The organism is Geomonas edaphica (assembly GCF_004917075.1).
GTDB classification, from domain to species: domain Bacteria; phylum Desulfobacterota; class Desulfuromonadia; order Geobacterales; family Geobacteraceae; genus Geomonas; species Geomonas edaphica.
In genome coordinates this window covers 565,607-796,292 of the sequence record NZ_SSYB01000004.1, presented here as the reverse complement: position 1 = coordinate 796,292, position 230,686 = coordinate 565,607, and the positions used below count along the sequence as shown (strand labels likewise).

Here is a 230,686-nt window from a genome sequence, read left to right as displayed (position 1 = left end):
TACGGTCCAGGAACAAAAAGCCGTCCAGGTGATCCATCTCGTGCTGGATGGCGACCGCCTCGAAACCGGAGGCATCGAACTCGCGCACGTTGCCGTCGGGCTCGGTGAAGCGCAAGGTGAGCTCGGTGGCGCGCTCGACGTCGCCGGTGTAGTCCGGGACGCTCATGCACCCTTCCCGCATCACGGCGGCGCCGCTTTTCGAGACGATCTCCGGGTTGATCATCAGCAACAGGCCGTGGTTGTTCTCCTTGCCGTGCCGGTTCTTGGAGACGTCGATCACACAGACCCGCATCGACACGCCGATCTGCGGCGCGGCGACGCCGACCGAACCGGGTCCGGCGTGCATGGTGTCCACTAGGTCTTCGATGAGCTTTTTGACCTCATCGTCTATGGCCTGCACCGGGGCGCAGACCTGCTTCAGAATGGGATCGGGGTAGGTAACTATCTCTTTGACTGCCATATAAAGATCAGAGGGAGACCGGTGTTATGAGACGGACCGAGATCTCTACGCTCAACTCCTTTTTCAGTTTTTCCAGGAGGGCGGAAGCATCCTCCACCGTGAGCCCCTGCGGGAGCGCGGCCTCGAGCACGAGCACATAGACCGGGTCCGTGGGCTTGCCGATCAACTTCGTGTTGAGGTCGGTGATGCTCACGCCGCGGTCGGCAAGTTCGCGGGTGACGCGGTAGACGATGCCCGTCTTGTCCGAGCCGTAGACCGAGATGAGGCAGAGCTCCCCTTCCGGCCCCTGGTAGCAGACCTCGTCATCCTTCAGCGCGCGGACGAAGGCGGAAAGGCCGGTCCCCGCGGTCTTAAGGGCAAACTCCTCCTCGAGCTTCTTCTTGGAGAAGGGCTTCTCGTGGGCGACGATCAGGATCATGGCAAACTCGCCCCCCAGCATGGTACAGCTGGAGTCCTCGACATTGCAGCCGAGCTTGTACAACACCTCGGAGGTGTCCGCCACGATGCCGGTGCGGTCCTTACCGATAATGGTGATGGCGAAATGAGCCAGGTTGGGCTTGCGACAAAGGTTCATTGGGCCTCCTTGTTAGGGGGACAGGCACCTGCGGAGCCGGTCCCCTGCTAAATCTTGTTGATGAAAACTTCGCGGGGCTTGCTGGTGCCGTCGGAGGGGCCGATCACCCCTTCCTGCTCCATCTTCTCGATGATGCGGGCGGCGCGGTTGTAGCCGATCCTCAGGCGGCGCTGGATCATGGAGATCGAGGCCTGCTTCGCCTCGGCCACCAGGGCCAGGGCGTCGTCGTAGCGCTCGTCGATATCCTCGTCCTCGTCGCCCCCTCCCTTCTCGTCGCTAGCCTTCATCTCCAGGATCGACTTCTCGTAGACCGGTTTCCCCTGCTTCTTCAGGAACTCGACCACGCGCTGCACCTCGGCGTCGGAGACGAAGGCGCCGTGGGAGCGGATCATCTTCGAGGTCCCCGGCGGGAGGAAGAGCATGTCGCCCGCGCCCAGAAGCGACTCGGCGCCGTTGCAGTCCAGGATGGTGCGAGAGTCGATCTTAGAGGAGACCTGGAAGGAGATCCTGGCCGGGAAGTTTGCCTTGATGAGGCCGGTGATGACATCGACCGACGGGCGCTGGGTGGCGAGGATCAGGTGGATGCCGGCGGCACGTGCCATCTGGGCCAGACGGGCGATGGACTCCTCGATCTCGCGGCCGGCCACCATCATCAGGTCGGCAAGCTCGTCGACGATGACCACGATGTAGGGGAGGTGGCCGTGCTCCAGCTGCTCTTCCTTGGCCAGGAACGCCTGGATGGCCGCCTCGCGCGCCTCCATGTCCTCCGGGTCATCCAGGTGATCGGCCTCGTCGATCTCCTCGACCACGACGGTCTCGCGCGCGCGGTTCTCGGCCTCTTCCTTCTCCTGCCGCTCCAGCTCGCGGTTGTAGGAATCGATATTCCTGACCCCCTTGTCCGACATGAGGCGGTAGCGCCGCCCCATCTCCTCGACGGCCCACTTGAGCGCGAGAGCCGCCTTCTTGGGGTTGGTGACCACCGGGAGCAGGAGGTGCGGGATACCCTCATAGACCGAGAGTTCCAGCATCTTCGGATCGACCATGATGATCCTGACGTCGTTGGGAGTCGAGGTGTACAGAAGCGACAGGATCATCGTGTTGATGGCGACCGATTTACCGGAACCGGTGGCGCCGGCGACTAGGAGGTGAGGCATCTTGGCCAAGTCGGTAACGAGCGGCGTGCCGGCGATGTCCTTGCCGAGCGCCATCGGGAGCTTCATCTTCCCCTTGTGGAACTGCTCCGAGTTGAAGATCTCGCGCAGCGACACCATATCGCGCTCCCGGTTGGGAAGCTCGATACCGACGACCCCCTTGCCCGGGATCGGGGCCACGATGCGTATAGAGTGCGCCTGCAGCGCCATGGTCAGGTCGTCCTGCAGGCCGGCGATGCGGCTCACCTTGATGCCGGGGCCGGGAGAGAACTCGTACATGGTGATGACCGGGCCGGGGCAGATCTCCACCACCTCCCCTTCCACGCCGAAGTCCTTCAGCTTCTTCTCCATGAGCCGCGCGTTCATGGTGAGGGTTTCCTTGTCCTGGCGCTTCGCCCCCTCGGGCGGAGGATCAAGCAGGGAAAGCGGCGGAGTCTTGAAGTCCCCTTCGGCCTTGATGAAATCGAAGGCCTCCTGCACCGGCTCGCTCTTCTTCTCGTCCCTCTTCTTTTCCTTCTTGGCCACCGGCGCGGGAACCGGCGGCGGCACAACGGCAGGCTTGATGACCGGTGCCGCGTGCTGCCTGGGCTTTTCTTCCTTTTCCTTCTCCGAGGCTAGCTCGCGCGCGAGTGCCCGGCGCTGCTTGCTCTTTTCCCAGCTATCCTTCAGCGCCGTCATCCACCAGTTGGCGAAGAGGACGAAGGAGAAGCGGGAAAGTAACATGGCGCTAGCCGCCAGCATCGGGAGGAGGATGAGGAGCGCGCCGACCGTGCCGAAGGCACGCTTCAAAAGGGCGGAACTCTGGAAGCCGATGAAGCCGCCGGTCGGAACACGCTGCCCCAGGAACTCGGTGAACTGCAGGTTGAAGGCGAAAAGCCCCGCGACCGAGACCACCAGCAGGACGAAGCCGACGGCCTTGTAGCGCCGCCAGCGGACCGGGTCCGAGGTGAAGGAGCGGTAGGCGAGGTAGATCAGGTTGCAGGGGAAGATGTAGGAGGCAAGCCCGAAGAGCTGCAGGAAGAAGTCCGCCAGCTCGGCACCGAAGCGTCCCCCGAGGTTCCGGGTCTGGGTGAGCGTGGAGACGCTGTTGAAGGAGAGGTCCTCGCCGTGGTAGGAGGCGAGCGCCACGAACAGGAAGATCCCGGCGGCGCCGAAGGCCATCCCCTTCACTTCCTTGGTAACCTTTTCCTTCTTTTCGATCTTCTCTTCAGTCGTCATGCGTTACCCGTGTTTTGGACTCCTTCCCCCGGCGGGGGAGGGTTGGGGATGGGGTGATTACATCTCCAGAACAAGCGGCAGGATCACCGGCCGCCTCTCTATGGTCTTGTTGAAGAAACGGCGCAGCACGCGGCGCACCTCGAGTTTCACCTCGCTCCAGTCGGTGAGCGCCTCGCTGCTCACCAGGGCGAGCGTGTCCAGCACCACCTTCTTCGCCTCGTCCAGGTACTGCTGGCTCTCATCCTCAAAGATGAAGCCACGCGACACGATGTCCGGGCCGTAGATGATCTCGCCGCTCACCTGGTTGATGCCGACGATGACCACCACCATGCCGTCCTCGGAGAGATGCTTCCTGTCCTTCAAGACCACGTTGCCGACGTCGCCGACCCCCTTGCCGTCCACGAAAACACGGCCCGTGTTCACGTGGTCCACGACCGCCGCCTCGTCACCCGAGAAGAGCACCACGTCGCCGTTCACGGCGAGGATGCAGCGCTCCTCCGGGGTGCCGACCTTTTGGGCCAGCTGGGCGTGCTTCACGAGATGTCGGTACTCGCCGTGCACCGGCACGAAGAAGCGGGGCTTCACCAGGTTGTGCAGAAGCTTCAGCTCCTCCTGGCTTGCGTGCCCCGAGACGTGCACCTCGGAGACCTTCTCGTGGATCACCTCGGCGCCGCGCCGGTACAGGTGGTTCATCAAGTCCGAGATGGTCTTCTCGTTCCCCGGGATGAAGCGCGAGGAGAGGATGACCGTGTCGCCCCGCTCCAGCTTGATCTGCTTGTGATCGTCCATCGCGATGCGGATGAGCGAGCTCCTAGGCTCCCCCTGGCTCCCGGTGGTGATCATGCAGACCTGCTCCTTAGGGAGCCTCGGGAGCTCCTTCAGATCCATCAGGACGTCGTCGGGGACTCTCAGGTAGCCGAGCTCGCGTGCGATCTGCACGTTGGCGATCATGGAACGGCCGTTCAAAAGCACCTTCCGGCCGCTCTTTCGTGCCGCGTCCACCACCTGCTGCACGCGGTGGATATTGCTCGAGAAGGCCGCGACGATCACGCGCCCCGCGCAGCTCGGGAAGATCTCGTCGAAGGCCTCACCCACCACCCGCTCGGAGAGCGTGTACCCCTCGCGCTCGATGTTGGTGGAGTCGGCGAAGAGGGCCAAGACCCCGGCCTGCCCGTAACGGGCGAAGGTGGGGAGATCGGTCAGCTCGCCATCCACCGGGGTCTGGTCGAGCTTGAAGTCGCCGGTGTGGATCACCACCCCCTCGGGGCAGGTAAGGGCCAGGGCACAGCCGTCCACCGTGGAGTGGGCGACACGGATGAACTCGACGATGAAATCTCCAAGTTCGATCACGTCCCTGGGCTTCACCACGCGAAGGTCGACCTTCTCGTCCAGCTCGAACTCCTTGAGCTTTTCCTTCACGAAGCCGAGGGTGAGGGCGGTGCCGTAGATGGGGGGATTGATGTCCCTCAGCACGTAGGGGAGCGCGCCGATGTGGTCCTCGTGGCCGTGCGTGAGCAGGATGGCCCGGATGCGGTCGGCCCGTTCCATGAGGTAGCCGATGTCCGGGATCACCACGTCGATACCCAGCATGTACGGTTCCGGGAACATGAGGCCGCAGTCGACGATGACGATGTCCTCGCCGTACTCGAAGGCCGCCATGTTCAGGCCGATCTCGCCGAGTCCTCCGAGCGCCACGAACTTCAGGCCGGTACTCTCGATACTGGTTGCTTCCAAAGTACTCCCTTGCCGGGGACGCCTGTCCCCGCTAACCCCGCCTGCAGCCCGCTATCAGGTCAAGACCGGACCGCACCTTTGCGGGGTATTGTTAATCCGACATATTTCTCATTCCCACCCATCGCAAAGGTTCTGCACGGAATTCCGGGGAACGTGCAGTACAGCGGTCCACGAAGCGCAGCAGGTGACCTCGCGCTCCCCCCTTTACGAAGGGGGGGGCGGGGGGGATTTAGCCAAGGTAGCCTCAGCATCCAGGTGACAACGGAGTCACCCTCTAAGTCCCTTTTGCGAAAGCGGCAACTCGGGCTGAGTTAATTCCCCGAAGGCCCCGGCCACCCCTTCTGCTGCAGCACGAGGTCCGCGATGCGGGCATCGCAGCGCGCGATCCAGTCCTGTCCCGGAGCGTAGGAGCCGGCCACGGCGTAAAAAGAGCTCCTCAGGGCGCGGTAGGCGATGAGCGCCCGCGCCGTGTCGTGACGTCCCTCGGCCATCTGGCCGAGATCCCACAGTTTCTGCGCGGCACGCGGCACCACCGAGCTTCCCGGGGTGTACATGTGGATGGCCGCCTCGTACCCGGCCACCGCGGCGGTGAAGTCCCCGGCGAGCAGAGCCTTTTCCCCTTTGTCAAACTGCACGTACTGCCGGTACAGGGTGTTCCCCCAGAGGAGGGCAAGGGAGATGGCGACGACTACCGCTACGTTTATTGCTATGGTCTTGACCTTATCCATGTCGTTCCTGTTACGTCCCTATCGCGTCATGCACGAAAGAAGTTCGGGGCCACGGTGAGGAGCGTCCCCAGAAGGAGGAGCGCCACGCCCAAAAGCACGGCCGCCGCCGCGAGGACGTTCAAGGGGGAGCGCAGCCGGTGTGCGGCCGGCAGTCCCCAGAAGATGAGCGCGACGCCGAAGAGGGCCGGTAAGAGGTAAACGATCGACATCTAGTCAACCTCCAGCTTTGCCGCGATCGCCGCGCGCACCCGTTCCAGGAGCTCGGCCTCGGCGACGCCGGCGACCTCGATCGGTGCACCGAAGCTGACCCTGATGGTGCCGGGGCGCAGCTCGATCCGGTTGCGCGGGTTGATGGCCCTGCTGCCATTGATGGTGAAGGGGACGATAGGAACCCCGGCGCGCACCGCCAGCATGAAGGCGCCGCGTTTGAAGGGAAGGAGCGCACCGTCCTTCGTGCGGGTCCCCTCCGGGAAGATCACAACACTTGCACCCGAGGCGATGCGCTGCGCCGCCTGTTTCATGCTCTTCAGTGCCTTCCTGCCGTCGCTGCGGTCAAGCGGGATGTACCCGGCCCGGCGCATCGCGGCGCCGAAGACCGGCACCCGGAAGAGTTCCTCCTTGGCGACCCAGGAGAACAGGCGCGGGATGGCGCGGGTCAGGGCGAGGATGTCGAAGTTGCCCTGGTGGTTCCCCATGTAGATGACCGGCCCCTCGGTCGGGACCATTTCCAGCCCCTCCACTTCGACCTTGATCCCGGCCATCGGGAGCGAGACCAGGCTCCAGACCCTCGCGCAGGCGTGACCCACCCGGCCGGAAGCATCGAACAGGCCGCCGATCACGGCAGCGAGGCTGCATAACAACGTGTACGGAACGAAGAAAAGAAGGTAGATACGGGCTCTCAGCATGACCGGTTACGTTACTTTTTTTTACGATGAGAGTCAAACAATATCGCTTGCCATGAGGGCGTGATTTCTATACACTTCCCCAATTCAAAACGCAAAAGGAGAACACCCCCATGGCAAGTCTGAACAAGGTGATGCTCATAGGCAACCTGGGCAAGGACCCCGAGGTCCGTTACACCGCCGGCGGCACCGCCGTAGCCTCCTTCTCCCTGGCCACCACCGACCGGATCAAGGGCAAGGACGGCAACTGGGAAGACAAGACCGAATGGCACAACATCACCCTCTGGGCGCGTCTCGCTGAGATCGCCGGCGAGTACCTCGCCAAGGGGAAGACGGTATATATCGAGGGGCGCCTGCAGACCCGCAAGTGGACCGACAAGGACGGCAAGGACCGCTACACCACCGAGATCGTGGGTGAGAAGATGCAGATGCTTTCCGCGAAGGGCGAGGGTGGCGCACCGCGCCAGGGCGGCGGCCGTCCGCAGCAGCAGGACTACAACCAGGGTGGCGGTTACGAAGAGCCGACCTTCAACCCGGACGACGAGATCCCGTTCTAGTCGGTACCCAGGGCACTAGAGGTAAAGGAAAAGGCGCACCCACATGAGGTTGCGCCTTTTTTTTTGCCGCTTTAACGGCGGTGCATCGATTGCAGCGTCATCGTACTCGCCCACGTCACCGTCACCGCTTGCCTCAAACCACCAAGCGGAACCTCGCGCCACCCTCGGTATTCTCGACGGTGAGCGTTCCCTTCATGTTTCTCTCGATGATCATCTTCGCCATGTAAAGACCGATCCCCGCCCCCTGCGGCCCTTTCGTGGTGAAGTAGGGATCGAATACCTTGTCGAGGATCTCCTCCGGCACCCCGCCGGCGTTGTCGGAGACGGTCACCACCGAACGCCCGTTTTCTTCGCCCACGTGGATCCGGATCGTCGGTTGGGGCGGCTTCGCCGCGATGAAGGCGTCCCGCGCGTTGATGAGAAGGTTCAAGAGCACCTGGGCGTACTCGTTCGGGTACCCGTCGATCTGCGGCTGCGCCGAGGAGGTAACCTCGATCCTGATCTGCACCTCGTGCAGACTGATATCCACCAGGGAAACGGTCTTCTCCACCGCCCCCAGCACGGAGAAACTGGACTTTTCCGTCGCGGGGGTGAAAAAGCTCCTGAACTTGTCGATGGTCTGCGACATATGCACGATGGCATCCATCATCTTCTCCACCTTCGTGTCCAGGTATTCCTCGGTCAGCTCACCAAGCCGCAGGGTGATAGGGAGGTCCTGGGCCAGAAGGGCGAGCACGTTCAGCGGCTGGCGCCATTGGTGCGCGATGTTGCTGATCAACTCTCCCATGGCCGCCAGCCGCCCCTGCTGGATCAGCATGCGATCCATCTGCCGCAGCCGCTCCACGGCCTGCAACCGCTCCGCACTTTCCCGCTCCAGCTTCTCGTAGGCGGTACAGAGTTCGCCGTTTCTCTCCTTCATCTGCCGCTCGGCCAGGCGCCGGGTCACGATCTCCGACCTCAGCTGGATTTCCGTCATCACGGCGGCGGCCAGATCCTCCACCACGGAAATCTGCTCGCCGGTCCACTCTCTGGGCTTCCCGTCGATGACACAGAAAGAGCCGAGGATGTAGCCGTCCGCGCTGGCGAGGGGGATGCCGAGGTAGGCAATCACGTTCAAGTCCCGGATGGCGAGGTTGTCCTTGAAAAGCGGATGCTCCCGCGCGTCCTTAATTACGAGTGGGGTCTTGGCGATGCGGTTGTACTGGCAGAAGGAATGGGAAAGCGGGGTTTCACGCCGTGACTGCCACGGCTCAGGAAGTCCCAGACAGCTTTTGAAGAACTGCCGGTCCGAGTCGATCAGGGAGACGAGTGCCGTCGGGGCGCTGGTGAAGCGTGCCGCGAGTCGGGTCAGCCTGTCAAACGCCTCCTCCGCGGGTGTGTCGAGCAGGGCGACGGCGCGCAAGGCCGCGAGCCTCGTGGGGTCCGCTACATGTTCCAGAACTTCCCTCGCTTCTTTACCGTTCATCGTTCCCTCTTCCATAAAGGCCGTACACGGCCGCCTTGGTCACCCTCGGACACAAGGGGATAAAGTATCAGATTTTCCGACACTTTCAAGCCGCCCCCGCCGGCGCCACCGCTTGGACACCACTACACGATTCGTGAGTTTTTCCTTTTCATTTAGGCGTTTACACGACTGGCACAAATAAAATAAGATATCAATGCCTCGCTGACAGAAACGTCAACCGATGCGGCTTGAAGGAATGGGGTTCATCGCCCCTTGTGAAACACGTGCTGAAGGAACAGGTATGGCCAAGATCATTTCGTTCGAGAAGATGCAGCTGGCGATCAGGAAAAGAAGAGAAGCGGAAGCACACCTGCAGAGCACCGAAGATGACATCACCGCGATCCTCAACGACTACTCACTCACCCCGGCTAACCGCCGCTGGAAACTGGAAAACATGCTGATGGACGTAGACGAGCAGCTGGAACAGTACCGCAGGGAGCTCGAAGCCGCGGAAAGGAAGCTGAACGCGCTGGTGGCGAGCGCCGAGGGGGAGATCGCCCGCGCTTACGGCGAGTTCGAGGCGAAGGTGCGCGGCATGACGGTCGCGGTACACAAGCTGACCGGCGGCGGCACCGCCTGCATGGCAGCGGGAGGCGCAACGCACGGCGAACCCTGAGCGTCTTCCCTCTTTTTTCAGGTTATGGTTTTCAGCCCCACCTGTTTGTGCTAGTTATGTAGACGTTCAACGTCACAGCACCGCACAGGGAGGTTGACCATGAAGATCCGCAAGAAGATTCTCGATTTCGAGTACGAGGAAGTCCTCGAGGAGAAGTACCGCGAGCTGATCCGCGTGGCATGCGCCGTAGCGGTCGGCTGCCCGGACTGACTGAAGAAGCATTTCGCGGTCGCGAAAAACGCAGGTGCCACCGAGGCGGAGCTGAACGAGGCCATGGCCTACGGCATCATCGCCCCTTCCGGAAGGGCGAAGAACTTTGTGCGCAGCCAGGAAGAAGCCCTGAAGGAACTGTAACCTCCACCCATCCCCGCCGGGACCGTACTGGTCCCGGCTTTTTGTCTTTTTAAGGAACACCTGCGGTCTTGAAACGTCTTCTTTCTTCCAAAAACAGCAAGCGCATCTCGATCCGTCGTGATGTCGCCGCCCTCTCCATGCCGGTGCTTTTGTCCTCGCTTTTCCAGCGCCTGGTCTCCATCGTGGACATCTTCATGGTGGGGGGGCTCGGTGCCGCGGCGATTGCCGCCACCGGTCTCGGACAGCTCCTCATCTTCGTCACCATGACGGTCTTCTGGGGGCTTTCCACGGGAACGAACGTGGTGACAGCACACCTCTGGGGCGCGGGAAGGCGCGTCGAGGCGAAGAGAGCCGCCTTCGCGTCGCTTCTCTTCTGCGCCCTTCTCGCCGTTGCGGCGAGTTTCCTCGGCATGTCCTTCGGCAAAGAGATCGCCGTCTTCATGGGGGCGCAGCCCGAGGTACTCTCCTACGCCTCCGAGTACATCCGCCTCGTCTTTTTATACTTCGGCTTCACCGCCGGGCTGAACATCCTCTCCGCCATCATGCAGGGAACCGGCAACACGCGCACCCCGATGGAGGGGATCCTACTGGTGAACGTCCTGCACGTGGCGATCGCCTACCCCCTCATCTACGGCCACTTCGGCTTCCCCCGCTTCGGCGTCGTCGGCGCGGCCTACGCCATCAACCTCTCCGAGGCGGCGGGCTTTTGCTACCTCCTCGTCCAGGCGTTCCGCGGTGGTTACCTGAAGGTCGGGAAACCGGACCTGGTGCTGCTGAAGAAGGTGCTCGGCATCGGCTACCCAGTCGCCCTAGAGCGCATCGCCCAGCAGTCCGGCCAGCTCTTCTATTCCAAGTTCATCATAGGCTTTGGTACCGCCGCGTACGCCGCGCACCAGATCGGCCTCTCCATCGAGTCGCTCTCCTTCATGCCCGGCGCCGGGATGGGCATCGCTGCGGCGACCCTCATGGGTCAGGCGCTCGGGGCGAGGAAGCTGAGGCGGGCCCACATGAGCCACACCGAGGCGCTCAGGCTCGCCGTCCTGGTCATGGCCTTCATGGCGCTGCTCTTTTTCTTCCTGCCGCACCAGTTGATCGCCCTCTTCACCTCCGACCCGGACGTCATCGAGAAAGGGAGCGTCTTCCTTAGACTGGTCGCCTTCGCTCAGGTACCGCTCGCGCTATCCTTTGTCTACGCCGGGAGCCTGCGCGGCACCGGCGACACCCACTTCGTCTTCCTGGTCACCCTCGCCTCCATGTGGGGAATCCGGGTGCTCCTCTCCTACATCGCCGCCGTCCCGCTCAAGCTCTCGCTTTATGCGGTCTGGAGCGTCTTCGTCGTCGACTGGTTCGTCCGCGCCGGTGCCTTCTGGTGGCGCTACCAGCGACGCGACCTGCACCAGGTGATCATCTAGCCGATGCGGCTTTCATTCACACCAACCACAGAGCCATACGAGATCCGGGAGCGCCTGGGGCGGCTTCTTACGCCCGGCTCCCTCCTCGACGACCCGCTCGAACGGCGTATCGCGCGCCTGGGAGATCGCTTCGTAGGTTACGCGGCAAGCTATCCCCTACCCCTTTGGGCACCCGGCCTCGAGATCACCCCCGAGATGCGCGGCATGACCGAGGCACTCTTTCCGCTCGCCGAACCGCGCGCCCTGTTCGAAAAGGTGCTGCTGCGCGGCTGCCGGTTCGCCCCATTGCTCTCCGGCACCTATCTGGAGAGCTCAGCGAGCTGGCTCGACCTGCTGCAGAGGCTCTCGCCGCAGCTTCCCTGCGCCGATCCCACGCCGTCCCTGTGCCGGCTCGCCTGCGACGACGCCGCACGCACCGCGTTTCTTTTCGCGCTCATGCTTCCGCAGCATTTCGGTGGCGGCTTCGACCGCTATCCGCGTCAGCTCTCGTGGATTTCGATGTGGATGAAAGGGTCGCGCCGTGCAGACGGCATACGCGTGCTGGACGCCGCCTGCGGCAGCGGTGAAGGGACCTACCAGGTGGCGCAACTCCTAGTAGAGGCCGGGATGGGTAAGGGAAGCGCCGTGCACGGCTCCACGCTGGAGCCGATCGAGCTCTTCGCCGGCGCCCACATGCACTTCCCGCACGCCCCCGAACGCGAACAGGAGTACCGTAACCGGGCGGGATCGCTCCTCGGGCCGGGTGCCAACGCCCCGGCGATGGAATTCTACCTGGACCGCGTCGACGCCCCGCCGCAGCGCGAGCCTTACGAGCTGGTCCTTTGCAACGGGCTTCTGGGCGGTCCCCTGCTGCACGAGCCCGACGAGCTCGCCTCCGCCTTCGCCGGGCTATCCGCGCGGCTAGCTCCCGGCGGGTTGCTGCTCGCCGCCGACCGTTTCCACGCCGGTTGGCGTCAACGCGTTCCCGAGGAGGATCTTATCGCCCTGATGCGGATCCACGGCCTCACCCCGGTCGAGGTCCCCGAAGGGATCGCGGGTAAAAAGGGATAGGATCTCATCAGAACAAGTTGCCGCAGCGTCCCCGCCCCAGGAGGGGGAGGGACAGGGAGGGGGAGATGCAAATAAGAAAGGGGATGGAGCCATATGGCCCCATCCCCTTTCTTATTGCCCCACCATGCTGACCGGACTTTTACGCCTTCAGCAGCACCCCGCCCCAGGAAAGCCCGCCGCCAAAGCCCATCATGAGCACCAGCTCGCCCGGCTTGATCTTTCCGTTTCTGCGATTCTCGTCCAAGGCAAGCCCCACCGAGCCCGCCGCCGTGTTGCCGTAGCGGTCCAGGTTGAGCAGGAACTTCTCCTTGGGGATCCCGGTCTTCTTGGAGATGAAGTCGATGATACGCACGTTCGCCTGGTGCGGGATGATGTGGTCGATCTCCTCGGGACGCACACCGCCGCGCTCGGCGAGATCGGTGATGATGCGCGGAATGACGTCCACCGCGAAGGTGAAGACGCTTTTACCGGCCATCTTGAAGGTGTTTTCCTTTGCCGCGATGCTCTCGGCGCTGACCGGCTTTCTCGAACCGGAAGACGGGACCTGGATCAGCTCCCATCCGCTGCCGTCGCTCTGCATCATGCTGTGCAGGATGCCCTTGCCGGAAACCCCGGCACCGAGGATCACCGCTCCGGCGCCGTCGCCGAATAGAGGCGCGGTCCCGCGGTCGTCAAAGTCGAGGATCTTCGAATAGGTGTCGGCCCCGATCAGGAGCACCTTCTTGTACTTCCCGGACCGGATCAGGTTGTCCGCCAGCTCCATGCCGTAGATGTAGCTGCTGCAGACGGCGTTCATATCGAAGGCGAAGGCCCTCGTGGCGCCGATGTTCTTCTGCACCATGCACGCCGTGGCGGGGAGAATCATGTCGGGGGTGGAGGTGGCGACGATGATGCAGTCGATATCGAGAGGGTCTACGTCCCCGTTTTCGAGGGCGAGGAGGGCGGCGCTGGTGGCGAGGTCAGAGGTTGCCTCTTCCGCTGCCGAGAAACGCCGTTCACGGATGCCGGTGCGGGAATGGATCCAATGATCCGCGTCATCCACGAGGTAGTTGAAATAGGCATTAGGGACAACACGAGCCGGAACGTAGCCGCCGGTCCCCAGGATTTCCGAACGTATCATGTAGAGAGCGCCTCCTGGCTTCCCGCGTGGACACAGCAGGAAGCACTCTCTGTATATCTCATAATAAAATACTGTTTGTCAATTGTTCCCTTTATAAAAAACGGCATCCACCACGCCGTAGGCCCAAACGATCATGAATCCACCCAAAAGGTATTTTGCGTAAGGGGCATCCACTTGGATCGCCGACACCACCTGCTCCGGCGTAAGGCCCCCTTCGCGCCCGGCCACCATGAGCTTGCCTGCGCTTCTCAGTGCTACAAACAGCGCGCCGAGGATGAAGATGTTATCCAGCAGGATCATCACCCCACCCTTTAGGCGGCTTCCACGGTAGAGTTGTCCCAGCCCGGGAAGCACCAGGGCGGAAAGTGCCACGGATTTGATCCGGTTCGTCATCGGTTCGTTCTCCTTGTCGGCCACCTGAATGGTGAACCGGTTTTAAGTAATCTGTTGTTTTGTGTTGTACAACCGACGGTTTTTTGTTAGTTTTCGTCGCTATGGACCGAGCCGAACGCACCAAAAGACGCGACGCCATCATGCCGCTACTAAAGGACCCCGATCCGGAGGTACGACAGGCCGCTTCGCGCGCCCTGGAAGCGCTGGAAGCGGCGGAGAGCCTCGAGGAGGTCTTCGACCGCTTGAAGCGAGGTGACCGGGCCACCAAAGTAGCCGCGATCTACGCCTTGGGGCGTATCCCCGACGACCGCGTGCTGCAGATACTGAACTACTGCGCCGCAAGGCCCGAGGAGGACATCCGGTGCGCCGCGGTCAGCGTTCTCGGCGAACTGGCGCGCCCCGAGGCACTCACCACGCTGGTCGAGAAACTTGATGACCCTTCCACCCCGGTGCGCGCCCTTGCCATCGCCGCGCTCTCCCGCTACCGTGATCGCTCGCTCGTATCGAAGCTCGTGCCGTTTCTGGAGGCGAACGACGGCTTTCTCGACGCCGAGGCTGCCCTCACCTTGGGGCGGATCGGTGACGCCTCGCTGGCCGAAGCCATCACCGGGCTGCTTAGCTCCCCCCACGACAAAACCCGCGCCGCAGCGGCCACCGCACTGGCGCAGCTTCCCTAGCCACCCGCACCGTCTCCCCTCCCACGTTAATTCACCTTTGTTCGGGACGCTTGGGACCGAAAACGAGCGACCGATTCTATCTTAGCCAAGGAAAGCTTGTCAAACGCATACCGTGCCGTGCTGGTAAACGCGCCGTTGTTGACACTCTTTGGCAAAAAGCTTAGTATTACGTAGTTTTTCGGCCCGCCGCTGCGCGTCTGGAGTTATATGGCAAAAGTAAAGGTAAAGACCGGGTTCGTCTGCTCCGACTGCGGTGCGACCTACCCGAAATGGCAGGGGCACTGCTCCGCCTGCGACGCCTGGAGCACCATCAAGGAAGTACGCCTGGGGCCGGAACCACGCTCCGGGCGGCGCGACGGTTTCGCCGGGACCACCTCGCCGGTCACCCTCCTTAAAGATGTGCAATTCACCGATGAGCATCGCTTTTCAAGCGGCAGCGAAGAGTTCGACCGGGTGCTCGGGGGAGGCTTCGTACCCGGCTCGGTGATCCTGATCGGCGGAGACCCCGGCGCGGGGAAAAGCACCATCCTGCTGCAGACCATGTGTCACGCGGCTGCGAGCAGAGAGGTCCTCTACGTCTCCGGCGAAGAGTCCCTGCAACAGATCGCCGGGCGGGCCAGGAGGCTGCAGCTTCCCCTCGACCGGGTCAAGATGCTTGCCGAAAGCTCCGTGGAACGGGTACTGGAAGCCGCCGAGAGCGAACGCCCCGCAGTGGTGGTGATCGACTCGATCCAGGTGATGCAGTCCGCCGTTGTCGACGCGGCGCCGGGCGGCGTCTCCCAGGTAAGGGAATCGGCCGCCGCCTTCACCTGCTTCGCCAAGACTTCCGGAGTGGTCCTCATCATGGTAGGGCACGTCACCAAAGACCAGTCCCTCGCCGGTCCGATGACGCTCTCCCACATGGTGGACACCCAGGTGATGCTCTCCTCGACCGAGGACGCGCGCTACCGGCTCATGCGCACCACTAAAAACCGCTTCGGCCCGGTGAACGAGCTCGGCGTCTTCGCCATGACCGAGAAAGGGCTGCGGGAGGTGAAGAACCCCTCCGCGATCTTCCTCTCGCGCACCGAGAATGCCGCCCCCGGGAGCCTCATCAGCGTCCTTTGGGAAGGAACGAGGCCGCTTCTGGTGGAGATCCAGTCGCTCGTGGTCTCCGCTCAATATGGCTCCCCCCGGCGCCTCGGCATCGGACTCGACCAGAACCGCATCGCCATGGTCCTCGCCGTCATCAACAAGCACGGCGGCCTCGTGCTCGCAGACCAGGATGTCTTCGTCAACGTCGTCGGCGGCATCCGGGTGCTGGAAACCAGCGCCGACCTGGCGGTAGCCCTCGCCATCGTCTCGAGCTTCAGGAACTCGGTCCTGCCGCAGGACCTCCTGGTTTTCGGAGAAGTCGGGCTTTCCGGCGAGATAAGGCCGGTTTCCAACGGTGAATCCAGGCTCAAGGAAGGGGTGAAGCACGGCTTTACCCGAGCCATCGTTCCGAAGGGTAACGCCCCCAAGAAGGAGATACCGGGCATGAAGGTGGTGGGAGTGACCTCGCTCTCCGAAGCCCTCGACGCCATCTAAGCGGATAGTAGAGCCCCGGCGGCTGAGATTTCGTCTTCCGGATCTTTGGTTAAGAGGAAAATTTCACTTTACTAATTTAGAAAAATCCTCTTTAATGTCGTATTGATTAGAAAGGGTAGGTGTTCATGAATTCGGAAAAGCTCGAGTACTTCAGAGGAATCCTGCAGGAAGAGAAACGAACGCTCCTGGAAGAAGCTGGCCGGACCGTTATGGAGATGAACTCCGACACGACCAACTTCCCCGACCCGACCGACCGCGCCACCCAGGAGTCGGACCGCACCTTCGAACTGCGCATCCGTGACCGCGAGCGCAAGCTCATCAACAAGATCCAAGAGGCGCTCAACCGGATCGACAACGGCACCTTCGGGATCTGCGAGGTCTGTGAGGAGGACATCAGCGAAGCGCGCCTGAAGGCCCGCCCGGTGACCACCCTCTGCATCGACTGCAAGATGGAGCAGGAAAAGAAAGAAAGATTCCGCTAGATCTACAATTCACCGCTCGTCTCTCGGAGTTCGCATGGCTGCCCGGAAGGTAGACAACCTGCTGGTGCAAGCGTTGCTCATTGCCCAGTCTTCAGGTCGTTCCCACCAGGCCCGACTCGGCAGCTTGCTCCGCTTGGCGGCCCGCTCCCTCGGCCTCGCCTCCGCCTCACTTTTCGTCCCCGATCCCTCGGAACCTATACTTACCCAGCGTTACATCGCCGGCGCCACCGGCATCGCGCAGCGTTGTGCCATTCCTTTCGATATCGGCTGCGCCGGCCGCGCCGCGTCACAGCGGATCGACGTCTTTTGCACCCACAGCGATCTCCATCCAGAGGAACGCGGCGGCGCCGAAGCGATAGGCTATCATTCCCTTCCCGTCCTCGACGACGACCGACTGGTCGGCGTACTCGTGCTCGGCAGCGCCGACGCCTCCCTTTCTCCTGCAAGCTTAGCCCTTTGCAGAAAGTTGCTCCCCGTTTTCAGCCTGACGCTTGCCGCCCTCGCCGCCGCCGAACAGGCACAGGCCTCAGGGCGCATCATGTCGCTCCTCTCCGGTCTGGGGCACCTGCTCGGATCCCCCACCGCCGCCGGCACCCTGCTTCCCAAGATCGCCAGGCTCTGCACCGGCTCTGGTTTGGCAGGGTTCGCCGTGATCCGCCTGACCCCGAACGGCAGGAGCAGGGGCAGGGTTTTCAAGAGCTGCCAAAGCAGCTTCCGACAGGATCTCGAGGCACTCCTCGATGTGGAGCAAAAGCTTTCCGCCTGCGCCCTCGCTGCCGGTGCCACCCGCACCGAGCAGGTTGTTCTCGCCGGATCAGGTTACCGTGCGCTGAGCGCCCCATTGGGCAGCAACGGCAGCACCATGGGTGCGCTCACCCTCTTCGGCGGTCCCGAACTCCTCTCACCTGAGCATATCGATGCGGCGGGGGCGCTCGCCCGACTTCTCTCCGGCACCCTTGCCGAAGCCATCTGCAAGGAAAGGGTCGCGAGTCTCGACAGCGAAAACGAGAAGAAGCTGAAGGAACTTTCGCTGCTGTACCGGCTCAGCAACACCATGCTTTCCACCATCAAGCTGAACAAGCTGATTCACCTAACACTCACCGCGCTCACCTCCGGCCCGACCCCGTTCTTCGACCGCGCCATGCTCTTTCTAACCAACGAGCGTTCCGGTTCGCTGGTCGGCATGCTCGGCGTCACCACCGAGACGTCCCCTCCCCTCTCGATCCCGCAGGGAGGAAGCGAAGATATCCTTTCCAGCCGCTGGGACATCACCGAAGGTGAGATGGAGGCACAGCGCGACTCCGACTTTTGCCGGAAGGTGCAAGGGAAGCGACTCCAGTTGGACGGCACCCTCAACATCGCCTCCCAGGCCGTCCTGGAAAAGCGCCTGATCTACATTCCAGACGAAGCCGTGATCGGCGCCGATCCCGCCACCGCACCGCGCACCGCCCTCGCCGCCTCGCCTCTCATAGCCCACGGCCAGACCGTCGGGGTGGTACTCGTCGACAACGCGCTCACCCAGTCACCGATCGCCCAGGAGCACCTTCGCTTTCTACAACTTTTCACCAACCAGGCAGGAATGGCGATCGAAAACTCGATGCTCTACAACAAGATCGAGGATGCCAACCGCCAATTGAGCGAGGCGCAGGAGAGCCTGCTCCAGAAGGAGCGTTTGGCCGCCATAGGCGAGATGGCCGCAGGTATCGCCCACGAGCTCAAGGGGCCGCTCGTCTCCATCGGCGGCTTCGCCGGGCGCCTCGCACGTAAACTTCCGAAGGAAAGCACGGAATGGGCCCACGCCGACCTGATTGTGCGCGAGGTGGTTCGCCTGGAAGGTATCCTCTCCGAAATCCTGCTCTTTTCCAAGAAGACGACCATCTGCTATACACGCTGCAACATGGTCGATGTCGTCAAGGAAACGCTGGCGGTCGTGACGCCGCCGCTCGAAGAGAAGCAAATCCGCATCAGCACCAAGTTTCCGCGCCAGAAGCAGGTGCTTCTAGGTGACAGCCAGCAACTGAAGCAGGTGTTTATCAATATCATCCTGAACTCCCTGGACGCCATGGGGACCGGTGGAGAATTGATGATTCAGGTTCTTCCCTGCGATCTCGACGGCAAGGACGCCGTCACGGTGAAGATAGCCGACACCGGTGGCGGCATCCCGCTCGAGCAACTGAACAGTATCTTCACCCCCTTTTTCACCACCAAGGGGAGCGGTACTGGACTCGGGCTACCCATCGCCAACCGGATCATCACGAACCACGGCGGCAAGATTCAGATCACGAACCAGCCCGGCCAGGGAGTCGAGTTCCGCATCATCCTGCCCAAACACTGGTGAGTTGGTTATAGACAAAATCACCGCCCGCCAGATGCGAGCGGTCGTTCCTGCGCGATAATGGGGGTGTAGCTCAGCTGGGAGAGCGATGCGTTCGCAACGCATAGGTCGTCGGTTCGATCCCGATCATCTCCACCAATAAGAACAGGCACTTGCGATATTTTCGCGAGTGCCTGTTTTGTTCATGCTGTAGTAAGATTCCACAACAGCAAATTTATCGGACGCTTTTCCGGTTCCGCTTACTTTTCTGGGGCCTATGCTTTCGCTAGCTTTTAAGTCGTAAAAGTTACTAAGTCCCCAGCGTCCTCTCGACCCTATCGCACCACAAGATACGCCAATTACACATGTCATATTAAAATTGATATTAAATTCAAGAAGCCATATAATACGAGGCATTTAATATCATTGACTAGCAAGGAGGTGTATCGCATGGGGAGATTCATCGGTAGTTTAGCAAAAGCTGCTGTAGGAGCGGTGATGTTCGGGACCATGTTCGGTTGCGCAGCGTCGCTGCAGCCGAAAACTCTGGATACTGGCAAGGTTCTGAGCAAGGAGATTAGAGTCAAGGCGCACGACCTTTCGGGTAAGCCGATCAGTGAAAGCGCGGTACGGGATGCTCTCGCGGCGGCCCTTATTGCTGGCGGGAGACTCCCAACGTCATACGGCGAACAGTTCAAAGGCAGCTTTTCGAACACTAGCACCTTCCTTACCCACGGCGTACGGTCCAAAGCGACCGCCTCCGGCATCAAGGTGGAATACCTTAAGGGGACCAAGGTCACAAACACCACCGCAGCCCCCTCTTTTTACGAAAGCCGCATTGCGGCGACCTTCCCTCTGACAATCACCAAATCCGACGATGGGGAACTATACAGGGCAATCCTCGGTTTTCCGGCACAGGTCGCAATGACTCCTCCCCCGTTCATGCCGTTTGAAAATCCGGCGTACTTTATGAGTGAGGAGAAGGTTGTGCCTAACCTGATGAGCAAGTACGACGCACTGAAGGAGGTAGCTATCGCGGCGACTGCTGCCGTTACCGGCGAAGTGACGGTGGAGGCCCCCCCCGAGGCCGTGCGTGGCAACCTGGAACGTATCCTAGGCAAATTCGATAAATACGCCGATACGGGAAATGCATACAACCTCGACGTGCAGGGGCACGTACAAAAACTGCGTGTCGCACTGTACCCGTACAGAACAGGGTGCAAGATGCAATATTCCGTGGACATCCCTTACACAGTGTCCGAGACGACATCGCTCACAGAGTCAGACATCCAAGCAGTCAAGCGGAAGGTTGAGTCCGTCGCTAAGGATTGACCCTCAACTCCCTCCATGCCAGACACTTTGCCTACAGTTGCGGCTATGAAACCTGGAATTGATGCTTAATCAGGAAGTTAATCGTTGGCTAACCAGCTTTTGCCTTGTTCGAGTATTTGATTTTCATTGAGCTCAGGAGGAAATGTGAACTTCAATAATACAGTTTTTATCTTTATGTTTTTACTGATGTTGTTTGGTTGTTCCGCGTCTGAAGACCTTGAAAACAAGTATTATGGCTCGTGGATTGATTATCAGCACAATTTAAAACTAAATTTACTTGCTGATCATTCTGGTAATTTTATTTCAAACAACGGGTTTCAACCCGTATTGTCTGGACATTCCTGGAGAAGAATAAAATTAAATACGAACTAGTAGATTTAGCTAATGCCCCAACGATGCAAGGAAATTACCAAGATGGTAAATTGCAGGTTGGTGGTTGTACCTACGAGAGATAGAAGCAAATGTCAGCGGGATGTTCTTGAGAAGGTAATTTTCTGCTTTGTTACTGCAAATCTGAAAATCTCAAGGACGTCCCTTCCCCCCCCCACTCTTCTAAAGCGCAATTCTCGCCACCCGTCCTTGCATTTCAAACAAATTGGTCGTTTCTGGTCCGTCCGCGTTGGATTAAGGTACCGTGCATTGGGAGTCTCAACCGACGATGGCGTACTCTGGTTTTGAATTGGCACCCACAAGGATTACGACCGTCTGCTCTCCTGAGGACAACACCAGCTACCTACGAGCCGTTTGACTTTCTCGCCGCCCTCCAGCTCAAAATTTTGTCGGTTGAAGTTTACCCCACGTACGGGTAGTCTTTGACAGGCTTAAAAAATTTTAAGGAGGTGCCGCGATGCCATATGACGACACGAACGATCCGGACTTGATCACCCTATCTGAAGCAGTACTGCAGGCGTTCACCCCAGAGATGTACAACCACATGATTTCACTTTTGCCCACCCCCGAAATCTACGCTGCAACGCATGGCCAGTTCGCCAACGGGTATCCTGCTTATTTGAAAGGTGACCCCGACGGAATCAAGGCCTTCGAAGAGGCCCGCAACGCCATCAAGCAGTTCCTCACGATGCTTTCGGGTTTGTCCAAAACTGCTGCCATCAAAGATCCGACTGTTCCCGAGAGGCTTCCGTTGTCCCAAACTCATACCAAAGCCACCGGTAGCAACTCCTCCTTGACTGCGGCCCGCGACTTCAAAGCCTATTACGACCGCAAAGGCAACATCTACGCGACATTCCCCAAAATTCCAGGCTCCAAAGGATATCAGATTTGGCTTTGCGAAGGAGACCCCAACGTTGAAGGCAACTGGAGGCTATTAACTTCGTCAACTAACAGCAGAAAAGTTCTCCTTCCGACTCTCAACCGCACCAACAACAACTGGCTGAAGGTCAGGGGCATGCGTGGCACCGAGGCCGGGCCTTGGTCCAACCTTGTGGCCATAGCACCCGCTTGAGACCACCTATGGAGCCCCCATAAAACCGGGGGCTCCACATCATCAGCAACCTGCCTTTATCACGCCTACCACACAAACCCGCCATTGCCATCCAGTAACTTCCATAATTCATCCCACTACCATCACTATATAACCGGAGTCCCGCCAACTTGACAGCGGGATTCATCTTACTTGCCGGCAAAACTGGAACCATCGATGGCGGAAAGTGACGCCTAAGATGGTCAAACTTGCAGCTTCAACTACAGGAACTACGAGGTTTGAGCGCCAAACCTGTAACTTCCATGGTTGAAACTAAGAGGTTTGGTTGCCGAACCTGCAACTTCGAGGGGCGAAACTACAAGGTTTGACCACCGAACTTGTAACTTTGAGGGTCCAAACTATCAAGTTCGAGGGCGAAACCTACAACTTCGGCGCCCAAACCTGCAACTTTGCCGGTTTGGGCTGTCGGATGCAGCTCCGCTTCTGCACCGTGCACGGTTTCTTCGCGGGTACTATGGCACCAAAATGTTCGTACTATCCAAGAAAGCCTCCATGTTCTATGCTGCCGGGACCGCTGCCGCGACTGCGGCACCGCGGGTGACTACCAAAATACTCAAGGACAGGAGGCCTTCGTGAAAGTTATCGCAATCAATGGCAGCCCGAGGAAGAACTTCAATACCGCACAGGTGCTGCAAAAGGCGCTGGACGGGGCGGCTGCAAAAGGGGCGGAGACGGAACTGATTCATCTGTACGACCTCGACTTCAAGGGGTGCACGAGCTGCTTTGCCTGCAAGCTGAAAGACGGGAAGAGCTACGGGAAGTGCGCCATGAGGGACGGGCTTACGCCTGTTTTGGAGAGGATCGCACAGGCGGATGCCTTGGTGCTCGGCTCACCGATCTACTTCGGAAGGGTCACAGGGGAGATGAGCTCTTTCATGGAAAGGCTCCTTTTCCAGTACTTCGTTTACTCACAGCCGCCGGAATCCCTGTTCGGCAGGAAGATCCGCACCGGGTTCATCTACACGATGAACGTCCCGGAGGAACTCATGCAGCAGTGGAACTACCAGCTCCACATGTCGGGAAATGAAAACTACCTGCGGGCCATCTTCGGCGAGTGCGAGACGCTTTGCTGTAACGAGACGCTGCAACTGGACGACTACAGCAAATACGTCTTCAGCTACTACGACCCCGAGCAGCGGCGGGAAAGACACAGCGTGCTCTTCCCCGAGAACTGCCGCAAGGCCTTCGAGATGGGAGAGCGGCTTGTAACAAAAGCATAAGGGATGCCCCCCTCCCCCTTCCCGCAAGTCTCTACTAAAAAGAAAGGCGTCGGCATTGCCGACGCCTTTCTTTTTCGATGTAGCATGACCTGCGACCAACGCGCGCTAGGGTATCCTCGACGCGAAGGAGACGCCATCGACAAGAAGCGTTTTGTTGTCGTCTGAGACAGCAATACTGCCCGTTCCCGAGTTGACACCCCAGTCACCGTTGGTATCGACTGTAGCGTTTGTCGTTATGACATGGGTCGCAGGGTTCCAGCTGTAGGTACCACTCTCCATGCCGGGCCAACCGCCGCCATCTGGCGTCCCGTCGTGGGCGAGCATGAAGGTCGTGTCGTTGATGAGGGTGATGGCGATGGAGCCACCCGGGCCGGGGCGATACCATCCACCGACGAGCGCATTGGTGCCGGAGGGAAGAACGCGGGTCGCGAAGTTCTGCCCGTTTACCTTCAGGGTGTTGTTGTCGGTGGACAACGCCAGGGTGAGCGTCCCGGCGTTTGAGAAGCCCCACTGCCCGTTGGTATCCGCCGTAACCGTGGCGGCGAAGGCACCGGTGGTCTCATTCCAGGTGTAGGTGCCGGACTCCATCCCTGGCGTCCCAGATGGATCGGCTTGCACATCGCCGTCATGAGCCATCATGAACCTCTGACCGTCGACGAAGTTGATGACGATGGGCCCCTTCGCCTGCCCTCCATTGGGATAGGCGACGTACCAGCTCCCCACGAGCTTCGAGGTGGCGGTGCCGAATTCGGTGACGGCGGTGGCCGTGGCGGTGGCAGGCGAAGCGTTCCCGAAGGCGTCATACGCGACCACGGTGTAGCTGTACTTGGAACCCGCAGCGAGCCCGGTGTCGGTGAAAGTCGTGCCGGTCACCGTACCGACCTGGGAAGCGCCACGGAAGATTTTGTACGCGGTCACGCCCACGTCGTCGGTCGCGGCGGTCCAGGTGAGTTTTATCTGGGTGGTCGAGGAGGCGATCGCGCTCAGGTTAGTGGGGGCAGTCGGCGGAACGGCATCGGGTGTGACGTTGAGAAAGGCGTTGATCACGCTTTGCAGCTCGCTTAGAGAAACCTTGCCGTCGAGGTTCAGGTCTCCCGGAAGAGCTGGCGCTGCGCTCGCCGGAAAAGGCATCAACATGGCCGCCGCAACGGCGGTGAACAAACTCCTCCTCAGGTTCTCCTTCAACATGATCCCCTCCCCAGGAACATCATTGCATATGTCTTATTGACCGTCACAAAGAAAACAACCTGCTGATACACTGTTTCAATTCTCATGTCAACACGAATCAAGCCGGTTTTTCAAAGACATAGAGGTGGCAGAACGGTCGAACGTATGCCATCCGCCTCCCTTCATAGGTACTTATCCACCATGACCTTACGCTTTTTCCCTCCGTGTTTACTTAAAGTTTAGCTCCTTAGCTCCCGATGAATGGATCTGCTAGATGTGCAACTGGAAAAAGGGAGGAACCATGCCGATTGTAACCTGGGACGGAAGCTTGGCGGTCGGGCACGAGATGATCGATGAACACCATGAACACCTCGTTGAACTGCTCAATAAAGCGTATGACGAGTTCTGTGAAAAGAAAGCCGCTCAACACATCGCAGCTGTACTTGACGAACTGGCGGACTATGCGACGTATCACTTTGCCCAGGAGGAGCTCCTCATGGAGGAGACGGACTACCCCCGCAAGGAAGAACACCTGCTTGATCACGCCTATTTCGTTAGAAGGATCGGTGAGATTCAGAGGGATTTTGCCGTCGGCGGGGTGCCCATCTCTCTGGAGATCATCTCATTCCTAAGGGGATGGCTCGTAAGACACATATCGCACAGCGATGCAGATCTCGGGGCACACGCGGCTAAGGTCAACAAAAAACCCGTCGTAATCGACCTCCAATAAATATGGCAGCGGCAAGGCATTGGACACCGCGCGTCCATGCCTTGCCAGAACCATGTCCCACCCCCCTCCCTCACAGCCCCTCTAGAACCGTTTAAGTTCTGCCATATAAAACCGATATCTACGCATAGCGGGCGCCGTTTGTCCAACAAAGCCATCTGAAATGGATATTCACATTTATGACTGTCGATTATATAGTGCGCGTCTAAGTACAGCTCACTCAAGGCAGTCAGAGGATCATTGAATGAAAAGGACTAAACGATGCGCCGGACTCTGATCAACCGGTTGCCGATACGTAAAAAGATGATGCTGATCCTGATGATTACCAGCGGGTTCACGCTCATTCTCGCCTCGCTCACCTTCGTAGCGGGGACCTTCATATGGTCGCGCATAGCGATGCGGCAAGAGCTCACTGCGCTCGCCTCGATCGTCGGGCACAACAGCTCGGCGGCGCTGGCCTTCAGTGACCGGACCGACGCACGGCGCACCCTGCAGTTTCTCGAGGACAGGAAGTACATCCTGGAGGCCCACATCCTCTCAGAGGACTTCCAGCCCTTCGCATCGTACCGCGCGGCCGGAGTGCAATCATCCACGAGGTCAGGAAGGGATCTGGTCAAGGAAGCAGCGCAAGATGGCTTCTGGGATATGAACGGGGACATGGTGGTGGCCCGCAGGATCTCCCTTGAGGGGCAGCCGCTGGGAACCGTGGTGATAAGGGCAGACTACCGGGAACTGAACGCGCAGTTGACCTGGTTCTTTGGCTCCGTCCTCCTCGTGATGCTCGGAAGCCTCGCCTGCTCGTACTTCGTGTCGCTGCGGCTGCAGAGCGTCATCTCGGCCCCCATAGGTGGGCTCGCCCGCACCATGGCGTCGGTCTCCCGGGACCAGAACTACGCGGTCCGCGTGGAGAAGGGGAGCGACGACGAGATCGGGGCGCTCATGGACGGCTTCAACGAGATGCTAGGGCAGATCCAGGGAAGGGACGAGGAGCTTGCCAGCTACCGCAATGAGCTCGAGCAGAAGGTCGCCCAGCGCACCAAGGAACTCGACCTCACCGTAGCAGAGCTCCAGCACGCCATGGAGGCGGCCCAAGCGGCCAGCCGAGCGAAATCGCAGTTTCTCGCCAACATGAGCCACGAGATCCGTACCCCCATGAACGGGATGCTAGGGATGACCGAGCTCCTCATGGCGACCAAACTGGACGAGCAGCAGAAACGTTTCGTCTCCTCGGTACGCCGCTCCGGGGAGGCACTCCTCGCCATCATCAACGACATCCTGGACTTCTCGAAGATCGAGGCCGGAAAGCTCGAGCTCGAGGAGACCACCTTCAGCCTGCAAGATACCATGTCCGACGTGGTCGAGCTCCTTGCGGAGGGGGCGCACCGGAAGGGGTTGGAGATCGCGGCCCTGGTCGAGAAGGACGTCCCAAGCTTGCTTTTGGGAGACCAGGTAAGGGTGCACCAGGTCCTCATGAACCTCGTCGGGAACGCGGTGAAGTTCACCGACCGGGGGGAGGTTGTCATCTCCGGCACGCTCCTGGAGGAGAACGGCGACGAGGTGACCGTGCTCGTGAAGGTCACCGACACCGGCATCGGCATCCCCGATGAGGTGAAGGAGCGCATCTTCAGCGGCTTCTCCCAGGCGGACAACTCGACGACACGCAAGTACGGCGGCACCGGTCTCGGGCTCACCATCGCCCGGCAGTTGGTGGAGCTCATGAGGGGAGAAATCGGCGTCGAGAGCGTCCCCGGACGTGGCTCCACCTTCTGGTTCACGCTAAAGCTGCGCACGGAGCTCACAGTACGAAACGGCGCGACCAGGCCGAACCCGCTGGCCGGCTACCATGCGCTCATCGTAGACGACAACTCGATCAACCTGAGCATCATGCACCACGAGCTGGCCGGATGGGGGATGACCGCGGACATGGCGGACAACGCCGGGACTGCCCTCGACCTCATGCGCAGCGCGGTCGACGCCGGCTCTCCCTATCAACTCGCGATCCTGGACATGCAGATGCCCGGCATGAACGGGATCCAGTTAGCGCGCGCCATCAAGTCGGAACCCGCCCTGGAGGCGACGCCGCTTCTCATGGTCACCTCGGTCGGGCAGTACGGTGACGAGGAGGAGGCTATCAGGGCCGGAATCGGATGTTACATCAGCAAGCCGGTGCGCCAGTCGCGCCTTTTCAATGCGATCGTAGATCTTCTGGGAGTGGGGATGAGCAGCGCGGCACAGCCGATGCTGACGGTGCAGCCGAGTCCGGCGCAGTTTGGTGCGAGGATACTCCTGGTCGAGGACAACCCTGTGAACCAGGACGTCGCCACCGCGATGCTTGAAAGCTGCGGCTGCCTGGTGAGCGTGGCCAACAACGGCTCCGAGGCGCTCCACGTCGTCGCCCGCCAGGGGTTCGACCTCATCTTCATGGACTGCCAGATGCCGATCATGGACGGCTATGCCGCGACCAGGGTGATCAGGGATAAGGAGCGGGAGGCGGGCCCGGACGGGAAGCGGCGTACCATCATCGCGCTGACCGCGCACGCCATGCGCGGCGACCGCGAGCAGTGCTTCGCCGCCGGCATGGACGACTACCTGACCAAACCGTTCACACAGGCGCAACTGGCGGCGATGCTGCTGCGCTGGCTCCCGGAGGCTCAGGTGGTGGCGCCCGGAGTTGCGGAAGCGCCGCGGCCCTCTGGCGACTGGTTCGACCGTTCCACGCTCGAAGAGATCCGAGCCTTGCAGCAGCCTGGGAAGCCAAGCCTGCTGTGGAAGGTGGTCGGCTCCTTTGAGAAATCGAGCCCGCTGCTCGTCGAGGCCATGCGCGAGGGGCTGCACTGCGACGACCCACAGGGGGTGCACCGTGCGGCGCACACGCTTAAATCGAGCAGCGCCTCGCTGGGGTTTATCGCCCTCTCCGATTCCTGTCGCCGCATGGAGGCACTGACGATGGAAGGGGGAGACGCCGACACCGACGCCGAGGCGCTGCTCCAGCAGATAGAAACACAGCACCGGCAGGCGCTGGAATTTCTCGCAGCACTCAGGGAGGAAGAGGCCCCTCAGCCCTCCCCCGAACCAAGGAGCTAACATGGAAAAACAGAGAATCCTTGTCATAGACGACGATGAAACGATCACCACGCTGCTGCAGGGGATCCTGGAATGGGCAGGCTTCGAGGTGTGCATCGCCGGCAACGCGGCCGAGGCAAACCGGCACATATGGGAGGGGGCCAAGCCGTCGCTCATCGTCCTCGACCTCATGATGCCCTTTCTCTCCGGCGACAAGGTGGCGGGGATCTACAAGGGGAACGAGGCGACCCGCGACATCCCGATCCTCTACATCTCCGGCAAGCCCGAAAGCGAGCTGCAGACGATCGTGAGTGAAACTGGCGCCGCCGGGTACCTGCAAAAGCCTTTCGGCGCCTCCAAGGTCGTCGAAGCGGTGCGCGCAGTCCTCGGGTAAACGGCCAGGATCGGCGGGCATGGAACGCAGGTCTATGCAATGGTACCTGCTCAGGCACGGCCTGCTGGTGGAGGGGCTTGCCATACCCGGCGCACGGCCGGCCCGATCCCCAGACGCGTCTCTCTCTTGCAATCCGGTCAAAATGTCTTACCCTTACCCTTGAATTCTATTTGCTCAGGAGGAACTATGCCTAAGGTTACATTCAAGGGAAACCCGGTGACATTGGTTGGGCCGGAACTTAAGGTGGGAGACGCTGCTCCCAATTTCGCGGTAGTAGACAACGCTCTCAGCCAGGCAACGCTTGCAACTTATGAGGGTAAGGTGAAGATCATCAGCGCAGTGCCGTCACTGGATACGCCTGTCTGCGACACAGAGACGAGGCGCTTCAACCAGGAAGCCGCATCGCTTCCAGGGGACGTGGTGGTTCTCACCATCAGCGCCGATCTCCCGTTCGCGCAGAAGAGATGGTGCGGTGCCGCCGGTATCGACAAGGTGGTCACGCTCTCCGACTACCGTGACCGCTCCTTCGGCCTTGCTTATGGCGTCCTTATCGAGGAGCTTAAGCTTCTCTCCCGCTCCATCTTCGTCATCGACAAAAAGAACGTCATCCGCTACATCCAGCACGTCCCCGAAGTGACCCAGGAGCCGGATTACGCGGCGGTGATCGCCGCGGCGCGCGAGCTCGCCTGAGTAGAGGTAACTTGATGAAAAAGGCGCCTGCGGGATTTCCGCGGGCGCCTTTTTTTGTGAGTTTTTGGCAGGGCAGAAGCAAAGGCAAATCCCCCTGTCCACCCTTCGCGGAGGCGCGCTACGGGGGGCGTTCTCCCTTTCGCAAAAGGGAGAACGCCAGGTCAGCTACGACAAGCGGGATGGGCGACGGCAAGGGACAGGACTAAAAGGAGGGGTATCAGGAATGGGCGACGCCGCACCGGCACAAGGAGAGGCATAATGGCAGAAATCATCGTTTCCCCCTTCTTGAGGCGACCGCTGAAACCCCTGCCATCACACAACTACATTCCCGCACAATCAACATGAAAATGTCGAATCGGTGTGAGGTCCCGTTTTTTCTGGACGAAGAGGCCGTCTGATAGTAAAAATGGTCGCATGGAAGAGAGGATCATGCCCAAAACACAGTTGGCAAGCTACCTGCTCGCGGCACTCGCCGTAGTAACCGTGCTCCATTTCCACCTGATCCCCGCGGTCTTCGCCGGCCTCGCCGTGTACGCGCTCACGGCAAAGCTCGCGCTGCGCCTCCCGGCGAGTTGGGGCGCCCTGACCCAGAAGGTGGCCCTCGCCGGGATCATCCTCTTCGTCATCGCGCTCGTGTCCGGGATCTGCCTCGGGCTCTGGTCGTTTCTGCGCGGGCATCACGGCATGGCGAACCTTTTGGACATGACGGCGGAGACGCTCGACAACCTGAAGAGAAACCTCCCGGAAGAGTTGACCGCGGCGCTGCCGGACACGGTGGACGAGCTGCGTGAACAGATCGTCACCATGCTGCGCGAGCACGGCAAGAACATCTCCTCGGTGGGGATGTCGGGGGTGAAGACCTTCGCGCACCTGATCCTCGGCATGGTGGTGGGAAGCCTCGCCGTGCTGCACCGTTTCAACCTCGAGGACGGCTTTCCCCTGCTCGCCTATCACCTGCACGCCCGTCTTTTGAACCTGGCCGACGCCTTCGACAAGGTGGTCTTCGCCCAGGTGAAGATCTCGGCGCTGAACACCGTCCTCACCGCGCTCTACCTTGCGGTGGTCCTTCCGCTCCTGGGGGTCCACCTCCCCATGGTGACCCTGCTGATCCTGCTCACCTTCGTGGCCGGGCTTTTGCCGGTGGTGGGAAACCTCATCTCCAACTTCACCATCGTGCTGATCAGCCTCGGCGTGTCGCCTATGGTGGGCGTGGCCTCCCTCGTCTTCCTGGTGCTGATCCATAAGCTAGAGTACTTCACCAACGCCCGTATCGTCGGGGGCGAGGTGAAGGCGAACGTCTGGGAGCTTTTAACCGCCATGCTGGTCATGGAGGCGATCTTCGGCATCGCCGGCCTGGTCGCCGCCCCGGTGGTCTACGCCTGGCTCAAATCAGAGCTTCGCGCCTACCGGCTTGTCTGATTCATGAATCCTGCGCAACGCGTATTTTCATAGTAGAATGTGCGCATGGCCGCCACCATGCCGACATCCACTCCCGTTTCTGTGCGCCCCCTTACTCGCCGGGGGCTCCCCTACCCCCTTGGCAACATCCCGCCCCTGCCCTCGCGCGCCTTGACGCTTTCGTTCGCGCTGCTCCTCCTGGTGTTTCTTACCTGCCGCTTCGCCTGGGCCGCTCCCGAAGCCACGCTCTACTACTTCTGGGGGGTCGGCTGCCCGCACTGCGAGCAGGCGAAGCCTTTTCTCGAGGAGTTGAAGCGCAAGTACCCAGACCTCAAGGTCGAGGCGACCGAGGTGCTGCAGCATCGGGAGAACATCCCGCGCCTCATGCTCATGGCGAAGGAAAGGGGCCGGGAAGCGACCGGGGTGCCGGTCTTTATCCTCGGACCGCACTACCTGAGCGGCTTTTCGGAACAGACCCGCGCGCAGCTTGAAAACGCGGTCCGCGAGGCTCTCCCCCCCGCTGGGGGAGCATCGTCCAAAGCACCACCGGCCGCCGCACCGCAGCCGCCGGTTGCCGTCCCGGGACTTGGTGAGCTCGACCCGCAGCGCTACTCACTTCCCGTCTTCACCCTGGTGATCGCAGCGCTCGACAGCTTCAACCCCTGCGCCTTCTTCGTCCTCTTCTTCCTCCTGAGTCTCCTGATCCACGCCCGGTCGCGGCGTCGCATGCTCCTCATCGGGGGGGTCTTCGTCGTCGCGTCCGGAGTCCTCTACTTCCTTTTCCTCGCTGCCTGGCTGAACCTCTTCCTGATCGTCGGCTCGCTTCCGGCCATCACCGCAGTCGCAGGGCTCCTCGCGCTCTTCATCGCCCTCGTCAACATCAAGGATTTCTTCCTTTTCCACAAGGGGATCTCCCTTTCCATCCCTGAGGACAAGAAGCCCAGGCTATTTGCCCGTATGAGGCGGCTTTTGAAAGCCGAATCACTCCCTTCCCTGCTCGTCGGGAGCACCGTGCTCGCCGTGGCGGCGAACAGCTACGAACTTCTGTGCACGGCGGGGTTCCCTATGGTCTTCACCCGCGCGCTCACGCTGCACGAAATGGGCAAGATCGCGTATTACGGTTACCTCGCCCTGTACTGCGCCGTCTATATCGTGCCTCTGGCGGTGATCGTCGTGATCTTCACAGTGACGCTCGGTGGGAGGAAGCTGAGCGAATGGCAAGGGAGGGTGCTGAAGCTGGTATCGGGGGTGATGATGCTTGGGCTTGGGGTGGTGCTCCTCATACGGCCGGCGCTTCTGAACGACCCGGCGACTTCGCTGCTCCTTCTGCTGGCGACCCTGGCGCTCGCCGGGGGGGGCGCCTGGATGTTTCGCGAGGCGGGGGGAGAGGACCGGGAGGAGCGGGATTAGCCTGTCGCGAAGCTTTCGGAGAGTACGGATTTTATCGTCGAGTTGAGACTCGCCATGTCGAAAGGCTTCTGCAGGAAGTTGACCCGCGCACGGTCCACCCCTTTTTCGAGCAGGGCCTCCGCCGCGTAACCGGACATGTAGATGATTTTAAGCCCTGGACGCAGCGCGAGGATCCTCTCTACCGCCTCCCTGCCGTTCGCCCCGGGGAGCATCACGTCGGAGAGCACCAGGTCGATCGAAGTCTCGCGGTTGCGGCAGAGCTCGATCGCCTGAGCCGCGTCCTCCGCCATCAGCACGCGATACCCCATATGTTCGAGCATCTTCTCCGTCATCCTACCCACGATCTCGTCGTCCTCTATCACCAGTACGGTGCCCGAGCCGTGTGCAGCCGTGAGCGCCCGGTGCTCCGCCGCGCGATCCACGAAGCTCGGCAAGTAGATCCTGAAGGTGGTGCCGGCCTCGGGCGCGCTGGAGACGGTCACGAAGCCGCCGTTTTGGGTGACCATACCGTAGACGGTGGCAAGCCCCAACCCGCTGCCGCTCCCCACCTCGCGCGTGGTAAAAAATGGTTCGAAGATGTGTCGGCAGGTTTCGGCGTCCATGCCGTGGCCGGTGTCGACGATGGCAAGCTCGGCGTAGTCTCCCGGGAGCGCATCGAGATAGGCGCTGCAGTCATCCTCGCTGAGGGTTACGTTACGGGTGATGATGGTGAGATCCCCTCCGTCCGGCATGGCCGCGATGGCGTTGCGTACGATGTTCGATACCACCTGCTCCATCTGGGTCGGATCGATCTTTACCTTCCACAGGCTCTCGTCCAGGGAAAGGGAGACCCGGATCCCGGCACCCCACATGGCGGACCATCTGGCCGCCAGCGCGGACACCTCATCGTTTATGTCCAGGGTCTTGGGCGAGATCAGCTGCTGTCGTGAAAAGGAGAGGAGTTGTGCGGTGACGTCGCGGGAGTGCTCCGCCGCCTTGCAGATCTCGCGCAGGCACTCCGTGATGCGCCGGTTGCCGTGGAATTCCATGAGGAGCAGCTCGGCGTACCCGATGATCACCGAGAGCATGTTGTTATAGTCGTGAGCAACTCCCCCTGCCAGCCGTCCCACCGACTCCATCTTGACGGACTCCCTGAGCTTGTCCTCGAGAAGCTTCTGTTTCGTGATGTCGTTGATGACCAGGCCGCAGTACCCCGGCTTGGCCCTGAAGAGCCAGAGCTGGCAGCACCTAGCGTCTATCGTGTAGCGCTCCAGTGCGATCGGGTTCCCCTCCAGCACCAGCTTCCCGAGGCTCTCCAACTGCGCCGTATCCAACCCGGGGAGCACGTCCAACAGGGTGCTCCCCACCAGATCCTGGGCCTTCTTACCGGTGAAGGACTCGAAAGCGGGGTTCACCTCAACGAAACGGAAATCCGCGGCTCTCCCTCCGGGTCCCACGAGCATCTGCAGGAGCGCGAAACCGTTGCCCATGTTCTCAAAGAGCAGACGGTACTTCTCCTCGCGCTCCTTCAGGTCACGGTGTACCGACCGGGCTGAGGCGATGGCCATGGCGCACACGTCGGCCGCCGTGACGGCTAGATCCAGGTAGCTGCGCGTGTGCTCCGGTGTCGCGAAGCCACCGAACCAGAGCCAGCCGATCACGTCATCGTGGGTTAGGCGCACCATGAAGCAGCGGGCGGCCTCCTCGATGTGGAAGCGAGCATCGATACGCTGTGCCAGTGCGCGCAGGGTCTCCTCCCCGGTCGCGCGCACCCCGTGCCGCCTGAGGGCTTTCTCCTTGGCCGCGGGGATGAAAGCGAGCTCCTCGGCCCCGAAGAGCAGCGAGAAGAAGGCCAGCATGTCGTCGACGACCCGCTCCTCGCCATTCGATTTGGCAACCCGGGAAAGCATGTCGAGAAGGAGCGCGTAGTCCGAGGCGGGGGCGGTCCCCCCAGCCTTAGCCTCCAGCCGCTGAAGTTCTCCCCGCGCCTTCTCCAGCTGCAGGGCGAGAAGCTCAGGGGGCACCGGCAGGACCGTTACCGGGCGCTCGACGAAGGCACCGAACTCCCGGGCCGCCACCTCCGCATCCGGGTTGCATCCAGTATCGAGGAGGGTTATTCCGGCGCAGCTTTCGGCAAAAAAATCGACGGCCGTGGTGCGGTCAAAGCCCCACTCCCCGAGGAAGCCCCGCCAGTTCGCGGCCCAACCGGAGGTAACCACGAAACTCCCGGCAGCGGTGATTCGATCGAAGGTGCACTCGCCGCTAACAAGTGCGGCACAGTGCGGCTTCTGCAGAACAAAAACCCCGTGGAGGTCGTCTGGAACGGAGCCAAGGGAGGCAAGGCACTCGCCGCCTACGAGGATAGCGGGTTGGCCGTCGCAGATGTGCCGGACGTCTTCCCAGTTGAGGGGGGGACGGCCGCAGCAGCCGTGGAAGGTCCGGCAGTCGAACCCGGCGATGCGCCCCTGCACGATGGTACCTTTCACCTCGGGCCCTAGGGTTTCGCAGCAGCAGATCAACATCGGCTCCATGCTCACCCCCTTACGCCTTGGAGCGGGTAGCGCCCGTACTCCCGCGCCGCCTGTGCTACCTGCTCCAGGGTCCGTTCCGGCACCTGCCAGGGAATCTCTCCGTGCTGGTCCGACAGGATAAAGCCCCCACCTTGCGCCGCGGCGTCGATGGCGCCCTTCACTTCGGCTATCGCAGCCGCTTCGTCCCAGGAGCGCATGGCGATGCCGTTCAGATTGCCGAAAACGGTCAGCCTGCCGCAGCAGCGTTTCTTGACCGCGGCGAGGTCCTCCTCCCCGCCAACGCCTACCATCGCGGTACCGCTACCCGCGAGGTCCTCTACCACGCCGAGACATGGCCCGGAGGCGAGGTGGGTTGCGGTGGGGCCCTTAATGGCATTGAGAGCCCTGCGCGCTGCAGGCCAGCCGAAGCTACGATAAAGGGAGGGGTCAATCATCTTCGGTGAGGCGAGGGGATCGAAATAACAGATGGCGTGGGCTCCGGCGGCGAGCTGTGCATTACCCCATTCGGCGCAAAAGGCGGCGTTTACCTCCATGAGACGCTGCATGAGATCGGGGCGGTCGAACATGAGGTCCAGGTACGCATCGAAACCAAGTTGCATGACCGGAAGGGAGAACGGTGACATGACGACCCCGATGATCGGTACGGAATCCCCCACCGCATGCCTCAGTCCGCGCTGTGCCTCGAGGACCCGGACGAGCCCAGGAGCAGCGCTCAGCCGCGGCGGGGCGAGCGATGCGATGGCGTCCGCCTTCAGCGGAGGGGCACCCGCGTTGGGTGGTCCGTCGTCCCTGAAAATGGTGCTCCCACCCCAGGCTTCCACCTCGAGCGAGGCATGGAAGAAGGCATAGATGCAGTCGTGTCCGTAACGCCTGAGCATGGCGAGCTGCCCGCGCACCACGTTTTCCGAGCTGGAGAAGTACTCCTCGATGGAGAGCCCAAGCTCCCTGGCACCATGCAGGGTGAGGAGCAAAAAGAGCGGGACCCGGTCCGGTTCCCGGTGCGACAAAGCGGTAAGGACGCGTTCCATGCTGGTCACGGCTCACCTCCAGATGCCTGGATGAGTGCCGGGAGCACCTGGGAAGCGGTGGCGCAGCAGAAATCGGCGCCTACCTCGTCGCAAAGCGACGGGTCGAGCCGGAAAGGGGCCCCTCCGACGATGATACGGCATGGGACTCCTGCCTGGTCCAGCTTGTCGCGCACCTCGCGCACCTTGAGGGCCGAGGGGAGCATAAGCGCCGAGATGAGGAGCACCCGGACCGAGTCCTCCTGCACCCGCTGCACTAGTTCCGCGGCGGTCACCGTACCGTAGTCAAGGTAATCAACGCCGCCCCCCCTGAGCACGAACCCTACGAGACGCTTGCCGAGGAGGTGGTAGTCCTCCAAAACAGCGAGAGCAACGCGTTCCTCACTTACACGGTTTGAGGGTGCACCGCGGAAGGATTGTTCCATGAAATCCTCGCACAGCCGACCGCTCATGTACACGTGGGACAGCGAGAGTTCCCCGCGATCCCATTTTTCGCCGATACCGGCGAGGGCCGGGGTGATGAACTGTTCGCAGAAAAAAAGGGGGGTAAGACCAGAGGCTGAATAGATCCGCTGCAGGGCGAGCCGGTCCATGTTGACCAAAGCGAGCTCAAGGAGATCAGCGGATGGACGGGCGGGTACGTCAGATAGGTGGCCGGCGGGGTACGACACAATCATCTATCACTCCGGATAGCAAGTTGCGCAGTAAGGACTCAGTCAACATCTGTTAGAACGTAGGAAGAACGGAAATCCGTGTAGGATTTTGTAACAAGGTACACCCGCCTCTACCAATAGTCCATCTAAAAAATATCCAATGTTGCAACAGAAGCCAGCATCCAGCGGGGTTCTGCCAGTTTTTTTCATTTCCTGTGAGTGGAATCACTATTCAGAGACAGTGATTCGCGGCCCGCATATCACCTTCACTCGCGTCGAAGCGGTTTTGTTCCTGGGACGATACGGCGAATTCCCCCCTGCGTTGCGGGAAAACCTATGCAAAACATTAAAGATCACCCGGCAATATCCGATAGGGAAAAGGACAGGCGCCGGTTTGGTCAACCCGGGCGGGCGCACTCACCGAAGCGGCGTCGGGTAACGGCGCGAAGGGAGCTTATCACATGAAACTCTTCGGCAACTCCAGCAGGACGCAGGTCGACGAGCAGGCTGCGGAAATCGCTAAGCTTACACAGATGCTCGACAACGTCGACAACATCGTCATGCTCTGCGACACCACCAACGACAACAACATTATCTACATGAACCGGCAGGCCCACGCCCTCATGCAGCAGCATCGCGCCGCGCTGAACGCGGGGTTGCGCGGGGCCGATGTCGCCAACGCGGAGGGGAAGAGTATCCACCAGTACCATAAGGACCCTGGGCGCATCCGCAACATCTTCGCCAACGCCCGTGCCAAGATGCCGCACAAGGCGGAGATCCCCATCGGGGACGTGACGCTGCGGACCACGGCCTATCCCATCTGGGACAGCAAGGATCCTTCAAAGGTCCTCTGTTACATGGCGTGCTGGAACGACATCACCGCCGAAAAAGCAGTGGAGCAACACCAGCGCGATTCCATAGAGCGCAAGGAGTACCTGGAAAACCGGGTAACCCAGATCGCCACCGCCATGGAGGAGATGAGCATGACGGTGAACGAAGTGGCGCGCAGCACGGTCGATGCCGCCGATTCTGCCACCAAAGTGTTGACTAACGCGCGGGAGGGGCAGGACGTGGTGAACCGCGCCGTCACTGAGATGCGCAAGGTGGCGGAGATCGTCCGGAGTTCAGCGGGGATCGTGGGGAATCTGGGGGACAAGTCGGCGCGCATCGGCGAGTTCGTCGCGGTGATCAACGACATCGCGGACCAGACAAACCTCCTTGCGCTGAACGCCGCCATAGAGGCGGCACGCGCCGGCGAACAGGGGCGCGGCTTCGCGGTGGTGGCCGACGAGGTGCGTAGCCTGGCCGACCGCACCGTCGCCTCGACTAAGCAGATCCGGCTCATGGTGGACGAGATACAGAAGGAGACCGCCTTGGCGGTCGAGTCAATCGAGAAGGGTAAGAACGAGGCGGAGGTGAGCGAGGCGCTCTCGCACCAGGTGGACGCCTCACTGTCGAACATCGTGCTTTCCATCGAGGAGATCGAACACGTCATCGCGCAGATCGCGACGGCGTCCGAGGAGCAGGCGGCAACCTCCACCACCATCGCCAGCAACCTCGAGGAGATCGTGCACGGCTAGAACCCACTCCCGCCTCTAACCTCCTTGAGACGGGCTTGGGGAAACCCCGCCGGCCCCGGTATCCGGCGGGGTTTCTTTGTCTTTTTTTCTCCCTTTGCTAAAAACAGCGATCTTCAACCCCACGAAGCGCTGCATGAGCCCCAGCGTCCCCCCCTTTGCGAAGGGGGGTCAGGGGGGATTTGCCTTGGTCGGACGATACAAGCACCTGCTGACGCTGCGATCACGTACGCTGCAACAGCAAGTGACAGATGACGAACAACTTGTCCATGAGGAAAGCGACTCCGTTCAACCGGCTAAAACCAGTGGATGAAAAGCAAATCCCCCCCGTCCCCCCCTTCGCAAAGGGGGGAGCGTGATGCCATGCTCACCCCTTCGAAACTAAGCACACATGCTTCCCCGGAATTCCCGGATGAACCTTCGCAAAAGGGGGAGCGCGTGGGCACCTGCTACGCTTCGTGGCACCTTCACTACAGTTATCGATACCCCCCGCTTTTTACCGCGGGGTGTCGCGCAAAAGGGTGAGAATCCGCTCCAGGTCTGGTGGTTCTAAAGGCACCGGACGCATCGGGGTGAAAGGACGCTCCCGCCTCGGGTTTTCGATCCATTTTTTCAGCGACCGCTCCTCCCAGGCAGCTCCGCCTAGGGCCGTCTTCGGGTAGTAACGGGTGAAAAGCCCAGAGAGGTTCGGCGCCACGGTGCCTCGCCCCAGTCCCCCACGGGTCGTGGTGAGTGCTCGGTGGCAAGGACCGCAACGCTTGCCGAAAACGTCCTCCTCTTCACGCTCCCGCTTGAAATGCACCACCTGGGGCGGCTCTCCCCTCTTTTCTCCATTTACCCTCGTCTGGCGCGCTCCCGCGAGTATCGCACTCACCAAGGCCGCTCTTTGCGTCTCATCGAACTGAAACTGCGGCATCATGAGCGCCGGCACCCTCACCGCCTCGGAGATCTCCTGCGCCGTGGTCCCTTCCGGGAGCCGGTCCAGGTTGCTGGCCAGGCGGTTCCCGTCTCCCGCCGAGGTATGACAGCGCCGGCAGGCGAAGGTGTCCATGAGCCGCCGCCCCTTTTCCAACTGAGCGGAGCCCGGCACGGCGAACCATGCGAACCGTCCTTCGATCAGGCCGTGGTGCGCGATGCGCGCGCGGTCCGAGCGTGGGTCGCCACGGTGACAGTCGACGCATTTACCCAGCTTTTGGTAGTGGGGACTATGGCACTTGAGGCAGGAGATCCTCGCACCTTGGGCACCGCCGCACAGGCACAGAAGAAGTGCGAGCGTGATCAGAAGGGGGCGACGAACTGCCAATTGGCACCTCGAAAGTACATGGCGACTGCGGTAAGCGCGAGGACGGCGGCAAAGACGGCAAGAGCTAAGAGATCGAGGGCGCGCCGCTTTTTGGCAAACCACGTTGCTCCCTCAGGTGGTGTGCCGGGCGCGAGCCAGGGAAGGGCGACGAACGAGGCGGCAAGGAGCACCACAAGGTAGATCAGGTATTTCGAGTAGCTGACCAGTTCCTGAATCCAGAGAAGAAACCAGGCGGACTTCACCGGATTAGGGACCCGGGCGAGGTTCGCCTGCTCCTGGAGGGGAGCCGGCACCAGAAAGGCAAGCGCCAGGAGAAGCAGGACGGCGAGCGCGAAGGCGACCTTGACCGGCCTGAAAAAATGTGGGGATGACTTTACGTAGCCTCGTTTCATAGGTAGGGGAGCACCCCCTTGTTTTTTCTGATCCGGTAGAAGTGCAGGGCACTCAAAAGGAGCAGCGCCCCCGGGATCATGAGGATGTGCAGCACGTAAAAGCGCAAAAGCGACATGGCCTCACCTACCCCGTCGGGGACCAACACCGAGCGAAGCGCACCTCCAAGTGGCATGATGTGCAAAAGCTCCATTCCGGTCTGGGTGGCCCAGAGGGCGAGCTGGTCCATCGGGAGGAGATACCCCGTGTACCCCTCGAACACCGCCAGGAAAAAGAGCGCGCAGCCGATCACCCAGTTCATCTGGCGCGGCTTTTCGTAGGCGCCGGTGAGGACGACGCGCAGCGTGTGCATCATGATGAGCACCAAAAAGGTGTGGCTCGCAAGGCGGTGCAGACTCCTCAGGTAGCGCCCCCCCCAGACGGAGGACTCCAGGAGGAGAATGGATGGGTACGCCGCAGGCGGCGTCGGCTGGTAATAGAACAGAAGAAGCCCTCCCGAGCCGACCAGCAGGATTAGGCAGGTGAAGGCGAGCCCTCCCAGGCAAAAGGTGTAGGAAAGGGTCAGGTTCCTCTCAAGCACCGCACGCGGGAATAGATGTTTTAGAAATTCCTTGATCACTTCCCCCCCTACACCTGGACGTGGTAGCTCTCTCCCACTTGCGTCACCTCGTAGCGCTTGAGCGCCCGGTCGGCGGGCCCCTTCAGCACCCTTCCCTCCCGGTCGAAGGCCGAGCCGTGGCAGGGACAGACGAGTCCGGTGGGAGTCACGTTGACCGTGCACCCGAGATGGGTGCAGACGAGATCCAGGGCGTACACCCTCTCGCCGTCGCGCATCACCGCGATACGTGCCTCGCGGTACACGAGCGCTCCGTCCTGCGGCAGCTCTTCCCGCGCCACGGTGAGGATGGTCTGCTTGCGCTTTGCCCGCGGGGTGAGAAACCTCGCGAGGCCCCATCCCCCAACGGCGAGGGCGATCAGGGCGCCGAGGAAGTTTCGACGTGATTGACGAGGCTCTGCCATTTCTCCAGGTATCCCCTTTGGTACGCGGTCGTCTTCCTGCTCATCTCCAGGTAGCGCGCCTGCGGGTAAAAGGCGCCGTTTGCCACCTCTTGTCCAGTCGCATCCCAGAAGGAGGATAGCGTCATCCCCTCGGCGGCCGGGCGGTAGATCCGCTCCTCCTCGCGCTCGAGCACGAAGCGGCGCGGGTTGTCGTGGCACCCCTCACACATCACGCTCCCTTTGCGCACCGTGTGCGGGAAGAACGCTTTCCACTGCGCCGCAAGGAGGCGGTTTTCATCCCAGACGGCCCGGTCGTGCCGGATATCGGTGAAGTACGCGATGAACTGCGGCCGGATCGGGCTCACCCTCCCCTGCCGGTTCAGCCCAAGCGGCGGCGCGTCCTGCCTTCTCAAGTAGGCGCTCTTCACGTACTCCTCGGCGGCCTGATCCCGGCGCACCCGGTACCACTCCTTCGAGGGGCTGTCGCCGTCGAAGCGCAGGTAAAAGGTGCCGTACTCCTGGGGCGCCCAAGCGGAGTGGCAGGCGTAACACTCCATCTTCTCCAGGTGCGCCGCGATGCGGTGTTCCGGGATACTCCGCTTCGGCTCGTGACACTCCCGGCATCCCTTGGCGCTCTTCTTCCCCGCGGCGAGGCTCGCCATGGTGTGACAGACGGCGCAGGCAAGGCCCGCCTCGGCGTGCACGTCCGGGGTCATCTTCAGGTATGCCTCGCCGTAGGCCACCTCGCCGCGCTGGTAGCGCATGCTGTCCTCGCGCGGGGCCATGCCGTAGTAGTCGGTCCCGACGAAGTACCCCTTGTGGCAGGTAAAGCAGTCGCGGTCCTTCGGCTTCGCGATCTCGTGCCCCCTGGCGCCGTGGCAGTCGGTGCACCCTTTCAGGTGGCAGGCGTTGCAGTTCTTGGCGAAGAAATCCGGGTCGGCTATTCCCCAGCTCCGGGCGACGAAGTCGCGCTCACCCTTGCGGTTCCCCATCGCCTGATCGAAGAGCGCCGCGTATCCCTTGTGGCAGCCGACGCAGCCTGCGGCACCGCTCTCGCGGGAGGCCGGGTCGGCGAGGGTCTTCGCCTCGTCAAGGTGGCAGGAGAGGCAGGGAAGACCGCGGTGCGCCCCCTTCACCGTCTTCTTGTGGCAGACGGTGCAGTTCTCGGCAGCGAGCGCGGGGAGCGCGCTAAGGAGCAGAGATAAGGCGACGATGCAGCGCATCATGAAGCGCACCATGGTCCAGCTCCTTTCGATAGATGGGATCGGCCGCCTTGTCGTGGCAGACGAGACAGAGGTTCACCGCCAGGGCACGCCGCACCTCGGCGCCGTTCAGGGGGCGGGAGCGCTCCCGGGTGATCGCCGAGTAGGCGCGCACCTTGCCGTCCTGCAGCGTGAGAAAGCCATCCAGCGGCTTGTCCGCCGACTGCTCGCAGATCATGGTCCCCTCGATGCTGCGGCCCGAGACGACGTGCTGGCCGAAACCGAGGAAGGCGGGGTTGCCGTGACACTCACCGCAACGGATCGCTTTCTTGCCGGTGTTGTGGGAGTAGAAGGGGGCGAAGCGGAGCTGCTGCTTTCCCTTGAAGCGCGCTACGTACTCGTTCTTGGAGATGCTGCCGTCCGGCTCCACCACCGATACGAAGGTCTGGCACCCCGGCGTCACCGTCGAGATTTTGCCGCGCTGGTTCAGGGCGAGCGGGAAGGGATAAAGCATCCGGTAGTCCTCCTTTTCGCTGAAGCGCCCTTGGGTCTCGATCCCCTTCACGAAATCCATGCCTGTCTTCGACTTGTCGTAGGTCGTGTGGCACCCGTAGCACTGGACCACGGTGCGGGAATGGCACGAGTAGCACTCAAGCCGTCCGTGCCCGACGACGGTATGCTCAGGCGTACCGGTGATGACCCGGCTCTTGAACAGCTTGCCGCTGCGCTTCCCGAGCACCCATACCGCGCCGTCGCGGTAAAAGACGTTCGAGTAGCTCCTCCCCTTCGCGGTGACCATCATCTTCATCCCGGGGCGCATCTGCATCCGGTACCCGGCCGACTCGCGTAGCGCCTCGTCGTGCTCGGAGACGATCTCGCGGTAGCGCGGCGGTTTCGCACCGCCGTGGCAGTCCTCGCAGGCGATCTCTGTCTGCAGGTACATGTTGCGGTAGGAGTAGCCGTCCCCCATCAGGTCGCGCGAGGTGTGGCAGTCGATGCAGTCCATCCCCGCCTTGAAATGCATGTCCTCTGCGATGTGGGTCAGGTTCCTGTTGCCGCTCGCCATTACCGGGCCGGGGCGCCCCCCCCTGGTCGGCACGAGGGAATTGTTGCCGTCGTTCAGCCCCTGGTAGGAATAGGCGATGCGGCCGCTGCGGTTGTGGCAGCGCGAGCAGACCTCGTTGCCGGGAAGGCGCTCCATGGCGTGACTCGCCGCGTAAGGTCCCCTACCCTGCACCGTGGTGTCCTTCCCTTCGTACTGCGCCCGCTCGTTGTACGGGAAGTGGCAGGCGGCGCATCCCGAGGCGTGGCTCGCGCCGTAGACCTCGCCGCTCTCCCGGGCCACGTGGCACTGGGAGCAGAACTTCCGGTAGAGCTCGCCGGAGACGTGGTCCAGCTCGGCCACCGGCTTCAGGCGCTGCGCCTTTCCTTCCGGGTCGTAGATCTCGCCGCCGCGGCTGCTGAAGAGTTCCCCGTCCGGCCCTTCCCAGGTGAGGTTTATGTTCCGGATCATCCCGGTGGTCGTGTACATGAGGTTCGACTTGACCCGGTCGAGCTGGTAGAGGTGACAGGAGCCGCAGGTCTTTTCCCAGTGCTCCGGCGCGGAGGGATTGCCGCGTCCGTGCATGCCGCGGTGCGCCGCCTCCTTGGTCCGGGCGAGCGGGTCGCCGCCGTGACACGGGACGCAATCGGGGTGCGTGGCGGAGACATGCTCGATCTTCGCATGGCAGGAGAGGCAGTTGTTCGCCGGCGCCCCTTTTCCGGCGCAGCCGGCAAGGGCGAAAAGGAGCAGGACGAGCGCTATTTTGCCGGATCTCCCGCCGGAATATGTGTCGCTGCCGGTAACCTTCATCTCACCCGCTGTTTCTTCCCTTGAAGTCCCGCGCATTATAGTCAAATCGTGTGAGTTAGCCAAAACCTTTTCATGAGTCGGAGGACAAAAAAAGCCGGCATCGCGGGGATGCCGGCAATCACAACCAGGATCTTTTTAACCACCCTCCCCTATTTGCCGCTCTGGCTGATGCTCACCCTTTTGGTGAACTCTTTCCAGACGAAGGGATCGCTGTTCGGGGTGCCGAACGGGAGGTAGGTCAGTTTCACTTCCACATCGAGGTCGTAGGCGGACGGTTTCTCGACCGTCTTGCCGTTCACTTCAACCTCTTCGAGCGGATAGAAGATTTCGAAGCGCTCCTTCACGAGTTTCCCCGGCGGGAGGCCGGTATCCTCGATGAGACCGCTCTTCTCGTAGGGGCCGCGCCCCATCCTGTCGCCGCGCGCCAGCTGCTGCGGGACCGGCATGTAGATCTTTTCCTGATTGAACACTTCCTTGCCGTCTTTCGTCTTACCGATTACCGACAGAACCAGTCGGTTGGGGGTCGGTCAGCCGTCGGGTATGGAGTGGCCGGCCTTGTTCACCATCTCGACCTTCACCACGGCCCTCGGCCTGATCTTCGCGCCGTCACGCCAGTAGTAGCCGAACGCCTCGGCCTTGAACTCCACCGCCTTGTCGGTCATGGCGGCATCACGGTACCCCTGGATGTTGTGCCCGAGCTTGGAGTTCTTCATGTGGCAATCCTGGCAGTTTTCCTGCCCGACCTCCGCCTTGTAGGCCCAGAGGTAGCTGCCGTACGAGGTGCAGCACTGGGTCGGCTCGTCGAGCTCCAGGTTTGGCCCGAGACCGTGGCACTGGCCGCACTGGATCGCCTGGTCCATGATGGGCGAAACCGCCATCTTCGGAAACTTCTGCGAGTCGTGCGCCCCTTCCTTGGAGCCGTACACCACACCCGCCTTGGGATAGCCGTCCTGCCACTTGTGGGTGATGGCGTTACGGTTGTGACAGATAAGACAGTTGATGGAGACGCTTTTCAGCTTTTCCTCCAGTTTCTTGGCAGTCTCCTTGTCTTTCTTCTTGAGGGCGTCCTTCCAGCCGTAGAGGGTGTCGACCAGTTCCTGCGCCACCGAGTCCTCGGCGTCGGCAAGCTGCGGGAGGTGGCACTTGGCACACCCCATCAGGTGCTCGACCTTCACGTCCTTCCTGCTTTTCACCCCGGAATAAGGTTCCTCCATGAGGCCGTTTTCGATGGTGGTCATTATGGTCATCGCCGTGCGCGCCGTACCGAAGACGGAGCGCGAGTGAATTGATTTCTGAGCCTGGTCGTGCTGCTCCTGGTGGCACTCAACACAGGAACTCGAGTCGTACATCTTGGCCAACTCGGCCATGGTCTTAGCCTTGCCCGATTTGGCAGCTATGGTGTCCTGCCAGCCGACACCCGCCTTACCCGCGAACGCCGGCACCGCCAGCACTCCGAGGAGCAGGGCAGCCGCCAGGCTTCCTTGCACTGTCAGTCTGTTCATGATTTCCTCTGTGGTTTCCGGTTAACGATATTGGGGGGCGCCGCGCCTAAGCGGGACGCCCCTTCCACATCAGCATCCCTGCAGCTCATCGCCCTCGCACTCGGAGAGGGAGATGGGCGAGTCTACCTTGATCTTCTCCGCCTTGGCCTTCCCGAACTTCAGCGTCACCTCGTTACCCTGGACGGCAAGCACCTTCGGGCTTCCCCCAAGCGAGCTCACCATGGCCCCTTTCTTCACGAAGGCGGGGGGCGCGGCCTCGAGGGTCACCGTTACCTGCTCACCTTCCACCTTGGTTACTTTTCCTTTAGCGGGGCCGGCGGCAAAGGCCGTCGCGGCAAGTGCGATCGTCATCACGGCCGCAGCCGCGATCTTCATAGCTTTACGAAACATCTTCATCCTCCTTTGTAGTTCATGGTTTGCTGCTTTAGAGGCCTCCCCCCGGAGGGGGGAGGTCGGGAGGGGGGAAGTTCGCCCTCCCCCTCCCTGTCCCTCCCCCTCCAGGGGAGGGGACTCATCAGGCAATGGTTTGCCGGGCTAGAAGATGACCTGCAGCTGGGTCACGTAGGTCATGAAGTCCTCGGTCTTGTCGGCAGAGGTCCCGGTCCCCTTGTTGAAAGAAGTCGAGTTCGCCTCGAAGGTGAGCTTCAGGTTCTGGTCGCGTAGGTAGTAGTTCACACCGCCGCCGTACCAGTCGATTTTCTGGTTGTAGATACCGTTCAGATTGGCGAACTTCCACTTCTCATAACGCACGAAGAACTGCAGCGGGGTGTTGGGGAGCATGTAGCCACCCTTCAAGTAGTATCCGTTTTTCTGGCCGTTCAACCCGACTACGAGCGAATCCGGATTGTCCCCCAAATACGCGTCGTCCAGGTCGATCTTCTCGTAGGCGCCGGAAGCGGTGAAGGTGCCGACTGCTTCTACCGGGTACTCGAAGAAGCCGTCGAAGGTGTACGCCTTGTAGTCCTTCGCATCGGTCTTCAAGACCGTGTTGCCGTAGGCGACGTCCGGCTCGAACTGGTAGGCGGCGCCGATGGTGGCGACCTTTTTCTTGCCGAGGTAGGTCCCCTTGTAGCCGTAGTCGTTCTCGGGGTCGAGCAGGGTCACGTGCGCACGTGCCGAGTAGCGGAACTTGGAGCCGGGCGTAACGTCCCCGGAGAGCGCCTTGCGCCCTTCCATCGCGTCAAGGCGGTACTGGAACATGTCGTTGAAGAGGTTACCCCATACCGCCACCCCGGTGTCGCGTGTCGTGGTGAAAGGGGCGCGGATGAAGAGCGAGCGGTCCAGGGTGAGCGGCATCTCACAGGCTTCCAGGTTCTCGCGGGAGAGGTTGTACTTGAACTTGCCGACGTTGACCCGGAAAGCGTTGTCCAGCTTGAAGCGCACCACCGCGTCCAGGAGCTGGAAGTTGGAGCCCTGGTTCTCCGCTGCGACGTCCAGCGGGGTCAGGTTCTGGTCGTCGGTGTACTCGGTCTGCACGTAGATGGACATCATGTCGCCGTACTTGCCCATGAGGGCGAGGCGGTTGCGGCGGAAGTTGAAGTTCGCCGTGGTGTCCTCGTTGTTGTCTCCAGAGCCGGTGTCACGGAAGGTCATCTGGAACTGTCCTTTGTAGTCCAGTTGCAGCGCCCCTTCGTCGTTAGGGCCAAAGGTCATTCTCGGGCCGGCGAAAGCGGTGCCGGCCATGAGCACCAGCCCTAGGGTTGCGCCGGATACCACCGATATATTAGGCATTTTCAGCATAGATTACTCCTTTTGTATTGGGTTTCCCGTACAGTGTGCGAAGCGTACTTTCGACGGTTAGCAGCCTCCGCCGCCGCCAGCACTTCCGCCGCTCGTCGCACGGGTCACCGTGCTGCGGTAGGCCAGGTCTGCAGCCTCGATCTGGTTGCCGTCCGCGAAACTGGGCTCGACGGTATAGACGCGGGAAGCGTAGTTGACGATCTGCCGCTGGACAGTGACGTTGTTCACGACGGTGGTCCGGCCTACGTTCCAGGTCAGGTTGTCCATGAGCGAGGTCGTGTCCCAGATAGAGCCGACTGCCAGTTTGCCGCCAGCGTTGACCGTGGCCCCGGTGGTGTCTACGGCCGTGTGGTCTGACGAAGCACAGAGGTTCCACTGGCCGTAGGAGCCGTCGTACCACTTAACGGTCACGTTGGGATCGTTATAATAGGCGATGCCGTCCAGGGCGAAGAACCCGACCGAGGCGTAGTTGCCGGCGCGGCAGAAGGAGATGAAGGTCTTTGTGGCGTCGCGGCCCGCTGCGTCCAGTTTGGCCACTCCGTTCGTACCGAGGGCATTGGCGAGATCAGCCTTGATAGTTTCGGCATCCTTGAAGTAGAGCGTGTTTGCCGGCGAGACCATTGCCGGGGCTCCATAGGAGAACGACCCCTTGATCGCGCCGTCGAAGGGGGTGAACGCGTTTCCGCTCACCAGCAGGTCCGTAGTCGAAGAGATGGTGGCAGTGGGGTTCGATGACCCACGCACCGTGTCGATCAAGGTGACGTTGTCTGCGTTGCCGGCGACGATCCCCTGCACGTAAGCGATCATCTCCGGCAGAGAGACTCGCATGTCGGTGTTGACCTTGGTGGTCCCATTCTGAGCCACGCCGAAGCTCGACCTGGTGATGGTCGGGACGGACTTGGTCAGGGCATAGCCAGCGGTAACCCACTCCGCATTACCACCCTGCAGAACCTTGAGACGGTTTTTGGGGAAGCCCCAGTAGCGCAGTGTCGTGTAAGCGCGGGCCACGTTGACGGTATTGGTGGCGTTGTTGGTGATGACGATGGTGGTGTTCTCGTCGATCCCCGCGCCCTGGATCAGGGCATCAATGGTCGCACCGGTGCAGACCATGCTGCCGGTCACGTTAAACGGCCCTTCGGCCCGGGTGTTGTCCATAAAAGCTGCGGACCCCGCGGAGATCAACTGGGCGCCGGGAATGTGCCCGACGGTATAGTACTTGTTGGAGGTGTCCGTTTCGTTATTGGATACATCGAGAATCACGACGCGGTCGTAGCCGCCCTGTTTGTTGACCAAGCCCGCTTTAATCCACCCGTCCAGGTCGGCTGCGGTGATCAGCGCGGTAGGAGTCTTGGTCGTAACTACTTTCTCGGCGGGGGTGTCATAGCTGGTGTGACCACACCCCCACATGGAAAGAGCCGCAACGGCAACAACGCCGAGCAGCGTGAACAGCAGCACTCTGCTCTTCTTCATCATCTTTTCCGACATACAACCTCCTTTGGCTGGTTAGTTTGCGACACAACAAGGCTTAGTTACTACTAATCCTCCTTTCGGTATAGTTAGCTCAGACATATATTTCTACGGTTGAAATTAAAATATTTTCTTGGATTGTCAAGAATGTGACTTCTCGATCTGGAGGGCCACTGAGATTGGAACACAAGGAGGTTCAAACTCTGAGAGAGATGTTGCAGCAGCTGTGTGAAGAGTCGTATACTCATGATACTTATAGGGTTTTCCTTCATACAATAATTTGACGCGCTGGGTTGCTGCAATGAGTTTCCTTTCGGACACTGGGGTGAACTACTCAAGTGAAAGATACTCATAGCGTCATGCGTAACACGCATAGTAATTAACATGCGCCAATATTTCTGAGTTGAATCTGCTGCCACTCTTGCACTCCGGGAACAGCTCAAAGTCGCAAGCTATGATTTTTAAATCATATATTTCCGCTAATCCATTTCGTTGTTGCAATGTATAATTGTTTTTTGCAATATGCACAAACGACATATTCTCACACAGCCTATGCGTTTTTCGCATAGCACACGGTACGCGAGTCTTACATGGATTTCGTCACTCTAAAAACCCTCATCGCGTCAGTTGAGTGCGGCAGCTTTTCCAAAGCGGCCGAGGTTCTCTGTGTGACGCAGTCAGCGGTATCAAGAAGGATCAAGCTCCTCGAGGACCACTATGAGCAGTTGCTCCTGGACCGGTCCGGAATGTCCCTGCGCCCTACCGCGGCGGGGCAGTTGCTCCTTGACAGGGCCCGTCAGGTCCTGAAGATCGAACAGGACTTCCTGCACGACCTCGAGGTCCTTGCCAGCAAGCGGAAGATCTCCTTCTGCTGTACGCCCCCCTTCGGCATGTCGTACCTTCCCGACGTTTTCACCCGCTTCATGTCCCGCAACTCCGGCACCAGCGACCTGAGCTTCGTGTTCGATATGCCGGAGGGTGCGCTCAAAGGGTTGAGGGGAAACGTCTACGACCTGGTGCTGATCGAGTTCTGCGAGGACCCTAACCTTGAGGAGTTCGACACCTACGTCCTTCCCGACGACGAGATGGTTTTCGTGAGCGCCCCCGGGTTCGGCATAGAAGACAAGGTGGTGGGAATTGAGAGGGTTTTGAGCGAACGCCTTTACTGCAAGAAGAGTGGCTGCTGCGCACGACGCTTTCTCGAAAAAAGCATGACCGATCTCGGCAGGGACGCCGCTGAATTCCGCAACACAATATATTACGACGACATCCCCTTCATCATTAGAGCTGTCATGTCAGGTGAGGGAATCACCTTGATCTCGCGAAGCCTGGTCGCCGAGTACCTCGCCAACGGCTCACTCATCAGCCACCATGTCGAAGGATTCGCAACAGCGCGCCCACGACGCCTGGTCCTGCAGAAAAACAAGACGCTCGACCCGGCCATGTTCGACCTGATTGCAGGGATCTTCCTCAGGTTCTCCATCACCCCTCCCGCGTCCCTCGTCATCCGTTAGAATCCACACGCCATAGGGGCTCCGCCGTTCCCCCTTCCGCGAGCCCCCATATTTCCTTTCTTCGTTTCTGCCCCACTTTCCTCCCGCGTCAAAAGCACCTCCCGCTCCTTCCCTTCAAACGAAACGATGGTAGCATATTAAACTTCGTTAATACGACCTACCCTCGGCTCACATTGGTACGGGCGGTGCCGACGGGCGCGGGTTTCCATCTCTTTACAAGGGGGACTGTTCACATGAGCGGATCCAGGAAAACGATGGACGGCAACACGGCTGCGGCGCACGTAGCCTACGCGCTGAGCGAGACGGCGGCGATTTACCCCATCACCCCTTCGTCTACGATGGGGGAAGTGGCGGACGAATGGGCTGCGCAGGGGAGAAAGAACATCTTCGGGCAGGTGCTGAACATAAAGGAGCTGCAGTCGGAGGCGGGTGCCGCCGGCGCCGTGCACGGCTCGCTTGTGGCGGGGGCGCTCACCACAACCTTCACGGCGTCCCAGGGACTTTTGCTCATGCTCCCCAACATGTACAAGATCGCGGGTGAACAGCTTCCGGGGGTGTTTCACGTCTCGGCGCGCGCCATCGCCACCCACGCCCTCTCCATCTTCGGCGACCACCAGGATGTCATGGCGGCCCGACCGACCGGCTTCGCCATGCTCTGCTCCTCCTCGGTCCAGGAGGTGATGGACCTGGCGCTCGTGGCGCACCTGGCCGCCCTGGAGGGAAGCATTCCCTTCCTGCACTTCTTCGACGGCTTCCGGACCTCGCACGAGGTGCAGAAGATCGAGGTGATCCCCTACGAGGAGATGGCGCGCCTGGTGAACTACGAAAAGCTCGCCCTCTTCCGCAAGAAGGCGATGAACCCTGAGCATCCGGACCTGCGCGGCACGGCGCAGAACCCGGACATCTACTTCCAGGGGCGCGAGCGGGCGAACCTCTTCTACCAGGCTCTCCCCGAGATCATCAGCACCACCATGGAACGGGTCGGACAGCTCACCGGGCGCCATTACCGGCTCTTCGACTACGTGGGGCACGCCGAGGCGGATCGGGTGATCATCACCATGGGCTCTTCCTGCGAGTGCGCCGAGGAGGTGGTGCGCCACCTGAACGGCTCGGGGGAAAGGGTGGGGCTTGTTAAAGTGCGCCTGTACCGCCCCTTCGACGCCGGCGCGCTCCTTTCCGTCATCCCGGAAAGCGCTCGAAAGATCACCGTGCTCGACCGCACCAAGGAGCCCGGGGCCCAGGGGGACCCGCTCTACCAGGATGTCTGCACCGCGTTCATGGAGCGCGGCGGCAGCGTTCCCGAACTCTACGCCGGGCGCTACGGCCTGGGCTCGAAGGAGTTCCGCCCGGTGCATGTGAAGAGCGTCTTCGACAACATGAATGGCCCCCCCGGCAAGCGCCATTTCACCGTCGGCATCGAGGATGATGTGACCGGCAGCTCGCTTCCGGCGCTGGGGACCCTCTTAACGACGCCGGAGGGGACCATCCAGTGCCGCTTCTGGGGGATGGGGGCGGACGGCACCGTCGGGGCGAACAAGGCGGCGATAAAGATCATCGGCGACAACACGGATCTCTACGTCCAGGCCTACTTCTCCTACGATTCGAAGAAATCCGGGGGGATCACCGTCTCGCACCTGCGCTTCGGCGAAAGCCCGATCCAGTCCACCTATCTCGTCGACGCGGCCGACTTCATCTCCTGTCAAAAGGCGCCGTACGTGCAGATCTACGACCTTCTGGAGGGGATCAAGGAGGGCGGGACCTTCCTCTTGAACTCCCCGTGGAACACGGTCGAGGCGATGGAAGAGCACCTGCCGGCGACGATGCGCCGGGACATCGCGGCGAAGAAGATCCGTTTCTACAACGTCGACGCGATCAGCATCGCGCAGTCGGCAGGGCTAGGCGGGCGCATCAACATGATCATGCAGACCGCCTTCTTCAAGCTCTCCGGGGTGCTCCCCTTCGAGCGGGCCGTGGAACTTCTGAAGGACTCGATCCGCAAGGAGTACGGCAGGAAGGGTGAGCAGGTGGTGGAGATGAACCTGGCCGCGGTGGACCTGGCGGTGCAAAGCCTCGTTGAGATCGGGTATCCCGACTCATGGCGCGACGCCGATGACGAGCGCGGCACCGACTTCCGGCTGCACCAAGAGATGCCCGGCTACATGCGCGACATGGTATTCCCGATCCTTCGCCAGAAGGGGGACGAGCTGCCGGTCTCCTCCTTTGCGCCGGACGGTGTCTTCCCATTCTCCACCGCGCGCTACGAAAAGCGGGGCGTCGCCATCAACGTGCCCGAGTGGATCAAGGAGAACTGCATCCAGTGCAACCAGTGCTCCTACATCTGCCCGCACGCAACCATCCGCCCCTTCCTCGCCACCGACGAGGAGATGGCGGGGGCGCCGGAAAGCTACGAGACGATCCCGGCCCAGGCCCGCGAGGTGAAGGGGCACCGCTTCCGCATCCAGGTCTACACCATGGACTGCATGGGGTGCGGCAACTGCGCCGACATCTGCCCCGCCAAGGTCCCGGCCCTCGTCATGAAACCGATCGACACCCAGTCCGCGGTGCAGGAGGAGAACCGCAAGTTCGCCGAGACCCTCGCGCCGAAGGGGCACCTGATGAAGCGCAACACGGTGCTTGGAAGCCAATTCCAAAAGCCGCTTCTCGAATTCTCCGGGGCCTGCTCCGGCTGCGGTGAAACGCCGTACGCGAGGATCATCACCCAGCTTTTCGGCGAGCGGATGATGATCGCCAACGCAACCGGCTGTAGTTCGATCTGGGGCGCCTCGGCGCCGGTCTCCCCTTACTGCGCCAACGCCGACGGGCACGGGCCGGCCTGGAACAACTCGCTTTTCGAGGATGCCGCCGAGTTCGGTTTCGGCTACCACATGGCGGTCACGCAGAGAAGGGAGCTTTTGGCGGACCAGGTGCGCCACGCCGTGCAGAGCCTGCCGGAAGGGGAGTTGCGAAGCGAGCTCGAGGCATGGCTTTCGGGGATGATGGATCCCGAGCTCTCGCGGCGCCACGGCGACCGGCTGAGGGAGCTTTTGCCGAAAGCGGGCAACAACGAGCTTTTGCAGCAGATCGCCGGTTGCGTAGATCTCTTCACCAAGAAGTCTATCTGGATCTACGGCGGTGACGGCTGGGCCTACGACATAGGTTTTGGTGGCCTAGACCACGTAATCGCCGCGGGGGAGGACGTGAACCTCCTCGTCATGGACACGGAGCTCTACTCGAACACCGGGGGGCAGTGCTCCAAGGCGACCCAACTGGGCGCCATCGCGCGCTTCGCCGCCGCAGGAAAGCGGACCTCGAAGAAGGACCTCGGGCGCATGGCGATGACCTACGGCTACGTTTATGTAGCCTCGGTCGCCATCGGGGCCGACAAGAACCAGACCATGAGGGCGATCGCCGAGGCGGAGGCGTACCCTGGGCCGTCGCTCATCATCGCCTACTCCACCTGCATCAACCAGGGGATCAGGAAGGGGATGGGGAAATCCATAGAGGAGAGCCAGTTGGCTGTCAAGTCCGGCTATTGGCCGCTTTACCGCTACAACCCGCTATTGAAGCGGGAAGGAAAGAACCCGTTCATCCTCGAGTCGAAGAAGCCCGACGGTTCGCTCGCCGAGTTCCTCTCAGGAGAGGTGCGCTTCCAGGCCCTTGAGAAGCAGAACCCTGAGGTGGCGAAGATGCTGCGCGAGCAAATGGAACAGGAGGCGCTGGAGCGTTTCCGCACGCTGCGCGACCTGGCCGACTGGCAGCCGACCAACGGGGATGTCCCTAAGGACGGGGGGAGAAACCACGACCATGTCCCGGCCGCCGCGGGTGCCGCCGAGGAACCGGCGCCGGTCTGCGTGAGCGCGACCAGCGACCCGCGCTACAGCCGCCCCAGCGAGCCCGAGGAGGAGTGCGACGACGGCCGCGCGGGGATCGATAAGAAGATAGAGGAGTGAGGAACAAGGAAACGGGTTATCCAGAAGGACAGGCCGGACCATCCCGTCATACCTTTGCCTGGAATTCCTGGGAACGCGAAGCGCAGCTGCCTACAAAGCACTGCATGAGCCCTAACGTTCCCCCCTTTGCGAAGGGGGGGCAGGGGGGATTTGCCTTGGTCGGAGCATACAAGCACCTGCTGACACTACAATCGTGCACGCTGCACAAAAATCGACGGATGCCGGACAATCCTTCTTCTCATCCAGGAGTAAAGCCAGACCAGGAATCCCGTCCTGCTAACGAGTGCTGAGGGACAAAAGCAAATCCCCCCCGTCCCCCCTTCGCAAAGGGGGGGGCGCGAGGGGACCTGCGACGCTTCGTGCCCACGGTTTTCCGCCAGCCCAGAAATTCTCTGACGGACCTTCGCCAAAGGGAGGAGGACTTTAGGCTACTGCAACATCCCGGTTGGCTGACGCGGATTGGCGGGAATCGGCCCTCTCTCGCACCAACGTGCTCGCCGCGAAGAGTCCCGCTGCGGCCAAGCCGATCCAGCCGGCGGCGTAGAAGACGGAAGTAAGCCCGAAACGACTCTGCAGCCATCCCCCGAAGAGCGGCCCCACCAGGAAACCTAAGTTCAACGCCGAATTGAAGACCCCGACGGCAAGACCAGTCCCGTGACGCTCCCCCTGCTCAAGGAGAAGGGCGGTGCTTGCAGGCTGCGAAAGTACGCTGCATAGCCCGATCCCGCCACCCAGCACGAGTACCTGCTGGAATCCCTGTGCCACGGGTATCAGGAAGTAGAGAAGCGACACCGAGATCCCACCCAGGAGCACCAGGGATTTCCGCGAGTGGCAGTCTGAGAGCCTGCCGACCGGTCGCAGAAGCGTCGTGATGACGAGCGTGCTTGAGGCGAGCACCAGGCCGGTCTGGGTGCCGGTAAGCCCCAACCGCGCGTTCAGGAGGATGGGAAGAAATCCCGCCAACAGCGAAATCCCGCACCCCCGGCCAAAGATGAAGAACAGGAGCCCCCCCATGGTACCGTGGCGCGCCACCTTGAGGGCCGCTGGGAGCGTGAGGCAGACCTTTTCTTGTTTGCATGAAGTTCTATCGCTCGAGTGGGCAGGAATGCTCCGAAGCGCGATGGCGAGGGAGAGGAGGCATAAAGAGGCAAGGCTTGCGAAGATGCCGTAAAAGCCCCAGAAGTCGTGCAGTACCCCACCCAGGACCGGCCCGACGCCGATGGCGAGATAGAAAGAGATATCGAAGGTCCCAGCCGCCCGCCCTTCCCCGTTTGCACCGCTCGCCGCGCCGACCAGTGAGAGCATAACCGGCCGAAACATCGCGCAGGCCACCCCCTGGACCAGGCGCAGCGCCATTAAGAGGATGAGGTCGGAACTGAAGAGGTAACCAAGGGAAACGAGGAGGTAGAGGGTAAGGCTGAAGGTCACCGCGCCCCTAGCGCCGAAGCGATCGACGCAGGCGCCCATCACCGGGCTGAAAAGGATCTTCGAAAGGGAGAAAAGGAGCAGCGGCAGACCGAGAAGGATGCCGCGCCCGCCGAGGCTGAAGAGGTAGGTGGAGAAGAAGGCGTCGGCGATCCCGAAGCCTAGGCTCGTTGCGAAGTTGATCAGAAACAGCGACTTGAAAAGTTTTCCGTTCTTCATGCCGGGTTCCTTGCGGGCTCGCCCCTTCGGCTGTTTCTGCCTCTGCCTGAGGCGTAGGCCACCCTTCAGAGCTGAGCGCCCCGCGTCTTTAGTGACGCGGGGCGCTCGTTTTGTTCAAAATGCCGCCTTACTTCGCGTCCTTTGCGAAACGCGCCGCGTTGGCACCGGCGATCCGGCCGAAGACGACCGTGTCGGTGATGGCGTTGCCGCCCAGACGGTTCCAGCCATGCACCCCGCCGGTGACTTCACCGGCCGCGTAGAAGCCGGTCATCGCTTTGCCGTCCTTACCGATGACCTGTGCCTCGGTATTGATCTTCACGCCACCCATGGTGTGATGGCGCCCCGGTTTCACCCAGATGGAGTAGTATTTCGGCCCGTTCACCGGCCTCGGGATGTCCTGGCGCTGGAACTCGGGGTCTTTCTTGGCCGCGAAGGCCTTGTTGTAGCTTTCCACGGTGGCTGTCAGCGCATCGGCGGGGACGCCCATCTTGGCGGCAAGCTCGGCCACGCTGTCGGCCTGCTGCACCAGACCGAGCACGATGTAGCCGTCGATCTGGACGTTGCTCTTGCGGATATCCTCGCCAAGCACCAGGAAGGCGGACTTTTCAGGCTGGGCCAGGATGGCGGCGGAGGCCTTGTCGCGGGTGGTCAGCTCGTTCACGAAGCGTTTGCCGGCATGGTTCACCAGGATGGCACCGCTGCCGCGCACCGTCTCGGAGATGAGGACTTTGGTCTCTCCCCCCATGGTCGGATGGATCTGGATCTGCTCCATGTCGATCACGTTAGCGCCGATCTTCTGCGCCAGTGCGACACCCTCGCCGGTAGCGCCCGGCTGGTTCGAGGAGGCGGTCTCCTTGAACTGCGGCTTGTAGAAGCCGACCAGCTCATTGTTTGCCGCGAAGCCACCGGCGGTATCGATCACCGCCTTGGCCTTGATGGTGTAGAGCCCGCTGTGCTTTCCCCTGACCTGGACGCCGGTCACGCGTCCGTTGCCGTCGGAGAGGATCTGTACCACCTCGGAGTTCACCCGGACGTCGAGGTTACGCTTGGCGGCATTCTCACGGTACACCTTGATGAGATGCGGACCTACCGCCGCGCCGCCTACCGGGCGGTGGGTACGGTCCACTGCAACGCCGCCGGAGCGCACCAGGTCGGTCATGTCGGCGCCCAAGGAGACCAGGAAATCGACCGCGTCAGCGGATTTGTACGCCAGCACCTTCACGAGTTCAGGATCGTTCTTGTCCCTCCCACCCTTCATGGTCTCCTTCACCATATCGGCCGGGTCGTCGTGCATCCCGAGCCTCTCCTGGTAACGGGTCCGGGCCGCGTTGATCCCGCCGGCCGCCAGCATGCTGTTGCCGCCGGTGATGGGCATCTTCTCCAGGAGGATCACCTTCGCCCCCGCGTCATGGGCGGTGATGGAAGCTACGTAGCCCGAGCCCCCTGCACCGATCACCACGACATCGGCAGATTCGGTCCGCGCAGACTTCTGATCCTTTGCCCCCTTGGAGGTTTCCTGCACCCACTTCTTGTCGCTCGACTCTTTTTCCGTTCCCATGGCCGGGATCTTCATGGCGAAGCTGTGGCAGTAGTTGCAGTAAGCCTTGGATGCGACATGTCCCTTGTGGCAAGCGGTACAGTTGGTCTCGCCCAGGTGCGATTTGTGCGGGTTGATGTGCTCCTTGGTTTTCGTCGCCAGATCTGCGAAGCCGCCATGGCACCCTTTGCAGTTCTTGTTCAGCGCCGTCTCGTTGTCATCAACCGCGATGGACTTCCCGTGACAATCGGCACAGCTCACGTTGTTCTTCTTGTGCACCCCCGAAAGGAATGCGCTCTTGGAGGAGTCCGCTCCCCAGGCCAGGGAGGCCGCAACCAGCAGGACCGCCGACATCATCAGCGCGAGTATCGTTCTTTTGTTTCTCATTTTTCTCTCCTGTAACTCCGTCGTCCTTGTCATCGCCTACCCCTTAGAAGAGGAGCTGCACCTGGGCGCGCGCCACGAGGTCGTCGGTCTTATCCTTGTAGGTGTGGCGGTTGCCGACGTCGCCCTGGATCTTCAGGTTGTTGCCGTAGAGGAAATAGTTCACCGCACCCTGGATTTCAGAGATGGAATCGTTGGAAATCGCACGGTTCGGGTCCATCCAGGCGTAGCGCAGCGCAAGCTCAAGCCGCTTCGGGATCACGAAGTAACCGGCCTGCAGGTACCCGCCCCTGGCGATCAACTCCTTGTCCGAGATCTCGCCAACCGCTTTGCCCCAGAAGTACTCGCCCTGCATCGAGGCGCCCAGCCACTTGCACGCGAAGTCCGCTTCCCAGGAGTCGACGCTGATCTCTTCGGCCGCCGCAGTCCCGAAGTATTTCCCCTTCACCGCTTTGCCGAGCCAGCCGTTGGTGTCGGTCACGAAGTTCGAGTTGTTGTTGTCGATGGCCGAGGTCGCCGTGGTACCGGTGCCGGCAACGGTCTTCCTCAAGGTGTTCAGGTAGTAGCTGCTCCCAAGCGATACCAGGGGTTTCTCGGAATACTCGAGGTCACCCTCGCCGTACTTCATGTCGCCCAGGGGATTGACGGCCACCCTGAAGTTGTACGCGTTGTCGTTGGTCTTGTTCTTCGTGTTCTGGCCGGCGCCTCCGAACAGGCCCGCGTCGTACTTCACTACGCCGGACCAGAGGTCGCCGTGCAGGTTGATGCCGGTGTCGTACCCCTGCATGAAGGCGTTCCGCACGAAGGAGCCGTCCACGAACTGCTGGGCGGTGTTGGAAGTGATCCACTGCCTCGAGTACTGGATCTTCTCCTGTCCCAGCATGATCTGCAGCTCGTCGGCGACACGGTACTTCAGGTTCACCTCTTCCATCGCCTTGGTGTTCTCCTTCACCACGTTGGCCCAGTTGTAGGTTGCCTTGTAGGTGAGGTCCTTGGTGAACGCGTAACCGCTCAGGAGGGTCTTCACGCGCCGCAGGTTGAATTGGCTCACGTCCTGTTTGCTGGCCAGGTCATAGTCGTCGAACTCGTACTGCGCCTGAATCTGCCCGCCGATCTGCAACTGGAACTTCTGGTCCGGCGAGGTGAGGACGAACCCTTTGCCGAGCTTGTAGTCATAAGGCTTGGCTTTGGACGCTTCCTTGAACTCCGCCTCAGTGATGACACCTTTCTCCTTCAGAATGTCTTCAAGGCTCTTCGCCTGGACATCATGTCCCACAGCCATCACCGCCAGAAAACCTGCCAATACCACCGCCGTCTGCTGTTTCATGATCCTCTCCTTCAGAGTGTTAGGGCTCAGGGCCCCGTGATTGCTTTTGGCTTTAATAAGAGCAGGATCGATACCAAATGTTGGCAATAGAGATAAGTCAGCAGGTTTATTAGCTTATTCGGCGCAAGAAGATGAAACGAAGGAGTGAACCGCTATAGCCGCAGGCTATTGGAGTTTTAAGGCGGGCTTTAAAAGAGGTGGAGATACGGCAGGTTAGGCAGGTATTGCCGGAATCTATAGCTATAGACTCCGGCAATAGGGGTTCAGCCGCGGGCCGATTTGAGGCGCTTCCAGAGCGAGGGTTGGGATATGCCGAGCAGCCGCGCCGCCAGCGTTTGGTTGCCGCCGGCACGGTTCATCGCCTCATCTAAGAGGTAGTTTGCGGCATTGGCGAAGGTCGGGAGCGGTTCGAAGCCGGCAAAGGGGTTCTGGTCCGGCACCCGCTCGGAAACTCCCCCACCGGCGCTGACCGCCTTTACGAAGCTGTCCATGGAGAGCATGCGCTCCTTATGGGTGCTGACGGCATCGAACACCATCGCCTTCAGCTCCCTGACGTTACCAGGGAAGCTGTAGGTGGACAAAAGCTGTACGAGCCCCGGTGGCGGAGTCGGCTTTTTCTTCCCCATCATGCCGGCTGCCTCCTCGAGGAACAGGTCGAGCAGGTACGGGATGTCCCCCTTGCGGCTTCGCAGCGGCGGCACCTCGACGTGGTGGGTGCGCAGCCGGTAGAAGAGATCGCACCGGAAGCTCCCCTGTGCTACCTTGGCTTCCAGGTTCTGGTGCGTCGCCACCACGATGCGCGCCTTCAGACGCCTGGGCTGATCGCAGCCGAGCGGAAAATACTCCCCCTCCTGCAACAGCCGCAAGAGTTTCACCTGCGAAGCGATGCTCAGGTCCCCTATCTCGTCGAGGAAAAGGGTGCCGTTGGCGGCCGACTCGATCATGCCGCGGCGCACCCCTTCCGCGCCGGTGAAGGCGCCCCGCACGTGCCCGAAAAGGGTGTCGGAGAAGACGGTATCGTCGAGCCCCGCGACGTTGACGGCCACCAGCTCGCCCCGGCAGCCGCTCAGCCGGTGCGTGGCCTGGGCGAGAAGCTCCTTGCCGGAGCCGCTTTCACCGGTGATCAGCAGGGGAAGCGGGCTTACCGCCACCGCCTCTATATAGGCGAAGATCGCCTGCATGGCGCGGTCGGCGGTACAGATGGCGGAGAAGGCCTCGGGGTGCTGCAACTCGCAGGAAACGAAGCGCCGGGTCATCTCCTTGTTGTCGCGCTGCAGCTCCAGGTGCTTGATGGCGCGCTGCACGCCGCAGACGATGCGCTCCTCGTCGTCGGTCTTCACGTAGTAGTCATAGGCGCCAAGCTTCATGCAGTTGACGACCTTCCCCACCTGGTTCAGCCCGCTGACCACGATGACCGCCACCCCGGGATGGCGCTCCGCGATCTGGACCAGGAGGTCTTCGCCTGAGACGTGAGGCATGGTGAGATCCAGCAGTACCAGGCCTACTTCCCCCTGCGCCATGATATCCAGCACCTTGCGGCTGTCGCTGCAAAGCTCCACGTTGGTGATGCCGCAGCTGCTCTCGAGGGCCAGCGACAGCGAGCGCAGCCAGGCCGGTTCATCGTCCACCAGGAGGACCTTGAAAGACGGGTAGAGCTCACTGTCCATTTTTTCTCCCTGCCACGGCGGCCGGCAAAGCGAGGGTGACCGTGGTCCCCTCTCCTACCCCTGAATCGAAGGCGATTTCGCCGCCGTGGTCCTTGATGATGTTCGCAGATATGGAGAGTCCAAGTCCGGTCCCCCCGTTCTCGCGCTTGGTGGTGAAGAATGGGTCCGTGAGGTGCTTCAGGTGCTCCGGCGAGATCCCGGTCCCCTCGTCATGCACGGACAGCATCACCCTGCCGGTCGCGACATCATGCCAGGTCCGCAGGGCTATGGCTTTGCTCGGGTCGGGCAGGGCCTGCCCCGCATTCATGACGAGGTTCACCACCACCTGCTCTAGGCGCTGCTCGTTGCCGAATACCGGAGGGAGCGCGTCACCATACGTTGCGGTGAACGCGTTGGTGAATTTGCGGGTCGCCACGTCCACAAGGCGTACCGCTGTCCGCACTACATTGTTGAAATCCAGCATCTCCTTGTGGGCCTCGTCGTCTTTCCTCGCGAAATTCTTCAGGTCCTCCACCGTTTTCTTGATGCGCTGGGCGCCATCCTGTATCTCGTCCAGGATGAGCGGCACCTCCTGACGCACCCTCTGGTACCGAATCCCTCCAAGGGTGAACTCGCCTTCTTCCTCCTGATAACGGTCGAGTATCCGCTCCGCGTCCCGGAATATCTTTTTCAGGGTGGGCATGTTCATCAGGATGATGCCGGTGGGGTTGTTGATCTCATGGGCCACCCCGGAGACCAGGATGCCGAGCGCGGCCATCTTGTCGGCCTGCACCAGTTGCTGCTGGTTTCTCTGCAGCTCCGCCAGCGCGTTCGAGAGCGATTCGGTGCGCTGCGCCACCTGCCTGCGCAGCGAGTAGGACCAGAGCACGGTGCCCATCAGTACGAGGGAGAGCGGGATGACGACCAGTGCCGCGTATTTGGCCACGACAAGCCATGAGGTGCGTTGCGGTTCGAGGACGCCGATCCACCTGTTGTAGATCTGGTTGAACTCCCCGGTCTTCTTGAGGATGGAAAGCCCCTCGTTCATCTGGGCCACCAGTTCGGCGTTCCCCTTTTTGGCCGCGTAGCAGTAGTAGCGCTGCGGGGCGACGTTGGTGGCTACCGGCACCAGGTTCGCGAGCTTCTCTTCCCGGATGATGTACATCGCAGGGAGCAGGGCCACGACGGCGTAATCGCAGCGCCCGGCTGCCAGCTCCTGCAGGGTTTCCCGCGGGCTGTCGGTCAGCACGAGATCCGCATCGTAATGCTTTTCCTGCAAGTAGCCGTGCATGCCGCCGCCACGGTGCACCAGCACCTTTTTCCCCCTGAGCTGTTCCAGGCTCTTGACCGCCGGGGTCCCTTTCCGGGCGAAGATGGCCTGCACGATGATGGAGTGCGGCGTTGAAAACTCGTACTCGCGGGCCCTTGCCTCGGAATAGGAGAGCCCTTCCAGGATGTCGATGTCACCGCTGTCCAGCCCATTGAGGATCTTCCCGAAATCGTCAAGCTTGATCTCGACCTTCAACCCCATCACCCGGGCGATGGCCCTGGTGAGGTCGACGATATAGCCGGCCGGCTGACCGTTTTTGTCCAGGAACTGGTATGGAGGGTAGTTGCTGTTACCGCCCACGACGATGACGCTCAGGTCGCGGCCCGCTACCGGTTCGGCGTTTACCTCCGATACGGTCAGGCTCAGGGCAAGCAACAGCAAAAGGAATCTGGTAAGCATGATGAAGGCTCCTAAACACAACATGCCGGTGTATTGTCAGGAAGGAGCACAGGGAGTGAGGGAGTTCGCGGCACTTATAGCACCTGCGACAAGCCCGCGTCAAAGCAAAACATCCTTCCCTCCCTTCGTGCGCGCCCTCTCCGGCCGTTTCCCGGCCACATTCCCACACTGGCTGTGCGAGAAAATGGCATCTTTCCTTTAAAACCTGTTGACATATTGTTTTCTGAATGTTAGTTGTGCCGTGTGCATATACACAATATCACCCGGAGGTAAGGATGAAGATCTGTTTCCCAGTTGAATGTAACGAAGGTCTTTCCAGTGCAGTTTTCGGTCATTTCGGCTCCGCTCCCGGGTTTCTCGTGGTAGACAGCAACACCGACGAGTGCACCGCCATCAACAACGGCGACCGCGTGCACCAGCACGGCGCCTGCAATCCGGTTGCCGGGCTTGGCGGGCATGAGGTCGACGCGATCGTGGTAGGAGGAATCGGCGGCGGGGCGCTCTACAAGCTGAACGCGGCCGGCATGCGCGTGTTCCAGGCCCGCCCGGGAACGGTGGCTGAAAACATGGCACTTTTCAAGGCGAACGAGCTGCCGGAGTACCTTCCCGGCCACACCTGCGGCGGGCACGGCCACAGCCACGGCTGCTCCCACTGATCATGCCGCGTCCCCGCAAGCCGAGAACCTGTATCTGCCCGCACCGCGCAGGTTTCGCCGCGGTCTTCAAGCCGGCCGGCACACCGCTCAAGGATCTTGAAATGCTGCGGCTCGCCCACGACGAGCTGGACGCCCTCCACCTGTGCGACGGGCAGGGTAAGACCCAGGAAGAGGCCGGAGAGTGCATGGGGATATCGCGCGGCACGGTGCAGCGTCTGCTGGCCTCGGCGCGCGCCAAGGTGGCGGAAGCGCTGGTGCACCAGAAGGCGCTCGCCATCGCCGGCGCCCCCGCAGAGCTGGCCCCCCTCCCCTGCGGAGAACTTTCGTAGAGGGCCGCATGGAACTTTTGGAGAAACTGGCTGAGACAGCACGGCGGCAGCACGAGGAGGCCGACCTCCCCGCGTCGCTTCTGAAAGAGATCCTGGAGATCGCGAGCCATCCGGCTTCTGGGCGCGACGTGAAGCTGGTAGAGCTCCTGCTGGAGCAGATCGAGGCGTTTGACAGCTACGCCGGGGCGGGATGCTTCGGTGACTCCGTGAGCGCCGCCACCATCCAGGCTACGCTCGACCGGATGCGCGGCAAAGGTTGACCGGTCACTCCCCGTCACCGTACGGCGGGTGGGCCATTTATACTGCTACCCTGCAATTTGATGATATTTGATCGTTGAGGTGAGTCATGGCGTGTGAACTCGTCGAGTGCTGTCAGTTCTTCAAGGACAACATGAAGGACCTTCCAAAGGCGGCGGAGTACATCCAGAGCAAGCTCTGCTTTGGAGACTACCAAAGCTGCAACAGGTACAGGATCTACAAGGAAAGCGGCGGGGAAAACGTCCCCTTCGCGCTTTACCCCGACGACCAGGAAGCGGTCAGGAAGGTGAAGCAGTGCATGCTCAAGAAACAGAAGTGTCAGGAAGAAGCGCCCGACGAAACAGAAGAGTGATTAAGCAGCACCACTGATATGAGCAACTCACTGGAGGCACCATGCAGCTCAAAGGGAAGTTAGCACTGATCCTTGCCGCAGCCGCTACGTTCGCCACGCTGGCCGGCTCCGCCATGGCCGCGTCGCCAGTCTTCGACGTCGACCGCGAGTTCTACCCCTACTACCCCTCGCTCATCAAATGGAACAAGTCCACCCTCGATTTCACCCCGCCGACCGTCTGCCAAGGTTGCCATGAGAAACAGTACAAGGAGTGGAGCGCCTCGGTGCACCAGCTCGCCTTCCAGGACCCTGTCTACCAGGGGGAACTTAACAAGGCGGTGAAGGCGGTCGGTCACGAGATCTCGCGTCAGTGCGAGGGGTGCCATTCCCCCGCGGGCGTGGTCACCGGCGAGATAAAGGGTCCCGGCAACGCGGGACTGAGCGAGATGGCGCTGGCCGGTGTCTCCTGCGACATCTGCCACTCGGTGAGCGGCGTTACGCACTGGCAGACACCGTCCCACGAGCCTGAGAACGGCTCCTTCATCCTCACCCCCGGCGTGGAGACCAAGGACGGCCCAAGGTTCGTCAAGCGCGGCCCCTTCAAGCCGAGCGAGGAGTGCGGTGGTGGCTTCCACGACTGCGCCGAGAGCTCGCTGCACCTGCAGGCCGACCTCTGTGCATCCTGTCACCAGGTCTACCATTACGACGCGCACTTCCCGCTCGAGGCGACCTACCTTGAGTGGAAGCACGGCCCGTACGCCCAGAAAAACGTCCTCTGCCAGGACTGCCACATGGTCGACACCGCCTCCTTCAAGAAGGCGGCGGACCAGTTCATCAAGCCCGACCGCAAGGAGTACCGGCACTACTTCAACGGCGCCAACTACCTGTTGAGCTATCTCGCCGCCGGTGCCGCGAAGAAGGCGGGCAACCAGGAGCAGGCCGATCTTTTCATGAAGCAGTACCAGATGGCCGTCGACCGGCTGAAGTCTGCCGCCGACATCGAGATCACCCCGAGCTATCAGAAAGGGGAGCTGAAAGAGCTTCAGGTCCGGGTGAGGAACGTGCGCGCCGGGCACAACCTCCCCACCTCGCTCACGAACGTGCGCCAGATGTGGCTTGAGATCGTGGCGAAGGACGAGGCAGGCAAGACGGTCCTTACCAGCGGACAGGTCGGTGCAGACGGCTCACTCCCCGCTGATGCCCGGCTCTTCAACTCCGACGGCATGGGGGACAACTTCCATTTCGCCATCGATCCATGGGTGGTGACCTCGTTCTCGCGACACGACACCATCCCTCCCCGGGGGTACAAGGACGTGTACTACGGCGTCCCGGTCCTGAAGGGGATGAAGAAGTTGAACGTCGAGGTGAAACTGCGCTACCGGCAGGCGGACCAGAAGGTCGCCGAGGCGCTGCTGAAGGCGGTACCCAAAGACATCGACCTCGAAAAGATTTATGGCCTGAAGGCCGTCCCACCACTGCCGGTCGTCGACATGGCGCTTAAGAAGGCGTCGCTCTCCACCCGTCAGGCCGCACGCTAATCCCGCATCAACCTCTCCGTAAGTCTCTTGCCCCCGCACTCCGGGGGCTTTTTTTTGCGTGGATCTCTGCGGAAAGTACCCAAAGCAAATCCCCCTGTCCCGCCTTCGCAAAGGTTCATCCGGGAATTCCGGGGAAGACGCCTTTCAGATAACCCGTATCCTCTCTTGCTGAGAACGGTGGCCTTAGAGCTCCCCCCTTTGCGAAGGGGGGAGGGGGGGGATTTGCCTCTGTTCCCTGTATCGCCGGTTGAAAATTGTTGCAATCACCAAAGTTGGAGGCATCTGGCGTCTGATCCCGCAGTGTGTGCAATAAACTCCTCAGTTGGTGCTTGCGTGTAATGGCAAGGCTAAATCCCCCCTGCCCCCCCTTCGCAAAGGGGGGAACGTTTGGCCAGCTTACTGCTTCGAGGCAACACATACCTGCTTCCCCGGAATTTCCTGAAGAACCTTCGCAAAAGGGGGAACGTGAAGGCTCGCTTCTGATACATTCAAATTACCGATAACATCTGCAGTATGTATCGAAACTATCGGTTTGACTTATCACCCATCAACACATATACAAATGCGCATGCATTTTTTACTCAGCCGAGACCAGATCATCGGCATACAGGAGAAGCAAAACATGAAGAGAATCTTCGCCCTGGTCCTTGCAATGGTGACCATCCTCGCTGCGTCGGCGGCGCTGGCCACGCCCCTTTTCGGTGGCAACTACCAGTACGTGGCTCCCGAGGAGTTCAAGAAGTGGCTTGAAACGGGGAAGAAGGTGCAGATCGTCGATATCCAGGTACCGGCGGAGTTCCAGCAGCACCATTTCAAGGGTGCGCTGCAGACCAACGCTTTCCCGGTGAAGTCGGCCGAGGAGAAGTCGAAGCTGGACCGGGTACTTCCCCAGTTAAAGGCAACCCGCGAGGAGATCGTGATCATCTGCCCGCGCGGTGGTGGCGGCGCCAAGAACACCTACGATCATCTGAAGAGCAAGGGGATCGCCGAGGCGCGCATGCACATCCTGGAGGACGGCATGCAGGGATGGCCTTACCAGGCACTGGTGGTGCAGGGGAAATAAACAAAAGGATGGCGAATCACGAAGCCGCTTCTCTCTGTACGGGAGGAGCGGCTTTTTTATTTTCCACCTGGCTCTACTGGATGCTTTTACTCGCTCGGCTAAATCCCCTCTGTCCCCCCTTCGCAAAGGGGGGAACGCTAGGGCACCTGCAGCGCTTCGTATATAAATTGGAGCGACGTCCCGAAATTATGAAGAACCAGCGGAAAGTTGTGAATGCACCCACAATTCCTGTTTTTATTCGCACTCCTGCGGCTGTGCCCAGAACGCGCCGATATCCTTTAATATGGCTCCTGAAACGAGCTCCGTCGCCTGCGCTTCGAACCAGTCGGCAGGCATGGCGGCGCTGTACTCATTCTCCAGGAAGCGATCGTCCATCAGGACGATGACGCCGCGGTCGGTTTCCGAGCGAATCACCCTTCCCGCCGACTGGATCGCCTTCGCCATGGCCGGTATGGTGTAGGCGTACTCGAACCCCTTGCCGTAGTGGCGCTGGTAGTAGGCCCGCATCTCCTCACGCTCGAGATCGAAGTTCGGCAGCGGCGGACCGATAACGAAGGCGCCGATCACCATCTCCCCCGCGTAATCGACCCCTTCCGAAAGCGATCCCCCCTGCACCGCAAAGACCACGGTCGGTGCCCCCCCCTGGCGGAGGTGTTCGAGCATTTCCGCGGTGCGCGCTCCCTTCATGTTGCGCTCCTGCTGCAGCACCTCAAAACCCTCCGGCGCCCTGAAGAGTTCAGCCACCCGCTCCAGGAAGACGAAGCTCGGGAAGAAGGCCAGGTAGTTGCCACGGCGCAGCGCCACGATGCGGGCGAGCGCATCGGCTATCCTCGCGTAGTTCCGCTCGCGCTTGGAATACCTGGTCGACACCTGGGGGATGATGAGGAGTTTGCGCCGCTCTTGCGGGAAGGGGCTCTGGAACTCGGCGGTGTGCACCTCCTGCGGGTCGAGACCGGAAAGCCGGGCGTAGTACTCGAAGGGTTTCAGCGTTGCCGAAAAGCCGACTACCTGCTGATATTCCGCGTACCGCTCAGCGATGAGGTCGGAGGCGTCGCAGCAGGTGACCTTGATGCTCCCACCGCTCCCCAGCGGCTGGTACAAGGTGAAGAACTCCTGCCGCTGCGAGCGCACCGCCAACTCCAGCATCTCTGTGAAACCGGTCCAGTAGTAGCAAAGACGCAGCACCGGGTCTTCCTGCCGGATTTCGACGTCCGCCTCAAGGTAACGCGACAAAAGGGAGCGCAGCCGGCCGTCCAGCTCCAGAAACGCTGCCATCGGAGGCTCGATCCGCGCGGCGCTCTCCCCCTTCCCCGCACGGCAGGAAAGGACCGCCGCCACGCAGTCGTCCAAAAGGGAGGCGGCCTCGCGCCTGAATAGATGCGGCACGTTCGCAAGCTCCTCGCGCATCCCCTCCAGCACATGGCTCGAGAGGCTCGGCGAGTAGTAGTCCATGGCACGCGATGGGAGGTTGTGGGCCTCGTCGATCACGAGGTTCGGTTTGCCGCTTTGCTCCACGGCAAGCCCCGCCGCCCGCCCCAGCGCCGAGCGGGGCGCGAAGACGTAGTTGTAGTCGCAGATAACGACATCGGCGAGCTTCGCGCAGTCGATCTGCAGCTCGAAGGGGCAGACCTCGTACTTTTCGCCGAACTCGCGGAAGGTCCTCGCCTTCAGCGTCTTCTTCCTCTCCAGAAGCTCCACGACGCCATGGCGGGCGAGCTTGCCGTAGTAGTCCTTCGCGTAGTCGCAGTACTCCGGCGTGCAGATCGGCTCGTTCTGGAAGCAGATCCTCCCCTTGGCAGTGACGGTGAGGGAACGAAGCTTCGCCCCCGCCTCGCGAAACCTCGCCACGGCATCCTCGGCCACCTCGTGCTGGCTGTTCTTCGGGGTCACGTAGTACACCGTCTGGCCCCGCGTGAGCCCCTCTTTCAGCACCGGATGCAGCACCCCCACCGTCTTGCCTAGCCCGGTCGGCGCCTGGATCAGCATGCGCCGGCCAAGGGTCATCCCCTGCTCGATCTCCGCCATCAGCTCTACCTGCCCGCTGCGCGGCTTGGTGAAGGGGAAGGGGAAATCCGCCGCCGTAGCGCGCCTGCGCACGCTGCGCTTTTTGGCGCGGCTCGCCTCCGCCACCAGCTCTTCCAGCCTCGCCTCGAGCCAAATCTCGTAGCGTTCCACGTCGAGGCTGATCTCAAGGTCCGCTGAGTGGCCGTTTCGGGATGAAACCAGGTGGAAGGTGAGGCGCGGCGCCCGACCGTGCTCAAGCCAGTGGAAGTAACCGTAGGTGAGAAGCTGCAGGCAGTAAGGCTCCAGGAAGGGGTCACCCGCCAGGCGGCGCTTCAGCTCGCCAAGGGCGAAGCAGCTCTTGATCTCCTCGATGCAGGCGTAGTCGCTGCCCGAGATGCCGTCCATGCGCCCGTTGATCTGGAAGAGGAAGCCTCCCCGTTCGAGCAGGCGCCCCACAGGCACCTCCGCGCGGTAAGACGGATCCACTTCGGCATGCCTTTTCTGCACGCGCTGGTGGATCTCGCGGCCATCAGCGGTGGAACGGTCATAGCCTGAGCGGGGCTCGATGTGCCCGGAGCGCGGGACCGGGAGGGCGAAGTAGCCGACCGGAACGTTGATGATGTCATTTGCAGGTTTCATGTGGCCTTAGTCCGTTGATTCTCCGCCACTTTCTAATGACTGCTTCTTCTTTGTCAAGTTAAGAATCCCTATCGCGTTGCAATGCCTCGCATAACCGGTATCCTCTTGTCTGTGTTTTTTCATTACATGCATAAAGGAGAAGAGAACATGAGAAGAGTCGTAGCTGCCGCGGTACTGTCCCTTTTCTGTGCCGGTTTCGCCTATGCCGCCGATGAGGCCGTGGTCGTGCTCCCGGCGAAGAACGGCAACGTCACCTTCCCGCACAAACAACACAAAGACATGCCGGAGATGAAGTGCACCAACTGCCACGAAACCGACAAAGGCGGGAAGATCGCCGACCTCGGCAAGGACTGGGCGCACAAGACCTGCAAAGGGTGCCACACCGAGAAGGGTAAAGGCCCCGCCAAATGCAACGAGTGCCACAAGAAGTAGTGACCGCCGCACCTCACCTGCCGGCGGAGGCAGCCGCCTCCGCCTTTTTCGCCACACCCACCCAACGTTAGCCAATCCAATTAAAGCCCCACGCATAAGATTGACTTTTTTTAATTTCTAGCAATAATGAAGTCGGCACCTCGCCCCCGCTTATCTTTCGCGTGGCTCGAAGTCCCCGTATCCACGATGTGTTAGCTGTTCGATAGAGGGCGGAGAATCGTTCTCTCCTATTCAAAATTAAAGGACCGAGGCAAGGAGATTCACACATGAGGGACCCTTTCCACGACCTGCACCACCACGAGACGGGAAGCACCTCGCACATAAGGCTTATCTCTGAGGGAGGTGGAACGCAGGCCCGCAGCCCCGAGATGGTCTGCATCGATTCACTTCAGGCCACCCACCCATGTGCCACTGAGGCCCAGCACGCGGTGTATCGCCCCACCACCAGCACCGTCGCTCCCGGAAACGCCCTTTGTTCCATTCCAGCCGAGCACTCCACGGAACTGGACCGGAAATCATTGCCCGGACTCTTGCGCCAGCGGCTGCAACTCGTCGGTGTCGAACTCGGTCCCGCGGCTAGCCTCACCGTCTCCGAAGCCGGAAAGTTTTGGCATCTCCAGGACGGAACGAATTGCTATGCCGTCAGGAGGGTCGCGGCACGTATCGCCGTCTTTTGCGAATCATGTTGAACCTGTTATGCGAACTCACCTTGTTACCGGACCGGACCCGCGCGTGCTGCGTGTCCCGTACGGATGTCATTTCCTGAAAGGAGAGCGCAATGGCCGAAAAGAAAATGGAGGGGGAAGACAATGGCAGCATGCATGTGAAGCTCGTCTCTGAAGGGGGTGGAGAGGCGGAGGCGCAGCGGGCTCAGTGCTGGTCTCCCGACCAGATCGTGGCAAGCTGCATAACGCCGCAGCAGATGGAGAACTTCAGGGCCTACAACAACGTCTGCATGACCCTCCCAACCAACGACATGTACGTGTTCTCGCTCCCCCTTGAACACGCAGGGGAACTGGACCAGGGGGTGATCCCCCCCGCAGTACACCGGGAATTCGAGGCGCAGGGGGCAGCGCTCTCCATGGCGGCGCGCCTTACCGTCCAGCATTCCGGACGCGTCTGGTTCATCATCGATTTGGACCGGAAGTACTCCGTCCGCATGGTACCCACCGGGCTCCTCGTCTACAGCGAAAGGCTGTAGGCAGAGCATTTCAGGGATCCAGTCATGACCGACTATCACACCTTCGAGCAGGCCGGTGAACACTACCTCTTCTTCACCCGCTCCGCGAGGCTCTACCAGATCAGCCGGCTTGCCTTCGGGATGCTTGCGGAGTTCTTCCCGCCTACTTGTGCTCCTGAGGCCTTCCCGCCCGACCCGCCTCGCCCGCTTCCTGCAGAAGAGCGCTCCCTTTACGATGAGCTGCACGATCTCGTCAGCCGGGAGCTCAGGGCGCCAGTTCCTGTCCCGCAGGCGCAGCACGAAATCCTTCAGGGCAACAGCTACCAGACCTTCTCCATCTACCTCGCCCAGACCTGCAACATGGCCTGCTGCTACTGCTGGAACCGCGGTGGTACCTTCGGAAAACAGGGACATCTCATGGGGTGGGACACAGCACAGCGCGCCACCCGCCTGATCCTCTCCCTTGTCGAGCGCTCAAGCGCCGACAAGGTCTTCATAAACTTCTACGGCGGCGAGCCGCTGCTCGATTTCCCGGTGCTGCAGCAGGTCACCCAGGAACTATTGCAACACGAGGCACGGCTTGAAAAGAACTTCTACCTCACCCTGGACACGAACGGCACCATGCTCGACGGGCCTGCCGCCCAGTTCCTCGCGCGCTACTTCACGCAGGTCGGCGTAAGCCTCGACGGCAGCCAGAGAATCCACGACCTGCAGCGACCCGGGAAGTACGGGGAGGAGACCTGGCAGCGAATCGCCAACAACATCAAGGCCTTCCCGAACCAGAAGCTTTTGGGGATCCGCGCCACGCTCACCGCCTTTTCCGACAGCTACCTGGAGACCTTCCGTCACCTCACCACCCTCGGCATCAAGAGGATCCAGCTCGAGTACTGCCATGAACCGGGCTACCACCAAAACCCCATCTATGAGAAGCTGATCGTTCCCCCTGAGCGGCAGCTCGCCGAATTGCGCGAGTTCGTCGACTACTACGTCGATTACATCAGCGAGTACAACGACACCCGGGACATCCCCTTCGTCTCAAACGTTCTGGACAACATAACCCGGATCCGGCGCGGCAGCCGTTTCACCAGGCCCTGCGGCGCCGGCGCCAACACCCTCGCCATCAACAGCCACGGCACGGTATTCCCCTGTATCGCCTTCGTCGACCGCGACGAGTTCGCCATGGGGCAGGTCGATGACTCGCAGCGCTTGAACCTGCACCAAAGCCTCGAAGGGTTCGAGGTGGACGACCAGCATCAGTGCCAGGCCTGCTGGCTGCGCTATGACTGCGCCGGAGGCTGCTACGCCACCCATTACGACATGACCGGCCATCCGAGACGACCCCACCCCGAATACTGCCAAAACATGCAGGGACGCGCCGAGGTGTATTTCTACGCCCTCACGAGGATGCTGAACAAGTGCCCCTGGCACCTGGAAAAGGTCCACGCTCCGGTCTAAGAAAACCGACCAGTGGAGTAAGGTTTCCTGCTTTAGGAATTACGGGCGGTCACGTAATAGAAGATTGCGGCGTAGTGGCAGGCGCTGCCCGCCAGCACGAAGAGATGCCAGATGGCGTGGTTGTAAGGCAGGCGGTCCCAGAGGTAGAAGACGACACCGAGGGTGTAGGCAGCCCCGCCGGCGAAGAGGAGCACCAGACCGTTCAGGGCCAGTCCCGCGGCGAGAGGTTTTATGACTATGACCACCAGCCACCCGAGCCCCAAGTACAGCAGCGGGCCGATGTAAGGTAGGCGGTGCGTCGTGAAAAGCTTCATGAAGGCGCCGACCATCCCAAGCCCCCAAACCGTGACCAGCAGCCAGTACCCCCATGCCCCCTTCAGCGTCACCATGGCGAAGGGGGTGTAACTTCCGGCGATGACGAAATATACGCAGGCATGGTCGAGGATGCGGAAGAGGTAGCGCAGGCGCGGCCTGCGGACCGTGTGGTATATGGTCGAGATGCAGTAGAAGATGACCAGGGTGGCGGTGTAGATCGCTGCCGAGACGATACGCGGGGTGTCCCCCATCCGCACGGCGAGGTTCACCAGCGCAAACGCTCCCGCCGCGCTCAGCAGGATGCCCGGAGCATGGGTCCAGCGGTTCGCCAGCTCTTCCGCCTCGGTATAATGGAACAGTCGCTGTTGCAGATCGTCGTCATCCATCGTTATCGCTCCGCCTGGCTGGAAAACACCTGCTTAAGATACACCCCCACCACCTGCCCCGCAACGTGCCGCTTACCTCCCCTTTCGGCTTGACAAGCCGCCTCTTCGATACGATCATGTGGACCTCGTATACATCATTGTCATGCATGTCTCAGCGGAGGACACCCTTGGCAAGAAAAATCTTTGTAGCCGCATCGGGGCAGAACATAGGGAAGACCACCATCAGCGTTTCCTTGCTGCACCTGGCGCAGAAGAAGTACGGCCGGGTAGGTTTCATGAAACCATTGGGGCCCAAGCCGACGGTCCTGCGCGGGATCCCGGTCGACAAGGACGCCGCGTTGATCGCCCAGGTCTTCGGACTCACCAAGGACCTGCGTTACATGTCCCCGGTGGTGGTGTATCCGGACACGACGAAACAGGCGATCGACGGAAAGATCGACCTTCCCGAACTGGGCGAGCGCATACAGACCAGCTTCGCCGAGCTCGAAAAGCACTGCGACTTCATCGTCATCGAGGGGTCCGGGCACCCCGGCGTCGGCACCGTCTTGAACCTCTCAAACGCCCATATCGCCAAGATGCTCGACGCGCCGGTGTTGATGCTGAGCGGCGGCGGCATCGGAAACGTCATCGATACGCTCGCCATGAACACAGCGCTGTTCAAGCTCGAGAGGGCCGACGTGCGCGGCGTGCTGGTGAACAAGCTCTTTGCCGAAAAACGCGACGTCACGCTCGACTACCTCTCCCGTGCCTTCGCCGGACAGCCGTTTTCCATCCTCGGCGGCTTCGATTACAAGCCCGTGCTGGCCAACCCTTCCCTGGGACGCGTGGCGCGCCTGCTCGATCTTCCCTTGAACGGCAACCGCCGCGAGGTGAAGAGAATCATCCATCACGTGCAGATTGGCGCCGCTTCCACGCAAAGGGTCACCGAGATGCTGCGCGATTCCTCGCTACTGCTGGTGACGAGCAGCCGAGACGAACTGCTGGTTACCATCGCCAACCTGTACCAGATGCCCGAGTTTCACCCGCTCATCGCCGGGTTGGTCATCTCGGGGGTCGCCCCCGTCAGCAGCATCACCCAGCGCATCATCGATAGGAGCAGGATTCCCTACTTCCGCGCCGACCAGACCACGACCGATCTCTATAAGATGATCACCGAAGATGTTTCGAAGATCACCGCGAAGGACACGGAAAAGCTCGCCTTGATCCGTTCCCTGGCCGAGCAGCGCCTCGACTTCGACGCCGTCGACGAGCTTTTCGCACAGTAAATAAAAACAGGCGGCCTCCTCTCGGATGGCCGCCTGTGCGTTCCCTGCTTCGGAACGGCGCGTCTTCTGCTTCCCTACTTCTTGTGGCAGTCGGCACACTTGGTCGGGCCGGCGCCCTTGTCCCCGTGGCATCCTTTGCAGGTCTTGTGCGCCCAGTCCTTGCCAAACCCTTCGATCTTGCCGGGGCCCTTTTCGTGGCACACCTTACAGTCCTTCAGGGTCTCCTGGTGTTTCTTGTGGTTGAAGGTCACGTTGCCGTTCTTGGCCTGGAGGGTGATGACATCGGCGGCCAGTACCGCTCCTGCGCTGAAGACGACGAGGGCTGCTGCGACGATTACCTTTTTCATAGATCTGCTCCTTTTCTTCTTGGTTTTTTGCTGCGGAACTGTGGTAAAAATAGCACCTGTCCTGCGGTTCCGTAACCGACATCTATAGCGATGCGACCCGATGTCGGGTCCTTTTCGCCCATGTCGGGTCCCGATCGCCCCTTTTTTTCCCCCTCGGAGTGTACTGGAGATGGTGGACAGCACCGATAAAACGGAGAAGGGAGCTTCTGCCAGCGTCGCCATCGACGGCACCAGGGCGAGGAACGTCCGGGAGGCGAAGAAGCTCACCCAGCTCTACGTAGCAAACGTGGTTGGTGTCACCACCGACACCATTTCACGCTGGGAAAACAACCGCTACCCCTCCATAAAGAGGGACAACGCCCAGAAACTCGCCGACGCACTCGAAGTCACCCTCGAAGAGATCCTGCGCGCGGAGGACCCGGAAGAACCCGACACGCAACCGGTTACCGTACAAGTCCCTTCCCGCAAGAGGGTGCTATTGCCGCTTTCCGTCCTCGCGCTGCTGCTTCTCGGCACCCTGCTCTATTTTATACTACGTCAACCCGCTCCTGCTCCGCGCGCCATACGCTGGGTGCCACGCTTTGCCGCCCCGGGCGAGGTGATTCCGGTCCAGGTGAAGGTCGCCCGCCAGCCCGCCTCTCCTTTCGGTTTCATCCTCAGAGAACGGCTTCCCGCCGGGGCGCGTCTCGTCTCTGCCCTACCCGTCACCTCTTCGACCGAGTCCGAGGGGAAATGGCTCGTTCCGACCGGCGGCGCCCCTGCCACCGTCTCCTATTCCCTCAAGGTCCCCGCCAACTTCCCATCCGGCAAGGATGCCGCGCTCAAAGGGGAACTCGTCGTCCATGGCGGCGAGGGATCCAACCGCGCCGAAAGCGTCGGCGGCAGTACCTCGGTCCACATCGGCGCCTACCACTGGGCCGACAGCAACGGCGACGGACGCATCGACGACGACGAGATCATGCCGGCCTACTACATCTGCGAAGAGATGAAAGGGCTCGGCCTGGACTGGAAGACCATCGAGGCGATCTGGAGCGGCAAAGGGTACCGCTGGGATGCCAAGAGCGGATACACCGTCCTCAAGTAATTGCCGTGCCCCCTTCCTAATTTCACCTCCCGTCTCATAAACATCCCGCCGCCATCTTATTATTAGTTTTTTCTTTCCACCCGCATGCGCCGCATAAAAGGCATGGTAAACTGGAGTGCGTCGATTTCACAGAGGTTTAGAACCTACAGACTCGGCGATGCGACGCCTTATTAATCATCGTGATGGGAGGAATCATGAAAGCATTGATCCTTAGCGCAGACAACTTCGAAGATAGCGAACTGCTCGTCCCCCTGTACCGCTTGCGTGAGGTCGGCTACTCCGTCGTAGTCGCCTCAGAGAAAAGCGGCTCCATCCACGGCAAACACGGCTACGAGGTACCCGTGGACCGGGTCTTCACCGACCTGAACCCCGCCGACTATGCGGTACTCGTGCTACCGGGCGGAAAGGCCCCTGCCGCCATCAGAAACACCCCCGCAGTCCAGGAGATCGTCCGCGCCTTCATGTCGTCCAACAAGCCGGTCGCCGCAATATGCCACGGTCCCCAGATACTCATTTCCGCCGGGCTCCTCAAGGGGCGCAAGGCCACCTGCTACGAGTCGGTTGCCCCGGAACTGCGCGACGCCGGCGCGTCCTACGAGGACATCGAGGTACTGGTGGACGGCAACCTGATCACTTCCAGAAAGCCCGACGATCTCCCGGCTTTCTGCCGCGAGCTCACCAGGATGCTCAAAGCGCAGGGATAGAAGTTCTTTAAAGACGCAAAAAAAGGCGGCTCCCGATCGGGGGCCGCCTTTTTTGTCGACGCTTGATGCTGCTGTTACTTGAGGTTCTTCTTGATCCGCTCCACCGCTTCGATGACGTTGTCGCGGTTGCCGAAGGCGGAGAGACGGAAGTACCCTTCGCCGGAGGGACCAAAGCCGCTACCCGGAGTACCTACCACGTTGCACTCGGTGAGGAGCTTGTCGAAGAAGTCCCAGGAGGAGAGCCCGGCCGGGGTCTTGAGCCAGATGTAGGGGGCGTTCACGCCGCCGTACACGGTGAGACCGGCGTCGGCCAGACCTTCGCGGATGATGCGGGCGTTCTCCATGTAGTAGTCGATGATTTCCTTGTTCTGCTTCCACCCCTCCTCGGAGTAGACCGCGGCAGCGGCCTTCTGGACCGGGTAGGAGGCGCCGTTGAACTTGGTGGTGGTACGACGCAGCCAGAGCTTGTTGAAGGAGTACCTTTCACCGGTTGTCGTGGTCCCCATCACCTCTTCCGGCACGACCACGAGGCCGCAACGCACGCCGGTGAAGCCGGCGGTCTTGGAGAAGGAGCGGAACTCGATGGCGCACTTCTTCGCCCCTTCCACCTCGTAGATGGAGTGCGGGATGGACGGATCGGTGATGAAGGCCTCGTAAGCTGCGTCATAGAAGATGACGGCGTCGTTGGCGAGGGCGTAATCGACCCACTTCTTCAGCTCGGCCTTGCTTGCCACGGTACCGGTCGGGTTGTTCGGGAAGCAGAGGTATATGATGTCGACCTTCCCGGTCGGGAGGGACGGGATGAAGCCGTTTTCCTCGGTGCAGGGAAGGTAGACGATACCCTTGTAGTAGCCCTTCTCGTCCGCCTCGCCGGTGCGCCCGATCATGACGTTGGTGTCGTTGTAGACCGGGTAGACGGGGTCGCCGATGGCGACGACGTTGTCGAGGGCGAAGATGTCGAGGATGTTGGCGCAGTCGCACTTGGAGCCGTCGGAGACGAACATCTCCTCGGTCTTCAGGTCAACGCCGAGCGGCTTGTAGGACTTCTCGATGATGGCGTTGATGAGCCAGTCATACCCCTGCTCGGGGCCGTAGCCTGCGAAGTTCTCGACGGTCGCGAGATCATCCACCGCCTCGTGGAACGCCTTGATGACGGCCGGCGCCAGGGGACGGGTCACGTCGCCGATCCCGAGACGGATCACCTTCGCCTCCGGGTTGGCGGCGGCGAAGGCACGCACGCGGCGCCCGATCTCCGGGAAAAGGTAACCTGCTTTCAGTTTCAGGTAGTTATCGTTTATCTTAGCCACGTATTTCCTCCAGAATTAAACTCTACGGCGGCCGGTGGGTCGCCTGAATCTTTATCTAAGTCCAAGCACGTCCTGCATGTCCCAGACGCCGGGCTTCGCGGTCACGACCCACTTGGCGGCACGCACGGAGCCGCGGGAGAACATGTCGCGGGTGTGGGCGCGGTGGGTAAGCTCGATGCGCTCGCCCATGCCGATGAAGTACACGGTGTGCTCGCCGACGATATCGCCGCCGCGCACGGTCTGCATGCCGATCTCGTCATGGGTGCGCTCGCCGCAGATCCCCTCGCGGTGGTAGTTGGCGACCTTGTTGTAGTCGCGCCCAAGGGCGTCGGCCACGACTTCGCCCATCCTCACGGCAGTCCCGGACGGGGAGTCCTTCTTCAGGCGGTGATGCGCCTCGACGATCTCCACGTCGAAGTCCTCACCGAGGATCTTGGCGACATCGGAGAGCACCTTGAAGCAGACGTTCACGCCAACAGACATGTTCGGCGCGATGATCACCGGGATCTCGCGGGCGAGTTCCGCGGCGAGGGCACGCTCTTCCGGGGTGAAGCCGGTCGACCCGATGACGATGGATTTCTTGTAGAGGGCGCAGACTTCGAGGTTTTTCAGGGACACCTTCGGCGCGGTGAAGTCGATCAGTACGTCGCACCCCTGCACCACGGCGTTCAGGTCGTCGTTGATGGTAACGCCGATGGCGCCGAGCCCCGCGTTGTAACCGGCATCCTGCCCGACCATCGGGTGCCCGGGCCGCTCCAGAGCGCCGGAGAGCTCCACTCCTTCCGTTTCCTTGATGGCGGCGATGATGCGGCCACCCATGCGGCCGGCAGCCCCGCAAACAGCTATTTTAACCATTGGTTTCTCCATTTAATGTGAGTCCCCCTCCCCCCTTGCGGGGGAGGGTCGGGGTGGGGGGGAAGATCTCACCGACACTAGCCGATGGCCGCCTCACCCACCCCCTACCCCCTCCCGTCAAGGGAGGGGGAGGCGTGCGTAAGCTTTAGATAAGCTTGTATTCCTTCATGATGGAAATGAGCTTCGCCTTGTTGGCCTCCATGAGCGGGGCGAGCGGCAGGCGTACTTCGTCGCTGCACTTGCCCATCAGGGAAACCGCGGTCTTTACCGGCACCGGGTTGCTCTCGATGAACATAGCATTGGAGATCTTCAGCAGGTACAGGTGCAGCCTCCTCGCCTCTTCCATGTTCCCGGCGTTGAAGGCATCGACCAGCGCGGAGACTTCCTTCGGCATGATGTTGGCGGTCACCGAGATGACCCCCTTGGCGCCTGCGGCCATCATGGGGAGGGTGATGAAGTCGTCACCGGAGAGCACGTCGAGCTTGTCGCCGCAAAGTGCGAGCACCTCGGAGGCCTGCTGCAGCGAACCGGTTGCCTCCTTGATGGCGACGATGTTGGAGTGCTCGGCAAGGCGTGCAACGGTCTCCGGGAGGAGGTTCACACCGGTACGTCCCGGTACGTTGTAAAGGATCTGCGGCAGTGCCACGGCGTCGGCCACCGCCTTGTAGTGGCGGTAGAGACCTTCCTGGGAAGGCTTATTGTAGTAAGGGGTTACCAGCAACGCACCATCGGCGCCCAGTTCTTTGGCGTGCTTGGTGATCTCGATGGCTTCGTGGGTGGAATTGGAACCGGTGCCGGCGATGACCGGGACCCTCTTGTTCACCTGCTCCACGACTATCTGGATGACCCTGTCGTGCTCTTCATAGCTCAGGGTGGAGGACTCGCCGGTGGTGCCGCAGGGCACGATGGCGTCGGTTCCGTTGGCAATCTGGAACTCGACCAGTTCCCTCAGTTTTTCTTCGTCCACCGCGTGGTTGTTGAACGGTGTTACGATCGCTACGATACTTCCGTGAAACATGGGCTACCTCCTTATGGTAACTATCCGATTGATTTAGTAATTTAAAGGAAAGTGGGGACGCTCTCGCCCTTGACCAAGTCAGCCAGGGTCTCGCGCTCTCGCACCACTTCGAATCTCTTTCCGTCGACCATCACTTCGGCCACCCGCGGGCGGCTGTTGTAGTTGCTGCTCATGGTGAAGCCGTAAGCGCCGGCAGACATGAACGCGATCAGGTCACCGGGCTGGAAATTCGGGATCTCCCGGTCCTTGACCAGGAAGTCGCCGGATTCGCAGATCGGACCGACGATGTCACCTTCGATGATGCCGCTTTGGTTTCTCACCACCGGGCGGACGCCGTGGAAGGAACCGTACAGCGCAGGCCGGGCCAGGTCATTCATCCCCGCGTCGACGATGACGAAGTTCTTTTCCTCGCCCTGTTTAGTGTAGAGGCATCTGCCGACAAGAATGCCGGCGTTGCCTACTAGGTTCCTCCCTGGCTCGAAGAGCAGATGCAACCCGAGGTCTTTGGTCTCCTCGATAATCGAGGAGCCGTAGTCGGCGGGAAGCGGCGGCGCTTCATCGTTGTACTGGATGCCGAGGCCGCCACCCAGGTCAAGGTACTTCACGTCGATGCCCATGTCCCTGACGCCTTCTAAAAAGCGCTTCAGCTTCTTGATGGCGTCGACAAAAGGAGAAACCTTGGTGAGCTGGCTGCCGATGTGACAGTCGATGCCCAGGATCTCCAGGTTATTCATGCTCTTGGCGCGCTGGTACTGCCCGAGGGCGCGCTCGATGTTGATACCGAACTTGGCCTTTTTCAGTCCCGTGGTGATGTAGGGGTGGGTTTCCGGGTCGACGTCCGGATTGACGCGGATGGCGATGCCGGCCTTTTTGTTCAGGCGCCCCGCCACCTCGTTGATCCGGTCGAGTTCCTGCTCCGACTCCACGTTGAACATCAGGATGCCGGTTTTCAAAGCGTAGGCGATCTCGTCGTCCCTTTTCCCCACGCCGGAATAAACCACTTTTTTAGGATCGACGCCGACGGCCAGCGCCCGGTACAGTTCCCCGCCCGAGACGATGTCCACACCACCGCCGAGATTTACGAAGGTCTTGAGGACGGCAAGGTTGGAGTTTGCCTTCACCGAGTAGCAGATCGTGTGAGGCGCACCGGCAAAGGCGTCGTCCATCGCCTTGAAATGACGCTCCAGAGTTGCCCTGGAGTAGATGTAGACAGGGCTTCCTACTTCAGCAACGATATCTTTGATCGCGACCTCTTCAGCGAAGAGCTCGTCACCTTTGTACTGAAAGTGATGCATAAGTCATCCCCCTTCTGTTGAGGTGAAGTTGCCGTCGTAAACAAAAAAAGTTTTTATTTTTAACATATAAACCGTCAAAAAGTCAAAATAATGCTTTGCCGTATTCCCTTGTTGTCAGTGGGTCTTTTTGTCGGTTTCGTCGAGCGGACATTGGTTCGACGAGATCATACCTTCTTCAAAAGGACTCTCTAACCACGGCACCGCCATGCAAGTATAATCGCGAGACTCCCCCTCCCTTGACGGGAGGGGGCTGGGGGGTGGGTGAAGCTGCTAGTGCATCGCTGATGGCATTTACCCCCACCCCCTGCCCCCCTCCCGCAAGGGGAGGGGGAATCCAGGCGACGTTCGCCGGTTCCGATCAATTTGCACAAAATTTAGGCTTTAAATTTGGTACCAAAAACAGGCGATCTCGCCACACGACAAACACTGACCTTCTTTCACAAACACAACCCCTAAAAAACCCCTTTATGCTCGTGTACAAAGAAATCGGTGAAAATTAACTATTTCTTAACTATTATTACCAGCGATCTGGCGTCTCCAGAGCAAGGGAGATTAAAATCGAGCACCGACTCGACCCTGGCTCCAAGTTTCTGCAGTTCCTCTTCAGCGGTCGACACCTCTTCGGCTGCGTTCTTTCCCTTCATGGCGACGATGCGTCCTTCCGGCTTCAGGACCGGCAGCGCCATGGCAACGAAGGAAGGTATATCCGAAAAGGCGCGGGAGACAACCCAGTCGAAATATTCGGGGTAGTCGGCGGCGAGCGTTTCCGCCCGGACATGCAGCGCATCGAAAGATTGGAAGCCCAGCAGACGCACCGCCTGTTTCTGAAAGCTGATTTTTTTCACCACTGCATCAACGGAGACGATGGCCAGATCGGGCTGCACCACCTTCACCGGGATACCAGGAAATCCTCCGCCGGAGCCGATATCAAGCATACGTGCCGGTCCGCGCACCACCTTCAAAAGACTGAGCGAGTCTACAAGGTGCTTCACCGCAATCCCTTCGTCATCAGTTATCGCGGTCAGATTGATCTTACGATTCCACTTTTTCAGCTCCTCCGCGAATAGGTCCAGGCTCTTCAACTGCGCAGCAGTGAGCTCGATACCCAGTTCCGCGGCCCCTTTTTTGAGGAAATCCCTGGCGCGCTCGTTCATCGGCCGTACCTCGCCTTCAAAGCAATGGAAAGGATGGTGATGCCCGCAGGAGTAATGCCGGGGATGCGGGAAGCCTGGCCCAGGGTGTCCGGACGGAACTTCACCAGCTTCTCCCGCACCTCGGTGGAGAGGCCGGAAACGCTGCCGTAATCCATGTCGGCAGGGATCTTCGTCGTCTCCAGTTTGGCGGAGCGCTCCACCTGCTCAAGCTGGCGCTGAATGTACCCTTGATACTTGATCTGAATCTCGATCTGCTCGCGTACCTGTTCTGGCAGCTCCATGATCTCCGGGTAGATGCGGGAGAGGTCCTGACAGGTGAACTCGGGGCGGCGCAGCAACTGCTCATAGCTGATGGCGTTCTGCATGCCGACCAGCCCCCATTCCTCCAGCAATTCCTCACCAGCAGCCGACGGCGCCAGCCTTTCGCTGGATAGGCGCGCCAGTTCGGTATCGATCAGCTCTTTCTTTGCCAGGAAAGAGTTGTAGAGGAACTCCGGCACCAAACCGATCTCGTGCCCCTTCTCCCTCAGGCGCAAATCCGCGTTGTCCTCGCGCAGCAGCAGGCGGTATTCCGCACGGGAGGTGAACATACGGTACGGCTCTTTCGTGCCGAGGGTGACCAGATCGTCGATCATCACACCGATATAGGCTTCGCTGCGGCCCAGAACCAGCGGTTCCCTTCCCTGGACCCGAAGGGCAGCGTTGATGCCGGCCATGAGCCCCTGGGCAGCCGCCTCCTCGTAACCGGACGTCCCGTTGATCTGGCCGGCATGGTAAAGGTTGCGCACCAGCTTCGTCTCCAGCGAGGCGTGCAACTGGATCGGGTTGACGTAGTCGTACTCGATCGCGTAGGCCGGGCGCATGATCTCGACGCGCTCAAGCCCCTCGATACTCCTGTAGAAGGCCCATTGGATATCGATGGGGAGCGAGGTGGACATGCCGCTCGGATAGACCTCGACCGTCTCGCGCCCTTCCGGCTCGATGAAGGTCTGGTGACGGTCCTTGTCCGGGAAGCGCACGACCTTATCCTCGATGGATGGGCAGTAGCGCGGCCCGATCCCCTCGATGATACCGGCATAGAGCGGGGAGCGATCAAGACCGCTACGGATGATCTCGTGGGAGCGCTCATTGGTATAAGCGATGTGGCAGGGAACCTGGCTCTGTTCGATTCTCTCGGTCGAGAACGAGAACGGCACAGGGTTCTCGTCACCGTACTGCTTTTCGAGCCTATCGAAGTCTATGGTTCGGCCGTCGAGGCGCGCAGGGGTACCCGTTTTCAGACGGCCCACGTCGAAACCGTAATCTTTCAGTCCGTCGGACAGGCCGATGGAGGGAAGGTCCCCTGCTCTGCCGCCCGGGTAATGGATCAAGCCGATATGAATGAGGCCGCGCATGAAGGTACCGGTGGTGAGAACGACCGTATTACCCATGAAGCGGACGCCGCCCTTGGTATCCACCCCGATCACCGCGCCGTCCTCGATGACGAGCCCGGTCACTTCGACCTGCTTGAGATCGAGGTTATCCTGCTGCTCCATCACGTGCTTCATGCGCAGACGGTACATCTGCTTGTCCGCCTGGGCACGGGACGCACGGACGGCCGGCCCTTTCTTCGTGTTCAGCACGCGGAACTGGATGCCGGTCGCATCGATGTTACGCCCCATCTCACCACCCAGGGCGTCGATCTCCTTCACCAGGTGACCTTTCGCCAAGCCGCCGATGGCCGGGTTGCAGGACATAAGGGCGATGGCGTCCAGGTTGATGGTGAGCATAAGGGTGGACTGCCCCATCCTGGCAGCAGCAAGCGCAGCCTCGCACCCGGCGTGTCCCGCGCCGACCACAATCACGTCATATTTCTTGTCGTAAACTATCAAAACCTTACTCCATTCGCAGTTTGAGCCTTAGGAACACATTACGAACCCGCCAGGGTTCCATCAACGGGGATACTACTAATCCCAATGCATGTTCCACGTGAAACAATGCTAAAAATACATGTCTATTCAGCGTGTTGCACAACAACACCAAAAACAACAGCCTCATGTAACCGACGAAAGACTTATCCGGAACGATCAATGACTCATCGGATGCGTCCAACGACTCGTCATGTGCGTCCAACGACTCGTCATGTGCGTCCAACGACTCGTCAGGTGCGATCAACGACTCGTCAGATGCGATCAACGACTCGTCAGATGCGACCAACGACTCGTCAGGTGCGATCAACGACTCGTCAGGTGCGATCAACGACTCGTCAGGTGCGATCAACGACTCGTCAGGTGCGATCAACGACTCGTCAGATGCGATCAACGACTCGTCAGATGCGATCAACGACTCGTCAGATGCGAGCAACGACTCGTCAAATGCGATCAACGACTCGTCAGATGCGAGCAACGACTCGTCAGATGCGAGCAACGACTCGTCAGATGCGATCAACGACTCGTCAGATGCGATCAACGACTCGTCAGGTGTGGTCAACGACTCGTCCAACACGGCCGGTGATTCGTCACCACTGTTAACTAGTGGGAGAATCAGATTCCGCAGTCATGTCCCTTCCCTTGGGAACTGGGCCGCCACAGCAAATATGTAATGCGTTAGAACCGGCGTAAGCCACTATAGTTTCGGTGAAAAGACAACCTGTTTCACGTGAAACATCAGCGTGCCCCTACTTCCCGATACAGAAGCTCGAGAAGATCCTATCGAGGATATCGTCCGCGGTGGTCTCCCCGGTTACCTCACCAACCGCGTCGAGCGCATCACGCAAGTCTACAGGAAGAACCTCCAGGTTCATACCGGCTTCAAGATTGCTGACGAAGGAGCGCAGCGAGGCACGGGCCTTAAGCAGCGAATCCCAGTGCCGCGCCTTAGACACTGCGACATACTCGCGGCTGTCTATGGCGTGGCCATGCATGAAAGCATTGGTGATCGCGTCGCGCAAGGAAGGCACACCGGACCCGGTATGCGTGGAGATAGTGACCACGGGCGCGGAGAAATCTGACGGGAGCACAGCCACCGAGGGCAGATCAGACTTGTTCTCTACCACGATACAACTCTTCGCACCAATAGCACGAAGAATGGTTGCATCGTCTTCATCAAATGGTGCGGAGCCGTCGATGACAAAAAGAACCAGGTCGGCTCTGGGTATGCGGTCCAGAGACAGCCGTACGCCTTCCTGCTCGACCTGATCATCCGACTCGCGGATGCCGGCAGTATCGAGCAGTTTGACGGGAAGGCCGTTTATGTTGACCACCTCTTCTATCAGGTCCCTGGTAGTGCCCGGTACCGAAGTGACGATGGCCCGTTTTTCCTTCAAGAGTGTATTGAGGAGACTGGATTTCCCTACGTTCGGCTTGCCGGCTATGACGACCGAAACCCCGTCGCGCAGTACCCTCCCCTCGTCAAACCCCTCTATCAATGCGTCCAGTTCAGCCAGTGCAGGCGAGACCTTACCGAGCACATCGGTTTCGACGGCAATATCGACGTCGTCTTCCGGAAAGTCGATAAGCGCCTCGACGTAGGCCAAGGCATAGACGATCCCGTCCTTCACCGTAGCGATCCGTTTGGACAAGAGCCCTTCGCGCTGGTGTTGAGCAAGTGCCAGGGAGGCATCGGTCCGGCTGGATATGACGTCCATGACGGCTTCCGCCTGTACCAGGTCGATCCGCCCATTCAGAAAAGCGCGCTTGGTGAACTCGCCGGGTTCCGCTAGACGTGCCCCTTCACTGATAACGAGATTGAGGATCCTGGAGACGACGAGAGTGCCACCGTGGCACTGGATCTCGACCACGTCTTCCCTGGTGTAGGAATTGGGCGCCTTCATATAGACAACCATGGCCTCGTCGACTAGGTCGCCACTTTCCGGAGTTACCACAGCGCCATAAGAAAAACGGTGGCTTTTTAGGCCACCGTTCGACTTAGCTTTGAAGATGCTCTCGGCGATCGGCAGGGAGGCAGGGCCGCTGATCCTTACGATCCCGATCCCCCCCTCACCTACCGCTGTGCTGATTGCTGCAATTGTGTCACGTACATACATTGTCGTATCCGTTTCGTGCTAGTCCGTTACCGTCTTGTTGATGTACATCTGCTGCGCGATGGTAAGCACGTTGTTAACCAGCCAGTAAATAACGAGGCCGGACGGGAAATTCAGGAACATGAAGGTGAAGACCACGGGAAGCATCAGCATCATCTTCGCCTGAACCGGATCCATGTTGGTCGGTGTCATCTTCTGCTGGATGAACATGGTGGCGCCCATGATGAGCGGGGTCACGTAGTACGGGTCCTTAGCGGAAAGGTCGGTGATCCAGAGGTAGAACGGCGCGTGCCTGAGCTCGATGGAGTACATGAGCGAGCGGTACAGGCCGAAGAACACCGGGATCTGAACCACCATCGGAAGGCAGCCACCCAGTGGGTTGACCTTGTGGGTCTTGTACAGTTCCATCACGGCGCGGTTCATCGCGTCGCGATCGTTCTTGTGCTTCTCCTTCAGCTCATTCATCTTGGGCTGGATCTTCTGCATGTCCTTCATGGACTTGTAGCTCTTGTGCGTGAGCGGGAAGAACAGCGCCTTCAGGATGCAGGTGATGATGATGATGGCGATGCCGTAGTTGCCGGTGTACTTGTAAAGGAACTTGAGGAAGACCACGAGCGGCTTCGCAATGGCTGCGAACCAGCCGTAATCAATCACCTCTTCGAGCCGGCTCCCCTGCGCCTTCAGGATGTCGAGATCCTTCGGGCCGTAGTAAAGCGCGTAGCTGACGGAAGCGCTCTGCCCGGGGGCGACGCTGACGGCCGGAGACACGATATCCCTCAGCATGGAGTCGCTGCCGGGACGGGAGAGACGCACCTGCGCGATGCTCCCCTTCTCGGCGATGACGCTGTCCATGAAGTACTTGTCGGCGAAGGCGGACCAGAGAACACCCTTGTCGAATTGCACGGGGGCCTTGAGCAGGTTGTCGAGCTTCTCGCTCTTGACAGCATTGTCGGTGAGCGTGGACGGGCCGTAGACCTCGTAACGCCCCCCGCCGGCCTTCTGGTCAACGACACGTGCGTTCTGCAGCAGGTGCAGTGTACCGGATACCTGAGCGGCACCGGCATTCTGAACCTGCTCCACCAGGTCGATCCGGTAGGAATCACCGGAGAAGGTGTAGGTCTTCTTGAACACGACGCCTTGCGGGGTCGTCGTACTGAATTCGAGGGTCCCCTTGTTGGCGTTGGTCAACTGGAGATCATTGCCTGCTACGGCATACATCGAGTTCGGATTCAAACCGAGCTCGCGGGAGTCGCTCAGGAGGCTGAAGCGGTTGGCGGCTGTCTCGTCAACGAGAACGATCCCCTTACCCTTTGCCCCGGCAACGTCCTTGTACTTCTTAAGGACAAACTTCTTCAGACCGGCACCCTGGGTGGAGAAGACCGCGCTGTAGAGATCGGTGTCGACGGTGATGTCACGCGCGGTTGAAGCAGGCTGTGCGGGAACTGCTATGGGAGCAGTCGGTGCAGCAGCTTGCGGTGCCGCGGCAGTAGCTGCGGTGGCTGCCGTAGCGGAACTGACGGCCCCCTGCTTGGCTACGTTACCGGTGGGTGCAGGCTTCGCGGGAGGAAAGACAAAGGTATAAGCGTACAGAACCCCGATGGAGAGCAGTATCGCTACGATAAGACGTTTTTCCATTATATGCTCCTGGAGAGACTAGACTATTTGACCGGATCGTAACCGCCCGGGTGAAACGGGTGGCATTTCAGAATGCGCACTGCCGTCAGCCACAACCCTTTCAGAGGGCCGTATTTTTCCAATGCTTGTAAGGAGTAATGCGAACAGGTGGGGTAAAAACGGCAGGATGGGGCCTTGAGCGGAGATATGAATCTCTGATAGAGAACGACAAGGCCTTTGAGTATGCTAGTGACCATGTTTTTTACGCAGCCGCCCGAAGGCGGCTGCGAGCTCGGTTGAGATCTGGTGAAAGTCAAGCAAGTCCGCCCCTTTCTTGGCAACGATGTTGAAGTCGGCCAAGATGAAAAGAGACTTGTTCTGCCTGTAAAACTCCCGCAGCCTTCGCTTGATGAAGTTTCTGGCTACGGCGTTACCCACCTTCTTGCTAGCGGTAAATCCGACCCTCGTGACGCCACCGTCCTTCGCTTTCCATAACAGCAGAAAATGCGGCGTATGCATCTTCGATGCGCCGTCATTGAACTGCAGGAACTCGGGGCGTCTGCGCAGGCGTTCAGCTTTGGGAAAATCCGAGCAGGACAAAAAGTAGATTACTTGGTAGCAATGCCTACGGAAAGGCGCTTGCGCCCTTTAGCCCTTCTCCTCTTGATGACGAGACGGCCGTTCTTGGTGGACATGCGAACGAGGAAACCGTGGGTCCTCTTCCTGGAGGTATTGCTCGGCTGGAAGGTTCTTTTCATCTTTATCTACTCCTTAAGTCTTGAGGTAACAATGCTTTTAAAGGCAAGTGTCGAACTTAAACATAAACACCAGTTCTTGTCAAGGGCTTTTTCCTGAGCCATTAGCTGCGACAAGTTTTGCCTTGCCAACAAAGGGGACGGCATGTTAGTCTGACACGCTAAAAAAATTAACATAGGCTTAGACTGTTTAAAATCAGATAAGCCACTGAAATTACCTATCTTATTTCTTATCAACAGTTGTTGATAAAGCTGTTTAAAAACAGTGAAAAAAAAGGCCTCTCTCCATGGAAAACATTTGGCTGGAAGCCCAGGCAAACCTGAAACAAGTTCTAACTGAACAGACTTACACGACCTGGATCGAGCCGTTGAAGTTTCTCGGCGCCACAGCCGACACCGTAGTCATCGAAGTACCGAGCGTCTTCTTTCAGAAATGGGTTACCGAGAAGTACCTCTCCATGATCAAGGAAGTTCTCTCCGCGATCACCTCGAAGAATTACCACATAGAGTTCCACGTCGCCGACCCCCAGCCGGAGTCCGCCGAACCTAAGGTGGAAAAGGAACCGAAGGCAAAGGGGAAGGAAAAGGATAAAGAGAAGGAGCAGGACAAAGAAAGGGAAAAGGATAAAGAGCCGGTGAAGGACAAGAAGAACGATCTCGTCCCTAACCTCAACTCCAAGTACACCTTCGAGTCCTTCGTCTCGGGGCCGAGCAACCAGTTCGCCTATGCCGCTTCACAGGCGGTGGCGAACAAGCCGGCCACGAACTACAACCCTCTCTTCATCTACGGCGGCGTGGGTCTGGGTAAGACGCACCTCGTGAACGCGATCGGGAACCAGATCCTGGCAAAGAACCCTAAGGCCAAGATCTGCTACTACTCGTCCGAGAAGTTCATGAACGAGATGATCAACTCGCTGCGTTACAAGAAGATGGACGAGTTCCGCAACAAGTTCAGGAAAATGGACCTGCTGCTCATCGACGACATCCAGTTCATGGCGGGAAAAGAAGCGACCCAGGAAGAGTTCTTTCACACCTTCAACGCGCTCTACGAGTCGCACAAGCAGATCGTGGTGACCTCGGACAAGTTCCCGAAGGACATCCCCGGTCTGGAAGAGCGCCTGAGATCGCGCTTCGAGTGGGGTCTCATCGCAGACATCCAGCCGCCGGGCGTGGAAACCAAGGTCGCCATTCTCAAGAAGAAGTCGGACATGCACGCGGTAAACCTTCCGGACGACGTGGCGCTCTTCCTCGCCGAAGGGGCGACGAGCAACATCCGCGAGCTTGAGGGGATGCTGATCCGCCTGGAGGCCTTCGCGAGCCTCACCGGCCAGGAGATCACCCTAGGCATGGCCAAAGAGGTGATGAAGGACATCATCGTCGAGAAGACCCGCGACATATCCGTTGAGATGATCCAGAAGACGGTGGCGGAACACTTCCGCATCAAGCTCTCGGAGCTCAAATCGGACAAACGCATCAAGACGCTCGTGGTGCCGCGCCAGATAGCCATATATATATGCCGGGAGCTCACCAAGGCGTCCTACCCGGAGATCGGCGAGAAGTTTGGCGGCAAGGATCACTCGACGATAATCCACTCGGTGAAGAAGATCGAGAAGCAGTTAGCGGCCGATGCGGACCTGAAAGCGACTGTGGAAGACATCAAGAAAAAGCTGTTCACTTAGTGGGGAAAACTGTGCATAACTCGGCGGGATAAAGCCGTGTCAAAAAAAGCTGTGCAGAAACTGGAAAAACGACTGAAGTTTTCCCGCACGATTTCCAGAGGCGAAAACGCAGCACTTTCAAAGGTTAAGCATGGTTGTCCACAGTATCAACAGGACACTATCTACTACTACGATCATTACTTATAAACATAATAATAAAAACAGAACCGGAGAGAAGACATGGAATTCAGAATCAGCAAAGAGATTTTTATGAAAGCCCTCCAGAGAATCCAGGGTATCGTAGAAAAGCGCAACACCATGCCCATTCTCTCCAATGCCCTGCTTGAGGTTCACAACGACCAGCTCTTCATCACGGCCACTGACCTCGAGGTCGGCATGAAGAGCTCCTACCCGACCAAGGTCATCCGCGAAGGGAAGATCACCGTCTCGGCCAAGAAGCTTTACGAGATCGTCAAGGAGATGCCGGACGAAGAGATCCTCTTCACCACCAAGGACAACGACTGGGTAGAGATCACCTGCGGCAAGGCCCGCTTCAACATCGTCGGTCTCTCCTCCGAGGAATTCCCCTACTTCCCCAAGGTGAAGGAGGAGAGCTTCCTGATCTTCAAGAACGAGATCCTCGCGGACATGATCGAGAAAACCTCCTATGCCATCTGCTACGACGAGACGAAGTACAACCTGAACGGTGTCTTCATCAAGGCGTTCGAGGAGAACGGCGCCAACGTCCTCAAGATGGTCGCCACCGACGGCCACCGTCTTTCCGTTTCCCAGAAGGCGATCAACGGCAACATCACCGCCGAGCTCTCCAAGGGGGTCATCTTCCCGAAGAAGGGTATCTTCGAGTTGAAGAAGATGGTCGAAGAGGAAGACGGCGAGATCATGCTGGGCTTCATGGACAACAGCGCGGTGATCAAAAAGGGTAACACCGTAGTGGTGATGCGCCTCATCGACGGCGAGTTCCCGGACTACACCAAGGTCATCCCGATGAGCAACGACCGCATCGTGCAGATCAGCCGGGACAAGTTCCTCCATTCCCTGAAGAGGATGTCAATCCTCTCCAGCGAGAAGTTCAAAGGGGTGAAGATCGACGTGAGCCCCGAGCAGGTCATCATCTCCTCCAGCAACCCGGAGCTCGGCGAGGCGCGCGAGGAGATCGAGATCGATTACGAAGGCATCAACATCTCCGCACGTTTCAACGCCAAGTACCTGATCGATGTCCTCTCCGTCATGGAGCAGCGCGAGGTTGAGCTGAAGCTTAAGGACGAGCTTTCCCCGGTGATCATGAAGGCGGTGGAGAGCGAGGAGTTCCTGGCGGTCATCATGCCGATGCGGCTGTAAAAGGGGTGAGAACTAGCCAGCCTGTGTTTTTAAGGCCCTGATGAAACTGATAAAACTCAAACTTGCTTCCTTCCGTAACCTGCAAAACTTGGAACTTGCTCCGGGCAAGAAGTTCAACGTTTTTTACGGCAACAACGGCCAGGGCAAGACCAACCTGCTGGAATCGATCTACCTCCTTGCGACGATGAAGTCTTTCAAGCAGGCGAAAAACGTCGAGCTGATCGCGTTCGGCTCGGAGTTTGCCCTGGTGAAGGGATCGGTCGAGCGGGACCGCGTCACTCGCGAGATAGCGGTACTTCTGGAGAAGCAGGGCAAAAAGGCGAAGATCGACAGCAAGCTCGCGACGCGCCTGGATGATTTCTTCGGCAACCTGAACGTTGTCCTCTTCACGCCGGAGGAGATTTCCATGGTGCGCGGGGGACCCGATTTGCGGCGCAGGTACCTGGACCGGGCGGTATTCACCTGCGATCTCAGTTACCTGTCCGCCTATCACGATTACTCGAAGATCCTTAAGAACCGAAACGCCCTCCTGAAGATCGGCGAGAGTTCCGGGATCGAAGTCTGGACCGAGCAGCTGATCCAGGCGGCGCAGCTCGTGATCGAGAGAAGAAAGGCGTACCTCTGCGAGATAGGAAAGCTGTTGCAGGGGTTCTACAGCGAGATTTCCGGCAACGACGAGACGGTGCAGATCGAGTACCGGCTGCACGGGGTGAACGAGGAAGCCTTCCTTCGTGATCCTGCTGCGGCGCTGGCCGATGCGCTGAAGGCACACGCGGCGGAGGAAAGGCGGCGCATGACCACCGCCATCGGACCGCACCGCGACGACCTCTACTTCGGCTTGAACGGTCGCTCGGCACGTCACTTCGCCTCGCAGGGACAGCAGCGCTCCTTCGTACTGGCCCTGAAGATGGCGGAGATCGAGTACATAACGAGATGTTTCGAGGCGCCTCCGGTACTCCTTCTGGACGACATGACAAGCGAGCTCGACCGGGAACGCAACAGGAACCTGATGGATTTCCTGAAGAAAAGGGAAATGCAGGTCTTCATCACCACGACGTCGCTTGCCAACGTGGCGATCGATGAGATGGAAGAGAACAGGACCTTCCGGATCAAGGAAGGAAAAATTTTGCAGTAGCTGTTCACCGCCAGATCAAAAACTCCTCCCGGAGGGGGGAGGTCGGGTGGGGGCTAAACATCTAAAACAACACAATAGCATCCCCCTCCCTCACCCTCCCCCTCCGGGGGAGGGGATAGTTTAACTGAAATTTCTTGAAAGAGGTAACGATGAGCTCAGAAGAACAAAGCGATTACGGGGCGGATAAGATCCAGATTCTCGAAGGACTGGAAGCGGTAAGAAAGCGTCCGGCCATGTACATCGGTTCCACCGCTGCTCAGGGTCTGCACCACCTGGTTTACGAACTGGTGGACAACGCCATCGACGAGGCGCTGGCCGGCTACTGCGATGCCGTACAGGTCACCATCCACCTGGACGGGTCGGTTACCGTCGAGGACAACGGCCGCGGCATCCCGACCGACATGCACCCGACCGAGGGAAGGAGTGCGGCGGAGGTAGTCCTCACCGTGCTCCACGCGGGCGGCAAGTTCGACAACACCTCCTACAAGGTTTCCGGCGGCCTGCACGGCGTGGGTAGCTCCGTCGTCAACGCGCTTTCGACCAAGCTCGAGCTGGAGATCCGCAGAAACGGTCAGCTCTTCACCCAGAGCTACCGTAGGGGCGTGCCCCAGGCGCCGCTCGCCGTCACCGGCGAGACCAAGAGGCGCGGCACCAAGATCACCTTCCTCCCCGACGGCGAGATCTTCGAGACCACCGATTTCTCCTTCGATGTCCTCTCCAAGAGGCTCAGGGAGCTCGCCTTCCTGAACGCCGGCGTGCGCATCAAGATCCACGACGAGCGTACCGAGAAGGACCACGACTTCTTCTACGAGGGCGGCATCAGGAGCTTCGTCGAGTATCTGAACAAGAACAAGAACCTGGTCAACCCGGAGCCGATCTACATCAAGGGTGAGAGAAGTGGCGTCGATATCGAGATCGCCATGCAGTACAACGACTCGTACGACGAGAAGATCTTCTCCTTCGCCAACAACATCAACACCCACGAGGGTGGGACGCATCTGATCGGCTTCAAGGCGTCGCTCACTCGCACCATGAACAACTACGCGACCGCCAACAACCTGTTGAAGAACGTGAAGGTGGCGATCTCCGGGGACGACCTCAGGGAGGGACTCACCGCCGTCATCTCGGTCAAGATATCTCAGCCGCAGTTCGAGGGGCAGACGAAGACCAAGCTCGGCAACTCCGAGGTGAAGGGGTACGTCGAGACCATGATGAACGAAAAGCTCGCGATGTACCTGGAAGAGAACCCGGCGATGGCGAGAAAGATCCTGGAGAAATCGATCGACGCGGCGCGTGCCCGCGAGGCGGCCAGGAAGGCGCGTGAACTGACCCGCAGGAAGGGGGCGCTCGAAGTGGGGACGCTTCCGGGCAAACTCGCCGACTGCCAGGAGAAGGACCCGGCGCTTTGCGAACTGTTCCTCGTCGAGGGCGACTCCGCAGGGGGCTCCGCGAAGCAGGGGCGCGACCGCAAGTACCAGGCGATCCTTCCCCTCAAGGGGAAGATCCTCAACGTCGAGAAGGCGCGCTTCGACAAGATGCTCGCCTCCCAGGAGATCAGGACGCTGATCTCGGCCCTTGGCACCTCGATCGGCAAGGAAGACTTCGACATCGCGAAGCTTCGCTACCACCGCATCATCGTCATGACGGATGCGGACGTCGACGGCTCGCACATCCTGACGCTTCTGCTCACCTTCTTCTTCCGCCAGATGATGGAACTGATCGAGCGCGGCTACCTCTACATCGCCCAGCCGCCTCTGTACAAGATCAAGCGCGGCAGGAAGGAACAGTACCTGAAGAACGAGGCCGCGCTCCAGGCCTACCTCCTCGAGGAAGGGACCGAGGATATGACCCTGAAGCTCGGCTCGGGGACCGACGAGCGCGTCTACCGCGGCAAGCAGATCATCCCCATCCTGACCCAGCTCATCGACTTCAACGACCTGTTGGACAAGGTGGTCAAGAAGGGGATCAACGACCAGTTGCTGCGTGTGTTCCTCAAATCCGGCGTGAAGCAGGGGCTGGAGGAAATGTCGGACCTCGCGGCACTGCTGCCGAAGATGAAGGAGGCCTGCCCCGAGACCGACGCCCAGATCTACACGGACAGCATGCTGTTCGCCTTCGGGAACCTGCGCGTGAAGATCGACCAGCAGATTTTCGAGGTGCTCGAATCCTACGAGTACGGCATGCTGCTGGAGAACTACAAGAGGGTACGCTCCCTCATGGGAGCGGGCCCCGCCGTCATCATGGGACCGGAAGACAAGGTCATCTTCGAGAGCGAGAGCCAGGGCGAGATCCTTGCCTGGTTCATGGAGAGCGCGAAGAAAGGGCTCTACATCCAGCGCTACAAAGGCCTGGGCGAGATGAACCCGGAGCAGCTCTGGGAGACAACCATGCACCAGGAGAACAGGGTGCTCCTGCAGGTGAAGATCGAGGACGCGGTCGCCGCCGAGGAGATCTTCACCGTGCTCATGGGCGACCAGGTCGAGCCGCGCCGCGACTTCATCGAGCAGAACGCGCTCAACGTCTCCAACCTCGACGTTTAAAGAAAAAAAATTTCCCCTCCCGCCGGGAGGGATAGCGTTTTGCATATATTCTCTGCAAATCAATTGTGATGGCATATTTCGGGGCATTTCACCCAAATCTGCCGCCTTTTGACCGGAAAGGGTTTTCTAAATGCTGAATCAACTGAACAAGGTATCGGTAAACATCGAAGACGAGATGAAGCGCTCCTACATGGACTACGCCATGTCGGTCATCGTCGGCCGCGCGCTTCCGGACGTACGCGACGGACTCAAACCGGTGCACAGGCGCTGCCTCTTCGCCATGTACGACATGTCCAACGACTGGAACAAGCCGTACAAGAAATCGGCCCGCGTAGTCGGCGACGTAATCGGTAAGTACCACCCCCACGGCGATACCGCCGTCTACGACACCCTGGTCAGGATGGCCCAGGACTTCTCGCTCAGGTACCCGCTGGTCGACGGCCAGGGGAACTTCGGCTCCATCGACGGCGACTCCCCGGCGGCTATGCGTTACACCGAGATCAGGATGGAGCAGCTCGCCCACGAGCTTCTGAACGACCTGGACAAGGAAACGGTCGCTTTCGGGCCGAACTACGACGACTCCTTGAAGGAGCCGCTCGTCCTTCCTTCCAAGTTCCCGAACCTCCTGGTGAACGGCTCCGCCGGCATCGCGGTCGGCATGGCGACCAACATCCCGCCGCACAACCTCTCCGAGGTGATCGACGCGATCGTCGCCATCATCGATAACCCGCAGCTCACCTTCGAGGAGCTGGTGGAACTGGTACCCGGCCCGGACTTCCCGACCGGCGGTTTCATCTACGGCCGCGAAGGGATCATGAAGGCCTACTCCACCGGGCGCGGCATCATCCAGATGCGCGCCAAGGTACAGATCGAGACCCAGAAGAAGACCGAGCGCCAGTCCATAGTGGTCACCGAGATCCCGTACCAGGTGAACAAGGCGAGGCTGGTAGAGAAGATCGCCGAGCTGGTCAAGGAGAAGAAGATCGAGGGGATATCCGATCTCAGGGACGAGAGCGACCGCGAGGGTATGCGCGTCGTCATCGAGCTCAAGAAGGACGAGAACCCGACCATCATCCTGAACCACCTGTACAAGCAGACCCAGATGCAGTCCTCCTTCGGCATCATTATGCTGGCCATCGTGCACAACCGGCCGCGCGTCCTGACGCTCAGGGAGACCATCGACTTCTTCATCGAGCACAGAAAAGAAATCGTCACCCGCCGTACCATCTTCGACCTGAAGAAGGCCGAGGCGAGGGCCCATATCCTGGAAGGCCTGAAGATCGCCCTCGACAACCTGGACGAGGTGATCGCCCTCATCAAGGCGAGCGCGTCTCCGGCCGAGGCGAAGGTCGGCCTCATGGAGAAGTTCGGCCTCTCCGACCTGCAGGCCCAGGCGATCCTCGACATGAGGCTGCACCGCCTGACCGGTCTCGAGCGCGAGAAGATCCTCGAGGAACTGCGCGAGATCCTGAAGTACATCGCCCGCCTGAAGGAAATCCTCGCTTCCGAGGCCGAGATCCTGAAGATCATCGTGGGCGAACTGCTCGAGCTCAAGGACAAGTTCGGCGACAAGCGCAGAAGCGAGATCGTCATGCAGACCGCAGACATCTCGCTCGAGGACACCATCGTCGAGGAAGACATGGTGGTCACCATCTCCCACACCGGCTACATCAAGCGTAACGCCGTCACCCTGTACCGCGCGCAGCGCCGCGGCGGCAAAGGGAAGACCGGGATGAAGACCAAAGAGGAGGATTTCGTGGAGCAGCTGTTCATCGCCTCCACCAAGGACTACCTCATGTTCTTCACCGATGCCGGCAAGGTGTACTGGCTCAAGGTGTACGAGATCCCGGAGGCGGGTCGCGCCGCGCGCGGCAAGGCGATCGTGAACCTTCTGAACCTCGCCAACAACGAGAAGATCACCACCATCCTCCCGGTCAAGGAGTTCGTGGACGACAAGTTCATCATGATGGCGACCAGAAACGGCGTCGTGAAGAAGACGAACCTGATGGAGTACTCGCACCCGAGGGTGGGGGGCATCATCGCCGTCAACCTGGACGAGGGGGACAAGCTCATCTCGGTGGCGCTCACCGACGGCAAGCAGGACGTGCTCTTAGCCACCGCCACCGGCAAGGCGATCCGCTTCAAGGAAGACGACGTCCGCACCGTGGGTCGTGTCTCCCGCGGCGTGCGCGGCATGACGCTGGAGGATGACGACGTCGTGATCGGCATGGAGATCCTGAACGAGAACTTCACCGACTCCACGATCTTCACCGTCACCGAGAATGGCTACGGCAAGCGCACCGAGATCAGCGAGTACCGTACCCAGACCCGCGGCGGCAAGGGTGTCATCACCATCAAGACCACCGAGAGAAACGGCCAGGTGGTCGACATCAAGCAGGTGGTGGACGACAACGACCTTATGCTGATCACCGACCAGGGCAAGATCCTGCGCGTGTCGGTGGCGGGCTTCTCCATCATCGGCAGGAACACCCAGGGGGTGCGCCTCATGGTGAAGGAAGAGAACGAGCGCGTGGTCGCCGTGGCGCGCCTCGCCGAGAAAGAGGACCAGGACGAGAACGAGGACGAGAACGAGATCGACGATATCGTGGAACTGGAGTCGGAGGGTGGCGAGGGCGAGGAGTAAGCGCCCGGCAACAAGCTGTCCGACCAGTCGGACCAGTCTGACTAGTCGGACCGGTCCGACCGGTCCGACCGTCCGACAGAACCACAGGCAGTACAGCAGCAATCAGCAGCAGCCGGACATGCAATTTTTGCCCTCCTTTGGAGGGGTGCCATGCAGTGACAAAAGGTAGGCCCATGCAACAGAGCGAGAAGGTGGATAACTCCCTGAAGGAGCGCCGCGACATTCTGGATCTTCTGGGGCGGCTCAAAGGGGACGGCATCTCCATCGAGGAGATGGAACAGATCGGACGCAGGTTCCAGGAGGCCGGGAAAAGGGCGCTGCGCCCGCTCGTGCGCGAACTCTGGCGCGAAAATTCCGGCGAACTGATCGCTAAGTACGCCTATATCCTGGACTTCTTCGACTCGGAGCACTGGCTGGACCAGCTGATCCAGATCGCCCTGAAGCGCCAGGACCTCGCAGCGGACGGCAAGGCGGCCCTCATGATCGCCTTGGAAGGGTACGGCGTGGACGTCGGTTCGGCACCCTTCAGCGACGGGAAATCCGGTCCCGGTGCAAGCTCTCTGGGGCAGCAGGTGCAGGGAGCGATGCAACTCGGCGAGGAGGGGATGGTTACCTTCCTTGACGATTTCCTCTCGCACCCTCCCGAGGTGCAGCAGATCGTCATCCGCGAACTGTACCGCTCCGGGGACCCCCACGCACCGCTCATGCTCCAGGCTATGCTCTGGCACCCGGAGCTTGAAGTGGTGCATGCAGCACTGCAGGCGCTCGGCCGGATCAGGGACCCGCAGGCCGCAGGCGTGCTGCAGGACTTCATCACACAATGCGACCAGGACCTCCTACCCGTTGCCGACAAGGCGCTGCGCCGCCTGCGTTTCCTGGGCGTTGCGGTACCGCCTCCGCGCGAATACCTCCCCTTCCATGCCGGTTACGCCACTCCGCCGGACGGCGACGGCTACCGTTCTCTGCTCCTGTCACGCTGGGCGGGTGCTGACACGGTGAGCGTCCTTTACATGCAGGTACACGAACGTCGCGGGGTACTGGCGGCGTGGGGCGCCGGGGAACTGACGGTCGAGAATTTTCTCGCCGAGGTGGAGGGGTTCCGCTTGCAGGACGACCTGATCGAGGTCGCTCCCGAATACCTCATCGATCTGATTCGCGACGCCCTGCACTGGAGCCGCGATCTCTGCTACCTTCCCGCCGACTTCTACATGAGGCGCGGCATCTTCGCCGGCGTCGACCTCTCCCCTGCCCCGCTGGCCGAGCGGCTGACCGGGCTTCCAGCGCCGCGGGCCCTTAGCTTTCAGGAGGGAGAAAGGCTGGCCCAGCGCCTGTTCGAGGATCCCTTCTTTTCGGGGTGGTACATGGCGGCCCAGCGCGTCTACGACTTCGCCGAGGATTACCGGAAAGGGAAGGATTGCGAGCAGGTCCTGGAGCACTTCTGCGCCGAACTGATCACGCCGGAGCTGGAACTGATCCGGGAACGCCTCCTTATCAGCGCGGACCTCATGCTGCATTGCGGCAGGGACGTAACCGAGGTTGCCAAAGTAGTGGGTCTCGCGGACAGTATGGTCGACAACCCGCTGCCGGCATACCTGCACCCTTTCCTGCGCCGCTTCGCCCTCGAAAGCATGGAGATCGCGCGCGAGTCCCTCGAGCGGGGCGACGAGTTGCCGCTCAGAGCCGTCGAGTAGACGCCGCAGCGCCGCTCGCAACGGTAACTTCTCGTAAAATCACTTCCCCCTCCTTGACGGGAGGGGGAATTTTCATTATATCTGCTACGGTAAATGTCCTCATGAAGGGCTACGGATACAACGAGAGGGCTTGAAGACATGCTGGAAAAAATCGCCGTCATAGGAGCGGGAAGCTGGGGCACCACCCTTGCCGACCTCTTGGCCAAGAAGGGACACCAGGTAACCCTGTGGGCGTACGAGCCGGAGCTGGTGCAGACCATGCGCGACACCCGGGAGAACAACCTCTTTCTCCCAGGCATCACGCTTGATGAAAAGCTCGCCTACACCAACGACCTCGTGGAGGCATACCGCGAATGCACCATGGTGCTTAGCGTGGTGCCGTCGCAACTGGTGCGCCGGGTGATGGGGCGGTCCGTTCCCTTTATCCCGAGCGATGCGGTGATCGTCTCCGCTTCCAAGGGTATCGAGGTAGACACCCTCGCCACCGTTTCCGAGATCTACCGGGATATCCTCCCCGAAGCGATGTACCAAAGGTTCGCGGCGCTGTCCGGTCCGAGCTTCGCCCGCGAGGTCGCGCAGGAGATGCCGACCGCGGTTACCGCTGCCGCGGCATCCGAAGAGATCGCCCGCCGTGTGCAGGAGGCCTTCACTACCAACTTCTTCCGGGTCTACCGCAACAGCGACGTGGTCGGGGTTGAGCTTGGCGGGGCGATCAAAAACGTCATTGCCATTGCCGCAGGTATCTCCGACGGTCTGGGCTTCGGCAGCAACACGCGCGCCGCCCTGATCACCCGCGGCCTTGCCGAGATGACGCGTCTGGGCGTCGTCATGGGGGCGCAGCCCGCCACCTTCGCTGGGCTTGCCGGCATGGGCGACCTCGTGCTCACCTGCACCGGCGATCTCTCCCGAAACCGCAGCGTCGGCATCCAGATAGGCCAGGGGCGCCGCCTCGAGGAGATCCTCGGCGAGATGCGCATGGTGGCCGAAGGGGTGAAGACCACGGAATCCGCCTACAACCTGGCGAAGAAGCTCGGGGTAGAGATGCCGATCATCGAGCAGATGTACCAGATGCTCTACCAGGACAAGCCGGCCCGCGAAGCGGTTCTTGAGCTCATGACCAGGAACCTGAAGGCCGAAGGAGTTTAGCCACAGATCAAGATCGAGCCCCGGATCGGGACGGTTTTCCGCCGCGACCCGGGGCTTGGTCCGCCTTTTAAGGATGGGTTGATGCAACCACGCTTTGGCATAAGATCCAAACTGCTCCTCTCCATCCTCGCCATCCTGCTCATCTCGTATTCCACCCTGATCTACTCCACCATGACGACCATGAGCGCCTCGCTGCGCTCGGAAATCGACCGCAATCTCGAGACCTACCTCACCTACGCCCGCAGCCAGCTTTCCGACCGCGCGAAGATCGTCAAGTATTCCCTGCTGCAGCCGGCTACTTCCAGGACCGTTCACGAACACATGAAGGACGGGGACCGTGCGTGGCTGACGGACCGGTTGCGGGGGGTGCACAAGGTGCTCCCCTACCTAGAATTCCTCGTGCTCCTCGACGCGGACAAGCGTGTGATTGCGAGCCTTAAGGATGACCAGCCCGACGAGAGGCTGGAAGTGCCGGGGGTGGTGGAACAGGCCCTCGTCGGCAAACGCGTCGTCATCTCTACCGAGATCCTGTCGGGGGCGCTTTTGTGCAGGACGGGGGTGGAGCGTTACTGCGACCGGGGCGGGGAAAGCGAGGCGTTTGTCACGACGGTGGCGGTTCCGGTCCTTGCCGAGGACGGCCGGGTGCTGGGGTGCATGGTGGCCGGGGAGGTGCTGAACGACCGCCCTACCCTCCCCGACGAGCTTCAAGAAGTGTCGGGCCGCGACGTGGAGATTACCATCACCCAGCGCGACCTGCGCATCGCGAGCAGCCTCCCGAGCACCTTGCGTGATTCTTCCACGCTGGAGCCGGAGGTCATCGACGTGCTGGAACGCGGAGAGGTGTACCGCGGCGAGGCCATGATCGGCGCCAGGTCGTTCGAAACCGTCATCGATCCCATCCTGAACAGCCGCGGCGAGTTCGTCGGTTCGCTCTCCGTTGCGGTCGCCACGGAAAGGTTCAAGCAGAACAGGAGGCAGAACCTCGAGAACATCCTCGCCGCCGCAGCGGTCGGGATTCTCTGCTCCTTCGGCCTTGCCTTCCTCGCCTCCCGTCACCTGACCCGCCCGCTAAGGGAGCTCGCCTCCAGCGCGAGCAGGATCGAGGAAGGGGATTTCGACCAGCGGGTCGAAGGGGACCAGGACGACGAGGTCGGCATGCTGGCCTCCTCCTTCAACCAGATGGTGCAGGCCCTCAAGGAGCGCGACGCCATCATCAACAGGAAGACCTCGGATCTCCAGGAGTTGAACGAGCAACTGGAGCGGATGGTCGACGAGAGAACCTCCGCCCTCGCCATGGAGATGGGGCGGCTCGAGGCGGTGCTCACGAGCCTTGCCGAAGGGGTCGTGGTGACGGACCTCGACAACAAGGTGGTTCTCTTCAACCCGGCGGCCCAGCAGCTTTTCGAGATGGTGCCGCACAGGGTGGTAGGAAAGCCGATCGAGCAGGTCTGCGAACTGGTGGGCTTCACCCCCCTTCTCGCGCGCATCAGGGAGTTCACCCAGGCGGGAGCCGGAGGGTGCAGGGAAGAGCTGACCGTAAAGGGGAAAAGGCTCCACGTCTACCTCTCCTCGCTCACCGACGAGAAGGGTAACTTCGCGGGCATCGTCTTCTCCATACGCGACGTCACCGTGGAACAGCAGGTGGACAAGATGAAGACCGAGTTCATCTCCACGGTGTCCCACGAGCTGAAGACGCCGCTCACCTCGATCAAGGGATCGCTGCAGCTCCTTTTGACCCGCAGCAAGTGGCTCACCGACACCGAGAGGCAGCTCCTCACCGTCTGCTTCCGCAACACCCAGCGCCTGATCCGGCTCATCGGCGAGATCCTCGACATCTCCGGCATCGAGTCCGGCGGCATGGTCTTCAAGTTCAAGCCGGTGTCGATCGGGGAGCTCACCGTTTACGCCGTCGAGGAGATCAAGTCCTACGCCATGGGGCGCGACATCACCATCGTTAACACGGTTGGGGAGCACCTCCCCATGGTGTACGGCGACAGCGACCGCCTGATCCAGGTGCTCACGAACCTTCTCTCCAACGCGGTGAAGTTCTCACCGGAGGGGAAGGTGGTCATGATAAGCGCCGAGCAGGAAGGAAACTACGTGGTGGTCTCGGTCGCGGACAAGGGGCGCGTCATCCAGTGGTCGGATCGTGACAGGCTTTTCAAGAAATTCCAGCAGATAGAGTGCCAGGAACGCGGCAAGGTGGGTGGGACCGGGCTGGGGCTCGCCATCTGCAAGGAGATCGTCGAGCGCCACCACGGCAGGATCTTCTACACCGCGGCGCAGGAGCGCGGCAACACCTTCAGCTTCACCGTTCCAATCATAGGGGAGACCGATGGAAAAAAATAAGATACTGATCGTCGACGACGAGGCGGACATCGCCCTCATCCTCAAGCTGCAACTGGAGGATGCCGGGTTCGAGACGGTCCGCGCCCGCGACGGCGTGGAGGCCCTGGAGGCGGTCGCCGCGGAGCGGTTCGCCCTCATCATGCTCGACATCAAGATGCCGCGCATGGACGGCCTCGAGGTGCTGAGCCGGATAAGGACCGACGAGACGCCGGTGGTGATGATGACCGCCCACGGCAGCGAGGACATCGCGGTGGAGGCGATGAAAAACGGCGCCCTCGACTACATCTCCAAGCCCTTTTCCGCCGACGACATGCTGCAAAAGGTGGAGCGGGCCATAAGCATCGACAGGACCCGCAAGGAGAACGCGAGGCTGCAGCGCCAACTGGACGAGGAGCGCCTGAAAATGGCGGCGGTGCTGCAGGGGATGGCCGATCTCCTGCTGGCGGTCGACCTCGAAGGGCGCATCATCACGGCAAGCCGGGAGGCGGAACGCGTCCTGAGCGCGGAGGGGAGCATCGGCGGTAGACCGCTCGAGGAGGTGCTGCATGCGGAGGTTCCCGGAGGCGAGCTGCCGGCGCGGACCGTACTCAGAACCGGCGAGTCGTGCCTCGACGTCTCCTACACGTTGCACGTGGGTGGCCGCGCCGTTCCGGTACTTTCCTCGGCGGCGCCGCTTAGAAACGCCGAGGGTGATCTGGTGGGAAGCGTCGAGATCATCAGGGACATCTCCAAGCTGAAGGAACTGGAGCAGGAGAAGGAAGATTTCGTCAGCATGCTCTCCCACGACCTCAAGTCCCCTATTACGGCCGTGGTCGGTTCCATCGACCTCGTTCGGGAAGGAAAGCTCGGCACGGTGACCCCGGACCAGCGCGAGTACCTGAACGCCGCCATCGAGAGCTGCGAAGAGATGGTGGAGATGATCGACACCCTGCTCGGCATCCACAAGTTCGAAGCGGGCAAGATGAAGCTCACCTTCAGGGAGGAGGCGCCCGGTGCCCTCGTCGGCCGCAGCGTCAGCAAGTTCCAGACCGTCGCCGAGCGCGGCGGCATCCGGCTCTTCACCACCATCGTCCCGGATCTCCCGGCGGTTTCGGCGGACCGATCCTCCTTCAACCGCATCATAGGAAACCTCCTCTCCAACGCGGTGAAGTTCACCCCCGAAGAGGGGGAAATCGAGGTCTCCGCCGATCTCGTGCGGGATCCCTCCTCCATCACCGGAGAAGTTCCCGAGGAGATCTACGCGGACGATCAGCTCCCGAAAGAGGGGGACTTCGTCAGGATCCGCGTGCGCGACAGCGGCGTTGGCATCCCGGAGGAGGCCATCGGCTCCATCTTCGACCGTTTCGTGCAGGCAAGAAACCGGCGTCAGGGAAAGACCCGCGGCACCGGCCTCGGCCTCGCCTTCTGCCGCAAGGCTGTGGACGCCCACGGCGGCTACATCTGGGCCGAGAGCGAAGCCGGAAAGGGGAGCGTCTTCACCATCCTGCTTCCGGCGCTTCCCGAGGAGCCTGAGGAATAGGGTTAATTAGCCACGCATCCCCCAAAGCCCCATAGGGTTTTTCGAAGGTACTTTTAATTATTCTATTTTTTGTTTTGTGATTTGTAGTACAGTATGTCCTCGTCCGAGAGGGGGTACCTTCTCATGGGAAAACCCGGCACTATGCAGATGATCCTGGGAGTATGGGGGGACAAGTGGCGCTGCGAGAAAGCGACGCGGGTTACCGCGAGTTGTTCGAGGAAAATCCCGAGCCGATGTGGGTATGCCGTCGGGAGGACGGCCGGATCCTTGCGGTGAACGAGGCGGCGCTCAGCCTGTACGGCTACGCGCGCAGCGAGTTCCTTGCCCTGGGGCTGTCGGGGCTGTCCGTCGATTCTTGTTCCGCGCCGGCCGGCGAGGGGGCTCTTGAGCGTACCTGCAGGCAGCGTCATCGGGACGGGAGGGAGCTGGAGCTGAAGCTCACCTGGCGCCCCTTGTGGTTTCAGGGGGAGCCGGCGCACCTGGTGCTTGCACGCAGCATTCCCGCCGTTTCCCCGGGCGAGGAGTCGCTGCGTCGGCAGTTAGAGGAGAGGCTCGTGCAACTGGAGGCGGCCCACCGGGAGATGGAGGCGTTCAGCTATTCCATCTCGCACGACTTGAGGGCACCGCTAAGGCACATAGACGGCTTCAGCCGCGCCGTTTTAGACGACTTCGGCGCTGCGCTGGGAGATCAGGGGCGGGAGTACCTGACCCGCATCTGCCAGGCCACGGGAAAGATGGCGCAGCTCATCGACGCCATCCTGCAGTTTGTCCGGGTGGGGAGGTGCGAACTGATCCGCCAGCCCATCGACCTGAGCGTGAAAGCCCAGGTGATCTCCCTCGAACTCAGGCACAACGATCCGGCGCGGCAGGTGGAATTCGATATTCCGGAGGGGATCAAGGGTGAGGCGGACCCGAAACTCACGAGGCAGCTCCTCGAGGTGCTGATCGGCAACGCCTGGAAGTTCAGCTCGAAGGTGAGCTCGGCGCGCATTCGACTCGGGGGCAAGGAAGAGAACGGAGAGACGGTCTACTTCGTTGCCGACAACGGCGCCGGCTTCGACATGGCGTACGCCGGCAAGCTCTTCACCCTGTTCAACAGGCTGCACCGCACCGACGAATTCGAGGGGAGCGGTGTCGGATTGGCCATCGCGCATCGCATCGTGACACGACATGGCGGCAGGATCTGGGCGGAGAGCACGCCCGGCAAGGGCACTACCATCTTCTTCACCCTGGCGCCGAGAGGAAATTGACGACGGATGCTAACAGTGACGCGGGTGATTGACAAATGACGATTGACAATTGACAATGGAAAGCCCGGCACTGAAACGAACAGCTTTTATTGGCGGTACGAAGGCGGGAATGGAGTCATGGTGATGGGGCAAGTGACAGTGGAGGCCGTTGGTGCTGCCATTGTCAATGGACCATCATCAGCTGTCAATTGCTGGAGGTAGTGCGTTGTCAATCGTCAATCTTCAATCGTCAATTCCCTTGAAGGTTCTGCTCGTCGAGGATTCCCTGGAAGACAGCCTGCTCCTGGTGCGCGAGCTGGTGCGCGGCGGCTATCAGCTGGAGCACCGCCGTGTCGAGACCGCGGAGGGAATGCGCCAGGCGTTGCAGGATAACAAGTGGGACGTGGTGATATCCGATTACCGGATGCCCGCCTTCGACGCGCTCGGCGCCCTGCAGATCCTGCACGAAAGCGGAGAGGACATCCCCTTCGTCATCGTCTCCGGCAAGATCGGCGAAGACCTCGCGGTAGCCGCCATGAAGTCGGGGGCGAACGATTACCTGATGAAGGGGAACCTGGCGCGCCTCGTGCCGGTCGTGGAGCGCGAGCTTCGCGAGGCGGAGGAGCGCCGGACGCACCGGCTCACCCAGGACAAGGTGCGCCGCGGCAAGGCGGAATGGGAATCGGTCTTCGACGCGGTCTCCGACCTCATCATCATCACCGACAACGAAGGGGTCATCTCGCGCTGCAACGGCCGGGTCTTCTCCTACTTCCCCGGCGGGTACGACGCCATCCTCGGCAAGCGCATCGACGAGGTTTTCTTCGGCTCGGAGGTCCCCGAGGGGAAAATCTTCCGCTTCCTGCACATGCAGGGTGAAACCGAAGAGGACATCCGCTTCCCCAACCTGAGCGGCTGGTACAACGTGGCGAGCTACCCGATGCGTATCGAGGGTAACGACCGCGCCGGCTTCGTGCACATCATAAAAGACATCACCAAGAGGCGCGAAGTGGAGGAAGAGAAGCGGACTAGCGACCGCGAGCTCCTCACCCTCTACGCAGTAGCCTTCCGCCTGCAGTACACCAAAGGGGTGGAGAAGGTGATGGGCGACCTCCTCTTCCAACTGCACAACATGCTGCAGATGGACTTTTCCTGCATCCATCTCTTCGAGGGGGGGGAGCGGCTCAAGATGCGCGCCTCGCTCGGACTCTCCGCCCCTTTCGAAAAGGCGATGAAGGCGCTTCCCGCCGATGCAGAATGGACGAGACTCGCCCAGGTCGGGCGCCCATTCCTCGGCGAGGAGCCCGACTCGCGCTTTCCGGAGAAGGCGAAGAAGGAGGCCGTCGCCATGGGGCTGCACTCCTGGTGCACGGTGCCTTTGAAGATAGGTCAGGAAGTGATGGGGGTGATGACGGTGGGGACCATCTCCGGGCGCAACTACAGCGACCGCGACGTCTTCCTGCTCTGCTCCATCGCCGGACAGCTTGCCGTGCTCATCGACAACTACAGCCTCTACGACAAGATGAAGGAGAAGGCGGAGGAGCTCTACAAGAGCAAGATGGAGTTAAAGGAGAACCTGCAGAAGGTCAAGAGGGCCAACATCGAGCTTGGGCGTCTCAACACCGCCAAGAACAACTTCATCGGCATCGCGTCTCACGAGCTCAAAACCCCGATCACCTCGATCATGGGAGGGGTTGAGTTCCTCCTGAAGTACGCGGGGATACCGATGACCCCCGAACAGCACAACATCTTCACCTCCGTGTACGAAGGAACGGTGCAGTTGAGAAAGCTGGTCGAGGATCTCCTTTCCATCTCGAGGATCGAGGCCCAGGGGCCGCTGGCGCAGAAAAAGCCTGCAAACCTGATCCAGCTCTGCCGCGAGGTGCACGACCTCTTTGCGCTGCCGCTTTCCGAGCGGCACATCGCCGTGAAGATCAGCGGCGAGGAGAGCGTGGTTCCGGTGGACGAAGGATTCGTGACCCTGGCGGTGCGAAACCTCATGGAGAACGCCATCAAGTTCACCCATGACGGCGGCGAGGTACGGCTCACCGGGCGGACGCTGAAGCATGCGCGCTTGAAGGAGTTGACCCCTTTAGTGCGCCAGTTCTACTCCTCCTTCCCCAACAACATCGCTGCGGTGAAAAGTTACTACCTGCTGCAGGTGAGCGACAACGGCATCGGCATCCCCGTCGACGAGCGGGTCCGCGTGTTCGACAAGTTCTACGGCGTAGGCGACATCGCCCACCACTCGAGCGGCGACACCGCTTTCATGTCCAAGGGGAGCGGGCTCGGGCTCTCCATCGTGCGGGGCATCATGGATGCGCACGAGGGTGTGGTGTGGGTGGAAGCGGCCGAAGGAGGCGGGAGCACCTTCTCCCTGCTTTTCCCGCTGGAGTAACAAAAAGACCGGGGCAATCATGAGCCACGCCATCACGCTCCACGAGATCACCAAGAGTTACGACGGTTTCACCGCGGTGGAGCGCTTCTCGCTCGAGGTTGCGCGCGGCACCGTCTTCGGTCTTCTAGGCCCGAACGGCGCCGGGAAGACCACCCTCATCAAGATCCTCACCACCCTCATGCGTCCGACCTTAGGGGACGCCTTCGTCGAGGGGCACAGCGTGCTGACGGCAGGCAAGGAGGTCCGGCGCCTGATCGGCGTGGTTCCCCAGGAGAACAACCTGGACCGGTACTTGACCGCGCGCGAGAACCTCACCCTGCACGCGAGGCTGCACGGCATGCGCCCCGCTTCCTACAACCCCCGCATCGACGAGCTTTTGGAGATGACCGGGCTCGCCTCGCGCGGGAACGACTTCCCCGACACCTTTTCCGGCGGCATGCAGCGCCGTCTCGTGGTGGCGCGCGCCCTGGTGCACGAGCCGCGGGTGCTCTTTCTCGATGAACCGACCACCGGTCTCGATCCCCAGTCCCGGCGTGCGCTTTGGGATTACATCCGTGGTCTGCGCCACAAGATGACCGTGTTTCTCACCACGCACTACATGGACGAGGCCGACGCGCTTTGCGACCGGATCATGATCATGGATCACGGCGAGTGTCTCGCCGACGGGACCGCCGCGCAGCTAAAGGACGCCTATTCGAGGGCGCACACCTACCAGGTGGAGTTCAAGCGTGATGCCGAGCGGTACGAGGGGGTGCTGGCCGGGTTGTCGTTCGTGAAAGGGGTGGAGCGGGAGGGAGCCGTTTTCCAGATCACCCTGGCCGACGAGGAGTCGATCAAGCCGCTCATGGACCACCTGGCCGGTGCCGACATCCGCAGGATCTGCCTGAAGGAGCCCTCCCTGGAGGACGTGTTCATCGCGCTGACCGGGGAGAGGGTCAGAGAGTAGTGTCCGACGTCGGACCTGTCAGACCGGTCAGACAGGTCAGACTAGTCGGACAGGTCTGACGTCAGACCAAGAAGAGGGAGCCAATGTTCAAAGGCGCGTTTTCCATCTGGGGCAGGGACATGCTGGTCTTAAGGCGCAGCATCGTCTCTGAGCTCGTCTCGGTGGTGGCATACCCCCTCACCCTTTACCTCGCCTTCGGCTTCGGTCTCAAAGGGTACATCACCGCCGTGAACGGGGTCCCCTACCCTCTCTTCATCGCCCCCGGCCTCATCTCGATGACCGCGGTCAACGCGGCCTTCGACGAGAGCTCCTGGAGCATGTGGTTCCACCGCCGCGTGCAGCGCACCATCGAGGAGTACCGCGTCACCCCCGTGACCGTCTACGACATCGTCATCGGCAAGATCTTCTCCGGCTTCTCACAAGGGGCGGTAAAGGGTTCGGTCGTCTTCCTGGTGATCCTCGCCCTCACCCCCTTCCGCATCGACTACACGCACCTCCCAAGCTACTTAGGCTGCATCGCACTCTCTTCCATGACCTTTTCCTGCCTCGGCACTATCTGCGGCACTGTCATAGACAAGCCGGAAAACATAGGCCGGGTGCAGTCCGTGATCATCGTCCCGCTCATCTTCATGGCGGGTATCTTCTTCCCTCTCTCATCCTACCCTTCATCGATACTGCCACTGATTGAGCTGCTTCCCACCACGGCTATTTTCGAGGGGGCGCGCGACGCTCTCCTCACTGGAGCCGTCCCCACTCACTACCTGGTCAACCTGGTTCTGAGTGCGGCCGTATCTTTCGCCGTCGCCGTATACGTCTTCAACCGTAAAATGGCGGAATAAGCGATTCTTCTTGAGTTCGTCGCGCCTTTCATAGTAAAGTTCGCAGTAAACTTTTTACCTCCTGGATGCCCCTTGCGACGCCGTGTCGGGAAGGAGGCAGCCGAAGCGTTCCTTGTCGCAGAGCCGACCGTTTTTGGCGCGAATTCGTTCCCTGCCCCGAGTCGATTCCCCCCCGCACTGCACGCTTTCCAGGGTCACATTGGAGATACCATGGCCGAAGAGTTCGTACCGAAATGGATCGCCTGGGAGACCACCCAGCGCTGCAACCTCAAATGCGTGCACTGCCGCTGTTCGTCCGAGCTGACCTCGTCGGAAGGTGACTTCACCACCGAGGAAGGAAAGAAGCTCCTGAAGGAAATCGCCGATTTCTCGAAGCCGGTCGTGGTACTCTCCGGCGGCGAGCCTCTCATGCGGCCGGACATCTTCGAACTCGCCGAGTACGGCACCTCGCTCGGCCTCAGGATGTGCATGGCGACCAACGGCTCCCTCGTGACCGACGAGGTGTGCGAGAAGATGAGGAAGGCCGACATCAAGATGGTGTCGCTCTCCCTGGACGGCTCCAACGCCGCCGTGCACGACGACTTCCGCCAGTGCCCGGGCGCCTTCGAAGGCGTGATGAAGGCCGCCGAGCTCTTCAGAAAGCACGGCCAGAAGTTCCTGGTCAACTCCTCCTTCACCAAGCGCAACCAGACCGACATCGCCAACACCTTCAAGGTCGCCAAGTCCATCGGCGCCACCGCCTGGTACATGTTCATGATCGTCCCGACCGGTCGCGGCGAGGATATCATGAGCGAACTGATCTCCAAGGAAGACTACGAGGAGATCCTCGACTGGCACTACCACCAGGAGAAAAACGAGGACGACATCCTCATGCGCCCGACCTGCGCGCCGCACTACTACCGCATCGTGCCGCAGAAGGCGAAGGCGGAGGGTGAGAAGTTCGAGCGTCGTTCCCTCACCTTCTCCACCGGCGGCGGCAAGGGGTGCATCGCGGCCCAGACCATCTGCCTCATCGACTGCTTCGGCAACCTGAAGCCCTGCTCCTACTTCCACAGGACCGCCGGCAACGTGAAGGAAACCCCGTTCAAGGAGCTCTGGGAAAACTCGGAGATCTTCAAGGACCTGCGCGACTTCAAAGCCTACAAGGGTAAGTGCGGCGAGTGCGAATACCTGAACGTCTGCGGCGGCTGCCGCGCCCGCGCCGATGCGGTGTATGGCGACTACATGGAAGAGGAACCGTTCTGCAACTACGTGCCGATCAAGGTGCAGAGAAAAGAGCAGAAATAGTTTGACGATTTGCTTCCCCCCCCCTTTGCGAAGGGGGGCGGGGGGGATTTGCCTCTCCCCAAGCAAAAGCAAATCCCCCTAAATCCCCCTTCGCAAAGGGGGACTTTTAACGGCCCCCGTTTCATGACGGGAGAGGGATAAGGTTAGGGGCTCACCACCCGGAAGTAATTTTTTTGCCCAGTTATCCATCCAAAGTTTGATGGACAACCAAGTTTGATGGGCGGCTTCACGCTGTAATGTTGTGGTTCGAGACACCTCAAATTTCACCCAGGAGGATTACTATGAATACTCGATTTTTAGACGCATGTTGGGGTAAGCCGGTCGACATCGTACCGGTATGGCTTATGCGTCAGGCCGGCCGTTACCTCCCCGATTACATGCGCGTCCGCTCCAAATGCACCTTCCTGGAACTCTGCAAGACGCCGGAACTCGCCGCTGAAGTCACCATCCAGCCGGTGGACATCCTGGGCGTCGACGCCGCGATCCTCTTCTCCGACATCCTCACCCCGATCGAGCCGATGGGCATGGAGCTCGACTTCACCCCTGGGCCGGTCTTCACCAAACCGATCCGCACCATGGCCGACGTAGAGGCGCTCAAGATCCCGAAAATGGAGACCGACGTCCCCTACGTGCTCGACGCCGTCAAACTCCTCCGGAAAGAGCTTGCCGCAAAGGTACCGCTGATCGGCTTCGGCGGCGCTCCCTTCACCCTCGCCTGCTACATGGTCGAAGGCAAAGGCTCCAAGGACTTCGCCGCACTCAAGAAGATGATGTACGCCGAGCCCGAGATCTACGCGGCGCTCATGGACAAGATAACCACCATGGACATGGAGTACCTGAACGCCCAGATCAAGGCCGGCGCGCAGGCGATCCAGATCTTCGACACCTGGGGCGGCATGCTCTCCCCCGCCGACTACGAGCGCTACGTCCTCCCGTACACCCAGCGCCTCATCAACGGCCTGAACCGCACCAACGTTCCGGTGATCCACTTCGTGAAGGGCGCAGGCACCATGCTCGAGATCGTGAAAGAAGCAGGCGGCGACGTCATGGGCCTCGATTGGCACGTGAACCTCGGCAAGGCTCGCGACATCCTGGGCGACATGGCGGTGCAGGGTAACCTCGATCCGACCGTGCTCTTCGCACCGAAAGAGGTCATCGAGCGCGAGGTGAAGCGCGTGCTGGACGAGAACGCCGGCAGGCCCGGCCTCATCTTCAACCTGGGGCACGGCATCCTCCCCACGGTACCGCCGGAAAATGCGATCTTCATGGTCGACTGCGTGCACAGGCTGTCGCAGAAATAATTCAGGACCACAGACTGGGGCGGCCGATAAGGCCGCCCTTCTTGTTTCAACCGGGCAAGGGGTCCGGGTGTCCGCAGTGCCACGGCCGGCACCGAGGGCGCGGACCAGGCAGGAGCGCATCATGCTGAGGCTTTTCAAGATAGAAAGCGGACTCATCACAGAGATGGAGTTCGAGCGGGAGGACCTCCCCAACCAGATCCTAAAGGCCGACTGGATCGACGCCCACGAACCGGACGACGAAGAGAGGGATCTGCTGGAGCTCCTCCTGCATACCGACATCCCCGAGTACGACGAGGTCGACGAGATCGAGATCTCCGCCCGATGCTTCGTGGACTCCGCCGGGATCCACGTCCACCCGCTCTTCCTCTCCCAGAGCGAGGGGCGTCACATGACGCTTACCGTCGCCTGCATCCTGCAGACGAACCACCTGATCACCATTCGCGAGGGAGACTTAGCCGACTTCCGACTGCTGCGCATGCGCGCCCGCCGCGGTCACGTCGAGTGCCGTTCCGCAGCGGAACTGCTCGTCATCCTGCTGGATCAGAAGGTGGAGAACCACGCCGATACCCTGGAGGACATCCATCGCCAGCTCGAGGGGGTGAGCCACATGGTGCTCGAGGACGAGGACGCGGAACTCGAGGACGCCATCGACAAGCTGGCGCGGCTCGAGGACAGTAACGGAAAGATCCGCCTCTGCCTCATGGATACCCAGCGCGACATCTCCTTTTTGCTGCGCCACTTGCGGGATAGGACCGACCAGGCCGAAACGCTCAGGGAGATCGCGCGCGACGTCGAGACCCTCATGTCGCACACCACCTTCTTGTTCGACAAGATCAACTTCCTGATGGACTCGACCCAGGGCTTCATCAATATCGAGCAGAACCAGATCATTAAGATCTTTTCCATTGCGGCGGTGGTCTTCCTCCCCCCTACCCTCGTCGCCAGCATCTACGGCATGAACTTCGACTACATGCCCGAGCTGAAGATGGGGCTCGGCTACCCGTGGGCCCTGGCCCTGATGATCCTATCGGGCATCGCACCTTATTGGTATTTCAAGCGGAAGGGGTGGCTGTAACTTTTCCCATCGCCTTTAGTGGTTTTCATATCTGTATACGGAAAAATGGATTATTTACACCTTGTAAGAAAAATGCTATAAGGTCCGCTTGAAATTCATTAATTGAGGCGGACTTATGGCAAAGAAGGCGGTACTTGCGGCAGCAGCACTGTTACTTTCTATCTCCTCACCCGAAGCATGGGCAACCAACGGCGATACCTTGATCGGTGTGGCGCCTGCGTCGCGCGCTATGGGAGGGGCCGGCGTCGCCGCCCCACAGGACGCTATAAGCGCCATCTTCGCCAATCCCGCCGCGGTATGCATGGGGCCCTACTGCCCCGGCACTGAGGTGGTCTTCGCCTCGACGATCTACAATCCCTCGGTGAAGGCCACCGTGACCATGGGGCACCAGGTTGTCAGCGCGAAGAGCGACATGAAGCCGTTCATCATCCCCGCCGTCGGCATGGTAACGCCGATCAGCGACCGGTTCCGTTTCGGTCTCGGCATGTTCGGGATCACCGGTATGGGGGTCGACTACCGCAACAAAGGGATCGATCTCAACCCTGGCTCCCCCGGCGCTGAAGGTGACATCTACACGCAGCTCCAGATCCTCAAGTTCGCCCCCAACATCGCCTTCCTGGTAACCCCGAATTTCTCGATAGGGTCTTCACTGCACCTTTTGTACGGCTCGCTTGACCTGGGCGAAGGTACCTCGCACAACTACGGCATCGGTGAGCAGCTTGGCGCCATCTACCGCATGGGTCCCTGCTCCATCGGTGCCAGTTACACCAGCGCGGAGAAGCTTTCGCACGAGAGGGTATCCGACTTCGGTAGTGGAGAGAAGAAGGAGCTGGAGATGGAGTCCCCGCGTACCGCTTCGGCGGGGATCGCCTGGCACGCCACCGAAGACCTGCTCCTCGAGGCCGATGCCAAGTGGCTCAACTGGAGCGATGCCGACGGTTATCGTGAGTTTGACTGGAAGGACCAGTGGGTCTACGCGCTGGGGATGCAGTACAAGGACCCGGACGGTCTTACCCTGCGCCTTGGCTACAACTACGGCAAGAACCCGGTGCGGCTGCACAAGAACTTCGACCTCATGGGGACGACGCAGATCCAGGGGGCCACGGTCTCCAATGCGGCGTACGAATACCTGCGCATCATCGGATTCCCGGCGATAGCCGAGCATCACTTCTCATTCGGGGTCGGCTACCAGTTCACCGGTTCGTTCGAAGCGCATCTAGGCGGGATGTGCGCGCTCAGCAACCACGTGAGCGAGAGCGACGCGAGCGGGACCTACACCTTCTCTTCGAAGGTGCGGGAAACCTCCTACGATATCGGACTCATATGGCATTTCATGTAGCGTGAGTGCATATTGCAACAGAAGCCCCCTCAGCCAGAGGGGGCTTTTTTTTTGCCTGCCCAAGACCTTCCCCCCTACCCCGCCACAAACATTGAACTCAAGAAAGCGCCATATATGCCGATAAAGTCGGTGGAAAAGATCCGAATTAGTAACACGTTGCCCCTACGGTACGCAGCCATTTATCCTCCCCTCCCCCGCCAGGCTGCCTAACCGGGCGAACGGCGCACTGCAAGATCCGGTCGCCGTAAATGCGGAGCCGCCAGGTTCCAACCACCAACCATGACCATAAAAGAAAAACCATACCCCGCCTCGTGCGGCATGCGCGAACGGATCATCGCCTACTTCAGCGTCATCTCGCTTGCCGGTTCGGCGGCGTTGATCCTCGTTCTCGTGTACGGCTCGGCCCAACTGGGCATCGAAGGGATCTACCCGCTTAAGCAGAGCGAGATCGTGCGTGCGCTGGAGGACGCGGCGGACTTGAAGGTGGAGTCGGTAGTGACCTGGCTCGCCTCGAGGCGTGCCGAGCTCGCCGTCGTCGCCAACTCGCGCGACTTCGTGAGGACGACCGAATCGGCCCTGGCGGGAGGCGACGAGCCGGACTCGGCGGATATCCAGTCACTCTCACAGAATCTGCGCACCCTAAAGATCATCTCTCCCGACACCTACACATCCGTGGTGCTGGTGGGCCCAGCAGGGAAGGTCCTGGCTGCGAGCGAGATGGACCTTGTCGGCGCCCGTTACCGCAACAAGGCTTTCATCGCGGCCGCACTCGCCGCCGGCGCAGCCGAGCACATCGACGTCGTCCGCGAAAGCGGTGAACCGGTGATCCTCATCGGACGGAAAGTACTGGTCCGGGACAGGGCGGGGAAGGTGACCGGGGACGTTGCGGGGGTGGTAGTTGCCGAGGCCGGACCGAGACCGAGTTTCGAAGCTCTTACGCTGCTTCCCGGCACGGCCGGTGCGCAAAGCATCATGATCCTCGTGGGGCCGCGCGGCGAGCTGCTCGCATCGGTGCCGGAACAGAGACGGACCCAGACTAGCAGGGATCCTCTCACGGAAAAACTGACCGGGCGGGTCCTCGGGAAGTCGGCGTCATCACAATTGGAGACGCTAAGTGACGGCAGAAGGTTCTTCGCCACGTACCGTTACCTGGAGGTCGGTGGCACCGGGAGGTGGGGTATCGCCGTCGCGGTCGACGAGGAGACCGCCTTCGCGCCCCTGGCAGCCACGAGGAGCCGGGCGGCCCTGTTCGGGCTCGCCATGATTTCCGTCGCACTGCTCTTCGTGTGGTGGGGAGCCGGCAAGATTGCGAGCCCTATCCGGGAGTTGCGCAGAAGCGTCGCCGCCCTCGAAGGAGGAGATTTTTCTGCTCGAACGGCTACAGGTCACGGTACCGCCAAAGAGATCGCCGAGCTTGGCGCGGCTTTCAACAGCATGGCCGAACGCATCGCCAACTGGCACGAGGAGCTGGAGCGGCAGGTCGCCGAAAGGACTAGGGACCTGGAACGGGAGAAGGAGAATGCCCGCCGCTACCTCGATGTGGCCGCGGTTATGCTGCTTCTCGTGGATACCGGCGGACGCATAGCGATGATCAACCGCACCGGTGCCGTCCTGCTGGGGGGGACGGTGGAGGAGCTCCGCGGTATGGATTGGTGTGAAAACTTTGTCCCGGCGGAGGAGAAGAGGGAAGTCCGCCAGATCTTCGACGGTCTGGTGCGCGGTGAGCACGAGTTTTTGGAGTTCTTCGAAAACCGCATCGTCACCAAGGACAAGGGGACGCGCCTCATCTCGTGGCACAACATCCTGCTGCGCGACGACCAAGGCCAGGTGCAGGGGGTGCTGAGCTCCGGGACTGACATCACGGAGAAGCGCCAGGGGGATTTGCAGCGACGGGAACTGGAGCGACAGCTGCTGCACACCCAGAAGCTGGAGAGTTTGGGCGTATTAGCGGGCGGGGTGGCCCACGATTTCAATAACCTGCTCATGGTGATCGGCGGGAACCTGGAGTTGGTCCGTCACGTGGTGGAACCCGAGAGTCCGGCCGTTAAATACCTGGACAACGCTTACCAGGCGGCCAAGCGCGCCGGCGATCTGACCCGCCAGATGCTGGCGTACTCGGGCAAGGGCGGCTATACCCTGCAGGTGGTCGACCTGAACCGACTGGTAGGGGAGAACGTGGACCTGATGAAGGCGTCGGTGCGCAAGGGAGCGGTCCTCACCGCCCAGTTGCAGCCAGGTGTTCCCTCGTTCGAAGCCGACCCGGGGCAGATGCAGCAGGTGATCGTGAACCTGATCACCAACGCCCTCGAAGCGCTAGGGGAGGGGGGCGCCGTGACGGTCAGCACCGGCGTGGCCGAAGTGGGGGCTGCAGAACTCGCCATCAGCAGGCTGGACGAAAAGCCGGTAGCGGGGAGCTTCATCGTCCTTGAGGTTGCCGACAATGGTGCCGGCATGGACCGCGCCACCTGCGACCGTATGTTCGACCCGTTCTTCTCGACGAAGTTTACCGGGCGCGGGCTGGGACTTTGCGCCGTGCAGGGGATCGTACGCGGGCACGGCGGAGCCATCCTGGTGCGGTCTGAAACAGGGGAGGGGACCAGCGTCAAGGTGCTGTTGCCCGCCCCCGAACAGCAACTGATTGAGAAGAGCGTTGCGGCAAAGCTGGCACCGACGACGATCGTTGAGAGAGCGGTGGCGCGGGAAGAAGCGGCGAAAAGCTCACCTGGCGCAGAGGCGGGGATACCGCTCAAGGTCCCGGAGGAGGCAGGGGAAGAGGGGACGGTGCTCATTGTCGACGACGAGGAGATGGTGCGACTGGTCTGCCGGGCCATGGTGAGGGGGCTTGGCTATCCGACCTTGATCGCATGTGACGGTGCGGAAGCGGTCGCCCTGTTCCGGGAGCACGCTGAAAAAATCGCCGCGGTGATCATGGATCTATCCATGCCTGGGATGGACGGGATCACCGCGGCGGATGAGTTACGCCGCATTCGGCCTGGCGTGAAAATCGTGCTTTCCAGCGGTTACAGCGCGGCGGAGGAGGCAAGAAGGCTCTCCGGCCAGAAGGGGGCGCAGTTCATACAGAAACCGTACGACCTGGAATCCCTGAGGAAGGCCTTGGGCGCGCTGTCCGGTGGTACCACTGCTACTTGAGCTTTGGCTGTGGTGTCGTGTCGGAGCTCGGCGGAAGAAGCGGGTAAGCGATCCTCGGCTCCTTTCCGGTCAGCGCATGCAGGAAGGCCACGGTATCGTCCACCTCATGGTCGGATAATTTGATCCCGAGTTGAGCCGAAGCCATGACCGCCACCGCGTCGCGCAGCTTCCAGACCTTCCCGGAATGGAAATAGGGCTGGGTGAAGGCGACGTTGCGCAGGGAAGGGGCTTTGAAGACGTAGCGATCGCTCTCGGTGTTGGTGACCATGAAGCGGCCGGTATCGCCGGATGGGCGGATCTCGGTAGCGGGGGCTTCCCGCACGCCGAAGGGGTAGTAATCGGCGCCGCCGACATTGATACCGGCGTGGCACGGGGCGCACCCCTTGTTCATGAAGACCTTGAGCCCTCTTTTCTGCGCGGCGTTCAGGGCCTTGGTGTCTCCTTGCAGGAAGCGGTCAAACGGGGAGCTCGGGGTGATAAGGGTCGCCTCGAAGACCTCGATTGCCCTCGCCATGTTGTCGAAGCTTACCGGATCCTTCTGCCCGGGAAAGGCCGCCCTGAATAGAGGTCCGTAACCCGGGATGCTCTTCAGCGTCTTCACCACGAGTTCTGGATTGCTGTTCATCTCGACGTTAGCTTGAACCGGCCCCTTCGCCTGCGTCTGCAGGTCCTTCGCCCTTCCGTCCCAGAACTGCGCAGCATCAAACACCGCGTTGAAGACGGTGGGGGAGTTGCGTGGTCCTTTCTGCCAGCCGTGTCCAACTGCAGTTTCCTGTAGATCCGCCCCGAAAAGCCCGACGTTATGGCAGGTGTTACAGCTGATGAGCTGTGAGCTGGAAAGCCGCGGATCGAAGAACAGTTTCCTTCCGAGGTCGATTTTCGCGGCGGTGGCTGGGTTCTCCTTCAGGGATGGGGCCTTGGACGGGATCGGTTTGAAGAGCTTCTTCGCCTGCGTCGTCAGATCATCGGCGGCGAACGCGGAGTTGCCAAGGCAAAGTAGTGCGAACAACAATAACGCCCTCTTTTTCATGACTGCCTCCTATTAGAAAGGTGAGATCAGCAAAACCATTAAAAGGTACCCCCGACAGGCGAGGTGTCAACCGCAGGCAATAATGAGGAAAGTGGGAAAAGCTGCTCACGCAGCACTACATGAGCCCCGGCGCTCCCCTTTTAGCTAAGAATTCCGGGTACTAGGCGGATGTCTCCTCGAAGCGGTGAGCACGGCAGAACGTCCTCTCCTTTTCGAAGGAGGAGCTTGTCCCCCTTAGCGAACTTTGCGAAGGGGGGACAGGGGGATTTGCTCTTTCCTTCGCGAGCGAGCGCAATCTGTGCTCACTGGAATCTCGAGAACTAAAAAAGGGGGAGGGCCTATGGCCCTCCCCCTTTGTGCGGCAGACGTCACCGCGTAACTTAGCGTTTCAGGTAAGCATCGATGGAAGCGGCGGCGCGCTTGCCGTCCCCCATGGCGAGGATGACGGTGGCGCCGCCCCTGACGATGTCGCCGCCGGCGAAGACGCCGGGGATGCTGGTCTGGCCGTTATCGTCGGTGACGACGTTGCCCCACTTGTTGAGGCTGAGGTCCGGTGCGGTGGCGGTGAGGAGCGGGTTGGCGTTGGTGCCGACCGCGTTGATCACTATTCCCGCCGGGATGTCGTACTCGGAATCGGGAATCGCCTGCGGACGACGACGACCGGAGTCGTCGGCGGGACCAAGCTCCATGCGCTGGCAGCGCAGCGCCTTCACCCAGCCGTCTTCGGTGGCGACGATCGCCAGGGGGGCGGTGAGCATGATGAACTCGACCCCTTCCTCCTTGGCGTGCTTGATCTCCTCGACCCTCGCCGGCATCTCAGCTTCGCCGCGGCGGTAGATGATCATGGCGCGCTTGGCGCCGAGCCTTTTCGCCGTTCTTACGCAGTCCATCGCCGTGTTGCCGCCGCCGATGACGGCGACCTCGTCACGCTGCAGGATCGGCGTGGCGCTATCCTCCCTGCGACCGGCCTCCATGAGGTTCACGCGGGTGAGGAATTCGTTCGCCGCGTACACCCCTTTGAGGTTCTCCCCCGGGATGTTGAGCATGGTGGGGAGCCCGGCGCCGTTGGCGATGAAGACTGCATCGAATTCGCTGCGCAGCTCGGCGACGGTGAGCGTCTTGCCGATGATCACGTTGCACTCGATGGTGACGCCCAACTGGGCGAGCACGGCAACCTCGCTGTCGATGATCTCCTTGGGAAGACGGAACTCCGGGATGCCGTAGCGGAGCACGCCGCCGGTGTCGTGGAGCGCCTCGAAAATGGTTACCTTGTGACCCTGGCGTGCGAGCTCTCCGGCAGCGGTCAACCCGGCGGGGCCGCAGCCGACCACGGCTACCGACTTGCCGGTCGGCTCAGGCGTCGGCTCGGTGAGAAGGCGGTCCGGGTGCTGCATGGCCCAGTCGGCCACGTAGCGCTCGAGGTAGCCGATGGCCACCGCGTCGCCCTTCTTGCCGCGGATGCAGAGTGCCTCGCACTGGGTCTCCTGGGGGCAGACCCTGCCGCAGACGGCGGGTAGCGCGTTGTCGCCGCGCAGGATCTGCGCCGCACGCGGCATGTCCTCGCACGCGAGCGCGTCGATGAATTCCGGGATGGAAACACCAACCGGACAGCCCGCGACGCAGTTTCTCGTCTTGCACTGCAGGCAGCGCTTCGCCTCGGAGAGCGCCTGATCCCCGGAGAGTCCCAAGTTGACCTCCTCGAAGTTCTTGTTCCGCTCGTCCGCCGGCAGCTCCGGCATGTGTACCCTGTCTATCGCCATCCTCTCTTTGGGGGAAAGGTCGTTGCTCACTTTGCTACCTCCTTAGCCAGTTTGCAGCCCTCGGCTGCGTGCCTTGCCGCCTCTTCCTTGCGATAGCTGGTGAGGCGGTCGGAAAGGCCGTCGAAGTCGACCAGGTGCGCGTCGAACTCCGGTCCGTCCACGCAGGCGAACTTGGTCTGGTTGCCAACCTGCACGCGGCAGCCGCCGCACATCCCGGTGCCGTCGATCATGATCGGGTTGAGGCTCACGATGGTCTCGATGCCGGGCTCGCGGGTGATGTTCGCAACCGCCTTCATCATCGGAACCGGGCCGACCGCGAAGACCGCCTGCGGCACGCGCTCGGGGTCGGCGAGGATCTCGGAAAGAGGACCGGTCACGAACCCCTTGTAACCCTGGCTGCCGTCCTCGGTGGTGATGATGAGGTTTTTCGAGAGGGCCCCAAGCTCGTCGGCCAGGATGACGTACTTCTCGGAACGACCGCCGATGATGGTGGTGATTTCGTTGCCCGCCTCGGCGAGTGCCTTCACCAGTGGGAAGAGGACCGCGGTGCCGACCCCGCCACCGACGCAGACGACTCTGCCCCAGTTGGTTATGTGGGTTTCTTTGCCAAGGGGGCCTGCGACGTCGCGGATGAAACTGCCTGCAGGCGTTGCCACGATCTTCCGGGTGGAGGCGCCGATGGCCTGGATGAAGAGGGTGATGGTCCCGGCGGCCTGGTCGGCGTCGCCGATGGTGAGCGGGATGCGTTCCTCGCCCTGATCGAGGCGGACGATGACGAACTGTCCCGCCTTCCTTGCCCGCGCGATGCGGGGGGCGACCAGCACCATCTTGTGGAGGTTTTCCGCGAGAATCTCGTTGCTTACAACTTCGAACATTGGGGTCACCTTCTTGGGGAAGAGATATGCTGCAGCTGTTTTAGCGTAGTGAATACGATATCAGCAGCGAGGGGGGGAGGGCAAGGAAGTATACGGAAAAGCAGGGGTAATGAACGATTGACAATGGATAATTGACAATGGACGACTCGACTGCCTCAAGCGGCTTGCAGGGAAGGGCAGGGGAGGGGGCTAGGCCTTTACTTTATAGGTTGCGCAGATGATGCCGGCGAAGATGAGCACGATGCCTGCGATGTGGAAGCCCTGCAGCGTTTCGCCGAGGAACATCACCGCCATGATGGTGGAGAAGGCGGGCATCAGGTGCACGAACTGCCCGCCTATGTGGGGGCCGACCCGGCGCAGACCGTGGTTCCAGGCGGTGAAGGCGACCACCGACGCGAGGACGCCGACGTACAGGATGCTCAGTACGGTAGGGAGGTTGAAGGTCATGTGGTGTCCTGCGGAGATCTCCCAGGCGTAGAACGGGACGAGGAGCACGAGGCCGACCACGGTCATGGAAAACAGGAACACGAACGGGTTTAGCCCCTGGGGGTAGCGCTTGATCGCCACCGAGTAGAGCGCCCACGCGATCGCGGCTAAGAGCACCAGGAGGTCGCCGCGGTTGAAGGTGAGCGTCAGGATGCGGGCCGGGTCGCCGCGCAGGATGATGGCTGCGACGCCGACCAGGGAAAGGAAGACCCCGGCGTGCTGGCGCAGCATGACGCGCTGCCCGTAGAAGATGCGGGCGAACATGATGATGAAGATGGGGATAGCCGAGTTGACGAGGGCCGCGTTGATTGCGGTGGTCCAGTGCATCGCCATGTAGATCAGGTAATTGAAGAGGGTGACGGCGAAGAGGCCGGAGATGCCGATAAGCGGCAGGTTGGCGCGCAGTATGGGCCACTCGCGGCGCAGGCGCGGCAGTGCGATCGGGAGAAGCACTACGAGCGCGACCACCCAGCGCCAGAAGACGAAGCCCGCGGGAGGGATGACGCTGTTCATCGCCCGGCTGATCACGAAGTTGCCGGACCAGATCAGGGCGCTCAGGGTGAGAAGGAGGTACGGCATGGAGATACCTATGACGAACCTGCGCGCCAAGCGCTACGGTCCGTAAACTGGAGAATGCCGGGTGAGGGCGGCGCCAAAGCGCAAAGACTCGCTCATTTCGCGCAGTTGGTCAAGCAATTTGAACAGGGATGAAGGGGATAAAAGGGATAAAGGCTATAGAGGTGGGGGCAAGAAAGGGGACAGGCACCTGGCGGAGCCAGTCCCCTTTACAGCTAGAACTCCTGAGACATCGCCTTCACTTCACGGGCGGTGAAGACCGGGCCGTCCTTGCAGACGTAGACGTTGCCGACGTTGCAGCGGCCGCACTTGCCGACGCCGCACTTCATCCTGTTCTCGAGCGTGGTGTAGATGTTGTCGTCGGAGAAGCCAAGACGCTCCAGAACGGGCAACGTGAACTTGATCATGATCGGTGGGCCGCAGACGAGGGCGATGGTGTTTTCGGCGCTCGGCGCCGCCTCCTCGAGGACGGTCGGGACGAAGCCGACCTTGCCGTCGAAGTCGGGGCCTGCGCCGCCGGGGTCGACGCATTTCACCAGGCGCACGTCGCCGCGCTCCTGCCACTCCTTCAACTCGTGCTTGTAGACCAGGTCCGCCTCGGAGCGGGCGCCGTACACGATGGTGATGTCTTTGAACTTGTCGCGCAGGTCGAGACAGTTCCAGATCACGGTCCGAAGCGGCGGAAGGGCGATGCCGCCGGCGATGAAGACGAGGCTCTTGCCGTAAAACTCTTCGATAGGGAAGGAGTTGCCGTAGGGCCCGCGCACCCCGACCGTATCGCCCACCTCAAGCCTTCTGAGCGACTCGGTCACGCGACCGACGCTCCTGAAGCAGCACTCGATGTAACCCTTGCGGGTCGGGGCCGAGGCGATGCAGAAGGTCGACTCACCGAAGCCGAAGGAGGAGTACTCGGCGAACTGGCCGGCGCGGAAGTTGAAATTTTCCCGGACTGCCTCGTCTTGGAAGACCAGGCGCAGCGTTCTGACATCCGGGGTCTCGTCGACGATGGTCTCGATGGTGGCGAGGTTGGGGAGGTAGATGTTCTTGGATTCGCACATAGATCGGTTCTCTCGTTAAAACAAAGGCGTTTAACAGGGATGAAGGGGATGAAGGGGATAACTTCAAGGTTTAAGGTTTTATCCCTTTTATCCCATTCATCCCTGTGAATATGGTTTTTAATGGTTATTCCGCTTTGCCGTTAATCGTTTCCAGTATCTCGGCGATGTCGATGCCGACGGGGCAGGCGCGGATGCAGCGGCCGCAGCCGGTGCAAAGCGTTTTGCCGAACTTGTCGTCGTAGTACTTGAACTTGTGCATGATGCGGTTTCTGTAGCGCTTGTTCTGCACGTCGCGCGGGTTGTGCCCCGAGGCGTGGTTGGTGAATTTCGCGAAGCCGCATGCGTCCCAGTGCTTGCGCCGCACACCATCGTCGGTGCTCCCCTCATCGTTGATGTCGAAACAGTGGCAGGCCGGACAGATGAAGGCGCAGGCGCCGCAACCGACACAGATGTCGGCGATTCTCTCCCAGAGCGGGTCCTCGAAGTGCTCTTCCAGCCACTTCTTGATTTTGACGAGGTCGAGCTTCTGGACGGCCTGGTCCACGAACGGCACGGGCTCGGCACCCGCCCCTTCCGCGAAGAGGTTCTTGTGCGCGGCAACCAGGGCCTGTCCCTTTTCGGTCACCGCGTTGCAGGCGTAGGAGCCGTCCTTGAGCGGGGTCAGGAAGAGATCGCTGCCGTTCTCGGTGTCCGGTGCCAGTCCCACCGCGCGGCAGAAGCAGGCGTCGTCACCCTTGGTGCAGGCGATCCCGACGATGGTGCTCTTCTTGCGGCGCTCCAGGTAGAACTCGTCCTTGTAGTCCCAGGACATGACGGCATCCAGGATGGAGGGGGAGCCGGCATCGCAGGGGGGCGCGCCGAACAGCACCGTTTCCGGGAATTTGGAACGGTCCACGTCGGTCACCTTCATGGCGCCGCCTTCCCGCTTGTAGGAGAGGATGTCCTCGCAGACGGGGAAGAACAGCTCTTTCGAGGAGCGGCGCGGCAGTGCGTCGAGGGTCAGCTCGGTCCCCGCGGTGAGCGGTTCGTAGAGGACCACCGATCCCGACAGCTTCGGGCCGACGACGAGTTTGGCTTCCTTGACCAGGAGGTCGATCAGATTGCGAAGGTTCTGTTCCGTAATGATCTGCATAGGGTTCTCTTTCATGGCGGCCGTTGCAGGGCCGCCGTTGATGGTGTCAGCTCCGCCCCCCGGAGGGGGGAGGCTGGGAGGGGGGAAGCTAGCGGTGGAAAGCCCCCTTCCTGTCCCTCCCCCTCCAGGGGAGGGGACCTTGTGCCTACTTGATGAACGACTGGTCGTCGTCCTCCTTGTACTGGTTGAGTGGCCCCTTTTCCACCGGGGCGAGCCCCGCCTCGTAGTCGTAGAGCTCCTTCAGCTCCTTTGCCATGCGGCGGTTCAACAGGTTCAACGGGATGTCCATCGGGCAGACGCGCTCGCATTCGGCGCAGCCGCCGCAGCGTCCGGCAAGGTGCATGGCGCGCACGAGGTGCCAGGCCATGTTGCCGGCGGGGCGCGGCGAGCTCTCCACCGCTTGCGGCCGGTTCTTGTCGCACAGGCACTGCTCACAGTAGCAGAAGGGGCAGACCTGGCGGCACGCCATGCAGCGGATACAGCGCGAGAAATGTTCCTTCCAGAAAGCCCAGCGTTCCGCCTGCGGCATCGCCTCGATGCGGGCCATCTCCTCCGCCTCTTCCGGGGTCAGGTCGGCGAGCTCGGCGTGGGTTCCGGCGGCGACGTCGGCCCCCTCCGGCATGTGCACGATACATTCGCGGCACTTGCGGGCGATGTTGGCTTCAGTCAAGGTCCCGGTCCGCTCAACGCCGAAACCGTACACGCCGGGGCAGACCACGCCGATGATGAAGAGGTCCTCCCGCTGGAGCTGCGATTCCGTCATCAGGCCGGCCAAGGCCCGCATGTCGCAACCCTTGGCGACGATGCCGACCTTACCCTGCTTCAGCACACCTTTCTTCGCCTTGGTGAGGTAGACCGAGAGGTTGTTGACGCAGGCGGGCGAGAAAACGAGTTTCTCCGCTTCTTCCACCGAGGTCACCAGCGCCGGGGTGGCGGTTCCTTTGCGGCGACCGGGGAGATAGCCGACCACGCCGACCACCGTATCTTCTTTAAGGATCTTCACCGCTTCCTTGCGAATCGCCTCGGTGACCGCCTCGTAGTAGGCCGGCTCGATGCTGGTCAGTTGGTTCTTGTTAGCTTTAGCGTTCATGACGTGGGTCCGTTCATTTCCCCCCTAGGAAGGGGCGTGTTGTTGTAGGGGCGAATAATCATTCGCCCGCCTTCGTCGCGTTCAGTCGGATCCGCAATTACGGTAGTCGGGGCACCGGCGGCTGGGCGAATATTATTCGCCCCTACGGAGTTCGTCCGACCACACGCCGTAATCAGCTGATGCTGTCGTACGCCTCTTTCAGTTCCGGGGTGTTGAGCACCTGGGACCTGTCCCCTGTGATGTTGAGCCCGGTGGATTTGCCCGCCGTAGCCTCGGCGAAGGTGGACCACAACTCCTCGTGCTCCAGCTCCTTGAACTCCGGCATCGGCCCCATGGTGCGCACCCGCTCGGTCAGATCGGTCACCACCTCGACCCACTTTCCCCCCTCCGCAGCGGAGACCCAGGAGAACTGGAGCCGGTTCAGGTCGACCCCGATGAAGTCGAGCAGGGCGCGGAAGGCTGCGAAGCGGCGCCGGGCGTGGAAGTTCCCGGCCATGTAGTGGCAGTCGCCCGGGTGGCAACCGGAGACGAGCACCCCGTCCGCCCCTTTCTGGAAGGCGCGCAGGATGAAGACCGGATCGATCCTCCCGGTGCAGGGAAACTTGAGCACCCGGACGTTGGGCGGGTACTGCATCCGGCTCGTGCCGGCAAGGTCCGCCCCCGCGTACGTGCACCAGGTGCAGACGAAGGCGACTATCTTCGGTTCAAAATCGTGCATGGAAACCTCTGGAGCCGTTCAACGTTCAGCGTTCAACGTTCGAGAACGTGATTGCCCTGACGGAACGGGGTGTTGACTGTCTTGTCACTATCCAAAAAAGCGCTTTAGGGAAGAAACCCGCTGAACGTTGAACGTTGAACGCTGAACGGCCTCTTGCCTTTACAGCGCCTCTATCATCGCCATGATCTGCTCGTCGGTGTAGCCGTCGAGTTCGATGGACTTGGAGGGGCAGGTGGCCTGGCAGGTGCCGCAGCCGCCGCACACGCCGGGATTCACATACGCAACCTTCTTCACCAGGTTCCCCTGGCGGTCCCTGATCTCCTTCTCCTCGATCGCCCCGTAGGCGCAGACCTTCTTACAGGCGAAACAGCCGACGCAGTACTTCTCATTCACCTTGGCGACCACCGGATCGCGCTCCAACTGGTCCTTCGCGAACAGGGTCATCACCTTCGCCGCGGCCGCGGAAGCCTGGGAGACGGTGTCCGGGATGTCCTTCGGCCCCTGGCACGCACCGGCAAGGTAAATCCCGGCGGTGGCGCACTCGACCGGCTTCAGCTTCGCATGGGCCTCGGAGTAGAAGTTGTACTTGTCGTAGGAGATGCCGAGCTTCTGCGCCAAGAGGTCGGCGCCGTCCTGGGCCTGCACCGCGGTGGCGAGGACGACCAAGTCCGCCTCGATCTCGACCTGGACGCCGACCTGGATGTCGCTCCCCATCACGACGATCTTGTCCCCCTTCTGATACATGCGGGAGACCATGCCCCTGATGTAGACCGCTTCCTCTTCTTCGACGGCACGACGCCAGAACTCGTCGTAACCCTTGCCCGGAGTACGCGCGTCCATGAAGAAGACGTAGGCCTGCCCGTCGTGCACCTTGTGGTGGTAGAGCATGGTGTGCTTGGCGGTGTACATGCAGCAGACCTTGGAACAGTAGGAGATCCCTTTTTCCCTGGCGCGCGAGCCGACGCACTGGATGAAGACCACCTGCTTCGGTTCCTTGCCGTCCGAGGGACGCAGGATCTTACCGCCGGTGGGGCCTGAGGCGGAGGCAAGACGCTCGAAGGTCATGCCGTCGATGACGTCGGGGATGGTGCCGTAGCCGAACTCGCCGTAACCCTGGATCGGGCTGTCTTCGGGCTTCCTGTCGATGGTATAGAGCTTGAAACCGGTGGCGACCACGATGGCCCCCACGTCCTCGACGGTGAAGCTGTCCGTCTGCTCGTAGTCGACCGCGCCGGGACCGCACACCTTGGCGCAGACGCCGCACTTGCCGCTTTGGAACATGGTGCAGTTTTCCCGGTCGATGACCGGCGTGTTGGGAACCGCCTGCGGGAAGGGGACGTAGATGGCGGGGCGCATGCCGTGCCCCTGGTCGAACTCGTTGGGAATCTTCTTCTTCGGGCACTTGGTCATGCAGACGCCGCAGCCGGTGCACTTCGACTCGTCCACCGAGCGCGCCTTGTGCTTCACCGTCACCTGGAAGTTGCCGATGTAGCCGTCCACCTTCTCGATTTCCGCGTAGGTGTAGAGGGTGATGTTCGGGTGGTTCGCCACGTCAACCATCTTCGGCGTCATGATGCACTGGGAACAGTCGAGCGTCGGGAAGGTTTCGGAGAGCTGGGCCATGTGGCCGCCGATGGAGGGGTCGCGCTCGACCAGCACCACGCGGTGCCCGGCGTCGGCGATGTCGAGGGCCGCCTGGATCCCGGCGATGCCGCCGCCGATGACGAGCGCCCGCTTGGTCACCGGGACGGTGATCGGGGCGAGCGACTTACCCTTGCGCACCCGCTCCACCATGAGCTTCACGATGCCGGTCGCCTTCTCGGTCGCCATTTCCCGGTCCTCGTGGACCCAGGAACAGTGCTCGCGGATGTTCGCCATCTCGCACAGGTACGGGTTGAGCCCGGCGGATTCGGCCGCCTTCCTAAAGGTCTTCTCGTGCATGCGCGGGCTGCAGGCCGCTACGAGCACGCCGTCCAGCTTGTGCTCGGCGACCGCCTTCTTCAGAAGGGTCTGTCCCGGGTCCGAGCACATGTACTTGTAATCGCAGGAATACGCTACCCCGGGGATTTCACCCGCGGCCTTGGCGACCTGCTCCACATCCACAGTGCGGGAGATGTTCTCGCCGCAGTGGCAAACAAAAACGCCGATTCTGGACATAAGCTCCTCAATCCGTTGCTGCCGCCGGGGGCTAGAGCAGCTGTTTATCTCTTAACAGCGGTTTCGGGTCGATGATGACGCTCTCGAAACCGAGGCTTTGCGAGGCGACGCCCATGGCGAGGGCCGCAAGCTGGGTGATGTAGAAGATGGGGAGGTCGCGCCGGTCCTCGCTGGTGGTGCTAAGCGGCAGGTCGGACCCGAAGATGCTGCCGAACAGGGTGGAGTCGGGAGCGCCATAGGCCTCCTTGATCTCCTTCTGCCGGATGTCGAGGTTGCCGTGGCACAGGGGGCAGGCGACCATGATGCAGTCGGCCCCGGCAAGGCGCGCCGATTCCAGGATGGCGTTGGAAAGCTTCAGCACCACGCCCGGGCGGGAGAGGGTGAAGTTCGCGCCGCAGCACTCCATGCGGTGCGACCATTTGACCGGCTCGGCGCCGAGCGCGCGCAGGATGTCCTCCATGATGCTCGGGTCCTCGCAGTCGTCTAGTTCCGGCACCTCGGGGGGGCGGGTGAGGAGGCAGCCGTAGTAGGCCGCGACCTTGAGCCCCATGAGCGGCTTCTTGACGCTCTCCTCGAGCTTCGCGAGACCGTACTCGCGGGCGAGGATCTCCAGAATGTGCTTTACCGGCTTGTTGAGCGATGCCGGGCCGTCGATGGCATACTCGACCTGCTTTCTCTTGGTCTCGTCCTCTTTCAGGTGGTGCTGCGTGGTCTTCAGACGCGAAAAACAGGCGGCGCAGGCAACGGCCAAGTCCCCCTCGACCTGGTCGGCCAGGGAAAGGTTCTTCGCGCAAAGCGAAAGCGACAGGAGCTCGTCCACGTTGTGGGCCGGGGTCGCGCCGCAGCAGAACCAGTCCGGCACCTCCTTGAGCCCCACGTTGAGCGCCTTGAAAAGGGCGCGGGTGGAAATATCGTACTCGCGGCCGGAGGCGTGCAGCGAACAGCCGGGATAGTAGGAATAACTGAGTTTTTTCTTGCCGGGCGTCACAGTGCCTCCCCCTTCTTGCGCATCTCCTCGATTCTCTTGAAGATCCCCTCGATGTCACCGATGTTACGGTTCTTGGAATGGAACATCTTCAGCTTCCCCTTGGAGAGGAGCTTCGGTCCGAGCATGAGGTCCTTCAGGAACTGGCCGCTCTTCATGTTGAAGATGGCGCCGAGGCGGAGTTCGTATTGGCGGCCGTAGGTGCGGATGTTCTCGATAAAGAGCCGGTTGGCGAGCTGCACGTAGCTTTCCTTCGAGGGGCCGTCGGCGTCCCAGGAGAGCTTTCTGAGCGCGTCCATGATGGCGGCGAGGTCTACCTTGTTCGGACAGCGGGTGGTGCAGGTCTCACAGGAGGCGCAGTACCAGATGGAGCGGCCGGCGAGGACGCGCTGCCCCTGGCCTAACTGCAGCAGGCGCACGATCCGGTTGGGCGGGTGCTCCATGAACGTCGACATGGGACAGCCGGCGGAACATTTGCCGCACTGGAAGCAGCGCCGGACCGAGCTGCCGGAGAGCGCTTCCACCTTTTTCACGAAACCGACGTTCATGGTCTCGTTGGAGAGGTGCATCAACTTGTTTTTCACTGCGGACCTCGTGACTGGTTAATGGCCAGCGACCATTTTGTTAATAAACAGCTCGAAATCATACGCCCATGGAAAGGGAAAAGGCAAGCCCTTAACGAGCAGTTTTTCTGTTTTGCGGGAACGATGTTTTAAAATAGACGAAATTTTTGTCATACACGAAATTGGGGAGGACTATACGCCATTTTAAAACAAAAAAGCAAGCTTTTGTTTGCTTTGGAAGGCACTGAAAAACAAAGGTATTTATGAAATTGGCTGCAGAAATCGGCTTTCTCTGGCGGGATTTGGGCTCCGAAATTATACAAAAATGCGTCATTTTAAAACAACAGGGGGCGTGCGGGAATTTAACGTGGAAGTCTCTGAAGTTTCGTGGAAATTGGTTAAAAGTTGCCTATCCGGTGGTCGGCGGGGATGAGGCGGGTCTAAGGGGACATGGCGCGCGTGTTTACATTTTTTTAAAACAATCAAACGTCGAGATTGGAATTTGCAAATACTTTGACAGAAAATGTCAAATGTAATAAGAGTACCGGGGCGTTATCCGTGCGAGGTGAACCATCGGCGAGTTGAGAAGACTATACCGCTACATGCGCGATTGCCGGGGGGCTTACCTGCTGGGAGCGCTCCTCCTGGTGGGGACCAACCTGTGCGGGCTTGCCATCCCGTGGCTCATGAAGCTCGCCATCGAGGCGCTGCAGGCACCGGCGAAGGCGGGATATTCGCCTGCGCAGTTTGGCGGCATGATCGCGGCTGCCGCGGTCGGGCAGGGGGTGATCCGCGTCTTCTCCCGCACGACGCTACTGAACGCGGGGCGGCGCATCGAGTACCGGCTGCGCGAGGACCTCTACGCGAGGCTGCTCACCCTCGACCGTACCTATTTCTCCAACTGGCGCACCGGCGACATCCTATCCCGCCTTTCCAACGACCTCACCAACGTCAGGATGCTCCTGGGCTTCGGTGTGCTCAGCTCGCTCAACACGGTCATCATCTACACCGCCTCCCTCATCCTGTTGACCCGCATCTCCCCTTTCCTCACCCTTTGCGCCGTCGGGCCGTTCCCGGTCATGGTGCTTATCGTGAAGCGGCTGAGCTCCTCCATGTTCCGCTCCTCGAAGCTCATGCAGGAAGCGCTCGCGCGGCTCACCACTTGCGTCGAGGAGAACGTGTCGGCTGCCGCCGTGGTGCGCGCCTACAGCCGTGAGGAAGGGGAGATCGCGAGCTTCGGGGCCGCGTGCGACGGCTACAGCGAGGCGAGCATGGCGGTCGCGAAGATCCGGGGGCTCATGCTGCCGGTGATGGCGGCGACCGGCGCCCTCGGGACGCTGGTCGTACTCTTTGTCGGTGGCAACCTGGTGATCAGCGGCGGTTTGACGCTCGGCGGTTTCGTCGCCTTCAACGGTTACCTCGCCATGCTGGTCTGGCCGACCATCATGTTCGGCTGGATCCTGAACCTGATGCAGCGCGGCGCTGCCTCCATGGGACGCCTGGGAGAGATCCTGAACGCCCACGCCGAGGTGGTCGAATCGGCCGAACCGATCGACCCCGGGCGTATCGGGGGGCATATAGAGTACCGGTCCCTCTCCTTCTCCTACGGCGGCACCGACATGCTGAGCGGCATCGATCTGAAGATCAGGAAAGGGGCCCGCATCGGCATCGTGGGGGTGGTCGGGAGCGGCAAGTCGACCCTGGTGCGGCTCATCCCGCGGCTTTTCCCCGTTGGCGACGGGACGCTCTTCATAGACGGCATAGACGTGAACCGTATTCCCCTGCAGCGCATCCGCTCCGCGGTTGGCTTCGTGCCGCAGGAGAGCTTTCTCTTTTCTCGCACCATCGCCGACAACATAGGTTATGGAAAGCCAGGCGCGACCCGCGATGAGATTGAGCGCGCGGCGCGCATCGCCGGGCTTGCCGGGGACATCGCGCGTTTTCCGCAGGGGCTCGACACCCTGGTTGGGGAGCGTGGCGTCACCCTTTCCGGCGGACAGAAACAGCGCGTCTCCATTGCCCGGGCGCTGATCAAGGAGCCGAGCATACTGATCCTCGACGATCCGCTTTCCGCCGTCGATGCCGATACCGAGGAGGAGATCCTCTCGGCCCTGTCCGGTTATTACGGAGAGCGGACCGTGCTCATCGTTTCGCATCGTCTCTCCCCTCTGCGTGGCTGCGACGAGATCATAGTTTTGGAGCAGGGAGCGATTGTGGAGCAGGGGAGCCACGCGGAGCTCCTGGAGCTGGGCGGCCGCTACGCCGCGATCCACAGAGAAGAGCAGTTGAAGGCGGAGATAGAAAAGCTTTAAAGACAAAGGCAAAGGCTTTAACGCAAAGACGCGGAGCCGCGGAGCCGCAAAGAAAGTCTTTGAGGGCTAAAACCTTTGTCAGTTTCTGGTTCCCTTAGCGTCTTGGCGGCTTTGCGCCTTTGCGTTAAGCAGTTTGGTTTTTACGGGATTCAAAGGCAAAGGCTTTAACGCAAAGACGCAAAGGCGCGGAGACGCAAAGAAAGTCTTTGAGGGGTAAAACCTTCGTCTGTTTCTGGTTTCCTTAGCGTCTTGGCGGCTTTGCGTCTTTGCGTTAGGCCGTTGGGTTTTACAGGATTTAACGGCAAAGGCTTCAACGCAAAGACGCGGAGGCGCGGAGACGCTAAGAAAGTCTTTGGGTTAAACCTTTATCCGTTTCTGGTTTCCTTAGCGCCTTGGCGGCTTTGCGTCTTTGCGTTAAGCAGTTGGGTTTTAAAGGAGAAGCATGCACTTCGGCGGCATATACGAGGACGAAGTAGTAGGCAAGATGTACGATCGACGCCTGATGGGGCGCTTCTTCGCCTACATCCTGCCGTACCGGCGCACGCTGGTGTCGGCGCTCGCCCTGCTTCCTTTCATCGCCGTAACCAAGCTGTCCCAGCCCTGGATCCTCAAGATGGCCATCGACGGCCATATCGTTAAGGGGCAGATGGAAGGGCTACCGGCGCTGGCCGCCGCCTTCCTGGGCATCATCTTCGCCGAGTCCCTCCTCATGTTCGCGCAGGTCTACATGCTGACCTGGGTCGGCCAGCGGGTCATGTACGACATCCGCGTGCAGCTCTTCACCCACATCCAGCGTCTCTCCGCCCGCTTCTTCGATCAGACCCCGGTGGGAAGCCTGGTCTCGCGCCTCACCAGCGACATCGAGGTGCTGGGCGAGATGTTCGCGGCGGGGATCGTCACCGTGGTGGGCGACATCCTCGTGCTGGCGGGCATCGTCGGCATCATGCTCTGGATGAACGTGAAGCTCTCCCTGGTCACCTTCTCGGTGCTACCGCTGCTCATCTGGGTCGCCTTCTCCTTTAGAAACTGGATGCGCGTCGCCTTCCGGCAGGTGCGCTCCCGCCAGGCGAACCTCTCCGCCTTCCTCACCGAGAGCCTCGGCGGCATGGCGGTGGTGCAGCTCTTCAACCGCGAACGGGACGAGGCCAAGGAGTTCCAGAGGCTGAACAAGTCCTACGTGGAGGCGAACCTCCCGGTGATCACCTGGGATGCCGCCCTCTACGCCGTCGTCGAGTCGCTCTCCTCGGTGGCGGTGGCGCTGATCATCTGGTACGGCGGCGGAGAGATCATCAGGGGGACGTTATCCTTCGGCGCCCTGGTCGCATTCATACAGTACATAGAGAAGTTCTTCTCCCCGATCCGCGACCTCTCGGCGAAATACTCGGTTATGCAGGGGGCGATGGCTTCGCTCGAGCGCGTCTTCACACTCCTCGACAACAAGGAATGGGAGCCGGGTGCGGCTCCCGCGCCGGAAAAGGATGAGGCCGCTGCACCCGCCTGCGTACCGGCGCCGCAAGACGCCCTGCGGAGCATCTGCTTCAACGATGTCTGGTTCGCCTACAACAGCGAGGACTACGTGCTCAAAGGGGTCTCGCTGCAGATGAAGCGCGGCGAGAAGGTGGCGCTTGTGGGAGAGACCGGCGGCGGCAAGACCACGGTGACGCGGCTTTTGTCACGGCTCTACGACGTGCAGCGCGGCTCGATCACCATCGACGGGACCGACCTGCGCGAGATGCCGTTGCAGCAGTTGCGAAAAAGGATCGGTGTCGTGCTCCAGGACCCGTACCTCTTCTCAGGGACCATCGCCTACAATATCTCGCTCGGCGACCCGGAGGCGATGAAACGTGTTGAGCAGGCGGCCAAGGTGGTCGGCGCGGACCGTTTCATCCGGGAGCTCCCGAAGGGGTACGACGAGGAGGTGCGTGAGCGCGGGGTGAACTTCTCGGCGGGAGAACGCCAGCTCATCTCCTTTGCCAGGGCGGTAGCCTTCGACCCGGAAATCCTGGTACTGGACGAGGCGACGGCGAGCGTCGACACTGCGAGCGAGCGGCTCATCCAGCAGGGGCTTGAGGGGCTCATGCAGGGGCGGACCACGCTCGTCGTGGCGCACCGTCTCTCCACGATCCGGGACGCCGACCGCATCGCCGTCATCCACCGCGGCGAAAAGGCCGAGGAAGGAACCCATGCGGAATTGATGGCCGCACGCGGGCTCTATTACCGGCTCTACCAACTGCAGTTCAAGGATTAGTGCCCCCGTTCCTGATATCTTTCGCAGGCTCGGCATAAACGAATCGCTAGTTCATGAAAGAGCGGTTGACCTTTCATAGAAAAATTGCGATATAGGAAAGAATTTTTTCACGGAGCCTCCTGATGAAGCATCTGATACTCGGCACCGCCGGGCACATTGACCATGGTAAGACCTCGCTGGTGAAGGCGTTGACTGGCGTTGACACGGACCGTCTCAAAGAGGAGAAGGCCCGCGGCATCACCATCGAACTCGGCTTCGCGCACCTGGAACTGGCGAACGATCTCCGCTTCGGCATCGTAGACGTTCCCGGACACGAGCGCTTCGTCCGCACCATGGTCGCCGGGGTGGGGGGGATGGACTTGGTCCTCCTTGTCATCGCCGCAGACGAGGGGATCATGCCCCAGACCCGCGAGCACCTGGAGATCTGCCAGCTCTTAGGCGTGAAGCGCGGCATCGTCGTCTTGACCAAGAAGGACATGGTGGACCCGGACTGGCTCGACCTGGTGACCGAGGAGGTGCGTGAATACCTCGCCGAGAGCTTCTTGGCCGGAGCGCCCGTCGTGGCGGTTTCCTCCCGTACCGGGGACGGCATCGACGCGCTGAAGGCCGAACTGATAAAGATGGCGAAGGAGATCGAGCAGAAACGGGTCGATTCGCCTTTCCGCCTCCCCGTTGACCGCGTGTTCACCGTGACCGGCTTCGGCACCGTGGTCACCGGTACGCTTCTGTCCGGTGCCGTCACCGTCGGCGATGAGGTGGAGATCCTCCCCTCCGGCATCGCCTGCCGCGTGCGCGGTGTGCAATCCTTCGGCTCCAAGGTGGAGAAGGGTGGGGCGGGCGAGCGCCTCGCGGTGAACCTGCAGGGTGTGGATCACACCGAGGTGCAGCGCGGCGACGTGGTCGTCCCGAAAGGTCTTTACAAGCCGACCAGCGCCGTCGACGTCCGGCTCAACTACCTCGCCTCTGCCCAGAAGGAGTTGAAGCACCGCGCCTCGATCCGGCTTCATTCGGCCACATACGAGGTACCGGCCAAGATCATCCTCTTCGACCGCGATGCGCTGCAGCCGGGCGAGAGCGCCTACGTGCAGCTGCGCCTCGAGCACCCGGTGCTCCTGTTGCCGGGAGACCCCTTCGTGCTGCGTACCTACTCGCCGCAGGCGACCCTCGGCGGGGGCGCCGTCCTCGACCCCGCCCCGCCGCGCCGCCGTCGCCGTTCCGCCGAGGCCCTCGAGCTTCTGGCCGCCGTCGAGTCGGGCGTCGACCAGGACCGCATCAGGCTTCTCGTCGACTCCTCGCTCCTCTCCGGCATCTCCATCCAGGAGATGGTGAACCGCTCCGGCATGTCGGGCAAAAGGATCGAGGGTGCACTGGCGCCGCTTCTTTCCAGCGGCGCCGTGCTGCAGGTGGTTAAGGAGCCGCGCATCTTCCTCAGCAAGGACGCCTTTGCCATGCTGAAGAAGAAGCTCTCCGACGAGCTGGTGGAGTATCTGCAGGAGAACCCGATGCAGGAGGGTATCGGTAAGGAAGAGCTGAAGTCGCGCATCCCGAGGCGCAGTGACGCGCGCTTCTTCGGGCCGGTGCTGGCGAGCCTCGAGAAGGACGGACTGGCGCTTTCCGACCGCGAACTCGTCAAGCTACCCGGGCGCAAGGTGGGGGTAACCCAGGACCAGGCGAGCGTGCAGCGCACCCTCGAAGACGCCCTCACCAAGGGGTGGTTCGAGCCGCCGACCCTGAAGGAGCTTTGCGATCTGGTCGGCGCCACCGAGAAGCAGGTGCTCGATCACACGAACATGATGTTCCGCGAGGGTAAGGTGGCGAAGATCAAGGGTGACATCTTCTACGCGCCCGGCGCAGTCTCCGAACTGCGCGAGAAGCTCGTCGGCTTCCTGAAGGAGAAGAAGGAGATCACCCCTCCCGAGTTCCGCGAGCTGACAGGGCTTTCCAGGAAGTTCATGATTCCGCTCCTGGAGTATTTCGACTCTGAAAAACTCACCATCCGCATGGGTGACAAGAGGATCCTCCGCAAAGGATAAAAAAAGGCCCCCGAATTTCGGGGGCCTTTCGCTTTGTAGGAGCGAATAATCATTTGCCCTCTTCATGTGCCTCATTGCCTATCTTGCCATATGCGGTGGTCACGGCGCCGGTGGCTGGGCGAATTATTATTCGCCCCTACAACAGTCACCACCACGTTGGCGCCTGTCGGTACCTCACCAAATGTAATCCCTAGCGATGTCGCGCTTGTCGCGGCCGTAGAGGATGTGGAAGGCGCGAAGCTTCTTGAGCGCGACCGGCGAAAGACTCCCGAGCGGCAGGTAGATGATCCTCTTGTTAAGCCGCGCGGCGTGCTGCTTCATGAAACTTCTCGGCGGCTTCGCCGCGGCATAGACCACGTCCTTCTCCAGCGAATAGTCGAGCGCCGCCAGCAGGAGCAGCTCTCCTTTGCCGGTGGCGTGCCGGTAGTCCGGATCGTGCCAGACGTCGACCATGCGGCGCGGGGGATAGCTCAAGAGAAATCCGCCGTACTCGCAACGCGAGATCCCGGGACCGACGATGTTGTCGGTGGGCGGGGTGGCGTAGAAGGCCATGTCGGACTCTTGGGCGTGCTCCCCAAGCCAGGTCATGCAGTACGGGTACCTGCTCCCCTCCTTGTCCTCGTCGAAGACCACCACGACGCACCCGACGCCGCTCTTCAGGCGCTTGTTCTCCTTGACGTAAATCTTCCCCTCGTGCAGGTTCCGGAGCGTCTCCCGCATGTCGACCCCGTCCAGAAGGGACGACGTGAAGGGCTCACTTTTGCTCCCCTCCTCGCTCAGCTGCCGCGCGCCGATCCGCTTAAGGTTCCGCCCGTATTCCTCGATGCTCAGATCCTCAGGGGGATAGGAGCAGATGTACGGATCGTCGAAGCCCTCCAGCCAGTCCCCCGGCCGCTTCTCCTTTTTCCGGTTCATCATCTTCAGGTACGAGAACCCCTTGGCGCGCACCCGCTCGCGCGGCCGGAAACGGATCCTCTTCGTGGAGGACCAGAGCTCGTCGGCGGAGAGCCGTATCGTCGGGAGATCGCTCGTCTCGCGCTGCCAGGGATAACGGGCGGCGAGCCGGAAGAAGGCGTAGGCGAAGTTGTCGTCCAGGCAGCCGCGGGCGGCAGCCAGCATCTGAAACAGGTCGGGAAGGAGCATGCGCGTCATGAGCGCGTAGTTGCGGGCGAACCTGAAGAAGGCGCGCTTCTGCCAGAAGTGCACCTTGTCACCGGTCTCCTGGCGGTAGTGACGGGCCGCCTCGAGGAACAGGCGCAACATGATCTTCTGCCGGTCGGGGAACTCCCCTTCCATCCCGATACGGTGGGCGCTCCTTTGCACCGATTCCGCCAGTGCCTCCTCCTCGGGGATGCTCTCTTTCCCACCCAGGATCAGCTCGAAGGCGTTGAAGCTCTTTCTGAGGGAATGCCCGTTGGCGGCGGGCTCGGGACCAAGAGGCGTCCTGCGCGTCTCGTACACCGCGGAGAGGAAGGGGTACTCGGCGAGCACCTCGTGGAGGCATTCCGGGTGCAGGTTGAGGATGGTGATCCCTTCGCGCCGGGTCCTAGTGAGCGGCTGGGCGAGTGGCGCGTCGAAGGAGTGCCGGATCCTTTCCAGGTGCGACATACCGCAGATGAAGAGGACGCGTTCGTGCTGCGCCGAGAGCTGCTTCAGGCGGTAGGCCATGCCGCGCTCGCGGCGGAGGTCCTCCTCGCAGGGGGGGATCTCCCGGTAGAGTTTCGCCACCTCCCGGTAGAAGGGGTCGAGGCCTATGCGCTGCACCGAGTAGGAGTCCGGCAGGTGATCCGGGTGCGACGGGTAGGAGTCGAGGTCGATGTCGACGAGATGCAGCGGGACCTTACGCTCCAGGGCGAGCCGGGCCCCTTCGATCAGCGGATCGGCGGGTTCGATGAGCAGGAAGACGGACTGGGCGGCGACGTGGTAGGCGAGGACGGAGACCTCGGGGAGGCGCCGGACGCCGCGCAGAAACTGTTCTTCCAGCGTCTGCGGCAGCTCGATGGCGACGCAGTCGGGCTTCACGCGGTCAAACGCCTCGCGTACCAGGTGGGCGAACTCCATCCGGTAGTGCAGGACGGGGAGGGCGTGGACGTTGCCGAATTGTTCCAGGTAGAGTCGGTCGGGCATAAGTCCAGCCTACTTCAGGTAGCGCAGCGCCTCTTCGCCGAGGATCCGCTCGACGGCGAGCGGCAGGAGCTCGTGCGGATCCTTGTTGGTCGCCGACATCATCTTCAGGGCGTAGCGCGCGATGTTGATGCCGTCGCGCACAGAGTACGGTTCGTCGGCGGCGTGGCCGCGCTGCAGGAACTGCACGACGTAGTTGAGGATAGAGCTCCCGGCGAAGGGAAGGTTCTCCTTCAGGATCGCCAATTCCTCGTCCGCCTCGGGGAAGTCGATGAAGAGCTGGGGCTGCAGGCGGGAGTGAATGTACTCGGGGACCTCGAAGGTTGAGGAGTCCTCGTTCATGGTGACGACGATGCGAAAGTCGGGATGGGCCTTGATCCGCAAGCCGGTGATGATCGACTCGACGTAGCGGCGGTCGTCCAGAAGCGGCGCAAGGGAGGCCCAGGCCTTCTCGCTCATCCGGTTCCCCTCGTCCAGAATGAGCACCCCGCCTGAGATCATGGCGGAGACGAGCGAGGACGCGGCGTACTGGATCGCCCCCTCGGGGCCGATCACCGGCGTCACGATCAGGTCCTCGGGACGGGTGTCCATGGTCGCCTGGAAGAGGTACACCTGGCGCCCGAGCCTCTTTGCGGCGGCGTAGGCGAGGGTGGTCTTCCCGACGCCCGGTTTACCGATCAGGCGCGGGTTGAAGGGGATGTCGCGCTCGTCTATCACCATCCAGGCCGCCAGAAGCTGCCGGAGCAGTTCCTCGTCCCCCACCCAGCGCAGCGGGAGCTCTATGGGGTTGGCGAGGGTGAGATTTATGCCGTCTATCGTGGTCCTGTCCATATAAACCTCAGGTGTTCATCTCGTGTCCGTACATCATCACCAGCCGGGCGCGGTTCTCCCGGCAGGTGCGGCAGAGTTCGCCCGCGTCCTTCCAGAACTCCTCGGCCAGCCACTGCCCCGCTTCCCCGTAGAGGGAGTCGGGCTCGTTCTCGTCGAATTCTATCTTGCAGATGCTGCAGGTCTTCATGCCTTCGCCGTTCTCACCAGGTCCGCCAGGCAGTCCAGGAATATCGGGTCTGAGTTCAGCGACTCGATGCGCTCGAAGCGCTCGATGCCGTACCCCTTCGCCTCCTCGCCGTACTGGATGTCGATCTCGTAGAGGGTCTCGATGTGGTCCGAAACGAAGGAGAGCGGCACCATCAACAGGTTCCTTTTCCCTTCCTTCGCCAGTTTCTCGATGGTTGCCTCCGTGGAGGGCTCGAGCCACTTCACCCGGCTCGCCTTCGACTGGAAGCAAAGGAGATGGTTCGCCTCGCCTACCTGCTCCATGACGAGACGCCTGGTCTCTTGTATGTGGTCGAGGTACGGGTCCCCTTCGTCGATGAAGGATTGGGGCAGCGAATGGGCGGAGAAGACGATCTGCACGTCCTTCCGGTCCGGGAAAGCCTGCAGCCCCCGCATTACCTTCCCCGCGAGCGCCTTGATGTAGAGGGGGTGGTCGTAGAAGCGGTCGATGAAGGTCAGCTCGAAATCGGCTCGCGCCTCCTTCAGGACGCGCTGCAGTTCGTTCACGCTGGAGCCGGTGGTCGCCTTCGAGTAGTGCGGGTAGAGCGACAGCACCACGACGCGCCTGATCCCCTCCCGCTTGATGGCAGCGAGGGCGTCGATGGTCGAAGGGCGGGAGTAGCGCATCGCCACGAAGCAGCGGTAATTCTCGCCTAAAAGCGCCTGCAGTCCCTCCCGCTGGGCCTCGGTCAGCTCCCGGATCGGGGACTTGCCGCCGATCTGACGGTAGTACTCCGCGACGTGCGGGGCGCGCTTGTTCACGATGCGCCGGGCGATGAAGGGCTGCAGGAAGGAGGGCCCGATCTTGATGATGTCGCGGTCCGTGAACAGGTTCATGAGGAAAGGGTGCACGGCGTCGAGCGAGTCGGGTCCACCCATTTGCAGCAAAAGGACTGCGGTTTTTTCTGACATGACGACCTCTTCTGGGGAGTTGGCAGCCCGAGAAATGTAGCAGAAAACGCCGGGAAGGAGAACTGGTTTAATTCATTGGGAAGGGGGAGTGGGGAAATCAATTAACAGGGATGAAGGGGCCTCCCTTTCATCCCTGTTAAAACTGATCTTTGCCTGGCGGCTTAGCGGATACCGGCCTTGGTGAGGTGGGGGGCGTAGCGTTTGTCGGTCCCCTTGATGTGGTTCACGAGCCAGTTCTGCAGGAATTCGATGACGTCGTGGGTAAGAACGGTCTCGCCCGACTTGAATTTCTCCTGAAGTTCAAGCACCTGGCGAACCAGGTCCCTATGTTGCTGAACGTGCGCCGTTTCTTCGGGATAGCCCGACTTGCGGAAGGCCTCTTCCTCGGCAGCGAAGTGGCTGCCGGTGTACTCGATGAGGCGCTGCAGCACCGAGCCGATGGCGTCCTTGCTCCGCTTGTGCTGCATCGCCTGCGACAGCTCGTTGATCATGGCGAAGAGCTTCTTGTGCTGGTCGTCGAAGGTGTTGATGGTGGTGGCGTAGCTCGGGTCCCAGACCATCGCGTCGGAGAGCTGGAAGTGGGAGACCAGCTCGTGCAGTTCATCAACCTGTTGCACCAGTTTGCCGGTTGCCGCCCTCGTGTTCCGGGCGCTCTCCACGTTGCTGTTCACGACGCTGGTAATCATCTGGATGTTGCTGGTGATCTCGTGGGTCGTGGCGGTCTGCTCCTCGGCGGCGGTGGCGATCTGGGAGAGCTGCATGGTCAGGTCGTTGATCATGGTGAGGATGCCGGCGAGCGCCTCGCCGGAGCGGCAGGTTTCCGCCGTCCCCTGGTTCACCTGCTCGACCCCTTCGCTCATGGCGCCGACCGCCTCGCGGGTCTCGCTCTGGATCGACTTGATCATGGCGTCGATCTCTTTCGTGGCCCTCGTGGTCCGTTCCGCGAGCGCCCTGACCTCGTCGGCCACCACGGCGAAGCCGCGGCCGGTCTCGCCGGCGCGCGCGGCCTCGATGGCGGCGTTCAGGGCGAGGAGGTTTGTCTGGTCGGCGATGTCCTCGATGGTGCCGGCGATGGCGCCGATCTGGTCGGAGCGCTCGCCGAGGCCCGCAACCGAGGTCGAGGTGGTGGTGACGCGCTGGGCGATGTTCTCCATGAGCTGCGCGCTGCTTCTGACGATGGCGGCACCGGCGTTGGTCTCGTCGGTGGCCCGGTGTGCGTTCTCGGCGGCCATGAGGCAGTTGCGGGCGATGTCTCCCGAGGTGGCCGACATCTCCTCGCTCGCCGTGGCGATCGTCGAGGCCTGCATGGCGACATCTTCCGCGGCGGCCGCCATTGCGTCGTTGGTGGCGCTCACCAGGGCAACGGAGTCGCGTACCAGGTCGGTCACCGTGAAGAACTGGTGCATGGTCTTGTTCCAGTCCCCCATCATGTTGTTGAAGGATGTGCCGATGCGACCGATTTCTCCGCTCGCGATCTGTTCCACCCGGCAGGAGAGATCGCCTCCCGCGGCAGCCTCGATCGCTTCCGCCACGTCTCGCAGGGCGCGGGTCTCGCTGCGGGCAACCTGCCAGCACAGGAGCGCTGAGATTAGGAATATGATGACACCGGCAAGCACCATTCCGGCGATGTTGCCGCAGCTGCCGACGACGATGGTGGAGGCAACCGTCGCACAGATAGCAATCAGGTTGATCGTGATGAGGCGGGCGCTGAAAGACATGGACGATCTCCTTTGCAAACACGACATTTGGGAGTTTCAAGGAGTTTATCGTCTGCCCGGGCGGAAACTTTAACTATTCATGAGCATTGTATACGGGAATCGAGGACTGCCCGGCAGGATGTGGTGGAGGGCATGACGATGCCCCCCCTTGCTTCCGCTATCGCCAGGAGGTGCGGCCGCTGTCGGTGCCGGGGGAGCGATCAATCGTACCGGCGACGAACCTATGGGCGGCGCCGTCTTGCTTTTGATGCGCCTTTTCTGACCGCTCTGCCTGCATCACGAAGCCGCAGGACAGGATGATAACCGCCATGATGAGTTTCGCGGGAAAAGCTTTCATAACCGGCCTCCTTTGGACTGGGGATATCGGGGTACTCCGCTGGACTGCCTTTGCTTGGAAAAATATTGGCCCAGTCTAATGTAATGATAAATTAAGTCAAGTCTAATCTTGACCCGGTGCGGCTCATGATCGAACCGTTGCAGGAGATGAAGCCTCGTCCTGGCCCGTTCCGTAAGGAAATTTATTTGCCTCCGGTGGACAGCCGGGAATCATCATTTATAATGAGCACTTGTTTTTTTCACATGAGAGATCGGACGGAGTCATATGTGATCATTACGGCCATAAGGCGCATGGTACTTGTCGGAGCGATGGCGGCGTTGCTGTTCCCCGCCTCTGCCAAATGCCATGTTGAAGAAGAGACAACTCCGCACGCTGAGCATCAGGGCGCCTCGAAGCAAGAAGAAGGGAACGTAGGGCTTGAGGAGCATCTGGGGAAAAAGATCCCGCTTGATCTGGTCTTCACCGACGAGAGCGGGCGGCAGCGGCGCCTCGCCGAGCTCATCACCGGTCCGACCGTCATCCTCCCCGTCTATTATTCCTGCACCAACGTCTGCAACTACCTTCAGGAGGGGCTGGCGCGGGTTCTTCACGACATCAAGCTCACCCCTGGAAAGGACTACCGGGTCCTGTCGGTGAGCTTTGACGAGCGCGAGACGCCGCAGCGCGCGGCCCGCTCCAAAAAAATGTACGAGACGGTGATGAAGGGGAAGTTCCCGGAGGGGAACTGGATCTTCCTGACCGGTGACCCCGCGAACATCCGCAAGCTCACCGATACGGCAGGCTTTCATTTCCAGCGCAAGGGAAACGATTTCGTCCATCCGGTTGTGAGCTTCGTGGTGGCGAAGGACGGCATGATCGTGCGCTACCTCTACGGCACGCAGTTCCTCCCGAAGGATCTGACCCTGGCGCTCATGGAGGCGAAACAGGGGAGGATCGGGACTACCATCAGCAAGATGGTGAGCTACTGCTTCAGCTTCGATCCGGAGAGCAAGAGTTACGCGTTCAACCTGCTGCGGGTGAGCGCGACAGTCATCATCGTTTGTGTGGTCGGCTTCCTGATCTTCCTGATCCTGGGCGGCAAGAAGACGGATAAAAATAAAGGCAAGGAAACCTAAACTGCGGATCTGCAGGGTTTCGGGGGAATAAATGAGTCAAGAAACGGCAACTGCGGAAGGCGGGTTCTGGAGCGATTCCGGCAAGACCGGGATCGGGTCCTGGATCTTCTCCACCGACCATAAGCGCATAGGTCTTATGTACCTTTACTGCGTGCTGAGCTTCTTCATGGTCGGCGTCCTGTTGGGGGTACTGATCAGGCTCGAGTTGATCGCACCGGGGCCGACCATCGTCACCGCCCAGACCTACAACGCCCTTTTCACGGTGCACGGCGTGGTGATGATCTTCCTCTTCATCATCCCGGGGATACCGGCGTCGTTCGGGAACCTGGTGCTGCCGATCCAGTTGGGCGCGCGCGACGTGGCCTTCCCGCGGGTGAACCTCTTTTCGTGGTGGCTCTACGTCATCGGCGCGGTGATCGTCCTGGTCTCGCTTTTCACCGGCGGTGGCGCCCCCGATACGGGATGGACCTTTTACGTCCCCTTCTCGGCCCGGACCACGACGAACGTCTCCCTCGCCGTTTTCGGTGTCTTCATCTTAGGCTTCTCCTCGATCCTCACCGGCATCAACTTCGTGACCACCATCCACAGGATGAGGGCCCCGGGGATGAACTGGACCCGCATCCCCCTCTTCACCTGGAGTCTCTACGCGACCGCCTGGGTCCAGATTCTCGCCACCCCGATCATCGCCATCACGCTCCTTCTGGTGGTGACCGAGCGGGTCCTGGGACTCGGCCTCTTCGACCCGAGCCGGGGCGGTGACCCCATCATGTTCCAGCACATGTTCTGGATCTACTCGCACCCGGCGGTCTACATCATGATCCTCCCCGGCATGGGGGTGATCTCGGATATCATCCCGGTCTTCTCGCGAAAGCCGATCTTCGGGTACAAGATGATCGCCTTTTCGAGCCTCGCCATCGCGGCGGCCGGTTCCGCGGTATGGGGGCACCACATGTACACCTCTGGGATGAGTGACTTAGGCGTCATGGTCTTCTCCTTCCTCACCTTCCTGGTGGCGATACCTTCCGCCATCAAGGTGTTCAACTGGGTCTCGACCATGTACAAGGGGTCGATATCGCTGGAGGCGCCCATGCTCTTCGCGCTCTCCTTCATCCTGCTCTTCTCCATCGGCGGGCTCTCCGGCCTGATCCTCGGCGCCGCCTCCACCGATATCCACGTGCATGATACCCACTTCGTGGTCGGGCACTTCCACTATGTCATGTTCGGCGGCACCGGCTTCGCCTTCTTCGCCGCCGCGCACTACTGGCTTCCCAAGTACTTCGGCAGGCGTTACGAAGAGAAGCCCGCCATCATCGGCTGGGTGCTCATGTTCATCGGCTTCAACGTCCTGTATTTCACCATGCAGGTACTCGGGATGGAAGGGATGCCGAGGCGCTACTACGATTACCTCCCCGAGTTCGCCCGCCTGAACTTCGTGGCGACGGTGGGGAGTTGGATCATGGTCGCGGGGATTCTCATCGTGCTCTGGAACCTGTGGCGCGGGCTGCTGAAGGGTGAGCCGTTCACCGGGAACCCGTGGGGGGGCGCCTCGCTGGAGTGGAGCATCCCGACCCCTCCGCCTACCGAGAATTTCGAGGAAGATCCCGTGGTGACGCACGGACCGTACGACTTTAAAGGGGCGGGGGTCCCATGAGCCATCTGGAAAAGGACACTTTCGGAGCCAAACTCGGCATGTGGCTGTTCCTGTTCACGGAGATACTTCTCTTTGGCGGGGTATTCATCCTTTATTCGGTCTACCTGACCAGGTATCCCAAGGAATTCGGCCTGGGGGGCAAGCAGCTCGACCTGGTCTACGGCGCCACCAACACGGTGGTTCTTTTGACCAGCTCGCTTTTTGCGGCGATGTCGGTCACCGCGATCAAGCGCGGCGCCAAAACGGCGACTCTCACTCTGCTGGGTGGGACCATCGGCTGCGCCCTTATCTTCCTCTTCATCAAGTACCTCGAGTGGAGCGCCAAGTTCCATCACGGCATCTACCCGAACTCTCCGAAGCTGATTGCGGGGCCTCCGGGGGAGTCGATCTTCTTCGGACTGTACTACCTCGCCACCGGCCTGCACGGCATACACGTGATCATCGGCTCGGTCCTTATGGCGTGGACCGCGGTGATGGTGCAGCGGGAGGTGTTGCATGCAGGGGACAACGTGACGCTCGAGAACGTGACCCTTTACTGGCACCTGGTCGACCTGGTCTGGATCTTCATCTTCCCGCTCTATTACCTGATCCTTTAACGGCGGGTCGGGGCGTGGATCGAGATATACCGGAGATATGAACATGACAAACGAAAGCGCGGAACACATCCTGAGTTACGGGAAATTGGTTACCGTCTGGGTCACCCTCCTGGTGCTGACGGCGGCAACCATCATGGTCACGCGCGTGGAGCTTGGCGTCTGGAAGGTCTGGGCGGCGCTTGCCATCGCGAGCATCAAATCGGGCCTCGTGATCGCCTTCTTCATGCACATGAAATACGAGCCGCGGCTGTTCCGCATCATCCTGTTCGTGGCTCTTTTCACCCTGGCCGGTTTCATCGGGGGAACCTTCTTCGACGTACTCTACCGATAAAGGGGCGAACGTGGAAAATCAACTACTCACAACGACGCAAGCAGTCGATCCCGTGTTCATGTTCCTCTTTGGTGCCTGCCTGGTGCTGCTCGTCGGGATCACCGCAACCATGATCTTCTTCGTGGTCCGTTACCGCCGTTCGAAGAACCCGGAGCCGACCTCGCAGGTATCGGGAAGCCCGCTTCTCGAGGTGATCTGGACCTTGTTGCCGACGATCCTCGTAATGGGGATGTTCTACTACGGCTGGACCAGCTACCTGTCGCTCAGGACCGTGCCGAAGAACGCCATGCAGGTGAAGGCCGAGGCGCGCATGTGGTCCTGGGACTTCATCTACCAAAACGGCAAGCACAGCCCGAAGCTGGTCGTCCCGGTGGGAAGGCCGGTGCAGGTGAACCTGGAATCCGAGGACGTGATCCACGGCTTCTACGTCCCGGCCTTCCGCATCAAGCGCGACGTCGTGCCGGGAATGAAAAACCACGTATGGTTCGTTGCCAGTTCGCCCGGCTCCTACGACCTCTTCTGTTCGCAGTACTGCGGCACCGGCCACTCCGCCATGATAACGACCGTGGAAGCGGTCCCGGCGGACAAGTTCGAGGCGTGGCTGAACGAGAAGGCGGCAGAAGGCGGGGCGGCCAAGGGTAAGGCCCTGCTGGAGAGCCACGGCTGTCTTGGCTGTCACTCTCTGGATGGTTCGACGAAGGTGGGGCCGACCTTCAAGGGGCTCTACGGGAGCCAGGTGAAGGTGACGCGCGGCGGAAAGGCGGAGACGGTGAAGGTGGACGAGGCGTACCTGCGCGAGTCGATCCTGAACCCGGGTGCGGCCATCGTTGAAGGCTTCCCCCCGATCATGCCGAAGAGCGACATTCCGGAAGGCGACCTGAAGGTGATGGTCGAGTTCCTGGAAGGAGAGAAGTGATCTTTCCAGCACGAAAAACGATAGCCGGGATGTGCCGGTTGTTCAGGCTGCCATTGGCGCTCATGAACGGGACGGCGGCGCTCGGGGGGTACCTGCTCTGCCGTGAGGCGCGTCCCGGCGTGTCCGGGCTCATGCTCCTTATCGGCGTGACCCTCATGGCGTGCGCCGCTTCGGCCTTCAATCAGCTCCTCGAGCGCGACGTGGACGCCCTCATGCGCCGCACCATGACGCGCCCGCTTCCCGCTGGAGAGCTCGCACCGCGCTGGGGGGCGACGATCGCGGTACTGGTCCTTTTGTCGGGTGCCGTCATCCTTGCCGCTCTCGGCGCTGTGCCCCTTCTCCTCGCCCTGGCGACCCTTGCCTGGTACCTCGCCGTCTACACGCCGCTCAAGCGGCGCACCCCCTTCGCACTCCTCGCCGGGGCCTTTTGCGGCGCCCTTCCGCCGCTCATCGGCTGGAGCGCCGCCGGGGGCGCGCTCGGCGATTTCAGGATCGTCCTTTTGTGCGGCATCCTGTACCTCTGGCAGGTCCCCCACTTCTGGATGCTGCAGAAAAGGCACGCCGACGACTACCGGCTCGCCGGGTTTCCGCTGTTCGCGCCGCAGAGTTTCCGAGGTCCCGGACCGTTTCTCGTGCTCTGGCTTGCCGCCGTCGTCGCTGCGACCCTGATGCTCCCCGCCTTCGGCCTCATCGCCGGCAGTAACGTATCCCTTTGGTGCCTCGCCTTCTGCGTCCCGCTGCTGCTCACACCGTTTCGGCGTCTCGAGGCGGCAGCTTACGTCGGCATCAACGTTTTCCCGGCGTTGGTCACCCTGGCGCTGTACAGCACGCCGTAGCCTTCCCTACGGGAGGCATTTTGAGAAGGAGTTTTCATGGCAGACAAGGAAAAGTGCGAGCAGCCTGCGCGTCACAAGGCACACATGTGCAAGCTGAAGAAGGATGGCCGGATGGACGAGTATGAGCGGCACGGGGAGAAGCCGATCGTCTACTGCAACAAGTGCCGCGTGCAGGCGAACGACCCGCTCGTGGTCTGCAACCCGAGAAGCATCAAGCCCGCGCGCTAGCCGCGACCACAACCCCTCAACGCAAAGGCGCCAAGCCGCAAAGACGCAAAGGTTTTAACCATCCTTTGCTTCTCAACGCCTTGGCGCCGTTAAAACATCAAGGTTCTAAGCCTTTCCCCTTGGTCTTAAGTTTTTATCCCTTTTATCCCCTTCATCCCTGTTAAACGGTTTTGGGGTTTTCTCAGCGTCTTGGCGCCTTCGCGTCTTTGCGTTGAGCCTTTGTCTTTTTGTTTATCTGACCACTCCGAGCTCGCGGCCGATCTGTGTGAAAGTTGCGAGGCCGGTTTCCAGGTCCCCCTGGGTGTGGGCCGCGCTGATCATCACGCGGATGCGCGCCTTGCCCTGTGGCACGGTCGGAAAGCCGATCGGCATCGCGAAGATGCCGGGCTCGGCGGCGAAAAGCCTGCGCGAGAACTCCTGCGCCACGGTCGCCTCGCCGAGCATGACCGGGGTTATCGGCGTGACGCTCGCCCCTATGTCGAAGCCCGCGTTTTGCATCCCCTCCTTGAAGTAGCGCGTGTTGTCCCAGAGTTTTTCCACGAGCGCGCTGCTCTCCTCCAGAAGATCAACGGCGGCAAGGCAGGCGGCGGTGTCCGCAGCAGTCACCGCACTCGAGAAGAGGAAGGGGCGCGCCTTCTGCCTGATCCAGTCGATGACGACCTTCTTCCCCGCGATCACCCCACCCATGACCCCGAACGCCTTGGAGAGCGTGCCGATCTCCAGGTCGAACTTGCCGTTCAGCCCGAAGTGATCGACGATGCCGCGCCCGCCCCGCCCGAGCACCCCCTCGCCGTGCGCATCGTCCACCATGGTGATGATGCCGTGGCGCTCGCAGAGCTCGAAGAGCCGGTCCAGGGGCGCTATGTCACCGTCCATGGAGAAGACGCCGTCGGTAATGAGGAGCGCGCGCCGGTACTGCCCAACGTTTTCCCTGATCACCCGTTCGCAGTCCTCTAGATCGCAGTGCTCGTAGACCAGGATTTTCGCCGAGGAGAGGCGGCAGCCGTCGATGATGCTCGCGTGGTTTAGCCGGTCCGTGAAGATGACGTCCCCCTTCCCCACCATGGGAGGGATGGCGGCTTGGTTGGCGCAGAAGCCGGACTGGACGTAGAGCGCGTCCTCGACCCCCTTGAAGGCAGCCAGACGCGCCTCGAGCCGGCGGTGCAGTTCGAGCGTCCCGGCGATGCTCCGCACCGCGGCCGGACCGACGCCCCACTGCTCCACCGCCTCCTGCGCCGCCTTCTTGAGGCGCGGGTGGTTGGCGAGCCCAAGGTAGTTGTTGGTGCAGAAATTCAGCACCTTCTTGCCGTCCACCACCATCCAGGGGCCGCAGGCCGAGCCGATGGTGCGTATGTTGGTCCTGAACCCCTGCGCTTCCAGGGCCCCCATCTCTTCGTTGATCCAGGCGAATTTATCGGTCATCTGAGTTACTCCTCTACGTATTCCCTCCCCCCTTGCGGGGGAGGGGCAGGGTGGGGGGGAAGGTGCCACCTGCATCGCTACTGGCAAATTCACCCACCCCCCAGCCCCCTCCCGTCAAGGGAGGGGGAGACCCGGTGCCGTTCTTCCCCTATTCCTCAACCCAGTTAAGGATGACCTTGCCTGCGTTGCCGCTTCCCATCGCCTCGANCTCTACGTATTCCCTCCCCCCTTGCGGGGGAGGGGCAGGGTGGGGGGGAAGGTGCCACCTGCATCGCTACTGGCAAATTCACCCACCCCCCAGCCCCCTCCCGTCAAGGGAGGGGGAGACCCGGTGCCGTTCTTCCCCTATTCCTCAACCCAGTTAAGGATGACCTTGCCTGCGTTGCCGCTTCCCATCGCCTCGAAGGCCGTCTCGAATTCCGTGTAGTGCATCCGGTGCGTGATCACCGGCGTGATGTCCAGCCCCGTCTTGATCATCGACTGCATCAGGTACCAGGTCTCGTACATCTCGCGGCCGTAGATCCCCTTGATGGTGAGCATGTTGAAGATCACCTGATTCCAGTCGATGGCGAGGTCGCCAGAAGGGATGCCGAGCATGGCGATCTTGCCGCCGTGGCACATGTTGTCGAGCATCTCCTTGAAGGCGGACCCGTTGCCGGACATCTCGAGACCGACGTCGAAGCCCTCCTTCATCCCGAGCTCCTTGCGCGCGTCGGCTAAGGTCCTCTCTTTTACGTTCAGCGCGACGCTCGCCCCCATCTTCTTCGCCAGGTCGAGCCGGTAGGGGTTCATGTCCGTGGTGACGATGTGGCGCGCCCCGGCGTGGCGGGCGATGGCGGTGGCCATGATGCCGATAGGGCCGGCACCGGTGATGAGGACGTCCTCCCCCAGGACCGGGAAGGCGAGTGTGGTGTGGGTCGCGTTGCCGAAGGGGTCGAAGATGCTCAAGACCTCCATCGGGATGCTCTGGTCGGCGTGCCAGACGTTGGTCACCGGGATGCAGATGTATTCGGCGAAGGCGCCGGTGCGGTTCACCCCGATCCCCTTGGTGTCCTTGCACAGGTGGCGTCGACCGGCGAGGCAGTTGCGGCACCTGCCGCAGACCAGGTGTCCCTCGCCGGAAACGATGTCGCCGATCTTCAAGTCGGCGACGTTGCTGCCGATCGCCGCGACCCTCCCGACGAACTCGTGCCCGATCACCATCGGCACCGGGATGGTCTTTTGCGCCCAGGCGTTCCAGTCCCAGATGTGCAGGTCGGTGCCGCAGATCGCCGTCTTGTGCACCTTGATCAGCACGTCGTTTATCCCCATCTCGGGGACCGGGACTTCGTCCAGCCACAACCCCGGCTTAGGGTATTTCTTCACGAGCGCGCGCATGGTCTTTTGCATGGTGGGACTCCTTTAATGTGGTGGCCGTTTTCGGCTCGTTAATGTTACCAACATCAAAGGCCATGTAAATAGCGTGCGCTGCAAAAGAAGGACTAGGGATACTTCAATTAATACCTGCGTCCGTAATACCCGCCGCCGCGGTCATAACGGCCGTCGTAGTCGTAGTAGCCTCCGCCATGGTGCCGTCCGTGATAATAGCCGTCGTCCACCGGGACGAGGAGGCAGCCGGCCAAGAGCGCCGGGAGGACGACTAGTGCCAACAATATCCTAGTAAGCTTTTTCATCTGAGTTCTCCTCTTTACTGGACCCATTGCCAGTACTGTCAGATTAGGAGAAAAATGAGGATGAAATATGGAGCAAATGAGAAAAAAGATGTGCATGTTCTGGTTGGTGAAACTGATCTGCTATGATAAGAGGGTCACCAAGCACAAAGGAGAACGCTATGAGCGAAAACGAGACCTGCCCAAAACCAAAAGAGCATAAGGCACACATGTGCCAGTTGAAACACGAGGGAAGGATCGAGGAGATGGACAGACACTCGGCGAATCCCAAGTTCGTCTGCAACAGGTGCCGCGCCAAGGCTGACGGGGAAGACTACCTCTGCAACCCGCGGCCGCTGTAATCCTGACGTCCCAGCCGCGGCGTCGCCTGCTGCGCGACGGCCGCGGCTTTTCCTCGCCGCCCCTCCCATTTTTCGTGAGAGCTCCCACACCATTAATGCTTTAAGCCGGCGCCGTAAGCTGCCGATAAATGAGCATACTCTTCCCGCAACACCTACTTTCGGATACCCGGGTGAGGTACGACAAACACCAAGAGGTCGCGATGCGTAGTAAAATTGCACATCTTCCCAGCGTCCGGTGGTGGCTTCGCTGGTGCCTTTTGGCGCTGCTGCTCACCGCGTCGCCGCTGTACGCCCAGTCCACGGTACCCCACCTGCTGGTCATCAACTCCTACAACTACGGTTACGACTGGTCCGACGACGAGATGCGCGGGCTGCGTGCGACGCTGCTCAAGAAGCTGCCCCGCATGGAGATGCTGGTCGAGCACCTCGATACCAAGAAGTTCCCTGACAAGCGGCACTTCCCGGAGCTCGCCAACCTTTTTTCCATAAAGCATCGCGGCATCAAGTTTGACGTGGTGGTGGCTCTCGACAACGCCGCCCTCGAATTCGCCCTGCGCTACCGGGAGCGCCTCTTCCCGGATGTCCCCCTGGTGTTCTGCGGCATCAACGACTACGAGCCGGAGATGGTCGCCGGGCAGTCGAAAATCACCGGAGTGGCGGAGTACCACGACATGATCGGGACTGTCGCTCTGGCGCTAAGACTGCATCCCGGGACAAAAGAGGTGGTCGTAGTAAGCGACTACTCCGATACCGGCCGCGCCATGCGCCACGAATTGGTCACCTCGTCCGCTAAGTTTCCTAACGTCGCCTTCCGCTTCCTAGGCGACCTGCCGTTGGAGCAGGCGGCTCAGCAGTTGAAGGGGCTTTCCCCTGACGCACTCGTTTTGATGCTCTCCTACACCATGGACCAGAGCACCGGCCGTTCTTTCACCCAGGCCGAGGCTGCACGCATTGTAACCGCGGTGAGCCCGGTGCCGGTCTATGCCGTGCATGCTGCGCAGTTGGGATACGGCGTGGTCGGCGGCATGATGATGGAGGGTAGGAGCCAGGGGGAGAAGGCGGCTGAGCTTGCGGTGAGGATTCTTTCGGGCGAAAACCCGTCGACCATCCCGGTCATCACTGGCACCCTTTCGCGTCCCATGTTCGACGACACCTTGCTGCGCCGCTGGGACATCGACCGGCGCAAGCTCCCGCCGGGGTCGCTTCTCATCAACGAGCCGGTTTCCTTCTATGCGGTCAACAAGACCGCCTTTTGGACCGGCTCGCTCTTCGCTCTCTTCGTGGTCTCCGCGCTCGCGGCGCTGTATTTCAACAACGACAGAAGAAGACGGCTCGAGCGCGAGTTGCAGTTCACCGAGGAGCGGTTCCGGCTCCTGTTCAACAGCGCCGGAGACGCCATCTACATCCATGACTTCGATTTTCGCATCCTGGAAGTGAATCAATCGGCCTGCGACCGGATGGGGTATAGCCATGACGAATTCATGGAACTTACCCTTAACGACATCAACTCGCCGCAGCAGCGCGAGAAGCTCCCGGAGCGCCTGGATGCGCTAAAGCGAGAAGGACGCGCCCTGTACGAGTCGGAGCATCGGACCAAGGACGGCACCGCGGTTCCCATCGAGGTGAGCAGCCGGCTCATCGATTACCTGGGGCGCCCCGCTATCCTCAGCGTCGTGCGCGACATATCGAAGCGCAAACTCGTGGAGCGGCGCGAGAGCACCAGGCTCAAGATCCTTGAGCAGATGGCGACCGGGGCGAGCTTGGAAGAGCTTCTGGTCTGCATCGTCGGCTTCGTGGAACAGGAGAGCCCGGGTGCCCTCTGCTCCGTGCTTCTCGCCAACGAAGAAGGGACCCAGCTCATGCACGGCGCGGCGCCGAGCCTTCCGCCTGAGTACAACCGGGCGGTGAACGGGCTCAGGATCAGGGAGGGGATGGGATCGTGCGGGACCGCGGCATTTCTGAAGCGGCGGGTCATCGTCGAGGATCTGGAGGCCCATCCCTATTGGAAGGGATTCCGGCCGGCGTTTGAAGCAGGGCTCAAGGCCTGCTGGTCGGAGCCGGTGCTGTCGGTGGACGGAGAGCTCCTCGGCACCTTCGCGGTTTACTATCGGAGCTGCCGCAGCCCCGGCGATGCCGAGCTTGCCCTCATCGAGTCGGCCGCGCACATGGCTAGCATCGCCATCGGCCGGGTGCGCAGCGATGAGAGCCGCTTCCAGCTCGAAGAGCAGATGAGGCAGATGCAGAAAATCGAGGCGATCGGGCAGTTGGCAGGGGGACTCGCCCACGACTTCAACAACCTGCTCACCCCGATCTTCGTCTACGCCGACATCGCCAGGAAGAGCATGGCGGCTGATGATCCGAACTGCAAGAAGCTGGAAGGGATCCTCTCCTCCGCGCACAAGGCGGCCGACCTGACGAAGAAGCTGCTGTCCTTCGGGCGCAAGCAGCGGCTCAACATGGAGGTCCTCGAACTGAACGAGGTGATCCGGGCGCTCCTCGATCTGATGCAGCGCACCATAAGGGCGAACATCGAGATCAGAACCAACCTGACCGATTTCGGCGCCTGGATCTTTGCGGACCGGGGGCAGGTGGAGCAGGTCCTGATCAACTTCGCGGTGAACGCCCAGGACGCCATAAAAGGGAATGGGACCATCGTGATCGAGACCGGGAACGTGCTCCTGGACGACGAGTTCGTGAGGGTGAACCCGGGCACCAAGCCGGGCCCCCATGTTCTCCTTTCCTTCGCCGATAACGGCTGCGGGATGAAGGAGGAAGTGCTGCAGCACATTTTCGAACCTTTCTACACCACGAAGCCGGTGGGTGAGGGGACGGGGCTTGGGCTCGCCACGGTCTACGGCATCATCAAGCAGCACAACGGTTGCATCAAGGTGAAGAGCAGGGTGGGGCACGGCTCCTCGTTCCGGGTCTACTTCCCTGCTTGCGCCGCCGAGGCGAGCGCGGGAGCGCCGGCCGTGGAGGTCGCCCGGAAGGTCGAAAGTAAGGACAACCGCGCCACCATCCTCATCGTCGACGACAACGAGGCGATCCGTGAGATGGCCGTGGAGCTCCTGCAAGCGTCGGGTTATCGGGTTTTGGTTGCTGAGACGCCAGCCCGGGCGCAACAGATCGCCGGGCAGCCGGGAACTGCCATCGACCTGCTCGTCACCGACGTGGTCATGCCGGAGATGAGCGGTCCCGAGCTTTACGAGCGCCTCGCCGCGGGCATCCCGGACCTGCCGGTACTGTACATCTCCGGCTACACCTTCGACGTCGAGGTGCACAACCCGCAGCAGCACGACCGCGTCAGTTTCATCCCGAAGCCTTTCACATCGGAGCAGTTCCTTGCCGGCATCGAAAATGCCGTCACGGATGCCGCCCGCCGCTAACTCTGCAAGCACCGTTGCGTCAACGAAATAGTGTGTCCACGGAGTGCCGCAGTTGACCTCGCGCTCCCCCCTTTGCGAAGGGGGGCTGGGGGGGATTTGCCTTTGCTCCCGGTATGGCCGGTTCAATAATTGTTTAAGCACCACGCAGAGTGTGCAATGGACTCTTCAGCGGGTGCTTGTGTGTAATGAAAGGCTAAATCCCCCCTGCCCCCCCTTCGCAAAGGGGGGAACTTGCCGCCATGCTCACTGCTTCGAGGCTAACGCACACACGTTTCCCAGGAATTCCCGGAAGAACCTTTGCGAAGGGGGGGCGGGGGGGATTTGCTCTTTGCTCTGCAGTCCCAGCCGCTCACATTCCAAGTAGTAGCTCTACTCGTAGACGGTACATTGACAGTTGCTCGGCACCTGGCGTCTGCCTGACTATGGCCGCTTCAGCAGGTGCTTGCCTGGTCCAACCAAGGCAAATCCCCTCTGTCCCCCCTTCGCAAAGGGGGGAACGTTTGGGCATGCTCTCTGCTCCGACGAGTAACACCAATGTCTCCCCGGAATTGCCTGAAGAACTCTCTTTGAAGCGGAACCGCCCCTTCACCTGTCTGTGTCATGCCTGAGTGGAAAGTTCTGGTACTATTCTAACGGTAACTTTCCTCTTGAAGTAAATATGGCATGACTACCAAGTGCGAGGGCTGAGATGGATCTGAAGAAAACACATTCAGTTGTACTGAACGAAGGGGACCCCGAGCAAAAGCGGGCGGAGATCCTTGAGTATTTTCACGCGACCTTTTCCATTGACGAACTCCTCTATGACACGCTGAAGGATGACGGCGCCTTCTATCTGAGGGCGGACCGACTGCGTCACCCGCTCATCTTCTACTTCGGCCACACTGCGACCTTCTTCATCAACAAGCTCGTCATCGCGCGCGTCATCGAGAAGCGCATCAACCCGCGCTTCGAGTCGCTCTTCGCGGTAGGGGTCGACGAGATGTCCTGGGACGACCTGAACGAGGCCCACTACGACTGGCCGACCCGCGCTGAGGTGAAGGCGTACCGCGACCAGGTGCGCGAGCTCGTGGCGGGGCTCATCGCCACCCTGCCGCTCACCCTCCCCGTCACCTGGGAAAGCCCCTTCTGGGCCATCATGATGGGGATCGAGCACGAACGCATCCACCTGGAGACCTCCTCGGTACTGATCCGCCAGCTCCCCATCGACCGGGTGCGCCGCCTCGACTTCTGGGATGTCTGCCGCGACGCCGGTGAGGCGCCGGTGAACGAGCTTATCCCGGTGCCGGGTGGAAAGGTGGTGTTGGGGAAAGAGGAAGGGCACCCGCTCTACGGCTGGGACAACGAGTACGGCCGCCACGAGGCGGAGGTCGGCGCCTTCGCCGCCTCGAAGTACCTGGTCTCCAATCGGGAGTTCCTCGCCTTTGTCGAGGCGGGAGGTTACGGCGAGGAGCGCTGGTGGACCGAGGAAGGGTGGCGCTGGCGCACCTTCCGTAACGCCGAGCATCCGCTTTTCTGGGTGAAGCGCGGGGATGGGTGGGGGCTGCGTACCATGGCCGAGGAGATCGACCTCCCCTGGAACTGGCCCGTCGAGGTGAACTACCTGGAGGCGAAGGCATTTTGCAACTGGCTCGCGGCAAGGACCGGCAAGGCGATTCGACTGCCGAGCGAGGACGAGTGGTACCGCATGTACGACCTGGCGGGGATTGAAGACCCGCAGGGGTGGGGCGAGGTGCCAGGCAACATCAACCTTGCGTATTGGGCCTCTTCCTGCCCGGTGGACCGCTTCCGTTTCGACGCGTTCTACGATATCATCGGCAACGTCTGGCAGTGGACCGAGACCCCCATCTACGCCTTCCACGGCTTCAGGATCCATCCCTGGTACGACGATTTCTCCACGCCTACCTTCGACACGCGTCACAACTTGATCAAGGGAGGCTCCTGGATCTCCACCGGCAACGAGGCAACCCGCGAGTCGCGCTACGCCTTCCGGCGTCACTTCTTCCAGCACGCCGGCTTTCGCTACGTGGAGAGCACGCACGCAATCGAGCTGCACGATGACCCCTACGAGACCGACGCGCTGGCGGCGCAGTATTGCGACGCCCACTACGGGGCGGAGCACTTCGGCGTGCCCAACTTCCCCAAAGCGTGCGCCGAGATCTGCCTCGAGGTCGCCTCGGGACGCGCGACGGGGCACGCCCTTGATCTAGGCTGCGCCGTGGGGCGCGCGAGTTTCGAGCTCGCGCAGGGCTTCGGCGAGGTTACCGGCATCGACTTCTCCAGCCGTTTCTTCAGACTTGCGGCCCGGATGCAGGAGGAGGGGTACCTCCGTTACGCGCTTCCCGAGGAGGGGGACATCGTCTCCTACCACGAGCTTGGCCTGGAGGAACTGGGGCTTGCCGGGGTGCGTGACCGGGTGAGCTTCTTCCAGGGAGACGCCTGCAACCTCCCCGATAAGTTCACCGGCTACGACCTCGTCTTGGCGGCCAATGTTCTGGACCGTCTCTACTCGCCGCGCCGCTTCCTCACCGGGATCCGCGGACGGCTGAACCCGGGCGGTCTCCTGGTCCTCGCCTCCCCCTACACCTGGCTCGAGGAGTACACGAAGAAGGAGGAGTGGCTCGGGGGGTACCGTGAGGCGGGTGAGCCGGTCTGGACTCTGGACGGGCTTAAGGCCGAGCTCGAGCCGTATTTCCGGATGCTGGGCGAGCCGCGCGACGTCCCGTTCGTGATACGGGAGACGCGCAGGAAGTTCCAGCACAGCATCGCACAACTAACCGTATGGGAGCTTAAATGACGAGAAACTTCGACTTCGACGAGATCATCGACCGGCGCGGCACCGCGAGCGAAAAGTGGGACAAGTACGAGGGGCGGGACATCATCCCGCTCTGGGTGGCGGACATGGATTTCCGCTCGCCCCCGCCGGTCATCGAGGCGCTGCACGAGCGGGTGAGCCACGGCGTCTTCGGCTACACCGCCCCCCCGGCGGGGCTCGCGGCCGCGGTGATCGCATCGCTCGAGGCGGAGTTCGACTGGCAGGTCAAAAAAGAGTGGATCACCTGGCTGCCGGGTCTCGTCACCGGCCTCAACGTCTCCTGCCGCGCCGTGGGTGAGCCGGGCGACGACGTCATCACCTTCACCCCGGTCTATCCCCCTTTCATGTCGGCCCCGCCCCTCTCGGGAAGAAACGTGATCAAGGTGCCGCTTGCCTGCGAGGAAGGGCGCTGGGGCCTAGACCTTGCCGCCCTCGAGGCGGCGGTGACCCCGAAGACGCGCGAGCTCCTTCTGTGCAGCCCGCACAACCCGGTGGGACGGGTCTGGAGCCGCGAGGAATTGACCGCGCTCGACGCCTTCGCCGCGCGCCACGAACTGGTGATCTGCAGCGATGATATCCACGCCGGGCTGGTCCTTGAGCCCGGTGTCGCCCACATCCCGATCGCCACCCTTTCCCCGGAGACGAGCCGGCGCACCATCACGCTTATGGCGCCGAGCAAGACCTACAACGTCCCGGGCCTTGGCTGCTCCTTCGCCGTCATCGAGGACGACACCCTCCGTCGCGCCTTCAGGAAGGCGATGGGGCGCATCGTTCCGCACGTGAATCTCCTGGGTTACACCGCGGCCGAGGCGGCCTTCCGGCACGGCGAGCCGTGGCGCCGGGAACTGGTCGAGTACCTGCGCGAAAACCGCGAGCTCGTGGAACGGGAGATGACCGCACTGGGACTCCCCGTGGCGCGGGTGGAGGCGACCTACCTCTCCTGGATCGACGTGCGGTCCACCGGGATCGAGGATCCGGTGGCGTTCTTCGAGAACGCAGGTGTTGGGCTTTCCGGTGGGAGCGACTTCGGGCTTCCCGGATACGTGAGACTCAACTTCGGCTGCCGCCGCGAACTCCTGCGGGAGGCGCTCAGGCGCATGAGGGTGGCCCTCGAGGGGGTGCCCGGGAGGTGACGTATGCTGAAACGGTTGCTGCCGCTTTTGTTTTTGCTGCTGTTTGCGGGAGTGTCGCAGGCAGCACCCAAGCCTGACGACCACGAGGCGTTGGCCGGGCTTAAGAGCGCGCGGGTCATCTTCGATGTCCGGGTCCCGGATATGGAGAGGCTCGTTTTCAACCTGGAGCTCCTCGCCGAGACGCTGGAAGGGATGAAGACCCAAGGGGTGCGCCCGGAGATGGTGGTTTCCTTCCGCGGGCCGGGGGTGAAACTGCTGACTGCTTCCGTGATAGACAAGGAGGCGATGGAGTTGATCCGGGGGCTGAAGAAACAGGGGGTACGTTTTGAGGTCTGCGCGGTGGCGGTGCGGGTCTTCAAGGCCGATCCCGCGCAACTGATCCCGGAGGTGAAGCTGGTGGGAAACGGGCTCACCTCGCTGATTGGCTACCAGAACAAGGGTTACGCGGTGATCAGCCTGAATTGATGTGGAAGGCTCACCCCCCGTAGCTTTTCCTGTGCGAAGGGGGTGAGGGCGTTGCCCCAGGATCGCTGCGCCACCTGAGGGTGCTTCTGGGCATTGCAGGGAGCCAATGATGTTTCTTGTCGCAGCAGAGAGCATGCCCTACGTTCCCCCCTTTGCGAAGGGGGGAGCGCGAAGTCACGTGCGGCGCTTCGTGGACACACTTAATCGTCGTTGCCCGAATTCCCGGATGAAGCTACCCGAAATCACCCGAAGATCCTGTTTTCCTGTTCCTGCACCCGGATGAATGTGGTCCGCTTGGTGAGCTCTTTTAGCGCCGAGGCGCCGACGTAGGTGCAGGCCGAACGCACCCCCCCGAGGATGTCGCGCACCGTTTCATCGATCGGTCCCCGGTAGGGGACTTCCACCGTCTTCCCTTCCGATGCCCGGTAATGGGCGACGCCGCCCGAATGCTTGTCCATCGCGGTCGCCGAGCTCATGCCGTAGAAGAGCTTGAACTGCCGCCCCCCGCGCTCCACCACTTGGCCGCCGCTCTCGTCGTGGCCAGCTAACATCCCCCCGAGCATGACGAAATCGGCCCCTCCCCCGAACGCCTTGGCGACGTCACCGGGGCAGGTGCAGCCGCCGTCCGAGATTATCCTCCCCCCGAGACCGTGCGCCGCGTCGGCGCACTCGATCACCGCGGAGAGCTGCGGGTAGCCGACGCCCGCCTTGACCCGCGTGGTGCAGACCGAGCCGGGACCGATGCCGACCTTCACGATGTCCGCCCCCGACAGGAGGAGTTCCTCGACCATCTCGCCGGTGACCACGTTGCCCGCGACGATGGTCTTCTCCGGAAAAGCGTCGCGCGCCCGCTGTACGAATTCGACGAAGCTCTCTGCGTAGCCGTTCGCGACGTCGATGCAGATGAACTGCAGCTTGGGATGATTGGCGATGATGGTGGAGAACTTGTCGAAATCGGCATCAGAGGTGCCGGTGCTTACCATGATGCGGTTGTAGATGTCGTCGCCGTGGTTGTGGTTTTCCAGCCAGGCGTCCCACTGCGCGATGGTGTAGTGCTTGTGCAACGCGGTCAGCATCCCGTGTTCCGCCAGCCGGTCCGCCACCTCGAAGGTGCCTGTGGTGTCCATGTTTGCGGCGATGACCGGCACGCCGGTCCAGTCGTATTTGCTATGCAGGAACCTGAAGTGCCGCTGCAGATCGACCTGCGACCTGCTTTTCAGGTTCGAGCGCTTCGGTCTGATCAGCACGTCGCTGAATCCAAGTTTTACGTCACTCTCGAGAAACATCTGGATGCCTCCGGTACTGTGTGAAATGCGGATCAGCCCTGTGTCGGACCAGTAAAGAGAGTACAGGAAAAAGGATCGAGCACAAGGAACGTGTGATTTCGCCGGGTTGGTTGAGTTTGGCGGGGTGCTGTGATAGAGTGCCGCCGGGGGTACTACGCATGCTCGATCACCGCCAGCGCCGTCAGCGCTGGATCATCTTTGGCATTCTGGCACTGATCTACATCCTCGTTTACTTCTACCGCGTCTCGCTCGCGGTGGTTGCCAAGGACGTCGCGCGTGACCTTAAGCTGACGCCTGCCGAGCTAGGCTCCCTCTCCAGTATCCTCTTCTATGTCTATGCCGCGGCCCAGATTCCGCTGGGACCGATGATCGACCGGCTGGGGAGCCGCGTGGTGATCAGCGGCTGCGGCGTGCTGACCGCTGTGGGGGGTGTCCTCTTCTCGCAGGCGTCCGGCATGGGACAGGCGCTCGTCGCGCGGGTTCTCATCGGCCTGGGGACCGCGTCGGTGCTCATGGCGACCTTCAGCCTCTTCAGCCACTGGTTCACCAAGCAGGAGTTCGGCAAGGCGTCCGGCCTAATGGTGGCGGTGGGGAACATGGGCAACCTGGCGGGAACGGCGCCGCTTGCCCTCGCCGTCTCCTGGATCGGCTGGCGCAACTCGTTTCTGACCGTCGGCGTGATGCAGGCGCTTGCGACACTGCTCGTTTTCCTGGTGGTAAAGGACCGGCCCGCTACTGCCTGTGAGAACACGACGAGCGAACCGGCGCCCCCGGCTATGGGGATGCTTGAGGCATGGAAGCGGATCACGAGCAACCGGGACTTCTGGCTCCTGGCCGGGCTCGCCTTCGCCTGGTACGGCTGCTATCTCGCGGTGCAGGGGCTTTGGGGCGGCCCATACCTGATGGAGGTGTTGAAGCTTACCCGGGAAGAGACGGGGCGGATGCTCATGTGCACCTCGATCGGCTTCATCTGCGGCAGCCTCGTCATCGACAGCATCGCCCGAAAGCTCGTGCGTTCCTACAAGAAAACCTTTCTCGGCGGGCAGATCATCCTGCTCATCCTGATGACGGCCTTCCAGGGGCCGCTCGACCACCTCTCTATGCCACTTCTGGCCGTCTTTTTCCTATGCCTCGGGCTCGCCGTTTCAAGCGGCGTGATGATCTACCCGATCAACCGGTCCATGTTCCCGGTCTCCATCGTCGGCACCGCCCTCACCTCGATCAACCTGTTCGTGCTGCTCGGAGCGGCGTCGGTGCAGCAGATCATGGGGGGGATCATCGATGCGGTCGGGAAGACGACGCCGGAAGCGACGGCGCAGGCTTTCCATTCGGCATTCCTTTTCCCGGTCGGCGTTCAGGCGTTGGCCGCGGCCATGTTCTTCTTCGCAAGGGATTACTGGGAAAAATAGATAAAAGGCAGGAGGGCTAAACGGCGAGGGCTTCCATTGCGGCGCGGAAGGCGTTCAGGTTCTTGGCGCGGGTGAGCTGCTTCAGCTCACGTTCGAGTTCCGGGTCTTCCACCTGGGAGACGACCCCCTTGATCTTGCCGAGCACCTGCATGTCGCCGCAAAAGAGCGCGCAGAAGCGGGGCAGGAGGTCGTTCAGGTAGCGGTGCAGCATGGCGCGCCGCTCCGTGGGATCCGGCTCGGCAGCGCGACCGCGCAGCCTCTCGAAGATCATCGGGTCGCCGACGCCGCCGCGCCCGAGCATGAGCCCCGCGGCACCGGTTTCCTCCAGGAGCTTAAGGCCGAAGGCGGTGCTCCGGATGTCGCCGTTGGCGATGACCGGGATGGAGGTCTGCCTGATCACCTTGGCGGTGACGGCGTGGTCGGCCAGCCCCTCGTACGCCTGGCGCACCGTGCGCGGATGCAGCACGAGGAAGTCCACGCGCGCCTTTTCGAAGAGCGGAAGGAGCGAGAAGATCTGCCTGGGATCTTCGTAACCCGCGCGGATCTTGACCGAGAACGAGCCGTGGATGGTCTCCCGCAGCGCCGGGATGATCTCCTCGAGAAGTTCCGGGCGCTTCAGCATCCCCCCTCCGGTCAGCCCGCTGGTCATGCGACCGTAGGGGCATCCCATGTTCAGGTTGATGTGCACCGCCCCCGCGTTCTGCGCCGTCCTGGCTGCAGCGACCAGCGCGTCGCGCCCGTGCCCGATCAGCTGCACCACGAGTGGCACGCCGTTCTCGGCAGGTGCTATCTCGCGCAGGTCGCCCGGCATGAGGAGCTTTTTCTCGGATTGGGAATTCACCCGCATGAATTCGGTCCACACCACGTCCGGACGCACCCAGGTGGTGAACGCCTCGCGCAGGGCGCGGTTGGTGAGCCCCTGCATCGGCGCGAGCATGAGCGGTTTATCCCCGGGATTCCAGGGGAGGACGTGCTTCGTTTGCGGTTCGGAGGTGGGAATGCTTGCTTCTGAGGTCGGCATGTTCATCGGGGATGTATCTTACGAGGGACTGGAAGGGGGACTTCCCCGATCGCTTCGTGCGACGGTTGATCCCCCTCCCGGTCTTCCTTCTTCAGGTATCTAGGCTATTTCGAGCAGTTCGATTTCGTAGGTGATGTCCTCGCCCGCCAGCGGGTGGTTTGCGTCGACCACGATGGCGCTCTCGTTCACCTCGACCACGACCACCTCTACAGGTTCGTCGTCCTCACCGGTGAGTTCCAGTTCCATGCCTACTTCCGGGACGATGTCGCCGGTCAGCTGCTCGCGGCTGATGGCGAAGACCTCGTCCTCGTCGTACTCGCCGAAAGCGTCAGCGGCGGGGATCACGATGGTTTTCTTCTCGCCGGGAGCCATGCCGACCAGGGCCTCCTCGATCTGCGGGAAGAAGTCCTCGTTGCCGATGGTGATGGGGAGCGGACCGGTCTCGTGGCAACCGCAGCCGTCGTCGTCGCAGCCGCAGTCATCATCGCAGCCGCAGTCGTCGTCTTCGCAGCAGCCGGCTTCCTTGATGGTGGTGTCGAAGACCGAACCGTCTTCCAGGCTTGCGGTGTAATTGATGAGAACTTTGTCGCCTTTTTTTGCAAATGCCATTTAATTTGTTCCTTCTGTGGGGTTGATATCTAGCCCGTGGCTATTCAGGGGGATGTTACGTGGGACGCCCCCCGCTCGTCCAGTAAAATCTCTCACGGGTTCTTTTTTTCTCGACGGTTCTGCACTTTGCGTCACTCGCCTGGCGTGGTACGCGAGGCTTTACAGTGTGAGTGGCAATGTGAAATCATTGAATAAAGGGGGGAAGGAGGACCGGCCATGATGGAACCGAGGAAGAAAGTGACCATTGAAGAGCGTAACTCCAGGTTCAGGGCCCTGGGCGTCGATGATAACTTGCTCGGGCACTGGCATACCCTGTTCGAAAGAGAGAACCCCTCCGGCCATGAAAGCTTCCAAGAGTGGCTGGGGCTGCCCGAGGAGCGGACCGCCCAGGTGTGCTCGAAATCCGCTGAATCAAAGAAATGAACCGAGAAGTAACCTGCCTGCGGGGCATCTCCCGGGAGAGCGAAGCTGCCCCCGGGAGAAAATCGCCCGTCACCCTTTGCCTTTAGTTAAGTCTCCAGGTTGTCAGTTGTATCACTTGCTGAGCTTCTTCACTGCAAAGCTGTAGCACTGCAGGTAGGTGAGGATGGTGAGCAGGAAGCTGTAGATGATGATGCTCAGTATGAAGGGGTCCGCGGGTGCAGCCAGTGAGAAGATGAAGTAGAAGCCCAGGGTGGAAATCTTGGTGATGTCGGCCCAGCGTTTCTTTTTGGAGAATTCTTTAGATTCCCGTTCGCTCAGTTCCCTGTCGATCAACGAGAAATCGCGCTCGGCTTCCTTGGCCGCGAAGCGGTAGATCGGGTAGAAAAGCAGGAGCTGGATCACGAACGCGGCGACCACGCCGTTCATGAACCGATACCCTCTATTCAATGCCAGCAGATGGTGCTGGAACTTCACCGCGGTGTACACCAACAGCGCGATAAGTCCGAACTGCGCCACGGTGAATATCTTGACGGTCTTGTTGATCTTCTTCTGGTCCAGGATAGCCGGCATGTCGTCTCCTTTGGTCGGTGTTGCCTGCTGCAGCCTCAGCTTGCAATAACATAACAAATAAAATATTGTTTTACAAGTTTCCAGTCTGGACGATAGGTGACTATCTTTTTGGATTGAACCGCCACGTGGAATCTAGTAAGTTGTAGCGACTTCGCGCCGTGGGGGCGCCGGCAGACCGACGTATCCTGTTTTATTGGCGGTTTTATGGGGGCGTGTCCCCCGTCAAGATGGCGCAATAGGAGGCCCTTTAATGGATGTGACATTGAACGGAATCGAACTGCGGGTGCTGGGCTCCCTTATCGAGAAGGAGCTCACCACCCCGGAATACTACCCTCTTTCCCTGAACGCACTGGTGAACGCCTGCAACCAGAAGTCGAACCGCGACCCGGTGCTGAACCTCGACGAGGCCGAGGTGACCGGCGCCCTCGACTCGCTCCGTTTCAAGCAGTTCGCCCTCATCTCGGGCACCGGTGGGCGCGTCGCCAAGTACCGTCACACCCTGGTGGAGAAGTTCCGCTTCTCCCCGGCGGAACTCTCCGTGCTGTGCGAGCTGATGCTGCGCGGCCCGCAGACCGTCGGGGAACTGAGGACCCGTGGTGAGCGGATGCATCCTTTCGCTGACCTGGCCGAGGTGGAAAGTGTGCTGCAGGATCTCATGGAGCGGACTCCTTCCCTGGTGGTCCGCCTGCCGCGCCAGCCTGGCCGCAAGGAGTCGCGCTACTGTCAGCTCTTCGCAGGCGAGCCGGACCTGAGCGAAGCGGCGGTGCCTGAAGCCCCGCGCAACAGCGGGGGCGACGACCGGATCGCCAAACTGGAACAGGAGGTGGCCGATCTACGCGAGGAAGTGGCGGCCCTGCGCCTCACCATCGATGAATTCAGGAAATCTTTCGAATAGGAGTGCTGTCATGACTGTTTCCAGGGAAGAGCTTGCCACCAAGGTGGACATCACCGACTGGCTGTCGCTCAGGGCCCATCTCGAACGGGGTGGCGTCATCATCGTGGACCCGCTGCTGGAGCTTGCCGAGGTGGGGAGCACGCTGGCCGCCGACGATGTGAAGACCGTCGAGCGCTGGCTCTCCTCCGCGCTTCTCACCAAGCCGTCGCTCGAGCAGATTCGCACGTGGGACGCGGAGGACGGGAGGACCTTCAAATGCCTGATTATTTCTCCCTACGTTTTGATCCAGGAACCGGCCCCGGCAGCGGGGTAGAAGGAGGCGGCATGGAAAACGAGCAAGGAGCGGGTGTCAGCTGTTCGCATTGCAGCGCGGTCTGGCAAAAGAAAGGCACCACCAACTGCTGGAGCGGCGACCCGGCGGTAGCCCCGCCGCACCCGGGAAACTGTCCTGCCGGGACGCACGGCGAGGTGATCGCTGAGGCACTCGAGCTGATGAAAGGTGAGGGGGAAGACGCGAAGATGGCCTTTGTGGCGGCACGTGTCGAGGGGCTTTGCTACCAGCCCATCCCGGGAAGCGACGCGGTGAACGCACGTTGGACCCGCGTCGAGGACACCATCGCCTTTGCAAAGCTGATGGGGTACCAAAAGATCGGCATCGCTACCTGCATCGGGCTTCTGGATGAGTGCGAGAGGCTGGTCGCCATCCTGAAGGCACAGGGGTTCACGCCGTACAGCGTCTGCTGCAAGGCGGGGAGCATCGACAAGAACGATCTGGGACTCGCCGAGAGCGACAAGGTGCGCCCGGGGACCTTCGAGCCGGCGTGCAACCCGATCGCCCAGGCCGAGATCTGCAACGGGCTTGGGACCGACATGAACATGATCGTTGGCCTCTGCGTAGGGCACGACATGCTCTTTAACAAGTACTCGAAGGCCCCGGTTACCACCCTGGTTGTAAAAGACCGCGTCACCGGCCACAACCCCGCCGCCGTCCTGTACGGCCAGAATTTCTATTATAAGAGGCTGCAGAAGGGGCCCATGGTGGTGGAATAGGCCGGACTTCAAAAGATTACAGGGCCCAAAGCCCGTCCATCATCGCGATGGATGGGCTTTTTTATTTTTGACGCACCCTTCGGAAGTGCTGCTTACGGTGTCGGTTTTTTGACAAGGGGGAAGGCCGCGGGCTGTCTCAGGCAGAATCTGGTCCGTCGATAAGGCCTCGGGAAAATTGTTAATATTAAAGGCCTTTCACCGGTCGATATGGTGATTTTACGTCACTTTGATGTCAGTAATGATCATTTTTTACGCGATAAACCCCAGAAATTATACATATTTTACGGCTTGACCTGGCCGATACCCCGCCCCCCGCCCTCTCTCCTGTCGGAAAGTTGTGCCATCAGACGGCATGCATGGTGAAAGAGGCCTCCCCTATATCGGCCGCAACAAAAAACCCGGCAAGAAAGCCGGGAACCAAACCAGAAGGGGGAAACACCATGTCAACCAGCGAGATTTCTTTAACAGCAGGAATGAGGACCAACCTACTCAACCTGCAATCGACCAGCAAACTCCTGAACAGAACGCAGGAGAGGCTTTCCTCGGGCAAGCAGGTGAATAGTGCACTCGACAACCCGACCAACTACTTTGCCGCGCAGAACGCCAGTCAGCGCGCCAGCGACCTCGCCGACCGCAAGGACGGCATGGCGGAGGCGGTGCAGACCGTTTCCGCAGCCAACGCTGGCATTACCGCCATCACTGGCCTGATCAACGCAGCAAAAGGTATCGCACAATCCGCCCTATCCACCAGCGACACCACGACCAGGTCCACGTTGGGGTCCCAGTATTCAACAATCCAGTCCCAGATCGACAACATCTCCTCGGACTCCGGGTACCGCGGCCTCAACCTGCTGAGCGCAACCAACACCTTGACCGTCAACTTCAATGAGAACGCAAGCTCCAGCCTCAACGTCGTCGGCTTCCTCGCCAACTCCACCGGTCTGAGCCTCGGTGGCGTCACCAGCAACTGGCAGACCAACGCCAACATCACTACCGACACGGCGAAGATGGACACCGCGATCTCGACCCTCAGGACCAACACCCAAACCCTGGCTGCGAACCTGAACGTCATCACTATCCGTCAGAACTTCACGGACTCGATGATCAACACGCTGCAGACCGGCGCCGACAACCTGACACTGGCCGATATGAACCAGGAAGGCGCCAACATGCTGATGTTGCAGACCCGTCAGAGCCTGGGTACCACCTCGCTGTCCATGTCTTCACAGGCAGCGCAGTCGGTCCTCAAACTCTTCTAAACCTCAACCCGTTCCGGAGGGGGAGCCCCCCTCCGGAGCGACCTTTGGTCCCCCGCCAGCCCCACTGTTTAATCCCTTCGCAAGCAGCTTTTCTTTTCGTGATTATTTATGACCTTTCGCGGTACAACGTCCACATTCCTCTCCCTCCGGGAGAGGGGGACTAGCGGAAGATCGACGCCTACCAGGTTTTTCTGACGGTATTTTGACGGATGGCGCACCTTTGTTGAGGTGCCGGTGTCAGGATCGGGAGCGGAAAGTCTCCTCCCTGCGGTGTGTCGCCCCGTTCGGGCTAAGGACGCTCGAGAAGAGGACGAAGTCGTTGACGGTGAATGGCGGAAAGCTGAGCGGGCGATGCTTTGCCTCGAAAAGCTTCACCGCGGCTGAAGCGTTTTCCTTTATGCGGGCGATCGTTATGTGTGGTGAAAAGCGGCGCTCCTCCGGTACGATGCCGACCCCGGCTACAGCCGTTTCGATGCCCTGCTGCAGTTCGAGAAGTGGGCGCGATTCTTCGAGGCCGATCCACAGTACCCTCGGCTGCCCGTGGGGAGGGAAGTGCCCGACCCCCTGCACGGTGAGCGGAAAAGGTGCGAAGGCGATCGCGGCCAAGGCTTCCTTGAGTCTGGCCGTCTCTTTTGCCTGCACGTCTCCAAGAAAGCGCAGGGTGAGATGTATCTGGTCCGTCGGCACCCAGCGCATACCGGGTAGATCACAGCAAAAGGATGAGAGAGTCTCCTTGATCTCATCGGGTAGTTCGATCGCTATGAAAAGCCTAGCCACGATTCCTCCTGTCAGCGTGAAGCTCTGTTTGCCGTCGACGCAAAAAAATGGTTGACTAACCAGGGCGGGAATGCTAAACAGTATAGCTTTGGTGATCTGAAAGTAAAGGCGCCCATCTAATGCTTGACGCTAGATACTTACGTGAAAATCTGGATACAGTCGAAGCACGGCTCAAGACAAGAGGCGAGGGGATTAGCCTTGTCCGCTTCAAGGAGCTGGACGAGCGTCGTCGCGAACTCCTGCTGCAGAGCGAAACGCTCAAGGCGCTGCGCAACAAGGTCACCGAAGAGATCGCCCGACTCCAGGACAAGAGCCAGGCCGGGGATAAAAAGGCGCAGATGCGCGAGGTCTCCCAGCAGGTCAAGGGGATCGACGAAGAACTGAAGGGCGTGGAAGAGGAACTGCAATCCTTCCTCCTTACCGTCCCGAACATACCGAATGAGACGACCCCGGTGGGTAAGTCCGAAGAAGAGAACGTGGTGGTCCGCCTTGAAGGTGAGATCCCGAGCTATTCTTTCGAGCCGAAACCGCACTGGGAAGTGGGTGAGGACCTCGGCATACTGGATTTCGAGCGCGGTGCCAAGCTTACAGGCGCGCGTTTCACCCTCTATAAAGGGGCCGGTGCAAGACTCGAAAGAGCGCTCATCAACTTCATGCTGGACCTGCATACCGGCGAGCACAATTATATTGAAATGCTCCCGCCCTTTATGGTAAACAGGGACAGCATGACCGGTACGGGCCAACTGCCCAAGTTTGAGGAAGATCTCTTCCATCTGGAAGGGGTCGATTTTTTTCTCATCCCCACGGCTGAGGTTCCGGTAACCAACATCCATCGCGGCGAGATCCTCAAAGGATCCGACCTGCCGATTTCATACTGCGCCTACACCCCCTGCTTCCGTAAAGAAGCCGGTTCGTACGGCAAAGACACCCGCGGCCTGATCAGGCAGCACCAGTTCAACAAGGTCGAACTGGTCAAGTTCACCTCCCCCGAGGAATCCTACCAGGAGTTGCAGAAGCTGCTCGGCCACGCCGAGGAGGTGCTGCGCAGGTTGCAGATACCTTACCGGGTCGTGGAACTGTGCACGGGTGACATCGGTTTCTCCGCCGCCAAGACTTTCGATATCGAGGTTTGGCTGCCGGGGCAGAACTGCTACCGTGAGATCTCCTCCTGTAGCTGTTTCGAAGATTTTCAGGCGCGTCGGGCCGGAATTCGTTTCCGCCCGGATGAGAAGGCGAAGCCGGAATTTGTCCACACGCTGAACGGCTCGGGCCTCGCAGTTGGCAGGACCCTTGTGGCGGTGCTGGAGAACTACCAGCAGGCCGACGGTTCGGTGCTGATCCCCGAGGTGCTCAGGCCCTACATGGGCGGAGTGGAGCGCATCAGCTAGGCTTTGGAGGAATGGCCGAGTGGTTGAAGGCGGCGGTCTTGAAAACCGTTGAACGAAAGTTCCGTGGGTTCGAATCCTACTTCCTCCGCCAATAGGTTTTAGTAGCACAAATAGCAGTACGGTTTGAAACGGAGAGCTGGCCGAGTAGGTCGAAGGCGCACGCCTGCTAAGCGTGTATACTGGGAAACCGGTATCGAGGGTTCGAATCCCTCGCTCTCCGCCATTTTTTTGCAGCACGCAGTGCCTTGAAGGTTGTTGCGGTCAGCGGAGGTTTTGGTGAAGGTATTGCTGAAACTGCTGGTTTTATCCCTGGTGGCATTATCTTTAGCAACAGGATGCAACGATAAGGGAAAGCAGAAACCGGAAGCAAACAGACCACGCCCGGCAAGGGCTCCGTCGGTTGTCGTGGTTCCAGATCAGGTGAAAGGCAAATGGAAGGCGGTCCAGATCCGGGTTGCCGACAAGAACGCCCACCTGAAGAAGGTTTACACCCTGAACATAGGTTCCGACTTCAAGCTTCCCGGATCGGATCTGACACTCAAGGTGGAAACGTTCCTGCCGCACTTCGTGATGGAAGGTACTACCCTCACCTCCCAGTCGAACGACCTGGTGAACCCAGCGGCACAGCTGGTGATCCGGGAGAACGGGAAGGAGATCTACAAGGGGTGGCTGTTTTCGCTGTACCCCACCGCGCATGCCTATCAGCATCCGCAATACGGTTTCACTCTGGTCGACTACATGCCGGCCAGTTGATAAAGAATGCGCTCGTAGCTCAGCTGGATAGAGCAACGGACTACGAATCCGTAGGTCGGGAGTTCGAATCTCTCCGAGCGCGCCATAAAAAGAAGCACGCAGTAAAAGTACAGTTTGCGCCCGTAGCTCAGCTGGATAGAGCACAAGACTACGAATCTTGGGGCCGGGCGTTCGAATCGCTCCGGGCGCGCCATTAGAAACAAGGACTTACGATGATCTCGTAGGTCCTTTTTTCGTTTCAAAATGGTCATAGGGGGGCCCTAGGGTCATCGTAGGCACCACGATAGCAGCACTTTTCCTCTCAGCCCCCTTGCGACAAACTCATGTGCGAGTGGATTTTGTCAAGACACTCCCCTGCCAACCGGAGATATGGCTTCACCACGGTAGTAGGGGCAGTCGACTTCCCAACCTCTGGCGGAAATCCTGGAACCAGCATGCGACAACCTGCAACGGACCCGTGCAGCGTGGCAACGAGCACGTGCTGATCCGAATTCCGTCCCTGACAACTTGCAACGTGCACGTGGTGGCCTGTCATGCGTCTGTGGCAATTTGAAACGAGCGCATGCCAGCCTGAGACGTGCCAGTGACGATTTCAAATTTGGACATGGCAATTCGAAAAGTGTGCATGCAGGCGCGAAACATGCGCGTGGCAACGTGAACGGTGCGGGTACTGACCTCACACCTTCCGTAACTATCGAAAGCGTGCCCGTCCTAACGTGAAACCTCCCCGTGGCAATCTGAAACGAGGACGGATGAAACTGGAACGCCGCCGTGCGAGGTGGAAACATGCACGCCTGAAGGGTGGGAGGCTATGAAGTTGATTGGTGGGAGAACCGGGAGGGATACACAAAGGGGATACCTGAATGGTATCCCCTAACGCCTGCGTTGTGCGGAGTTGCTAAAGCTTGCGACCGGGGGGCGGCGGATCGAGTTGCTCCGGTCGAACGATGTCATCAGGAAGGGGTCTGCTCGGTGTCCTGAACGTCGGAATCTTCAGAAGTCTTATGGGGCACGTTCGCCCTGGTGGGATTCCTCCGTTCCTTGGTGAGATCGAACCCCGAGATGACAAGTATCTCCGGATTACGCACGGCAGCCGCCTCCAAAACCGAGGCGATCTCGTCCATGTAGTCGATTAACTCCGGCTGGAGCATCTCCCGCTCTGCGATATCAAGCCTGCTGGAGTAGAGGGAGGCCCTTTGGTAAACCTCGTGGTACTTTGCCGCCAGGGTCAAAAACAAGGGCAGCAGTTCCGGATGCGCCGCCCATATCGACCCCGGAATCCTAGGGTTGTCGGTCAGGCACTTCCACACCCTCAGCATGATGTTGTAGAACCTGCTCGGACTCTTGCATCGATAGGTTCTCAGGATCCTACAGTACCGAATCATCGCTACCTCCTTTACCCAGGCTGGGTTGCCGGTTGTTGCATCTTTGAATATTAGAAAAAACACATCGCAAGTGTACGCAGGCAATCCACTTTTTCAAGCGGCGGGAAAAGCGAAAATCTCTTTTTAAGAACTAAAGCGAAAGGGACCGGCACCTGCGATACTTCAACGTGCACACAAACGGGAGTTTTCGACAGCCCGTAAGGCCTGTTTCGCTGGAGACGGCTTCTTTCCGACGGGGAAGGGAAAAAAGAGGGCCCGTTGCCGGGCCCTGATTGCATGGGAAAAAGATGAGACTGTTAGCCGGGAAGAATCCCTATCCTGAGATTACGCTCGGGACGGGTGAAGCCGTGGCACATGGAGCAGTCGATCTGCTTATCCTTGACGTGCTTGTCGTGCATGCTGATGTAGTCCAGGGAATGGACGTCCTTGAAGCTGTGGCACTGGGTGCAGGTGGTGGTCGCCGTCCCCTTGATACCGTAGCCGAGGGTATTGACGAGTTTCAGCTGGGTGGCGCCGGCGTTCGGATGGCAGGCGGCGCATGCCAGGGTGTTGCCGGAGGCCGCCGGGATCTGGTGGTTCAGCAACTGGTATTCATCGGTGGTGACGGTGGTATAGGGGGTTGTGCTGGACAGCCCGAGGTAGACGAGGCCGTCCCGCACCGCGTCGTCATAGAGACCGGTGGCGAAGAACTTCGCGGTGGAGATGGGGACGATCTTGCCGCTTGCGAGCGCTTGGGTCGCTGTCTTGTACTTGAAGGGGTAGAGTTTGGTGCCTACGCCGTCGGTGATGGCGCCCACCGGACGGGATATCTTGTAGGCGCCGGTAGCGGCGTCGAGAACGGCGGTGTTGAAGGTGTTGTTGCCCCAGCTCTTGCCGTTCCAGAAGGCGTATTTGGGGATCAGGTTGTTGGCCTTGGTCGGTACCGGCTCGTAGCGGTTCAGAGTCGAGTTCCATTCCGCGGAGACCCAGGTACGGTGGGTTTCTGTGGCTTCGCTGGCTGCCGAGTCGCCGGCGTTCTTCGCGTATTTGGCGAGGTGGCAGGTCTGGCAGGCGACGCGGGATTGATGGCGGTTCACGTACTCGTTACCGTGGCTGGAGGTGGTGCTGGTCTTGGTGGGGTGACAGGTGGTGGTGGCGCAGGCCATCTGGACAGTGGTGTCCTGCGGCCTGAGATCGGTGCCGCGGCCGGCGACCCGGTGCGCACTGAAGGTGTGGCAGGCCTGGCAGGCGAGATTGCCCCCGTTGCCGGTTGCCATGTGGGTATCGTAGAGGATGTCTGCCGTGGTCCCGCTCGCAAGGGCGATGTCGCCGCGCTTAACCGCGTCGCCGCCCCCCGCTTTGGCGTGGCAGCCGAGGCAGTTCTTGCGCACCGGTTTTATGGCGGCCTTTTGCACCACGAGGTTCATGTTAAGGCCTGCCGCCGGTTCGAAGAGCCCGGTGGTCGCGTTACGCACGCGGGAATATGGTGCGTTCACGGTGTCGTTGTGACAGATCAGGCAGTCGATGGCGGCAAGCTGCGCCGCGGTCGGGTTGCTGGTGGCCACAGGTTTGGCGCCGGTCCCGACATGGCAGGCGCCGCAGGGGCCCCAGTTCCCCTGGATGTTGATGCAGTAGGCGTTGAGGGCGCTCGATCCGTCGACGGCGTCGATCTTTCCCTGTGTGGTCGGGCCTGTGGTCATCTCGGCGGCGGAACCCTTCCACTGGTAGTGGACCGATTGGTACATAGCCTTAGCCTGCGTCGTGTGGCAGGAGCTGCACATGGCGTACCCTGTCCAGGTCAGGGTCGGGTGGGTGAGACCGAACGCGGTGCCGACCAGTGCCAGCAGGGTACTGCCGATACTGCACAGTGCTACGATGCTTTTTTTCATCCGTTGCTTCCTCCTTTGGGTATGGCTGCCCCGGTCAAGAAGATGGGGGCAGTAAGGCACTGACGTGCCAAACATGATGGATAGGGGAAGTGCGACAGGGTGGATAGCATGACCTGTACCAGCGGTACGCGCCAAGCGATGATAAGCAATAATGATTTTCGTATAACCGGATCTGGTCAGGGATTGCGGGGGATAAGTTTTTACGGTGAGGGAACGGCGCAGCGGTGCGAGATTGCTTTTTGGGTGAAAGTACCCATGGTATGGGTTAAACGGCCTAGGGTGTGGTGGGGCGATCGGCCCATGATGGTCAAGAACGCAACAGGCCCTTGGGGGCGGCCGCTTTCTCTCGCTTTCGTCTGCAGCGGAACGTTTGAAGCGGCTTCTGCATCAGCTCCACGGGCACGAGATCTGATGCGGTAGAAGGCGATCCGGCCAAAAAAACGTAATCACGATCTTTTTTGTTGCAGCGGCATCAGGGAAAGATTTGGGTGAGAGTCGGAAAAGGGACAGGGGGCCATCTTCTTCACGCTGACGTAAGTATCAGCTCTCAAAACCATTCCTTTCACAGGACCAGTCATCACACTGGTCCTTTTTTATTCTCTTTATTGATGTCTCACTCATTTTCTTCTATACTGCCCCGATTGTTCACCGCTCATACTGCACAAGGAGGAAGTAATCATGAATGTGGCGATAGTCCATAAGGCGAATGTGAAGGACGAGGTGCTGGACGCCCTCGCGAAGGATGTCCCTTCCATCATTTCAGGGTTACTAGAAATCCGCGGCGGCAAGATGGCTATCCTCAAACCGGAGCAGATCTCGCTGCAGTTCTCCCAGGGGAGCTCCCGTGACATCGGCGCCGACCTGCGCATCATCGTGCTCGCGCGCAGCCTCGGGCCCCGTACCGCCGTAGAGAACAAGCTGGCGGGAGCCATTCTCGAGAAGGTGGTAGCTTTGGTGAAGGGCGCGGGCGCCGACTGCTCGGTCACCGTCCGTCTCTATCTGACCGAAATCGGCGCCGCAGAGTACATCCCCGCCTAGTGCGAACATCACACAGTAAAACCGACGGAAAAAGGGCCAGCTTAACTGGCCCTTTTTCGTTTCCGGAAGAACTTTCCTCAGGGGTGTCGCAACGAGCTAATTTTCCCAGAAGAACAGCCGAAGAGTGACAATAAGTCTGTTGGGAGAACAAGAAGTGCATAAGACTTATATGCTCAATTGCAATGTACCTTGTGTATGATACGCTTCCCGGCATTACAAAGGACTCCAACTATTTGCATTTAACGAAGTAATAGTTGTGAGATTCGATCGCGTAGTCTCAATTGCCATGTCTCACTGCAGTACCGACGCATGGGTTTAATATTAGGCATTGACAATAATAATAAAATATTAAATGATCCGTTACCTATCAGGCCATTTCGGCCACCCGCTTGATACATCGCCACGCCTTCTTCCCCGGTCTCGTTGTTACGACTAGCCGGCACTGGTACAGAGGAAGTGGATTGCTGGAGGAAGACGATGACAAGAAACCGTTGCAGGCTTCTGCTGCCCCTGGCCGGCTTGCTGCTCTCCCTAATCTGTGGGACGGCGCGCGCGGATGACGCCGCCGAGCCGCCCGCCCCGGATCTCGGCGCGCTGGACCTGGAGCAGCTCACCAACCTGAAGGTAGAAAAGGTGTACGGCGTCTCCAAGTTCGAACAGGTGGTGACTGAGGCGCCGGCGTCGGTCACCGTGGTGACCTCGGACGAGATCAGGCATTACGGCTGGCGCACCCTGGCGGACGTGTTGAAGGCGACGCGCGGCTTTTTCGTCACCTATGACCGCAACTACAGCTACATCGGGACGCGCGGCTTCAACCGCCCCGGCGATTACAATACCCGCGTCCTCCTCCTGCTTGACGGGCACCAGATCAATGACGTCATTTACGAGTCCGCCGCCATAGGGACCGAATTCATCCTCGACATGGCCCTCGTCGACCGCATCGAGATCATCAGAGGGCCAAGCTCCTCGCTCTACGGCGCAGGTGCATTTTTCGGCGTCCTCAACGTGATCAGCAAAAGCGGCAAGCAGTTGGACGGAGTCGAGGCGGCGGGAAGCTTCGGAAGCCAAAAGAGCGGTTCGGGACGCCTCACCTTCGGGAAGGCGTTCAACGGCGGGGAGTTCCTCGTATCCGGATCACGTTACGTTAGCCGCGGCGACGACCACCTCTTCTATCCTGAGTTCACGGCCGTCAACAACGGCATCGCGGAGAACATGGACCGCGACCGCAGCTATTCACTCTTCGCCTCAGGGCACCTGCGCGACTTCACCCTGACCGGCGCTCTCGTCTCGCGCGATAAGCGCATTCCGACCGCCTCCTTCGGCACCATCTTCGACGACCCTCGCACCAAGTCCACCGACCGGCGCAGCTTCCTCGATCTCAAATACGACAAGGCCTTCGAGGGGACCAGCGTTACCGCGCGGCTCTTCTACGACGAGTACCGCTTCATCGGCGATTTCGCATACGAGCGCGGGGCCGAGGATCCCACTTTTTATCCCGCAACCTACGTGAATCGGGACGATCACCTGGCACGCTGGTGGGGCGGCGAGGCGCAGGCAAGCCGACAGGTGCTCCCGAGGCTGCAGCTGACCGGCGGCGCGCGCTTTCGGGACAGCTTCCAACTGGAGCTCCCGAACGTAGACCTGGTCCCCGGGGGGCACAGCGTGGAAAACGACCACAGCGATCTGTTCTGGGCCCTCTTCGGGCAGGCGGAGCTGCGCATCCTGGATGAATTGATCCTGAACGCTGGGGTACGTTACGACCACTACGAAACCTTCGGCGGCGCGACAAGCCCACGCCTGGCGCTCATCTACACTCCCGTGGAAGGCACCGTCTTCAAGCTGATCTACGGCAAGGCGTTCCGGGCTCCCAACGCCTACGAGCTCTACTACAACGACGTCTTCAACGGTTACGCCACGAATCCGTCGCTCAGGCCCGAGACGGTGCGTACCTACGAGGCGATCTGGGAGCAGTACTACGGTGACGTCGTGCGCACCAGCGCGAGCCTCTTCTACAACAAGATCGACAACCTGATTAGTTACGAGGACGTCTCGGCAACGCAGGTAGCCTTCGCCAACATAGAGCGGGTGAAGGCGCTCGGAGGGGAGTTCGAGGTCGAGGGGCAGTGGAATAGCGGCTTCGCGGCCCGAGCGAGTTACAGCTTCGTCTCGGCACACAATGACGTGACCGACCAGCGGCTGGACTACTCGCCGCGACACCTGGCCAAGCTCAACGTGACGGCACCCCTGTACCGGAAGAAGTTGTTCGCCGGTGTCGAACTGCAGGGGGTGAGCCGGCGCGACTTTACCCACAGCGACGCCCAGGTGGCGGCGGGAGGCTACGCGGTCGCCAACGCGACGCTCTTCTCCACCGCCTTGCTGCCCGGCCTTGAAACCTCCGTCTCCGTCTACAACCTCCTGGACCGCCGTATCGTCGATCCCGCCACCACGGATCACGTGCAAAGCGTGATTCCGCAGGACGGCAGGACCTACCGGCTCCAGGTGAGCTACCGGTTCTAGGGGAGATGCCGATGCCGATCCTTTTTAACATGACGCGCCGGCTCACCCTGGGGCTTCTGGCCGCCTCCCTCTTCCTGTCCGGGCCCAGGCCCCTCCGGGCCGAGGGGGCACAGGAGTACCAGGTGAAGGGGGCCATGGTCTACAACATGGCGAAGTACATCGAGTGGCCCCCCGGGGCGTTCGCCTCGAACGGCGCCCCTCTCACGATCTGCAGCATGGGGCGCGGACCGTTCGCGGCGGCACTCGAGCAATACCGGGGGAAGGCGGTGCTGGGGCATCCGGTCCTGGTCCGACACCTGCAGGTAGGCGAAGAGTTGGGTGAGTGCAACCTGCTCGTGGTAAGCGGGGTGGAGAAACGCTATCTGGCGGGGGTCCTCGACCTGGCGCGAAGGAGGTCGGTGCTGACCGTCGGGGATACCCCGGACTTCGCCCGTCAGGGAGGGATCATCGGGCTCGTGGAGCAGGAGGGGAGGGTCCGCTTCGAGATCAACATGAAGGCTGCGCACCAGTCCCGGTTCAAGATCAGCTCCCAGCTCCTGAAGCTGGCGAGGATCATAAAAGAGGGTGATTCATGAGCCGTCCCGGAGAGCACTTCATAAGAAACCTCCCGCTGCAACGCAAGCTGATGCTGATCATCATGCTTTGCTGCACGGCGACGCTTCTCCTTGCCTCGCTCTTCTTCGTGGCGCGGGAAGCGAAGGTGCTGTACCAGGCCCAGCAGGAGGATCTCGTCTCCATGGCGGAGGTGATCGGCGAGAACAGCGCCTCCGCAGTGGTCTTCAACGACCCGAAATCGGCGGAGGACACGGTGCGCCCCCTGGCGGCGAAGAGTTCCATCCTCGCGGCCTACATCCTCAACAAGAACGGCCGACTCATCGCCCGGTACCTGGCGCCGGGAGCGGCGCGGGAGAGGCTCCCCCTGGAGCTCCTTGCCGAGGGGGCTGCCCCCGCCGACATCATCCGGGCGGTACAACAGGTGCAAAACGACGCCTACAGGAGCTCGATTTTTTCGGGTTACGCCAGCGTCGTGAAGGCGATTTATCTCGACGGCGAGCAGGTCGGTACCGTGGTGCTCCACGCCAGCGCTTCGGGCTTTCTGCACAACCTGGGGTGGACCCTTCTCGCGGCGCTTTTGTTCATGGGCGCCGCCTTCGTAGCCGCCTACCTCTTTTCTGCGCGGCTGCAGCAGATGGTGTCGTCACCGCTTCTGGAGCTGCTCGCCACCATGAAGGAGGTTTCTGCCAGCAAGAACTTCTCCCTGCGCGTGCAGAAACCCTCGAGCGACGAAATCGGTCTTCTCTATGACGGCTTCAACGAGATGCTGTGCGAGATCGAGGAGCGCAACCAGATCCTCAGGCAGCGCCAGGCGCACCTGCAGCAGCTCGCGCACTACGATCCCCTGACCCGGCTCCCGAACCGGACCCTGTTCTACGACCGGCTGAGCCAGGCGCTCTCGCTCGCGGGACGGGCGAGGGAAGCGGTGGCGGTGATCTTCATCGATCTCGACCACTTCAAGGACATCAACGACACCCTGGGGCACCGGATCGGGGACCTGCTCCTCATCGAGGTGGCAAGCCGTCTTTCCACGGTGGTGCGAAGCTGCGACACCGTGGCGCGGCTTGGCGGCGACGAGTTCACCGTCTTCTGCCAGAACATCGCCACGCCGGAGAACGCCGCCCTCGTGGCGCAGAAACTGGTCGCCCTTTTCGTCGATACCTTCCGGCTCGGGGAAAGCGAGATTCACGTCACCGCGAGTATCGGCGTGACCCTTTTCCCCAACGACGGCAAGACGGTGGACGAGCTTTTGATGAACGCGGACATCGCCATGTATCACGCGAAGGGCGCCGGTAAGAACGTCTACGCCCTCTTCGAGAAGAGGATGAACGAGCACGCAAGCGAGCGGGTCACCCTGCTCACCGACCTGCGACAGGCGGTAACGCAGGGTGAGTTCGTGCTGCACTACCAGCCCAAGGTCGACGTGCTGACCGGCAAGGTGACCAGCGTAGAGGCGCTGGTGCGCTGGATGCATCCGAGACTGGGGCTTTTGGGACCGGACCGCTTCATCCGACTCGCCGAGGAGAGCGGCTTGATCGCAGAGCTCACCGAGTGGGTCATGGCCACGGCGTGTCGGCAGGCGAAGGCCTGGCAGGAGGATGGGCATCCCCCGGTGCGGGTGGCGGTGAACCTCTCCCCCTTCCATTTCCAGCGCCAGGACGTGAAGGAGGCGATCCTTGCTGTGCTCGAGGAGACGGAGCTCGATCCGGCGCTATTTGAGATCGAAATTACCGAGGGGGCGCTCATGCAGAACGACGAGTACACCTGCCGTGTGCTTGGTGAGCTGCGCGAGATGGGGATCACCGTCTCCGTGGACGATTTCGGCACCGGCTACTCGTCGCTCTCCTATCTGCACCGGTTCCCCATCAACACGCTGAAGATCGACCGCACCTTCATCCTCAACATGATGAAGAGCACCGAGGACCAGGCCATCGTCACCGCCATCATCGCCATGGCCAAAAGCCTCAACATGCAGATCGTGGCGGAAGGTGTGGAGACGGTGGAACAGCTGGAGGCCCTGAAGGATCAGGGTTGCCACGAGATCCAGGGCTTCCTGATCTCGCGGCCGGTGAACGCCGAGAAAGTGGCACGTTTTTTCACCGATGAAGACCGTCTGAGGCAAGACCGACGTACCGGCATCCCGGCCGGGGATGCGGCATAGCACCCGGCGCGCACCAGGCGCCGAGAGGTAACGGACATGAACGAATTGAGGATAAGGCTAAAAACCGGAGACGAGGTGAGGGGGGTACTCACCCGTTCCTTCAAGCACCAGGACAGCGAGATCGAGGTACAGGTAGAGGGTGGGAGGGAGACGCTTATCTTCTCGCTGGACGAGATCTGCTACATACGTTTCATGAACCCTCCCGCGGGGATCGGCGGCGGGAAGGAGACCATCGAAGAGGTGCAGACCATCGCCGGGGAGACCTTCAGGGTTTCCGTCCCGGCCAACGGTAAGTTCCTCAAGGGATTTCTCGGCATGCTGCATGGGGAGGAGAGTTACGGCACCGCCTTTTTTACCGACTCCGGCGTCAGATATCGCCAGGACGACCGGCGCACGGGGCAGATCCTCGAGGACCAGGGCTACGTCTCACCGGAAAAGGTGGAGGCCGCGATAAGGCTGCAGTCCGAGCAGGCAAAAGGGGGCGATCCGGACGCCGCGATCCTTCTGGCCGATGCCGTCGATGAAGGTGAGGCGCAGGAGCACGCCCTCATGCACCACGCGAGGGTGGGAGACATCCTGGTCGAGTCCGGGCTCGTGACCCGCGAGCAGGTGGAGGCAGCCTTTAAGAGCCAGAAGGGGAAGAAGCTCCAGGTAGGAGAGCTTCTCATCATGAAGGGGCTCATCACTGAGGAGCAGCTCCTCTCGGCGCTAGCGACCAAGTTCAGGCTCCGCTACGTCGACCTCAACACGGTGATCCCAAGCGACGCAGCGCTCGGCGCCATCTCCGAGGGGCTCGCCACACGCTTGAAGGTCTTTCCGATCTCGTTGGAGGGTAGGACCCTTACCGTCGCCACCTCTTCGCCCACCGATCTCAGCATCGGTGACAACCTGAGATTCTCGACCAACTTCGCCACCGAGCTCGTGGTGGCCCCGCAGCAAAAGATCGCCGCGGCGATCGAGAAGTACTACCGGAACCGGGTCGATACCGTGGACACCCTGCTGAACTCGATGAAGGGGGAGGCGGAGACGGTCACCATCGAGGAGGAGGCGGACGATACACGCCTGCTCTTCGAGCCGGACTCGAAGATCATCTCGCTAGTGAACCGCATCCTCATCGACGCCTACAACCAGGGGGCCTCCGACATCCACTTCGAGCCGGGTACCGGCAACGAGCCACTGGGGATCCGCTACCGCATCGACGGTGAGTGCTCGGCGGCGCACAAGGTGTCCGCGTCCTACAAGGGTGCCATCTTGGTGCGCATAAAGATCATGGCCGACCTGAACATAGCCGAGCGGCGCCGTCCACAAAGCGGCAAGATCCTGCTCCGTTACCGGCAAAAGATGCTCGAGTATCGCGTCGAGATCACCCCTATGGTGGGAGGGCGCGAGGCTGCGGTCCTAAGGCTCCTCGCCGCGAGCAAGCCCTTGCCCCTGACCGGCCTTGGCCTGACGCCGCACAACCTGGAACGGTTCATGGATATCCTGGAGAAGCCGCACGGCATTATCCTCTGCGTAGGCCCCACCGGGTCGGGCAAGACCACCACGCTGCACTCGGCGCTGGGCCACATCAACACGCAGGAACGCAAGATCTGGACCGCGGAGGACCCGGTCGAGATCACCCAGACGGGGCTTTGCCAGGTGCAGGTGAACGCGAAGATCGGCTTCACCTTCGCCGAGGCGCTGCGCTCCTTCTTGCGCGCCGACCCGGACGTCATCATGATCGGCGAGATGCGCGACGCGGAGACCTCCAAGATCTCCATCGAGGCATCCCTCACCGGCCACCTCGTCTTCTCCACCCTGCACACCAACTCCGCCCCTGAGGCGGCGGTGCGCCTCATTGAGATGGGGATGGACCCCTTCAACTTCTCCGACGCCCTCCTCGGTATCCTGGCGCAACGCCTTGCCAAGCGGCTCTGCCCGAACTGCAAGAAGCCGGCGCGCGACCAGCGGCAGCGCTACGACGAGGCCGTGGCGGCGCTCAGGCAGATCGCGGGGGATAGGCCGAACGTCATCCCGGACTTCAAGGAAGTTAGCTTCATGAAGGCGGTCGGCTGTGACAGCTGCGGGGGAACCGGCTACAAGGGGCGCATTGCGCTACACGAGCTCATGACCGGGACCGAAGCGGTGAAGATCGCCATCAGGCACGGTAAGGGTATGGACGAGCTGCGCGGCATCGCCATGGATGACGGGATGTGGACCCTGAAGATGGACGGACTTTTGAAGATGATGCAGGGGGAGACGGACCTCGAGCAGGTGCTGAAGGTGTGCATGTAGCCTGATCTGGATACGCAGCCCCCGGGAAAGAGACCATGATTCGGATCGACATGCCAATGCGAAGTCGGGTGGCGCTCGCCGCGGTTAGCCTGATGGCAGCCTTCCCGTTTCTGCTCGTCGAACTTTTCCCCTCGGCGCTTTACCGGGTGCTGGATGCGTCCGACTACCTGGTCTTCCACAACACCGTGGAATTTTTCAGCGTCATGGTTTCCCTCTCCATATTCGGGGCCGCCTGGTTCTCGCACAGTCAAAGCGGAGACCGGCACACGCTTTTCATCGGCGTCGCCTTCCTCGGGATCGGCCTCATGGACTTCATGCACACCATGGGTTACCCGGGGATGCCTTCCTTCATTACCCCCAACTCCCCCAACAAGTCCACCCAGTTCTGGATCGCGGTCCGCCTCTTCGGTGCGGCCTCTTTCCTCGCCAGCGGCTTCGTCGGCAAGGAGAGGCGGTCGTACCGGTTCGGGCGCTGGCCGCTTCTCGCTGCGGTTCTCGCCGTGACCGGCGCCGTCTTCGTCCTGGTCACCTACTTTCCGGACGCGCTCCCCACGACCTTCGTACCAGGCTATGGGCTCACCCCGTTCAAGAAGGGTGCGGAGTGGCTTATCGTCATCCTGCTCTGCCTTGCCATAGTGGTCTACCTCAGGCGGCTCAACACGTCGGAGGATTTCCACTACCGCTGTTTCGTCTGCGCCTTCGTCCTCTGCATCTTCAGCGAGCTGGTCTTCACCGTCTATAAAAGCGTCTACGACACCTACAACGTGCTGGGGCACCTGTATAAGTTGATCGCCTTCGCCATGATCTACCATGGTGTGTTCGCCGCCGCGGTGCAGCGTCCATACGGCGAGCTGCACCAGGCCCTGGAAGAGCTGCGCCTTACTAACGACGTCCTGCGCCACATCATGAACTCGATCCCGCAGTCGATCTTTTGGAAAGACCGGGACAGTGTCTACATGGGGTGCAACCACGAGTTCGCCGTGGGTGCGGGGCTTTCCGACCCCTCCGAGGTGGTGGGGAAGACCGACCACGACCTCCCTTGGACTGATGAGGAATGCGAGGGGTACCTGACGGACGACCGGGTCGTCATGGAGAGCGGCCGGGCCAAGATGCACATCATCGAGAACCTGACCCAGGCCGACGGCAGCGTGATCTGGATCGACACGAGCAAGTTGCCGCTCCGGGACAAGGGGGGAGCGATCTGGGGTGTACTCGGGGTCTACGAGGACGTCACCGAGAAGAAGCTCCACGCGGAAAGGCTCTCGGACGCCCTGCAGTTCAACCAGGAGATCATCAACAGCGCGCGTGAGGGGATCGTCGTGTACGACAGCGAGCTGCGCTACCTGGTTTGGAACCCGTACATGGAGGAGCTGAGCGGCTACCGCGCGGAGGAGGTCCTGGGACGGGGTGCAGCCGACCTCTACCCGCAGCTCGAGGAAACCGGATTTCTCGCGCGGCTTAAGGACCTGCTGCGGGGAGGAGCCCCGGTGACGGTGGAATTCCGCGGGCGCGACGCGGCCGGGCGGGAGATCTGGCTCTCCGACGCCTCCGCCCCGTTGCGCAGCGCGTCAGGCGAGGTGGTCGGGGTGATCGCCACCGTGCGCGACATCACCGAGCGCCGCGCCATCGAGGAGCAACTGCGCCAGGCCCAGAAGCTGGAATCGGTGGGACGCCTGGCGGGCGGGGTGGCGCATGACTTCAACAACAAGCTCACCGTCATCCTCGGCAACGCCGAGCTCGCCTCCTATAAGACGGAAGAACCGGCGCTCAGAGAACACCTGGGGCAGATCGTGAAGGCTGCGGAACAGTCACGCGACATAACCGCGCAACTCCTTGCCTTTTCCCGGCAGCAGGTGGTCAAGCCGAAGCCGGTCCAGGTAAACGTCATGCTGGAGGAGCTGCGCAAGTCGCTCGGTCGCCTGATCGGCGAGCACATCGCCATCGTCGTGATACCGGGAGAAGGTCTGTGGCAGATCAACATCGACCCGGTGCAACTGGATCAGATCATCATGAACCTCGCGGTGAACGCGCGCGATGCCATGCCGCAGGGGGGGACCATCACGATCGCCACCGGCAATTGCGAGCTGAGGGAACCCCCTCCCGGTTCGCGGGATGTCGTGCCGGGTGGTTTCGTCTGGATCGAGTGCCGGGATACCGGTGAGGGGATGGATGCCGAGACGCGCCGGCACATCTTTGAGCCCTTCTACACGACGAAGAGGCAGGGGAAGGGGACCGGGCTTGGGCTGGCGACGGTGTACGGCATCGTCACCCAAAACGGCGGCTTCATCGAGGTGGAGACCGAGCCGGGCTGCGGCAGCACCTTCAAGGTCTTTTTCCCGAGGTGCGCGGGCGAGCGGTGCCACGAACCCGAGCCGCCGGCACCGGCCCCGGCTCAAGGGAGCGGAACGGTGCTCCTGGTCGAGGACGAGGACATGGTGCGCGACCTGACCATGTCCATGCTCGAAAGTATGGGGTACCGCTGCCTCGCCATCGCAGATCCGCGCGAGGCGCTCGTCGTGGCGGAAAACCCGGAGGTGGAGATCGACCTGGTGCTGACCGACGTCCTCATGCCCGGGATGCGTGGACAGGAGATGATGGAAGCCCTGCGCAGGACGAGGCCGGGGGTGAAGTGCATCTACATGTCGGGCTACACCGCCGCCATTCTCGACGACGAGAGCGTGCGCCGGGAAGGGGCGGCCTTTTTGAAGAAACCGTTCCAGATGGAAGAGCTCGCTAAGCTGGTGCAGGAGGTGCTGTCCGGGAAAGGGCCGGAGCAGGAGGGGTAGCCCCTGGCTCCTCCCATTAGTGGGTGGTGCCCAGTGCGCGGAGGTAGAGAAGAAGGGGCCACCGGTGGCGCTGCGGAACCACGCGTTCGAGTACCGGTTCGTGTCCGGTACCGGTCAGCATCCTGCGCAGCAGTTCGCCGTCCGGGTAGGCCTCCAGCGAGGAGCGGCGCAGGTCGGCGGGCCTCGGCACGTAACTGTTTCCCACCGGTCCGTCTCCGGCGCCTTCACTACCGTGGCAGAAAAGGCAGTAATAATCATAGTACACCCTCCCCTGCGCGAGGAGCGCCGTGGTCGCCCGCGGTCCCTCCATCACGCCCTGTTTTGCCGTAACCGATGTGGTCACGGGTTTCACGCTCACGCTCCCCTGCGCCGGTCCCGGCAACACCATCTGGAATTCGCGAATGTGGTGTTGCACCGTCATCCTCGGCCCCCGAACCAGGATCCAGCCGAAAACCACCGCCCCGAACATCGGGGGGGCGAGGATCATGAAGGCGATCAGCTTCTTCATCTTTTCCCCCCGTCCTTACCGCGTTCCTGTGCCGGCTGCAGCGGTATCGCCTCCGGCAGCGCCTGGATCTGGCGTTGCGCCGGTCTGCGCGGCTGCTCGCTCGAGTAGATTGACTCCGCCGGCGCGTCGGGGAGCTGCCCGAAATCCCAGCGCCTTGCCGCGTCCTGGACGAGGAGGTAGACCAGCCAGCCATACCCCATGAGCGCCGCGCTAAAGACGATCAGGATCACCCACTCCCAGGGGGGACGCAGCTCCTGCTGCTCGTCGTATTCCGGTTTCTCTTCCATGTTCGCCTCACCAGTTGGGGGGGATGCCGGCGTTGTACGAGATCTCGAATAAGGTGAACGCGATGCATGCCATAAAGAGCAGGATGATGACCCAGGGCATGAAGGAGCGCAGCCATGCGAGGAAGCTTGCCGGTCCCCTCACCTTGATCGCCTCGCTTTTTTTCTCCGTCCCGCGCGGCAGCCAGAGCGCCTGGTAGACGAGCGCCGTGGCGAGTACGAGCGCCACCCCGCACAAAAGCGTCATGACGAGCCACTGGTTTTGCAGCACGTACAGGTAGAGGGTCAGCATGGACGCGTACCTCCCGCACCCTTTTCAGGGCCTCCGCCTGTCTCATTACGCCCGGGCTGCGAAAGCGAAGGCATCTCCACCACTTCCTGGTCACCCCGATCATGACGTGGCGGCTCCGACCGCGTGGGGGCCTCCTCCTCGCAACCGGACTCCAGCGGCAGGTAGCGGGCGCGCTCCTGGTCGGCGAACTGGCCGTTGCGCATCCCCCAGAAGAAAAATAGCGCCGCCACGCTCCCCGCAAGGAGCGGAAAGCCGATCCAGATGAGCACGAAGGCGGTGCTGTCGAGCGGGTTGTTCATGTCGGTGCTCCTTGGTTTGAGCTCCCCCCTTTGCGAAGGGGGGCCGGGGGGGATTTGCTTTTTGTCGACAGATGCGAAGAGCGGTCGCCCAGTATCAGCCATCTGCCTGCCGAGCTTGCTGGGTAGCCCTGGCTGCACGGACTAACCAAGGCAAATCCCCCCTGTCCCCCCTTCGCAAAGGGGGGGACGTCAGGGCGTGGGCAGCGCTTCGTGGAGGCTTCTACTCCAATCCAGCATCTTTCCCGATAACTTCCCCATGCCCCTTACCGCCCCGGCGCGAGCGCCGGCGGCTGATAGCGATTCACCCAGCCGCTCTCGTAGGAGGCATCGATGCCGCGGGGATCGGTGTTGGCATCGGTATAGCCGACGAAGGAAACGGCCAGGTAGTTGGCCAGGTCCCAGATCTTCTCCGACTCCAGGTGCTTTTTGAAATACGGCATGGCGGTACCGGTGATGCCGTTCATGATCTGGTAGTAGAAGATCCCCCCGATGTACCTGTTCTCCACCAGGTGACGCCTGAGGATGGTGAAGTTCAGGGGGGGCGGGTTCAGGTGCGGCTGGGCCGGGCCGTTGCCGTCGCCTATCGGGCTGTGGCAGTTGATGCAGAGCTGCTGATAGATCCTCTTGCCGCGCTGCAGCGCCGCCTCGGTCGCCGGGTAGGGATTCGGCATCCTGCGCCACACCTCCGGGACTTGACCGTGCAGCCACTCGATGTTCGCATCGACACCGGCCGCGTACGCCGCTACCGCCTGCCGTTTCCAATCCCGCTGCCTTTTTACCCTGAGGTCCGCCGCTTTCCCCCCGAGCCCCTGCACGTATGCCATGAGCGCTTCGATCTCACCGTCGGAGAGGAAGTCCCAGGCGGGCATGAGCGAGATCGGCGTCGTGTTGCGCGGGTTCAGAAAATGGGCCCGGTTCCAGTCGTCGCTGTGCTCCCCCCCCTCCTGCGAGAGGTCCGGGCCGGTGCGTTCGCTCCCTAGGATGGCCGGTTCTATCCCGACGTAGTCCCCTGCCTTGGCGATCCGCTCTGCCCCGATACCCCAGTCGATCACCCGGATGAATTGCGAGTGGCAGTAGCTGCAGCCGTTCTCCACGTAGAGCCGGTGCCCTCGTGCCTCCAGCGGGGTGAACGGGCGCCAGATCTCCGAGGGGGTCTCCTTCATGGTGAGCGACGGTATCCCGACGATGATGAAGGCGGAGGCCCAGAAGACGAGGAGTGCGCCGACGATGACGAAGGCCGGGGTCATCTTCATGTCGCCTCCTCGAGATGCCGCAGCGTTTCCTGCTCTCTTGCACCGCGCAGCGTCATGTAGACGTTGAAGAGTCCGATGATCGACGCGGTGAGGATGAAGACGCCGAGCGCCGCCCGCATCACCATAAAGGGGATGAGCTGCGGCAGCACCCTGAGCACGGTCTCGCCGTTGTACCAGGCCGCCCCCTGCACGAGCCCCGCCATAGTGAGGACGATGAAGAAGCCGGTGAGTCCGAAGGTGAGCAGGCCGAACTGCAGGTTGATGAGCCGCTGCGAGTAGACGGGACGGCCGCTCACAAGGGGGAGCGTGTGCCACATGGCGCCGAGGGCGATGTAGCCGCCGAAGCCGAGCATGGCGATGTGGGCATGCCCGACGGTCCAGTTGTTGAAGTGGGTCACGCGCTGCAGGAAGGGGAGCGACTGCAGTGGCCCCTGGATGCAGGTGACGATGTACCAGATCACCCCCGCCATGACGAGCCGCGCCGATGGATCGCTCCAGACCCGTCCGCCGACGAAGCGTGCGGTGAGCCAGAGGTTGATCACCACGATGGAGACCGGCAGCACCATGGAGATAGAGTCGACCACCGAGATCGTCTTCAGCCAGCTCGGAATGGGGGACTGCAGCACGTGGTGCCCCCCGATGTGGCTGTAGAGCGCGATCAGGAGCCAGAAGCCGAGAAGGGACAGGGTATGCGAGTTGAGCGGGGTCTTCGCGACGCGCGGGATGACGTAGTAGGCGGCCCCGGTAGCGAGCGGCGTGATCAAAAGCCCCGGGAGGTTGTGCCCCCAGAACCAGAGGAAGATGGAATCGATCAGGCCGGGCATGGCGCCGGTGGCGGGGTGCCACATGACGTTGCCAAGCGGATAGTTGCAGGCGGTCCAGAGGAAGGTCGCCACGAAGTACCAGATGGAGACGTAAAGCTGCGGTTCGCGCCGGTTCATGATGGTAAGCGTCACGTTGACGATCATGCAGAGTACGGCGATGACAAGCGAGACATCGGCGAGCCAGACGTACTCGTTGTACTCGCGCCCCTGGGTGAAGCCGAAAGCGAAGCCAAGCGGGCCGCTCAGGACGGTCAGGTTCCAGAAGAGGAAGGTGACCCAGCCGAGAGGCTCGGACCAAAGGCGCGTCTTCAGAAGGGCCGGGACGTAATGGAGCCCAATGCCGGTTAGCATGGTGCCGACGAAGCCGTAGAGCATAGTGTTCACGTGGACCGGGCGTTCCCGTCCGAAAACGAGCGGTGCCACGTGCGGCAGGAACTCCGGCGCCACGAGGTGTATGGCGGAAAACATGCCGTACACGGCGCCCACCACGAACCAGACCGCGCCGGCGACCATGAAGGCCAGCGAAGCGCTCTGCGGCTTGCGGATCATGTTGATCATCGACTTCTCCTAGATGTTATCTCCCTCCCCCGGTGGGGGAGGGCTGGGGAGGGGGAAGGGGGCGCCAGCGCTTTCCTCCCTCCCTCCCCCCTCCGGGGGAGGAGTTTACCTGTGGCAGGCGAAGCAGTCGTGGGTGACCCTGTTTTTCTTGTGGCACCGGATGCAGAAACCCATCTCGAACTTGCGCGCTTTCGCCACCCGGTCCATCTGCCGCACGTCGCCGTGACAGTGGCCGCAGTCCACGCCGCGCATGAGATGCATGGAATGGTCGAAATAGACGAACTCGGGAAGCCAGTTCACCCTCTCCCAGACCACCGGCCGGTTCTGCGCCACGTGCCCCCTGAGCCGCGCGATCCACGGGTAGTTGCGGATGATGCGGGCGTGGCACAAAAGGCAGGTCTCCAGCGGCGGGACCCCGGCCCGGGAGGAGCGCGTGGCGGAGTCGTGGCACATAAAGCAGCTGATCTGCTTGATCCCGGCATGCACCCGGTGACTGAACGGGATGGGCTGGCGCGGGCCGAGCCCCACCGGGTAGAGCCTGTTCAGGTAGACGAGAGCGGCCAGCGCCGAAGCCAGGATCGCGGTAGCGGCGGCATAAGACGCCCAGCGCGGCACCCCCTTTTTCTCCGGCCCGCTCACGGGGTACCTCCGCTCTTGCGCGCGCCGAGCATGCCGAGGCCGAGGATACCTGTGAAACCGGCGGCCAGGGAGAGTTCGGCGAGGCCCAGGTGCGCCACCGGGGCGAACGTCGGGGCCACCAGCCACCAGCGCTCAAGCCAAAGGCCGCACAGGACGAGAAAGGCGACCGTCCCGAGCAAGCCGCGGCTGCGCTTGGGACGGATCGGGAGGAGAAGCACGAGCGGCCCGAAGTACACGAGCCCCACGAGGAAGAAGCTCAAGGGGCGCCACTGCGGCATGTGCATGCGCGGCACCAGGAACCTGATCTCGCGCGGCAGGTTCTCGTACCAGTAAGGGAGGAGGTGCGAGTACATGAGGTAAGTGGTCATGAGGCTGAAGGCGACGGTCAGTTTTCCCAGGTCGTGGAGCTGGTCCGGCCCCGCCTCGGGATGCCATACGGACAAGAGCGCCCAGCAGGTCATGGCGCCGTAGAGCCCGGACATGAAGAAGTAGCCGCCGGCCAGGTTGCTGTGCCAGAGGGGATCGAGGGCCATGATGAGGTCGAAGCCGATGAGGGAGAAGGCGAGGCAGTAAACCAACACGAGAACCGCGGCGGAGCGCGCACCTTCCCCCTTTCGCATAAGCCGCAGGTGGTACAGGGCGAGCCCCCAGAAGAATAGGAGGACGGCCCAATCGCGCCCGAAGAGGAAACCGGGGTGGAGCCAAGCCCCCTGGTGGTGGTTGACGCCGTTCCAGGGGGACCAGCGCGCGCTCCCCCACCAAAGGATGAGGAGCGTTACGAGCGAGGGAAGGGCGAAGGCGATCGCTGAGTTCGCCAGCCGCTCCACCGGGTGGTGCCATTTCCCCTTGCAGGTCGAGACGATGGCGGGCCAGACGACGAGTCCCGCGGAAAGCGGGGTGAAGAAGAGGAAGTTGACGAGAAGCGCACGCCAGACGCGTGCTTGATCTGCACCGTTCAGCAGGTAGAGCCAGAGGGAGCACCCGGCGACGGCGAGCACCAACCAGAGCACGAGCCAGGATTTCGTCGACGTGCCGTCACTGGTGGACATGGAGTTCCTCCGGATGGGCGGGCGCCAGTTGCTCCTTCAGGCGTTCATACTCATCGGCGCCGCAGGAGATCAGCAGGCCGAACTTGTCGCGCGAGAAGCGCGGGTCGTAAAAGGGGTGCGGCTCGAGCCGGAACAGGCGGGCGAAAAGCACGAGCCCAGCGAGGTTCGCGAGGCTGCCGAGCAGGATGGTTCCCTCGAAACCGACTACGCAGAAGGGAACCCAAGAGACCGGGGGCTTCCCGCCGACGACGAGGCGGTTCACCAGTGCGGTCCCGGCGGCGAGCCAGAAACCGCCGGAAAGCCCCGCGAGTGCTCCTGCCAGGGTGAACCAGCGCACCGGGCTCTTCGCGTGTTTCAGGACCTCGGAAAGTTCCTCGATCTTCACCGGCGAAAAGGTCTCCATCACCTTGAAGCCGCCGTCACAGCATCCTTTGGCCGCCTGCAACAGGCGTCCAGCGTTGGAGAAGACGGCGAGCACGGAGGGGCGATGTTGCGGCAGTCTCGGACGGACGCGGTGGCTGCACGCCTCGGTTGGCACCACTTCTTTTTCGGCCAGGTGCCCCTTCAGTTCGCTGAGCGGGACGGTGGGGAGGAGCTTCGTGAAGCCGAAGAAGAAGAGTAGGAAGAAGCCGAAAGAGCCGGCGGTGATGGTCAATTCCACCCAGGTGGGGAGGTAGCGTCCGAAGTTGTGCGGCAGGAAGTCGTGCGCCTGCGAGGTGTAGATGATCATGAGCCTTTCGAACCACATCCCCAGGTTCACGAAAAGCGAGATCACCAGGAGGGGGAGGGTCCTCGTGCGCATGCGCCGGAACACGAAGAGCCAGGGGATCAGCACGTTGCACACGACACAGAGCCAATACATCCAGGCCACCGGGCCGAACACGCGCCATTTGTGATTTTGCCACTCGATGACGTCCCCCGAGTACCAGGCGATGAACGCTTCCACGGCGTAGGCATAACCGACGATGGTGGCGGTCAGGATGATGGTCTTCGCGAGCATCTCGAAGTGGTGCATCTGCACCAGGCGCTCGAGGTGCAAAAGCTTTCGCATCGGGATCATCAGGGTGAGCACCATGGCGAGGCCGGAGTGGATGGCGCCCGCGACGAAGTAGGGGGGGAAGATGGCGCTGTGCCAGCCGGGGAGCAGGCTCATGGCGAAGTCCCAGGAAACCACCGAGTGCACCGAGACCACGAGCGGCGTGGCGAGAGCGGCGAAGAAGAGGTAGGAGCGGCCGTAGTGATGCCACTGCGTTCCCGAGCCGGACCATCCGAGCGCCAGGGCGCGGTAGATCCTGCTCTTCAGGTGCTCCGGGCCGAGTTCCGCGAGGTAGCGGTCCCGTGCCGCCGCGAGGTCGGGGACGAGGCCGATGTACCAGAAGATGAGGCTCACGGTGAGATAGGTGGTGACGGCGAGGACGTCCCACACGAGGGGGCTCACGAAGTTCGGCCAGAGCTCGCGCTGTGAGGGGTAGGGGACGATGTAGTAGGCGGCCCAGAGGCGTCCGAGGTGGATGAGCGGGAAGAGCCCGGCGGTCATGACGGCGAAGATGGTCATCGCCTCGGCCGATCGGGAGACGGCGTCGCGCCACTTGGCGCGCATCAGGTAGAGAATGGCGGAGATGAGGGTGCCCGAGTGGGCGATCCCGACCCAGAAGACGAAGTTGGTGATGTAGACCGCCCATCCCACGGGGCGGTTCAGCCCGGTCACCCCCATGCCCGCCTGGGTCTGGTACATGAGGCAGAGCGCCCCGAGTCCCGCGAGCCCCGCCAGCATCACGATGGCGAGGAGGTACGCGAGGCCGGGTTTCCCCATTGGGTTGAGGGCGTCGTCGTTGATTTGTCCGTAGCTCTGTTCAGGCAAAGGCGTTCTCCATTGTCGGACCTGTCAGACCGGTCGACTAGTCCGACTGGTCCGAAGTCAGACCAGGTCGTTCTCCACTCTTCTAAGAAAGGTCATCGCCGGCTTCGTGTGCAGCTCGTGCAACAGGTGGTAGCGGCGCGGATCGGTGCGGGTGAGCCGCGTCACCGCGGCGTTCGGGTCCATGAGGTCCCCGAAGGTGAACACCCCGGCGGGACAGGTCTGCGCGCAGGCGGGGACGATCTCGCCGTCCCGGACCGGCCGCCCCTCGCGCGCGGCCTGGTACTCGGCCTGCCGGATGCGCTGCACGCAGAAGGTGCACTTCTCCATGACGCCGCGCTGGCGCACCGTCACCTCCGGGTTCAACTGCAGGTCGAGGGGCTTTCTCCACTCGATGTTCACCCAGTTGAAGCGGCGCACCTTGTAGGGGCAGTTGTTGGAACAGTACCGCGTACCGATGCAGCGGTTGTAGATCTGGGCGTTCAGACCCTCCTCGTTGTGCACCGCCGCGAACACCGGACAGACCGGTTCGCAGGGGGCGGCGTCGCAGTGCTGGCACAAAAGCGGCAACCAGGCGTAGCGCCACGGCTGCTCCGGCACCCGGTAAGGGGCGACCCTGAGCCACGCCATCTCGCGCCCGTCCGCGACGAGTTCCCTCCCCACCACAGGGATGTTGTTTTCGGCATAGCAGGCGACGGTGCAGGCGCCGCAGCCGATGCAGCGCTGCAGGTCGATGACCATCCCCCAGCGGTGTTTGTTGTGCTGGTGCGGCGGGTACATGTCCCGCTCCGGGCGGTAATCCTCGGGGAGCGGGAGATGCAGGCGGTCCCCATCACCGGGCTTCATGGTGCGCAGCACGGAGAAACGCACCGACTGGACCACGTCGCGGTGCAGTTGTTTCCTCTCTATCGAGGTGCGGATCGGGGGGAGGGCATCTCCGGTCACCCGGCTGATGCGGCAGGTGGTGAAGTAGCCGCTTTGCTGCCCGCCGAGGAGCACGAAGGCGTTCGCCCCCACTCCGCGCGCGTTCCTGCCGAGTGCCGCATGCCCCTGTCCCAGGCCGACCGCCACGGCGTGCTCGCTCACCTCTGTGGTGATGCGTACCGTCGCGCGCAGCGAACCGGAGGCGGTGGTGAGCCGCACCTGGTCGCCGTCGTCGATCTTCAGCGCCGCCGCCTTCCGTGGGTGGAGGTCGATCCAGTTCCCCCAGACGAAGAAGCTCACCGGGTCGGGCGCCTCCTGCAGCCACCCGCGGTTCGCGAGCCTGCCGTCGAAGAGCATGATGGAGGGCCATGGCCAAAGTTCCGCTTCATCGGGGCGGACCGGAACGGCGGCCGGTCGCGCGGCGAAGGTGACGCCCTCGGCATGCAGCGAAGGCGTCATGCCGGAACCGGACGCTGCCGTCTGCCACGCGCCTCCCTGCCCCAGCGCCGCATTCCAGTTCTGCTCGCTCCCGTTCCACCTTTCCCTTAGCCATCCCCGGAAATCCTGAGGACCCGATCCGCGCTCCGTGACGAGCGGGCGTCCAGCCTTTCGCGCCAGGGTCAGGAAAACATCACCCGCACCGAGGGTGTCGTGAAGGCGCCCCATGGTCGGCTGCGTGAGTCCCGTTATCCCCGGTTCCGGCTGGTACTCCCCCCAGGACTCCAGAGGCGTGTCGATGGGCAGGACCCAGTGCGCGAGGGAGGCCGTTTCATCCATGAGCGACCCCAAGTACACCACGGTCCCCGCCCTGCCGATCTGCGCAGCCGCCCCGCTTTTGCTGTAGGCCGGGTTCGTGTCGAGCACGAAGAGTACGTCCTGCGGCCCGAGCGAGGCGAAGAAGAGGTCGAGCTCGTGGTCGCGCGCGCTGTCGCTCAGGGCATGGGGGCGGGAGAAGTCGACCGTGGTGCCGACTGCGCCAGCGGCGTAGTTCAGGAGCGCGACGCAAAGGGCCGCGTCGGTCGCCGCCGGACCGCTCGCCGCCCCGGGTCCGGCCAGCGCCACCGGGCGGCGCGCGTGGCTGAAGGCCTGCGCCAGGGCCACCAGGCTCCCCTGGTCGACGGCCGGCGGGGGGAAGGAGGCGATGAGGGTCTCGAGCGCCGGTCGCACCGATGAGACGTCATTTCGTTGCCAGCCGCGGTCCATGATGATTTTCAAAAGCGCAGCCGCCACAAGCCGTAGCTCTCCCGGCGCCACCTGGAAGAAGTGGTCCGCGTTGCTCGCGGTCATGGACAGGCGCGGTCCCACGTATGCCATCCGGTTCGGGGGGGCTCCGTCCCGGTACCCGTGCATCGCCGCAAACTGGCGCGCGTAGGAAACCGGAGAGACCCAGGTCTCCAGGAAATCGGCAGCGAAGCTCAGGATGAAGTCGCTGTTTTCCAGATCGTAGCGGGGTATGACGGGGAGGCCGAAAACGCGCTGGTGCGCGGCGCGCTGCGCCTCGTAATTGAACGCCTCGTAGAAGAGGAGCCGGTTCGAGCCGAAGGCTGCGGCGAAACGTTTCATGAGGTCGGCGAGGGCCCCGGTCTGCAGGCTGGAGAGGATGGCCACCTTCCCCCCCGAGCGAAGGCGGGAGGAGATGGCGTCGAGCGCCTCGTCCCAGCTCTTCCGTCCGGTCTTGCCGTCGCCTGCGCGTTGTAGCACGCGGACCACGCGGTCCGGGTCGTAGAGCCCCTGCAGGGAGGACTGCCCGCGCGCGCAGAGCCCGCCGCGGTTTATCGGGTGTTCCGGGTTTCCTTCCGCCTTCGTCACGCGACCGTCCCGGTGGGCGACGTGCATGCCGCACCCGGCCGGGCATTCGCGGCAGGTCGTGGCGTAAAAGGTCCATTGTCCGGGGCGGATCTCCTCCGGTGGGATCACCTTGGGGATAAGCTTGTTGACCAGCTTGCGCGGGGGATCGGTCGCCAGGGCGATGCTGCTGCCACCCGTGATCCACAAGAAGGTGCGTCTGGAAATCTCGAACATCGCTATCCCTCGCGCCGCGTTTTCAAAGCCCAGAATCAATGAGAAGAAAGATGAAAAAAGATTAACCTTTTTTATCAAGGCGAAGTCGGTTGTCAAGGGACGCACTGAAAGTCCCGCAACGGCCCGCCGAGGTTGACAATGAGGCGCCCCTCTCTAGACTGTTGGAGGAAAAATTAGAAGCAATCAATCTAATGAACAAGGGAGGTCTCATGGCAACAGCCAGCGATTACCTGGTGCAGCGTCTCTACGACTGGGGGGTGCGCAGGGTGTACGGCTACCCCGGGGACGGCATCAACGGGGTGATGGGTGCCCTGAACCGGGAACAGGAGAAGGTCTCGTTCATACAGACGCGCCACGAGGAGGAGGCTGCCTTCATGGCGTGCGCCCACGCGAAGTTCACCGGCGAAGTCGGCGTCTGCATTGCCACCTCCGGGCCGGGCGCCATACACCTGTTGAACGGTCTTTACGATGCGAAGCTCGACCACCAGCCCGTAGTGGCGATCGTGGGGCAGCAGGCAACCACGGTCATGGGGGCGGACTACCAGCAGGAAGTGGACCTCCTCTCGCTTTTCAAGGATGTGGCCCATCACTACGTGCACATGGCAACCAGTGCTGCACAGGTCCGGCAACTGGTGGACCGTGCCATACGGATCGCCCTCGCCGAGCGCACCGTCACCTGCGTCATCCTTCCCAGTGACATCCAGGAGGAGGATGAGGTAGCCGCGCCGGTCCGCAAGCACGGCTCGACCTTCACCGGGCTCGGCTTTCACGGCCGGAGGTGCTCCCGCCACGCGACGAGCTGCAGCGGGCGGCGGCAGTCCTTAACGCGGGAAAGAAGGTGGCGATGCTGGTCGGTGCCGGTGCCCTCGGTGCCGGGGAGGAGGTCTCCGTCGCGGCGGAGAAATTGGGTGCCGGTGTCGCCAAGGCACTCCTCGGCAAGGCGGTCCTCCCGGACGATCTCCCTTACGTGACCGGCTCCATTGGTCTTCTAGGCACGAAGCCAAGCTGGGAAATGATGAAGGAGTGCGACACCCTGCTCATGGTCGGCAGCGGCTTTCCCTACGCCGAGTTTCTTCCCAAGGAGGGGCAGGCGCGCGGGGTGCAGATCGATATCAGCCCGAGGATGCTCGGACTGCGCTACCCGATGGAGGTCAACCTGCAGGGGGACGCGAGGCTCACCCTGCGGGCGCTGATCCCGCTTCTGGAGCAGAAGCAGGACCGGTCGTGGCGTGAGGGGATCGAGAAGGACGTGGCGGAGTGGTGGGAGGTGCTTGAAGCGCGGGCGAAGCTCGCAGCGAACCCGATCAACCCGCAACTCCTCTTCTGGGAGCTCTCGGCACAGCTGCCGGACCAGGTCATCCTGACCTGCGATTCCGGCTCGGCGGCGAACTGGTACGCCCGCGATTTAAAGCTGCGCCGCGGCATGATGGCCTCGCTCTCCGGAGGGCTCGCCACCATGTGCCCCGGGGTTCCCTACGCGGTCGCCGCGAAGATGAACTATCCGGATCGTCCCGTGATCGCCATGGTCGGCGACGGGGCCATGCAGATGCAGGGGATCAACGGGTTGGTGAACATCGCCAAGTACTGGAAGCAATGGAGCAACCCGAACCTTGTGATCCTGGTGCTGAACAACGGGGACTTGAACCAGGTGACCTGGGAACAGCGGGTGATGAACGGCGACGCCAAGTTCGCGGCCTCCCAGGATATTCCGCGCTTCCCGTACGCCGGTTACGCCGAGATGCTTGGCCTCGACGGAATCAGGCTTGAGGACCCGGGGCAGGTGCGTGAGGCGTGGAAGACCGCACTGCGAGCGAAGCGGCCGGTGGTGATCGATGCCATGTGCGACCCGGACGTCCCCCCCCTGCCACCGCACATCACCTTCGACCAGGCAAAGGGATTCGTCGCCTCGCTCTTCAAAGGGGATCCGAACCTCGGCGGCATCATGAGCCAGTCCGCCAAGCAGATGATGTCCAAGCTCCTCGTGAGAAACGAGAAGTCGTAGATGAGGGGGGGGCTGAAGGGGCGACCTGCGGCCCAATGAGCCTCCCGCCGGTTCGCTCTCATTGAAAACCGGGGAAAGTGCGCTAGCCTCAAACTGTCGCAACCGACGAGGAGGGGCGCATGAAAATTTCGACCGAGCAGTTCCGGGTGAAGCCGAAAGACCAGGTGAAGCTGACCAAGTCCCCCACCTTGGTAGATCCTTTCTACCGCTCCAAGGAGGAGTACCGCGAGCTTCTGAACGAGCAGATCGAGCGCATGAGCGCCCTGCAGGGGCTCCTCTACGCGAATAACAGCTGGTCGATCCTGCTCATCTTCCAGGCGATGGACGCGGCGGGGAAGGACAGCATGATCAAGCACGTCCTCTCGGGGATCAACCCCCAGGGATGCGAGGTCTACTCGTTCAAGCACCCGAGCGCGGAAGAGCTCGACCACGATTTTCTCTGGCGCAGCATGAGGCGTCTGCCGGAGCGCGGACGCATCGGCATCTTCAACCGCTCCTACTACGAGGAGGTGCTGATCGTCCGCGTGCACCCGGAGATCCTGGCCGGCGAAAACCTGCCTGACGCCCTGGCTGCCAGGAAGGGGATCTGGCGTGACCGTTTCAGGTCCATGGCGGATTTGGAAGCGCATCTTACCCGCAACGGTACACGCATCGTGAAGTTCTTCCTCCACGTCTCAAAGGAGGAGCAGCGCAAGCGGTTCCTGGAACGGATCGACAATCCGGAGAAGAACTGGAAGTTCGACCGCGGAGACGTCGAGGAGCGCAAGCTCTGGAAGCGTTACATGGATGCCTACGAGGAGTGCCTGAACGCGACCAGCACCAAGGAGTCACCATGGTATGTCGTCCCGGCGGATGACAAGAAGAACGCGAGGCTCATCGTGGCGCAGGTGCTGCTGGACCTTTTGGAGGGACTGAAGATGAAATATCCGGAAGTGTCCGAGGAAAGACGGGAAGAGTTGCAGAGGATTCGTCAGGAACTGGCAAAAAGTTGACACCGAAGAGGCGGCTTGCGCCGCCTCGATTGAAGGTCGTACCTCGTGCTGTGTCATCGAGTAATGCCGCGGCCAGCCAAGAGAGCTGCCACGAGCATCACTACGGCGATCACCAGGAACAGGTAGAAGAGCAGTTTCGCGATGCCGGCCGCTGCTGTGGCTATTCCACCGAAGCCGAACACCGCAGCGATGATCGAGATGATGAAGAATATCACTGCCCAACGTAGCATGACCTTTCACCTCCCCATGGTTCATTAGCTTCCTTGAATAAAGTGTATCATGGGAGATTTCGGGTTTAATAGCTTGTCTTTTTTTAATAATCGGAGACGGAAAAGTCGCAGCAGGCAAGTAAAGGGCCGACCCATTTAGGGCCGGCCCCGTCTCTACTTGAGCTCCATCGGCTCGTCGCAGCAGGTCGCTTCGATCTCGCATGCGGCACCGCAGGTCTTTGACTTGCAGGCCCGTGTGACGGTCAGTTCAACCTCGCAATCTTCCGTGCTGCAGATCAGGACATCACCCTCTTCCACTTTCATGGCCCTTCCTCCTTTGTTGGATGATTTTAACCAAGCCCGATTATAGCCGTTGTCGCACCGCCCGCAACCGGTCATCCCCCTTCCAGGTTTTCGATACACCGCTCCAGATCGATGCCGGGGCCGAGCACGCCGGCGAAGAGGTCGCCCATCCGCTCCAGGCGCCCCGGCATGGTCCGGATGGTGAACTGAACGGGGTCGAGCCCCGGCTTAACCTCCTCCCACTTGAGGGGCGTGGAGACAGGTGCGCCCGGACGGGGACGGATGCTGTAAGGGGCGGCGAGCGTTTGCCCCGGCTTATTCTGGAGGAAGTCGAGATAGACCCGTTTCTGGCGCAGTTTGGGGCTGCGCACAAGGCTGGTGAACTCGGGAACCTTGTGATGCGCCAGTGTCGCCACGATCTTCGCGAAGCCGCCCGCGGTGTCGTAGTCGTACTTTCCGCCGAGGGGGACGTAGATATGGATCCCAGTGGCGCCGGAGGTTTTGGGGAAGCTTGCGGCGCCCGCCTTTTCCAGCACCTCCCGCACCGCGAGCGCCGCGTCGATGACCTTGGCGAAGGGGATGTCTTCCGGGTCAAGGTCGATGACGAAATAGTCGGGATAGTCGAGCTGCTGCAGGCGCGAAAGCCATGGGTTGATCTCGATGCAGCCGAGGTTCGCCATGTAGATGAGGGTTGCCTCGTCCTGGCAGATGAGGAACTTGATGCTCTTATCGACGTGCTTCGAGTAAATCTCGCGGGTGGCTATCCAGGAGGGGGGAAGATCTCCGGTCTCCTTCTGGAAGAAGCCGGGTTCCGCGATGCCATGAGGGGTGCGGTACAGCGACTCGGGGCGGTCGACGAGGTGCGGTAGCATGGCGTGGGCCACGGTCCGGTAATAGGCGACCACGTCCCCCTTGGTGTACCCCTCTTGCGGCCAGAACACCTTGTCGAGGTTGGTGAGCTCGATGCGATGCCCGTCGAGAACCAGGGTCTCGTTCCGGCCGTTAATGGCGGAGCGCTCCTTTCTGTGCGAGCTGGTGGGGCGGCTCTGCGCTGAGGCGGGAACGTCTTCCGAGTTGGAGGTGGTAGGCACGACCGTCAACGGCGTAGCTGGGGGCTCCGGTTCCGCGACAGGCGGAGGTACAAGCGCGGAGCGGACCAGTTCACGCATCACGCTCCTCGGGTCCTTGTCCTCCCGAAGGCCTAGGAAGATCGGCTGGCGCATCACGTTCTCTTCGGTCCACTCGGAAAATTCCACTTCGCAGACCAACTCCGGCCTGACCCAGGTAATGGGCATGTCTGATTTCACCGGCGACTCGAAGGGGGACTTCGCCTGCACCAACGGTTGCAGCATGTCGTGCATCTCCTTTAGCCCCGCGTCGTCGAACCCGCCGCCCGCAAAGCCGATGCAGACGAGCCGTTCGTCTTCGTAGACGCCTAGCACCAGCGAACCAAAGCCTTTCCTGCTGCGGCGCGGCTCGGTGAAGCCGCAGATGACCGCCTCCTGCTGCATGCGGATCTTGATCTTCAGCCAGTCCCTGCTTCTGCGGCCGGTCTGGTAGGTGCTCGTCGCCCGCTTGGCGAGGATTCCTTCCAGGTTGTTGCGGCGCGCGAGGTCGAAGAACTCCCTGCCGTACTCCATGACATGGTCGCTGTAGCGGATGTCAGGGAGGTCGGGGAGCAGGGTGCGCAGTCTCTCCTTGCGGGCGAGAAGCGGCCGGCTACGCAGGTTTTCCCCGTTCAGGTACAGGAGATCGAAGGGGAAGTAGCAGATGTTGCCGCGCCCGGTACGCTGGTAGTTCTGCAGCAGCTGGAAAGAGGACCGGCCGCTTTCGTCCAGGACAACCACCTCGCCGTCCAGGACGGCGTGAAGGTTAAGGGCGGCAAGGGAGCGCACCAGGGAGGGGAATTTGCGATTGAAGGAGAGGTTGTTGCGGGAGTAGAGGAGCACGTCCGCACCGGAGATTTCGGCGATGGTGCGGTAGCCGTCCAGCTTGATTTCGAAGAGCCAGTCCGGGTCATCGAAGGGCTCGGCAGCCGAGGTGGCAAGCATGGGCGAGATGTGGTGGGGCATTTCGGCGTGGGTGGCGGCGCCGGCCCTCTCAGAGCGGTCTGACTGGTCGGACTGGTCGGACTGGTCGGACTGAGCCGCCGGAGCCCGGGACGCCTCAAAGCTGCCGGCGCGGCGCGCGGACACCCTTCCGGCGCGAAGGTCCTCGATGGTCGCGTTGCTCACCACGGAGCGGTCTTGCAGAGTCACATCTTCAGTGCTTGCGAAGCGGTCGTTTTTCTTGATCAACAGCCAGGAGTTCCCCTTCTCTCCCTTGATCCGCACCAGGGCAAACTCACCGCTCACCTTCTCGCCGCGCAGGATGAATTTCAGGTCCCCTTTCCGCAGCCCCTCCCGCAGAAGCTCGAGGCTCCGCTCCCGCTCCTCGGAGGCGGTGGCGTGGAAGGTCCCGGTATCCCAGATGATCACCTCACCTGCGCCGTAATTACCCTTCGGGATGACACCTTCGAAATCGCCGTATTCGTAAGGGTGGTCCTCTACCATCATGGCGAGCCGTTTCACCGACGGGTCGAGGGATGGCCCCTTCGGGATCGCCCAACTTTTCAGCACCCCATCAATCTCAAGGCGGAAATCGTAGTGTAGATGCGAGGCCGAGTGCTTGTGGATCACGAAGCGCAGCGCGCTTGCGGCCTTGCCCCCTTGTCCAGCAGGTTCCGGTGTCTTTGCCAGATCTCGCTTGCGATGATATTCCTCCAGCCCCATGAGAACACCTCCCTTTGCTGCACATGAGTCTATCACAGCGAAAACGACGGGCTCGCGTTGACGAGGGTACTCCGAGTCGTTTCGCTTAGATGAGGCTGCGATTGTCGCCCTCCCCTCGCGGGAGGGGGTACGGGTGTGGGGGAAGATGCGATCAATTCCGTACTCTGGCTTCACCCACCCGCCCCCTCCAGCCTTCGCCGAACCGCTGCGCGCGCAGGCGTCAAGGGGAGCCGGAGCGCTATTTTCTTTGAGATTTCTGCAGCGAGCCTTTGACAACGAGAGCGCGGTGGCTAGATTATTAGGCGTTGCCAATTTTTAGGAAGGGGCGCCCACCGGGGCGCAGAAAGGAGAAGCAAGATGAAGGTCCAGCAGATCAAGGAAATAGCACAACGTATGGAGATCCCCTGCGGCAAGCTGAAAAAGGGCGAACTGATCCGCCTAATCCAAAGTATAGAAGGGAATATCGCGTGTTTCGATTCGGGGCAGTCGGGGCAGTGCGGCCAGCAGGGATGTCTATGGGCCGAAGACTGCAACTGACGCCGGGACCGTAAAGGAGGAGGCTCCATGGACTTCGACTACACCAAGTACCGCTACCTCCCTGAGTGCAAGGACGGCTGCGGCGCGATAACCGACTGGCTGGAGAGCAGGGAAATGGCCCGCGAGGCAGGTGAAAACCACAGCAAATCGACGGGGCACGATTGGGTCCTGCGCGAAAAGATGAGGGAGGAGTAGGAGCTGCAGTCCATGCTATCGGCGCTTCATGCTGCCTGCAGGAGGGAAAACAGTGCGGACAACCAAAATCTATCCGGAGGTAACAGCATGAACAGGGACGACATTCTCGACCAATTGGAAAAACTGATCCAGCTCGACGTCGACGCAACCCATGCCTATGATCAGGCGATCAAGAACGTTAACGAGCCGATCATCAAGGACAAGCTGATCCAGTTCCAGGCTGACCACAGAAAGCACATCGATCTTCTCTCGGCTAAGATGCTGGAACTGGGAGGGACGCCGCCGGAACTCAGTTCGGACTTCAAGGGCTTCCTGATTTCCGGCTTCACCGCTCTCAGGAGCCTGACCGGGACGAAGGGTGCCCTTGAGGCGATGGAGAGCAACGAGCGGCTCACGACAAGCCGCTATGAGGAGGCGTCGAAACTGGATCTTCCCGTCGATATTTCCGCAATCGTGCGGGCCAACTACGCCGATGAACAGCGCCATCTCTCCTTCATCCGCGAGGCTCTCCCGACGGTGCACAAGTAAATCCGGGCAGGTAGATAAAGGCAGGTGCGGTTTTAAGCCCGCGCGGTTGACCGATCAAAAGGGAGTCCGGGTCCGGCAGGATTCGGGCTCCCTTTTGTTAATGAAAAACGAAATGTTAGCGGCCTTACCCTCCGCGGAACCGCGTCTTTTGGGCGTGTTGACACGGGTGGGCTCTCATGTATCGTTGATGAGGTTTTGCGCCGATGCGTAAGGCCCGTGGCGGTGACGTCACGGGGCCGGGAGGTGGCGTATGGTTGCAAGCGGTTGGCGGATGGAATCAGGTGCCACGGTCCTGGAAGAAGGTGGCGTTCAGTTCCGGGTCTGGGCCCCGAAGTCGAAGGCGGCGAGCGTCCTGATCCTGTCAGGCAAGGCGGCGGGGACGGTGCCGATGCAGCCTGAGGGAAAGGGGTATCACTCGGTTACCGTGCCGGGCGCGATGGACGGTGACCGTTACCTTTTTCAGCTGGAATCGGGAAAGACCTATCCGGACCCGTTCTCCCGATATCAGCCCAACGGGGTGCATGAGCCTTCCCAGGTGGTGGACCCGGGGCTCTTCCACTGGATGGATGAGGGGTGGCAGGGTATCCCGCTGGAAGAGTACCGGATCTACGAGATCCACGTCGGCACCTTCACCAGGGAGGGAACCTTCGAGGCGGTCATCGAACACCTCGACTACCTGGTGGAACTGGGTGTCTCCGCAATAGAGCTCATGCCGGTCTCCCAGTGCCCGGGAAGTCGCAACTGGGGGTACGACGGGGTGTACCACTTCGCCCCCCAACACAGCTACGGCGGTCCGGACGGCCTCAGGCGGCTCGTGAACGCCTGCCATAAAAAGGGGCTTGCCGTCCTGCTGGACGTGGTCTACAACCACTTCGGACCGGAGGGGTGCTACCTCGACGAGTTCGGTCCCTATTTCACCGAAAAGTACCGCACTCCGTGGGGGCGTGCCGTGAACCTCGACGGGGCCGACAGCGATCCCGTGCTGGACTATTTCCTCTCCAACGCAGGTTACTGGATCAACGAGTTCCACTTCGACGGGCTGCGCCTGGACGCGGTGGACTGGATCTTCGACCAAACCCCCAAGCCACTTTTAAGGCGCCTGGCCGACGAGGTGCATCGGCAGCGGGAGCGCCTTGGGCGCGGGATCTACCTTTTCGCCGAGAACGACACCAACGACGTCCGCCTGATCAACTCCCCCGAGAAATGCGGCTTCGGCCTCGACGCCCAGTGGTGCGACAACTTCCACCACGCCCTGCGCGCGCTGCTGACCGGAGAGACCACCGGCTACTACGAAGACTTCGGCCAGTTCGCGCAGTTGCAGAAGGCTTTCAGTGAAGCCTTCGTCTATACCGGTGAGTATTCCCGCTACCGCAGGCGGCGTCACGGCGGTCCGACGGAGAGGCACCCCGGCTTCCAGTTCGTCGTCTTTTCCCAGAACCACGACCAGGTCGGCAACCGCAAATGCGGGGACCGGCTGAGCGCCACCCTTCCCCTCAACCAGCTTCTCCTTGCCGCCTCGGCCGTCATCCTTTCCCCTTACCTGCCGCTTCTCTTCATGGGGGAGGAGTACGGCGAGCGTGCGCCGTTCCACTATTTCATCGACCACGGCGATCCGGAGCTGGTCGACATGGTGCGCAAAGGGAAACACGAGGAGCACGCCTCCGGCGTCTGTGAGGGGGAGATCCCTGACCCGGCGGCGGAGGAGACCTTCCAGGAGTCGAAGGTGAGCGTTGCGACTCAGAAAGAAGGGGAGCAGGCGGTCATCCTTGCCTTCTACAAGAAGCTCTTTTCACTGCGCGGCTCGCTGCCCGCCCTGCGGGTCTTCCAGCGCGACGCCATGGAGGTTTCCGGGCTGCCGGAACAGAAGGTGCTCTTTTTGAGGAGATGGGCTGACGGGGAGGCAGCCATCTGCCTGTTCAGCTTCAGCAACATCCAGCAGGAGGTCCCGCTTGCCCTTCCCCGGGGGAGCTGGGAGCGGGTGCTCGATTCCTCGGCCGCAGAGTGGCGCGGCCCGGGTGAGGAAGCACCGGAAAGGATAGAGGCGGGTAACGGAGGACATCAGGAGACAGTGAGGATCAACCCCTTCAGCGTTGTCGTGTACAGCGCGAAGCTTTGAGGAGGAAGTCATGGCACAGGAGAACGATACCCAGCGTTACGTGTGCATCCACGGTCACTTCTACCAGCCTCCCAGGGAGAACCCGTGGCTCGAGGCTGTGGAGATACAAGATTCAGCTTCCCCATATCATGACTGGAACGAGCGCATCACCGCCGAGTGTTACGCGTCGAACTCGGCCTCCCGCGTTCTGGACGGCGACAGCCGCGTCATGGACATCTCTAGCAACTACGCGAAGATAAGCTTTAACTTCGGCCCCACCGTCCTCTCCTGGATGGAGCAGGCGGCCCCGAGAATTTACCAGGCGATCCTCGACGCAGACAAGCAGAGCATGGAGTGGCGCTCCGGTCACGGCTCCGCCATCGCCCAGGTCTACAACCACATGATCATGCCGCTTGCCAACGCGCGGGACAAGCGGACCCAGATCGTCTGGGGCATCGCCGACTTCGAGAAGCGCTTCCAGCGCTTCCCGGAAGGGATGTGGCTCGCCGAGACTGCAGTGGACCTCGAGACGCTCGATATCCTCGCCGAGCAGGGGATTAAGTACACCATCCTCGCGCCGCACCAGGCCGCGGCCTACCGCGCCATTGGCGAGGAGGAGTGGCTCGAGGCGGAGATCGACCCGACCCGCTGCTACCTCTGCAACCTCCCATCCGGCCGCTCCATCAACCTCTTCTTCTACGACGGCCCCATCTCCCGCGCCGTCGCCTTCGAAAAACTCCTAGAGAGCGGGGAGGCGCTCGCCGGCAGGCTGGTCGGTGGTTTCAACGACGAGCGCGGCTGGTCCCAGCTCATGCACATCGCGACGGACGGCGAGACCTACGGTCATCACCAGAAGTTCGGCGACATGGCGCTTGCCGCCTGCCTGAACCACATCGAGAGCAACAACCTGGCGCGGCTCACCAACTACGGTGAATACCTGGAGCTTTGCCCCCCGGACACCGAGGTGAGAATCCACGAGCGCACCTCCTGGAGCTGCGCGCACGGGGTGGAACGCTGGAATAGCGATTGTGGTTGCTCCGGCGGCATGCCGGGGTGGAACCAGCAGTGGCGTCAGCCGCTGCGCGCCTCTCTCGACTGGTTGCGCGACCGCCTCGCCAAGGGGTTTGAGCAGAAAGGGCGCGAACTCTTCAAGAACCCATGGCGGGTGCGCGACGCGTACGTCGAGGTGATCCTGAATCGCGGCATGGAGGTGGCGGAGCAATTCCTTTCCCGACACGCCTTACGCGAACTCACGGCGGAGGAGAAGATCCGGGCCCTTAAGCTTCTGGAGATGCAGCGGCACGCCATGCTCATGTACACGAGCTGCGGCTGGTTCTTCGACGAGCTCTCGGGGCTTGAGACCGTGCAGGTGATCGACTACGCGAGCCGGGCGTTGCAGCTTTCCGAGGGGGTGGTCGATGGGCCGGTGGAGAAGGGGTTTCTGGAGCGGCTTAAGGAGGCGAAGAGCAACATACCGGACTATCAGGACGGACTCTGGATCTACCGCAACTTCGTGCTCCCGATACGGCTCGACCTGATGAAGGTAGGTGCTCACTACGCCTTCAGCTCCCTCTACGAGGATTACGAGGAGCATTCCCAGATCTACTGCTACGCCATCGCGAGGGAGGAATACCACAAGGCCGCCACTCCCGACGCGGTCATCGCCATGGGACGTATTCACGTCGCGAGCGAGATCACCGAGGAGAAGAGCTGTCTCACCTTCTGCGTCGTGCGTATCGGGAGTCATGACTTCAAGGGGGGCGTGATGGAGGTCTGCGACCAGGGGGGATACGCCGCCATGCGCGAGGAGATGAGCGCCGCCTTCGACAAGGGGCTGTACTCGGACCTGGTGCTCCTCATGGACAAGCACTTCGGCACCCACAGCTTCTCCCTTTTGAACCTCTTCAGCGACGAGCAGCGCAAGATCATCGGTCAGATCATCAACCAGAACCTCGAGGAGAGCATCGCAAGCTACCAGGAGATGTACGAACGTGTCCGCCCCTTGATGGAGTTCGTGAAGGAGACCCGCGTGCCGGTGCCGCACGTCTTCATGGCCGTGGCCCAGCCAGCGCTGAACGAGGCGCTCAAGCACGCCATGAGCGAGGAGGAGGTCGACGAGGAGGCGGTGCGGCGCATCGTAGGCCAGATCAGGACCTGGGGAGTGGGGATCGAGGAGCCAGAGACCGAATACTACATGCGGCGTCATCTGGAGAAGCTCTCCGCCCAGTTGGTTCAGGACCCGACCGACGTGAAGGTGATCGGGAGGATGCAAAAGTACATGGATCTGCTGAACGAGATCCCGATCAACCTGGTGCTGTGGCAGATGCAGAACGACTACTACACGCTGGCGAAGACCGTTTATCCCGAGTTCCTCGAGCGCTCCGGCCAGGGCGAGGAGGGGGCGAGCCAGTGGCTCGAAGCCTTCCAAAGGCTGGGGGACACCTTGCGCTTCAACACAGGAGCGGTGCTGCCGCAAGGATAGACGGGGGAGAGCATGGACCAGCACCTGCCGCAGGCCCGCATACCGAGCGCCACCTACCGGCTGCAGTTCAACGCCGGGTTCACCTTCGCCGACGCCGAAAGGATCGTCGGCTACCTGCACGACCTGGGCGTCAGCGACGTGTACGCCTCCTCCTATCTGGCCGCGAAGGAGGGGAGCGTACACGGCTACGACGTCGTGAACCAGACCATCTTCAACAAGGAGCTCGGTGACGAGCGAAGCCACCAGGCCTTCGTCGACGAGCTCTCCTGCCATGACATGGGGCACATCCTCGACTTCGTCCCGAACCACATGTGCATCGAAAGCGGCGACAACGTCTGGTGGATGGACGTACTCGAGAACGGGATGAGCTCCCTCTACGCCCATTTCTTCGACATCGACTGGGAGCCGGTGAAAAAGGAGCTGACCGGGAAGGTGCTGCTGCCTCTTCTGGGTGACCAGTATGGCAGGGTGTTGGAGGGGGGAGGGCTGCAGCTCATCTTCCGTGACGGTGCCTTCTTCGTCCAGTGCAACACGCTGCAGATCCCAGTGGAGCCGCGCAGTTACCTGTTGATCCTGCAGCATCGGCTGGATGCCCTGAAGGAGAAGCTCCCCCCTGAGGCCGGGCCGCTCCAGGAACTACTGAGCATCGAGACCGCCCTGCAGCACCTCCCCCTTCATACCGAGCGGGACCCGGAGAAGATGAACGAGCGGCACCGCGAGAAGGAGATCATCAAGAAGCGCCTCGCTCAGCTCTGCTTCGACTCCGCTGAAGTGGCTGAATTGGTATCGGAAAACGTGATGATCTTCAACGGGACCAAAGGCGACGCCAATTCCTTTGATCTGCTGGACCGGCTGCTACGGGACCAGGTGTACCGCCTCTCCTACTGGCGTGTTGCCACCGAGGAGATCAACTACCGGCGCTTTTTCGACATCAATGCCCTCGCCGCGATCCGTATGGAGGACCAGACCGTCTACGACCTGACCCATACCCTGCTGTTCCGGCTGATCCGGGAGGGGAAGGTGACCGGGGTTAGGATCGATCACGTGGACGGGCTTTACGACCCGGTCACCTACCTGCAGCACCTGCAGAAAAGCGCCTGGATGAATCTGAGGGAAAGAGGCGAGGGGGCCCCGCCCGAGGAGGGCGCCGAAGCGATCCGCGAGGAGTGGGCGCGGCAGTACGACGAGGTGCTGGAGAGGGACCCTGGCTACAAGCCTTTTTACACCGTGGTGGAAAAGATCCTCATGAAGGGGGAGCTCCTCCCCGAGCAGTGGCCGGTCTGCGGCACCACCGGCTACGAGTTCCTGAACAGCGTGAACGGCATCTTCGTGGCGAGCGACGTCGCGAAGCAGTTCGACCGGATCTACGACCGTTTCGTGAAGCGGGGGGCCGATTTCACCGAGATCGTCTACGAAAAGAAGAAGCTGGTGATGCAGGTCTCCCTCTCCGGCGAGGTGAACATGCTGGCCCACCAGTTGAACAACATCGCCGAGGAGGACCGTCTCACCCGCGATTTCACCCTGAACAGCCTGGCCCGCGCCATAAGCGAAGTGATCGCCTGCTTCCCGGTGTACCGCACCTATGCCAACTCCGCCTCGGTGCGCGACCGCGACGTGCAGTACATCGACGCGGCGGTATCGAAGGCTAAGCGTAGAAACCCCGCCATCAGCGGGTCGGTCTTCGATTTCCTGCGCGACGTGCTCCTTTTGAGATCCCCCGACCGCGCGAGCGAGGAGAGCCGACGCGACTGGCTTTACTTCGCCATGCGCTTCCAGCAGATCACCGGCCCGGTGATGGCCAAGGGGCTCGAAGATACCGCCTTCTACGTATACCACCGCCTGATTTCCCTGAACGACGTCGGCGGCATGCCGGGGCGCTTCGGCACCACGCTCGAGGCCTTCCACGGGCAGAACCTCGAGCGGAACAAGAACTTCCCCCACGCCATGATCGCGACGGCGACGCACGATTCCAAGCGTGGCGAGGACGTGCGCACGAGGATCGATGCGCTCTCCGAAATCCCGTCAGTGTGGCAGAAGCAGGTGGCGCGCTGGAGCCGGCTCAACAAGCGGCGCGGCTCCCTGATTGATAACGCCAGAGTGCCGGAGCTGAACGAGGAGTACCTCCTGTACCAGACCCTTGTCGGTGCCTGGCCGATCGGCGAGGTGGACGACGCCGGATACGAGGCATTCCGCGGGCGCATCAGGGAGTACATGATCAAGGCGCTGCGTGAGGCGAAGGTGAACACGAGCTGGGTGAGTCCCAATGGGAGTTACGAGGAGGCGGTGGTAGGTTTCATCGATGCCATCCTCGCGCGCACCCCCGACAACGAATTCCTGCGCGAGTTTCTGCCGCTGCAAAGGCGGCTCTCCCGCTGCGGCTTCTTCAGCTCGCTCTCCCAGACCCTCCTGAAGATGACCTCCCCCGGCATTCCCGACTTCTACCAGGGGACCGAGCTTATCGAGGTCACCCTGGTGGACCCGGATAACCGGCGCCAGGTGGACTACGGCAGGAGGATCGACGCACTCGTCGACCTCAAGCGGCGCGAGCAGGAGGAGGGGGCGCCTAGGCTATGGAGCGAGCTGCTGGAGCGGGAGGACGAGAGGGCGAAGCTCTTTCTCATCTACCGGGTGCTCAACTATCGCCGGGAGCACAAGGACGTCTTCGCCGGCGGCGAGTACCTGCCGCTGGAGGCGAAAGGGGCGCGGGCCCGACATCTGTGCGCCTTCGCACGCAAGGCCGGAGGTCGCGTGGTGATCGTCGCGGCGGCGCGGCTCGTGGCGACCCTGATGCCGGAGGAGGGGGACAGCCCGCTTAGTGAGTCGGTCTGGCAGGACACCATGCTGCTTCTTCCCGAAGGGGTAGGGGGGCGGTTGCGCAACGTGGTGAACGACGCGGTGATCGATGTCGTCTCCCGCGATGGTCAAAGCGTCCTCCCCCTTGCCGCGCTCTTCGGCGAGGTGAGTGTGGCGCTGCTGGAATCTGAGTGAGGTGATCTATGGAAGGCAGGGCGCGGATAGCTATCGAGGCGGTGCACCCCCAGATCGACTGCGGCAGGTTTGCGGTGCAGCGCGTGGTCGGCGACGAGATGGTGGTGCAGGCGGACGTCTTCAGCGACGGTCACGACGAGGTGGTGGCCGTACTTCTTTACCGCCGCATGGGAGAGGAGCACTGGCTGGAAACGGCGATGCAGCGCCTGGATAACGACCGCTGGCAGGGCTCATTTCTCCTGGGCCACCCCGGCTTTTACCAATACACCATCATGGGGTGGGTGGACCACTTCCGTACCTGGCAGCGGGACCTGCAGAAGCGTTTCGAGGCGGGACAGGACGTGGCGGTCGATCTGCAGATCGGTGGAAAGATCCTGGAGCAGGCGGTGGCGGAGGCGGGGGAGGAGGACGCGGCCCGGCTGCGCGAGGCGGTGGCGGCGCTCTCTGCCGAGCGGAACCAGGAGGGGGCGGTGGCCTTAGGGCTCGACACGCGGCTCTCCGACCTGGTCAGCACCTGCTGTGCGCGGGGGCTCGCCACGCGCTATCAGAAGGAACTGGTGGTCCGGGTGGATCGCCAGAAGGCGCTTTTCAGCTCATGGTACGAACTCTTCCCACGCTCTTTAGGCGAAGAAGGACGCCACGGCACACTCCGCGACTGCATCGGGCTTCTCCCCGACGTAGCGGAGCTAGGCTTCGACGTTCTCTACCTTCCTCCCATTCATCCCATCGGATCCAGCAAGCGCAAGGGGAAGGCCAACGCGGTCGAGGCGGGGCCGGACGACCCGGGAAGCCCATGGGCCATCGGCTCCGAGGCGGGTGGGCACAAGGCGGTGCACCCGGAACTCGGGACCATCGAGGACTTCGGCGACCTGGTCCGGGAAGCTGAAAAACACGGCATCGAGATCGCCATGGATCTCGCTTTCCAATGCTCCCCGGACCACCCCTACCTGAAGGAGCACCCGGAGTGGTTCAAGTGGCGTCCCGACGGGACGGTGCAGTACGCCGAGAACCCCCCGAAGAAGTACCAGGACATCGTGCCGATCAACTTCGAAACGCCGCAGTGGGAGGAACTCTGGGAGGAGCTGAAGGGGGTGGTCTTCTTCTGGATGGACCAGGGCGTGCGCATCTTCCGGGTGGACAACCCGCACACGAAACCTTTCCCCATGTGGGAGTGGCTCATAGACAAGGCGAAGGAGAAGTCGCACGACGTGATCTTCCTGGCCGAGGCGTTTACCAGGCCGAAGATCATGGCGCGGCTCGCCAAACTCGGCTTCACCCAGTCCTACAGCTATTTCTCCTGGCGCAACAGCAAGCGGGAAATCACGGATTACCTGATGGAGCTGACCCGCGGCGACACGAGGGAGTTCATGCGCCCGAACTTCTGGCCCAACACCCCGGACATCCTCACCGAGTTTCTGCAGTACGGCGGACGCCCCGCCTTCATGATCAGGCTGGTCCTGGCCGGTACCCTTTCCTCTAGCTACGGCATCTATGGGCCGGTGTACGAGCTCTGCGTCGGCATGCCGGAAAAGCAGGGCTCTGAGGAATACCTCGACGCCGAGAAGTACGAGATCCGGCAGTGGGACAGGAAGGCCCCGGGGAACATCAGGGAACTCATCATCACGCTGAACCGGATCCGCCGGGAGTACAGCGCGCTGCAGCGGACCAACAACGTCACCTTCCTCGAATCTGACGACGACAGCGTCATCTTCTACGTAAAGGTGGCTAAACAGCAGAAGAGTTCACTTCTGGTGGCGGTGAACCTCGATCCCTTCCGGGCCCGGACCGCTAAGCTGCGCGTGCCGCTCGATCTGTTTGGCGTAGCCCCCGGGCAGTCGTACCTGCTGCACGACCTGATCAGCGGCGAGCGCTCCATCTGGGAGGGGGGGATGACGACGGTCCGGCTCGACCCGCAGGTGAACCCGGCCTGCATCTACCGCATCAGCACCTGGCAGAAGCGCGAGTCGGACTTCGATTATTATTTCTAGGAGGAAGCCATGCCGTTTCGCAACGAGAAGAATCCGCTCTGGTTCAAGGATGCCGTGATCTACGAGGTGCACATCCGGAGCTTTTGCGACAGTAACGGCGACGGCATTGGGGACTTTCGCGGGCTTTTGCAGAAGCTCCCCTACCTGCGCGACCTGGGCGTCACCGCGGTCTGGGTACTCCCCTTCTACCCCTCGCCGCTGAAGGACGACGGCTACGACATCGCCGACTACCGCACCGTCCACCCCGATTACGGCACGCTGCGCGACTTCCAGGATTTTTTGAAGGGGGCGCACGCCCTCGGCATGAGGGTCATCACCGAACTCGTCTTGAACCACACCTCGGACCAGCACCCCTGGTTCCAGAAGTCGCGCCGCGCGAAGCTCGGCTCCACCTGGCGCGATTTCTATGTCTGGAGCGACACCCCTGATAAGTACCTGGACGCCCGCATCATCTTCAAGGACTTCGAGGTCTCCAACTGGACCCGCGACCCGATCGCCAAGAGCTACTACTGGCACCGCTTCTATTCGCATCAGCCCGATCTCAACTACGACAACCCTCGCGTGCACGAGGCGATGTTCAAGGTGATCGACTTCTGGCTCGGCATGGGGGTGGACGGCCTGAGGCTCGACGCGGTCCCCTACCTGTACGAGCGGGAGGGGACCAACTGCGAGAATCTCCCTGAGACCTACGAGTTCCTGAAAAAGCTGCGCGCCTACATTGACGCCAAGTACCCGGACCGGATGCTTCTCGCCGAGGCGAACCAGTGGCCCGAGGACGCCGCCTCCTATTTCGGCGGGGGCGCCGCCTGTCACATGGCGTTCCACTTCCCGCTCATGCCCCGCATGTTCATGGCGCTGCAGATGGAGGATTCCTTCCCGATCGTGAACATCATGCAGCAGACCCCCGCCATCCCGCCGCACTGCCAGTGGGCCATGTTTCTGAGAAACCACGACGAGCTCACCCTGGAGATGGTGACCGACGAGGAGCGGGACTACATGTACCGCATCTACGCCCGCGACCCGCGCGCCCGTATCAACCTCGGCATCCGGCGCCGGCTCGCGCCGCTCATGGGGGACGACAGGCGCAAGATCGAGCTCATGAACGTGCTGCTCTTCACCATGCCGGGGACCCCCATCGTCTACTACGGCGACGAGATCGGCATGGGGGACAACTACTATCTCGGCGACCGCAACGGCGTGCGAACCCCGATGCAATGGAGCCCGGACCGAAACGCCGGCTTCTCGCCCGCGAACCCCCAGAAGCTTTACCTTCCCGCCATCATCGACCCGGAGTACCACTACGAGGCGCGCAACGTCGAGAACCAGGCGAAGAACCCGTCCTCCCTTCTTTGGTGGATGAAGCGGATGATCGACCTCAGAAAGCGCTTCAAGGCGTTCGGCTGGGGGAGCCTCGAGTTCGTGCCGCTGGACAATCCGAAGGTGCTCGCCATGCTGCGCCAGTACGAGGACCAGACCATCCTGGTGCTGATCAACCTCTCTCGCGCCACCCAGTTCGTGCAGGTGAACCAGCCCCGTTTCGTCGGTTTCTACCCGGAGGAGATGTTCAGCCGTAACCGCTTCCCCGCCATCAAGGACTCCCCTTACGGGATCATCATGGGTGCGTACGACTACCATCTGCTCCTTTTGACCGACGGGCGCGAGAAGATCAAGCCGCGCGAGGAGGGGGTGCTGGAGGAGGTCGCGGTGCCGGGAAGTTGGGAGAACGTGCTGAAATCTGCCGGGCTGCGCCAACTGGAGCAGTCTGTCCTCCCGGAATACCTCAAAAAGGCACGCTGGTTCCAGGGGAAGAGCCGCATCATGGTCCGCTTCTCCGTCGTCGACCAACTCCCCGTTCCGATCGATGGCTCCTCGGTGATCCTCGCCTTCCTGGAGGTCACCTACAGCGAGGGGATCCCCGAGGTGTACCTGCTACCGCTGCACTACGTCCCGATGGACGGAGGCGGGGAAACGCTTCTGGGCGCATCCCCGGAGGCGGTGATCTGCCAGCTCAAGGTCGGCGACCGGCCGGGGCTCCTCTACGACGGTCTCTACAACTCGCACCTGCGCTGGGTGCTCTTCGAACTCATCTGGCGCAGGAAATCGCTGAAAGGGGATGGCGGACGCCTGTCGGGCCAGCCCGCCATCTCGATTTCGCCGCTCATGGAAGGGAAGGCGCCCCCCTTCCCGTCGCAAGTGGGTAAGACAGAGCAGAGCAACAGTTCCGTTCTTTTCGGCAACAACTTCTTCTTTAAGCTCTACCGGCGCATGGAGGAGGGGGCCCATCCTGAACTCGAGATCGGAAGGTTCCTCGACCGGGTCCGTTTCCCGCATGTCGCGCCGTTAGGGGGAACCCTGGAGTACCGGCGCAACAGCGGCGAGTCCTTCGCCCTCGGGCTCCTGCAGGGGTTCGTGCCGAACCAGGGGGACGCCTGGACCTTCACGCTCGGCGAAGTGGGGCAGTTTGTGGACCGCGTCCTCGCTTACCGCGAGGAGGCGAAGAAGTCGGGTTTCGAGCCCCATCCGGGCAACGAGTCGAGCGGCTATACGCCAGCCCTTCTGGAGCTGATCCAGGGGGTTTATCCCGACATGGTGGCCTTGATCGGCAAGCGGACCGCCGAGTTCCACATCGCGATCTCCTCGCGCAGCGACGATCCCGATTTCGCACCGGAGTCGTTCGCGCTCCTGTACCAGCGTTCCGTCTACCAGTCCATGCGCACCCGCTGCAGGAAGGTCTTCGAGCTTTTGCGCAGGAACCTGGCCGCCATACCGCAGCATACGGCGAGCGACGCGGAGGGGCTTCTCAGTATGGAGAACGACCTTTACGCCGTCTTCCAGAAGTTTTTGGTGCGCAAGTTCGGCGCCATGAAAACCCGCATTCACGGCGACTATCACCTGGGGCAGCTCCTCTACACCGGCGACAACTTCCTCATCATCGACCTGGAGGGTGAGCCGATCAAGTCACTGAGCGAACGGAGGATCAAGCAGTCTCCACTGCGTGACGTGGCCGGGATGATGCGCTCCTTCCACTATGCGGCGCACGCCGTCATCATGCAGCGGACCCAGGTGCGCGACGAGGACATCGCCTACCTCCTCCCCTGGGTCCATGCCTGGTACCAATACAACGCGAAGGTCTTTCTCGACGCCTACCGGGAAAGGGCGGCCGGGGCCAACTTCATGCCTGCCGAGGCGGACCAGATCGAGATCATGCTGCAGGCGTACATGCTGGACAAGGCGATCTACGAGCTGGGTTACGAGCTCAACAACCGCCCGGAGTGGGTCTCTATTCCGCTCTCGGGCATCCTGCAACTGCTCGCGCAGGAAACTGGCGTGACGAGATGATCAGCAATCGGGCGCACCACGGAAACTGCAGGACCGGATCACAAAACTGGTAAAAAGGGGGAGCGACATGAAAAAACTACTGCTTTCACTTGCTTGCATGCTGACCCTTGCACAGGTCCCAGCGGCCGGCGCGGAACAAAAGATCTTTCGGGCGACGCTTTCCGGGAAGCAGGAGGTGCCGAGCGTGAAGACCCCGGCCCGGGGGGACCTGAAGATGATCTACAAGGATGGGGAGATGAGCTACGAGCTCAACGTGAGCAGGATCACGAGTCCCACCGCGGCCCACATTCACCGCGGGAAACCGGGCGAAAACGGATCCCCTCTGGTCGGCCTGTTCGGCGGCCCGACCAAGATGGGGCCCTTCAAGGGGATACTGGACGAGGGGCTCATCACCAACGAGAGCCTGCTTGGCGAGCTGGAAGGTAAAACCGTGGAGGACCTGGTCCGGATCATCGAGGCGGGTGAGGCTTATGTCGATGTGCCGACGGAGACCTACCCGCTGGGCGAGATCCGCGGCCAGATCAAGTAGGTGTGCTGCATCCCTCCTTCTTCATAAAACCTTTCCCCCCTCCCAACCTCCCCCCTCCGTGGGGGGAGGAGTAGATCCTTTCATCCGAGACGTCACGTTTCAAGCTGAATCCGGATTCCTGAATCCGGATTCAGGTACGACTTCCATCTTTCACTTCGTGATCCTGCTACGACCTTGCCGCCTCTTCCTTGGCCTTTTGCTGCGACTCCGCCTTTGAATGCGTGCCGCGTTCGGCGGCGTGCTCCCCTTCCACCTTTTCCCCCGGTTCCTTTCCCTCCTCCGAGCTGTGCTCGATCACGGCGTTTACTACCGCCCCGATGAGGATGATCAGTCCACTCAGGTAAAGCCAGAGCAGGAGCACGATGACCGCGCCTATGGAGCCGTAGGTCTTGTCGTAGGAACCGAAGTTGTTGATGTAGAACGAGAAGCCAAGCGACATGACGATCCATACCGGGATGGCGACCACCGCGCCCGGGCTGATCCACTTCCATGTGTGCTCCACGTCGGGGGTGAAGTAGTAGATGACGGCCAGGGCAAGCATCAACAGGAACAGGGTCACCGGGACCAGGCCGATGCCCCACGCGACCTTGAAGGGGGTGCCCATTCCGGTAAATCCAGCAATGAACACACCTATCTTGAAGCCGAACATGAGTAGCGTCATCGAGCTCAGGAAGATCAGGGAGAGCCCTATCACGAGAGCGATGGCGATCAGGCGGACCTTCCAGAAAGGGCGTCCCTCCTTCACGTCGTATAGGTTGTTCATGGCGTCCATCACCGAGACGATGGCGTTGGAAGAAGCCCAGAGCGCGAGGAGGATACCGATCGACAGCAGCCCCTGCTTCTTGCTCATGAACAGGGATCGGATGTTGTCTTCCAGCAGAGAGAACGCCTGCCCTGGGAGAAGCTTGGCCGCATATGAGAGGGCGTATTCCATGAGGTTCGGGATGGGGAGGTAGCCGATCAGGGTGGTCAGAAAGAGCAGGAAGGGAAACGACGCGAAGAGGAAGTAGTAGGCCATGGCCGCCGCATGTTCGGGGCAGTCCTCATCGCTGAACTTGCGGAAGACCCGTTTCGCCAGGTCCTTGTAGCTGGTGTCCCCGAGCTTGAAGTAGGCGCGCATAGAGAACATTGTCGCACTCCTTGTGGTAGCGGCGCGGTGCGCCGGATTCTCCCCTTACCCGCCGACAATGGTGCCGCCGTTTGGGTGCAGCACCTGGCCGGTCATGTAGGATCCTCCCTCGGAGGCGAGGAAGACGTAGCTGTGCGCCACTTCAACCGGCTGACCGGCACGCTTTAGCGGTACCTCGGTGCCGAACTTCTCGGTCTTCTCCTCGGGGAAGGTCCCCGGGATGAGCGGGGTCCAGATCGGGCCGGGAGCGACCGCGTTCACCAGGATTCCCCTCTCGGCGAGCGAGAGGGCGAGCGAGCGGGTGAAGGCGACGATAGCCCCCTTCGTGGAGGAGTAGTCGAGCAGCGTCGGGCTCCCCTTAAAGGCGGTCACCGAGGTGGTGTTGATGATGCGGGCTCCCTCCTGCAGGTGTTTCAGGGCCGCTTTGGTAAGGAAGAAATATGAGAAGATGTTGGTGCGGAAGGTGCGCTCGAGCTGTTCCTCCGAGATTTGCTCCAGCTCCTCGCGGTAGTGCTGCTCGGCCGCGTTGTTGACGACGATGTCGAGCCTGCCGAATGCCGCCACGGTCTTCCCCACGATGTCGGCGCAAAACGCTTCCTGCCCAACGTCGCCGCGGAAGGCGAGACAGCGCACCCCCTCGCGTTCCACGATGTCGCGGGTCTCCTTCGCATCCTGGTCCTCCTCAAGATAGGCGAAAGCGACACTCGCCCCCTCGCGGGCGAAGGCGATGGCGACGGCGCGGCCGATGCCGCTGTCGCCGCCTGTGATCAGGGCGACCTTCCCCTTCAGCTTTTCGGCTCCCCTGTATTCGAGCTCGCCGCTTTGCGGCTTCGGAGTCATCTCTGCTTCGATGCCAGGCTGCTCCTGGCGCTGGCGCGGGAATGGTTTTTCCTCCTGCGGGGTCATCGGTCACCTCCTGGTAGTTGGACGGCTGCCTTTTTTCATGCACCTTCGCCTTGCGGCGCCTGCTCCGTAGCCGTTGCGCCTGTGTGCGGGTCGAGGACGATCTTGATGCAGGCGTCCTGTTTGTTCATGAACATCCTGTATCCCGTTGGGGCCTCCTGCAGCGGGAGCCGGTGCGTGATGATCGACGACGGGTTCAACTGCTGCTCCGCGACCAGCTTCACCAGGTGAGGCAGGTACTTGTGCACGTGTGCCTGACCGCAGCGCAGGGTAAGTCCCTTGGCGAAAAGCGCGCCCATCGGGAACTTGTCCACGAAGCCTGCGTACACGCCGACGATGGAGAGGGTGCCGCCCTTGCGGCAGGCCTTCGCGAGCTGGCGCAGCGCCGAGGCCCGGTCCGTCTCCAGTCTGAGGGCCTGCTTCACCGAGTCGTAGACCCCCTCGAAGCCGGTTCCCACCGCCTCCATACCGACGGCGTCGATGCAGGAGTCGGGGCCGCGCCCACCGGTCATATTCTGCAGCGCCTCAGCGACATCCACCTCCTCATAGTTGAGGACCTCCGCCTGGCACTGGGCACGCGCCGCCTGCAGCCGGTCCGGAAAACGGTCGATGCCTATGACGCGCTCCGCGCCCAGGTGCCGCGCCGACATCATCGCCATGAGACCGACCGGGCCGCATCCCCAGACGGCGACGGTGTCGCCGGGGTTGATGTTGCAGTAGTCGGCGGCCTGGTAGCCGGTCGGGAGGATGTCGGTCAGGAGCACCACGTGCTCGTAGGGGACGCCGCTCGGGATCCTCTCGAGCCCCACGTCGGCGAACGGGACGCGCACGTACTCGGCCTGTCCACCCGAGAACCCGCCGTAGAGGTGGGAGTAGCCGAAGATGCCGCCGCCGGTGTCACCGTACATATGCTCGAGCATCCAGGCGTTCGGGTTACTGTTGTCGCAAAGGGCCCACAGCTCGTGCTTGCAATACCAGCAGGCGCCGCATGAGATGGGAAACGGGACGATGACGCGGTCGCCGACATGGAAGCGGGTGACGCCGCTCCCCACCTCGACGATTTCCCCGACGAACTCGTGGCCGAGGATGTCCCCCTTCTGCATGGTTGGAACGTAGCCGTTATAAAGGTGCAGGTCGGAGCCGCAGATGCAGGTGAGCGCCACCTTCACGATCGCGTCGTTTTTGCTCAAGATCTGCGGGTCGGCGACCTCGTCCACCCGCACGTCGTGCCTGCCGTGCCAGCAAACTGCCCTCATATCTCCTCCTTTCCCCGCAAGCCGGGGAGCCGGGTTTAGTCGGCGGTGCGCTGCGCCGTGGTTTCCTCGCCCACCTCGAGGATCTGCTTGAGCCGCTTCAGGTCCTCTTCCAACTGCTGGGCGTTGATGCCGTGTGCGATCTTGGCTGCGGCCTTCCCTGCGGCGCCGCCGGGAGGATAGTAGTCGATGGTGACCCTCACCTCGGTGCCGCGGTTGCCCGGCGCCTCCTTGAACTCGACACTCCCCTTGTTGGGGATGTCCGCCTCGCCCACTGAGTGCCAGCTGATCTGCTGTCCCGGGGTGTCCTCCATCATCTCGGCGTCCCACTCCGCGCTGATCCCGCCGGGACCCATCGCCTTCCAGTGCGAGGTGCGCGGGCCGGTGACCTCCACCGCTTCCAGGTGTTTCATGAAGCGGGGCAGGTTTTCCAGGTTGCGCCAGAACTCGTAGACCTCGTTCGGCGGCAGGCCGATGGTCACCGCCTTCTCTATCCTGAGCCCGCCCGGTTGCGTATGCATCGTGTCCACCCCCATCGCGTCGTACAGGCCGCAGTAGCCGGTCTGTCCCCGGTAGAGGAACAACCCGCCTGCGACGATCATGGCGAGACCGGAGGCGTAGTTTCTCCGGCTAACATTCTTGAGCCCCGAAAGGGCCAGGGCCGCACCTCCGGCCAGGGACGCTTTCCGCTCCGCGGGACCGACGTTCATCTTCCGCGGCCTTTGCCACGGTCTGGATTCGCTGCGCTCACTTTCGCTTTGTTCCATGCTGATTCCTCCTTGGAAACTGCGGGGTTTGTTTCTTATTAAGGTGGGGCTGAAAAAACAATTAGAGAAAGCTAACAGAGCGGGGCGGGTTTGCAATAGGGTGGGGGGAAATTTGGGGGTTGGGGCTGACGGGAAGAATGGGAAGAATGGGAAGAATGGGAAGAATGGGAAGAATGGGAAGAATGGGAAGAATGGGAAGAATGGGAAGAATGGGAAGAATGGGAGTGATGGGAGTGATGGGAGTGATGGGAGTGATGGGAATCATGGGAATCATGGGAATCATGGGAATCATGGGAATGCTTTGTGGGGTGGGGAGGCGGTGTTGGCCTGGGAGGGGCGGGGAAGTGGGGCTGCGCCTTGGTGGCGTGGGCTGCGTGAGCCCCCTCCCCCGGAGTGGGAGGGTTGGGGAGGGGGCTGGCGCTGGGGCTCGTCGGCTGCGGACTACGCAGCTTCCTTGCGTTTTTGCTTCAGGCTTTCCTTCAAAAGCGCCATCATGTCCGCCACCTTGGGCGGGGGCGGTACCTTCGCCGCGACCGGTTGCCGTCCCTGAGCCTTTTCCTCGATCATCCGCTTCAGGTCATCGATATACTGATCCTTGTATTTCTCCGGGTCGAACTTCACCGTTAACTGGTCGATCAGGGTGAGCGCCAGCGCCACTTCCTGCTCCTTCACGTGCTCGTTGCCGGGAAGCTTCAGCTCTGCGGCGTCGCGCACCTCCGCTGCGTACCTTATCTGGTTCAGCACCAGCAGGTCCCCGAGCGGGCGCACGATGCCCAGACTGCCGCGGTTTCTCAACACGTAATAGGCAACGCCCACTTTGCCGGAACGATTCAGCGCCTCGCGTAAAAGCGCGTACGCCTTCGGCCCGCTCTTGTCGGGCTCCAGATAATAGGGCTTCTCGAAGTAGCGCGTGTCGATCTCCTTCTCCTCGATGAAGTCGACGATGTCGATGAGATGAGTCTTCTCAAGGCTCGCGTTCTCGAAGTCCTTATCGGTGAGCACTATATACTCGCCGTCGCTGTACTCGTACCCCTTCACGATCTCCTCGTAAGGGACTTCCTTGTTGTCGAACTTGCAGACCCGCAGGTACTTGATCGGGCAGAGGTCGCTCTTACGCAGCATGTCCAGATCGAGCGAGTTGCTCTGCGACCCGCTGTAAAGCTTGACCGGGATGTTGACCAGCCCGAAACTGATGGAACCTGACCACATCGCTCTCATATCCACCTCCTCTAGGCACCGAAACCGGGCGCCGTTCTTGCCGGTTCAGCGCACCCCGGCACAGCACGAATTCTACCATGTCTGAGCCTGCTCGCCCCATTCCCGAGCAACGTAGCGTGTTCCGGCCCCGCCCGACACCAAAGCGCAGGGAGGGGAGCGGGCCCCCTGGTCGCCTTGCGCTAAACAGCTTCCGGCGATTGACAAAACAACGCCGGTGCATACATTTATTAGCGTGTTTTCATCATGCAGGGCGAGCGCAGCGGTAACCTGTGGAGATCATTATGGTTGGAGATAAAGAGTTGCAGGGGCGGACCCGCGGGGGTGCCGTGCCGAAGGTGTTGCTCTGGGTGGTCGGGGTGCTGATCGCCCTGATCCTCGTCGTATTCATCGCCAGTTTCTTCATCGACGAACCGCTCAGGCGCACCACGGAAAAAAGGATGAATCAGAGCCTCAAGGGATATTCGGTTCGTCTCCCAAAGCTGCACTTCAGTCTCATCGGTCTCTCCATCACGCTTAAAGGTCTCACCATATCCCAGCAGGCACACCCACAGCCTCCGGTGGCCGAGTTCCCGTATCTGCGAGCCAGTGTGCAGTGGCGAGAGATCCTCTCGGGAAAGCTCGTCGGAGACATGAGGCTCGATGCGCCGAAGATCCACGTCAACCTGAACCAGCTCCGTACCGAGGCGGCCAGCAAGGTCCCCATGAAACAGAAGGGGTGGCAGCAGGCCTTCGAGGCTATCTATCCTTTGAAGATCAACCTCTTGAAGATCACCAACGCCGGCATCACCTATATCGACGCGGACGATAAGCGTCCTCTCAAGCTGACCAACCTGTCGCTGGAGGCGGACAACATCCGCAACATCCACCTCCCGGACAAAGTCTATCCATCCAATTTCCACCTGGAGACGGACATCTTCGGCAGCGGTCACGGCATCGTGGACGGCCGGGCGAACTTCCTTGCCGAGCCGACACCGGCGGTGAAGGCAGCCATCGAGCTCGCCAAGGTTCCACTCGGTTACTTTGCACCGATGCTCGCCCGCACGAACATGAAGATCGAAGGTGGCGTACTGAGCGCGGACGGTAACGTGGAATACGGGCGCAAGGTCCAGACGGCGCGGCTCAAAAAGCTCACCATCCATGGGGTGCGCCTCGATTACATCCATGCACCGGAGACGGCGCGGGCAGAGAAAAGGCGCGCGGAGAAGGTCAAGAAGGCGGCCAAGGAGGTGAGCAACAAGCCGAACCTGATCCTCACCGTGGAGCACTTCAGCCTGACCGATGCGAACATCGGCTTCGTGAACGATTACGGCGGCAAAAAGGTCCGGCTCTTTCTTTCCGATGCAAACCTCTACCTGGACAACTTCTCGAACCAGTTCTCAAAGGGACCAGCCCGGGCGAAGCTTTCCGGCCGTTTCATGGGGAGCGGCGTTACCGAGGCGACCGCCGCCTTCCGCCCGGAAGACAAGGGGCCCGACCTCGACCTCTACGTAAAGATCACCGGAACGCAGCTCGTGTCGCTGAACGACCTGCTCCGCACCTACGGCGATTTCGACGTAACAGCGGGGACCTTCTCCCTGGTGACCGAGCTCCACGTGAAGAACAACCGCGTCAACGGCTATATCAAGCCGTTTTTTAAGGACATGAAGGTCTACGACCGGCGCCAGGACAAGAACAAGGGGTTCTTCCATCAGGTCTACGAGATGCTGGTGGGAGGGATCGCCAAGCTCCTGGAAAACAAGCAGCGCGACCAGGTCGCGACGAAGGCCGATATCTCGGGCCCGCTGCAAAGTCCGAAAACCAATACCTGGCAGGTCGTCGTGGAACTTGTGCGGAACGCGTTCTTCAAGGCGATACTCCCCACCTTCGAGAAGGAGGTGACGGCACTGGGGAGAAAGCGCTGACTTCCGGCGGCGGCAAAACAACCAGACGCAAAAGGAGGAAGCTATGAGGTTGATACTGCTGATCATCCTGATCCTGTTGTTGCTCGGTTCGCTCCCCACTTGGCCGTACAGTTCCGCGTGGGGCTACTATCCCAGCGGCGGGCTGGGACTCATCCTGTTGATCCTGCTGATTCTGATGCTGATGGGTCGCATCTAGCGGCAGGTTCAGGTGAGGAAAAGGGAGGCATCGGCAATGGCAAAGTACGGGAAAAAGACACAGGAAACGGTGCACGAGGTGATGGACAAGTTCAAGAAAGGGGAATTAAAGAGCGGTGGCAGCGGCAAGAAGGTGACCGACCGCAAGCAGGCCGTTGCCATCGGACTTTCGGAGGCGCGCGAGAAGGGAGCCAAGGTGCCCGAGCCTCCGAAGAAGAAGTAGCGGGCACCGCAAACCTGTAGAAAGGAAAAGGAGGCTGTCATGGCAAAGAACACCGCAGTTTTCGGGATCTACCGCAGCCGCGAGAGCGTCGAGCACGCCGTCGACTCTCTGCGTGCCGCGGACTTTCGCAACACGGACATCTCGGTGCTGTTCTCCGAGAACGTAGGCACCAAGGACTTCGCCCACGAAAAGCACACCAAGGTGCCGGAAGGCTCAGCTACCGGCGCCGGGACCGGTGCGGTGATCGGCGGCGCCCTCGGCTGGCTCTCGGGTATCGGTGCCCTCGCCATCCCCGGTGTGGGCCCGTTCATCGCGGCAGGCCCCATCGTGGCCGCCCTGGCGGGGCTCGGAGCGGGCGGGGTGATCGGCGGGATCGCCGGCGCCCTGGTCGGCATGGGGATTCCCGAGTACGAGGCGAAGCGTTATGAAGGGAGAGTGAAGGAAGGAGGTATCCTCCTCTCGGTTCACTGCGACAACGCGGACTGGAAAAAGCGCGCCATGGAGATCCTGAGGGAAACCGGCGCGCAGGACATCGGGTCCGAAGGTGAGGCGAAGGCGGATTTTGCTTCCTCCGACAAACCTAAGCCGAGGGGAATGGCGTAAGCTCGACCGTGGAGGCGGCGCAAGCCGCCTCCACCTGCCGATAACGGCGCAGGAGGAGACGAGATGCCAACGGGCCAGAAGACGAGCGAGTCGCACGGCAAAGCGGAGATGACCATCTTCGACGTGCTGAAACAGGACCACGAAAAGGCGCGTTATCTCTTCGATAAGGCGCAGAAGGCGGGAAAAAAAGAGATTGCGTCGCTGCAGAAGCTCTTCGCCCAGATAGAGGAAGAGCTGGAACTGCACATGGAGGGGGAAGAGCGCTTCTTCTACAGTGCCCTCGAACAGGACGAAGAGATGCGTGACCACGTCCTGCAGTCCTACGAAGAGCACCAGGTTGCCAAGACCATGCTCGGCACCTTTAAGTCCCTGGCGGTCGATGACGAGCGCTGGGTGGCAAAGCTCAAAGTGCTTGGTGAGATCGTCGAGCATCACATGCAGGAGGAAGAGCGCGAAATCTTCAAGATGGCAAGAAAGGCTCTGGGCAAGGAGCAGCAGCACGATATCGCCATGTCGTTCCAGAAGAGCAAGCGGGAAGGGCGCCGGCCTTCGCGGGGGGCACCCGTGGAAGGTTAGCGGTATGACCACACGCTGGGAAAATGCGCCGCGCCGGCTTGATTGCCGGGCGGCGCATTTTTTGTCTTACAGCATAAAAAAAGAATGCTTGTGCGTAGCTTAATGTATGTTATAAAATAATTCGTAGCTCACAGGGGCGGCGATATAATGTCATAGCGATACTCACAGCTCCCGTTACTGGCCGTTTTCCTAGAAATAACACCGACATTTCAATGGTATGAATGAAATCGCGAGGCGGCTGCAGTGCCTATGTTATCGCTATGAGGACCATGCCAGGTCCAGCTCAGGTGGATATCAATTCAATGCAAGGTTTGAATGTGCTTAATAATTACTGCCAAGTTTTTAACCGAGAATCCCAGTTTGCCGGTCTGACCGGCCCCCGGAACGCAGTTTGTGGAGGCGCTATGCAAGACGCTGAGATTTTGCTGGTCGAAGATAACAGCAATTGCGAAGAACTCGCCTTGCGGGCCTTGAGAAAGGCGGGCTACAGCAATGTAGCGGTCGCGCGCGACGGTGCGGAAGCTTTGGGGATGCTCTTGGGCGGGGAGGTCGGCAGTGGGCACCACCCTCATTTCGTGCTTCTGGACATGAAACTGCCAAAGATAGACGGTGTGGGGGTGCTGCAGAAGCTGCGCAGTAACGAGCGCACCAGGAAGCTGAAGGTCTTCGCCCTCTCTTCGTCCGAGGACCCGGAGGACCTGGAGCAATGCCGCAACCTGGGCGTGGTGGCGGTGCTGCCCAAACCGCTTGACGCCGAACAGCTCAAGCGCTGGCTGCACTGACCGCTGCGACGGCCGTCAGGAGGATAGCACCGGGGTCTTGGCGTTATCCTCGATGATGATTTCCAACTCGGCGAGGGCCGTTTCCTTAAGCCCCAGCACCTGGGCCTCACTCGAGGCGAATAGGAGAACGGACGGGTCTCTGTTGAGGCCCACGCCGATTTTTCTGCAGGTGAGATTCGAGAGCCGCACCATGGCGAGCAGCACGTTCGCCTGGTCCCAGCGCTCCTGTTGGTGCCCGGCGACTATGTCGCAGTAGATCTGCGGCAGTTGCCACTGCACCATCAACTGGTGCCCCTGCTCCACGTGCAGGGTGGCCAGGACCTCCCTGAGCACCGGTTGAATCACCCCTCCCTTGAAGCTCTCCTCGCGCGACACTTCCTCCAGACACTTCAAAAGGAACAGCTTACCCAGGTCGTGCAGGAGCCCGCCCAGGAAAGCCTCCTGCGCCTGCGCGCCGAACCCGACCTTTTGTGCCAGCCAGCGGCTTCCCACGGCGCTGCAGAACGCGTGCTTCCAGAGCGTCTGCATGATCGCGTTGAACCTGATGTCGTCGGACTTGTACAGGTCGCGCTGCGTGGTGACCATGGCGAGGTTCGCGACCTCCTTCGAGCCCAGCCGTATGATGGCCTCTCGGATTGTGCTCACCTTGCTGAGCCCAGAATAGAAGGAGGAGTTGGCGGCCCTCAGCACGCGGGTTGCGACCCCCGGGTCGGCATTGAGGAGCTGGTGCACCTCCTTTATGTCGTAGTCGGGTCTAGCCAACGCCTGCTGCAGCTTCACCGCTACGGCATGAAAGACCGGGACGCTGAGCGTGCCGGCGGCGAGCCGTTCCTTGATCACCTCTACGATAGAGGCCTGTTCGTTCATTTCGCAGTATCTCCTTGCTGCTTTCCGTCAGTTCCCCAGGATGCGCTTCAATTCACGCAGCGGGCGGGGCGTCCCTATGCGCGGCAGGTCACGCAGTACTTCCTGGACCGAGATTTTCCCGTCCGCAGCCTTCACCAGCCCGTCCTCAAAGAGGGTCACCATGCCGGAGGTCTCGATGCTGAGACGTCGGATTTCCGCAGAAGACTTGCTCTGCAGGATCGCCTCCTTGACCGGCTCGTTCATGACCAAAAGCTCGAAAACGGCGGTCCTGCCCCGGAACCCGGTAAAGCGGCACTGGGGGCAGCCGCGCCCTGTGCGGAAGGTGGCGCCGGCCAGGTCCTTGGCGGAGTAACCCATCCTGCCGTACTCGGCCGGTGTGGGGACGTAGACCTCGGCGCAGTCGTTGCAAACCAGGCGGAGCAGCCGCTGCGCCACCACGCAGACGACGGTGGATGAAATCAAAAAGGACTCGATCTGCATGTTCATCAGCCGCAAAAGTCCGCCGATACTGTCCTCGGTATGAAAGGTGGTGAGCACCTTGTGCCCGGTGAGCGCGGCCTGGATCGCGGTCTCGGCGGAGAAGGTGTCGCGGATCTCGCCGAGGACGATGACGTCCGGGTCCTGTCGCACCATGTGGCGCAGGGTCTCCTCGAAGGTGACGCCGATCTTCTGGTTGATCGAGCACTGCGACACCCCTTCGATGACGAACTCGACCGGGTCCTCGGCGGTGATGATGCTGGTGTTGATGTTGTTCAGGTGGCTTACGCACCCGTAGAGGGTCGAAGTCTTGCCGCTGCCGGTGGGGCCGGTGATGATCATGACCCCGGATGGGGTTTCCAGGGCGTCGTCCACGAACTGTTTGAGCATGCGCGGCGCCATCCCGATGTCTGAGATGGCGAGGATGGCCTCTTTCTTGTTGAGAAGGCGCAGGACGATCTTCTCCCCGAAGAGGGTGATGTAGAAAGAGACCCTCATGTCGAGATTAAAGCCGTGCTGCCTGCTTTCATAGAGGATGCGGCCGTCCTGGTGGCGCCTTTTCTCGGCGATGTCCGCCTGTGACATGACCTTGATTCTGGAGGAGATCTGCGGCGCGAGCTCCAGGGGAAGCTCTAGGTGCGGCATCATGACGCCGTCGTGGCGCATCCGGATACGGAGCCGATCCCTGAGCGGCTCTATGTGGATGTCGCTGGCGCCGAGGGTCATGGCGTCGTCGAAAAGCTTGTTGATCATGCCGACGACGGTGCTCTCGTCGGGGGCGGCGCTTTCGCTCCCCGCCGACTTCTGCGCGGAGGCGACCGCGGCGAGTATGGCGCTTCGTGTGGCGATCGCGGGTTTCACTGTCCTGCCGAAGATGCGTTCGGCACTCAGCCGCGAATAGGTCTCCAGCGGGTTGGCGAAGGCGACCATGACGGCCCCTTCGTCGTCGGTTGCGTACGGCACGAACAGCTCGTCACGGAACACCTCAAAGGGGGCTTTCGCGAAGAGCTTGCGGTCCAGTTTGCGGAACTCGAGCTCGGCGACCGGAAAGCCTAGCTGAAACGAGAGCACCTCGACTAGCCTGCGCTCCTCGATGAACCCCTTCTCGATGATGATGTCGCCCAGCATCTTGCGCGGCGCCCCTTCCTGCTTCTGCAGGTTCAGGGCGGTAAGGAGCTCACTCTGTTTCAGGTAGCCGAGCTCGACCAGGAGGTCGCCGATCCTTACCGAAAGGCTGTGCTCGCGCAGGATGCGTGCAACGTCCTCGCGTTTCAGAAACTCGAGTTCCTGGAGGACGTCGATGAGCGTCTTCGTGGACTGCAGCTTGCCGTGCACGCGCTGGGCGTAGAGGAGCTGGTCCCGGGTTATCACGCCGGTGCTGACGAGAAGCTCGACGATCTGACCGGCGCCCTGGGACGCGTGCGAATCCTTCTTTTTCATGATCCCCTCGGTGTCCCGTGCGGCGTCTTTACCGGCAGCCTAAAAACAAAAAGGTCCCCACAAGCTTCAGCGGGGACCTCTGTTTCGACGGGGCGAAAACTAATGAGCTGGAGCTAGCTCCCTTTCTTATCGTCATCCGGGCGAGTTGCTTTAATCTCGATTTCGTCCTTGCCGCTGGAGGCCTTCTTGAAGTTCCTGATGCTTTTGCCTAGCGCGCCGCCGATCTCGGGAAGCCGGCCTGCGCCGAACACCACGAGTACGATGACGAGAATTATGATGAGCTCCGGCATTCCGAATCCGAACATGTGACCCTCCCTTTGTGAGTTCCCTAAGCGCGTGCAGTATGGCACATGGCCGTCGGAAAAAGCAACATTTGGATTAAAGAGCGTTTTAGAGGAAAATTATTAAAATTATTGCATCATGCTGTAGGAATTGTTATACAGCTGCAGTCGCCATCTCTACCAAAAGGAGAACTACGGTGAACAAGACTATCCTGCTGGTCGAGGACAACCCGGACGATGAGGCCCTGACCCTGAGGGCGATCAGAAAGCACATGCCGTACGGCATCGTGGTGGCGCGCGATGGCGCCGAGGCCCTGGAGCACCTGTTCGGCGGGGGGCAAGGTCCCGGCAGGCACGACGTTCCGGTCCCCATTCTCGTGCTGCTCGACCTGAAGCTTCCCAAGGTGAACGGCCTGGAGGTGCTCCGGCGCATGCGGGAGGAGTCCCGCACCCGCTCCATCCCCGTCATCGTGTTCACCTCCTCCACCGAGGAGCAGGACATCCTCGACAGCTACCGACTGGGTGCTAACAGCTACATCAGGAAGCCGGTGGATTACGGCCAGTTCTGCGACAACATGAAGCAGGTGATGAACTACTGGCTCGGCGTGAACCAGCTCCCTCCCTCCCGCGGCTGCGCCGCCGCCTGATACCCTGTTGCCAAGGCGCACCCCCTACTGTTAGTATCATCGCCATGGAAAAATTCGAACTGGTAACGGAATTCCAGGCGCGAGGCGACCAGCCGCGCGCCATCGACGAGCTCTCGGAAGGGATACTGCGCGGCGACCGGCACCAGGTCCTGCTCGGGGTGACCGGCTCCGGCAAGACCTTCACCATGGCGCAGGTGATCGCCCGGTGCAACCGACCCGCCCTTGTGCTTGCCCCCAACAAGACCCTAGCCGCCCAGCTTTACGGCGAGTTCAAGGAGCTCTTCCCCAACAACGCAGTCGAGTATTTCGTCTCCTACTACGATTACTACCAGCCGGAAGCCTACATCCCCGCCTCCGACACCTTCATCGAGAAGGACTCCTCGATCAACGACGAGATCGACAAGTTTCGCCACGCCGCCACCAGGAGCCTTCTGACCCGGCGCGACACCATCATCGTCGCCTCGGTCTCGTGCATCTACGGCATCGGTTCCCCCGAGTCGTATCAGCAGATGCAGATCCGCCTTCGCGAGGGGGACGAACTCGGGCGCGACGAGCTCCTGAAGCGCCTGGTCGAGATCCAGTACG

The 230,686-nt window shown here is 61.2% G+C and carries 192 protein-coding genes, 5 tRNA genes and 1 pseudogene (2 of these 198 cut by a window edge); 106 read left to right on the top strand and 92 right to left on the bottom strand.

Features of this window, described 5'->3' with window-relative positions:
* The 7 genes from def to E8K79_RS14310 form a co-directional block, all read right to left on the bottom strand.
* Positions 1-460, bottom strand: partial view of a peptide deformylase gene (def, locus tag E8K79_RS14340; RefSeq protein WP_136515309.1) — the 5' portion only. It extends 47 nt beyond the left edge of the window; 460 of the gene's 507 nt are visible here — the first part of the coding sequence; the start codon lies at positions 458-460; its stop codon lies beyond the left edge, outside the window.
* Between the two features lie 7 nt (positions 461-467).
* Complete coding sequence (locus tag E8K79_RS14335; protein ID WP_135868897.1) at positions 468-1,034, bottom strand: glycine cleavage system protein R; 567 nt, start codon at positions 1,032-1,034, stop codon at positions 468-470.
* 47 nt (positions 1,035-1,081) lie between these two features.
* The gene (locus E8K79_RS14330; RefSeq protein WP_136515308.1) at positions 1,082-3,403 is read right to left on the bottom strand and encodes a DNA translocase FtsK; all 2,322 of its coding nucleotides are present in this window, start codon (positions 3,401-3,403) and stop codon (positions 1,082-1,084) included.
* Positions 3,404-3,460: 57 nt separating this feature from the next.
* Positions 3,461-5,137: a ribonuclease J gene (locus E8K79_RS14325; protein WP_135868899.1), complete on the bottom strand. Its 1,677-nt coding sequence runs from the start codon at positions 5,135-5,137 to the stop codon at positions 3,461-3,463.
* A gap of 311 nt (positions 5,138-5,448) precedes the next feature.
* Complete coding sequence (locus E8K79_RS14320) at positions 5,449-5,865, bottom strand: hypothetical protein (RefSeq protein ID WP_136515307.1); 417 nt, start codon at positions 5,863-5,865, stop codon at positions 5,449-5,451.
* Between the two features lie 26 nt (positions 5,866-5,891).
* A complete protein-coding gene (locus tag E8K79_RS14315; protein WP_135868901.1) occupies positions 5,892-6,074 on the bottom strand; it encodes a hypothetical protein in 183 nt (60 codons plus the stop codon).
* Positions 6,075-6,770, bottom strand: a complete 696-nt coding sequence (locus E8K79_RS14310; protein WP_135868902.1) for a lysophospholipid acyltransferase family protein — start codon at positions 6,768-6,770, stop codon at positions 6,075-6,077. It lies immediately after the preceding gene.
* A gap of 110 nt (positions 6,771-6,880) precedes the next feature.
* Here E8K79_RS14310 and E8K79_RS14305 point away from each other — a divergent pair, with 110 nt between their 5' ends.
* Positions 6,881-7,324, top strand: a complete 444-nt coding sequence (locus E8K79_RS14305; RefSeq protein WP_136515306.1) for a single-stranded DNA-binding protein — start codon at positions 6,881-6,883, stop codon at positions 7,322-7,324.
* A 133-nt stretch (positions 7,325-7,457) separates the two neighbouring features.
* Here the strand turns inward: E8K79_RS14305 and E8K79_RS14300 are convergent, their stop codons facing one another.
* Entirely contained in the window at positions 7,458-8,789 is a 1,332-nt protein-coding gene (locus E8K79_RS14300) for a GAF domain-containing sensor histidine kinase (protein ID WP_136515305.1), read from the bottom strand.
* Positions 8,790-9,069: 280 nt separating this feature from the next.
* Between E8K79_RS14300 and E8K79_RS14295 the strand changes: the two genes are divergently transcribed.
* The 4 genes from E8K79_RS14295 to E8K79_RS14280 all read left to right on the top strand — a co-directional run bounded on the left by E8K79_RS14295 (position 9,070) and on the right by E8K79_RS14280 (position 12,260).
* On the top strand, positions 9,070-9,444 hold the full coding sequence (locus E8K79_RS14295; protein WP_136515304.1) for a hypothetical protein: 375 nt from the start codon (positions 9,070-9,072) through the stop codon (positions 9,442-9,444).
* Positions 9,445-9,543: 99 nt separating this feature from the next.
* A complete protein-coding gene (locus E8K79_RS21620) occupies positions 9,544-9,798 on the top strand; it encodes a GSU3128 family (seleno)protein (protein WP_281275009.1) in 255 nt (84 codons plus the stop codon).
* 68 nt (positions 9,799-9,866) lie between these two features.
* Positions 9,867-11,210 (top strand): MATE family efflux transporter, encoded by a 1,344-nt coding sequence (locus E8K79_RS14285; RefSeq protein ID WP_136515303.1) that lies wholly within the window; start codon positions 9,867-9,869, stop codon positions 11,208-11,210.
* 3 nt (positions 11,211-11,213) lie between these two features.
* The gene (locus E8K79_RS14280) at positions 11,214-12,260 is read left to right on the top strand and encodes a methyltransferase domain-containing protein (RefSeq protein WP_136515302.1); all 1,047 of its coding nucleotides are present in this window, start codon (positions 11,214-11,216) and stop codon (positions 12,258-12,260) included.
* Positions 12,261-12,399: 139 nt separating this feature from the next.
* Here E8K79_RS14280 and E8K79_RS14275 read toward each other — a convergent pair whose 3' ends face one another.
* Both E8K79_RS14275 and E8K79_RS14270 read right to left on the bottom strand, forming a co-directional pair.
* Positions 12,400-13,380, bottom strand: coding sequence for a beta-ketoacyl-ACP synthase III (locus E8K79_RS14275; RefSeq protein WP_135868926.1), 981 nt, complete (start codon positions 13,378-13,380; stop codon positions 12,400-12,402).
* A gap of 78 nt (positions 13,381-13,458) precedes the next feature.
* Complete coding sequence (locus E8K79_RS14270; RefSeq protein WP_136515301.1) at positions 13,459-13,773, bottom strand: hypothetical protein; 315 nt, start codon at positions 13,771-13,773, stop codon at positions 13,459-13,461.
* Between the two features lie 140 nt (positions 13,774-13,913).
* Between E8K79_RS14270 and E8K79_RS14265 the strand changes: the two genes are divergently transcribed.
* From E8K79_RS14265 to E8K79_RS14225, 8 genes are all read left to right on the top strand, one after another.
* On the top strand, positions 13,914-14,450 hold the full coding sequence (locus E8K79_RS14265) for a HEAT repeat domain-containing protein (protein ID WP_246043830.1): 537 nt from the start codon (positions 13,914-13,916) through the stop codon (positions 14,448-14,450).
* Positions 14,451-14,657: 207 nt separating this feature from the next.
* Entirely contained in the window at positions 14,658-16,019 is a 1,362-nt protein-coding gene (gene radA, locus E8K79_RS14260) for a DNA repair protein RadA (RefSeq protein WP_136515299.1), read from the top strand.
* Positions 16,020-16,144: 125 nt separating this feature from the next.
* On the top strand, positions 16,145-16,501 hold the full coding sequence (gene dksA, locus E8K79_RS14255; RefSeq protein ID WP_135868930.1) for an RNA polymerase-binding protein DksA: 357 nt from the start codon (positions 16,145-16,147) through the stop codon (positions 16,499-16,501).
* 34 nt (positions 16,502-16,535) lie between these two features.
* Complete coding sequence (locus E8K79_RS14250; RefSeq protein ID WP_136515298.1) at positions 16,536-18,839, top strand: ATP-binding protein; 2,304 nt, start codon at positions 16,536-16,538, stop codon at positions 18,837-18,839.
* 59 nt (positions 18,840-18,898) lie between these two features.
* A tRNA-Ala gene (locus E8K79_RS14245) sits at positions 18,899-18,974 on the top strand.
* A gap of 291 nt (positions 18,975-19,265) precedes the next feature.
* Entirely contained in the window at positions 19,266-20,147 is an 882-nt protein-coding gene (locus E8K79_RS14240; protein ID WP_136515297.1) for a hypothetical protein, read from the top strand.
* An 847-nt stretch (positions 20,148-20,994) separates the two neighbouring features.
* Entirely contained in the window at positions 20,995-21,609 is a 615-nt protein-coding gene (locus E8K79_RS14230; RefSeq protein WP_136515295.1) for a hypothetical protein, read from the top strand.
* A 611-nt stretch (positions 21,610-22,220) separates the two neighbouring features.
* Positions 22,221-22,868, top strand: a complete 648-nt coding sequence (locus tag E8K79_RS14225) for a flavodoxin family protein (RefSeq protein WP_136515294.1) — start codon at positions 22,221-22,223, stop codon at positions 22,866-22,868.
* 105 nt (positions 22,869-22,973) lie between these two features.
* Here E8K79_RS14225 and E8K79_RS14220 read toward each other — a convergent pair whose 3' ends face one another.
* Positions 22,974-24,056, bottom strand: coding sequence for a fibronectin type III domain-containing protein (locus E8K79_RS14220; protein ID WP_136515293.1), 1,083 nt, complete (start codon positions 24,054-24,056; stop codon positions 22,974-22,976).
* Between the two features lie 280 nt (positions 24,057-24,336).
* Here E8K79_RS14220 and E8K79_RS14215 point away from each other — a divergent pair, with 280 nt between their 5' ends.
* The 6 genes from E8K79_RS14215 to E8K79_RS14190 all read left to right on the top strand — a co-directional run bounded on the left by E8K79_RS14215 (position 24,337) and on the right by E8K79_RS14190 (position 31,717).
* Complete coding sequence (locus tag E8K79_RS14215; RefSeq protein WP_162604667.1) at positions 24,337-24,765, top strand: bacteriohemerythrin; 429 nt, start codon at positions 24,337-24,339, stop codon at positions 24,763-24,765.
* A gap of 258 nt (positions 24,766-25,023) precedes the next feature.
* Positions 25,024-27,846: a response regulator gene (locus tag E8K79_RS14210; RefSeq protein WP_136515291.1), complete on the top strand. Its 2,823-nt coding sequence runs from the start codon at positions 25,024-25,026 to the stop codon at positions 27,844-27,846.
* 1 nt (position 27,847) lies between these two features.
* Positions 27,848-28,219 (top strand): response regulator, encoded by a 372-nt coding sequence (locus E8K79_RS14205; protein ID WP_135868937.1) that lies wholly within the window; start codon positions 27,848-27,850, stop codon positions 28,217-28,219.
* A 186-nt stretch (positions 28,220-28,405) separates the two neighbouring features.
* A complete protein-coding gene (tpx, locus tag E8K79_RS14200) occupies positions 28,406-28,909 on the top strand; it encodes a thiol peroxidase (protein ID WP_135868938.1) in 504 nt (167 codons plus the stop codon).
* Between the two features lie 429 nt (positions 28,910-29,338).
* A complete protein-coding gene (locus E8K79_RS14195) occupies positions 29,339-30,328 on the top strand; it encodes an AI-2E family transporter (RefSeq protein ID WP_246043829.1) in 990 nt (329 codons plus the stop codon).
* 45 nt (positions 30,329-30,373) lie between these two features.
* Complete coding sequence (locus E8K79_RS14190) at positions 30,374-31,717, top strand: thioredoxin family protein (protein WP_246043828.1); 1,344 nt, start codon at positions 30,374-30,376, stop codon at positions 31,715-31,717.
* Here the strand turns inward: E8K79_RS14190 and E8K79_RS14185 are convergent.
* From E8K79_RS14185 to E8K79_RS14175, 3 genes are read right to left on the bottom strand one after another with little or no spacing between them, the layout of a single operon-like run.
* Positions 31,714-34,227 (bottom strand): ATP-binding protein, encoded by a 2,514-nt coding sequence (locus E8K79_RS14185; protein WP_136515289.1) that lies wholly within the window; start codon positions 34,225-34,227, stop codon positions 31,714-31,716. The genes E8K79_RS14190 and E8K79_RS14185 overlap by 4 nt on opposite strands.
* A gap of 2 nt (positions 34,228-34,229) precedes the next feature.
* On the bottom strand, positions 34,230-35,255 hold the full coding sequence (locus tag E8K79_RS14180) for a uroporphyrinogen decarboxylase family protein (RefSeq protein ID WP_136515558.1): 1,026 nt from the start codon (positions 35,253-35,255) through the stop codon (positions 34,230-34,232).
* Between the two features lie 5 nt (positions 35,256-35,260).
* Entirely contained in the window at positions 35,261-35,929 is a 669-nt protein-coding gene (locus E8K79_RS14175) for a cobalamin B12-binding domain-containing protein (protein WP_136515288.1), read from the bottom strand.
* A gap of 437 nt (positions 35,930-36,366) precedes the next feature.
* On the opposite strand from E8K79_RS14175, the gene E8K79_RS14170 reads away from it, so the two are divergent.
* Complete coding sequence (locus tag E8K79_RS14170; protein ID WP_136515287.1) at positions 36,367-37,485, top strand: methyl-accepting chemotaxis protein; 1,119 nt, start codon at positions 36,367-36,369, stop codon at positions 37,483-37,485.
* Positions 37,486-37,978: 493 nt separating this feature from the next.
* On the opposite strand, the gene extS is transcribed toward E8K79_RS14170, so the two are convergent.
* The 10 genes from extS to extH form a co-directional block, all read right to left on the bottom strand.
* Complete coding sequence (gene extS / locus E8K79_RS14165) at positions 37,979-38,785, bottom strand: selenite/tellurite reduction operon c-type cytochrome lipoprotein ExtS (RefSeq protein ID WP_136515286.1); 807 nt, start codon at positions 38,783-38,785, stop codon at positions 37,979-37,981.
* Positions 38,761-39,177, bottom strand: a complete 417-nt coding sequence (gene extQ / locus E8K79_RS14160; protein ID WP_136515285.1) for a selenite/tellurite reduction operon b-type cytochrome membrane protein ExtQ — start codon at positions 39,175-39,177, stop codon at positions 38,761-38,763. Before extQ ends, extS begins: the two co-directional genes overlap by 25 nt.
* The gene (locus tag E8K79_RS14155) at positions 39,174-39,794 is read right to left on the bottom strand and encodes a cytochrome b N-terminal domain-containing protein (protein ID WP_136515284.1); all 621 of its coding nucleotides are present in this window, start codon (positions 39,792-39,794) and stop codon (positions 39,174-39,176) included. Before E8K79_RS14155 ends, extQ begins: the two co-directional genes overlap by 4 nt.
* Before the next feature lie 8 nt (positions 39,795-39,802).
* Entirely contained in the window at positions 39,803-40,195 is a 393-nt protein-coding gene (locus E8K79_RS14150; protein WP_136515283.1) for a QcrA and Rieske domain-containing protein, read from the bottom strand.
* Positions 40,150-41,409 carry a selenite/tellurite reduction operon b-type cytochrome iron-sulfur cluster-binding subunit ExtO gene (extO, locus tag E8K79_RS14145; protein ID WP_136515557.1) on the bottom strand — a complete coding sequence of 420 codons (1,260 nt, stop codon included), beginning with the start codon at positions 41,407-41,409 and terminating at the stop codon, positions 40,150-40,152. Before extO ends, E8K79_RS14150 begins: the two co-directional genes overlap by 46 nt.
* A complete protein-coding gene (extM, locus tag E8K79_RS14140) occupies positions 41,363-43,228 on the bottom strand; it encodes a selenite/tellurite reduction operon c-type cytochrome ExtM (protein WP_136515282.1) in 1,866 nt (621 codons plus the stop codon). Before extM ends, extO begins: the two co-directional genes overlap by 47 nt.
* A 149-nt stretch (positions 43,229-43,377) precedes the next feature.
* A complete protein-coding gene (extKL, locus tag E8K79_RS14130) occupies positions 43,378-44,730 on the bottom strand; it encodes a multiheme c-type cytochrome (seleno)protein ExtKL (protein ID WP_281276092.1) in 1,353 nt (450 codons plus the stop codon).
* Positions 44,731-44,799: 69 nt separating this feature from the next.
* Positions 44,800-45,120 (bottom strand): selenite/tellurite reduction operon protein ExtJ, encoded by a 321-nt coding sequence (gene extJ / locus E8K79_RS14125; RefSeq protein WP_136515280.1) that lies wholly within the window; start codon positions 45,118-45,120, stop codon positions 44,800-44,802.
* 144 nt (positions 45,121-45,264) lie between these two features.
* Positions 45,265-46,470: a selenite/tellurite reduction operon porin ExtI gene (gene extI / locus E8K79_RS14120; RefSeq protein ID WP_136515279.1), complete on the bottom strand. Its 1,206-nt coding sequence runs from the start codon at positions 46,468-46,470 to the stop codon at positions 45,265-45,267.
* 57 nt (positions 46,471-46,527) lie between these two features.
* Complete coding sequence (gene extH / locus E8K79_RS14115; RefSeq protein WP_136515278.1) at positions 46,528-47,955, bottom strand: selenite/tellurite reduction operon rhodanese-like protein ExtH; 1,428 nt, start codon at positions 47,953-47,955, stop codon at positions 46,528-46,530.
* A 572-nt stretch (positions 47,956-48,527) separates the two neighbouring features.
* Between extH and E8K79_RS14110 the strand changes: the two genes are divergently transcribed.
* Together E8K79_RS14110 and nifJ are read left to right on the top strand one after the other, a co-directional pair.
* Entirely contained in the window at positions 48,528-49,451 is a 924-nt protein-coding gene (locus E8K79_RS14110; protein ID WP_136515277.1) for a LysR family transcriptional regulator, read from the top strand.
* A 233-nt stretch (positions 49,452-49,684) separates the two neighbouring features.
* Positions 49,685-53,401 (top strand): pyruvate:ferredoxin (flavodoxin) oxidoreductase, encoded by a 3,717-nt coding sequence (nifJ, locus tag E8K79_RS14105; RefSeq protein ID WP_136515276.1) that lies wholly within the window; start codon positions 49,685-49,687, stop codon positions 53,399-53,401.
* A 423-nt stretch (positions 53,402-53,824) separates the two neighbouring features.
* On the opposite strand, the gene E8K79_RS14100 is transcribed toward nifJ, so the two are convergent.
* From E8K79_RS14100 to E8K79_RS14080, 5 genes are all read right to left on the bottom strand, one after another.
* Entirely contained in the window at positions 53,825-55,045 is a 1,221-nt protein-coding gene (locus E8K79_RS14100) for an MFS transporter (RefSeq protein WP_136515275.1), read from the bottom strand.
* A gap of 127 nt (positions 55,046-55,172) precedes the next feature.
* Positions 55,173-56,969, bottom strand: a complete 1,797-nt coding sequence (locus tag E8K79_RS14095; RefSeq protein WP_136515274.1) for a flavocytochrome c — start codon at positions 56,967-56,969, stop codon at positions 55,173-55,175.
* A gap of 43 nt (positions 56,970-57,012) precedes the next feature.
* On the bottom strand, positions 57,013-58,293 hold the full coding sequence (locus E8K79_RS14090) for a porin (protein ID WP_136515273.1): 1,281 nt from the start codon (positions 58,291-58,293) through the stop codon (positions 57,013-57,015).
* A 263-nt stretch (positions 58,294-58,556) separates the two neighbouring features.
* Positions 58,557-59,960 carry a sigma-54-dependent transcriptional regulator gene (locus E8K79_RS14085; RefSeq protein ID WP_136515272.1) on the bottom strand — a complete coding sequence of 468 codons (1,404 nt, stop codon included), beginning with the start codon at positions 59,958-59,960 and terminating at the stop codon, positions 58,557-58,559.
* Complete coding sequence (locus E8K79_RS14080; protein ID WP_136515271.1) at positions 59,950-61,668, bottom strand: transporter substrate-binding domain-containing protein; 1,719 nt, start codon at positions 61,666-61,668, stop codon at positions 59,950-59,952. The genes E8K79_RS14085 and E8K79_RS14080 overlap by 11 nt, the downstream gene beginning before the upstream one ends.
* Before the next feature lie 275 nt (positions 61,669-61,943).
* On the opposite strand from E8K79_RS14080, the gene E8K79_RS14075 reads away from it, so the two are divergent.
* From E8K79_RS14075 to E8K79_RS14050, 6 genes are all read left to right on the top strand, one after another.
* Positions 61,944-62,324 carry a NifB/NifX family molybdenum-iron cluster-binding protein gene (locus E8K79_RS14075; protein WP_136515270.1) on the top strand — a complete coding sequence of 127 codons (381 nt, stop codon included), beginning with the start codon at positions 61,944-61,946 and terminating at the stop codon, positions 62,322-62,324.
* Between the two features lie 2 nt (positions 62,325-62,326).
* Complete coding sequence (locus E8K79_RS14070) at positions 62,327-62,653, top strand: DUF134 domain-containing protein (protein ID WP_136515269.1); 327 nt, start codon at positions 62,327-62,329, stop codon at positions 62,651-62,653.
* Positions 62,654-62,661: 8 nt separating this feature from the next.
* A complete protein-coding gene (locus E8K79_RS14065; protein WP_136515268.1) occupies positions 62,662-62,913 on the top strand; it encodes a GSU3529 family protein in 252 nt (83 codons plus the stop codon).
* Positions 62,914-62,999: 86 nt separating this feature from the next.
* A complete protein-coding gene (locus tag E8K79_RS14060) occupies positions 63,000-63,263 on the top strand; it encodes a hypothetical protein (protein WP_136515267.1) in 264 nt (87 codons plus the stop codon).
* Positions 63,264-63,304: 41 nt separating this feature from the next.
* Positions 63,305-64,780 carry a cytochrome c family protein gene (locus tag E8K79_RS14055; protein WP_136515266.1) on the top strand — a complete coding sequence of 492 codons (1,476 nt, stop codon included), beginning with the start codon at positions 63,305-63,307 and terminating at the stop codon, positions 64,778-64,780.
* 622 nt (positions 64,781-65,402) lie between these two features.
* Positions 65,403-65,843 carry a rhodanese-like domain-containing protein gene (locus E8K79_RS14050; protein WP_136515265.1) on the top strand — a complete coding sequence of 147 codons (441 nt, stop codon included), beginning with the start codon at positions 65,403-65,405 and terminating at the stop codon, positions 65,841-65,843.
* A gap of 234 nt (positions 65,844-66,077) precedes the next feature.
* Here the strand turns inward: E8K79_RS14050 and E8K79_RS14045 are convergent, their stop codons facing one another.
* The gene (locus E8K79_RS14045; RefSeq protein ID WP_136515264.1) at positions 66,078-68,486 is read right to left on the bottom strand and encodes an ATP-dependent DNA helicase; all 2,409 of its coding nucleotides are present in this window, start codon (positions 68,484-68,486) and stop codon (positions 66,078-66,080) included.
* Between the two features lie 147 nt (positions 68,487-68,633).
* On the opposite strand from E8K79_RS14045, the gene E8K79_RS14040 reads away from it, so the two are divergent.
* The 4 genes from E8K79_RS14040 (at position 68,634) to E8K79_RS14025 (ending at position 71,553) form a co-directional block, all read left to right on the top strand.
* Positions 68,634-68,918 carry a cytochrome c7 gene (locus tag E8K79_RS14040; RefSeq protein ID WP_135868967.1) on the top strand — a complete coding sequence of 95 codons (285 nt, stop codon included), beginning with the start codon at positions 68,634-68,636 and terminating at the stop codon, positions 68,916-68,918.
* Positions 68,919-69,184: 266 nt separating this feature from the next.
* Entirely contained in the window at positions 69,185-69,607 is a 423-nt protein-coding gene (locus E8K79_RS14035; protein ID WP_136515263.1) for a hypothetical protein, read from the top strand.
* A gap of 89 nt (positions 69,608-69,696) precedes the next feature.
* Positions 69,697-70,119: a hypothetical protein gene (locus tag E8K79_RS14030; protein WP_135868969.1), complete on the top strand. Its 423-nt coding sequence runs from the start codon at positions 69,697-69,699 to the stop codon at positions 70,117-70,119.
* Positions 70,120-70,143: 24 nt separating this feature from the next.
* Complete coding sequence (locus E8K79_RS14025; RefSeq protein ID WP_136515262.1) at positions 70,144-71,553, top strand: radical SAM/SPASM domain-containing protein; 1,410 nt, start codon at positions 70,144-70,146, stop codon at positions 71,551-71,553.
* Between the two features lie 32 nt (positions 71,554-71,585).
* Here the strand turns inward: E8K79_RS14025 and trhA are convergent, their stop codons facing one another.
* Complete coding sequence (gene trhA / locus E8K79_RS14020; protein ID WP_136515261.1) at positions 71,586-72,254, bottom strand: PAQR family membrane homeostasis protein TrhA; 669 nt, start codon at positions 72,252-72,254, stop codon at positions 71,586-71,588.
* Positions 72,255-72,421: 167 nt separating this feature from the next.
* On the opposite strand from trhA, the gene E8K79_RS14015 reads away from it, so the two are divergent.
* A complete protein-coding gene (locus E8K79_RS14015) occupies positions 72,422-73,519 on the top strand; it encodes a phosphotransacetylase family protein (RefSeq protein ID WP_136515260.1) in 1,098 nt (365 codons plus the stop codon).
* 74 nt (positions 73,520-73,593) lie between these two features.
* Here the strand turns inward: E8K79_RS14015 and E8K79_RS14010 are convergent, their stop codons facing one another.
* Positions 73,594-73,866: a cytochrome c7 gene (locus E8K79_RS14010; protein WP_135868973.1), complete on the bottom strand. Its 273-nt coding sequence runs from the start codon at positions 73,864-73,866 to the stop codon at positions 73,594-73,596.
* A gap of 169 nt (positions 73,867-74,035) precedes the next feature.
* Between E8K79_RS14010 and E8K79_RS14005 the strand changes: the two genes are divergently transcribed.
* Complete coding sequence (locus E8K79_RS14005; protein ID WP_136515259.1) at positions 74,036-74,950, top strand: helix-turn-helix transcriptional regulator; 915 nt, start codon at positions 74,036-74,038, stop codon at positions 74,948-74,950.
* Between the two features lie 194 nt (positions 74,951-75,144).
* On the top strand, positions 75,145-75,654 hold the full coding sequence (locus E8K79_RS14000; RefSeq protein WP_129125056.1) for a type 1 glutamine amidotransferase domain-containing protein: 510 nt from the start codon (positions 75,145-75,147) through the stop codon (positions 75,652-75,654).
* Between the two features lie 74 nt (positions 75,655-75,728).
* On the opposite strand, the gene E8K79_RS13995 is transcribed toward E8K79_RS14000, so the two are convergent.
* From E8K79_RS13995 to rpmH, 12 genes are all read right to left on the bottom strand, one after another.
* Complete coding sequence (locus E8K79_RS13995) at positions 75,729-76,961, bottom strand: LL-diaminopimelate aminotransferase (protein ID WP_136515258.1); 1,233 nt, start codon at positions 76,959-76,961, stop codon at positions 75,729-75,731.
* A 51-nt stretch (positions 76,962-77,012) separates the two neighbouring features.
* Positions 77,013-77,816 carry a 4-hydroxy-tetrahydrodipicolinate reductase gene (dapB, locus tag E8K79_RS13990; protein WP_135868977.1) on the bottom strand — a complete coding sequence of 268 codons (804 nt, stop codon included), beginning with the start codon at positions 77,814-77,816 and terminating at the stop codon, positions 77,013-77,015.
* Between the two features lie 145 nt (positions 77,817-77,961).
* Positions 77,962-78,834, bottom strand: a complete 873-nt coding sequence (dapA, locus tag E8K79_RS13985) for a 4-hydroxy-tetrahydrodipicolinate synthase (RefSeq protein ID WP_135868978.1) — start codon at positions 78,832-78,834, stop codon at positions 77,962-77,964.
* A 41-nt stretch (positions 78,835-78,875) separates the two neighbouring features.
* Positions 78,876-80,129: a diaminopimelate decarboxylase gene (gene lysA / locus E8K79_RS13980; protein ID WP_136515257.1), complete on the bottom strand. Its 1,254-nt coding sequence runs from the start codon at positions 80,127-80,129 to the stop codon at positions 78,876-78,878.
* A 500-nt stretch (positions 80,130-80,629) separates the two neighbouring features.
* Positions 80,630-81,283 carry a 16S rRNA (guanine(527)-N(7))-methyltransferase RsmG gene (gene rsmG, locus E8K79_RS13975; protein ID WP_136515256.1) on the bottom strand — a complete coding sequence of 218 codons (654 nt, stop codon included), beginning with the start codon at positions 81,281-81,283 and terminating at the stop codon, positions 80,630-80,632.
* Positions 81,280-83,154, bottom strand: a complete 1,875-nt coding sequence (gene mnmG / locus E8K79_RS13970) for a tRNA uridine-5-carboxymethylaminomethyl(34) synthesis enzyme MnmG (RefSeq protein WP_136515255.1) — start codon at positions 83,152-83,154, stop codon at positions 81,280-81,282. The genes rsmG and mnmG overlap by 4 nt, the downstream gene beginning before the upstream one ends.
* 4 nt (positions 83,155-83,158) lie before the next feature.
* On the bottom strand, positions 83,159-83,752 hold the full coding sequence (locus E8K79_RS21315; protein WP_198419823.1) for a hypothetical protein: 594 nt from the start codon (positions 83,750-83,752) through the stop codon (positions 83,159-83,161).
* A 187-nt stretch (positions 83,753-83,939) separates the two neighbouring features.
* On the bottom strand, positions 83,940-85,307 hold the full coding sequence (gene mnmE / locus E8K79_RS13960; protein WP_136515254.1) for a tRNA uridine-5-carboxymethylaminomethyl(34) synthesis GTPase MnmE: 1,368 nt from the start codon (positions 85,305-85,307) through the stop codon (positions 83,940-83,942).
* A gap of 18 nt (positions 85,308-85,325) precedes the next feature.
* A complete protein-coding gene (gene yidC / locus E8K79_RS13955; RefSeq protein ID WP_136515253.1) occupies positions 85,326-86,939 on the bottom strand; it encodes a membrane protein insertase YidC in 1,614 nt (537 codons plus the stop codon).
* A gap of 23 nt (positions 86,940-86,962) precedes the next feature.
* Entirely contained in the window at positions 86,963-87,163 is a 201-nt protein-coding gene (gene yidD, locus E8K79_RS13950) for a membrane protein insertion efficiency factor YidD (RefSeq protein WP_216629319.1), read from the bottom strand.
* A 1-nt stretch (position 87,164) separates the two neighbouring features.
* Positions 87,165-87,518 (bottom strand): ribonuclease P protein component, encoded by a 354-nt coding sequence (gene rnpA / locus E8K79_RS13945; RefSeq protein ID WP_136515252.1) that lies wholly within the window; start codon positions 87,516-87,518, stop codon positions 87,165-87,167.
* 8 nt (positions 87,519-87,526) lie between these two features.
* Complete coding sequence (gene rpmH / locus E8K79_RS13940) at positions 87,527-87,676, bottom strand: 50S ribosomal protein L34 (RefSeq protein WP_135868985.1); 150 nt, start codon at positions 87,674-87,676, stop codon at positions 87,527-87,529.
* Positions 87,677-87,960: 284 nt separating this feature from the next.
* Here rpmH and dnaA point away from each other — a divergent pair, with 284 nt between their 5' ends.
* The 18 genes from dnaA to E8K79_RS13850 all read left to right on the top strand — a co-directional run bounded on the left by dnaA (position 87,961) and on the right by E8K79_RS13850 (position 117,275).
* Positions 87,961-89,352: a chromosomal replication initiator protein DnaA gene (gene dnaA / locus E8K79_RS13935; RefSeq protein ID WP_135868986.1), complete on the top strand. Its 1,392-nt coding sequence runs from the start codon at positions 87,961-87,963 to the stop codon at positions 89,350-89,352.
* Positions 89,353-89,571: 219 nt separating this feature from the next.
* On the top strand, positions 89,572-90,690 hold the full coding sequence (gene dnaN, locus E8K79_RS13930) for a DNA polymerase III subunit beta (protein ID WP_136515251.1): 1,119 nt from the start codon (positions 89,572-89,574) through the stop codon (positions 90,688-90,690).
* Positions 90,691-90,730: 40 nt separating this feature from the next.
* Positions 90,731-91,825 (top strand): DNA replication/repair protein RecF, encoded by a 1,095-nt coding sequence (gene recF, locus E8K79_RS13925; protein ID WP_136515250.1) that lies wholly within the window; start codon positions 90,731-90,733, stop codon positions 91,823-91,825.
* A gap of 149 nt (positions 91,826-91,974) precedes the next feature.
* The gene (gene gyrB, locus E8K79_RS13920) at positions 91,975-94,365 is read left to right on the top strand and encodes a DNA topoisomerase (ATP-hydrolyzing) subunit B (RefSeq protein ID WP_136515249.1); all 2,391 of its coding nucleotides are present in this window, start codon (positions 91,975-91,977) and stop codon (positions 94,363-94,365) included.
* A 130-nt stretch (positions 94,366-94,495) separates the two neighbouring features.
* Positions 94,496-97,009, top strand: coding sequence for a DNA gyrase subunit A (gyrA, locus tag E8K79_RS13915; RefSeq protein WP_136515248.1), 2,514 nt, complete (start codon positions 94,496-94,498; stop codon positions 97,007-97,009).
* Positions 97,010-97,182: 173 nt separating this feature from the next.
* Positions 97,183-98,700 carry a HEAT repeat domain-containing protein gene (locus E8K79_RS13910; RefSeq protein ID WP_136515247.1) on the top strand — a complete coding sequence of 506 codons (1,518 nt, stop codon included), beginning with the start codon at positions 97,183-97,185 and terminating at the stop codon, positions 98,698-98,700.
* 138 nt (positions 98,701-98,838) lie between these two features.
* Positions 98,839-99,846: an NAD(P)H-dependent glycerol-3-phosphate dehydrogenase gene (locus E8K79_RS13905; RefSeq protein WP_136515246.1), complete on the top strand. Its 1,008-nt coding sequence runs from the start codon at positions 98,839-98,841 to the stop codon at positions 99,844-99,846.
* Between the two features lie 81 nt (positions 99,847-99,927).
* A complete protein-coding gene (locus E8K79_RS13900) occupies positions 99,928-102,195 on the top strand; it encodes an ATP-binding protein (protein ID WP_136515245.1) in 2,268 nt (755 codons plus the stop codon).
* The gene (locus E8K79_RS13895; RefSeq protein ID WP_136515244.1) at positions 102,182-103,714 is read left to right on the top strand and encodes an ATP-binding response regulator; all 1,533 of its coding nucleotides are present in this window, start codon (positions 102,182-102,184) and stop codon (positions 103,712-103,714) included. Before E8K79_RS13900 ends, E8K79_RS13895 begins: the two co-directional genes overlap by 14 nt.
* Before the next feature lie 173 nt (positions 103,715-103,887).
* The gene (locus E8K79_RS13890; RefSeq protein WP_136515243.1) at positions 103,888-104,964 is read left to right on the top strand and encodes a PAS domain-containing sensor histidine kinase; all 1,077 of its coding nucleotides are present in this window, start codon (positions 103,888-103,890) and stop codon (positions 104,962-104,964) included.
* A 205-nt stretch (positions 104,965-105,169) separates the two neighbouring features.
* Positions 105,170-107,338, top strand: coding sequence for a hybrid sensor histidine kinase/response regulator (locus E8K79_RS13885; RefSeq protein WP_246043827.1), 2,169 nt, complete (start codon positions 105,170-105,172; stop codon positions 107,336-107,338).
* A gap of 19 nt (positions 107,339-107,357) precedes the next feature.
* Positions 107,358-108,284: an ABC transporter ATP-binding protein gene (locus E8K79_RS13880; protein WP_136515242.1), complete on the top strand. Its 927-nt coding sequence runs from the start codon at positions 107,358-107,360 to the stop codon at positions 108,282-108,284.
* An 83-nt stretch (positions 108,285-108,367) separates the two neighbouring features.
* Entirely contained in the window at positions 108,368-109,123 is a 756-nt protein-coding gene (locus tag E8K79_RS13875) for an ABC transporter permease (protein ID WP_136515241.1), read from the top strand.
* Between the two features lie 210 nt (positions 109,124-109,333).
* Positions 109,334-110,410, top strand: a complete 1,077-nt coding sequence (locus E8K79_RS13870) for a radical SAM/SPASM domain-containing protein (RefSeq protein ID WP_136515240.1) — start codon at positions 109,334-109,336, stop codon at positions 110,408-110,410.
* Positions 110,411-110,691: 281 nt separating this feature from the next.
* The gene (gene hemE, locus E8K79_RS13865) at positions 110,692-111,711 is read left to right on the top strand and encodes a uroporphyrinogen decarboxylase (protein ID WP_136515239.1); all 1,020 of its coding nucleotides are present in this window, start codon (positions 110,692-110,694) and stop codon (positions 111,709-111,711) included.
* 121 nt (positions 111,712-111,832) lie between these two features.
* The gene (gene corA / locus E8K79_RS13860) at positions 111,833-112,786 is read left to right on the top strand and encodes a magnesium/cobalt transporter CorA (protein WP_136515238.1); all 954 of its coding nucleotides are present in this window, start codon (positions 111,833-111,835) and stop codon (positions 112,784-112,786) included.
* A gap of 115 nt (positions 112,787-112,901) precedes the next feature.
* Positions 112,902-114,125: an OmpP1/FadL family transporter gene (locus E8K79_RS13855; RefSeq protein WP_136515237.1), complete on the top strand. Its 1,224-nt coding sequence runs from the start codon at positions 112,902-112,904 to the stop codon at positions 114,123-114,125.
* Positions 114,126-114,404: 279 nt separating this feature from the next.
* Positions 114,405-117,275 carry a hybrid sensor histidine kinase/response regulator gene (locus E8K79_RS13850; RefSeq protein ID WP_136515236.1) on the top strand — a complete coding sequence of 957 codons (2,871 nt, stop codon included), beginning with the start codon at positions 114,405-114,407 and terminating at the stop codon, positions 117,273-117,275.
* Here E8K79_RS13850 and E8K79_RS13845 read toward each other — a convergent pair.
* The 11 genes from E8K79_RS13845 to E8K79_RS13795 form a co-directional block, all read right to left on the bottom strand.
* Positions 117,268-118,305 carry a cytochrome-c peroxidase gene (locus E8K79_RS13845; RefSeq protein ID WP_136515235.1) on the bottom strand — a complete coding sequence of 346 codons (1,038 nt, stop codon included), beginning with the start codon at positions 118,303-118,305 and terminating at the stop codon, positions 117,268-117,270. The two genes, E8K79_RS13850 and E8K79_RS13845, sit on opposite strands and share 8 nt — an antisense overlap.
* A 380-nt stretch (positions 118,306-118,685) precedes the next feature.
* The gene (gltA, locus tag E8K79_RS13840; RefSeq protein WP_136515234.1) at positions 118,686-120,095 is read right to left on the bottom strand and encodes an NADPH-dependent glutamate synthase; all 1,410 of its coding nucleotides are present in this window, start codon (positions 120,093-120,095) and stop codon (positions 118,686-118,688) included.
* Positions 120,092-120,940 carry a sulfide/dihydroorotate dehydrogenase-like FAD/NAD-binding protein gene (locus E8K79_RS13835; protein WP_136515233.1) on the bottom strand — a complete coding sequence of 283 codons (849 nt, stop codon included), beginning with the start codon at positions 120,938-120,940 and terminating at the stop codon, positions 120,092-120,094. Before E8K79_RS13835 ends, gltA begins: the two co-directional genes overlap by 4 nt.
* A gap of 189 nt (positions 120,941-121,129) precedes the next feature.
* Entirely contained in the window at positions 121,130-122,035 is a 906-nt protein-coding gene (locus E8K79_RS13830; RefSeq protein ID WP_246043826.1) for a DMT family transporter, read from the bottom strand.
* Positions 122,036-122,217: 182 nt separating this feature from the next.
* Entirely contained in the window at positions 122,218-123,060 is an 843-nt protein-coding gene (locus E8K79_RS13825) for an FAD/NAD(P)-binding protein (RefSeq protein ID WP_136515232.1), read from the bottom strand.
* Positions 123,061-123,184: 124 nt separating this feature from the next.
* Entirely contained in the window at positions 123,185-124,192 is a 1,008-nt protein-coding gene (locus E8K79_RS13820) for a 4Fe-4S dicluster domain-containing protein (protein WP_136515231.1), read from the bottom strand.
* 145 nt (positions 124,193-124,337) lie between these two features.
* A complete protein-coding gene (locus E8K79_RS13815; RefSeq protein ID WP_136515230.1) occupies positions 124,338-125,282 on the bottom strand; it encodes a 4Fe-4S dicluster domain-containing protein in 945 nt (314 codons plus the stop codon).
* A 172-nt stretch (positions 125,283-125,454) separates the two neighbouring features.
* Positions 125,455-126,000 (bottom strand): hydrogenase iron-sulfur subunit, encoded by a 546-nt coding sequence (locus E8K79_RS13810; protein ID WP_136515229.1) that lies wholly within the window; start codon positions 125,998-126,000, stop codon positions 125,455-125,457.
* 159 nt (positions 126,001-126,159) lie between these two features.
* Positions 126,160-128,157, bottom strand: coding sequence for a CoB--CoM heterodisulfide reductase iron-sulfur subunit A family protein (locus tag E8K79_RS13805; protein ID WP_136515228.1), 1,998 nt, complete (start codon positions 128,155-128,157; stop codon positions 126,160-126,162).
* Positions 128,158-128,188: 31 nt separating this feature from the next.
* Positions 128,189-129,145 carry a CoB--CoM heterodisulfide reductase iron-sulfur subunit B family protein gene (locus E8K79_RS13800; protein WP_136515227.1) on the bottom strand — a complete coding sequence of 319 codons (957 nt, stop codon included), beginning with the start codon at positions 129,143-129,145 and terminating at the stop codon, positions 128,189-128,191.
* Positions 129,142-129,726: a 4Fe-4S dicluster domain-containing protein gene (locus E8K79_RS13795; protein WP_135869014.1), complete on the bottom strand. Its 585-nt coding sequence runs from the start codon at positions 129,724-129,726 to the stop codon at positions 129,142-129,144. Before E8K79_RS13795 ends, E8K79_RS13800 begins: the two co-directional genes overlap by 4 nt.
* Before the next feature lie 581 nt (positions 129,727-130,307).
* On the opposite strand from E8K79_RS13795, the gene E8K79_RS13785 reads away from it, so the two are divergent.
* The 3 genes from E8K79_RS13785 (at position 130,308) to selB (ending at position 136,298) form a co-directional block, all read left to right on the top strand.
* Positions 130,308-132,017 (top strand): ABC transporter ATP-binding protein, encoded by a 1,710-nt coding sequence (locus E8K79_RS13785; RefSeq protein ID WP_136515225.1) that lies wholly within the window; start codon positions 130,308-130,310, stop codon positions 132,015-132,017.
* Between the two features lie 442 nt (positions 132,018-132,459).
* Positions 132,460-134,265, top strand: a complete 1,806-nt coding sequence (locus tag E8K79_RS13780; protein WP_136515224.1) for an ABC transporter ATP-binding protein — start codon at positions 132,460-132,462, stop codon at positions 134,263-134,265.
* A gap of 122 nt (positions 134,266-134,387) precedes the next feature.
* Positions 134,388-136,298 carry a selenocysteine-specific translation elongation factor gene (selB, locus tag E8K79_RS13775; RefSeq protein ID WP_136515223.1) on the top strand — a complete coding sequence of 637 codons (1,911 nt, stop codon included), beginning with the start codon at positions 134,388-134,390 and terminating at the stop codon, positions 136,296-136,298.
* 174 nt (positions 136,299-136,472) lie between these two features.
* Here selB and E8K79_RS13770 read toward each other — a convergent pair whose 3' ends face one another.
* From E8K79_RS13770 to E8K79_RS13745, 6 genes are all read right to left on the bottom strand, one after another.
* Complete coding sequence (locus tag E8K79_RS13770; RefSeq protein WP_136515222.1) at positions 136,473-138,425, bottom strand: TraB/GumN family protein; 1,953 nt, start codon at positions 138,423-138,425, stop codon at positions 136,473-136,475.
* 9 nt (positions 138,426-138,434) lie between these two features.
* The gene (locus tag E8K79_RS13765) at positions 138,435-139,253 is read right to left on the bottom strand and encodes an AAA family ATPase (protein ID WP_136515221.1); all 819 of its coding nucleotides are present in this window, start codon (positions 139,251-139,253) and stop codon (positions 138,435-138,437) included.
* 7 nt (positions 139,254-139,260) lie between these two features.
* Positions 139,261-139,440: a hypothetical protein gene (locus E8K79_RS13760; RefSeq protein WP_135869020.1), complete on the bottom strand. Its 180-nt coding sequence runs from the start codon at positions 139,438-139,440 to the stop codon at positions 139,261-139,263.
* Positions 139,437-140,390 carry a ferrochelatase gene (hemH, locus tag E8K79_RS13755; protein ID WP_135869021.1) on the bottom strand — a complete coding sequence of 318 codons (954 nt, stop codon included), beginning with the start codon at positions 140,388-140,390 and terminating at the stop codon, positions 139,437-139,439. The genes E8K79_RS13760 and hemH overlap by 4 nt, the downstream gene beginning before the upstream one ends.
* 161 nt (positions 140,391-140,551) lie before the next feature.
* Positions 140,552-142,108: a bacteriohemerythrin gene (locus E8K79_RS13750; RefSeq protein ID WP_136515220.1), complete on the bottom strand. Its 1,557-nt coding sequence runs from the start codon at positions 142,106-142,108 to the stop codon at positions 140,552-140,554.
* Between the two features lie 157 nt (positions 142,109-142,265).
* Positions 142,266-142,445 carry a hypothetical protein gene (locus E8K79_RS13745; protein ID WP_135869023.1) on the bottom strand — a complete coding sequence of 60 codons (180 nt, stop codon included), beginning with the start codon at positions 142,443-142,445 and terminating at the stop codon, positions 142,266-142,268.
* Between the two features lie 266 nt (positions 142,446-142,711).
* Here E8K79_RS13745 and E8K79_RS13740 point away from each other — a divergent pair, with 266 nt between their 5' ends.
* The 7 genes from E8K79_RS13740 to E8K79_RS13710 are packed head-to-tail and all read left to right on the top strand — an operon-like array spanning position 142,712 to position 148,118.
* The gene (locus E8K79_RS13740; RefSeq protein WP_246043825.1) at positions 142,712-143,560 is read left to right on the top strand and encodes an SCO family protein; all 849 of its coding nucleotides are present in this window, start codon (positions 142,712-142,714) and stop codon (positions 143,558-143,560) included.
* A gap of 31 nt (positions 143,561-143,591) precedes the next feature.
* Complete coding sequence (gene ctaD, locus E8K79_RS13735; protein ID WP_136515219.1) at positions 143,592-145,211, top strand: cytochrome c oxidase subunit I; 1,620 nt, start codon at positions 143,592-143,594, stop codon at positions 145,209-145,211.
* Positions 145,208-145,807, top strand: a complete 600-nt coding sequence (locus E8K79_RS13730; protein ID WP_136515218.1) for a cytochrome c oxidase subunit 3 family protein — start codon at positions 145,208-145,210, stop codon at positions 145,805-145,807. Before ctaD ends, E8K79_RS13730 begins: the two co-directional genes overlap by 4 nt.
* Positions 145,808-145,850: 43 nt before the next feature.
* A complete protein-coding gene (locus E8K79_RS13725) occupies positions 145,851-146,138 on the top strand; it encodes a cytochrome C oxidase subunit IV family protein (RefSeq protein ID WP_129125109.1) in 288 nt (95 codons plus the stop codon).
* A 10-nt stretch (positions 146,139-146,148) separates the two neighbouring features.
* Positions 146,149-147,054, top strand: coding sequence for a cytochrome c oxidase subunit II (gene coxB, locus E8K79_RS13720; protein ID WP_136515217.1), 906 nt, complete (start codon positions 146,149-146,151; stop codon positions 147,052-147,054).
* A 29-nt stretch (positions 147,055-147,083) separates the two neighbouring features.
* Positions 147,084-147,890: a protoheme IX farnesyltransferase gene (locus E8K79_RS13715; RefSeq protein ID WP_136515216.1), complete on the top strand. Its 807-nt coding sequence runs from the start codon at positions 147,084-147,086 to the stop codon at positions 147,888-147,890.
* A 36-nt stretch (positions 147,891-147,926) separates the two neighbouring features.
* Positions 147,927-148,118, top strand: a complete 192-nt coding sequence (locus E8K79_RS13710; RefSeq protein ID WP_136515215.1) for a hypothetical protein — start codon at positions 147,927-147,929, stop codon at positions 148,116-148,118.
* Between the two features lie 231 nt (positions 148,119-148,349).
* Here the strand turns inward: E8K79_RS13710 and E8K79_RS13705 are convergent, their stop codons facing one another.
* The 3 genes from E8K79_RS13705 to E8K79_RS21310 all read right to left on the bottom strand — a co-directional run bounded on the left by E8K79_RS13705 (position 148,350) and on the right by E8K79_RS21310 (position 151,213).
* A complete protein-coding gene (locus tag E8K79_RS13705; protein WP_136515214.1) occupies positions 148,350-149,540 on the bottom strand; it encodes a glycine C-acetyltransferase in 1,191 nt (396 codons plus the stop codon).
* A 345-nt stretch (positions 149,541-149,885) separates the two neighbouring features.
* The gene (tdh, locus tag E8K79_RS13700) at positions 149,886-150,929 is read right to left on the bottom strand and encodes an L-threonine 3-dehydrogenase (protein ID WP_136515213.1); all 1,044 of its coding nucleotides are present in this window, start codon (positions 150,927-150,929) and stop codon (positions 149,886-149,888) included.
* Positions 150,930-151,036: 107 nt separating this feature from the next.
* Positions 151,037-151,213 (bottom strand): hypothetical protein, encoded by a 177-nt coding sequence (locus tag E8K79_RS21310; protein ID WP_198419822.1) that lies wholly within the window; start codon positions 151,211-151,213, stop codon positions 151,037-151,039.
* A 158-nt stretch (positions 151,214-151,371) separates the two neighbouring features.
* On the opposite strand from E8K79_RS21310, the gene E8K79_RS13695 reads away from it, so the two are divergent.
* From E8K79_RS13695 to E8K79_RS13675, 5 genes are all read left to right on the top strand, one after another.
* Complete coding sequence (locus tag E8K79_RS13695) at positions 151,372-151,551, top strand: hypothetical protein (RefSeq protein WP_136515212.1); 180 nt, start codon at positions 151,372-151,374, stop codon at positions 151,549-151,551.
* Positions 151,552-151,751: 200 nt separating this feature from the next.
* The gene (locus E8K79_RS13690; RefSeq protein ID WP_162604666.1) at positions 151,752-154,937 is read left to right on the top strand and encodes a PAS domain S-box protein; all 3,186 of its coding nucleotides are present in this window, start codon (positions 151,752-151,754) and stop codon (positions 154,935-154,937) included.
* 688 nt (positions 154,938-155,625) lie between these two features.
* On the top strand, positions 155,626-157,731 hold the full coding sequence (gene ovoA, locus E8K79_RS13685; protein ID WP_136515210.1) for a 5-histidylcysteine sulfoxide synthase: 2,106 nt from the start codon (positions 155,626-155,628) through the stop codon (positions 157,729-157,731).
* Entirely contained in the window at positions 157,728-158,882 is a 1,155-nt protein-coding gene (locus E8K79_RS13680; protein ID WP_136515209.1) for a MalY/PatB family protein, read from the top strand. Before ovoA ends, E8K79_RS13680 begins: the two co-directional genes overlap by 4 nt.
* A gap of 3 nt (positions 158,883-158,885) precedes the next feature.
* On the top strand, positions 158,886-159,347 hold the full coding sequence (locus tag E8K79_RS13675) for a DsrE family protein (protein WP_136515208.1): 462 nt from the start codon (positions 158,886-158,888) through the stop codon (positions 159,345-159,347).
* Positions 159,348-159,589: 242 nt separating this feature from the next.
* Here E8K79_RS13675 and E8K79_RS13670 read toward each other — a convergent pair whose 3' ends face one another.
* A complete protein-coding gene (locus E8K79_RS13670) occupies positions 159,590-160,633 on the bottom strand; it encodes a GMP reductase (RefSeq protein ID WP_135869037.1) in 1,044 nt (347 codons plus the stop codon).
* Positions 160,634-160,791: 158 nt separating this feature from the next.
* Here E8K79_RS13670 and E8K79_RS13665 point away from each other — a divergent pair, with 158 nt between their 5' ends.
* Positions 160,792-162,042, top strand: coding sequence for an MFS transporter (locus E8K79_RS13665; RefSeq protein ID WP_136515207.1), 1,251 nt, complete (start codon positions 160,792-160,794; stop codon positions 162,040-162,042).
* Positions 162,043-162,058: 16 nt separating this feature from the next.
* Here E8K79_RS13665 and E8K79_RS13660 read toward each other — a convergent pair whose 3' ends face one another.
* Positions 162,059-163,069 (bottom strand): tRNA dihydrouridine synthase, encoded by a 1,011-nt coding sequence (locus E8K79_RS13660; protein ID WP_136515206.1) that lies wholly within the window; start codon positions 163,067-163,069, stop codon positions 162,059-162,061.
* 93 nt (positions 163,070-163,162) lie between these two features.
* Positions 163,163-163,672 carry an FKBP-type peptidyl-prolyl cis-trans isomerase gene (locus E8K79_RS13655; protein WP_135869040.1) on the bottom strand — a complete coding sequence of 170 codons (510 nt, stop codon included), beginning with the start codon at positions 163,670-163,672 and terminating at the stop codon, positions 163,163-163,165.
* A gap of 216 nt (positions 163,673-163,888) precedes the next feature.
* Here E8K79_RS13655 and E8K79_RS13650 point away from each other — a divergent pair, with 216 nt between their 5' ends.
* Positions 163,889-164,095, top strand: a complete 207-nt coding sequence (locus tag E8K79_RS13650; RefSeq protein ID WP_135869041.1) for a MerR family transcriptional regulator — start codon at positions 163,889-163,891, stop codon at positions 164,093-164,095.
* A gap of 111 nt (positions 164,096-164,206) precedes the next feature.
* On the opposite strand, the gene E8K79_RS13645 is transcribed toward E8K79_RS13650, so the two are convergent.
* Positions 164,207-164,665, bottom strand: coding sequence for a hypothetical protein (locus E8K79_RS13645; protein ID WP_135869042.1), 459 nt, complete (start codon positions 164,663-164,665; stop codon positions 164,207-164,209).
* Positions 164,666-164,915: 250 nt separating this feature from the next.
* Between E8K79_RS13645 and E8K79_RS13640 the strand changes: the two genes are divergently transcribed.
* From E8K79_RS13640 to E8K79_RS13625, 4 genes are all read left to right on the top strand, one after another.
* Positions 164,916-165,560 (top strand): YceH family protein, encoded by a 645-nt coding sequence (locus E8K79_RS13640; protein ID WP_136515205.1) that lies wholly within the window; start codon positions 164,916-164,918, stop codon positions 165,558-165,560.
* Positions 165,561-165,570: 10 nt separating this feature from the next.
* A complete protein-coding gene (locus E8K79_RS13635; RefSeq protein WP_136515204.1) occupies positions 165,571-165,873 on the top strand; it encodes a DUF2288 domain-containing protein in 303 nt (100 codons plus the stop codon).
* Between the two features lie 11 nt (positions 165,874-165,884).
* Positions 165,885-166,610, top strand: a complete 726-nt coding sequence (locus tag E8K79_RS13630; RefSeq protein WP_136515203.1) for a DUF1847 domain-containing protein — start codon at positions 165,885-165,887, stop codon at positions 166,608-166,610.
* Between the two features lie 440 nt (positions 166,611-167,050).
* A complete protein-coding gene (locus E8K79_RS13625; RefSeq protein WP_136515202.1) occupies positions 167,051-167,869 on the top strand; it encodes a flagellin N-terminal helical domain-containing protein in 819 nt (272 codons plus the stop codon).
* A gap of 237 nt (positions 167,870-168,106) precedes the next feature.
* Here E8K79_RS13625 and thpR read toward each other — a convergent pair whose 3' ends face one another.
* Complete coding sequence (thpR, locus tag E8K79_RS13620) at positions 168,107-168,646, bottom strand: RNA 2',3'-cyclic phosphodiesterase (RefSeq protein WP_136515201.1); 540 nt, start codon at positions 168,644-168,646, stop codon at positions 168,107-168,109.
* Positions 168,647-168,765: 119 nt separating this feature from the next.
* Between thpR and serS the strand changes: the two genes are divergently transcribed.
* The 6 genes from serS (at position 168,766) to E8K79_RS13590 (ending at position 170,980) form a co-directional block, all read left to right on the top strand.
* Entirely contained in the window at positions 168,766-170,034 is a 1,269-nt protein-coding gene (gene serS / locus E8K79_RS13615; RefSeq protein WP_136515200.1) for a serine--tRNA ligase, read from the top strand.
* A gap of 5 nt (positions 170,035-170,039) precedes the next feature.
* Positions 170,040-170,125 (top strand) — tRNA-Ser (locus E8K79_RS13610).
* A 39-nt stretch (positions 170,126-170,164) separates the two neighbouring features.
* Positions 170,165-170,257, top strand: a tRNA-Ser gene (locus E8K79_RS13605).
* A gap of 53 nt (positions 170,258-170,310) precedes the next feature.
* Positions 170,311-170,787 carry a DUF2155 domain-containing protein gene (locus tag E8K79_RS13600; RefSeq protein WP_136515199.1) on the top strand — a complete coding sequence of 159 codons (477 nt, stop codon included), beginning with the start codon at positions 170,311-170,313 and terminating at the stop codon, positions 170,785-170,787.
* Positions 170,788-170,795: 8 nt separating this feature from the next.
* Positions 170,796-170,872, top strand: a tRNA-Arg gene (locus tag E8K79_RS13595).
* A 31-nt stretch (positions 170,873-170,903) separates the two neighbouring features.
* Positions 170,904-170,980, top strand: a tRNA-Arg gene (locus tag E8K79_RS13590).
* Positions 170,981-171,740: 760 nt separating this feature from the next.
* Here the strand turns inward: E8K79_RS13590 and E8K79_RS13585 are convergent.
* Both E8K79_RS13585 and E8K79_RS13580 read right to left on the bottom strand, forming a co-directional pair.
* Positions 171,741-172,172: a hypothetical protein gene (locus E8K79_RS13585; RefSeq protein WP_136515198.1), complete on the bottom strand. Its 432-nt coding sequence runs from the start codon at positions 172,170-172,172 to the stop codon at positions 171,741-171,743.
* Positions 172,173-172,468: 296 nt separating this feature from the next.
* Positions 172,469-174,040, bottom strand: coding sequence for an alpha-2-macroglobulin (locus E8K79_RS13580; RefSeq protein WP_246043824.1), 1,572 nt, complete (start codon positions 174,038-174,040; stop codon positions 172,469-172,471).
* A 678-nt stretch (positions 174,041-174,718) separates the two neighbouring features.
* Between E8K79_RS13580 and E8K79_RS13575 the strand changes: the two genes are divergently transcribed.
* From E8K79_RS13575 to E8K79_RS13550, 6 genes are all read left to right on the top strand, one after another.
* Positions 174,719-175,078 carry a hypothetical protein gene (locus E8K79_RS13575; protein ID WP_136515196.1) on the top strand — a complete coding sequence of 120 codons (360 nt, stop codon included), beginning with the start codon at positions 174,719-174,721 and terminating at the stop codon, positions 175,076-175,078.
* A 477-nt stretch (positions 175,079-175,555) separates the two neighbouring features.
* A complete protein-coding gene (locus E8K79_RS13570; RefSeq protein WP_136515195.1) occupies positions 175,556-177,595 on the top strand; it encodes a TonB-dependent receptor plug domain-containing protein in 2,040 nt (679 codons plus the stop codon).
* A gap of 11 nt (positions 177,596-177,606) precedes the next feature.
* Complete coding sequence (locus E8K79_RS13565; protein WP_246037903.1) at positions 177,607-178,170, top strand: YfiR family protein; 564 nt, start codon at positions 177,607-177,609, stop codon at positions 178,168-178,170.
* On the top strand, positions 178,167-180,311 hold the full coding sequence (locus E8K79_RS13560; protein WP_136515194.1) for a putative bifunctional diguanylate cyclase/phosphodiesterase: 2,145 nt from the start codon (positions 178,167-178,169) through the stop codon (positions 180,309-180,311). The genes E8K79_RS13565 and E8K79_RS13560 overlap by 4 nt, the downstream gene beginning before the upstream one ends.
* 36 nt (positions 180,312-180,347) lie before the next feature.
* A complete protein-coding gene (locus tag E8K79_RS13555; protein WP_136515193.1) occupies positions 180,348-182,585 on the top strand; it encodes a GspE/PulE family protein in 2,238 nt (745 codons plus the stop codon).
* A gap of 35 nt (positions 182,586-182,620) precedes the next feature.
* Complete coding sequence (locus E8K79_RS13550) at positions 182,621-185,371, top strand: hybrid sensor histidine kinase/response regulator (RefSeq protein ID WP_136515192.1); 2,751 nt, start codon at positions 182,621-182,623, stop codon at positions 185,369-185,371.
* A gap of 16 nt (positions 185,372-185,387) precedes the next feature.
* Here E8K79_RS13550 and E8K79_RS13545 read toward each other — a convergent pair whose 3' ends face one another.
* The 10 genes from E8K79_RS13545 to E8K79_RS13495 form a co-directional block, all read right to left on the bottom strand.
* On the bottom strand, positions 185,388-185,879 hold the full coding sequence (locus tag E8K79_RS13545; protein ID WP_136515191.1) for a c-type cytochrome: 492 nt from the start codon (positions 185,877-185,879) through the stop codon (positions 185,388-185,390).
* Entirely contained in the window at positions 185,876-186,166 is a 291-nt protein-coding gene (locus E8K79_RS13540; RefSeq protein WP_136515190.1) for a hypothetical protein, read from the bottom strand. The genes E8K79_RS13545 and E8K79_RS13540 overlap by 4 nt, the downstream gene beginning before the upstream one ends.
* Before the next feature lie 7 nt (positions 186,167-186,173).
* Positions 186,174-186,455, bottom strand: coding sequence for a hypothetical protein (locus E8K79_RS13535; protein ID WP_246043823.1), 282 nt, complete (start codon positions 186,453-186,455; stop codon positions 186,174-186,176).
* Entirely contained in the window at positions 186,449-186,754 is a 306-nt protein-coding gene (locus E8K79_RS13530; protein ID WP_162604665.1) for a cbb3-type cytochrome oxidase assembly protein, read from the bottom strand. The genes E8K79_RS13535 and E8K79_RS13530 overlap by 7 nt, the downstream gene beginning before the upstream one ends.
* 263 nt (positions 186,755-187,017) lie before the next feature.
* Complete coding sequence (locus tag E8K79_RS13520) at positions 187,018-188,007, bottom strand: cbb3-type cytochrome c oxidase subunit II (protein WP_136515188.1); 990 nt, start codon at positions 188,005-188,007, stop codon at positions 187,018-187,020.
* Complete coding sequence (locus tag E8K79_RS13515) at positions 188,004-189,389, bottom strand: cbb3-type cytochrome c oxidase subunit I (protein ID WP_136515187.1); 1,386 nt, start codon at positions 189,387-189,389, stop codon at positions 188,004-188,006. The genes E8K79_RS13520 and E8K79_RS13515 overlap by 4 nt, the downstream gene beginning before the upstream one ends.
* Before the next feature lie 105 nt (positions 189,390-189,494).
* Positions 189,495-190,028: a cytochrome c3 family protein gene (locus tag E8K79_RS13510; protein WP_136515186.1), complete on the bottom strand. Its 534-nt coding sequence runs from the start codon at positions 190,026-190,028 to the stop codon at positions 189,495-189,497.
* Positions 190,025-191,077 (bottom strand): NrfD/PsrC family molybdoenzyme membrane anchor subunit, encoded by a 1,053-nt coding sequence (gene nrfD, locus E8K79_RS13505; protein WP_136515185.1) that lies wholly within the window; start codon positions 191,075-191,077, stop codon positions 190,025-190,027. The genes E8K79_RS13510 and nrfD overlap by 4 nt, the downstream gene beginning before the upstream one ends.
* Positions 191,064-192,938: a quinol:electron acceptor oxidoreductase subunit ActD gene (locus E8K79_RS13500; RefSeq protein WP_136515184.1), complete on the bottom strand. Its 1,875-nt coding sequence runs from the start codon at positions 192,936-192,938 to the stop codon at positions 191,064-191,066. Before E8K79_RS13500 ends, nrfD begins: the two co-directional genes overlap by 14 nt.
* A 57-nt stretch (positions 192,939-192,995) precedes the next feature.
* A complete protein-coding gene (locus E8K79_RS13495) occupies positions 192,996-195,881 on the bottom strand; it encodes a molybdopterin-dependent oxidoreductase (RefSeq protein WP_136515183.1) in 2,886 nt (961 codons plus the stop codon).
* Between the two features lie 191 nt (positions 195,882-196,072).
* Here E8K79_RS13495 and E8K79_RS21795 point away from each other — a divergent pair.
* The 3 genes and pseudogenes from E8K79_RS21795 to E8K79_RS13485 form a co-directional block, all read left to right on the top strand.
* Positions 196,073-196,510, top strand: a pseudogene (locus E8K79_RS21795) (thiamine pyrophosphate-binding protein); the annotation flags it as partial.
* A gap of 215 nt (positions 196,511-196,725) precedes the next feature.
* Positions 196,726-197,883: a thiamine pyrophosphate-dependent enzyme gene (locus E8K79_RS21790; protein ID WP_246043822.1), complete on the top strand. Its 1,158-nt coding sequence runs from the start codon at positions 196,726-196,728 to the stop codon at positions 197,881-197,883.
* A 119-nt stretch (positions 197,884-198,002) separates the two neighbouring features.
* On the top strand, positions 198,003-198,875 hold the full coding sequence (locus E8K79_RS13485) for an ADP-polyphosphate phosphotransferase (protein WP_136515182.1): 873 nt from the start codon (positions 198,003-198,005) through the stop codon (positions 198,873-198,875).
* A gap of 53 nt (positions 198,876-198,928) precedes the next feature.
* On the opposite strand, the gene E8K79_RS13480 is transcribed toward E8K79_RS13485, so the two are convergent.
* The 3 genes from E8K79_RS13480 to ligD all read right to left on the bottom strand — a co-directional run bounded on the left by E8K79_RS13480 (position 198,929) and on the right by ligD (position 202,158).
* Complete coding sequence (locus tag E8K79_RS13480; protein WP_135869068.1) at positions 198,929-199,105, bottom strand: DUF1328 family protein; 177 nt, start codon at positions 199,103-199,105, stop codon at positions 198,929-198,931.
* Between the two features lie 153 nt (positions 199,106-199,258).
* Entirely contained in the window at positions 199,259-199,408 is a 150-nt protein-coding gene (locus E8K79_RS21130) for a hypothetical protein (protein WP_162604664.1), read from the bottom strand.
* A 71-nt stretch (positions 199,409-199,479) separates the two neighbouring features.
* Entirely contained in the window at positions 199,480-202,158 is a 2,679-nt protein-coding gene (gene ligD / locus E8K79_RS13475; RefSeq protein ID WP_136515181.1) for a DNA ligase D, read from the bottom strand.
* 357 nt (positions 202,159-202,515) lie between these two features.
* On the opposite strand from ligD, the gene E8K79_RS13470 reads away from it, so the two are divergent.
* From E8K79_RS13470 to E8K79_RS13435, 9 genes are all read left to right on the top strand, one after another.
* Positions 202,516-202,695, top strand: coding sequence for an SAP domain-containing protein (locus E8K79_RS13470; protein WP_136515180.1), 180 nt, complete (start codon positions 202,516-202,518; stop codon positions 202,693-202,695).
* A 27-nt stretch (positions 202,696-202,722) separates the two neighbouring features.
* On the top strand, positions 202,723-202,890 hold the full coding sequence (locus E8K79_RS21305) for a hypothetical protein (RefSeq protein WP_198419821.1): 168 nt from the start codon (positions 202,723-202,725) through the stop codon (positions 202,888-202,890).
* 87 nt (positions 202,891-202,977) lie between these two features.
* Entirely contained in the window at positions 202,978-203,418 is a 441-nt protein-coding gene (locus tag E8K79_RS13465; RefSeq protein WP_136515179.1) for a ferritin-like domain-containing protein, read from the top strand.
* Positions 203,419-203,668: 250 nt separating this feature from the next.
* Positions 203,669-205,534 carry a malto-oligosyltrehalose trehalohydrolase gene (treZ, locus tag E8K79_RS13460; protein ID WP_136515178.1) on the top strand — a complete coding sequence of 622 codons (1,866 nt, stop codon included), beginning with the start codon at positions 203,669-203,671 and terminating at the stop codon, positions 205,532-205,534.
* A 10-nt stretch (positions 205,535-205,544) separates the two neighbouring features.
* A complete protein-coding gene (locus E8K79_RS13455; protein WP_136515177.1) occupies positions 205,545-207,995 on the top strand; it encodes a DUF3536 domain-containing protein in 2,451 nt (816 codons plus the stop codon).
* A gap of 12 nt (positions 207,996-208,007) precedes the next feature.
* Entirely contained in the window at positions 208,008-210,983 is a 2,976-nt protein-coding gene (locus E8K79_RS13450) for a malto-oligosyltrehalose synthase (protein ID WP_136515176.1), read from the top strand.
* Between the two features lie 8 nt (positions 210,984-210,991).
* A complete protein-coding gene (locus E8K79_RS13445; RefSeq protein ID WP_136515175.1) occupies positions 210,992-212,971 on the top strand; it encodes an alpha-1,4-glucan--maltose-1-phosphate maltosyltransferase in 1,980 nt (659 codons plus the stop codon).
* Between the two features lie 9 nt (positions 212,972-212,980).
* A complete protein-coding gene (gene treS / locus E8K79_RS13440) occupies positions 212,981-216,310 on the top strand; it encodes a maltose alpha-D-glucosyltransferase (RefSeq protein ID WP_136515174.1) in 3,330 nt (1,109 codons plus the stop codon).
* Between the two features lie 67 nt (positions 216,311-216,377).
* On the top strand, positions 216,378-216,839 hold the full coding sequence (locus E8K79_RS13435; protein ID WP_136515173.1) for a CHRD domain-containing protein: 462 nt from the start codon (positions 216,378-216,380) through the stop codon (positions 216,837-216,839).
* Positions 216,840-217,005: 166 nt separating this feature from the next.
* Here E8K79_RS13435 and E8K79_RS13430 read toward each other — a convergent pair whose 3' ends face one another.
* From E8K79_RS13430 to ku, 5 genes are all read right to left on the bottom strand, one after another.
* A complete protein-coding gene (locus E8K79_RS13430) occupies positions 217,006-217,968 on the bottom strand; it encodes a YihY/virulence factor BrkB family protein (RefSeq protein ID WP_136515172.1) in 963 nt (320 codons plus the stop codon).
* Between the two features lie 45 nt (positions 217,969-218,013).
* Positions 218,014-218,874 (bottom strand): SDR family oxidoreductase, encoded by an 861-nt coding sequence (locus E8K79_RS13425; RefSeq protein ID WP_136515171.1) that lies wholly within the window; start codon positions 218,872-218,874, stop codon positions 218,014-218,016.
* A gap of 35 nt (positions 218,875-218,909) precedes the next feature.
* Positions 218,910-220,127, bottom strand: coding sequence for a zinc-dependent alcohol dehydrogenase (locus E8K79_RS13420; RefSeq protein WP_136515170.1), 1,218 nt, complete (start codon positions 220,125-220,127; stop codon positions 218,910-218,912).
* 35 nt (positions 220,128-220,162) lie between these two features.
* The gene (locus E8K79_RS13415) at positions 220,163-220,891 is read right to left on the bottom strand and encodes an SRPBCC family protein (protein WP_136515169.1); all 729 of its coding nucleotides are present in this window, start codon (positions 220,889-220,891) and stop codon (positions 220,163-220,165) included.
* 441 nt (positions 220,892-221,332) lie between these two features.
* A complete protein-coding gene (gene ku / locus E8K79_RS13410) occupies positions 221,333-222,109 on the bottom strand; it encodes a non-homologous end joining protein Ku (protein ID WP_136515168.1) in 777 nt (258 codons plus the stop codon).
* 281 nt (positions 222,110-222,390) lie between these two features.
* Between ku and E8K79_RS13405 the strand changes: the two genes are divergently transcribed.
* The 6 genes from E8K79_RS13405 to E8K79_RS13380 all read left to right on the top strand — a co-directional run bounded on the left by E8K79_RS13405 (position 222,391) and on the right by E8K79_RS13380 (position 226,389).
* Positions 222,391-224,010 (top strand): DUF748 domain-containing protein, encoded by a 1,620-nt coding sequence (locus tag E8K79_RS13405; RefSeq protein WP_136515167.1) that lies wholly within the window; start codon positions 222,391-222,393, stop codon positions 224,008-224,010.
* Positions 224,011-224,053: 43 nt separating this feature from the next.
* The gene (locus E8K79_RS13400) at positions 224,054-224,206 is read left to right on the top strand and encodes a DUF3309 family protein (protein ID WP_135869083.1); all 153 of its coding nucleotides are present in this window, start codon (positions 224,054-224,056) and stop codon (positions 224,204-224,206) included.
* 36 nt (positions 224,207-224,242) lie between these two features.
* On the top strand, positions 224,243-224,428 hold the full coding sequence (locus E8K79_RS13395) for a DUF6496 domain-containing protein (protein ID WP_136515166.1): 186 nt from the start codon (positions 224,243-224,245) through the stop codon (positions 224,426-224,428).
* A 39-nt stretch (positions 224,429-224,467) separates the two neighbouring features.
* Complete coding sequence (locus E8K79_RS13390) at positions 224,468-225,031, top strand: quinol:electron acceptor oxidoreductase subunit ActD (RefSeq protein WP_135869084.1); 564 nt, start codon at positions 224,468-224,470, stop codon at positions 225,029-225,031.
* A 63-nt stretch (positions 225,032-225,094) separates the two neighbouring features.
* Positions 225,095-225,607, top strand: a complete 513-nt coding sequence (locus tag E8K79_RS13385; RefSeq protein ID WP_136515165.1) for a hemerythrin domain-containing protein — start codon at positions 225,095-225,097, stop codon at positions 225,605-225,607.
* Positions 225,608-226,011: 404 nt separating this feature from the next.
* Positions 226,012-226,389, top strand: a complete 378-nt coding sequence (locus tag E8K79_RS13380; RefSeq protein ID WP_136515164.1) for a response regulator — start codon at positions 226,012-226,014, stop codon at positions 226,387-226,389.
* Between the two features lie 15 nt (positions 226,390-226,404).
* Here the strand turns inward: E8K79_RS13380 and E8K79_RS13375 are convergent, their stop codons facing one another.
* From E8K79_RS13375 to E8K79_RS13365, 3 genes are all read right to left on the bottom strand, one after another.
* Complete coding sequence (locus E8K79_RS13375) at positions 226,405-227,256, bottom strand: HDOD domain-containing protein (protein ID WP_136515163.1); 852 nt, start codon at positions 227,254-227,256, stop codon at positions 226,405-226,407.
* Between the two features lie 27 nt (positions 227,257-227,283).
* Entirely contained in the window at positions 227,284-229,173 is a 1,890-nt protein-coding gene (locus E8K79_RS13370; protein WP_136515162.1) for a GspE/PulE family protein, read from the bottom strand.
* Between the two features lie 113 nt (positions 229,174-229,286).
* On the bottom strand, positions 229,287-229,478 hold the full coding sequence (locus tag E8K79_RS13365) for a twin-arginine translocase TatA/TatE family subunit (protein ID WP_135869089.1): 192 nt from the start codon (positions 229,476-229,478) through the stop codon (positions 229,287-229,289).
* 173 nt (positions 229,479-229,651) lie between these two features.
* On the opposite strand from E8K79_RS13365, the gene E8K79_RS13360 reads away from it, so the two are divergent.
* Positions 229,652-230,101, top strand: a complete 450-nt coding sequence (locus E8K79_RS13360; protein WP_136515161.1) for a response regulator — start codon at positions 229,652-229,654, stop codon at positions 230,099-230,101.
* A 44-nt stretch (positions 230,102-230,145) separates the two neighbouring features.
* Positions 230,146-230,686, top strand: partial view of an excinuclease ABC subunit UvrB gene (uvrB, locus tag E8K79_RS13355; protein WP_136515160.1) — the 5' portion only. It continues 1,439 nt past the right edge of the window; 541 of the gene's 1,980 nt are visible here — the first part of the coding sequence; its start codon is at positions 230,146-230,148; its stop codon lies beyond the right edge, outside the window.

Excerpts from the sequence above, each read along its gene's own strand:
- ovoA (WP_136515210.1), top strand. The coding sequence starts at position 155,626 with ATGGATCTGAAGAAAACACATTCAGTTGTACTGAACGAAGGGGACCCC.
- E8K79_RS13470 (WP_136515180.1), top strand. The coding sequence starts at position 202,516 with ATGAAGGTCCAGCAGATCAAGGAAATAGCACAACGTATGGAGATCCCC.
- E8K79_RS13770 (WP_136515222.1), bottom strand. The coding sequence starts at position 138,425 with ATGCCCGACCGACTCTACCTGGAACAATTCGGCAACGTCCACGCCCTC.
- E8K79_RS13680 (WP_136515209.1), top strand. The coding sequence starts at position 157,728 with ATGACGAGAAACTTCGACTTCGACGAGATCATCGACCGGCGCGGCACC.
- E8K79_RS13520 (WP_136515188.1), bottom strand. The coding sequence starts at position 188,007 with ATGAAGATGACCCCGGCCTTCGTCATCGTCGGCGCACTCCTCGTCTTC.
- E8K79_RS14210 (WP_136515291.1), top strand. The coding sequence starts at position 25,024 with ATGCGCCGGACTCTGATCAACCGGTTGCCGATACGTAAAAAGATGATG.
- tpx (WP_135868938.1), top strand. The coding sequence starts at position 28,406 with ATGCCTAAGGTTACATTCAAGGGAAACCCGGTGACATTGGTTGGGCCG.
- E8K79_RS13405 (WP_136515167.1), top strand. The coding sequence starts at position 222,391 with ATGGTTGGAGATAAAGAGTTGCAGGGGCGGACCCGCGGGGGTGCCGTG.
- E8K79_RS13380 (WP_136515164.1), top strand. The coding sequence starts at position 226,012 with ATGCAAGACGCTGAGATTTTGCTGGTCGAAGATAACAGCAATTGCGAA.
- E8K79_RS14170 (WP_136515287.1), top strand. The coding sequence starts at position 36,367 with ATGAAACTCTTCGGCAACTCCAGCAGGACGCAGGTCGACGAGCAGGCT.
- E8K79_RS13495 (WP_136515183.1), bottom strand. The coding sequence starts at position 195,881 with ATGTTCGAGATTTCCAGACGCACCTTCTTGTGGATCACGGGTGGCAGC.
- E8K79_RS14220 (WP_136515293.1), bottom strand. The coding sequence starts at position 24,056 with ATGTTGAAGGAGAACCTGAGGAGGAGTTTGTTCACCGCCGTTGCGGCG.
- ku (WP_136515168.1), bottom strand. The coding sequence starts at position 222,109 with ATGAGAGCGATGTGGTCAGGTTCCATCAGTTTCGGGCTGGTCAACATC.
- yidC (WP_136515253.1), bottom strand. The coding sequence starts at position 86,939 with ATGGAAAAACGTCTTATCGTAGCGATACTGCTCTCCATCGGGGTTCTG.
- E8K79_RS13710 (WP_136515215.1), top strand. The coding sequence starts at position 147,927 with ATGGCAGACAAGGAAAAGTGCGAGCAGCCTGCGCGTCACAAGGCACAC.
- E8K79_RS13630 (WP_136515203.1), top strand. The coding sequence starts at position 165,885 with ATGGAAAACGAGCAAGGAGCGGGTGTCAGCTGTTCGCATTGCAGCGCG.
- E8K79_RS21305 (WP_198419821.1), top strand. The coding sequence starts at position 202,723 with ATGGACTTCGACTACACCAAGTACCGCTACCTCCCTGAGTGCAAGGAC.
- dnaN (WP_136515251.1), top strand. The coding sequence starts at position 89,572 with ATGGAATTCAGAATCAGCAAAGAGATTTTTATGAAAGCCCTCCAGAGA.
- dksA (WP_135868930.1), top strand. The coding sequence starts at position 16,145 with ATGAATTCGGAAAAGCTCGAGTACTTCAGAGGAATCCTGCAGGAAGAG.
- E8K79_RS14320 (WP_136515307.1), bottom strand. The coding sequence starts at position 5,865 with ATGGATAAGGTCAAGACCATAGCAATAAACGTAGCGGTAGTCGTCGCC.
- E8K79_RS13705 (WP_136515214.1), bottom strand. The coding sequence starts at position 149,540 with ATGACCGATAAATTCGCCTGGATCAACGAAGAGATGGGGGCCCTGGAA.
- E8K79_RS14050 (WP_136515265.1), top strand. The coding sequence starts at position 65,403 with ATGAAGAGAATCTTCGCCCTGGTCCTTGCAATGGTGACCATCCTCGCT.
- E8K79_RS13815 (WP_136515230.1), bottom strand. The coding sequence starts at position 125,282 with ATGAACGCTAAAGCTAACAAGAACCAACTGACCAGCATCGAGCCGGCC.
- E8K79_RS13425 (WP_136515171.1), bottom strand. The coding sequence starts at position 218,874 with ATGACCCCGCAGGAGGAAAAACCATTCCCGCGCCAGCGCCAGGAGCAG.
- E8K79_RS13555 (WP_136515193.1), top strand. The coding sequence starts at position 180,348 with ATGAACGAATTGAGGATAAGGCTAAAAACCGGAGACGAGGTGAGGGGG.
- E8K79_RS13905 (WP_136515246.1), top strand. The coding sequence starts at position 98,839 with ATGCTGGAAAAAATCGCCGTCATAGGAGCGGGAAGCTGGGGCACCACC.
- gyrB (WP_136515249.1), top strand. The coding sequence starts at position 91,975 with ATGAGCTCAGAAGAACAAAGCGATTACGGGGCGGATAAGATCCAGATT.
- E8K79_RS14185 (WP_136515289.1), bottom strand. The coding sequence starts at position 34,227 with ATGGAGCCGATGTTGATCTGCTGCTGCGAAACCCTAGGGCCCGAGGTG.
- E8K79_RS14060 (WP_136515267.1), top strand. The coding sequence starts at position 63,000 with ATGGCGTGTGAACTCGTCGAGTGCTGTCAGTTCTTCAAGGACAACATG.
- E8K79_RS21790 (WP_246043822.1), top strand. The coding sequence starts at position 196,726 with ATGCTGGTCGGTGCCGGTGCCCTCGGTGCCGGGGAGGAGGTCTCCGTC.
- E8K79_RS13415 (WP_136515169.1), bottom strand. The coding sequence starts at position 220,891 with ATGGAACAAAGCGAAAGTGAGCGCAGCGAATCCAGACCGTGGCAAAGG.
- E8K79_RS13665 (WP_136515207.1), top strand. The coding sequence starts at position 160,792 with ATGCTCGATCACCGCCAGCGCCGTCAGCGCTGGATCATCTTTGGCATT.
- corA (WP_136515238.1), top strand. The coding sequence starts at position 111,833 with ATGCTGAGGCTTTTCAAGATAGAAAGCGGACTCATCACAGAGATGGAG.
- E8K79_RS13375 (WP_136515163.1), bottom strand. The coding sequence starts at position 227,256 with ATGAACGAACAGGCCTCTATCGTAGAGGTGATCAAGGAACGGCTCGCC.
- E8K79_RS13450 (WP_136515176.1), top strand. The coding sequence starts at position 208,008 with ATGGACCAGCACCTGCCGCAGGCCCGCATACCGAGCGCCACCTACCGG.
- E8K79_RS13730 (WP_136515218.1), top strand. The coding sequence starts at position 145,208 with ATGAGCCATCTGGAAAAGGACACTTTCGGAGCCAAACTCGGCATGTGG.
- E8K79_RS13370 (WP_136515162.1), bottom strand. The coding sequence starts at position 229,173 with ATGAAAAAGAAGGATTCGCACGCGTCCCAGGGCGCCGGTCAGATCGTC.
- E8K79_RS13690 (WP_162604666.1), top strand. The coding sequence starts at position 151,752 with ATGCGTAGTAAAATTGCACATCTTCCCAGCGTCCGGTGGTGGCTTCGC.
- nrfD (WP_136515185.1), bottom strand. The coding sequence starts at position 191,077 with ATGTCCACCAGTGACGGCACGTCGACGAAATCCTGGCTCGTGCTCTGG.
- E8K79_RS13435 (WP_136515173.1), top strand. The coding sequence starts at position 216,378 with ATGAAAAAACTACTGCTTTCACTTGCTTGCATGCTGACCCTTGCACAG.
- E8K79_RS13805 (WP_136515228.1), bottom strand. The coding sequence starts at position 128,157 with ATGTCCAGAATCGGCGTTTTTGTTTGCCACTGCGGCGAGAACATCTCC.
- treZ (WP_136515178.1), top strand. The coding sequence starts at position 203,669 with ATGGTTGCAAGCGGTTGGCGGATGGAATCAGGTGCCACGGTCCTGGAA.
- E8K79_RS14180 (WP_136515558.1), bottom strand. The coding sequence starts at position 35,255 with ATGGAACGCGTCCTTACCGCTTTGTCGCACCGGGAACCGGACCGGGTC.
- E8K79_RS14335 (WP_135868897.1), bottom strand. The coding sequence starts at position 1,034 with ATGAACCTTTGTCGCAAGCCCAACCTGGCTCATTTCGCCATCACCATT.
- E8K79_RS14215 (WP_162604667.1), top strand. The coding sequence starts at position 24,337 with ATGCCGATTGTAACCTGGGACGGAAGCTTGGCGGTCGGGCACGAGATG.
- recF (WP_136515250.1), top strand. The coding sequence starts at position 90,731 with ATGAAACTGATAAAACTCAAACTTGCTTCCTTCCGTAACCTGCAAAAC.
- E8K79_RS13780 (WP_136515224.1), top strand. The coding sequence starts at position 132,460 with ATGCACTTCGGCGGCATATACGAGGACGAAGTAGTAGGCAAGATGTAC.
- selB (WP_136515223.1), top strand. The coding sequence starts at position 134,388 with ATGAAGCATCTGATACTCGGCACCGCCGGGCACATTGACCATGGTAAG.
- treS (WP_136515174.1), top strand. The coding sequence starts at position 212,981 with ATGCCGTTTCGCAACGAGAAGAATCCGCTCTGGTTCAAGGATGCCGTG.
- E8K79_RS14110 (WP_136515277.1), top strand. The coding sequence starts at position 48,528 with ATGGATTTCGTCACTCTAAAAACCCTCATCGCGTCAGTTGAGTGCGGC.
- E8K79_RS14005 (WP_136515259.1), top strand. The coding sequence starts at position 74,036 with ATGGTGGACAGCACCGATAAAACGGAGAAGGGAGCTTCTGCCAGCGTC.
- E8K79_RS13750 (WP_136515220.1), bottom strand. The coding sequence starts at position 142,108 with ATGTCTTTCAGCGCCCGCCTCATCACGATCAACCTGATTGCTATCTGT.
- rsmG (WP_136515256.1), bottom strand. The coding sequence starts at position 81,283 with ATGAACGAGCGCGCCAGGGATTTCCTCAAAAAAGGGGCCGCGGAACTG.
- E8K79_RS13900 (WP_136515245.1), top strand. The coding sequence starts at position 99,928 with ATGCAACCACGCTTTGGCATAAGATCCAAACTGCTCCTCTCCATCCTC.
- E8K79_RS14330 (WP_136515308.1), bottom strand. The coding sequence starts at position 3,403 with ATGACGACTGAAGAGAAGATCGAAAAGAAGGAAAAGGTTACCAAGGAA.
- dnaA (WP_135868986.1), top strand. The coding sequence starts at position 87,961 with ATGGAAAACATTTGGCTGGAAGCCCAGGCAAACCTGAAACAAGTTCTA.
- E8K79_RS14010 (WP_135868973.1), bottom strand. The coding sequence starts at position 73,866 with ATGAAAAAGGTAATCGTCGCAGCAGCCCTCGTCGTCTTCAGCGCAGGA.
- E8K79_RS13580 (WP_246043824.1), bottom strand. The coding sequence starts at position 174,040 with ATGAAAAAAAGCATCGTAGCACTGTGCAGTATCGGCAGTACCCTGCTG.
- E8K79_RS13850 (WP_136515236.1), top strand. The coding sequence starts at position 114,405 with ATGACCATAAAAGAAAAACCATACCCCGCCTCGTGCGGCATGCGCGAA.
- E8K79_RS13745 (WP_135869023.1), bottom strand. The coding sequence starts at position 142,445 with ATGAAAGCTTTTCCCGCGAAACTCATCATGGCGGTTATCATCCTGTCC.
- E8K79_RS14230 (WP_136515295.1), top strand. The coding sequence starts at position 20,995 with ATGCCATATGACGACACGAACGATCCGGACTTGATCACCCTATCTGAA.
- E8K79_RS14270 (WP_136515301.1), bottom strand. The coding sequence starts at position 13,773 with ATGACGAACCGGATCAAATCCGTGGCACTTTCCGCCCTGGTGCTTCCC.
- E8K79_RS14250 (WP_136515298.1), top strand. The coding sequence starts at position 16,536 with ATGGCTGCCCGGAAGGTAGACAACCTGCTGGTGCAAGCGTTGCTCATT.
- E8K79_RS13480 (WP_135869068.1), bottom strand. The coding sequence starts at position 199,105 with ATGCTACGTTGGGCAGTGATATTCTTCATCATCTCGATCATCGCTGCG.
- E8K79_RS14025 (WP_136515262.1), top strand. The coding sequence starts at position 70,144 with ATGACCGACTATCACACCTTCGAGCAGGCCGGTGAACACTACCTCTTC.
- dapB (WP_135868977.1), bottom strand. The coding sequence starts at position 77,816 with ATGGTTAAAATAGCTGTTTGCGGGGCTGCCGGCCGCATGGGTGGCCGC.
- E8K79_RS13560 (WP_136515194.1), top strand. The coding sequence starts at position 178,167 with ATGAGCCGTCCCGGAGAGCACTTCATAAGAAACCTCCCGCTGCAACGC.
- extM (WP_136515282.1), bottom strand. The coding sequence starts at position 43,228 with ATGAAGGTTACCGGCAGCGACACATATTCCGGCGGGAGATCCGGCAAA.
- E8K79_RS13535 (WP_246043823.1), bottom strand. The coding sequence starts at position 186,455 with ATGCTGACCCTCTACCTGTACGTGCTGCAAAACCAGTGGCTCGTCATG.
- E8K79_RS14000 (WP_129125056.1), top strand. The coding sequence starts at position 75,145 with ATGAAAGCATTGATCCTTAGCGCAGACAACTTCGAAGATAGCGAACTG.
- E8K79_RS13420 (WP_136515170.1), bottom strand. The coding sequence starts at position 220,127 with ATGAGGGCAGTTTGCTGGCACGGCAGGCACGACGTGCGGGTGGACGAG.
- E8K79_RS14075 (WP_136515270.1), top strand. The coding sequence starts at position 61,944 with ATGAAGATCTGTTTCCCAGTTGAATGTAACGAAGGTCTTTCCAGTGCA.
- E8K79_RS13635 (WP_136515204.1), top strand. The coding sequence starts at position 165,571 with ATGACTGTTTCCAGGGAAGAGCTTGCCACCAAGGTGGACATCACCGAC.
- E8K79_RS13545 (WP_136515191.1), bottom strand. The coding sequence starts at position 185,879 with ATGAAGAAGCTGATCGCCTTCATGATCCTCGCCCCCCCGATGTTCGGG.
- E8K79_RS13670 (WP_135869037.1), bottom strand. The coding sequence starts at position 160,633 with ATGTTTCTCGAGAGTGACGTAAAACTTGGATTCAGCGACGTGCTGATC.
- E8K79_RS14265 (WP_246043830.1), top strand. The coding sequence starts at position 13,914 with ATGCCGCTACTAAAGGACCCCGATCCGGAGGTACGACAGGCCGCTTCG.
- tdh (WP_136515213.1), bottom strand. The coding sequence starts at position 150,929 with ATGCAAAAGACCATGCGCGCGCTCGTGAAGAAATACCCTAAGCCGGGG.
- E8K79_RS13365 (WP_135869089.1), bottom strand. The coding sequence starts at position 229,478 with ATGTTCGGATTCGGAATGCCGGAGCTCATCATAATTCTCGTCATCGTA.
- E8K79_RS13880 (WP_136515242.1), top strand. The coding sequence starts at position 107,358 with ATGAGCCACGCCATCACGCTCCACGAGATCACCAAGAGTTACGACGGT.
- E8K79_RS14030 (WP_135868969.1), top strand. The coding sequence starts at position 69,697 with ATGGCCGAAAAGAAAATGGAGGGGGAAGACAATGGCAGCATGCATGTG.
- E8K79_RS13400 (WP_135869083.1), top strand. The coding sequence starts at position 224,054 with ATGAGGTTGATACTGCTGATCATCCTGATCCTGTTGTTGCTCGGTTCG.
- E8K79_RS21310 (WP_198419822.1), bottom strand. The coding sequence starts at position 151,213 with ATGAAAAAGCTTACTAGGATATTGTTGGCACTAGTCGTCCTCCCGGCG.
- E8K79_RS13550 (WP_136515192.1), top strand. The coding sequence starts at position 182,621 with ATGATTCGGATCGACATGCCAATGCGAAGTCGGGTGGCGCTCGCCGCG.
- E8K79_RS13485 (WP_136515182.1), top strand. The coding sequence starts at position 198,003 with ATGAAAATTTCGACCGAGCAGTTCCGGGTGAAGCCGAAAGACCAGGTG.
- E8K79_RS13845 (WP_136515235.1), bottom strand. The coding sequence starts at position 118,305 with ATGAAAAAGAGGGCGTTATTGTTGTTCGCACTACTTTGCCTTGGCAAC.
- E8K79_RS13540 (WP_136515190.1), bottom strand. The coding sequence starts at position 186,166 with ATGGAAGAGAAACCGGAATACGACGAGCAGCAGGAGCTGCGTCCCCCC.
- E8K79_RS13575 (WP_136515196.1), top strand. The coding sequence starts at position 174,719 with ATGAATGTGGCGATAGTCCATAAGGCGAATGTGAAGGACGAGGTGCTG.
- dapA (WP_135868978.1), bottom strand. The coding sequence starts at position 78,834 with ATGTTTCACGGAAGTATCGTAGCGATCGTAACACCGTTCAACAACCAC.
- E8K79_RS13625 (WP_136515202.1), top strand. The coding sequence starts at position 167,051 with ATGTCAACCAGCGAGATTTCTTTAACAGCAGGAATGAGGACCAACCTA.
- E8K79_RS13515 (WP_136515187.1), bottom strand. The coding sequence starts at position 189,389 with ATGATCAACATGATCCGCAAGCCGCAGAGCGCTTCGCTGGCCTTCATG.
- E8K79_RS13675 (WP_136515208.1), top strand. The coding sequence starts at position 158,886 with ATGCTGAAACGGTTGCTGCCGCTTTTGTTTTTGCTGCTGTTTGCGGGA.
- E8K79_RS13395 (WP_136515166.1), top strand. The coding sequence starts at position 224,243 with ATGGCAAAGTACGGGAAAAAGACACAGGAAACGGTGCACGAGGTGATG.
- E8K79_RS14315 (WP_135868901.1), bottom strand. The coding sequence starts at position 6,074 with ATGTCGATCGTTTACCTCTTACCGGCCCTCTTCGGCGTCGCGCTCATC.
- E8K79_RS13645 (WP_135869042.1), bottom strand. The coding sequence starts at position 164,665 with ATGCCGGCTATCCTGGACCAGAAGAAGATCAACAAGACCGTCAAGATA.
- E8K79_RS14175 (WP_136515288.1), bottom strand. The coding sequence starts at position 35,929 with ATGATTGTGTCGTACCCCGCCGGCCACCTATCTGACGTACCCGCCCGT.
- E8K79_RS13530 (WP_162604665.1), bottom strand. The coding sequence starts at position 186,754 with ATGAACAACCCGCTCGACAGCACCGCCTTCGTGCTCATCTGGATCGGC.
- E8K79_RS13570 (WP_136515195.1), top strand. The coding sequence starts at position 175,556 with ATGACAAGAAACCGTTGCAGGCTTCTGCTGCCCCTGGCCGGCTTGCTG.
- E8K79_RS14150 (WP_136515283.1), bottom strand. The coding sequence starts at position 40,195 with ATGGCAGAGCCTCGTCAATCACGTCGAAACTTCCTCGGCGCCCTGATC.
- E8K79_RS14095 (WP_136515274.1), bottom strand. The coding sequence starts at position 56,969 with ATGAGAAACAAAAGAACGATACTCGCGCTGATGATGTCGGCGGTCCTG.
- E8K79_RS13725 (WP_129125109.1), top strand. The coding sequence starts at position 145,851 with ATGACAAACGAAAGCGCGGAACACATCCTGAGTTACGGGAAATTGGTT.
- E8K79_RS13715 (WP_136515216.1), top strand. The coding sequence starts at position 147,084 with ATGTGCCGGTTGTTCAGGCTGCCATTGGCGCTCATGAACGGGACGGCG.
- E8K79_RS13835 (WP_136515233.1), bottom strand. The coding sequence starts at position 120,940 with ATGTTCGAAGTTGTAAGCAACGAGATTCTCGCGGAAAACCTCCACAAG.
- trhA (WP_136515261.1), bottom strand. The coding sequence starts at position 72,254 with ATGGATGACGACGATCTGCAACAGCGACTGTTCCATTATACCGAGGCG.
- E8K79_RS13650 (WP_135869041.1), top strand. The coding sequence starts at position 163,889 with ATGATGGAACCGAGGAAGAAAGTGACCATTGAAGAGCGTAACTCCAGG.
- extI (WP_136515279.1), bottom strand. The coding sequence starts at position 46,470 with ATGCTGAAAATGCCTAATATATCGGTGGTATCCGGCGCAACCCTAGGG.
- E8K79_RS13660 (WP_136515206.1), bottom strand. The coding sequence starts at position 163,069 with ATGAACATGCCGACCTCAGAAGCAAGCATTCCCACCTCCGAACCGCAA.
- E8K79_RS13825 (WP_136515232.1), bottom strand. The coding sequence starts at position 123,060 with ATGTGCGAATCCAAGAACATCTACCTCCCCAACCTCGCCACCATCGAG.
- E8K79_RS14035 (WP_136515263.1), top strand. The coding sequence starts at position 69,185 with ATGAGGGACCCTTTCCACGACCTGCACCACCACGAGACGGGAAGCACC.
- E8K79_RS13760 (WP_135869020.1), bottom strand. The coding sequence starts at position 139,440 with ATGAAGACCTGCAGCATCTGCAAGATAGAATTCGACGAGAACGAGCCC.
- E8K79_RS14045 (WP_136515264.1), bottom strand. The coding sequence starts at position 68,486 with ATGAAACCTGCAAATGACATCATCAACGTTCCGGTCGGCTACTTCGCC.
- extH (WP_136515278.1), bottom strand. The coding sequence starts at position 47,955 with ATGTCGGAAAAGATGATGAAGAAGAGCAGAGTGCTGCTGTTCACGCTG.
- serS (WP_136515200.1), top strand. The coding sequence starts at position 168,766 with ATGCTTGACGCTAGATACTTACGTGAAAATCTGGATACAGTCGAAGCA.
- ctaD (WP_136515219.1), top strand. The coding sequence starts at position 143,592 with ATGAGTCAAGAAACGGCAACTGCGGAAGGCGGGTTCTGGAGCGATTCC.
- E8K79_RS13465 (WP_136515179.1), top strand. The coding sequence starts at position 202,978 with ATGAACAGGGACGACATTCTCGACCAATTGGAAAAACTGATCCAGCTC.
- extJ (WP_136515280.1), bottom strand. The coding sequence starts at position 45,120 with ATGTTTCGTAAAGCTATGAAGATCGCGGCTGCGGCCGTGATGACGATC.
- E8K79_RS13585 (WP_136515198.1), bottom strand. The coding sequence starts at position 172,172 with ATGATTCGGTACTGTAGGATCCTGAGAACCTATCGATGCAAGAGTCCG.
- E8K79_RS13820 (WP_136515231.1), bottom strand. The coding sequence starts at position 124,192 with ATGCAGATCATTACGGAACAGAACCTTCGCAATCTGATCGACCTCCTG.
- E8K79_RS13785 (WP_136515225.1), top strand. The coding sequence starts at position 130,308 with ATGCGCGATTGCCGGGGGGCTTACCTGCTGGGAGCGCTCCTCCTGGTG.
- E8K79_RS14300 (WP_136515305.1), bottom strand. The coding sequence starts at position 8,789 with ATGAACGGTAAAGAAGCGAGGGAAGTTCTGGAACATGTAGCGGACCCC.
- E8K79_RS14275 (WP_135868926.1), bottom strand. The coding sequence starts at position 13,380 with ATGATACGTTCGGAAATCCTGGGGACCGGCGGCTACGTTCCGGCTCGT.
- E8K79_RS13855 (WP_136515237.1), top strand. The coding sequence starts at position 112,902 with ATGGCAAAGAAGGCGGTACTTGCGGCAGCAGCACTGTTACTTTCTATC.
- E8K79_RS14080 (WP_136515271.1), bottom strand. The coding sequence starts at position 61,668 with ATGCTTACCAGATTCCTTTTGCTGTTGCTTGCCCTGAGCCTGACCGTA.
- E8K79_RS13565 (WP_246037903.1), top strand. The coding sequence starts at position 177,607 with ATGCCGATCCTTTTTAACATGACGCGCCGGCTCACCCTGGGGCTTCTG.
- ligD (WP_136515181.1), bottom strand. The coding sequence starts at position 202,158 with ATGGGGCTGGAGGAATATCATCGCAAGCGAGATCTGGCAAAGACACCG.
- E8K79_RS14205 (WP_135868937.1), top strand. The coding sequence starts at position 27,848 with ATGGAAAAACAGAGAATCCTTGTCATAGACGACGATGAAACGATCACC.
- E8K79_RS21130 (WP_162604664.1), bottom strand. The coding sequence starts at position 199,408 with ATGAAAGTGGAAGAGGGTGATGTCCTGATCTGCAGCACGGAAGATTGC.
- E8K79_RS13655 (WP_135869040.1), bottom strand. The coding sequence starts at position 163,672 with ATGGCATTTGCAAAAAAAGGCGACAAAGTTCTCATCAATTACACCGCA.
- E8K79_RS14085 (WP_136515272.1), bottom strand. The coding sequence starts at position 59,960 with ATGGACAGTGAGCTCTACCCGTCTTTCAAGGTCCTCCTGGTGGACGAT.
- E8K79_RS13910 (WP_136515247.1), top strand. The coding sequence starts at position 97,183 with ATGCAACAGAGCGAGAAGGTGGATAACTCCCTGAAGGAGCGCCGCGAC.
- E8K79_RS14100 (WP_136515275.1), bottom strand. The coding sequence starts at position 55,045 with ATGAAGAACGGAAAACTTTTCAAGTCGCTGTTTCTGATCAACTTCGCA.
- E8K79_RS13810 (WP_136515229.1), bottom strand. The coding sequence starts at position 126,000 with ATGCACGATTTTGAACCGAAGATAGTCGCCTTCGTCTGCACCTGGTGC.
- E8K79_RS14070 (WP_136515269.1), top strand. The coding sequence starts at position 62,327 with ATGCCGCGTCCCCGCAAGCCGAGAACCTGTATCTGCCCGCACCGCGCA.
- E8K79_RS13875 (WP_136515241.1), top strand. The coding sequence starts at position 108,368 with ATGTTCAAAGGCGCGTTTTCCATCTGGGGCAGGGACATGCTGGTCTTA.
- radA (WP_136515299.1), top strand. The coding sequence starts at position 14,658 with ATGGCAAAAGTAAAGGTAAAGACCGGGTTCGTCTGCTCCGACTGCGGT.
- lysA (WP_136515257.1), bottom strand. The coding sequence starts at position 80,129 with ATGCATCACTTTCAGTACAAAGGTGACGAGCTCTTCGCTGAAGAGGTC.
- gyrA (WP_136515248.1), top strand. The coding sequence starts at position 94,496 with ATGCTGAATCAACTGAACAAGGTATCGGTAAACATCGAAGACGAGATG.
- E8K79_RS14305 (WP_136515306.1), top strand. The coding sequence starts at position 6,881 with ATGGCAAGTCTGAACAAGGTGATGCTCATAGGCAACCTGGGCAAGGAC.
- rpmH (WP_135868985.1), bottom strand. The coding sequence starts at position 87,676 with ATGAAAAGAACCTTCCAGCCGAGCAATACCTCCAGGAAGAGGACCCAC.
- E8K79_RS14090 (WP_136515273.1), bottom strand. The coding sequence starts at position 58,293 with ATGAAACAGCAGACGGCGGTGGTATTGGCAGGTTTTCTGGCGGTGATG.
- mnmE (WP_136515254.1), bottom strand. The coding sequence starts at position 85,307 with ATGTATGTACGTGACACAATTGCAGCAATCAGCACAGCGGTAGGTGAG.
- E8K79_RS14295 (WP_136515304.1), top strand. The coding sequence starts at position 9,070 with ATGGCCAAGATCATTTCGTTCGAGAAGATGCAGCTGGCGATCAGGAAA.
- hemH (WP_135869021.1), bottom strand. The coding sequence starts at position 140,390 with ATGTCAGAAAAAACCGCAGTCCTTTTGCTGCAAATGGGTGGACCCGAC.
- E8K79_RS13870 (WP_136515240.1), top strand. The coding sequence starts at position 109,334 with ATGGCCGAAGAGTTCGTACCGAAATGGATCGCCTGGGAGACCACCCAG.
- nifJ (WP_136515276.1), top strand. The coding sequence starts at position 49,685 with ATGAGCGGATCCAGGAAAACGATGGACGGCAACACGGCTGCGGCGCAC.
- E8K79_RS14055 (WP_136515266.1), top strand. The coding sequence starts at position 63,305 with ATGCAGCTCAAAGGGAAGTTAGCACTGATCCTTGCCGCAGCCGCTACG.
- E8K79_RS14280 (WP_136515302.1), top strand. The coding sequence starts at position 11,214 with ATGCGGCTTTCATTCACACCAACCACAGAGCCATACGAGATCCGGGAG.
- E8K79_RS14240 (WP_136515297.1), top strand. The coding sequence starts at position 19,266 with ATGGGGAGATTCATCGGTAGTTTAGCAAAAGCTGCTGTAGGAGCGGTG.
- E8K79_RS13895 (WP_136515244.1), top strand. The coding sequence starts at position 102,182 with ATGGAAAAAAATAAGATACTGATCGTCGACGACGAGGCGGACATCGCC.
- E8K79_RS14310 (WP_135868902.1), bottom strand. The coding sequence starts at position 6,770 with ATGCTGAGAGCCCGTATCTACCTTCTTTTCTTCGTTCCGTACACGTTG.
- E8K79_RS13390 (WP_135869084.1), top strand. The coding sequence starts at position 224,468 with ATGGCAAAGAACACCGCAGTTTTCGGGATCTACCGCAGCCGCGAGAGC.
- E8K79_RS13765 (WP_136515221.1), bottom strand. The coding sequence starts at position 139,253 with ATGGACAGGACCACGATAGACGGCATAAATCTCACCCTCGCCAACCCC.
- extQ (WP_136515285.1), bottom strand. The coding sequence starts at position 39,177 with ATGAAACGAGGCTACGTAAAGTCATCCCCACATTTTTTCAGGCCGGTC.
- E8K79_RS13640 (WP_136515205.1), top strand. The coding sequence starts at position 164,916 with ATGGATGTGACATTGAACGGAATCGAACTGCGGGTGCTGGGCTCCCTT.
- E8K79_RS14040 (WP_135868967.1), top strand. The coding sequence starts at position 68,634 with ATGAGAAGAGTCGTAGCTGCCGCGGTACTGTCCCTTTTCTGTGCCGGT.
- hemE (WP_136515239.1), top strand. The coding sequence starts at position 110,692 with ATGAATACTCGATTTTTAGACGCATGTTGGGGTAAGCCGGTCGACATC.
- E8K79_RS13445 (WP_136515175.1), top strand. The coding sequence starts at position 210,992 with ATGGAAGGCAGGGCGCGGATAGCTATCGAGGCGGTGCACCCCCAGATC.
- E8K79_RS14195 (WP_246043829.1), top strand. The coding sequence starts at position 29,339 with ATGCCCAAAACACAGTTGGCAAGCTACCTGCTCGCGGCACTCGCCGTA.
- E8K79_RS13695 (WP_136515212.1), top strand. The coding sequence starts at position 151,372 with ATGAGCGAAAACGAGACCTGCCCAAAACCAAAAGAGCATAAGGCACAC.
- E8K79_RS13385 (WP_136515165.1), top strand. The coding sequence starts at position 225,095 with ATGCCAACGGGCCAGAAGACGAGCGAGTCGCACGGCAAAGCGGAGATG.
- E8K79_RS14190 (WP_246043828.1), top strand. The coding sequence starts at position 30,374 with ATGGCCGCCACCATGCCGACATCCACTCCCGTTTCTGTGCGCCCCCTT.
- E8K79_RS14065 (WP_136515268.1), top strand. The coding sequence starts at position 62,662 with ATGGAACTTTTGGAGAAACTGGCTGAGACAGCACGGCGGCAGCACGAG.
- E8K79_RS13430 (WP_136515172.1), bottom strand. The coding sequence starts at position 217,968 with ATGTTCTCTATGCGCGCCTACTTCAAGCTCGGGGACACCAGCTACAAG.
- E8K79_RS13455 (WP_136515177.1), top strand. The coding sequence starts at position 205,545 with ATGGCACAGGAGAACGATACCCAGCGTTACGTGTGCATCCACGGTCAC.